The sequence below is a fragment of the Roseovarius aestuariivivens genome (genome assembly GCF_004761875.1).
In the GTDB taxonomy this organism is placed as follows: Bacteria; Pseudomonadota; Alphaproteobacteria; order Rhodobacterales; family Rhodobacteraceae; genus Roseovarius; species Roseovarius aestuariivivens.
Window position 1 is genome coordinate 113,495 of sequence record NZ_SJEY01000002.1, and the last position, 228,903, is coordinate 342,397.

At 60.3% G+C, this 228,903-nt stretch carries 208 protein-coding genes, 2 tRNA genes and 3 pseudogenes (2 of these 213 only partly in view); 88 read left to right on the top strand and 125 right to left on the bottom strand.

Going from position 1 to position 228,903, the window contains the following annotated elements; genetic code table 11:
• The 5 genes from EZV60_RS03995 to EZV60_RS04015 all read right to left on the bottom strand — a co-directional run.
• On the bottom strand, positions 1–621 hold the 5' end (the start) of the coding sequence (locus EZV60_RS03995; protein ID WP_135502409.1) for a hypothetical protein. Its footprint begins 765 nt before the window's first position; the window shows 621 of its 1,386 coding nt (coding positions 1–621); its start codon is at positions 619–621; the stop codon falls past the left edge of the window.
• A 169-nt stretch (positions 622–790) separates the two neighbouring features.
• Positions 791–1,327, bottom strand: coding sequence for a VPLPA-CTERM sorting domain-containing protein (locus EZV60_RS04000; protein WP_245306199.1), 537 nt, complete (start codon positions 1,325–1,327; stop codon positions 791–793).
• A gap of 326 nt (positions 1,328–1,653) precedes the next feature.
• Entirely contained in the window at positions 1,654–6,186 is a 4,533-nt protein-coding gene (gene gltB / locus EZV60_RS04005; RefSeq protein ID WP_135502413.1) for a glutamate synthase large subunit, read from the bottom strand.
• On the bottom strand, positions 6,183–6,611 hold the full coding sequence (locus EZV60_RS04010; RefSeq protein WP_245306223.1) for a GFA family protein: 429 nt from the start codon (positions 6,609–6,611) through the stop codon (positions 6,183–6,185). Before EZV60_RS04010 ends, gltB begins: the two co-directional genes overlap by 4 nt.
• 10 nt (positions 6,612–6,621) lie before the next feature.
• Positions 6,622–8,058 carry an NAD(P)-dependent oxidoreductase gene (locus tag EZV60_RS04015; protein ID WP_245306200.1) on the bottom strand — a complete coding sequence of 479 codons (1,437 nt, stop codon included), beginning with the start codon at positions 8,056–8,058 and terminating at the stop codon, positions 6,622–6,624.
• Between the two features lie 221 nt (positions 8,059–8,279).
• Here EZV60_RS04015 and EZV60_RS04020 point away from each other — a divergent pair, with 221 nt between their 5' ends.
• The gene (locus EZV60_RS04020; protein WP_135502417.1) at positions 8,280–9,083 is read left to right on the top strand and encodes an undecaprenyl-diphosphate phosphatase; all 804 of its coding nucleotides are present in this window, start codon (positions 8,280–8,282) and stop codon (positions 9,081–9,083) included.
• Between the two features lie 6 nt (positions 9,084–9,089).
• On the opposite strand, the gene EZV60_RS04025 is transcribed toward EZV60_RS04020, so the two are convergent.
• Positions 9,090–10,070, bottom strand: a complete 981-nt coding sequence (locus EZV60_RS04025; protein ID WP_135502419.1) for a complex I NDUFA9 subunit family protein — start codon at positions 10,068–10,070, stop codon at positions 9,090–9,092.
• Between the two features lie 150 nt (positions 10,071–10,220).
• Between EZV60_RS04025 and EZV60_RS04030 the strand changes: the two genes are divergently transcribed.
• Positions 10,221–10,307, top strand: a tRNA-Leu gene (locus EZV60_RS04030).
• 477 nt (positions 10,308–10,784) lie between these two features.
• Here the strand turns inward: EZV60_RS04030 and EZV60_RS04040 are convergent.
• From EZV60_RS04040 to EZV60_RS04055, 5 genes and pseudogenes are all read right to left on the bottom strand, one after another.
• Positions 10,785–11,941, bottom strand: a pseudogene (locus EZV60_RS04040) (IS3 family transposase); the annotation flags it as partial.
• A gap of 192 nt (positions 11,942–12,133) precedes the next feature.
• Positions 12,134–12,856, bottom strand: coding sequence for a sulfotransferase family 2 domain-containing protein (locus tag EZV60_RS04045; RefSeq protein WP_135502422.1), 723 nt, complete (start codon positions 12,854–12,856; stop codon positions 12,134–12,136).
• A gap of 647 nt (positions 12,857–13,503) precedes the next feature.
• Positions 13,504–13,689: a hypothetical protein gene (locus EZV60_RS19500; RefSeq protein ID WP_342588767.1), complete on the bottom strand. Its 186-nt coding sequence runs from the start codon at positions 13,687–13,689 to the stop codon at positions 13,504–13,506.
• Positions 13,690–13,767: 78 nt separating this feature from the next.
• Complete coding sequence (locus tag EZV60_RS19505; protein WP_342588768.1) at positions 13,768–14,436, bottom strand: tyrosine-type recombinase/integrase; 669 nt, start codon at positions 14,434–14,436, stop codon at positions 13,768–13,770.
• Positions 14,437–15,340: 904 nt separating this feature from the next.
• Positions 15,341–16,048, bottom strand: a complete 708-nt coding sequence (locus tag EZV60_RS04055) for a sulfotransferase family protein (RefSeq protein ID WP_167853460.1) — start codon at positions 16,046–16,048, stop codon at positions 15,341–15,343.
• 388 nt (positions 16,049–16,436) lie between these two features.
• Here EZV60_RS04055 and EZV60_RS04060 point away from each other — a divergent pair.
• The 4 genes and pseudogenes from EZV60_RS04060 to EZV60_RS04075 form a co-directional block, all read left to right on the top strand.
• Positions 16,437–16,771: pseudogene (locus EZV60_RS04060) on the top strand (transposase); the annotation flags it as partial.
• Between the two features lie 120 nt (positions 16,772–16,891).
• Positions 16,892–17,947 carry a glycosyltransferase family 2 protein gene (locus EZV60_RS04065; protein ID WP_167853461.1) on the top strand — a complete coding sequence of 352 codons (1,056 nt, stop codon included), beginning with the start codon at positions 16,892–16,894 and terminating at the stop codon, positions 17,945–17,947.
• Between the two features lie 137 nt (positions 17,948–18,084).
• Positions 18,085–18,873, top strand: coding sequence for a hypothetical protein (locus EZV60_RS04070; RefSeq protein ID WP_135502428.1), 789 nt, complete (start codon positions 18,085–18,087; stop codon positions 18,871–18,873).
• Between the two features lie 463 nt (positions 18,874–19,336).
• A pseudogene (locus EZV60_RS04075) lies at positions 19,337–19,621 on the top strand (transposase); the annotation flags it as partial.
• 90 nt (positions 19,622–19,711) lie between these two features.
• On the opposite strand, the gene EZV60_RS04080 reads toward EZV60_RS04075, so the two are convergent.
• On the bottom strand, positions 19,712–21,859 hold the full coding sequence (locus EZV60_RS04080; RefSeq protein WP_135502430.1) for a malate synthase G: 2,148 nt from the start codon (positions 21,857–21,859) through the stop codon (positions 19,712–19,714).
• A gap of 280 nt (positions 21,860–22,139) precedes the next feature.
• Here EZV60_RS04080 and EZV60_RS04085 point away from each other — a divergent pair, with 280 nt between their 5' ends.
• The 5 genes from EZV60_RS04085 to EZV60_RS04105 all read left to right on the top strand — a co-directional run bounded on the left by EZV60_RS04085 (position 22,140) and on the right by EZV60_RS04105 (position 26,663).
• Positions 22,140–22,631, top strand: a complete 492-nt coding sequence (locus EZV60_RS04085; RefSeq protein ID WP_135502431.1) for an Lrp/AsnC family transcriptional regulator — start codon at positions 22,140–22,142, stop codon at positions 22,629–22,631.
• Positions 22,632–22,793: 162 nt separating this feature from the next.
• Positions 22,794–23,933 (top strand): glycine cleavage T C-terminal barrel domain-containing protein, encoded by a 1,140-nt coding sequence (locus tag EZV60_RS04090; protein ID WP_135502433.1) that lies wholly within the window; start codon positions 22,794–22,796, stop codon positions 23,931–23,933.
• Between the two features lie 33 nt (positions 23,934–23,966).
• A complete protein-coding gene (locus EZV60_RS04095) occupies positions 23,967–24,416 on the top strand; it encodes an OsmC family protein (RefSeq protein WP_135502435.1) in 450 nt (149 codons plus the stop codon).
• A 235-nt stretch (positions 24,417–24,651) separates the two neighbouring features.
• Entirely contained in the window at positions 24,652–25,518 is an 867-nt protein-coding gene (locus EZV60_RS04100) for an FkbM family methyltransferase (protein ID WP_135502437.1), read from the top strand.
• Positions 25,519–25,619: 101 nt separating this feature from the next.
• The gene (locus EZV60_RS04105; protein ID WP_167853462.1) at positions 25,620–26,663 is read left to right on the top strand and encodes a glycosyltransferase family protein; all 1,044 of its coding nucleotides are present in this window, start codon (positions 25,620–25,622) and stop codon (positions 26,661–26,663) included.
• Positions 26,664–26,697: 34 nt separating this feature from the next.
• Here the strand turns inward: EZV60_RS04105 and EZV60_RS04110 are convergent, their stop codons facing one another.
• The gene (locus EZV60_RS04110; protein ID WP_135502441.1) at positions 26,698–27,456 is read right to left on the bottom strand and encodes a hypothetical protein; all 759 of its coding nucleotides are present in this window, start codon (positions 27,454–27,456) and stop codon (positions 26,698–26,700) included.
• Between the two features lie 295 nt (positions 27,457–27,751).
• Here EZV60_RS04110 and EZV60_RS04115 point away from each other — a divergent pair, with 295 nt between their 5' ends.
• Positions 27,752–28,510 (top strand): glycosyltransferase family 25 protein, encoded by a 759-nt coding sequence (locus tag EZV60_RS04115; RefSeq protein ID WP_135502443.1) that lies wholly within the window; start codon positions 27,752–27,754, stop codon positions 28,508–28,510.
• Between the two features lie 19 nt (positions 28,511–28,529).
• On the opposite strand, the gene EZV60_RS04120 is transcribed toward EZV60_RS04115, so the two are convergent.
• Positions 28,530–30,077: a hypothetical protein gene (locus EZV60_RS04120; protein ID WP_135502445.1), complete on the bottom strand. Its 1,548-nt coding sequence runs from the start codon at positions 30,075–30,077 to the stop codon at positions 28,530–28,532.
• Positions 30,078–30,341: 264 nt separating this feature from the next.
• Between EZV60_RS04120 and EZV60_RS04125 the strand changes: the two genes are divergently transcribed.
• The 3 genes from EZV60_RS04125 (at position 30,342) to EZV60_RS04135 (ending at position 33,715) form a co-directional block, all read left to right on the top strand.
• Positions 30,342–31,145, top strand: coding sequence for a hypothetical protein (locus tag EZV60_RS04125; RefSeq protein ID WP_135502447.1), 804 nt, complete (start codon positions 30,342–30,344; stop codon positions 31,143–31,145).
• Positions 31,142–32,671 carry a sulfotransferase family protein gene (locus EZV60_RS04130; protein WP_135502449.1) on the top strand — a complete coding sequence of 510 codons (1,530 nt, stop codon included), beginning with the start codon at positions 31,142–31,144 and terminating at the stop codon, positions 32,669–32,671. The genes EZV60_RS04125 and EZV60_RS04130 overlap by 4 nt, the downstream gene beginning before the upstream one ends.
• 168 nt (positions 32,672–32,839) lie before the next feature.
• Positions 32,840–33,715, top strand: coding sequence for a motility associated factor glycosyltransferase family protein (locus tag EZV60_RS04135; RefSeq protein WP_135502451.1), 876 nt, complete (start codon positions 32,840–32,842; stop codon positions 33,713–33,715).
• A gap of 159 nt (positions 33,716–33,874) precedes the next feature.
• On the opposite strand, the gene EZV60_RS04140 is transcribed toward EZV60_RS04135, so the two are convergent.
• From EZV60_RS04140 to EZV60_RS04155, 4 genes are all read right to left on the bottom strand, one after another.
• Positions 33,875–34,615 carry a methyltransferase domain-containing protein gene (locus EZV60_RS04140; protein ID WP_167853463.1) on the bottom strand — a complete coding sequence of 247 codons (741 nt, stop codon included), beginning with the start codon at positions 34,613–34,615 and terminating at the stop codon, positions 33,875–33,877.
• A 120-nt stretch (positions 34,616–34,735) separates the two neighbouring features.
• Positions 34,736–35,812: a glycosyltransferase family A protein gene (locus EZV60_RS04145; RefSeq protein ID WP_135502455.1), complete on the bottom strand. Its 1,077-nt coding sequence runs from the start codon at positions 35,810–35,812 to the stop codon at positions 34,736–34,738.
• A gap of 89 nt (positions 35,813–35,901) precedes the next feature.
• On the bottom strand, positions 35,902–38,340 hold the full coding sequence (locus EZV60_RS04150) for a tetratricopeptide repeat protein (protein ID WP_167853464.1): 2,439 nt from the start codon (positions 38,338–38,340) through the stop codon (positions 35,902–35,904).
• A gap of 140 nt (positions 38,341–38,480) precedes the next feature.
• A complete protein-coding gene (locus EZV60_RS04155) occupies positions 38,481–39,230 on the bottom strand; it encodes a sugar transferase (RefSeq protein WP_245306201.1) in 750 nt (249 codons plus the stop codon).
• A gap of 750 nt (positions 39,231–39,980) precedes the next feature.
• Here EZV60_RS04155 and EZV60_RS04160 point away from each other — a divergent pair.
• From EZV60_RS04160 to EZV60_RS19445, 4 genes are all read left to right on the top strand, one after another.
• Positions 39,981–40,835 (top strand): ExeA family protein, encoded by an 855-nt coding sequence (locus tag EZV60_RS04160; protein WP_245306202.1) that lies wholly within the window; start codon positions 39,981–39,983, stop codon positions 40,833–40,835.
• Positions 40,835–42,400 (top strand): GumC family protein, encoded by a 1,566-nt coding sequence (locus EZV60_RS04165; protein WP_135502461.1) that lies wholly within the window; start codon positions 40,835–40,837, stop codon positions 42,398–42,400. The genes EZV60_RS04160 and EZV60_RS04165 overlap by 1 nt, the downstream gene beginning before the upstream one ends.
• Positions 42,401–42,416: 16 nt before the next feature.
• The gene (locus EZV60_RS04170; RefSeq protein WP_135502462.1) at positions 42,417–43,280 is read left to right on the top strand and encodes a CpsD/CapB family tyrosine-protein kinase; all 864 of its coding nucleotides are present in this window, start codon (positions 42,417–42,419) and stop codon (positions 43,278–43,280) included.
• 298 nt (positions 43,281–43,578) lie between these two features.
• Positions 43,579–47,493 carry a G8 domain-containing protein gene (locus EZV60_RS19445; RefSeq protein WP_135502464.1) on the top strand — a complete coding sequence of 1,305 codons (3,915 nt, stop codon included), beginning with the start codon at positions 43,579–43,581 and terminating at the stop codon, positions 47,491–47,493.
• Between the two features lie 159 nt (positions 47,494–47,652).
• Here the strand turns inward: EZV60_RS19445 and EZV60_RS04180 are convergent, their stop codons facing one another.
• Positions 47,653–48,183, bottom strand: coding sequence for a VPLPA-CTERM sorting domain-containing protein (locus EZV60_RS04180; protein WP_135502466.1), 531 nt, complete (start codon positions 48,181–48,183; stop codon positions 47,653–47,655).
• Between the two features lie 285 nt (positions 48,184–48,468).
• Complete coding sequence (locus EZV60_RS04185; protein WP_135502468.1) at positions 48,469–48,690, bottom strand: hypothetical protein; 222 nt, start codon at positions 48,688–48,690, stop codon at positions 48,469–48,471.
• 318 nt (positions 48,691–49,008) lie between these two features.
• Between EZV60_RS04185 and EZV60_RS04190 the strand changes: the two genes are divergently transcribed.
• From EZV60_RS04190 to EZV60_RS04200, 3 genes are all read left to right on the top strand, one after another.
• On the top strand, positions 49,009–49,629 hold the full coding sequence (locus tag EZV60_RS04190) for a polysaccharide biosynthesis/export family protein (RefSeq protein WP_135502470.1): 621 nt from the start codon (positions 49,009–49,011) through the stop codon (positions 49,627–49,629).
• Between the two features lie 21 nt (positions 49,630–49,650).
• Complete coding sequence (locus tag EZV60_RS04195) at positions 49,651–51,048, top strand: LPS-assembly protein LptD (RefSeq protein ID WP_135502472.1); 1,398 nt, start codon at positions 49,651–49,653, stop codon at positions 51,046–51,048.
• 82 nt (positions 51,049–51,130) lie between these two features.
• On the top strand, positions 51,131–51,760 hold the full coding sequence (locus tag EZV60_RS04200; protein ID WP_245306203.1) for a rhomboid family intramembrane serine protease: 630 nt from the start codon (positions 51,131–51,133) through the stop codon (positions 51,758–51,760).
• An 86-nt stretch (positions 51,761–51,846) separates the two neighbouring features.
• On the opposite strand, the gene EZV60_RS04205 is transcribed toward EZV60_RS04200, so the two are convergent.
• The 3 genes from EZV60_RS04205 to EZV60_RS04215 all read right to left on the bottom strand — a co-directional run bounded on the left by EZV60_RS04205 (position 51,847) and on the right by EZV60_RS04215 (position 56,454).
• The gene (locus EZV60_RS04205) at positions 51,847–53,238 is read right to left on the bottom strand and encodes an efflux transporter outer membrane subunit (protein WP_167853465.1); all 1,392 of its coding nucleotides are present in this window, start codon (positions 53,236–53,238) and stop codon (positions 51,847–51,849) included.
• 172 nt (positions 53,239–53,410) lie between these two features.
• The gene (locus EZV60_RS04210) at positions 53,411–54,721 is read right to left on the bottom strand and encodes an HlyD family type I secretion periplasmic adaptor subunit (protein ID WP_135502478.1); all 1,311 of its coding nucleotides are present in this window, start codon (positions 54,719–54,721) and stop codon (positions 53,411–53,413) included.
• Positions 54,721–56,454 carry a type I secretion system permease/ATPase gene (locus EZV60_RS04215; RefSeq protein ID WP_135502480.1) on the bottom strand — a complete coding sequence of 578 codons (1,734 nt, stop codon included), beginning with the start codon at positions 56,452–56,454 and terminating at the stop codon, positions 54,721–54,723. Before EZV60_RS04215 ends, EZV60_RS04210 begins: the two co-directional genes overlap by 1 nt.
• A 392-nt stretch (positions 56,455–56,846) precedes the next feature.
• On the opposite strand from EZV60_RS04215, the gene EZV60_RS04220 reads away from it, so the two are divergent.
• From EZV60_RS04220 to EZV60_RS04240, 5 genes are read left to right on the top strand one after another with little or no spacing between them, the layout of a single operon-like run.
• A complete protein-coding gene (locus EZV60_RS04220; RefSeq protein WP_167853466.1) occupies positions 56,847–57,830 on the top strand; it encodes a glycosyltransferase family 2 protein in 984 nt (327 codons plus the stop codon).
• Positions 57,831–57,833: 3 nt separating this feature from the next.
• Positions 57,834–58,811 carry a glycosyltransferase family 2 protein gene (locus EZV60_RS04225; RefSeq protein ID WP_135502484.1) on the top strand — a complete coding sequence of 326 codons (978 nt, stop codon included), beginning with the start codon at positions 57,834–57,836 and terminating at the stop codon, positions 58,809–58,811.
• Between the two features lie 3 nt (positions 58,812–58,814).
• Positions 58,815–59,756, top strand: a complete 942-nt coding sequence (locus EZV60_RS04230) for a glycosyltransferase (protein ID WP_135502486.1) — start codon at positions 58,815–58,817, stop codon at positions 59,754–59,756.
• 19 nt (positions 59,757–59,775) lie between these two features.
• Positions 59,776–61,059 (top strand): glycosyltransferase family 4 protein, encoded by a 1,284-nt coding sequence (locus EZV60_RS04235; RefSeq protein WP_245306205.1) that lies wholly within the window; start codon positions 59,776–59,778, stop codon positions 61,057–61,059.
• Positions 61,043–61,825 (top strand): WecB/TagA/CpsF family glycosyltransferase, encoded by a 783-nt coding sequence (locus tag EZV60_RS04240; protein WP_135502488.1) that lies wholly within the window; start codon positions 61,043–61,045, stop codon positions 61,823–61,825. The genes EZV60_RS04235 and EZV60_RS04240 overlap by 17 nt, the downstream gene beginning before the upstream one ends.
• Before the next feature lie 353 nt (positions 61,826–62,178).
• Here EZV60_RS04240 and EZV60_RS04245 read toward each other — a convergent pair whose 3' ends face one another.
• The 5 genes from EZV60_RS04245 to EZV60_RS04265 all read right to left on the bottom strand — a co-directional run bounded on the left by EZV60_RS04245 (position 62,179) and on the right by EZV60_RS04265 (position 68,894).
• A complete protein-coding gene (locus tag EZV60_RS04245) occupies positions 62,179–63,708 on the bottom strand; it encodes an O-antigen ligase family protein (RefSeq protein WP_135502490.1) in 1,530 nt (509 codons plus the stop codon).
• 128 nt (positions 63,709–63,836) lie between these two features.
• Positions 63,837–64,787: a sulfotransferase family protein gene (locus tag EZV60_RS04250; RefSeq protein ID WP_280952567.1), complete on the bottom strand. Its 951-nt coding sequence runs from the start codon at positions 64,785–64,787 to the stop codon at positions 63,837–63,839.
• Between the two features lie 55 nt (positions 64,788–64,842).
• Positions 64,843–66,438, bottom strand: coding sequence for a VPLPA-CTERM-specific exosortase XrtD (xrtD, locus tag EZV60_RS04255; protein ID WP_135502494.1), 1,596 nt, complete (start codon positions 66,436–66,438; stop codon positions 64,843–64,845).
• Positions 66,439–66,743: 305 nt separating this feature from the next.
• The gene (locus tag EZV60_RS04260) at positions 66,744–67,994 is read right to left on the bottom strand and encodes a leishmanolysin-related zinc metalloendopeptidase (RefSeq protein WP_135502496.1); all 1,251 of its coding nucleotides are present in this window, start codon (positions 67,992–67,994) and stop codon (positions 66,744–66,746) included.
• A gap of 117 nt (positions 67,995–68,111) precedes the next feature.
• Positions 68,112–68,894: a hypothetical protein gene (locus EZV60_RS04265; protein ID WP_135502498.1), complete on the bottom strand. Its 783-nt coding sequence runs from the start codon at positions 68,892–68,894 to the stop codon at positions 68,112–68,114.
• A 578-nt stretch (positions 68,895–69,472) separates the two neighbouring features.
• Between EZV60_RS04265 and EZV60_RS04270 the strand changes: the two genes are divergently transcribed.
• From EZV60_RS04270 to EZV60_RS04285, 4 genes are all read left to right on the top strand, one after another.
• Positions 69,473–70,192: a VPLPA-CTERM sorting domain-containing protein gene (locus EZV60_RS04270; protein WP_245306207.1), complete on the top strand. Its 720-nt coding sequence runs from the start codon at positions 69,473–69,475 to the stop codon at positions 70,190–70,192.
• A 285-nt stretch (positions 70,193–70,477) separates the two neighbouring features.
• Positions 70,478–71,080 carry a hypothetical protein gene (locus EZV60_RS04275; protein ID WP_135502500.1) on the top strand — a complete coding sequence of 201 codons (603 nt, stop codon included), beginning with the start codon at positions 70,478–70,480 and terminating at the stop codon, positions 71,078–71,080.
• Between the two features lie 263 nt (positions 71,081–71,343).
• A complete protein-coding gene (locus EZV60_RS04280; RefSeq protein WP_135502502.1) occupies positions 71,344–73,149 on the top strand; it encodes an ABC transporter ATP-binding protein in 1,806 nt (601 codons plus the stop codon).
• A gap of 411 nt (positions 73,150–73,560) precedes the next feature.
• Positions 73,561–74,310 carry a metallophosphoesterase gene (locus EZV60_RS04285; protein ID WP_280952565.1) on the top strand — a complete coding sequence of 250 codons (750 nt, stop codon included), beginning with the start codon at positions 73,561–73,563 and terminating at the stop codon, positions 74,308–74,310.
• A gap of 292 nt (positions 74,311–74,602) precedes the next feature.
• On the opposite strand, the gene EZV60_RS04290 is transcribed toward EZV60_RS04285, so the two are convergent.
• The 8 genes from EZV60_RS04290 to EZV60_RS04330 all read right to left on the bottom strand — a co-directional run bounded on the left by EZV60_RS04290 (position 74,603) and on the right by EZV60_RS04330 (position 81,956).
• A tRNA-Pro gene (locus EZV60_RS04290) sits at positions 74,603–74,679 on the bottom strand.
• Positions 74,680–74,746: 67 nt separating this feature from the next.
• Positions 74,747–75,853, bottom strand: coding sequence for a 3-isopropylmalate dehydrogenase (gene leuB / locus EZV60_RS04295; RefSeq protein WP_135502503.1), 1,107 nt, complete (start codon positions 75,851–75,853; stop codon positions 74,747–74,749).
• Positions 75,854–75,940: 87 nt separating this feature from the next.
• Positions 75,941–76,900: an endonuclease/exonuclease/phosphatase family protein gene (locus EZV60_RS04300; protein ID WP_245306209.1), complete on the bottom strand. Its 960-nt coding sequence runs from the start codon at positions 76,898–76,900 to the stop codon at positions 75,941–75,943.
• A 113-nt stretch (positions 76,901–77,013) separates the two neighbouring features.
• The gene (locus tag EZV60_RS19310; protein WP_245306210.1) at positions 77,014–77,853 is read right to left on the bottom strand and encodes a hypothetical protein; all 840 of its coding nucleotides are present in this window, start codon (positions 77,851–77,853) and stop codon (positions 77,014–77,016) included.
• 364 nt (positions 77,854–78,217) lie between these two features.
• A complete protein-coding gene (gene leuD, locus EZV60_RS04310; RefSeq protein ID WP_135502507.1) occupies positions 78,218–78,823 on the bottom strand; it encodes a 3-isopropylmalate dehydratase small subunit in 606 nt (201 codons plus the stop codon).
• 229 nt (positions 78,824–79,052) lie between these two features.
• Positions 79,053–80,453 carry a 3-isopropylmalate dehydratase large subunit gene (gene leuC, locus EZV60_RS04315; protein ID WP_135502509.1) on the bottom strand — a complete coding sequence of 467 codons (1,401 nt, stop codon included), beginning with the start codon at positions 80,451–80,453 and terminating at the stop codon, positions 79,053–79,055.
• A 307-nt stretch (positions 80,454–80,760) separates the two neighbouring features.
• A complete protein-coding gene (locus EZV60_RS04325; RefSeq protein WP_135502511.1) occupies positions 80,761–81,462 on the bottom strand; it encodes a response regulator in 702 nt (233 codons plus the stop codon).
• Positions 81,459–81,956, bottom strand: a complete 498-nt coding sequence (locus tag EZV60_RS04330) for a MarR family winged helix-turn-helix transcriptional regulator (protein ID WP_135502513.1) — start codon at positions 81,954–81,956, stop codon at positions 81,459–81,461. Before EZV60_RS04330 ends, EZV60_RS04325 begins: the two co-directional genes overlap by 4 nt.
• 167 nt (positions 81,957–82,123) lie before the next feature.
• Between EZV60_RS04330 and EZV60_RS04335 the strand changes: the two genes are divergently transcribed.
• On the top strand, positions 82,124–82,990 hold the full coding sequence (locus EZV60_RS04335) for a branched-chain amino acid aminotransferase (RefSeq protein WP_135502515.1): 867 nt from the start codon (positions 82,124–82,126) through the stop codon (positions 82,988–82,990).
• A gap of 75 nt (positions 82,991–83,065) precedes the next feature.
• Here EZV60_RS04335 and EZV60_RS04340 read toward each other — a convergent pair whose 3' ends face one another.
• The 11 genes from EZV60_RS04340 to eutB all read right to left on the bottom strand — a co-directional run bounded on the left by EZV60_RS04340 (position 83,066) and on the right by eutB (position 95,417).
• Complete coding sequence (locus tag EZV60_RS04340) at positions 83,066–84,256, bottom strand: ABC transporter permease (RefSeq protein ID WP_135502517.1); 1,191 nt, start codon at positions 84,254–84,256, stop codon at positions 83,066–83,068.
• Positions 84,257–84,262: 6 nt separating this feature from the next.
• Positions 84,263–85,930, bottom strand: coding sequence for an ABC transporter permease (locus EZV60_RS04345; protein WP_135502519.1), 1,668 nt, complete (start codon positions 85,928–85,930; stop codon positions 84,263–84,265).
• Between the two features lie 89 nt (positions 85,931–86,019).
• Positions 86,020–87,132, bottom strand: a complete 1,113-nt coding sequence (locus EZV60_RS04350; protein ID WP_135502521.1) for an ABC transporter substrate-binding protein — start codon at positions 87,130–87,132, stop codon at positions 86,020–86,022.
• 116 nt (positions 87,133–87,248) lie between these two features.
• Entirely contained in the window at positions 87,249–88,352 is a 1,104-nt protein-coding gene (locus EZV60_RS04355) for an ABC transporter ATP-binding protein (RefSeq protein WP_135502522.1), read from the bottom strand.
• Positions 88,353–88,570: 218 nt separating this feature from the next.
• Positions 88,571–89,941 (bottom strand): aspartate aminotransferase family protein, encoded by a 1,371-nt coding sequence (locus EZV60_RS04360; protein ID WP_135502524.1) that lies wholly within the window; start codon positions 89,939–89,941, stop codon positions 88,571–88,573.
• A 34-nt stretch (positions 89,942–89,975) separates the two neighbouring features.
• Positions 89,976–91,451 (bottom strand): NAD-dependent succinate-semialdehyde dehydrogenase, encoded by a 1,476-nt coding sequence (locus EZV60_RS04365; protein ID WP_135502526.1) that lies wholly within the window; start codon positions 91,449–91,451, stop codon positions 89,976–89,978.
• 148 nt (positions 91,452–91,599) lie between these two features.
• The gene (locus tag EZV60_RS04370; RefSeq protein WP_135502528.1) at positions 91,600–92,091 is read right to left on the bottom strand and encodes an Lrp/AsnC family transcriptional regulator; all 492 of its coding nucleotides are present in this window, start codon (positions 92,089–92,091) and stop codon (positions 91,600–91,602) included.
• Between the two features lie 3 nt (positions 92,092–92,094).
• Positions 92,095–92,856 carry a carbon-nitrogen hydrolase family protein gene (locus tag EZV60_RS04375; protein ID WP_135502530.1) on the bottom strand — a complete coding sequence of 254 codons (762 nt, stop codon included), beginning with the start codon at positions 92,854–92,856 and terminating at the stop codon, positions 92,095–92,097.
• Positions 92,853–93,845 carry a cyclodeaminase gene (locus EZV60_RS04380; RefSeq protein ID WP_135502532.1) on the bottom strand — a complete coding sequence of 331 codons (993 nt, stop codon included), beginning with the start codon at positions 93,843–93,845 and terminating at the stop codon, positions 92,853–92,855. Before EZV60_RS04380 ends, EZV60_RS04375 begins: the two co-directional genes overlap by 4 nt.
• Positions 93,835–94,413 carry a flavodoxin family protein gene (locus EZV60_RS04385; RefSeq protein WP_135502535.1) on the bottom strand — a complete coding sequence of 193 codons (579 nt, stop codon included), beginning with the start codon at positions 94,411–94,413 and terminating at the stop codon, positions 93,835–93,837. Before EZV60_RS04385 ends, EZV60_RS04380 begins: the two co-directional genes overlap by 11 nt.
• The gene (gene eutB / locus EZV60_RS04390) at positions 94,410–95,417 is read right to left on the bottom strand and encodes a hydroxyectoine utilization dehydratase EutB (protein ID WP_135502537.1); all 1,008 of its coding nucleotides are present in this window, start codon (positions 95,415–95,417) and stop codon (positions 94,410–94,412) included. The genes EZV60_RS04385 and eutB overlap by 4 nt, the downstream gene beginning before the upstream one ends.
• A gap of 152 nt (positions 95,418–95,569) precedes the next feature.
• Between eutB and EZV60_RS04395 the strand changes: the two genes are divergently transcribed.
• On the top strand, positions 95,570–96,754 hold the full coding sequence (locus EZV60_RS04395; protein ID WP_135502539.1) for a M24 family metallopeptidase: 1,185 nt from the start codon (positions 95,570–95,572) through the stop codon (positions 96,752–96,754).
• 6 nt (positions 96,755–96,760) lie between these two features.
• Here EZV60_RS04395 and EZV60_RS04400 read toward each other — a convergent pair whose 3' ends face one another.
• Both EZV60_RS04400 and EZV60_RS04405 read right to left on the bottom strand, forming a co-directional pair.
• The gene (locus tag EZV60_RS04400) at positions 96,761–98,158 is read right to left on the bottom strand and encodes an aspartate aminotransferase family protein (RefSeq protein WP_135502541.1); all 1,398 of its coding nucleotides are present in this window, start codon (positions 98,156–98,158) and stop codon (positions 96,761–96,763) included.
• Positions 98,159–98,254: 96 nt separating this feature from the next.
• On the bottom strand, positions 98,255–98,950 hold the full coding sequence (locus EZV60_RS04405) for a GntR family transcriptional regulator (RefSeq protein ID WP_135502543.1): 696 nt from the start codon (positions 98,948–98,950) through the stop codon (positions 98,255–98,257).
• A 145-nt stretch (positions 98,951–99,095) separates the two neighbouring features.
• Here EZV60_RS04405 and EZV60_RS04410 point away from each other — a divergent pair, with 145 nt between their 5' ends.
• The 5 genes from EZV60_RS04410 (at position 99,096) to EZV60_RS04430 (ending at position 104,400) form a co-directional block, all read left to right on the top strand.
• On the top strand, positions 99,096–100,181 hold the full coding sequence (locus EZV60_RS04410; protein ID WP_135502545.1) for a polyamine ABC transporter substrate-binding protein: 1,086 nt from the start codon (positions 99,096–99,098) through the stop codon (positions 100,179–100,181).
• Between the two features lie 63 nt (positions 100,182–100,244).
• Positions 100,245–101,369: an ABC transporter ATP-binding protein gene (locus tag EZV60_RS04415; RefSeq protein WP_135502547.1), complete on the top strand. Its 1,125-nt coding sequence runs from the start codon at positions 100,245–100,247 to the stop codon at positions 101,367–101,369.
• Positions 101,370–101,372: 3 nt separating this feature from the next.
• Positions 101,373–102,266: an ABC transporter permease subunit gene (locus EZV60_RS04420; protein WP_135502549.1), complete on the top strand. Its 894-nt coding sequence runs from the start codon at positions 101,373–101,375 to the stop codon at positions 102,264–102,266.
• Entirely contained in the window at positions 102,263–103,078 is an 816-nt protein-coding gene (locus tag EZV60_RS04425) for an ABC transporter permease (RefSeq protein ID WP_135502551.1), read from the top strand. Before EZV60_RS04420 ends, EZV60_RS04425 begins: the two co-directional genes overlap by 4 nt.
• Positions 103,075–104,400 carry an NAD(P)/FAD-dependent oxidoreductase gene (locus tag EZV60_RS04430; RefSeq protein WP_135502553.1) on the top strand — a complete coding sequence of 442 codons (1,326 nt, stop codon included), beginning with the start codon at positions 103,075–103,077 and terminating at the stop codon, positions 104,398–104,400. Before EZV60_RS04425 ends, EZV60_RS04430 begins: the two co-directional genes overlap by 4 nt.
• A 4-nt stretch (positions 104,401–104,404) precedes the next feature.
• Here EZV60_RS04430 and EZV60_RS04435 read toward each other — a convergent pair whose 3' ends face one another.
• Complete coding sequence (locus tag EZV60_RS04435; RefSeq protein WP_135502555.1) at positions 104,405–105,328, bottom strand: DMT family transporter; 924 nt, start codon at positions 105,326–105,328, stop codon at positions 104,405–104,407.
• A gap of 131 nt (positions 105,329–105,459) precedes the next feature.
• Between EZV60_RS04435 and EZV60_RS04440 the strand changes: the two genes are divergently transcribed.
• Complete coding sequence (locus EZV60_RS04440) at positions 105,460–105,978, top strand: glutathione peroxidase (RefSeq protein WP_135502557.1); 519 nt, start codon at positions 105,460–105,462, stop codon at positions 105,976–105,978.
• Here the strand turns inward: EZV60_RS04440 and EZV60_RS04445 are convergent.
• The 12 genes from EZV60_RS04445 to phnD form a co-directional block, all read right to left on the bottom strand.
• On the bottom strand, positions 105,975–108,002 hold the full coding sequence (locus tag EZV60_RS04445) for a hydantoinase/oxoprolinase N-terminal domain-containing protein (RefSeq protein ID WP_135502559.1): 2,028 nt from the start codon (positions 108,000–108,002) through the stop codon (positions 105,975–105,977). The two genes, EZV60_RS04440 and EZV60_RS04445, sit on opposite strands and share 4 nt — an antisense overlap.
• A gap of 45 nt (positions 108,003–108,047) precedes the next feature.
• A complete protein-coding gene (gene queG, locus EZV60_RS04450) occupies positions 108,048–109,103 on the bottom strand; it encodes a tRNA epoxyqueuosine(34) reductase QueG (protein ID WP_135502561.1) in 1,056 nt (351 codons plus the stop codon).
• Positions 109,104–109,154: 51 nt separating this feature from the next.
• Positions 109,155–109,820, bottom strand: coding sequence for an FtsZ-binding protein FzlA (gene fzlA, locus EZV60_RS04455; RefSeq protein ID WP_135502563.1), 666 nt, complete (start codon positions 109,818–109,820; stop codon positions 109,155–109,157).
• Positions 109,821–109,890: 70 nt separating this feature from the next.
• Complete coding sequence (gene mtgA / locus EZV60_RS04460) at positions 109,891–110,616, bottom strand: monofunctional biosynthetic peptidoglycan transglycosylase (RefSeq protein WP_135502565.1); 726 nt, start codon at positions 110,614–110,616, stop codon at positions 109,891–109,893.
• Between the two features lie 59 nt (positions 110,617–110,675).
• Positions 110,676–110,957, bottom strand: a complete 282-nt coding sequence (locus tag EZV60_RS04465; RefSeq protein WP_135502567.1) for a YrhK family protein — start codon at positions 110,955–110,957, stop codon at positions 110,676–110,678.
• Between the two features lie 64 nt (positions 110,958–111,021).
• Complete coding sequence (locus tag EZV60_RS04470; protein WP_135502569.1) at positions 111,022–111,438, bottom strand: BLUF domain-containing protein; 417 nt, start codon at positions 111,436–111,438, stop codon at positions 111,022–111,024.
• Between the two features lie 85 nt (positions 111,439–111,523).
• The gene (pheS, locus tag EZV60_RS04475) at positions 111,524–112,597 is read right to left on the bottom strand and encodes a phenylalanine--tRNA ligase subunit alpha (RefSeq protein WP_135502571.1); all 1,074 of its coding nucleotides are present in this window, start codon (positions 112,595–112,597) and stop codon (positions 111,524–111,526) included.
• Positions 112,598–112,849: 252 nt separating this feature from the next.
• Entirely contained in the window at positions 112,850–113,758 is a 909-nt protein-coding gene (locus EZV60_RS04480) for an HAD-IIA family hydrolase (RefSeq protein ID WP_135502572.1), read from the bottom strand.
• Positions 113,755–114,570 (bottom strand): phosphonate ABC transporter, permease protein PhnE, encoded by an 816-nt coding sequence (gene phnE / locus EZV60_RS04485; protein WP_135502574.1) that lies wholly within the window; start codon positions 114,568–114,570, stop codon positions 113,755–113,757. Before phnE (EZV60_RS04485) ends, EZV60_RS04480 begins: the two co-directional genes overlap by 4 nt.
• Entirely contained in the window at positions 114,570–115,385 is an 816-nt protein-coding gene (gene phnE, locus EZV60_RS04490; RefSeq protein WP_135502576.1) for a phosphonate ABC transporter, permease protein PhnE, read from the bottom strand. The genes phnE (EZV60_RS04485) and phnE (EZV60_RS04490) overlap by 1 nt, the downstream gene beginning before the upstream one ends.
• Positions 115,382–116,182 (bottom strand): phosphonate ABC transporter ATP-binding protein, encoded by an 801-nt coding sequence (phnC, locus tag EZV60_RS04495; protein ID WP_135502994.1) that lies wholly within the window; start codon positions 116,180–116,182, stop codon positions 115,382–115,384. The genes phnE (EZV60_RS04490) and phnC overlap by 4 nt, the downstream gene beginning before the upstream one ends.
• A 64-nt stretch (positions 116,183–116,246) precedes the next feature.
• The gene (gene phnD / locus EZV60_RS04500; protein WP_135502578.1) at positions 116,247–117,221 is read right to left on the bottom strand and encodes a phosphate/phosphite/phosphonate ABC transporter substrate-binding protein; all 975 of its coding nucleotides are present in this window, start codon (positions 117,219–117,221) and stop codon (positions 116,247–116,249) included.
• A 657-nt stretch (positions 117,222–117,878) separates the two neighbouring features.
• Between phnD and EZV60_RS19240 the strand changes: the two genes are divergently transcribed.
• Positions 117,879–118,841 (top strand): choice-of-anchor K domain-containing protein, encoded by a 963-nt coding sequence (locus EZV60_RS19240; protein WP_210115058.1) that lies wholly within the window; start codon positions 117,879–117,881, stop codon positions 118,839–118,841.
• A gap of 151 nt (positions 118,842–118,992) precedes the next feature.
• Here EZV60_RS19240 and rplT read toward each other — a convergent pair whose 3' ends face one another.
• Positions 118,993–119,358 (bottom strand): 50S ribosomal protein L20, encoded by a 366-nt coding sequence (rplT, locus tag EZV60_RS04510; RefSeq protein WP_135502580.1) that lies wholly within the window; start codon positions 119,356–119,358, stop codon positions 118,993–118,995.
• 14 nt (positions 119,359–119,372) lie between these two features.
• Positions 119,373–119,573: a 50S ribosomal protein L35 gene (gene rpmI, locus EZV60_RS04515; protein ID WP_135502582.1), complete on the bottom strand. Its 201-nt coding sequence runs from the start codon at positions 119,571–119,573 to the stop codon at positions 119,373–119,375.
• Between the two features lie 241 nt (positions 119,574–119,814).
• Here rpmI and EZV60_RS04520 point away from each other — a divergent pair, with 241 nt between their 5' ends.
• On the top strand, positions 119,815–121,797 hold the full coding sequence (locus EZV60_RS04520) for a hypothetical protein (protein ID WP_135502584.1): 1,983 nt from the start codon (positions 119,815–119,817) through the stop codon (positions 121,795–121,797).
• 70 nt (positions 121,798–121,867) lie between these two features.
• Here the strand turns inward: EZV60_RS04520 and EZV60_RS04525 are convergent, their stop codons facing one another.
• Together EZV60_RS04525 and pyk are read right to left on the bottom strand one after the other, a co-directional pair.
• Positions 121,868–122,092 (bottom strand): hypothetical protein, encoded by a 225-nt coding sequence (locus EZV60_RS04525; protein ID WP_135502586.1) that lies wholly within the window; start codon positions 122,090–122,092, stop codon positions 121,868–121,870.
• 43 nt (positions 122,093–122,135) lie between these two features.
• Positions 122,136–123,581, bottom strand: coding sequence for a pyruvate kinase (pyk, locus tag EZV60_RS04530; RefSeq protein WP_135502588.1), 1,446 nt, complete (start codon positions 123,579–123,581; stop codon positions 122,136–122,138).
• Between the two features lie 153 nt (positions 123,582–123,734).
• On the opposite strand from pyk, the gene EZV60_RS04535 reads away from it, so the two are divergent.
• The 3 genes from EZV60_RS04535 to EZV60_RS04545 all read left to right on the top strand — a co-directional run bounded on the left by EZV60_RS04535 (position 123,735) and on the right by EZV60_RS04545 (position 125,258).
• Entirely contained in the window at positions 123,735–124,475 is a 741-nt protein-coding gene (locus EZV60_RS04535; RefSeq protein WP_135502590.1) for an N-formylglutamate amidohydrolase, read from the top strand.
• 105 nt (positions 124,476–124,580) lie between these two features.
• Positions 124,581–124,922 (top strand): tautomerase family protein, encoded by a 342-nt coding sequence (locus tag EZV60_RS04540; protein ID WP_135502592.1) that lies wholly within the window; start codon positions 124,581–124,583, stop codon positions 124,920–124,922.
• A gap of 21 nt (positions 124,923–124,943) precedes the next feature.
• Complete coding sequence (locus EZV60_RS04545) at positions 124,944–125,258, top strand: DUF1244 domain-containing protein (protein ID WP_135502594.1); 315 nt, start codon at positions 124,944–124,946, stop codon at positions 125,256–125,258.
• Between the two features lie 18 nt (positions 125,259–125,276).
• Here EZV60_RS04545 and EZV60_RS04550 read toward each other — a convergent pair whose 3' ends face one another.
• Positions 125,277–126,140, bottom strand: a complete 864-nt coding sequence (locus tag EZV60_RS04550; protein WP_135502596.1) for a D-amino-acid transaminase — start codon at positions 126,138–126,140, stop codon at positions 125,277–125,279.
• A gap of 160 nt (positions 126,141–126,300) precedes the next feature.
• On the opposite strand from EZV60_RS04550, the gene EZV60_RS04555 reads away from it, so the two are divergent.
• Positions 126,301–127,308 carry a DUF5671 domain-containing protein gene (locus tag EZV60_RS04555; RefSeq protein WP_135502598.1) on the top strand — a complete coding sequence of 336 codons (1,008 nt, stop codon included), beginning with the start codon at positions 126,301–126,303 and terminating at the stop codon, positions 127,306–127,308.
• Here the strand turns inward: EZV60_RS04555 and dgcA are convergent.
• Complete coding sequence (dgcA, locus tag EZV60_RS04560; protein ID WP_135502600.1) at positions 127,305–128,270, bottom strand: N-acetyl-D-Glu racemase DgcA; 966 nt, start codon at positions 128,268–128,270, stop codon at positions 127,305–127,307. The two genes, EZV60_RS04555 and dgcA, sit on opposite strands and share 4 nt — an antisense overlap.
• A gap of 47 nt (positions 128,271–128,317) precedes the next feature.
• On the bottom strand, positions 128,318–129,319 hold the full coding sequence (gene dgcN / locus EZV60_RS04565; protein WP_135502602.1) for an N-acetyltransferase DgcN: 1,002 nt from the start codon (positions 129,317–129,319) through the stop codon (positions 128,318–128,320).
• Between the two features lie 239 nt (positions 129,320–129,558).
• On the opposite strand from dgcN, the gene EZV60_RS04570 reads away from it, so the two are divergent.
• Positions 129,559–130,518: an HpcH/HpaI aldolase/citrate lyase family protein gene (locus EZV60_RS04570; RefSeq protein ID WP_135502604.1), complete on the top strand. Its 960-nt coding sequence runs from the start codon at positions 129,559–129,561 to the stop codon at positions 130,516–130,518.
• Between the two features lie 103 nt (positions 130,519–130,621).
• Here the strand turns inward: EZV60_RS04570 and EZV60_RS04575 are convergent, their stop codons facing one another.
• Complete coding sequence (locus tag EZV60_RS04575) at positions 130,622–130,999, bottom strand: nuclear transport factor 2 family protein (RefSeq protein WP_135502605.1); 378 nt, start codon at positions 130,997–130,999, stop codon at positions 130,622–130,624.
• A 144-nt stretch (positions 131,000–131,143) separates the two neighbouring features.
• On the opposite strand from EZV60_RS04575, the gene EZV60_RS04580 reads away from it, so the two are divergent.
• The gene (locus tag EZV60_RS04580; protein WP_135502607.1) at positions 131,144–131,914 is read left to right on the top strand and encodes a hypothetical protein; all 771 of its coding nucleotides are present in this window, start codon (positions 131,144–131,146) and stop codon (positions 131,912–131,914) included.
• Between the two features lie 13 nt (positions 131,915–131,927).
• On the opposite strand, the gene EZV60_RS04585 is transcribed toward EZV60_RS04580, so the two are convergent.
• Entirely contained in the window at positions 131,928–132,221 is a 294-nt protein-coding gene (locus tag EZV60_RS04585) for a hypothetical protein (RefSeq protein ID WP_135502609.1), read from the bottom strand.
• A 288-nt stretch (positions 132,222–132,509) separates the two neighbouring features.
• On the opposite strand from EZV60_RS04585, the gene EZV60_RS04590 reads away from it, so the two are divergent.
• The 5 genes from EZV60_RS04590 (at position 132,510) to mdoH (ending at position 140,415) form a co-directional block, all read left to right on the top strand.
• Positions 132,510–134,132 (top strand): thiamine pyrophosphate-binding protein, encoded by a 1,623-nt coding sequence (locus EZV60_RS04590; protein ID WP_135502611.1) that lies wholly within the window; start codon positions 132,510–132,512, stop codon positions 134,130–134,132.
• Between the two features lie 263 nt (positions 134,133–134,395).
• Positions 134,396–135,763, top strand: coding sequence for a tetratricopeptide repeat protein (locus EZV60_RS04595; RefSeq protein ID WP_135502613.1), 1,368 nt, complete (start codon positions 134,396–134,398; stop codon positions 135,761–135,763).
• A 28-nt stretch (positions 135,764–135,791) separates the two neighbouring features.
• Positions 135,792–137,045 (top strand): OpgC family protein, encoded by a 1,254-nt coding sequence (locus tag EZV60_RS04600; RefSeq protein ID WP_135502615.1) that lies wholly within the window; start codon positions 135,792–135,794, stop codon positions 137,043–137,045.
• On the top strand, positions 137,042–138,544 hold the full coding sequence (locus tag EZV60_RS04605; RefSeq protein WP_135502617.1) for an OpgD/OpgG family glucan biosynthesis protein: 1,503 nt from the start codon (positions 137,042–137,044) through the stop codon (positions 138,542–138,544). The genes EZV60_RS04600 and EZV60_RS04605 overlap by 4 nt, the downstream gene beginning before the upstream one ends.
• A complete protein-coding gene (mdoH, locus tag EZV60_RS04610; protein ID WP_135502619.1) occupies positions 138,541–140,415 on the top strand; it encodes a glucans biosynthesis glucosyltransferase MdoH in 1,875 nt (624 codons plus the stop codon). The genes EZV60_RS04605 and mdoH overlap by 4 nt, the downstream gene beginning before the upstream one ends.
• A 3-nt stretch (positions 140,416–140,418) precedes the next feature.
• Here the strand turns inward: mdoH and EZV60_RS04615 are convergent, their stop codons facing one another.
• The 5 genes from EZV60_RS04615 to EZV60_RS04635 form a co-directional block, all read right to left on the bottom strand.
• Positions 140,419–141,243 (bottom strand): CE1 family esterase, encoded by an 825-nt coding sequence (locus EZV60_RS04615; RefSeq protein WP_135502620.1) that lies wholly within the window; start codon positions 141,241–141,243, stop codon positions 140,419–140,421.
• Position 141,244: 1 nt separating this feature from the next.
• Positions 141,245–141,718: a rhodanese-like domain-containing protein gene (locus EZV60_RS04620; protein WP_245306211.1), complete on the bottom strand. Its 474-nt coding sequence runs from the start codon at positions 141,716–141,718 to the stop codon at positions 141,245–141,247.
• An 80-nt stretch (positions 141,719–141,798) separates the two neighbouring features.
• Complete coding sequence (gene arsJ, locus EZV60_RS04625) at positions 141,799–143,061, bottom strand: organoarsenical effux MFS transporter ArsJ (RefSeq protein WP_135502623.1); 1,263 nt, start codon at positions 143,059–143,061, stop codon at positions 141,799–141,801.
• Positions 143,058–144,056 carry an ArsJ-associated glyceraldehyde-3-phosphate dehydrogenase gene (locus EZV60_RS04630; RefSeq protein WP_135502625.1) on the bottom strand — a complete coding sequence of 333 codons (999 nt, stop codon included), beginning with the start codon at positions 144,054–144,056 and terminating at the stop codon, positions 143,058–143,060. The genes arsJ and EZV60_RS04630 overlap by 4 nt, the downstream gene beginning before the upstream one ends.
• Positions 144,053–144,898, bottom strand: coding sequence for an arsenate reductase/protein-tyrosine-phosphatase family protein (locus EZV60_RS04635; protein WP_135502627.1), 846 nt, complete (start codon positions 144,896–144,898; stop codon positions 144,053–144,055). Before EZV60_RS04635 ends, EZV60_RS04630 begins: the two co-directional genes overlap by 4 nt.
• Before the next feature lie 159 nt (positions 144,899–145,057).
• Here EZV60_RS04635 and EZV60_RS04640 point away from each other — a divergent pair, with 159 nt between their 5' ends.
• The 6 genes from EZV60_RS04640 to EZV60_RS04665 all read left to right on the top strand — a co-directional run bounded on the left by EZV60_RS04640 (position 145,058) and on the right by EZV60_RS04665 (position 148,875).
• Complete coding sequence (locus EZV60_RS04640) at positions 145,058–145,669, top strand: ribonuclease D (protein WP_135502999.1); 612 nt, start codon at positions 145,058–145,060, stop codon at positions 145,667–145,669.
• A gap of 2 nt (positions 145,670–145,671) precedes the next feature.
• A complete protein-coding gene (gene lptC / locus EZV60_RS04645) occupies positions 145,672–146,286 on the top strand; it encodes an LPS export ABC transporter periplasmic protein LptC (RefSeq protein ID WP_135502629.1) in 615 nt (204 codons plus the stop codon).
• Positions 146,283–146,783, top strand: coding sequence for an LptA/OstA family protein (locus EZV60_RS04650; protein WP_135502631.1), 501 nt, complete (start codon positions 146,283–146,285; stop codon positions 146,781–146,783). The genes lptC and EZV60_RS04650 overlap by 4 nt, the downstream gene beginning before the upstream one ends.
• Before the next feature lie 3 nt (positions 146,784–146,786).
• Entirely contained in the window at positions 146,787–147,545 is a 759-nt protein-coding gene (gene lptB / locus EZV60_RS04655; protein WP_135502633.1) for an LPS export ABC transporter ATP-binding protein, read from the top strand.
• Positions 147,546–147,802: 257 nt separating this feature from the next.
• Positions 147,803–148,366 (top strand): ribosome hibernation-promoting factor, HPF/YfiA family, encoded by a 564-nt coding sequence (gene hpf, locus EZV60_RS04660; protein WP_135502635.1) that lies wholly within the window; start codon positions 147,803–147,805, stop codon positions 148,364–148,366.
• Between the two features lie 44 nt (positions 148,367–148,410).
• The gene (locus EZV60_RS04665) at positions 148,411–148,875 is read left to right on the top strand and encodes a PTS sugar transporter subunit IIA (protein ID WP_135502637.1); all 465 of its coding nucleotides are present in this window, start codon (positions 148,411–148,413) and stop codon (positions 148,873–148,875) included.
• A gap of 1 nt (position 148,876) precedes the next feature.
• Here EZV60_RS04665 and EZV60_RS04670 read toward each other — a convergent pair whose 3' ends face one another.
• The 8 genes from EZV60_RS04670 to cysQ all read right to left on the bottom strand — a co-directional run bounded on the left by EZV60_RS04670 (position 148,877) and on the right by cysQ (position 157,890).
• A complete protein-coding gene (locus EZV60_RS04670; protein ID WP_135502639.1) occupies positions 148,877–150,307 on the bottom strand; it encodes a sulfotransferase family 2 domain-containing protein in 1,431 nt (476 codons plus the stop codon).
• Between the two features lie 6 nt (positions 150,308–150,313).
• On the bottom strand, positions 150,314–152,014 hold the full coding sequence (locus tag EZV60_RS04675) for a DUF5927 domain-containing protein (RefSeq protein WP_135502641.1): 1,701 nt from the start codon (positions 152,012–152,014) through the stop codon (positions 150,314–150,316).
• A gap of 13 nt (positions 152,015–152,027) precedes the next feature.
• Complete coding sequence (locus EZV60_RS04680; protein ID WP_135503002.1) at positions 152,028–153,014, bottom strand: glycosyltransferase family 2 protein; 987 nt, start codon at positions 153,012–153,014, stop codon at positions 152,028–152,030.
• A 187-nt stretch (positions 153,015–153,201) separates the two neighbouring features.
• Positions 153,202–154,200 carry a glycosyltransferase family 2 protein gene (locus EZV60_RS04685; protein ID WP_245306212.1) on the bottom strand — a complete coding sequence of 333 codons (999 nt, stop codon included), beginning with the start codon at positions 154,198–154,200 and terminating at the stop codon, positions 153,202–153,204.
• Between the two features lie 63 nt (positions 154,201–154,263).
• Positions 154,264–155,247 carry a UDP-glucose 4-epimerase GalE gene (gene galE, locus EZV60_RS04690; protein WP_135502645.1) on the bottom strand — a complete coding sequence of 328 codons (984 nt, stop codon included), beginning with the start codon at positions 155,245–155,247 and terminating at the stop codon, positions 154,264–154,266.
• An 18-nt stretch (positions 155,248–155,265) separates the two neighbouring features.
• Entirely contained in the window at positions 155,266–156,159 is an 894-nt protein-coding gene (locus EZV60_RS04695; RefSeq protein WP_135502647.1) for a UTP--glucose-1-phosphate uridylyltransferase, read from the bottom strand.
• Between the two features lie 133 nt (positions 156,160–156,292).
• Positions 156,293–157,093, bottom strand: a complete 801-nt coding sequence (locus tag EZV60_RS04700; RefSeq protein WP_135502649.1) for a 3-deoxy-manno-octulosonate cytidylyltransferase — start codon at positions 157,091–157,093, stop codon at positions 156,293–156,295.
• Positions 157,093–157,890: a 3'(2'),5'-bisphosphate nucleotidase CysQ gene (gene cysQ / locus EZV60_RS04705; RefSeq protein WP_135502650.1), complete on the bottom strand. Its 798-nt coding sequence runs from the start codon at positions 157,888–157,890 to the stop codon at positions 157,093–157,095. Before cysQ ends, EZV60_RS04700 begins: the two co-directional genes overlap by 1 nt.
• A 139-nt stretch (positions 157,891–158,029) precedes the next feature.
• Here cysQ and EZV60_RS04710 point away from each other — a divergent pair, with 139 nt between their 5' ends.
• Together EZV60_RS04710 and EZV60_RS04715 are read left to right on the top strand one after the other, a co-directional pair.
• Complete coding sequence (locus EZV60_RS04710; protein WP_135502652.1) at positions 158,030–158,851, top strand: ABC transporter permease; 822 nt, start codon at positions 158,030–158,032, stop codon at positions 158,849–158,851.
• Positions 158,848–159,459, top strand: a complete 612-nt coding sequence (locus EZV60_RS04715) for an SH3 domain-containing protein (RefSeq protein WP_135502654.1) — start codon at positions 158,848–158,850, stop codon at positions 159,457–159,459. Before EZV60_RS04710 ends, EZV60_RS04715 begins: the two co-directional genes overlap by 4 nt.
• Here EZV60_RS04715 and EZV60_RS04720 read toward each other — a convergent pair.
• On the bottom strand, positions 159,456–160,064 hold the full coding sequence (locus EZV60_RS04720) for an alpha-ketoglutarate-dependent dioxygenase AlkB family protein (protein ID WP_135502656.1): 609 nt from the start codon (positions 160,062–160,064) through the stop codon (positions 159,456–159,458). The two genes, EZV60_RS04715 and EZV60_RS04720, sit on opposite strands and share 4 nt — an antisense overlap.
• A 206-nt stretch (positions 160,065–160,270) precedes the next feature.
• Here EZV60_RS04720 and dnaK point away from each other — a divergent pair, with 206 nt between their 5' ends.
• From dnaK to radC, 3 genes are all read left to right on the top strand, one after another.
• Positions 160,271–162,187: a molecular chaperone DnaK gene (gene dnaK, locus EZV60_RS04725; RefSeq protein WP_135502657.1), complete on the top strand. Its 1,917-nt coding sequence runs from the start codon at positions 160,271–160,273 to the stop codon at positions 162,185–162,187.
• Positions 162,188–162,252: 65 nt separating this feature from the next.
• Positions 162,253–163,422: a molecular chaperone DnaJ gene (gene dnaJ, locus EZV60_RS04730; protein ID WP_135502659.1), complete on the top strand. Its 1,170-nt coding sequence runs from the start codon at positions 162,253–162,255 to the stop codon at positions 163,420–163,422.
• Between the two features lie 52 nt (positions 163,423–163,474).
• Positions 163,475–164,236 carry a RadC family protein gene (gene radC / locus EZV60_RS04735; protein ID WP_135502661.1) on the top strand — a complete coding sequence of 254 codons (762 nt, stop codon included), beginning with the start codon at positions 163,475–163,477 and terminating at the stop codon, positions 164,234–164,236.
• On the opposite strand, the gene EZV60_RS04740 is transcribed toward radC, so the two are convergent.
• The 3 genes from EZV60_RS04740 to secA form a co-directional block, all read right to left on the bottom strand.
• Positions 164,233–165,792, bottom strand: a complete 1,560-nt coding sequence (locus tag EZV60_RS04740; protein ID WP_135502663.1) for a substrate-binding domain-containing protein — start codon at positions 165,790–165,792, stop codon at positions 164,233–164,235. The two genes, radC and EZV60_RS04740, sit on opposite strands and share 4 nt — an antisense overlap.
• 23 nt (positions 165,793–165,815) lie before the next feature.
• On the bottom strand, positions 165,816–166,946 hold the full coding sequence (locus EZV60_RS04745) for a hypothetical protein (protein WP_135502665.1): 1,131 nt from the start codon (positions 166,944–166,946) through the stop codon (positions 165,816–165,818).
• Positions 166,947–167,051: 105 nt separating this feature from the next.
• Complete coding sequence (secA, locus tag EZV60_RS04750; RefSeq protein ID WP_135502667.1) at positions 167,052–169,763, bottom strand: preprotein translocase subunit SecA; 2,712 nt, start codon at positions 169,761–169,763, stop codon at positions 167,052–167,054.
• Between the two features lie 186 nt (positions 169,764–169,949).
• On the opposite strand from secA, the gene EZV60_RS04755 reads away from it, so the two are divergent.
• The 5 genes from EZV60_RS04755 (at position 169,950) to EZV60_RS04775 (ending at position 174,415) form a co-directional block, all read left to right on the top strand.
• Positions 169,950–170,804 (top strand): peptidylprolyl isomerase, encoded by an 855-nt coding sequence (locus EZV60_RS04755; protein WP_135502669.1) that lies wholly within the window; start codon positions 169,950–169,952, stop codon positions 170,802–170,804.
• 3 nt (positions 170,805–170,807) lie between these two features.
• Positions 170,808–172,037 carry a bifunctional glutamate N-acetyltransferase/amino-acid acetyltransferase ArgJ gene (argJ, locus tag EZV60_RS04760; protein WP_135502671.1) on the top strand — a complete coding sequence of 410 codons (1,230 nt, stop codon included), beginning with the start codon at positions 170,808–170,810 and terminating at the stop codon, positions 172,035–172,037.
• A complete protein-coding gene (locus EZV60_RS04765; protein ID WP_135502673.1) occupies positions 172,034–172,432 on the top strand; it encodes a (deoxy)nucleoside triphosphate pyrophosphohydrolase in 399 nt (132 codons plus the stop codon). Before argJ ends, EZV60_RS04765 begins: the two co-directional genes overlap by 4 nt.
• Positions 172,433–172,639: 207 nt before the next feature.
• Complete coding sequence (locus EZV60_RS04770) at positions 172,640–173,980, top strand: AAA family ATPase (protein ID WP_135502675.1); 1,341 nt, start codon at positions 172,640–172,642, stop codon at positions 173,978–173,980.
• A gap of 3 nt (positions 173,981–173,983) precedes the next feature.
• Entirely contained in the window at positions 173,984–174,415 is a 432-nt protein-coding gene (locus EZV60_RS04775; protein WP_135502678.1) for a hypothetical protein, read from the top strand.
• Between the two features lie 317 nt (positions 174,416–174,732).
• On the opposite strand, the gene EZV60_RS04780 is transcribed toward EZV60_RS04775, so the two are convergent.
• The 8 genes from EZV60_RS04780 to pip all read right to left on the bottom strand — a co-directional run bounded on the left by EZV60_RS04780 (position 174,733) and on the right by pip (position 183,923).
• Complete coding sequence (locus EZV60_RS04780; RefSeq protein WP_135502680.1) at positions 174,733–174,945, bottom strand: hypothetical protein; 213 nt, start codon at positions 174,943–174,945, stop codon at positions 174,733–174,735.
• 328 nt (positions 174,946–175,273) lie between these two features.
• A complete protein-coding gene (gene infB / locus EZV60_RS04785; RefSeq protein ID WP_135502682.1) occupies positions 175,274–177,742 on the bottom strand; it encodes a translation initiation factor IF-2 in 2,469 nt (822 codons plus the stop codon).
• 5 nt (positions 177,743–177,747) lie between these two features.
• Complete coding sequence (locus EZV60_RS04790; protein ID WP_135502684.1) at positions 177,748–178,371, bottom strand: RNA-binding protein; 624 nt, start codon at positions 178,369–178,371, stop codon at positions 177,748–177,750.
• Between the two features lie 25 nt (positions 178,372–178,396).
• Positions 178,397–180,025: a transcription termination factor NusA gene (nusA, locus tag EZV60_RS04795; RefSeq protein WP_135502686.1), complete on the bottom strand. Its 1,629-nt coding sequence runs from the start codon at positions 180,023–180,025 to the stop codon at positions 178,397–178,399.
• A gap of 5 nt (positions 180,026–180,030) precedes the next feature.
• Positions 180,031–180,603, bottom strand: a complete 573-nt coding sequence (gene rimP / locus EZV60_RS04800) for a ribosome maturation factor RimP (RefSeq protein ID WP_135502688.1) — start codon at positions 180,601–180,603, stop codon at positions 180,031–180,033.
• Positions 180,604–180,738: 135 nt separating this feature from the next.
• Complete coding sequence (locus tag EZV60_RS04805) at positions 180,739–182,154, bottom strand: pyridoxal phosphate-dependent decarboxylase family protein (RefSeq protein ID WP_135502690.1); 1,416 nt, start codon at positions 182,152–182,154, stop codon at positions 180,739–180,741.
• A 91-nt stretch (positions 182,155–182,245) separates the two neighbouring features.
• On the bottom strand, positions 182,246–182,869 hold the full coding sequence (locus EZV60_RS04810) for a CDGSH iron-sulfur domain-containing protein (protein WP_135502692.1): 624 nt from the start codon (positions 182,867–182,869) through the stop codon (positions 182,246–182,248).
• Positions 182,870–182,948: 79 nt separating this feature from the next.
• Positions 182,949–183,923, bottom strand: a complete 975-nt coding sequence (gene pip / locus EZV60_RS04815; protein WP_135502694.1) for a prolyl aminopeptidase — start codon at positions 183,921–183,923, stop codon at positions 182,949–182,951.
• A 48-nt stretch (positions 183,924–183,971) separates the two neighbouring features.
• Between pip and ubiG the strand changes: the two genes are divergently transcribed.
• Entirely contained in the window at positions 183,972–184,718 is a 747-nt protein-coding gene (ubiG, locus tag EZV60_RS04820) for a bifunctional 2-polyprenyl-6-hydroxyphenol methylase/3-demethylubiquinol 3-O-methyltransferase UbiG (RefSeq protein WP_135502696.1), read from the top strand.
• Positions 184,719–184,721: 3 nt separating this feature from the next.
• Here the strand turns inward: ubiG and EZV60_RS04825 are convergent, their stop codons facing one another.
• The 4 genes from EZV60_RS04825 to EZV60_RS04840 are packed head-to-tail and all read right to left on the bottom strand — an operon-like array spanning position 184,722 to position 187,015.
• Positions 184,722–185,168: a MarR family winged helix-turn-helix transcriptional regulator gene (locus EZV60_RS04825; protein WP_135502699.1), complete on the bottom strand. Its 447-nt coding sequence runs from the start codon at positions 185,166–185,168 to the stop codon at positions 184,722–184,724.
• Entirely contained in the window at positions 185,165–185,998 is an 834-nt protein-coding gene (locus tag EZV60_RS04830; protein ID WP_135502701.1) for a carbon-nitrogen hydrolase family protein, read from the bottom strand. The genes EZV60_RS04825 and EZV60_RS04830 overlap by 4 nt, the downstream gene beginning before the upstream one ends.
• Entirely contained in the window at positions 185,995–186,252 is a 258-nt protein-coding gene (grxC, locus tag EZV60_RS04835) for a glutaredoxin 3 (RefSeq protein WP_135502703.1), read from the bottom strand. Before grxC ends, EZV60_RS04830 begins: the two co-directional genes overlap by 4 nt.
• Positions 186,253–186,283: 31 nt before the next feature.
• Positions 186,284–187,015: a ComF family protein gene (locus EZV60_RS04840; RefSeq protein ID WP_135502705.1), complete on the bottom strand. Its 732-nt coding sequence runs from the start codon at positions 187,013–187,015 to the stop codon at positions 186,284–186,286.
• A 14-nt stretch (positions 187,016–187,029) separates the two neighbouring features.
• Between EZV60_RS04840 and EZV60_RS04845 the strand changes: the two genes are divergently transcribed.
• The gene (locus EZV60_RS04845) at positions 187,030–187,845 is read left to right on the top strand and encodes a methyltransferase domain-containing protein (RefSeq protein ID WP_135502707.1); all 816 of its coding nucleotides are present in this window, start codon (positions 187,030–187,032) and stop codon (positions 187,843–187,845) included.
• Positions 187,846–187,905: 60 nt separating this feature from the next.
• Positions 187,906–188,970 (top strand): ferrochelatase, encoded by a 1,065-nt coding sequence (gene hemH, locus EZV60_RS04850; RefSeq protein WP_135502709.1) that lies wholly within the window; start codon positions 187,906–187,908, stop codon positions 188,968–188,970.
• A gap of 88 nt (positions 188,971–189,058) precedes the next feature.
• On the opposite strand, the gene EZV60_RS04855 is transcribed toward hemH, so the two are convergent.
• Positions 189,059–189,247, bottom strand: coding sequence for a hypothetical protein (locus tag EZV60_RS04855; RefSeq protein ID WP_135502711.1), 189 nt, complete (start codon positions 189,245–189,247; stop codon positions 189,059–189,061).
• A 141-nt stretch (positions 189,248–189,388) separates the two neighbouring features.
• The gene (locus EZV60_RS04860; protein WP_135502713.1) at positions 189,389–189,988 is read right to left on the bottom strand and encodes a L,D-transpeptidase; all 600 of its coding nucleotides are present in this window, start codon (positions 189,986–189,988) and stop codon (positions 189,389–189,391) included.
• A 172-nt stretch (positions 189,989–190,160) separates the two neighbouring features.
• Here EZV60_RS04860 and dalA point away from each other — a divergent pair, with 172 nt between their 5' ends.
• Complete coding sequence (dalA, locus tag EZV60_RS04865) at positions 190,161–190,679, top strand: divisome-associated lipoprotein DalA (RefSeq protein ID WP_135502715.1); 519 nt, start codon at positions 190,161–190,163, stop codon at positions 190,677–190,679.
• Positions 190,680–190,689: 10 nt separating this feature from the next.
• Here dalA and EZV60_RS04870 read toward each other — a convergent pair whose 3' ends face one another.
• From EZV60_RS04870 to hslO, 6 genes are all read right to left on the bottom strand, one after another.
• Positions 190,690–191,187 carry a L,D-transpeptidase family protein gene (locus EZV60_RS04870; RefSeq protein WP_135502717.1) on the bottom strand — a complete coding sequence of 166 codons (498 nt, stop codon included), beginning with the start codon at positions 191,185–191,187 and terminating at the stop codon, positions 190,690–190,692.
• Between the two features lie 70 nt (positions 191,188–191,257).
• Positions 191,258–192,487: a class I SAM-dependent RNA methyltransferase gene (locus EZV60_RS04875; protein ID WP_135502719.1), complete on the bottom strand. Its 1,230-nt coding sequence runs from the start codon at positions 192,485–192,487 to the stop codon at positions 191,258–191,260.
• Positions 192,488–192,490: 3 nt separating this feature from the next.
• Positions 192,491–194,332, bottom strand: coding sequence for an ABC transporter ATP-binding protein (locus EZV60_RS04880; protein WP_135502721.1), 1,842 nt, complete (start codon positions 194,330–194,332; stop codon positions 192,491–192,493).
• 4 nt (positions 194,333–194,336) lie between these two features.
• Positions 194,337–195,494, bottom strand: coding sequence for a CCA tRNA nucleotidyltransferase (locus tag EZV60_RS04885; RefSeq protein ID WP_135502723.1), 1,158 nt, complete (start codon positions 195,492–195,494; stop codon positions 194,337–194,339).
• Positions 195,491–196,090, bottom strand: coding sequence for a CoA pyrophosphatase (locus tag EZV60_RS04890; RefSeq protein ID WP_135502725.1), 600 nt, complete (start codon positions 196,088–196,090; stop codon positions 195,491–195,493). Before EZV60_RS04890 ends, EZV60_RS04885 begins: the two co-directional genes overlap by 4 nt.
• Positions 196,080–197,075, bottom strand: coding sequence for an Hsp33 family molecular chaperone HslO (gene hslO / locus EZV60_RS04895; RefSeq protein ID WP_135502727.1), 996 nt, complete (start codon positions 197,073–197,075; stop codon positions 196,080–196,082). The genes EZV60_RS04890 and hslO overlap by 11 nt, the downstream gene beginning before the upstream one ends.
• 77 nt (positions 197,076–197,152) lie before the next feature.
• Here hslO and EZV60_RS04900 point away from each other — a divergent pair, with 77 nt between their 5' ends.
• Positions 197,153–197,599 (top strand): NUDIX hydrolase, encoded by a 447-nt coding sequence (locus EZV60_RS04900; RefSeq protein WP_135502729.1) that lies wholly within the window; start codon positions 197,153–197,155, stop codon positions 197,597–197,599.
• Here the strand turns inward: EZV60_RS04900 and EZV60_RS04905 are convergent.
• On the bottom strand, positions 197,571–198,851 hold the full coding sequence (locus tag EZV60_RS04905; protein ID WP_245306213.1) for a PP2C family protein-serine/threonine phosphatase: 1,281 nt from the start codon (positions 198,849–198,851) through the stop codon (positions 197,571–197,573). The two genes, EZV60_RS04900 and EZV60_RS04905, sit on opposite strands and share 29 nt — an antisense overlap.
• A gap of 145 nt (positions 198,852–198,996) precedes the next feature.
• Between EZV60_RS04905 and EZV60_RS04910 the strand changes: the two genes are divergently transcribed.
• Positions 198,997–199,329, top strand: a complete 333-nt coding sequence (locus tag EZV60_RS04910) for an Hpt domain-containing protein (RefSeq protein WP_135502731.1) — start codon at positions 198,997–198,999, stop codon at positions 199,327–199,329.
• On the opposite strand, the gene ilvA is transcribed toward EZV60_RS04910, so the two are convergent.
• Complete coding sequence (ilvA, locus tag EZV60_RS04915; protein WP_135502733.1) at positions 199,330–200,568, bottom strand: threonine ammonia-lyase IlvA; 1,239 nt, start codon at positions 200,566–200,568, stop codon at positions 199,330–199,332.
• A gap of 121 nt (positions 200,569–200,689) precedes the next feature.
• Here ilvA and EZV60_RS04920 point away from each other — a divergent pair, with 121 nt between their 5' ends.
• Positions 200,690–201,913 (top strand): argininosuccinate synthase, encoded by a 1,224-nt coding sequence (locus tag EZV60_RS04920; protein ID WP_135502735.1) that lies wholly within the window; start codon positions 200,690–200,692, stop codon positions 201,911–201,913.
• A gap of 33 nt (positions 201,914–201,946) precedes the next feature.
• Here the strand turns inward: EZV60_RS04920 and EZV60_RS04925 are convergent, their stop codons facing one another.
• Together EZV60_RS04925 and EZV60_RS04930 are read right to left on the bottom strand one after the other, a co-directional pair.
• Positions 201,947–202,669 (bottom strand): sulfotransferase-like domain-containing protein, encoded by a 723-nt coding sequence (locus EZV60_RS04925; protein WP_135502737.1) that lies wholly within the window; start codon positions 202,667–202,669, stop codon positions 201,947–201,949.
• Positions 202,669–203,577 (bottom strand): D-amino acid aminotransferase, encoded by a 909-nt coding sequence (locus tag EZV60_RS04930; RefSeq protein WP_135502739.1) that lies wholly within the window; start codon positions 203,575–203,577, stop codon positions 202,669–202,671. The genes EZV60_RS04925 and EZV60_RS04930 overlap by 1 nt, the downstream gene beginning before the upstream one ends.
• A 163-nt stretch (positions 203,578–203,740) precedes the next feature.
• Between EZV60_RS04930 and msrA the strand changes: the two genes are divergently transcribed.
• Both msrA and mutS read left to right on the top strand, forming a co-directional pair.
• Positions 203,741–204,403: a peptide-methionine (S)-S-oxide reductase MsrA gene (gene msrA, locus EZV60_RS04935; RefSeq protein ID WP_135502740.1), complete on the top strand. Its 663-nt coding sequence runs from the start codon at positions 203,741–203,743 to the stop codon at positions 204,401–204,403.
• Positions 204,404–204,516: 113 nt separating this feature from the next.
• Positions 204,517–207,126, top strand: coding sequence for a DNA mismatch repair protein MutS (mutS, locus tag EZV60_RS04940; protein ID WP_135503008.1), 2,610 nt, complete (start codon positions 204,517–204,519; stop codon positions 207,124–207,126).
• Positions 207,127–207,158: 32 nt separating this feature from the next.
• Here the strand turns inward: mutS and EZV60_RS04945 are convergent, their stop codons facing one another.
• On the bottom strand, positions 207,159–207,725 hold the full coding sequence (locus tag EZV60_RS04945) for a nucleotide exchange factor GrpE (RefSeq protein WP_135502742.1): 567 nt from the start codon (positions 207,723–207,725) through the stop codon (positions 207,159–207,161).
• Positions 207,726–207,734: 9 nt separating this feature from the next.
• Positions 207,735–208,799: a heat-inducible transcriptional repressor HrcA gene (gene hrcA, locus EZV60_RS04950; RefSeq protein WP_135503010.1), complete on the bottom strand. Its 1,065-nt coding sequence runs from the start codon at positions 208,797–208,799 to the stop codon at positions 207,735–207,737.
• A 118-nt stretch (positions 208,800–208,917) separates the two neighbouring features.
• Between hrcA and rph the strand changes: the two genes are divergently transcribed.
• From rph to hemW, 3 genes are read left to right on the top strand one after another with little or no spacing between them, the layout of a single operon-like run.
• A complete protein-coding gene (gene rph / locus EZV60_RS04955) occupies positions 208,918–209,634 on the top strand; it encodes a ribonuclease PH (protein WP_135502744.1) in 717 nt (238 codons plus the stop codon).
• Positions 209,627–210,235, top strand: coding sequence for an RdgB/HAM1 family non-canonical purine NTP pyrophosphatase (rdgB, locus tag EZV60_RS04960; protein ID WP_135502746.1), 609 nt, complete (start codon positions 209,627–209,629; stop codon positions 210,233–210,235). The genes rph and rdgB overlap by 8 nt, the downstream gene beginning before the upstream one ends.
• Complete coding sequence (gene hemW / locus EZV60_RS04965) at positions 210,228–211,397, top strand: radical SAM family heme chaperone HemW (protein ID WP_135502748.1); 1,170 nt, start codon at positions 210,228–210,230, stop codon at positions 211,395–211,397. Before rdgB ends, hemW begins: the two co-directional genes overlap by 8 nt.
• Here hemW and EZV60_RS04970 read toward each other — a convergent pair.
• The 7 genes from EZV60_RS04970 to EZV60_RS05000 all read right to left on the bottom strand — a co-directional run bounded on the left by EZV60_RS04970 (position 211,386) and on the right by EZV60_RS05000 (position 218,740).
• Positions 211,386–212,279 (bottom strand): ParB/RepB/Spo0J family partition protein, encoded by an 894-nt coding sequence (locus EZV60_RS04970; protein WP_135502750.1) that lies wholly within the window; start codon positions 212,277–212,279, stop codon positions 211,386–211,388. The genes hemW and EZV60_RS04970 overlap by 12 nt on opposite strands.
• Positions 212,280–212,297: 18 nt before the next feature.
• Entirely contained in the window at positions 212,298–213,107 is an 810-nt protein-coding gene (locus EZV60_RS04975; protein WP_135502752.1) for a ParA family protein, read from the bottom strand.
• Positions 213,100–213,711 (bottom strand): 16S rRNA (guanine(527)-N(7))-methyltransferase RsmG, encoded by a 612-nt coding sequence (gene rsmG, locus EZV60_RS04980; protein WP_135502754.1) that lies wholly within the window; start codon positions 213,709–213,711, stop codon positions 213,100–213,102. The genes EZV60_RS04975 and rsmG overlap by 8 nt, the downstream gene beginning before the upstream one ends.
• Positions 213,708–215,579, bottom strand: a complete 1,872-nt coding sequence (gene mnmG / locus EZV60_RS04985) for a tRNA uridine-5-carboxymethylaminomethyl(34) synthesis enzyme MnmG (protein ID WP_135502756.1) — start codon at positions 215,577–215,579, stop codon at positions 213,708–213,710. Before mnmG ends, rsmG begins: the two co-directional genes overlap by 4 nt.
• 3 nt (positions 215,580–215,582) lie before the next feature.
• A complete protein-coding gene (gene mnmE / locus EZV60_RS04990) occupies positions 215,583–216,869 on the bottom strand; it encodes a tRNA uridine-5-carboxymethylaminomethyl(34) synthesis GTPase MnmE (RefSeq protein WP_135502758.1) in 1,287 nt (428 codons plus the stop codon).
• A gap of 19 nt (positions 216,870–216,888) precedes the next feature.
• Positions 216,889–218,160 carry a transcription termination factor Rho gene (gene rho / locus EZV60_RS04995; protein ID WP_135502760.1) on the bottom strand — a complete coding sequence of 424 codons (1,272 nt, stop codon included), beginning with the start codon at positions 218,158–218,160 and terminating at the stop codon, positions 216,889–216,891.
• A 130-nt stretch (positions 218,161–218,290) separates the two neighbouring features.
• Positions 218,291–218,740: a CopD family protein gene (locus tag EZV60_RS05000; RefSeq protein ID WP_135502762.1), complete on the bottom strand. Its 450-nt coding sequence runs from the start codon at positions 218,738–218,740 to the stop codon at positions 218,291–218,293.
• A gap of 422 nt (positions 218,741–219,162) precedes the next feature.
• On the opposite strand from EZV60_RS05000, the gene EZV60_RS05005 reads away from it, so the two are divergent.
• The 4 genes from EZV60_RS05005 to dnaQ are packed head-to-tail and all read left to right on the top strand — an operon-like array spanning position 219,163 to position 221,870.
• Entirely contained in the window at positions 219,163–219,762 is a 600-nt protein-coding gene (locus EZV60_RS05005; protein WP_135502764.1) for a Maf family protein, read from the top strand.
• Positions 219,759–220,592: a shikimate dehydrogenase gene (locus EZV60_RS05010; protein WP_135502766.1), complete on the top strand. Its 834-nt coding sequence runs from the start codon at positions 219,759–219,761 to the stop codon at positions 220,590–220,592. Before EZV60_RS05005 ends, EZV60_RS05010 begins: the two co-directional genes overlap by 4 nt.
• Positions 220,589–221,182, top strand: a complete 594-nt coding sequence (gene coaE / locus EZV60_RS05015) for a dephospho-CoA kinase (protein WP_135502768.1) — start codon at positions 220,589–220,591, stop codon at positions 221,180–221,182. Before EZV60_RS05010 ends, coaE begins: the two co-directional genes overlap by 4 nt.
• Positions 221,175–221,870 carry a DNA polymerase III subunit epsilon gene (gene dnaQ, locus EZV60_RS05020; RefSeq protein ID WP_135502770.1) on the top strand — a complete coding sequence of 232 codons (696 nt, stop codon included), beginning with the start codon at positions 221,175–221,177 and terminating at the stop codon, positions 221,868–221,870. Before coaE ends, dnaQ begins: the two co-directional genes overlap by 8 nt.
• Here the strand turns inward: dnaQ and secB are convergent.
• Positions 221,867–222,406: a protein-export chaperone SecB gene (secB, locus tag EZV60_RS05025; protein WP_135502772.1), complete on the bottom strand. Its 540-nt coding sequence runs from the start codon at positions 222,404–222,406 to the stop codon at positions 221,867–221,869. The genes dnaQ and secB overlap by 4 nt on opposite strands.
• 60 nt (positions 222,407–222,466) lie before the next feature.
• On the bottom strand, positions 222,467–222,967 hold the full coding sequence (locus EZV60_RS05030) for an FxsA family protein (protein WP_135502774.1): 501 nt from the start codon (positions 222,965–222,967) through the stop codon (positions 222,467–222,469).
• 112 nt (positions 222,968–223,079) lie between these two features.
• On the opposite strand from EZV60_RS05030, the gene EZV60_RS05035 reads away from it, so the two are divergent.
• Genes EZV60_RS05035 through EZV60_RS05045 form a run of 3 tightly spaced genes read left to right on the top strand, consistent with a single transcriptional unit; the run spans position 223,080 to position 225,354 of the window.
• The gene (locus tag EZV60_RS05035) at positions 223,080–223,742 is read left to right on the top strand and encodes a Tim44/TimA family putative adaptor protein (RefSeq protein WP_135502776.1); all 663 of its coding nucleotides are present in this window, start codon (positions 223,080–223,082) and stop codon (positions 223,740–223,742) included.
• A gap of 50 nt (positions 223,743–223,792) precedes the next feature.
• Complete coding sequence (gene mltA / locus EZV60_RS05040) at positions 223,793–224,770, top strand: murein transglycosylase A (protein ID WP_245306214.1); 978 nt, start codon at positions 223,793–223,795, stop codon at positions 224,768–224,770.
• Positions 224,767–225,354: a Smr/MutS family protein gene (locus EZV60_RS05045; RefSeq protein ID WP_135502780.1), complete on the top strand. Its 588-nt coding sequence runs from the start codon at positions 224,767–224,769 to the stop codon at positions 225,352–225,354. Before mltA ends, EZV60_RS05045 begins: the two co-directional genes overlap by 4 nt.
• Here EZV60_RS05045 and EZV60_RS05050 read toward each other — a convergent pair.
• Positions 225,337–226,560 (bottom strand): MFS transporter, encoded by a 1,224-nt coding sequence (locus EZV60_RS05050; protein ID WP_135502782.1) that lies wholly within the window; start codon positions 226,558–226,560, stop codon positions 225,337–225,339. The two genes, EZV60_RS05045 and EZV60_RS05050, sit on opposite strands and share 18 nt — an antisense overlap.
• 121 nt (positions 226,561–226,681) lie before the next feature.
• Between EZV60_RS05050 and EZV60_RS05055 the strand changes: the two genes are divergently transcribed.
• Positions 226,682–227,731, top strand: coding sequence for an HWE histidine kinase domain-containing protein (locus EZV60_RS05055; protein ID WP_135502784.1), 1,050 nt, complete (start codon positions 226,682–226,684; stop codon positions 227,729–227,731).
• On the opposite strand, the gene hslU is transcribed toward EZV60_RS05055, so the two are convergent.
• On the bottom strand, positions 227,728–228,903 hold the 3' portion of the coding sequence (gene hslU / locus EZV60_RS05060) for an ATP-dependent protease ATPase subunit HslU (protein ID WP_135502786.1). The gene runs 132 nt beyond the window's last position; 1,176 of the gene's 1,308 nt are visible here — the last part of the coding sequence; the start codon falls outside the window, past its right edge; the stop codon is at positions 227,728–227,730. The two genes, EZV60_RS05055 and hslU, sit on opposite strands and share 4 nt — an antisense overlap.

Consider the following 228,903-nt stretch of genomic DNA (forward strand, 5'->3'; position numbering starts at 1 on the left):
CGGGCCGAAGAGGACGAGACCGAGAAGCATCGCGTACCAGTAGAGACCCACCGCGAGGGCGAGCCGGGCGGGATCGGTGGGCGCGATATCGGCCAGGAGGAACCCGGCGAAAGCCAGAAAGCCCAGAACGGCGGGCCAGTGGCCGAGAACGCGCGGATAGCGCAGGGGCGCGCGCAGGCCCGTCAGGCGGTGCAGCCCTGCACCAAGCCCGGTCCACGGGTTGGTCCAGCGCCAGTGATTGCCTAAGAGACCCTGCAGCGAGACAAGGCCGATCCACCAGACCGACCAGACCGAGAGAGGCAGGGGATTGCGCAACGGGTCGCGCGGCCCGGCGAGACCCTGCCAGACAAGAGTCACGAGCAAGAGCGTGACGAGCAGGCTGACCGCGTGGCGGCCTTTGACGGGCGCACGGCGCAGGATCGCGCGCGTGGCAAACAGCCTGTCCGCCGCGCCCGGCGGCAGGATCGCCATCAAAATCACGGTCAGCGCGACGCTGGCCGCCCCGGCGGCGATGTAGATATCCGTCGGCAACAGCAGAACAAAGCCCTGCTCGGCGGCATGGGCATAGGCCGCGCAGGGGCAGAGCGTGAAGAGCAGCATTGCGGTGATGGGTCTGCGCATGGGTCCTCTGCCCGTCGGTCGCGGACAGACTAGACCTTTTTGCGAAGAACGTGGATGCCGGATTTTATCGGAGCACCGCACATAGCGCGGGCGTGACGCATGTTCGGCCGGTCAAACGAAAAGCGCCCCACGTCTGAGGGGCGCTTGATCTGTTTTGGTGCGAGGCCTGTCAGGCCGCTTTACGCTTGCGCCGGGCCAGAAGACCAAGACCGCCGAGGCCGGCCAGCAAAAGCGGCAGCCCGGCCGGAAGCGGCACCACGCCCGTCTGCGCCGTCACGAGATCGAACGACACGAATTGGCCATTTCTCCAGTCTGTACCGTTAAAGTCGAACGACACGCTGTCGGCCGTGAAAGACACATCCGAGGCTTGCACGCCGAATAATGCAGTTGTCTGAAAGTTCCCGATTCCCACGATGTTCGACGCGGGCGTAAAATCAAGGTCCGAGAACGTCAAAAGCTCGCCCGCGCCTGCACCAAGCGATCCAGAAACAAAATCCAAACGGATCGAACTGGCGGCGATGTCGACGGAGAACAAATCGTTACCGAAAAATTGTAGCGTAAACTCGGAACCCATACCGACAAGTGCCGTAGACGTGGAACAGGACCAAGGACCGGTAGAGACGATACCACAAGACACCGTGTCGCCCTGAAGAGTTGCGGCCTGTGCGCCGGAGGCGGCCAATGGAAAAAACGCCGCGGCGATCAACGCTTTGAATGCTTTCATGACGACAAACCTTATTTACTGAAACCTCTTTTCAGCGTCGCAGTCGGCAAACACTCCGTCAAGGAACGCAAGGCGACCGAACCTTCTGAATCGCAAGAAAAATCTTTTCATTACAGATTTTTGTGCGACAGAACACTCTGACCGGTCGTTTAGCATAATACCATACCTCATAGCGTGTGCTGCTGAGGGTGATCTAACGGCTGCCTGATCACGCTTCGGGTGCGAAACCGGCCCTGCGTCAGCGCATGTCAAAAGAAACGGGCGTCCGGCCTTAATTCCGGACGCCCGTGATGACGCAGGACGCGCGGTTACTCTGCCGGGACCGCGCTGTCCTCGATCCCGAGGGGATGTTCGAGCTTGTTGAGCATCTCCTTGGGGCAGACCTGCACGAACTTCGTTTTCTCCTGATCCCAGTATTGCAGGATGTCCTTGGCCTTGCGGCTGCCTGTTTCGTCGACATGGCGCTCGATCAGGCCCTTGAGCTCGGTCTCCCAATGCTCGGTGCCAACGGGGCAGGTGACGACGGACTCGCGGTTGATCAGCTTGTCGGTCAGGCCCTCGGGATCGTAGATATAGGCCATACCGCCGGTCATGCCCGCCGCGAAATTCGCGCCGATAGACCCGACGATCACCGCGACACCGCCAGTCATGTATTCACACCCGTTCGAGCCGCAGCCTTCGACCACCACCTGCGCGCCCGAGTTGCGCACCGCAAACCGCTCGCCCGCGCGGCCCGAGGCGAAAAGATACCCGTCGGTTGCGCCGTAAAGCACGGTGTTACCGATGATGGTGTTCTCGGCGGCTTCGAGCGGGCTCATCATCGGGGGGCGCACGACGATGGTCGCCCCCGAAAGGCCCTTGCCGACATAGTCGTTGGCATCGCCCGACACTTCGATCTTGAGGCCAGGGGCCCCGAAGGCGCCGAGGCTCTGGCCGGCGCTGCCGGTCAGCTTGACGGTCAGGTGATCGCGCTGCAAGCCGTTGCGCATGCCGAAGTTGCGCACGATGTGACTGGAGACACGGGTGCCGACGGTGCGGTCGGTGTTCTGGACCGCATAATGCAATTGCATCTTTTCGCCGTCATTGAGGAACCGCTGCGCGTCGCGCACGATTTCGGCGTCGAGCGTATCGGGCACCTCGTTGCGGGGCTTGTTGCGGTCGTAGCGGATCTGTCCCGCGCCATCGACGGTGATGAGCATCGGGTTGAGATCGAGGTCGTCGAGATGGGCCGAGCCGCGGCTGACCTGCGTGAGCAGATCGGCCCGCCCGATCACGTCATCGAGCGACCGCGCCCCGATGGAGGCGAGGATTTCGCGCACCTCCTGGGCGTAGAAGGTGATGAGGTTCACCACCTTGTCCGCCGTGCCGGTGAACTTGGCGCGCAGGCGTTCATCCTGTGTGCAGACGCCCACCGGGCAGGTGTTGGACTGGCACTGGCGGACCATGATGCAGCCCATCGCGATGAGTGCTGCGGTCCCGATGCCGTATTCCTCGGCCCCCATCATGGCGGCCATGACGATGTCGCGCCCGGTGCGCAGTCCGCCATCGGTGCGCAGCGTGATACGGTTGCGCAGGTTGTTCATCGACAGGACCTGATGCGCCTCGGTGAGGCCCATTTCCCAAGGCAGGCCGGCGTATTTGATCGACGTCGCGGGCGATGCGCCCGTGCCGCCGTTATGGCCCGAGATCAGGATCACGTCGGCCTTGGCCTTGGCCACGCCGGCGGCGATGGTGCCGACGCCGGACTGCGCCACAAGCTTGACGCAGACCTTCACGGTCGGGTTGATCTGCTTGAGGTCATAGATGAGCTGCGCCAGATCCTCGATCGAGTAGATGTCGTGATGCGGCGGCGGCGAGATCAGCGTCACCCCCGGCGTCGAGTGTCGCAGGCGCGCGATCAGTTTCGTCACCTTCATGCCCGGAAGCTGGCCGCCCTCGCCGGGCTTGGCGCCCTGGGCCACCTTGATCTCAAGCTCTTCGCACTGGTTGAGATATTCCGCCGTCACGCCGAAGCGGCCCGAGGCCACCTGCTTGATCTTGGCAGAGGGGTTGTCGCCGTTGGGTTCGGGCACGAAATGCGCCGGATCCTCGCCGCCCTCGCCACTGTCGCTGCGCGCGCCGATGCGGTTCATCGCCACGTTCAGGGTCTTGTGTGCCTCGGGGCTGAGCGCGCCGAGGGACATGCCGGGCGTGACGAAGCGCTTGCGGATCGCGGTGACGCTTTCCACCTCTTCCAGCGGAACGGGCTTGCCCAGAGGCTTGATCGCCATCAGGTCGCGCAGGTGGATGGGCGGATTGGCCTGCATCGCTTGGCTGTATCGCTTCCACAGCTCGAACGACGCCTTGTTGCAGGCCATCTGCATCATGTGCATGGTCTGCGCGCCCCAGGCGTGGGTTTCGCCCGATTTGCGGGCCTTGTAGAAGCCGCCGATGGGCAGGACGTTCTTGGCGCCTTTGAAAGCTTCCGCGTGGACCTCTTCCAGCTTGGCCTGAATGCCCGAGACGCCGATGCCGGAAATCCGGCTGACAAGGCCCGGGAAGTATTCGGCGCACATGGCGCGGGAAAGACCCACGGCCTCGAAGTTGAGACCGCCGCGATAGGACGAGATGACCGAGATGCCCATCTTGGACATGATCTTGAGCAGGCCCTGATCCACGGCGGAGCGGTAGCGCGCAACCGCCTCGGTCAGGGGGCCGTCGAGCAGGCCGCGCTCGATCCGGTCGGCGAGGCTGTCCTCGGCCAGATAGGCGTTCACGACTGTGGCCCCCGCGCCAACCAGAACGGCGAAGTAATGCGGATCGATGCATTCCGCGGACCGCACATTGAGGCTGCTGAAGGTGCGCAGACCCTTGCGCGTCAGGTGGCTGTGCACCGCGCTGGTGGCAAGGATCATCGGCATGCCGATGCGCGTTTCGCTGACGCCCTGATCGGTCAGCACGATGTGCCCGGTGCCCGAGCGCACGGCATCTTCGGCCTCGTTGCGGATGCGGTCGAGCGCATTGTGCAAGGCGCGCTTGCCCGGCTCGAAGGTACAATCGATTTCCGTGACGCCCGCGTTGAAATGCTTGGTAAGTTCTTCCCACTGGGCGTTGCCGACAAAGGGGCTTTCGAGCACGATGATCTCGGTTTGGGCGCCGCTTTCGTCGAGCACGTTCTTGAGGTTGCCGAACCGGGTCTTGAGCGACATGACCCGGAATTCGCGAAGGCTGTCGATCGGCGGGTTGGTGACCTGGCTGAAGCTCTGGCGAAAATAGTGGCTGAGCGGGCGGTATTTTTTGGACAGGACCGCAGAGGGCGTGTCGTCGCCCATGCTGGCGATGGCTTCCTTGCCGTCCTCTGCCATCGGCGACAGGATGCTTTCCAGTTCTTCCACCGAATAGCCGGCCGCGATCTGGCGGCGGCGCAGGTCATCCCCGGTGAAAAGCGGCTTTTCGGTCACGCCGGCAAGCTTCTCGTCGAGGTCCTTGATCTTGCCCACCCATTCGTCGAAGGGCAGCGCGCGCGCCATCTTGTCCTTGATTTCGGTATCGTGGAAGAGAAGCCCCTTCTTGGTGTCCACCGCCAGCATCTGGCCCGGGCCAAGCGCGCCTTTTTCGCGCACGGTGCCTTCGTCGATGGGGACCATGCCCGCCTCGGAGCCCGCGATGACAAGCCCGTCGCCGGTGACCACGTAGCGCATCGGGCGCAGGCCGTTCCGGTCGAGACCGGCGCAGACCCAGCGGCCATCGGTCATGGCAAGTGCGGCGGGGCCGTCCCACGGCTCCATCACCGAGTTGCAGTAGGAATACATGTCGCGCCAGGCCTCGGGCAGTTCCTCGGCCTGCTTGGACCAGCTTTCGGGCACCAGCATCGTCTTGGCCATGGGCGCGCTGCGCCCGGCGCGCACCAGCACCTCGAACACGGAATCGAGCGCGGCGGAATCCGATGATCCCTGCGCGATGATCGGCTTGATATCCTCGGCCTGGTCGCCGAACGAGGCCGACGCCATGCGGATCTCGTGGCTTTTCATCCAGTTCATGTTGCCCTTGAGCGTGTTGATCTCGCCGTTATGGGCAAGCATGCGGAAGGGCTGGGCCAGCCACCATTGCGGGAAGGTGTTGGTCGAATAGCGCTGGTGATAGATCGCGAAGTTCGAAACGAAACGCTCGTCCTTCAGGTCGGGATAGAATTCGGCCACCTGCTCGGCCAGCATCATGCCCTTGTAGATGATCGACCGGCAGCTGAGAGAGGCGATGTAGAGCCCGTTGATCGAGGCGGCGGCCGCGGCCTTTTCGATGCGGCGGCGGATCACGTAAAGCTCGCGCTCGAAATCTTCCTCGTCGATGCCCTTGGCATTCGAGATCAGGATCTGCTCGATCTCGGGGCGGGTGGCGTTGGCCTTTTCGCCCAGCACGGAGGTGTCGACAGGCACGTGCCGCCAGCCATAGATGTAGTGGCCCATGCGCAGCACTTCGGTTTCCACGATCGTGCGGCAGGTTTCCTGCGCGCCGAAATCGGTGCGCGGCAGAAAGACCTGACCCACCGCCATAAGCTGATTTTCACGGGGCTCGTGCCCGGTGCGGCGGACCTGATCGTAAAAGAAGGGCACCGGGATCTGAATGTGGATGCCCGCGCCGTCGCCGGTCTTGCCGTCCGCGTCGACCGCGCCGCGATGCCAGATCGCCTTGAGCGCGTTGATGCCGGATTCGACCACCTTGCGGCTCGACTTGCCATTGATGGAGACGACAAGGCCCACGCCGCAGGACGAGTGCTCGTCCGCCTCGGAATACATGCCGTGCTCGGCCAGCCATTTGCGTTGCTCTTCGTGCGACTTGGCCCATTCAGTGTCGAATTTGGTCATGATGCCTCTCCTTCATCCGATGTGAACATCGCGATGGTTTCATCTGTCGTCAGCTTCCGGTGCGCCCCGGCCAGTTGATATCCCTTCGGGCACATATCGGCGAAAAACTCGATCTTGATCTCGCCGCCCGCTGCATCCGGAAACAAACCGGCGGCCAGGTGGCGGACGTTGTCGGCCACCGTTCCATACCAAAGCGTCGATCCGCAGATCGTGCAAAACCCGCGCTCGGCCCATTCGGACGAGCGAAAGGAGGTGGCAGGACCGTCTACCGTGACACTGTCAGAAACCGTGTCGACCGAAATAAACATGCCGCTGGTGTGTCGACGGCACATGTCGCAGTGACAGGCGCTTAGTTTCGGCTCTTCGGTTTTCGCCGACACCTTAACGGCCCCGCACAGGCACTGGCCCTCAATTGCTTTAAGCATCGCCACGCGATTATTCCGCCGCGACGGCGTGTGCGCCGCCGTAGAGATGGTCAAGAATGGCATTGGCCGAGTCGCGCCCGTCGCGGATCGCCCAGACCACCAGCGAGGCGCCGCGCACGATGTCGCCCACGGCGAAGACGCCTTCGAGGCTGGTCTGGCCGGTGGTGAACTCGGCTTTGATGGTGCCCCAGCGCGTCACCTCCAGCGCCTCTACGCCCCAGAGCGCCGGAAGATCCTCGGCCTCGAAGCCAAGTGCCTTGATGACCAGATCAGCGGGTTCGTCGAAATTGTCGCCCTCGATCTCTTCAGGGCTTTGACGGCCCGTCGCGTCCGGCGCGCCGAGGCGCATCTTCTGGACCTTGACCGAGGTGACAGGATCACCGTGGAATGCCTTGGGCGCGCTGAGCCAGACAAACTCGACACCTTCCTCTTCGGCATTGGCGACCTCGCGCTGAGAGCCCGGCATGTTTTCGCGGTCGCGACGGTAGAGGCATTTAACGCTGGTGGCACCCTGACGGATGGCGGTGCGCACGCAGTCCATCGCCGTGTCGCCGCCGCCGATCACGACGACGCGCTTGCCCTCGGCATTAAGTTCGCCGGATTCGAATTCCGGCACCTCGTCGCCGAAGCTTTTGCGGTTGCTCGCGGTCAGGAAGTCGATGGCGCGCACTATGCCCTTGGCGCCCGCACCGGGACCAGGCAGTTCGCGGCTTTTATAAACGCCGGTGGCGATCAGGACCGCGTCATGCTTTTCGCGGATCTCGGCGAAGGTGATGTCCTCGCCCACGTTGCAGTTGAGTTGGAACGTGACGCCGCCTTGCTCGAGCTGTTCGATCCGGCGCATCACGACCGGCTTTTCAAGCTTGAAGCCGGGGATGCCATAGGTGAGCAGGCCGCCCGCGCGGTCGTAGCGGTCATAGACCGTGACCTGCACGCCGGCCTGACGCAGCATGTCGGCGGCGGCGAGGCCACCGGGACCCGCGCCGATAATGCCGACGGATTCAGCCCGCTCTTCGGACGGTTTGACGGGCGTCACCCACCCCTTTTCCCAAGCGGTGTCGGTGATGTATTTCTCGACCGAGCCGATGGTCACGGTGCCGTGCCCGGATTGTTCGATCACGCAATTGCCCTCGCACAAGCGATCCTGCGGGCAGATCCGGCCACAGATCTCGGGGAAGGTGTTCGTCGCCTGGCTGACCTCATAGGCCTCTTTCAGCCGGCCTTCGGCGGTCAGGAGAAGCCAATCGGGGATGTTGTTGTGCAGTGGGCAGTGGTTCTGACAATAGGGCACGCCGCACTGGCTGCAGCGGGCGGATTGTTCCTTGGCCTTTTCGTCGGCGTATTCCGCGTAGATCTCGTGAAAGTCCTCGCGCCGCGCCTCTGCCGCCCGTTTCTCGGGCATGTCCCGTTCGACGGTCACAAATTTGAGCATGGGTGTCTTGGCCACGGTGCGATCTCCGGATTTGCGAGGGTGTTGGGAAGGGATAGTGCAAGGCGGGGATAAAATAAAGTCATAAATACTGACCTATTGCCAATTAATTTGCCCGGACAGATCAGGGCCCAGCAATAATTGGGTAAAATTTAAGTCCGATTCGGACATAAATCACGTCTTTCGTCGCAGTGTCATTGGTTTATAGCTGTTTCAAACCCTTCGAGCAGGGATCGGGCATGCCGTTATTCCATTTGATTCTCGTGGCGATCATCCAGGGGGTGACGGAGTTCCTGCCGGTCTCGTCCTCGGGGCACCTGATCCTGATCCCGCGCTTCACCGGGCTGGAGGATCAGGGCCAGGCCATCGACGTGGCAGTGCATGTCGGCACGCTTCTGGCGGTGATCCTTTATTTCTGGTCCGACGTGAAGCTGGCCCTGACCGGATTGCCGCGCGCGCTGATGGGCCGGGTCGACACCGAAGGCGCGAAGCTGGCGTTTCTCCTGATGATCTCTTCGATCCCGGTCGTGGCGTTCGGCGTGCTGTTGAAGATGACCGGGCTTGATGAGGAATTGCGGTCCATCGCGGTGATCGGCTGGACGATGCTGATCTTCGGGATCGTGCTTTACTGGGCCGATCAGGCGGGCGCCACCGAGCGGAGGGCCGAGGACTGGTCAATGCGCGATGCGATGGTGATGGGGGTCTGGCAGGCGATCGCGCTTATTCCCGGCACCTCGCGCGCGGGCATCACTATAACCGGGGCGCGGTTTATGGGATATGGCCGCGCCGACGCGGCGCGTCTGGCCATGCTGATGTCGATCCCGGTGATCATCGAAAGCGGCACGCTGCTGGCCGGCGAGGCGATCTATACAAGGAATGTCGGGCTGATCCTCGACAGCGCGATCGCGGCCGCTTTCGCTTTTGTCTCGGCGCTGCTGGCGCTGACGCTGATGATGCGGCTGCTGCGCAGCGTGAGCTTCACGCCTTACGTCATCTACCGCGTGGGTCTTGGCGTCGTGCTGCTTGTGGTGGCCTATACCTGAGGCAACTCAGGTGCGCAGGTTGCGGGCCGACCTCTTGATGGTGTCGTACTGACCGCCCGACCGGAACCGCCAGAGGTAATCCGGCAGGACCGCCTCCATCGCGACGGGTGTGATGCCGAGATCAGCAAGTCCCTTGGCGTCGTCCGACACGACGTTATCGCGGCGCAGGCTGCGGACCTGATCGCGCGTGATCTGCGGTGTGAAAAGCCCGAGCGTGACGATCTGCACACCCTCCATCACGGTGGCCATCACCTTCGCGGCCCAGAACGGGATATTGAGGATGAGCCGCCGGCGGTGGATCACGTCGAGCATCTGCTGCATCAGTTCGCGGAACGTGTCCACGTCCGGCCCGCCAAGCTCATAGATGCCCGGGTCGACCTGCCCCAGCAGCGCCTTCTGGGCGGCCTCGGCGACGTTGTCGACGTAAACCGGCTGAAACTTCGTATCCGCGCCCACGACGGGCAGGATCGGCCCGAGGCGCGTCATCGCGGCAAAACGGTTAAAGAACGCATCTTCGGCGCCGAAGATCACCGAGGGGCGCAGGATCACGGCGTCGGGCATGTGCGAGAGCACCGCCTCTTCACCCTTGGCCTTGGTCTGGGCGTAAACACTGGCCGACTCCTTGTCCGCCCCGATAGCCGAGATCTGCACCATCTGCGCGACGCCTTCCTCGGCGGCAAGGCGCGCGATGCGCTCGGCGCCCTTGTCCTGGATCGCATCGAAGTTGTTCTTGCCGCGAATATCGAAGGTGCCGACGCAATTGACGACCGCATCCGCGCCCTTGAGGACCGCGCGCACGCTGGCGTCGTCGCGGATGTTGCAGAAGACCGGCTCGACCTGGCCCACGTCGCCATAGGGGCGCACGAAACCCGCCTCGTGGGGGCGGCGGACCGCGACGCGCACGCGCCAGCCCTGCTGTGCCATGCGCCGGGCGATATAGCGCCCGACAAACCCGGATCCGCCGTAGATCGTGACAAGCTTTGGCATGGTTATGCGCCTCCGAGGCCATGAAAGAACCACTGCATACGTAACCCTGCCGGGCCATTTGGACAAGGCGATTTGGGCCGGCGCGGCAAGTTGTGCGAAAGGTCGTTGACAGGCCCTGCCCGTCAGTCTAAACGCCCCGGCACGACACCTGCCCAGGTGGCGGAATTGGTAGACGCGCTAGCTTCAGGTGCTAGTGTCCGTACGGACGTGGAGGTTCGAGTCCTCTCCTGGGCACCAATCCGTTAATATAAGCCTCTGTTTCCCTGCAGTCTTCACTGTTGAAAGTTGGAGGCGTAGACCATCCTGGAGACTAAAACTGCACAATTCACATTTGTGAAGCAGGGATTTTTCTATTTGTCGCGACGGGTTCCAAGCGGCCTGTCCCATCACACAAAGCAAGCCGGATCATGAATTAGCTACGCACGAGGTCGGCAGTCGTGGCCACCTCGAGGACACAGTGGGCGACACAGCAGCTCAACGAGCACTGGTATCACCTTCGCTTCCGCAATGTTGATCTTCCTGGAAAGCACCTGCTCCGCATGAGTGGGAAGCCCGAGGCGCACGGCGTTGGGACGTCTGACGCAGCCTCGCTTAATCTGACCGAAGCTGTTTCGATCTACATCCGCCTGAAAGGCAAAGATCGCCGGGTAACCTTCCACCGAGCTACAGAGCGAGCCTGCGGGTATGTAATCGATGCCTGCATTGATAAGGACCTGAACGCTTATAGTGTTCGACAAAGTCGCCGATGGCCTCCTCGATTGCGCCGGGCAGGTAGTAGTTCTCGAGGAGGATGCGGTTCTTCAGGGTCTGGTGCCAACGCTCGATCTTGCCCTGGGTCTAGGGATGGTTCGGGGCGCCGCGGACGTGATCCATGCCCTGCTTTTCGAGCCAGGCGGCCAGATCGCCAGAGATGTAGGACGATCCGTTATCGCTGAGCAGCCGCGGTCGATGTGCGACCGTCACGCTGTCGCATCCTGAGGCAGCCGAGGCATCCTTCAAAGTCGATGTGACATCCCCGGCGCGCATCGTCGTGCAGAGCTGCCAGGCAACGATGTAATGGCTGAAGTCGTCGAGGATCGTCGAGAGATAGAACCAGCCCTAGCCGATGACCTACAGGTAGGTGAATTCGGTCTGCCAGAGCTGGTTCGGCCGGGTCGTCTTTTCGTGGAACTCATCCGCTGCCGTGATCACCGCGAAGGCCGGGCTCGTGACGAGGTCATGTGCCTTCAGGAGCCTGTAAACGCTGGCCTCGGAGACGAAGTAGCGCTTCGTATCCGTGAATCGGACCGCGAGCTCACGTGGCGACAGCTCCGGTTCATCCAGGGCCAGGTCCACGATCTGGCGGCGTACGGTGTCCGGGATACGGTTCCAGACTCGGCCAGGCCGCGAGGACCGATCCTCGAGACCGGCTTCGCTCAGAGCGATATAGCGGTCGTACCAACGATAAAAGGTGGTCTGCGGAATGCCGAGCATCTCCAGTGTGCGCTTAACCGGCAGGTGAGACTGCTCAACGATACGAATGATCTCTAGCTTTTCAGAGGCTGGGTATCTCATGCGTCGTCGTCCCCATCCCCGAGTATGCTTTTTTTGAGCAATCGTTTCTCAAGCATCAGGTCGGCGACCGCCTCCTTGAGCGCCGCAGACTCCGAGCGCAACTCCTTCACCTCCGGCGCTGTGGCCTGACTTGTCGTATCGCCAGCGAGCTGCTTCTTGCCGGCTTCAAGGAACTCCTTCGACCAACTGTCGTAAAGGCTCGTGACAATCCACTCACGACGACAGAGCTCCGCGATACTGATTTCGCCGCGCAGACCTTCCAACAAGATGCCGATCTTGTCCTTTGCGGTGAACTGGCGACGTGTCTTGCGACGGATGTCCTTGACGACCCTGTCGGCCGACCCTTTCGATGTTCCGGATTTGTGTCACATCTTCACTCCTTGACGGTTCAGATGAGCCAGAAATCCTCCCATATACAATCACTCCAACTTGCCCCATGGGCGCTGATCCCGGACAAACAGTGGAAAAGCTTTTCTCGTAGCCTGGTGCGGCTACTGAGGTGACCTGACTTATTTTAACGGAGATTCATACCCAAACATATCGATTATCTCACGATTAAAAAACTTAACTGCGGACACTAATTCATCCTCCTCGTAAAAATAATCTTTCAGGTCACGTCCCTTTGGTCGAAACCCTCCCTTAGCATTGATATTTTTCATAGAATTGGATAGCCCTTTTAAGGTTGGGACTTCACTCTCAACCGTCTTGCAATCCTCCAGAAGCGTCTCGTATTTGATAGTATGATTTAAGATAAATCTCTGATCAATGAAATAATGTTCATAGTTTAGACGCAAAAGTTCAGGATTTTGCCGCAGAAATTCCGAGAAGTCAATTCCCTCATCTGGCCTTTGCAATTTAAGTCTCCAGTGAAAAAGTGAGACCAGTCTATCAAAGGGGTTCCTAACAATTGATATTTTCTTTGCGTTGTCAAATACTTTTGCGCCAATTTTATTTCTCAACTGCTTAGCAGAGATATGGTTAAAGTATTTTTGGGGAGCCACTCGCCTCCGTAGAAACCTATATAAATCTCCAGCAGAGTATTCAATGGGAGCCTTTAAGTAATTCTGTGCACCTCTGAACCCTAATGCTCGACGCGTCGCCTCGTCCTCTGGTGAAATTGGAGTGATGATATCTCTTTCCGTCGCAAACTCAGATAAGGCAATCTCAAATGATGTTCCTGCAACTTTTCGTGGCTTTATGAAAATTACGTCCATTTCTTTCAAGTATATCATTTCTACGTCCTAGCTTACTGATCTTACTAATATCTTGAATATCAGAAGCTCATTTTGAACATTCCCGATTATTCGATGAATGAGATAAGAGGCAGTCATTTTCGAAAATGGGGATATTGCCGCTCTTGACTCTGGCAATGTCGTAAAGCGACGAACGAACCTCTTGCCAAGCGAAGCCGAAGAAATACTACGCACAGAACGCACTGATATCCGGCAGTTGACATTATTCATGGTTTAAAAGCGAGCGGTGTACATGTCCAATCTTTTCTGGTGATGGACTGGGCCGAGGGGTCTTGCATGGGAAAGCTTGTCTCCGGTACCGCGCGGGGAGGTTATGACAACAAGGAATGGCCTGAAGAGCACATACTTCACCTCGTTACGACGCCTCATCGTCTAAAGAAATCAGGATCGCCAACTTCAACTAATCCTCGTGCTCTAAAGTTGCAAACGCGTCAACGGAATTTGAGCAACGCGGATAGGTAGTCAGCCCCTGTATCCGATGCCATTCTTCTGCTTACGCAAAAAGCGGCGGTTGGCTTCCAAGGGACTGACTTCTGTGCACCTGAAACTCACTGACATTGCGCCACTTCAACTACTTAAGAGGTTTCAGTGACCGTTTTAGCCCATCTCTCCAAAAGCGGTCGGCGCTATTCTAAGAAATCTGCACGCCGATAGCTGCGCTCGACCCTACCGCCAACGGTGTGGCCCAGCGAGGTCTCGGCTAAGTCGTGCGGCGTGTTTGCGGTCTCTGCCACCCAATCGCGGAAGCTGGAGCGAAAACCGTGCTGGCCCTCGATCAGGCCGCGCCGTTCCATGAAATTGCTCAGGGTCATGTCGGAAATGACGCCCTTACGGGTGCCTGGAAACAGAAAGCCATCACGGGCACAAGGAGCAACGTCAGAAATGACAGATTAGGCCTCCTGCGAAAGAGGCGCGCGGAAATCGCTTGTGGCTCCTACGCGGCCTTTCATGGCTTCTGCCGGGATAGTCCAAATATTGCCGTTTATCTGGCTAAGGCGCAGGTGCCGCAAGGGAAAGCTGCGTACCGCCGTCAGAATGAGTAGGCGCAACACCAACTCGCAAACGCTGCTGCCGTCAAGCGATTGATAGAAGGCAGGCACGTTGCGCCAGTTCATCGCAGGAAAGTTCTTCACCGTGTGGAGTTGCTTGCCCAGCAGCGCCTTGGCCTTGTCAGTGGCCCGCAAGTCAACGTTGAGTCCAAGAGCCGCCGCATGTCGCAGGCAGATACTAAGACGATTCATGGCCTTGCGTGCAGTGTCAGCCTTTTCTTGCAAGATGGGAGCAAGTGTGTCGCGGATACCGCTTTGGTCGATCTGCGATACTGACATCTTTTCCAGCTTTGGAAGCACATGCAGTTCCAACGGCGGGAACCATCGTCCAGCCTTATCATCGCCTTTTAATTCGGCCTTGCGGCTCTCGAACGCATCATGAGCAATGTCGGAGAGGATGTGCAGATTTTGCTCAGCCTCGGGCCGCTGCCGCTCGCGCTCTTTGATGGCGTCCTTGCCCTCGCGGACCACGGCGCGCCATTTGTCAGCTTCGTCCCGCGCGGCCTTCATCGACACGTCCGGTTAGCTGCCAAGCCCCATCTCGTGCCGTCGCCAGAATATTGTGTAACGATGGAACCACTGATCGCCGCCATCGGGCGCTTGTAAAATCACATTCCAGCGCCGTCGGAGTATTTACCTGCAGGTTTTGCCTTGATTGCTGAGCTGGTCCGATTGTGCTTGGGCTGTGCCATAGATCGTCCGCCTAGAAATATGGGGTATGGTGGTGCAGATTGGAATACTCTGAAACAGCTAAACCTTTATTTTATAAATATGCCTGTGGAACTGCTTCAAGGCGACGCATCAAGATATAGTATTTTGATTCCTCTCCTAGGCAGCAAGCCACAGAAATTAAGTCACTAACGAAAATTGGCGTAAAAAAATTGGCTTTCTTCGATTGAAGACCCCATGAGATCCATAATCGGGTCAACATACGCCAAAAACTTGACGCCTCGTGTCCAAACACATCCGCCCCGAAAGGAATGGAATCGCAAAGTACCGTCGCAGGGTTACGGAAAATCTCCAAGTTTTTCTAGGAAAAGGAATTTACGAAGGCCCTTGGCAAAACTGAACTCAAGGCTAAGCAGAACTAGCAAGTCTGCCACGAATATTTTACGCGACTGCTCTTTTCTGCGAGCCCTTCGTCAGATGTGAGTGAATTATCGGCAATTTAGGATAGCATTGAAGCTCAGTTCGTCGAGCTAGAAGCTGACCCTCATTCGCAAGGTATGAGCGAAGGCGAAAAAGAAGCCAGAGAAGCCGAGGCAACCGCTTAGTTAGAAAGTACTCAGCAGAGCCTGAAACGGGGAGGCTCAATAAAGAGAACCTTACTATGAGGGTTAGGGCCATCGTCAATTCTTTTGCCATGCTGTCACATTTCTTTTGCATTTTTTAATCGCGGTCGGATACTCAGCGTTCATATGTCGTAGCCCAAACGGTTCCATATCCCTGGTCCGTAATTCGCCTCGCCGTGCATCACAAAGTATTTTTCGTTGGAATTAACAAGTGCCTTGTGTCGCTCTTCAATCTGCTCAGGATCGTTTCGTGTCGTAAGTTGAAGGAAGTCCGCGACGCGACTGATTTCGTCTTCGGGACAGCGGCACAAATCTTCATATCGAACCAGTACACAGTCTTCGGCTTTGTAATCGCTCATCGCTTGAGTGTAGGCGGCATCCCAATGGCGCATAAGCTCTGCAAGTGACAGGTCAGCCCATTTATGAGTCGCTGCTGAAACGGCGCGGGGATCCCGGGTGACTATGACGATGCGACAATCCGGAAATATCTGACGCAACCAGTTAATCTTTGTCAGATTGGGAGGTGATTTCTCCAGCAATGTCTTGCTATTTCCAACCACGAAGCGGCTCCAGTCCGCAATAATCCGCGCGCGGCAGCCTTCCGGGTCGCTCAACAGAGCGTCAAGTTCGGCCCTCATCTCGGTTGAGAAGGCAAATCGACCTGGTCCGCCGAAATGCATCGCAGCAGAATAAACCGACTGCATGTGCTGGCCTTCGCTTTCAGGTACACTGGCGCGCAGATACGACACATCGTATTTTGCGGCTAATATGCGCTCTAGAAGAGTCGTGCCACTTCGGTGCAACCCACAAATGAAAACGAAACGGTCCAAGACGGGATTATCGTTGTAGGAAATTTCTGGCAGCCGGTTTGGAACGTACTTGGGCCTTTTAGACCCAGATTTGATGAACCGAACGACCATGCGTTTCCATCGCGATGCGTCTAACAGTTTATGTAGTATAGAACTCATAATAACCATGAAACACTCTCGATAGGGCCTAGCGGACAAATGATGCCCTCTGTTTAAAGGTTTCACCAGAACTTCTCGACTTTGCAATGGAAACTTCCGACAGCAGCTTTGTCCGCATAGATGAGCCACGAGTTATCTAGATCTCCATGCCATCTGATAAGAGACCAACAGACCGTGGAGAAGCTTAGGTTCAGGATGCATTGATCTTCAATTCTCTGCGTGATTCACGGCGAGAAAATGGAGCGGTGACATGAGCTACCGTTACTGGCTGACCGACGCGCAGATGGCCAACTTCTCCCCTTTTTCCCGAAGGCGCACGGCAAGCCACAGGTCGATGACAGACGGGTGTTGAGCGGGATTATCTCCATCAATCGCAATGGATTGGGCGGGCGGGACACTCAAGACGTATATGGAAGCCAAAAGACGCTTCAGAGCCGTTGGGAGCGTTAGAGCGGGAAAGTTATCTTCGCGCGCATGATGGCCAGACTGGCTGCCGAACACAGCGAGAAAAAAGGCGTGATGATCGACACGACCTACCTAAAGGCAAACCGCACCGAGACCGGTGTGGCCGCGAAAAAGGGGGGCTGGCTGCACCCTTTGACCTTGATCGTGCGCAAAATTGCTGCAAGGCTATAAACGCTTGATTTGGTAGTTTGGCTTTGTTTATCCGGTTACAAATAATATTTTGCGTTGAGCATCTGCACCTTGATCGATCCTGACAAGCAAGCTTCGCGACCTAAGGTTTCCGTCATAGTTCCCGTGTATAACGGAGAGAAGACCCTCGAACCCAGCATCCGGTCACTTTGCGATCAGAAGGATGTCGCGCTCGAAATTATTCTAATCAACGATGCATCAACAGATGCAACAGGCCGCCTTATCGATGCGTTGGCAAAGGATCATCCTTGTATCATACCAGTTCATCTGACTGCGAATGGCGGCGCTCACGAGGCACGGCTTAAAGGCCTAGAGTACGTGCGGGCTCCCTGGGTCGGCTTCCTCGATGCAGATGATTTCGCTCGCCCATACATGTTTTCCACACTTCTAAAGGCAGCGCAGCGCGAAGATGTCGACATTGTCATCTGCGGGTTGGCGCGAGTGGACGCATCTCGCGAGGTAATCGGGACCAAGGTGCATTTCCACTGTGAACAGCGCATTGAGTCGGATATCTTTGCCCGCTTTTGCCAGTCCGAATTTGGCGTTGGCAGCTTGAACAACAAGCTTTACCGCCGCGACCTCCTTCTGCCTTGCCGTGATCTACAGTTTCCCTGGCGCCAAAACGTGGGCGAGGATCTGGTGTTCAATCTGGATTGCTTTCGCCGGGCGCGCGCGGTCTTTCTATTACCCGACATCCTTTACGAGTACGTGGTCAATCCCGAAAGCGTTACGAGTGTGATGACCCGTGACCAAGCGCGCAAGTATGTTGAGATTTTTCGAGCTTTTGCACTGGCACTCAAAGCATTGCCAGATCGGGATGCGCACCTTCGTACTTTAATCGTTGATCTTTATCGCCACCGGTTTGAGTTTGATGCTTTTCGCCTGCCTTCGAGTGCAGATCTCAACTTGTATGAGGAGGAACTGGCCGAAGCGGAAGAGCTGATACACAGTATCGCGCCAACAGCCTTGGCGAATTTGGCGCTGCGTCCACCTTTAGCCAGAGCCAACCAGCCAATACGGAAGCGCCTTTTCCGTGGAGTCACGGTTGAGTTCTCGCCGGGCATTTCACGCCGCTTGCGCGGCTGGTTCCAGAGGCCCAAACTGTGAGTGGGGCCGTTTTTCACCTTCGGTGCTTGGGGCGCCAATCCCAATGACTTGATAAGCGGGGACTTCTGTGGTTTGCGAACCTTAGTGTAGTCTGAACGCCGTACATGCCTTCCAACTAGAACGGAATTAGATCCGCCATGAACCAGCGTATGATCTTCGGGTTGGGCTCGGGCCGAAGCGGCACGATGTCTTTGGCCAACCTGCTTAACCGAATGCCAGAGGTCGTCTGCTTCCATGAAAGCAACCCGAGCGGTATGGCCTGGTCGGGCTCCGAAAGAACGGTTCAATCGATCCTGAACGATTTTGAACTGATCCTCTCAGGAGGATCGCGTGGCATCTGCCTTGATCTCACCTTATCTCGTCGCGCTGAGCGCGACGAAGCACTCCGTAAGCTCGACACGCTGACCCGCATAGAAGCTGTCTGCGATGTCGCATCCTATTACCTGCCTTACGTGGAGTTCATCCTGTCTCGTCAGCCGAAGGCGGTTTTTCCCTGCCTGAAACGAAACAGAGAAGACACCATCAACAGCTTCATCAAAAAGGTAGCGCTTCCCCCACAGCGTCCATCCAAAAGCGATTCAATCAAGGCCGCACTCGGGATGCCGCCGAAGCCCCGCCCGATCAGCAGAAACCACTGGCTGGATCACGACGGAAGCGAATGGAGCATAGACCGCAAGTGGGACAAATGCTTTCCGAAATACGAAGCCGAGCTGAGCCTGCGGGAAGCTGTCTCACGCTACTACGACGACTATTACAACGCAGCGAGGAAACTTGAAAAACGCCATCCTGCTGCTGTTAAGATCTTTGATCTGGAGGCTCTGAACGACCCAGTGGGCCAGTCGGAAATTCTCGATTTCTGCAGAGTCTCGCAGCGCAACCCTTTCGAACCGTCTCACATAAACAAGGGACAGAAACAGACCTCTTAGAACCATCAGTGCATTCCAAACGCTGAAATGCCACGCTGGTTTACGCGCAAAACGGTGAAGAACGTCCTTAGATGCGGCTTCTCGTGTAGCAGCAATCAATAAGGCAATGTCAAAAGAATCTTGGCTTCAGCCGGGCTTGGGCTCGCCCTAGTCCACGTTGCCTTTTGGCTCGTTTCCCCGTTAGCTGCACGGAGCGCAGAGGTCTATTCAGTGCACGAATCGACCTTTCAGATTTCAACCGAGATGCAAAAAAAGCGCCCGGAGGGTTACCATAAACCTGCTGATTTAACACTAATACCTTCGCAGGAAACGTACTCATCCGCTTCGAGGTGGAGCTCAAAGTAGAAAAACATCCCTAGGTTTTTGTCGACCGCCTGCAAGCCTCACGATAGGTCCTTTGCACGTATTGAGCCTCCCCAAAGAAGTGGTCCGCTCCTATATTTTGGAAAGCGGAAGACCTGAGATGGCTATTAAGAGATCGAAGCCGGAAGAGATTGTCGTGAAGTTTCGACAGGTTGAAGTTCTGATGGGGCAAGGCAAGCCCTAAATGGGTGCGATCCGTCAGATCAGTGTGACTGAGCAAACGTATTACCGCTGGAAGAAGAATTTCGGCGGACTGGGCACGGAGCAACACAGGGAAGTGAAGCTGCTCCAGAAGGAGAATGAGCGTATTCGCCGTGCCGTATCGGATTTGACTTTGGACAAGCTGATTTTGTCTGAGGCTGCACGGGGCAACTTGTTAGCCCCTCGCGTCGGCACGGCTGTCTTGCGGTACGCGCCTTGCGCGGAAACGCCGAAGCGGTGACACCGCTTCGGCGTTTTCCTTATTCGGGCGGCCTTATGCGGCGCGGGACGCTTTGAGATCCAGCCGGCGGCGGTGCAGGACCGGTTCGGTATAGCCCGAGGGCTGTTCTCGGCCCTCGATTACCAGATCGCAGGCCGCCTGAAAGGCGATGCCGTCGAACCCCGGCGCCATGGGCCGGTAATTCGGGTCGTCGGCATTCTGACGGTCGACGACCTGCGCCATCTTCTTCATCGCCTCCATGACCTCGGCTTTTTCGACGACGCCGTGGTGCAACCAGTTGGCGATATGCTGGGAGCTGATCCGGCAGGTGGCGCGGTCTTCCATCAGACCGACATCGTTGATGTCAGGCACCTTGGAGCAGCCGACGCCCTGGTCGATCCAGCGCACCACGTAGCCGAGGATGCCCTGCGCGTTGTTCTCGACCTCGCGCAGGATCTGGTCGCGGGACCATTTTCGGTAGCTGGCCACGGGGATATCCAGCACCGTGTCGACGAAGGCGCGGCGGCCACCCGCCTTGAGCTTTTCCTGCACGGCGAAGACATCGACCTTGTGATAATGCAGCGCGTGCAGAATGGCCGCGGTGGGCGACGGCACCCAGGCGGTGTTGGCCCCCGCCTTGGGATGCTCGATCTTTTGTTCCAGCATCGCGGCCATCAGATCGGGCATGGCCCACATGCCCTTGCCGATCTGCGCGCGGCCCGAGAGGCCGCATTCCAGCCCGATATCCACGTTCTGATTTTCGTATCCGCCGATCCACGCCTTGCGCTTGATGAAGTCCTTCCGGCTGAAGGGACCCGCCTCCATGCTGGTGTGGATCTCGTCGCCGGTGCGGTCGAGAAAGCCGGTATTGATGAAGGCCACGCGGTGGCGGGCGGCGCGGATGCATTCCTTGAGGTTCACCGAAGTGCGCCGTTCTTCGTCCATCACTCCGATCTTGACGGTGTGTTGTGGCAGGCCGAGGAACGTCTCGACCCTATCGAAGATCTCGTCGGTGAACGCCACTTCTTCGGGGCCGTGCAGCTTGGGTTTGACCACATAGATCGAGCCATGCACCGAGTTGCCGCTGTCGCGCTTGAGGTCGTGGATGCCGATCAGGGTGGTGATCGCGGCGTCCATCAGGCCCTCGTAGATCTCGTTGCCTGCGGAATCCAGAATGGCGGGGTTGGTCATCAGATGCCCGACATTGCGCACCCACATGAGCGACCGGCCCTTGACGGTCAGGTCGCCGCCGTCGGGCGCGGTATAATGCCGGTCCTCGTTGAGACGACGGGTGATGGTCTTTCCGCCCTTTTCCAGCGTCGCTTCGAGCGTGCCCTGCATGAGACCGAGCCAGTTGGAATAGGCCAGAACCTTGTCCTCGGCATCGACGCAGGCGACCGAATCCTCGCAATCCATGATCGTGGTCATCGCCGCCTCGACCCGCACATCGGCCAGAAGGGCCTGATCGCGGCAGCCGATAAAATGCGCGCGGTCGAATACCAGTTCGACATGCAGCCCGTTGTTGCGCAGCAGCACGGCATCGGGCGCGCGGGGATTGCCGCGATAACCCACGAATTTCTCGGGCTCTGCGAGGGGATGTTCGTCGACTAGAAGCGCCCCGTCGCGCACGTGGTAGCGCCGCACGTCAGCATGGCTCGTGCCGACCAGCGGGAAGGCCTCGTCGAGGAACACCCGGACTCGGGCCACGACACGCGCGCCCCGGCCCCGGTCATAGCCACCGGCCGGCGGCAGCGTGCCCATCGCATCGGTGCCGTAGAAGGCATCATAAAGGCTGCCCCAGCGGGCATTGGCGGCGTTGAGCGCGTAGCGGGCGTTGGTGACCGGCACCACGAGCTGCGGCCCGGGGACTTTTGCGATCTCGGGGTCGACATTCTCGGTGTCGATCTCAAACTCCGGTCCTTCCGGAACGAGATACCCGATCTCTTCGAGAAAGGCCTTGTAGGCGTCGTGATCGTGCGGCTGATTGCGGTGGCGGATATGCCAGTCGTCGATCTGCGCCTGCAGTTCCGCGCGCCGCTTGAGCAGGGCCGCGTTCCGTGGCGTCAGGTCGGTCACGAGACCGGCGAACCCGGCCCAGAACGCATCGGGCGCGACCCCGGTGCCCGGCAGGGCCTTTTCGTCCACGAAGCGGGCCAGTTCCTCGGCCACCTGAAGGCCGTGCTTGTCGATACGTTGCACCATGTCGCGCTCCTTCGGTCCTGATCAAAGCGGGCATACATTTGCATGCCGATTTCATAATATCCAAGTCGAAAGTTTCCGATACGCGACAGGAGGGACATCTTTTTCTGGCCGGATCGGCCGGAAGAGGCCGCCCGATGGCGGGTGGCAACGGCGCAGTTGCCGCGAAACGCGTCGCAAACCCACCGGCAAACCCGGGAAATGGTCCTATGTTGGGTGAGCGCCAGCGGAGGCATTCGCCGGCATGACGGGTCGTGCGACACGCGGGGAGGAGTGGCGACGCATGAAGAAGACAGGGCTTGATGCGACGGATATCCGCATCCTGAGCGCGGTGCAGCAGCATGGCCAGCTGAGCAAGTCGCGGCTGGCGGAGATCTGCAACATCTCGCAGACACCCTGCTGGGCGCGGCTGGACCGGCTCAAGGCCGCCGGACTGATCCGCGGGTTTCACGCCGAGATCGCGCTGGACAAGATCTGTGACGCGGCCCAGGTGGTGGTCACCGTTTCGCTGACGCATCACCGCAAGGCCGATTTCGACCGGTTCGAGACCTTCGTGCGCGCACAGGACGAGATCATCGAGTGCATCGCCACGGGCGGCGGTATGGACTACGTGCTGAAGGTCGTGACCGGCTCGCTGGCGGCGTTTCAGACGCTGATGCAAACCATGCTTGATGCCGAGTTGGGCGTGGACCGGTACATGACCTACATCGTGACCCGCACGGTCAAGACGGGTCGGCCGAATCTGTCGAAACTGGCCACCCCGACCCTCAAATAAACCCGCCGGACCAATCAGTCTGCGCCGGGCCGGAAAAATGGTCCGGACGGGCTGAAACCGCGCCTTTTTCAGTCCGCACTTCCCCTACGTCAGGCCCTAGATAGGCGCCAGTTCAATCGCGTCCCGACCTTTTCCGGCGGGCACCATGCAAGGGCGAAAAACATGCACGCAGACGACTTCGGCTTTGGCACTCAGATCCGCAAATCCCCCTATTTCGACGCAACCGTCCGCTGGGGCGCAACCGGATTTTCCGTTTACAATCATATGTATATTCCGCGTGACTTCGGCAATCCGGAACAGAACTTCTGGAACCTCGTCAACGACGCGATCCTGTGTGATGTGGCCGTCGAGCGGCAGGTCGAGATCACCGGCCCCGATGCTGCCAAGTTCGTGCAAATGCTCACTCCGCGCGACCTGTCGAAAATGGCCGTGGGCCAGTGCAAGTACGTCCTCATCACCAATGCCGAGGGCGGTATCCTGAACGACCCGATCCTGCTGCGTCTCGCCGAGAACCATTTCTGGATCTCGCTGGCCGACAGCGACATCCTGCTCTGGGCACAGGGCGTGGCCGTTCATTCGGGCCTCGACGTCAAGATCTGCGAGCCGGACGTGTCGCCGCTGCAGCTTCAGGGACCGAAATCGGGACTGATCATGCAGGCGCTTTTCGGCGACAGCATCCTTGACCTGAAATACTACTGGCTGCGCGAAGTCGATCTGGACGGCATTCCGCTGATCGTGTCGCGGACCGGCTGGTCAAGCGAGCTTGGCTACGAGCTTTACCTGCGCGACAGCAGCTATGGCGATGCGCTTTGGGAGCGGATCATGGCGACCGGCATGGAATTCGGGCTGAAGCCCGGGCACACCTCATCGATCCGCCGGATCGAGGGCGGGATGCTGTCCTATCACGCCGATGCCGACATCAACACCAACCCCTACGAGCTGGGCCTCGACCGGCTGGTGAATCTCGACATGGAAGCCGAGTTTATCGGCAAGGCCGCGCTGCGCCGCATCAAGGAAGAGGGCGTCACCCGCAAGCAGGTCGGGCTGATCATCGATTGCGAGCCCCTGAAGGGCCCGAACACGACCTTCTGGGCGATCTATCGCGACGGTGTCGAAGTGGGCAAGGTGACCTCGGCGGTCTATTCCCCGCGGCTGGAGCGCACGATCGCGCTGGCCATGGTGTCGGTCGACGCGGCGCATCTGGGCATGCCTCTTGAGGTGGTGACCCCGTCGGGCCCGACCGGCGCGACCGTGACCGAGCGCCCGTTCTACGACCCCAACAAGAAGCTGGCCGTCGCCTAAACCGACGCCGCATACATTCTTGAGGCCAGACCGATGTCCGATCTTTCGATCCAGCTGCACTGGCAGCGCGCAGAACCGGTGTTGCAGACGGGGCGGTATTCGAACGCCCACACGGTGCAGTTTAACACCACCTACGACGTCCAGGTGGACGCCGCCCCCGGCTGGGGCGGCGATCCGGGCAACACCAACCCCGAACAGGCGCTCGCCTCGGCGCTGTCGAGTTGTCACATGATGACCTTTCTCGCGCTTGCGGCGAAAGCGGACTGGCCGGTGGCAGGCTATCACGACCACGCGGTCGCCTATCTGGGCAAGAACCCGAAAGGGCAGATGTCCGTGACGCGGATCGACCTGCATCCGGTGGTGCGGTTCGACACCGGCTTCACGATTGAGGATGCCGAGCTTGAGAAGATGCACGAGCGCGCACATCGCTACTGTTTCATCGCCAACACGCTGGCCGACAGCGTCGAGATCAACATACTCTGAAACCTTCGCGCGGGCCCTTGGGGCCGCGCGACGCTGATAAGGCGCTTCTGGCTGCCCTGACTCCGGTATCGTGACCTGCGCGCGCACCTTTCGGGTGCGCGACGTTGCCGCGTTGCCGCATTGGCGTGAAAACGGCCATCGCGGGGGCCTGCGCCTAGGTCCATTATTTCCTTTCTCTGGTTTTCGTGCGCCTCTATCGTGATGGGAAATATTCTGAATTTCGACTGGCGCTTTAATGAAAACCTTTCTTATCCGCCTGCTGAGGCTGCTGCTTACGACCGTAAAACCGAAAAGCGGGCTGGCGAAGTTTGCGACCAACGAGGTCGTACGCAACGCCATTCGGGCCCTGCCGACGCCACTTGTGGCGCGGCTTCCGGGGGGTCTTGAAATCGAGGTCGATCCCGAGGACTTCAACGGTCGGAAGCTTTGGCTTTCGGGCACCAATGACTGGAAGATCACGAATACCGTGATCGACCTTCTCGATCGGGACGATATCCTTCTGGATATCGGCGCCAACTATGGAAGCGTTGGCCTGGCTGCGCGCGAAAAGGTCGGCACGCAAGGCCACGTCCACCTTTTCGAACCGCAACCGGACCTTGTCCGGCGGATGCGGGCCACTCTTGACACGGCAGGCGCCGATAACGTGAGCCTGCACGAGATCGCATTGAGCGATCACGACGCGGAGGTCGAGCTGGTGCTGAAGGGCCGGCATTCAGGCGGTGCGAGCATCGTGGCGCATGACGCGGCCGGCAAGACCGAGACGATCCGCGTCGAGGCCCGGAAAACACGGGACTTCGTCGCGCCGCTTGTCGGTGACAAGGCCTTCGGCGTGAAGATCGACGTGGAAGGCGCGGAGCCTCTTATTCTTCCGGACCTACTTGGATTTCCGACCCTCAAGTTCGTCATCTTCGAAGGAAACCAGAACGTCGCAACCTTGTTCGATTTGCTGGAATCCCATGAGTTTGCGATCTTCGGGTTTTGCCGGACCGTCCTGCGCACCCGCGTCGCGCGCGTCGCCGACGCTCAGGACAGGCACAGATATCATGATTTCGTTGCCATCCGTCGCGATCAGGCCGAGGGCCTTGTCAAACGCATCCATTGACGGAAGAGCCCCCGTACCGCCAGAGAATGTCGAAGGACACGACCTTACTTATCCTTGAGGGCCATTAAGGTCTGCGCCGCAACTTAGATCGAGACGAAAAATTGGGACAGCTGGGAAACATGCGGGTTTGCGTACATGAAAACAGACAGGCCGAGGAGCCCGCACTGCGCCTGCTTTTGCTGAGCGTGGCGCGGCATTCCCCGAAGACGAAACTTGTCTTGTTCTGCTCCGGCCTGACCCAGGCGTTCTATGATTTCGCCGCCACCTTCGAGCAGGTGGAAGCCGTTTATCCATCTTTCCCGGTCGAGCGCCATTGGAACGTGAAGCCGGATCTTCTTTTGCATTGCATCCGCGATCTTGGGTTCAAGGATGTCGTCTGGCTGGATTCCGATATCATCGTGACCCGGGAATTGACGCAGGTCTTTGGACAATTTTCGGCAGACGTGTTTCTGATGGCGCAGGAGACGCTATGGGCGACGACCCCGGATGACAATGGGGCGATGCGGGCGCGCGGCTGGGGCTTTGACGTGGGTCGGGAACATCCCTTCGCGCTCAATTCCTGCATCATCCGGGCCACCGAGCAGCACACCGCGCTACTGGAACGGTGGCAGGACATGCAAACGCATGAAGATTACGTAACCGCGCAAAAGCAGCCGAGCGGCCAACGACCCGCCCATCTGCGCGGAGCGCAAGAGTTGCTTACGGCGTTGCTTTGTTCAAAGGAGTTTTCCGACACGAAGCTGGAATATCTGCGCCTTGGCCGCGACGTGGTGCACAGCTACGGGCTCAAGGCATTTCCGCTTCGCCAAAGGCTGCAGTGGATGAAGAACGGACCCCCGCCATTCGTTCACTCGCAGCGTCTGAAACCCTGGATGCCGACCTATCAAGCAGGTGGCGGCTGGCTGAACCGGTGTTACGAGGATACGTTTCCCTACCTTTTACTGGCTGACAAGCTGGGGACACGCGAGGGCGAAAACGTGGGGTGGGCGCGCGCCAAGACCCTGATGGGCCGGCTGATGCGGGCAACGAGCTTTGGCTATCCGCCGCTTTGCGGTGTGGGACTGGCCGCAGCCTTCGACGCCGGGTTCGGCGCGGCGCGGTTGATCAAGACGGCGATGGGACGTGACGGGTGTCAGGGCCGCTAGGCAGATCGTGCCCCGAGGCCGCCGGATTGTCGGATCAGCGCGCTTTCTTCCGAAACGACCTTGCAAGCTTTACAATGCGGTTCTTGACCGGCTTCGGCAGGTTTTTACGCCCCCATGAGACGAGGGCGGAGTCGCCCTTGTTTTCGCGATAGGCGGAGGGATCCCCAGGGGCGGGTATGGCCATGGCCTTACAAAGCTGGAACACCGCATCGCCGGTTTCGTATTGAAGAACGTCGAGCCGGTTGAAATGAGACCACCAGAGGTCCTTGATCGCGGTGTCATCCAGTAACCAGGAATCCGCCTCGCAGTAATAGGGTGATGCTTTGTCTTCGCTGGTCCCGTGACCGGTTTTGACGATCTGACGCTTGTAGGATCGCAGGAAGCTATCCGGATCCCGGAGCATGAGGCATACGGAAACATCACGTGGATCAACGCCTGCTGCGTCCTTCAAAAGGTCTTTCAGCGCCTCCACCTCTGACGGATCACGGAAATAGGAAAAATGTTCGCAGGACAGAATGAGGGCCCTGAAGCGCCGGCCCGCGAGGAATTCCTGCAGACCGTCCCGGGCCGCCGCGACCGATGGTTCGATACCGGCCTTGGCCAGCGCCTTGACCGGCGGGATCGGCATCCTGTTCCGGATCAGGGACGCCGCAATCAGATTCGCAAGCGTCATGGGCACGAAAAGCAGACCGTCACCGGCGAATTGCGCACTGTTTTCCGTCAGGTACTTCTGAAACGAGGTCGTACCTGTCTTGTGTTTGCCGATGTGAAGCAGGGCGCGCGGCGGGGTCATCACAGGTTTCCGGGCCTTTGGTCAGGACGCTCATTTGGGTCTGCGGTGGAGACTGCAACGCGACGCATGACAAAGCAAATGTCAAACGCGTCCCAATTTGCAGTGACGCGGTGTTGCTGCGGCTTTGCCGGCACGCCGAGCCTTGCGCGGTTCCGCAGATCCGATCCTTTGCAACGTGGTCGCACGCGAAAGGTCCTTTGATTATCTTCCGAATTTGCTAGGGTGCCGCGATACGGGCCGGGCAGCGCGAGAACGAGCGATCCGGCCAGCACAGACGTCTTCCACAGGTTCGCTCATGCTCCGATCAAGACCTCGCAGGCCGGAAATTGGCGCGCAGATCCTGAGTGTTTTCGACCATGTTTTCATCATCAACCTCAAAAGCAGGGCCGACCGGCGCCGGGAGATGCGCGAGCAACTGGAGTTGGTTGGCCTGAGCGCGGATCACCCCGCGATTTCTTTCTTTGACGCCGTGCGCCCCGATGCGCCGGGCGGGTGGCCTTCGATCGGCGCGCGCGGCGCCTTCATGAGCCATCTCGGCGTTCTGAGCCGCGCACGGGACATGGGATTGCAGCGCATTCTTGTCCTGGAAGATGACGTCGATTGGACACGATCCTTTCTGATGCATGGACCCGCCGCGCTTGAGCGTCTGGAAGGGGACGAGTGGGGCATCGTTCATGGCGGGCTGCGGCAGGCGACAAAGGGGCAAGGCGACGAGGCGATCAGCCTTGAGTCAGTGCCTGCAGACACCGAATTGCTGCTGGCGCATTTTCTTGGATTTTCTGGCGACACGATCGCGCGCGCGGAGGCATATCTCAAGGCCATCACCGCGCGCCCGGCCGGCGACGCAGCCGGGGGGCCGATGCATGTGGACGGGGCGTATTCGTGGTTTCGGCGGGACAATCCCGATATCGCGACGTGGATCTGTGACCCTGCCATCGCGGTTCAACGCGCCTCTCGGACGGATATCCACGAGTTGAGGTGGTTCGACAGATTTCGAGGGACATCCGACCTTGTCAGATTCTGCAGGTCGGTTTCAAACAAGCTGCGGTTCTGAAAACGCGCCATTAAGCACGTTATTCTGCGCGCAACCGTGGTCCTTTTTTTGTTTGCTCCAGGCGATAGGACATGGTTTGCGCCTGAAACGGGTTCAGCGCGGTTCCCTGTCCGTCCGCGGCAATCCGGGTCCAGGTCTCAATCGCTCCGTCCGAATCATACGTGAACTCATCTCGCCAATCGGCAGACCAGTAGATTACGGGATCGAAATATCTCCGTTTCTTGCCGCCTGCGTAATCGACCGACGTGAGCGCCATCTCTCCGGTGGTGGGAAGGCGGGTGTACTGGCGCTTTTGATGGTGGGGGAAGTGGATGGAAATGATCGCCGGCGCGCTGAGATGTACGCCGTTATTGGCAAAGACGCCGATGTCGACACGACTTGATCTGCGCGACTGGTTCGCGTTGCTTTGCCAGGGGTCGTGCCAGTCGACCAAGATGCGCGCGCGTGCGCCGGAACTGTCGAGCCTGCTGATCCGGACCTTGTCCGGGTCGCCGTGCAGCAGAACCCAGGAATATGTTAGCTTGCGCCCGTTCGGATCCCGCGTGTCGGCGGCGGAAACGAACATCTCCCGCCGGTAGGCCTGTGAGCGCCAGAGGCGTGCAATCGCGGAGGGCGTGTCGAACAGCTTTTCGGACAGACCGGCTAGACCGGCTTTGAGAGTGAAGTCCTCTTTTTCGACGGTCAGGCGCACCAGCGGCGGGATGTCCTGCGGTTGCAGTGTGTTGGCGAACGCCACCATGCGTTCGGGTGCAAGCATGTCTTCGTCGAAGACCACCGGATGGGCCTTTCCGGACAAGTACCCGTCGCGCCCGTACACGCCTTTGAGGCCTTGGCGCAGAATCATTTGCAGCGTGGGCGACACCAGTCTTTCTTTTTTGAGAAAGTCCCGGGTTTCCGGCCTGAGCGCCGCAACCGTCAAAGCCAGCGCGCGCATGAAGGGTCTGTCGGACCCCGACGAACCCTGGCTTGTGATCGTGTAGGGCCAGTTTGCCGGGAACCGGTCAAGTTGGTCGTGATCGTGGTGTTCGGGATAGATGTATATGTGGTTGTTCGCGTAGGTGAGAAACGCCCGTTCGGGGCCGAAATTCGTGGTCATGGCGAAACGCGTCTGACTGCGACCGATGGGCTTGGTCGTAATGGCCGTCGACGAATTCCCGATCACGATGGCGGGCAGAATGATTCGACCGGCAATTCCATAGTCCAGATGATTTTCCTTGAGTCCTTTGTCGTAGGAAAGGCGGACCATCCTTGAAAACTGTCCGGGATAGAACGTCGAATGACCGCGGTCTCGGTTGTCATAGATGACGCCCTCGAAGCCGCCGGCGACCCCCTTTGCCGCGAGCCGGCGCAGCATCGCGGCGCCCGGCCCCTTGTCGTTGGGATGAATGAGCGGCAGCTTTAGATCCGGGTCAGGGATTTCCAGATCGGCGGCCACCCAGCCGAGCGGGCCGATGGACGTGAGATCCTCTTGCTTGAGCACGACAGTCTCCGCAGCGTTCGGCGCAGAATAGCCCGGCAGCAGACACCCTAATACGGCGCAGAGACAGAGAAAAAACGTCTTCATCATGGTCCATCATCGGCGTGGTTTGCCTTGGAAGAAAGCGTTTTTTGGAAAATGGCAAGCTGACATTGCCGGAAGGCCGGCAGGAGGCGGACAGTGCCGACGTGCCGGGATCGCCCCGGCGCCAGAGCGGGCCGGTTTGCGCCATGACGGTCACATAAGTTCCCGCGCATGCGTGTTTTGTAGACGATTAGGTCTTTTTAAGTTAATAAAAGGCCTGTCCGGTTCTTTACGGCACAGATTGAAATATACATTCCAGAGGATCGCACCTTGATTGTTGCGAATATGGCAACTTACCCGGCGCGCGAGGCCAATCTTGATAGCGTCATTTCGGCAATTGCGCCCCAGGTTCAAAAAATGAATGTCGTTCTGAATGAATTCACCGCCGTGCCGGAACATATTTCAGCGCCCGATCACGTGACATTCATTATCCCGGAAAAAGATACAAAAGATACCGGGAAATTCCTACCCGATAGTGCTGATGCAGATTACGTTTTTACAATTGATGATGATATCCAATATCCGGCGGATTACGTCTCGTATTCTGTGGATTGGTTCGAAAAACTGGGCGACGGGCCGTTTGTGGCGGGATATCATGCCAGTTGGTACATTCGCAGGAAGGACGAACTCGTCCCGGAACTCAAACGCCGAATCCGGCTTGCGCTTTGGCCGCATCATCTGGCGCGGTACAGAAAGATTATCCACTTCGCCCAAGCGGCGGATGGCCCTCTTAGGGTGGAACAACTGGGAACCGGAACAGCAGTCATGAGGGGACGCGACTATCCGGCATATGCAGAGATGGCATCGTCTCAGAAATTCGTGGATGTCCGGTTTGCAGCGATCTGTCACGCAAAAGGGCTGGCGCGACTCTGCTTGCCCCGTGCGGCCGGGTGGCTAGCACCGATGGATCTGCCTGAAGGCTACGAGGGTGGCGATTTGTATGCTGATTTCACAAGCAGTTATCCAAAGCACGTTACAACGGAGATCAAGGCATATGCCTTTGACGAACCACAGGTCGGCGCGGCATACGAGGCACAGCAATCCCGAGGCTGCAATCAAGGTCAGACGCGATGACAGCTGATTTATCCACTCAAAACCAGCTAAGGATGTCGACCAAGCGGTTCCTGAAGCACCTGGGCATCCTTGGCCCTGCGAAAAAACTTTATGGCGGCAGTCGCGCCCTGAAGTCCCGGGCGGGCCGTGCAGCGAATGTTCTCCGTCAGAAATCGGCGAACCTGTTGGCGGGGAAGCGATCGTGCCATCTGGTGCTTGTCGGCTTTTCCCGCAGTGGAACGACGCTTTTCTATAACATGTTGCGGCATTCCGCACGCGGGCACGCCTATATGCCGGCGTCGGAATTCAAAGCCGCGCGTACCGAGAAAATCGTCGCTCCTTGTATCATCACAAAACGACCGCTCGATATTTTCGAAATTGAAGATATTGACGGAAGACTCGGGGCGTTCCGAGATTTGCTTTACTTGATTTCTATAAGAGACCCACGCGATCTTTTGTCCTCTTATCATAAAGTCGCCTCAAATCAGTTTTTTCAAAGTTATGATTATCAAATGTTTATCTCGGAAAAAGTTAGAAGTTTTTCAAATCCCGGAATTGGGCCAACCCATACTGCAATGATTTCACTTTTAGAAAATCAAAAAAGGACCCTTACGATTCGGTATGAGGATTTGCTGGAAAATCCGGAATACGTACGCCAGATCCTACAGTTTTCGACCGGTTTTAATTTCGAGCGATCTTTCCGGTCGTTCCTCGAATCCGATATTCCCAAGGCGCTCAAGGTCCAGCTAAATGGACCGAGGCAAGTGGTTGCCCCAAAAGCGCCCGCCTGGACGAAGCCGGATCGACTGGCGCGTGTGGCGCAGCAGCTTTCGGTATTTCCGGACTTGGAGAAAATAATTACCGGCCTGGGATACGCCCCCACAATTGAGGCGTGCCGGGACTATGACATAACCCTTCCGAGCATAACGCAGACACAAGGCACGATCGTTGCGTTTCACACGGATGACGAGATTTACCGGAATGAGGCAAACCGATTCGCCAAACGGCTTGATGAGCTAAACCTGAAATATCACCTTGAAACAGTTCCACCCCGGCGCGATTGGGTCGAGAATTGCGCCATGAAACCGGAGTTCCTTCTGGACATGCGGCGCAAGCTAGAAGGTCCGTTGCTCTATCTGGATGTGGATTGTTACGTACACACGGAGCCATGGACCTATCTGTCGCAATACGATTGCGATCTGGCCTGCTATGTGCATCCAGACGGGGAATTGATTTCGGCCACGCTTCTCTTGGGCGACACCGAGGTTTGCCGCGAACTTCTGTTGCAGTGGGTTCAGAAGCAAAAAGCGGATCCCAAAAAGTGGGATCAACGCGTCTTGCAGGATCTTGTCGAAGCCGACGAAGCATCGGAAACACCGAAATACAGTGTCCAACGGCTACCCCCAAACCTGTGCTATATCTTCGATAAAGAGTATCATTCTTTTTTTGGTGGACCCATTGTTGAACAATTGCAGGCAAGTAGAGAGATAAAGGGGGATACTTCGGCGAGAAACCGGCGTCGGTCAAGAGTTTCGGAGCTTGAGTGAGAATTATAGTGTATCTCTGGCGGCATTCTTATCCCTGTCGTTGTCCGTTCACTTGTTTCATGTCCTCTAATCCACGAATGATTCTCACAGTTGTTTTTTCAGAGTCGACGTTGCGATTTATTATGCGCACCAGGCTGACTCCGCAGATTTATTCGGCGGGAATATGAAATGAGCCGTTCAAAATTCCATCGTGTGATCCAGCGTCAGGTGAAGAAGACCATTCTTACGGGAACGTCCCTTGTCCCAGATTTAGTGCTAGGTCAGCGCATGCGACAGGCGCTTATTCCTCACACACGGCAAAAGCAATTTCAGCCTGTTGAACGATCACCGTTAGAAAGGCTTCATGGGAAGTATAAAGGGAAGCGTTGCCTTATCATTGGCACGGCGCCAAGCGTCAGCAGTCAGGACCTGGCCAAACTTGACCCGGCATATACCTTCCTTCTCAATCGGGCCTACCTTCTGAATAACCGCAGCCAGAAAAGCAAGAATGCGCTGGTGCTTGCAAACCCACTGGCTTTCGAGGAATACGGCCGGGATGCTTTGAGACATACGTTTGAGGATGTTTTTCTAAGCTCAGGCATTCCAACTAAAGACCATCCGGATGACCCTCGCGTTTTCTACTACTCCCAATGGGTTCGTCCAAAGATTTACGAAGGATTTTTCCAAACCGACTTATCGCAACCTTTGTATCAGGGAACGTCAGTAGCATTCACGGCCATCCAGATCGCCTTCTGTATGGGCTTTTCGGACATCATTCTGGCCGGCATCGAATTTAATTTCGATCAGAAGGAGCCGCATTTTTACAATAGCACAGAGGCCGAAGCCGAGCGCGCCGTGACGACCTCGCGCGTCAATGCCGATTACATGATCGACAGTCTCAGGTATTGTTGCCGGTTCATCGGCAGTCACGCGGATAGGAAAATATCCAGCGTGAGCCCGAACAGAAATCTTGGCTTCATGACATATGCGGAAGTCGCAAGCCTCCCGGGCGCTGGCGACCCGGATGTTGCTGACCCTTCGGTTCGATCAAAAGACGACGCGTGATCAGACAACTCAGAGGGGTTATCCTATTGACCTGCGAGGACATTCAGACGCGATGTGGGAATGCCGATGCACCAAACATCAAAGAACGCAAAGTGTGATCGCCCTTACTTTTGTCCAAAGTGACGCTCGTACTGAAATCCGGGGCTGTATTAGCCTAGTTCAGTCCGTCTTCTTCCGGAAAAGAAAGACTTTCTCTCCCCGGAGAAGGGAGTGGTCGATCACCTCCTGGCCTTGCGCCGTGATTTCCGAGACGAGCTTCAATCCGTTTCGCTGCATGCGTTCCCTGAAATCGCGGCCATAGTAGCGCACGTGGTCGCCCTGTCCGAAATGCAGGTAGCGGTCGGGAACGCTCTTGGCGTCGGGATTTTCATAGGACGTGTCCCAGCCTTCGATCAGCGGCACCATCGCGATGAAATATCCGTCATCCGTCATGACCCGGGCGATTTCGGCAGAGGCTTTTTGATCGTCGACATGTTCAAGTACATGGTTGGCGATGATGAGCTTAAATGTGCCGTCCGGCGCGTCGATCTCCTCGATATTAAGCTTGAGATCGGCCGCGAAATACAGATCCGCGGTCTTGTAGTGCTTGAACCTTTTGCGGAAAATCTTTTCGAGTATGGGCTCTGCGGCAAAATGAAGAACCTCGTCCCGTTCGTCGTCGATCTGCAAGTCGATGCGGCCATCGGACATGGCGAGCATCAAAAGCCGATGCCGTTCCAGGCTTCCGCATTGAGGGCATCTTGCGTCGATCCGCGGGGGCCGTCCGTTGAGGCCAAACCAGCCATGAAAACCGCAGATGTTGCATGTTCTTTCGGCAATCGGTTCGGTCATGAGATACGCCCGTCGGGCGCGGATTAGGCTTTTCGGCACGAAAGGTTTCACTATGTCTTTAATTTTCATGTATTTCATCCTTGTCGGAACTTATGCCTTGCGTCGTTCAAGCTGTCCTTTCCGGTGGTCGAACCGCGCCTTTCGAGCGGGCCCGACCGTCGGATCTCGTGTCGCGGTCGGCCTCGGTCCTCAAGCTGTTGGCCCCCGGATTTTGAAACGTCCCTGGTTGGCTTCGACATCACCAATGGCGTTTTGCCTGAGTTCGGAAGAGGCGCGCCAGGCCACCAGAATGTCAAAAGCAAGCGCCGGTATAACCGCGATCAGCCGCGTGATCTTGGCAAGCGTGAAGGGCCGCAAGCGCCTTGCCCGCCGAAACGCGAAATCGAGGGGCACGACGAATGTCCGATCACGGCAGTTTTCCCTGACCAATTTCGCAACCCAGGCCGGATCGGTCCTGTTCAGCCTTCTGATTTCAGCCATTCTATCGCTCAACGATTTGGGCATGTCGTTCAGCAACGCGTAGATGTAATTGTAGACGGTCGTACTCATCATCTGCCGTTTCTCGTACCGGAAACGGCTGGATACGGTCGTGTAGGCCGGGTGCAGATGAAAGGCGTTGGGTAGAATCGATATCCGCTCGATCTGCTCTGGTTCCGTGAGCGCGGAGGTCAGGACCATGGCGCGAATGAAACCGTCCTGCGACAACAGGCCGGTGGGCAGTGTGATCTCGCGGATGCGAGACGCTCTTGCGCAGTAGAATTGTCCGCAGAGGGACGCCTTGCCGCGCCCCGGCTTGCGCCCGAACCGCTCACTCAGAAACCGCGTCACGCTCCAGCCCGAGCCGGGGGGGAAAACATTCTTGGGCTCGTCCGAGACAATCCAGGCGCTGCGATTGGTGTGAAGCTCCTGAAGGCTGCGCTCTATGATGTCCGGCTGTGGAAGGCGGATATCTGAATCCATGAAGAGCAGGACGTCACTGTCTTCGGGCGAGATGTCGTGAACGAAGACATTCCAAGCGTTTGTCTTGCTCGGTGGCTTCAAATCGAACACGTCCCATTGGACATGGTCGGGAAAGCTGGCGTCGGCGAGACAGGATCGGCTGGTCTCTACCGTGCCGTCCGTGCACCCGTTGGCGACGATACACAGGTGGATATCGAGACCTGCAGCCGGGTTGCGCACCACGCTTTGATTTTTGAGGTCACCGATCAGGTTGCCGATGATGGCCTCCTCGTTATGCGCCAACACCCCGATCGTGAGCCTAGTCAAGATGCATACTTCCGATCTGTTGGCGCAATCCGGCAGCCCAGTATCGAACGGACGCACAGGAATTGGCGGTATCGGCCTTCATGGGCGCGTCACTCGGTCTGCTCTGTGAGCCCGCTGAGAACCTCCCTCGCCCGGTCGTATTGCGGCAGGGGATCGTCGCCAGCGATGTCCAGAGCCCGCTGGAGCGAAGCCTTGGCGTCCGCGGTGCGGCCCAGCGCCTCGTAGACCATACCGAGGTGGTAATGAACCAGGGCCCGGTCGGCCATGCCTTCGGCGGCGGGTTCGAGATACTTGAGCGCCTCTTCGTAATTACCCCGGCGGTACTCGATCCAGCCGTAGGTATCTTGGAACGGCGGAAAGTCGGAGCTGCTCAGGCGGCGGGCGATGGCATAGGCGCGGTCCAGGTCTTCGGGCGTGTCGCGATGCGTGGTGATCAAGCTTGCGAGATTGTTGGCCACGAGCACGTTGTTGCTGTTCTGTGCGTAAAGTTCTTCGTAGATGGCGATGGCGCCATCGAAATCCCTGTTCCGCTCCAACCGTTCGGCCTTGAGTAGAAGCGCGGCGGTGGGGTCGTCGGCCCTTTCGATTTGCTCGTCGACCATGGCGGCCGCCTGCTCTTCCTGGCCTTCGGCGACCATGATCGCATGCAGCGTGCGCATGATCTGCTGGTTGCCGGGCACTTCTTGCAGCAAGGACGCGTAGATCTCAGCGGCTTCATCACGCTCGTTTTGGATCATGTGGATGCCGGCGCGCATATATTTCAGAGCACTGTTGTCGGGGTCTTCGGCCAGGCGGCCGTCGAGCAGGGTCTCGACCTCGTCGACCTGTCCCGCGCGCACCTTGGCCTGCACAAGTGCGGCAAGCGCGGCGTTCCCGCTTTCGTCTTCTGCGACCAGCGACTCGAGAAACTGCACTGTATCGTCCACGCGCTCCTGGCGGAGCATCATGTCCGCCTCAAGCCCGTTGGCGACCGCCGTGGCGCGATCTGTCTCCAGCGCGCGCAGACGCCAGATCAGACGGGTGACTTCGTTCCAGTCCTCCTCGTCTTTATAGAGAAGCGCCAGACGCTGAAGCAGATCGATATTATTGGGTGACTTTCCCAACGCCTCGACCAGAACCGCGCGCGCCGCATCCTCGCGGCCTTCCTGCAGCAGGAATACCGCGTAGCGCAGTGATTCCTCGGGGGCCTGCAGCGAGGCTTCAACAGCCAGCGCGTAGCGTTCGCCCGCCAGGTCCCGCTGGCCGGCGCGTTCGTGCGCTTGGCCCATGAGCGTCATGATGTCGGCATCGCGAGGTTCCTGCGACAGAGCCGTGCGCAGATCGATGATGGCCTCATCTGGCCTGTCGTCGCCAATCAGCCAAGCCGCGCGCATCTTCAAGGCCTGAACGTTGGTCGGATCCTCTTCGAGGATTTCCTCGACCCGGGAACGGGCACCGACAAGGTTGCCTTTCTGGACCAGCATCTTGGCCAGAAGCACTTTGGCACCGGCGCGGGCCTCGCTCTCCTCACCTTCGTTTACCAGCGCTTCGAGGTCGGCAATCGCCTTATCCTGTTCGCCTGCTTCGAAATCCATCGTCGCCAGCAGCGCCTGATACGGCAAGGTCTCTTCCTCGGCCTCGATCAAGCGTTTCAGTTCCTGCCGGGCAGCCTCGCTGTCGCGGACTTGCATCAGGAACCGAACGACGGTGAGATTCTCGGCGACGCCGGCGTCGGGACGGTCGGCCAGCTCGCGCAGGAACGCCTCGGCACCATCGAGATCTCGCTGCTCGAGATACCAACGGATGAGAGTACTTTGTACATCCGGATTGTCAGGGAAACGTTCGACCATTTCCCGCAAGGACGCTCCCAGAGCCTCGGCGTCTTGGTTGTTGGCCTGCAATTGCAGCCTGACGGTGTGCAGGCCATAGTTGCTCGGGTGTTGCTTGAGCGCGATGTTCACCTGCTCGAGCGCTTGCTCGAAATCACCGATCTGCATCAACTGATCGATGACCACGCGCGCCGCGATCAGGCTGTCGGGGTGGGCGTCTAGCAAATCACGCGCCGCTGAAGCCGCATCTGCGGCAGCCACGGGATTTTCATCGCGGATGGCCTGAGCGTAATCCAGTGCGGCCGAAATAATCTGGACACGTGGATTGTCCGGGTCCAACTCACGAGCCTTGCGACCATGTCTCTCGCCTTCTTCCCAGTTCTGAGACGCAATCGACAGTTCGGCCAGTTCGATCCGCGCTTCGAGGTCATTGGGATACTGTTCCGACAGGCGCAGGAACTGCTGATAGGCTTGGCCCTCGTTGCCTTCCTCCAGCATTGTCCGGGCGAAGAGCAGCCGGGCTTCCTTGTGAGTTGGATCCAGCCGGAAGACGTTGCGAAACTCGACGAGCGCTCTCGAAACGTCGCCCTGCTCCAGAAGCTCGAGACCGGATTCGAAATGCTCCTGCGCGCGTTCTTCCGAACTTTGGCATCCGGCGAGCAGAAGCGCCGCCGAAAGCAACAGAAATCCGAAACAGCGACGATCGAATGTCAAAGCCATATGATTTTCCCAGAAGTGACCCTGAAAATTCGTACCGCACATCCATGCGATAGAAAACCCGGGTTGTGACACCGAGGCGTCACTTTGACGAGACGGCGGCGCCCGCCGTCCGTCATTTCAACATCAGATTGACCGGGTCGCTAGCAGCCGGTTCCCCGCAAGACGACGATGACCGTGGACAGGATCACCTTGATGTCGGTCATCAGGGAAATGTCGCGGCTGTACTGATCATCGAATTGCGCACGGGCAGCGAAAGACGACCTGCTGCGCTCCGAGATCTGCCAGTAGCCAGAGATGCCGGGGCGCAGACTATAGTACGCGATCCCGGGATACTTCGCTTTTTGCGCCGGCATCATGGGGCGCGGGCCGACCAGGCTCATGTCGCCCTTAAGCACGTTCCACAACTGCGGCAACTCGTCGATCGAGGTCTTGCGCAGGGCCTGACCCAGTCGCGTGATACGCGGGTCGTTCTGCAGTTTCTGCTTCACGTCCCACTCGAGACGCGCGTCCGGATTCTTGTCGAGATAGGCTTCAAGCTTGGCATCGGCATCGTGCACCATGCTGCGCAGCTTGAGCATATTGAAGATCCGGCCGCCCTTGCCCACCCGTTGCTGTACGTAGAACGGGTTGCAGCCATCGCTCGCCACGAAAGCGGCGATGAACAGAATTACAGGAAGGATAATCGGTGCTGCAATCAGTACAAGCGCGATGTCGAGCGTGCGCTTGCCGATCCGGCGGTAAAAATCGCTGTGGTTATCCGTTTCAAAAGGATTTTCAATCGACAGAACCGCAGTAGCGCTGGTTCTAAAAACGTCGTCGTGCTGAACAGTCATTACCAATCCAATAACATTGCACGTCCAAAAAGACGCGAACCCCAGTTTAACTTTCACTGCTCAATGTCGTTAATGATCTGAATACAGTGTTCAGACCAATTTTTTGTTTGATTCGTGTACCCTACGGAACCCGTCGTAATATTTGTATCGCTCGGAAGACCCCACAACAACAATTAAGATGATTAGAAATACCTCTGCATGAGCGATTTTATTTTAATACAACTTCAAATTGAATTATTGTTCAAATTCCTTAACCAAACCAAGACTCACATCATAACTGTTTCTACATTCTACTAGAGGTTTACATAAATGTCCAACTTCGAACACACTTCCGCCGAATCAACTGCACAACAATGGCGGTGTGGGTGTGGCCTTAGGACACGCATTTGTCACCGCTGTGTCCCTTTGTTGACACCAGATATCGATATTCGAACAGGAAAGGCTTAAATATACCGTCATATGCGGCCTGGCGCACCTTTCAGGCACGATGATGGTCTAGTATTCATAACGTTACGGAGTTTGGGCGTGGACGGCAGCAACAACACCGGAAACACGTCGCCCGGCAGCAATGTACACAGCTTTCCGACGGTGCGCTTGCGTCGCCGCGCGTCGCGGAACGTGGGCGCCCTGAACGGCCGCAGGCCGGACCGTCTCTTGCTTGTGGAAGAGCCCAAGCCCAAACCCGTGTTCCGGTCATCCAGACCGGAGCGTACGCCGTTACCCTCGACCGGCCGGGCCGATCACTCGGTTGGACCGAACACAGCCATCTTAGAAGACAAAGCCGAAACCAGACCGAGTAAACCGTCCGTGCCATTGGAAATATATACCGATCATTTCGGACTGTCGGCGCGTCCCTTCACGTTGTTGCCGGATCCCGAGTTCATATACTGGTCGCCCGTCCACCGGCGTGCGTTCACGATGATGGAATACGGTGTTCTTACCCGCGCGCCGATCACGTTGATCACCGGCGAGGTCGGATCAGGAAAGACCACACTTCTGCATCGGTTGCTGCAGACGATGGAACCGGACGTGAAAGTCGGCCTTGTGTCGAACGCGCAGGGATCGCGCGGGGAATTGTTGCGCTGGGTTCTGATGGCGCTGGACCAGCCCGCCAGTCCGGAGGCGAATTACGTCGATCTGTTCGATGCATTCCAGAAATTCCTGATTGATCAGTACGCGCACGGGCACCGCGTCGTGATCATTTTCGACGAAGCGCAGAACCTTAGCCGAGAGTCGCTCGAAGAATTGCGCATGTTCACAAACATCAATTCCAACAAGGACGAACTGCTTCAGCTGATCCTCGTGGGCCAGCCGGAATTGCGCGACACGATATGCCGATCCGATCTGCGCCAGTTCGCCCAGCGCGTCGCCTCGAGCTTTCACCTGAGCCCCATGGATTCTGAAACGGTGCATGCCTATATCGGTCATCGCCTGTACAAGGCGGGCGCGAAACGCAACCTGTTCAACCGCGATGCATGCGACCTGATATATAAAAATACCGGCGGTGTGCCGCGGCTGGTCAACCAGCTTTGCGATCTGTCGATGGTCTATGCTTTCACAAGCAACCAGAAGACCGTCACCCTGAGAACTGTCCAGCAAGTGCTTGACGACGGAACGTTCTTCGGCGCAGGTGCTTTTGCCCAACCGCGTGACGAAAGCTGATGCTCGCTGATCTGAAATTCTATCTGGCGCTATTTTTACGGCGACTGCATTACTTCCTAGTGGTCGCCATTGCTGTGTCGAGCGTTGGCGTGACCATCGCCTATACCCTGCCGCCGGTCTACGAAGCCGAGGCTCGGTTGCTTGTCGAATCGCCACAGATCCCCGGCAACCTGGCAAGATCGACGGTGCAGGCGTCGGCCTCTGAAATTCTGGGCATCATACGTCAGCGCTTGTTGACCCGTGCAAATATGCTCGAAATCGCGCGCGAGTTCGAGGTCTTCCAGAATGATCGGAACATGTCACCGGACGCTATCGTGGCCGGTATGCGAAGTCGCATCTCGATGCGACTTCCGAGGAGCCGCGACGCTGCGGCATTTGTCAGCATTTCCTTCCAGGCCGATAGCGGTCCGCTTTCCGCCCGGATCGCCAACGAGCTGGTGACCCGCGTTCTGGAACAGAATGTCTCGCTCCGAAAGGCTGCAGCTGGCGAAACCCTTGGGTTTTTCGAGCGTGAAGTCGAACGGCTGGACCGCGAACTGGCGGATCAGGGGCAGGAAATTCTCGAGTTCAAACTGAGGAATCAGAATGCCCTGCCCGACAGTCTGAATTTCCGTAGATCGCGTCTGGCGTCGCTTCAGGAGCGTCTTGTGCAAACTGAGCGCCAACTGGTCAGCCTGAACGATCGCCGCGCGCGCCTGCAGGAAATGTACGAACGCAATGGTAGCGCATTCTTCGACGCCGAGAAGGGTCTGACGCCGGACCAGAAGCGTCTGCGCGAACTGCAGAACTCCCTATCTTCCGCGCGGGCGATCTATTCGGACCAAAATCCGCGGATCGAATTCCTTCGTCGTCAGATCGATGTACTGGAAGAAAAGATTATGGAAGCGCAATCGGCCGGACTCGCAGCATCGGAAAATGCCCTGACGCCGTTTGAGATTCAAATGGAAGACCTCCAAGCGCAAATGGACCTTTTGACGGAGCAGAAAGCGAGTATCGAAACGCAGCTTGAAGATCTTGAAAAAACCATTCAGGCCACACCGGCCAACGCCGTGACGCTTGGTACGCTCGAACGCGACTATGAGAACCTGCGAATCCAATACAATCAGGCCACCGCAGACCTCGCTGCTGCCCGTACCGGCGACCAGATCGAGGCTCAGTCACGCGGCCAACGCATTTCCGTCATCGAACAGGCGGTGGCGCCGAACAAACCGACCAGCCCGAACCGGGGCCGGATCGCGGCGGCCGGCGTTGGCGGCGGCATATTCGCGGGTATCGGCCTTATCGCGCTGCTGGAGCTTTTGAACTCCTCGATTCGGCGTCCGGCCGACCTGCGCAACCAGCTGGGTATAAACCCGTTCGTCACGATCCCTTATATCCGGACCCGCAAGCAGCTTTTGGTCAGGCGCGCGATTATCGGGGTGGCGATCCTGATCGCCGCCATCGGTATTCCCGGAATACTGTTTTACGTCGACCAGAATGTCATGCCGATGGATATGCTGCTTGACCAAATCGCCGAGAAAAGCGGCCTTTCGGACATCCTCGTCCGTCTTGGTCTGTCCCTTTAGTAACCGAGGCTGAACCATGGAACGTATTCAAGTCGCCATCGAGAAAGCCCGCAAATCCCGTGATGGATCGCAGGAGCCGAAGACCGTCAACATGCGGGAAAAGACCAAGCCGTCGGAGAAACGCGCGGCGCCTGAGACGGTGACGTCTGACGAATCTGCGCTCGACGCATTGTGGAAAGAGGTTCCGTCGCTGCAGCCCGACGCAAAGCGGTTGCACCGCAACCGCATCCTGGCCTATCGCTCCTGCCCCGAGGCGGCCCCCTATGATATGATGCGCACCAAGCTGGTGCAGCAGTTGCGCAAGAACGACTGGCGGCGCGTCGCAATCACGTCAGACGCGGCGGGAAGCGGCAAGACCATGACGGCGCTCAACCTCGCGTTCAGCCTGGCCCGCCAAAGCGACCTTCGGATCATGGTCGTCGATCTCGATATGCGCCGCCCTTCGATGGTGCGGATCCTCGGCATCCAGAAGCACGTACAATTCTCGGAAGCCCTGGAAGAGCGCGATCCACCCGAAGAACACCTGATCCGCTATGGCAGAAACCTTGTTTTCGCACTCAACAGCGGTTCGGCCCGTCACTCTGCGGAACTGCTTCAGGGGATCACCGCCTCGCGTGTTCTGGATGATCTGGAGGCGCGATACGCCCCGGATGTCATGATTTTCGATACACCGCCGCTATCGTCCAGTGACGACACACTGGCCTTTCTCGATCAGATCGATTGCGCTTTGCTTTTGGTGGAAGCAGAGAAGACACGCGCGAGCGACGTGGACAAATGCGAGCAGGAACTGGCCGCGCGCACCAACGTGATTGGCGTTGTTCTCAACAAATGCCGGTATCTCGAACGTAGTGAAGCCTACGGTTATTACGGCGCGACCTAGTCCAAACTCTCTAAAATTTTCACTTTTTTGCCTACGAGACCACAAGACTCGGCGGCTTTTTGCACATTGGCCACCGCATTTTGTGGCACGGGTGTTTCCCCGATTAATCGCCTGTTAAGGCCGTTCGTGGTTGGGTTGCATTCGAAGGCGCCACCACGCTTTCACCACAATTGGGTCACAGAAATACCCGTCGTCGTGAGTAAAGACTGTTTCGTATCAGGAAAGAATGGGGACGGGCTGACTGCCTTCGGCATTTGCCGTCGTGTGATCGGCCACCGAGCAGACGGAGACGACAAGGATGTTCCAGCTGGAATACTATTTTCTTGGAGAAGAGGTCCAAAATCTGGCGGACATTGACTTTTCCACCCTGCCTACAGCCCAAGTAAGTACCAAATCCGTTGATGCCACAGGTGGTGGAGCGACTACCGAGCCCGTTTCGGCGATCCAAGCAACCTCGATGCTGTCGATCCAGACTGCCGGGAGCTATACGTTCTACGTCACTTCAGTCGGAGATGCCACGCTGCTGATCGACGGAGCAGTCTTAAACTCGGTCGAAACCGAAGATGGTGGTCTGACACTGGAAACGTTCACCACAGAGCTTTCAGCCGGGGACCACGAACTGGACCTGCGGAGTCTGCAGAACACGAATTCGCCAATGCTTCGGCTGGAATGGGAAGGACCGGATTCCGACGGACAGCGCAGCCTTCTCACGAACGAAACCTTTGCTGGTGCGACGCATGACGCTGGAACGGACCAAACATCCCATGACATGCTTGCCGATCCGACAACCAGTGGGATGCACCCCGACCACACATCGCAGGACGGCGCCCTGGCGCAACCGACGACTGCGGAGGAAATCGAAGCCTACGTGTTCGCCGTCATGTTCGAACCGGACGAGTCGGGGCATGACGTTCATGCGAGCAACAGTGGAAAGGCCGTGGAGCATTCGCATGTCATGGCTCTTGTCCCCCGATCCGAAGCCACACATATCGCCATCTCCGACGGGGACTGGTCCGATCCGTCAACATGGTACGAAGGGCGCATTCCGGATGCCGATGCAAAGGTCCTGATCCCCAAGGGTGTTTCAGTCCGATATGACACCGAAAGCGATGCCGCGCTGTTCACCGTGCGGGTGGATGGCGAGCTTTCCTTTGCAACGGATACCGATACGAAGATCCTGCTGGACACCATGGTCGTTTCCGGATTAGGGCGTTTGGAAATCGGCACCGAAGTCGACCCGATCCAGCAAGGAGTCAGCACCGATATCGTAATCGTCAACAACGGAGATATCGACGTCAACTGGGACCCGACGCTTGTGTCGCGGGGCGTGATTTCTCATGGCTCTGTCGAGATCCACGGACAGGAAAAGACCGAATTTCTGAAGGTTGCCGATGCGCCGATGGCCGGCGACCGGCAGATCACGCTTGCCGAAATCCCCGACAACTGGGCCGTCGGCGACACGCTCGTTTTGACCGGCACACATAAACAGGGCTGGCGGTGGAGCCATGCGGACCAAGCTGTCACGCATTTCGAAAGCGAGGACGAGGAAGTCACGATTGAGTCGATCAACGGCAATGTCGTGACGCTGACCACTGCCTTGCGGTTCGACCACGATACGCCCCGCGATGATCTGGCGGCATATGTCGCCAACATGTCGCGAAGCATCACCTTCTCAAGCGAAGACGGCGACGCGACCGCAGTCAATCATCGCGGTCATGTCATGTTCATGCACAACGCCGATGTCGATGTGCGCTATGCGGCCTTTGACGACCTGGGCCGGACCGACAAGTCTGTCGCGGCCTTTGATGTCGAGACGCTTGATAACGTCACGGCGGATAGCAACGTCAAGGGACGATATTCGCTGCATTTCCACAAGACAGGCTCGAGCATCGAGAACGATCCGGCCATGGCTGTGGGCAATTCGGTCAGCGGCTCGCCCGGTTGGGGCTTCGTCCACCATTCCAGTCACGCCGATTTCGTCGGCAACGTCGCTTTTGATGTGTTCGGCGCGGCCTTTGCCGCGGAGGACGGTGATGAAACGGGTCTTTGGTCGAACAACCTGGCAATTCGCGCGGAAGGCATCGGATACGGCGACTGGACCGTCAAGAAGTCGGCGGATGTGAGCCGCGATGATAACGGTCGTACCGGTGATGGGTTCTTTTTCGCCGGGCGCCTTGTCGAAGCGGACAACAATGTTGCGGCGAACACGACGAACGGGTTTGTCTGGATGACCCGCGGCCCCCGCACCGAAAATCTTGCAGAGAACCTGCATCAACCTGAAACCGCGTATGGGAACAAGACCGTCAGCGTGGACAAACCCGCGATTCAGGGATTCCACGACAACGAAGCGTTCGGCACGCATAGCGGCATCATCGTTGTAAAAGCCGGCCCCAACCAAGGCCACGACGTGCGCACGGTCATGGACGGTTTTCTGAACTGGGAAACGGCACAAGGCACGCACCTGACCTACACCGGTCACTACACACTTAAAGATTTCGACCTGATCGGAACCACCAGTACGATCCAGTTCAACGAGCCGGGCGTCGGGCTTCAGCTGGGTCAGAATGCGGTAGATGTTACCGTAAACGGCGTGAAGATCGAAGGCTTTAAGACGGGCATTCGCTTCGATGGCACGACCGTGAGCATTCCCGATGCCGACGTGGGACATGTCATCATCGACGCGGAACTTTTGAACAACGGCACCGACACGGTTGGCTTCAAGGCCGCGCGGCACTCCTTCATCTCGTCGGATGAACTGGTGGAAGGCCGCTTGGAATTTGAGTGGACCGGCGACGCGTCGGTCCCCCTGAGCGGGCAGAATATCGTTTTCACCGGGATCAAGACAGACTCGATCGGCTCGACCGGACGCGGCAAGAACGCATTGGAACAGCAGGAAATCAAGTGGTGGGATATTGGTGATCTGGTAAGGAAGGACGGTTTCTACCAGACTGCGGACGGACGAAACGTGGTTATTATCGAGGATTTCGTTGCGGACCGAGCCACGGGCGATCTCTTGAAGCTCGGTCATGTCCTCGAACTGGAGGCGACGGAGGCCGAGATCGTTCAACGGTACGGGGTCCAATCTAAGGGCCTGATCGATCTGGACAAGAACGCGCCGGTCGCTCAGGATGATGCGGCCGTCACCAAGCAGAACCTAGCCGTTGCGATCGACGTTCTGGCCAATGACACCGACGATACCGGCATTTGGGTCGATGGTCTGACTAGCCCAAGAAACGGCGATGCGGTCCTTCAGGACGACGGCAAGATTATGTACACGCCCCATTTCGGAAAGTCCGGCGAGGACAGTTTCAGCTATTGGGTGACTAGCGGGAACGGGAAGTTCACGAAAGCCACCGTGAAGGTGAACGTGGAAGCTGCTGAAGACGTCGCCGAAGCCGGAAATGATCAACCGGACTCGACGGCAAGCGCGGTTCCGGCAACGCCTTCGTTCATGGAGGTGATAAACCCGGTCGACACGAGTGCCAACACGGTTCCGATTGACCTCTCTGGTGAACTCTATGATCTCGATTTTGAACCTGATATCGTGATCGACGATGCCAGTGGCGCCACGGAAGGCGTTCATGTTGGTGCGATTAACAAATGGAGCCAACTCGGGCGAGAACTGAGCGCGCAAGGCCATAAGGAAAAGACCGGCTACGTGATCTACGAGAAGGGTTCGGAGATCTCAATTCAACAGGGGGATGGTCAGCTTTCCACGTATTCCGCGAATTACTTCACCCTTCAGGAAAACCGCGCCGGGCATGGCGGGGAAAGGATTACGGACAGCGCTGTGAGCACGGCGTTGGAATTCGGCGACATCGTTCTTGATCCCGCCTCGATCCAAGGAACTGATTACAGGGATCATTTCATGGGGTCCAAAGAAGACGAGCACTTCATCGGTCTCGGGCGCCGAGATTACTTCGATGCGGGCGGTGGAGACGACACAATCAACGGCGGCGCCGGCAACGACTATATGAAAGGCGGCAAAGGTGCGGATCGGTTCTATCTGACAGCGGGCGATGGCAAGGACCGCATTGTCGACTTCAGCTCCGCAGACGTTCTCGAGCTGGCGGATTACCTTGATGAAGGAAAGACCGTTCAGGAAAGCGCGTTTGAGAATTCCAAGGGCGACCTGGTTATCTCAAACGGAAGCGACAGCGTTACGCTTCAAGGTTTGTCGCTGGACGATCTGGAATGGATCTCCATCGTCTGAGATGTCCGGCAAGCCAGAGATTAGAGCCTGCGCGCTACCACTTTCAGTGTCTCGGGCCTGGCGGCAAGCGCTCATCGCTTCAACCCGGCTATCACGCATCTGCACAAAAAAAGAGGGGCTGCTTGCCCCTCTTTCAATTTCAACCTAAGTTGATTTAACTTACGCCTTTGTCTTGCGGCGGATAAGGCCGAAGCCACCCAGCGCTGTGAGCAAGAGAAGTCCACCGGCAGGCAGCGGGATGGCTGCGACACTGATGTCGAAGTTGCCCGGACCCTTCACGTCTGCTTTTGCCGTGAATGTCGCCGTTGATCCGGATGTGATCTTGATCACGTTGCTCGAGCCGTCCAGGTTCAGAGACAGCGGCGAACCGGCCACACCCGCACCGGTTACGGTCAGTGATGCGTTGTCGAAATCGCCGGAGGTGTTCAACGTCGCAACCGATACGAAGAAATCGTAGATCGAGTTGTTCACGAAATCGAAAACCTCAGTGAAAGACGAGCCAACATCGCTCGTAAACGAGCGGATGTTCACAAAGTATTCAGACGTCGCACCAGACGTGGTCACTGAATACGGACCAACGCCCGCATTGTTGCCGTCAGCGTCTTCGACGGTGGACGTCAATGCATTTGCCGCCATCGGCATCGCCAGCAGCGACGCAACGGCAGCGGATTTAATCAAATTCTTAATCATTTAACCCTCCAGGTCGACAAAACAGAGTGCACACGCACCTCTTCAGTCAATTAATACCACGGCCGCACTGAAATCGCCAAGCGTTATGATTTGCCTCTTGGCCTGAAAATGACGGAATCCTGGAAAAATTGGAAACAATGCGCCCCTTGTCCGCGCTTTTATCCCGGATTCATGAACAAGCCGCCATATTGCCGCCGCAAAGCACGTCTCGAATCCGAATCGGTAGCGATATCAGCAACTTCCCTCATTGGTTGAGTAAATTGCGGCATTTTCACGCAAAGCGTATCAGCGCTCTTCTGCTGCACCCTGGATCAATCCCGACGGCGGCGCATGCTCTGGCGGATTGCGCAGAACGCAGATGAGGGCAACACCGAACAGGGCCAGCAAAAGACCCGCCCCGGTTGCGGCATAGACGAGAAACGCGGTCCAGAACGAGGCCCCCATACCCAAGGCTGTCAGCCCGCCGAGGGCACCCACTGGGATAGAGAGCATCAACAATCCGGGCATCGCACCTTTGACCTTGTTTTGCGGCCTCGGTCGGGCCGCCGTTTTTCGGGTATCGTCATCATTGTCAAACATTGTGACGACATTAGGGCCGGATACTGTAAACAAAGTCCTAACTTTCGCCTTATTCCACAAATCATTTGTGCAGAAATTCCCGTTTTGCGTGCGCGAACTGCCAACCGCTGTTGCCGGAATGCCACGACGTCCGCGCGCGCCGCAGACACGTTTCGAACTTCCCCGAAATTGCTTTAGAACGGACGCATTCGCGCGTAGTTTAAGTCAGGGTTTGAAAACACACATGAAATCGGAAGATATGCCATCATGAAACGGATCCTCACGCTGCTTTCCACCCTCGTTGTCCTGCAGCTGGCGCCCGGACTGGCGACCGCACAGGAAACCTATCGTATCAAGCCCGGCGATGTGCTCCGCATCGAAGTGCTGGAAGACAGCAGCATCAACCGCGATACGCTTGTTCTGCCTGACGGACGCGTCTCCGTACCCTTGGCGGGAACGGTCGCCGCGGGCGGCCGGACGCTTGGGCAGGTCAGATCCAGCATCGTGAGCGAGCTTGCGCCGAATTTCGCCAGCGAACCGACGGTATTTGTCTCGCTGGCGCGGCTGGCGCGTGAAGACCCCCAGTTTCCGATGCCCGAGCCCGAAGAGCCCACGATCGAGATTTACGTTCTGGGCCAGGTGAACACCCCGGGAAAGGTCGCGGTCGCGCCCGGCACCACAATGTTGCAGGCCCTTGCGCAGATAGGCGGCTTTTCACAATTCGCCGCACGCAAGCGCATCCAACTGCGCCGCGTGGACTCCACGGGTCGCGAACGGGTTTACCGCGTGAACTACAACGAGATTCTTGCAGGCAGATCGAATATCGGCATGACGGTCATGGCGCCGGGTGACGTGATCATCGTACCCGAACGCAGACTGTTCGAATAAACAGGCGACGAGGGGGCAGTCGTGAAAAAATGGCTTGCCGTTCCGGCGGCAATCTCAGGAATACTGGCGGTGGTCACCCACCCTCTCCTCGCGCAGGAAGACGGGGGCCTGAGCGCGACGCTGGATATCAGCCAGCGGTTCGAGAGCACAAGCAATCTTGGGCTTGACGTGCCAAGCAATGGCACGACCAGCCTTGCGACTACATCCTTGGGGTTCAACCTGACCTCTCGAACCAGCACTCAAAGGCTATCGCTGTCGGCGAGAGGCGTTTTCCGAGAGGGAGATTTTCCAGCCGGGTCGGACATTTCGACCGGTTTCGCCGATCCGCGCGTGTCGCTTCGCTATGCCCGCGAAAGCTATAACGCCGCGTTTAATTTCTCCGGCAGCTTCCAGCAGACAGACGTGGATTTTGCCCGCTCATTGACCGATTTCGTCAATGAGGACGGCGAGCTTGAGCTTCCCGAGGATTTCGAGGATCTGCAGGGGACAGGTCAGCGCAACAGATTCAGCTTTTCGACCAGCTTGGATACGGGGCGGGACGCGCCCCTTGGGGTAACCTTCAGCGCCGGGGTCAGTGGCACGCGATACAGCAATGTCTCCGCCAACAGCTTGACCGACACGACACGCACCCGCCTTGGCGTCACGACACGGCTGCGGTTCAATCCGTCGACCACGGGTCGTGTCGCGCTGAAATTCGACCGCTTCGATGATGACGACGCGCTCAATACCCAGCGGGACACTTATTCTATCAACTTCGGCGTCTCCAACACGCTGGCCAACGCCACGGTCGTGGATGCCGAATTGGGATATGTGAATATCGAGACGCGGGACACCAACGGCAACGAAACAGACGCCGGCGTCATCGGTCGGATCGGAGTCAGCCGCGACTTGCTGAACGGCAGCGCCAACGCCTCTATCGCGACGAGCCGCGATCAGGCGGGCAACCGTATTACCTTGCAGGGCGGTCGCAGCTTTGACCTGCCGAGCGGCTCCCTTTCCGCAAGCCTTGGCCTGACGAGTTTCGAAGGTGACAGTCCGGACGTGGTCGGTTCGCTGAACTGGCGGCATGTCCTGCCCAGCAGCACGCTTTCGGCGCGCATCAATCGCAGGGTATCCACCAACAAGGACGATGAAGAGCGGATCGCGACCAGCGCAACATTCAGCTTTACGCAGCAGATCAACACCGTTTCCAGCGTCGCTTTGAGCGCGGACTATGGTCTGTCAGAAGATACCGCGGCATCCACCAGCACTTCGTTGACCGGGGTGACCATCAGCTACAACCGAGCCTTGACTGAAAAATGGGGATATAACGTGGGCGTCACCCACCGCCTGCGCGACGAAACGGGCGTTGGCACAGCGGACTCGACCTCGGTTTTCTTCGGTTTGAACGGCAGCATCGACCTGCTGAACCGCCGCTGACTGGGCCGTTCGGCGGCTTGTCAAATCTGGTTGAACCTGCTCTTTCGCCGGCATGATGTCGAATGCCCTCGATCTTTTGCGCATGCCTTGGCCACTGGCCCTTCTGGTGTTGGCGAGTGTCCTGCCCGAGCTCGCGCTGCAGGGGGCAGATATGGGCTTGTGGGGCAGCGCCCGCTGGCGGCCTTTTGCATACGAACATTTCGCCTTTTGGAGCGGGCTTTTAGGGGGCTGGATCCCGAACTACGCCGCCCAGCCCTGGCTGATGTTCCTGTCCTACGCCTTCCTGCATGCGGGGTTTGGGCATCTTTTGGTCAACATGATCACGCTTGTCTCCGTCGGTCGAGCCGAGATCGACCGCGTGGGTGTCTGGCGCTTTGTGATCATATACATTGCCTCGGCACTTGGCGGGGCGGTGGGCTTTGAACTCCTCACGAGCAAGCTTCAGCCGATGGTCGGGGCTTCGGGCGCGCTTTTTGGTCTGGTGGGCGCCTGGGTGGTCTGGGACATCTGCGATGTCATGCGCGAACGCCCCGCTCTGAGCACGCTGGCCTGGGCCATTTTGTGGCCTGTCGTGCTGCTCAGCGGGCTGAACCTGCTCATGTACTGGGCGGCGTCGGGCAACCTCGCTTGGGAAACGCATCTCGGCGGCTGCCTGGCGGGCGCGCTACTAGCCCCTTTCATGATGCGCAAACCGCCTGCGTCGCAAGTCTGAGACTGCGGCCCGACGCCTTTGCACCTTACCGACTTTAAGCTACCGCCGAGACCGCCTGTTAAGCACCAGTCCAGCGAGCTGTGTCGCTAACCTTCGTCGAGATCGGTGTTTTTCATGGCGGTTTCATTTCCGCTGACCGGGGCTTGCGCAAGAAGTGGATGGCCCTGCCCCAACGCGACGTGCAGCGCAACATAGGCGCGGCCCACATCGCGCGTGGTCTGGGCCAGCGCATTGCGGGACGCGGAGAGCGCCCGTTCTCGATCAAGCACATCGAGCACGGTGATCCCGCCTCCCGACACGACAAGATCGCGCGACAGCGCAAGGGATTTCCGATCAAGCTCGACCTGTTCGCGGGCGGCGTCACGAGCGGCCAGCGCGGAGCTTAGCAAGATCTGCGCGTTCTCAACCTCTTCCACCGCCTGCAATACGGCCACGCGCCATTGCAAATAGGCCTGCTGAACCTGGGACTCGGCAATATCCACGGACGCGGCCAAAGCGGGCTGTTCGAACACCGGCACGACGAGCCCCGCAAGAAAGGACTCGGTTGTCCCGCCACCGCCAAAGGGGGCAGATATCAGACCAGACAGGCGAAGGCTCGGATAGCGCGCCGCCTCGGCTGCGCTTACATCCGACAGGGCGGCGGCATAGAGCCTTTCCGCCCGCCGGATATCTGGCCGGGCGCGCAGGAGGTCGGCGGGTACGCCGATATCGGCCACCCGGTCAGGGATCGGTTGTGCGCCCTTATAGCCAAGATCGAGCGATAACGCCCCTACCGGCGTTCCCAGAAGGGTCGATAGCCGGTTGCGGGTCTGCACGATGCTGGCCTCTACCTGCGGGATCGCCGCGCGGGTCTCGGCCAGCAGCGATTGGGCACGCAGAAGATCGAGCCGGGTCGCTTCGCCGGCGGCAAGCTGTGTGCGGATATCTTCCAGCGTGCGCCGACGCGACGCGAGATCCCGCTGCCGAAGCTGTCGGCTGCTCTGAAAAAAGCGCAGGTCGACATAGGCCTGTCCGACCTCGGATAGCACCGCGCGGCGGGCTTCCACTTCGTTGAACCTTGCCGCCTCCAGCCGGTCTCGCGCCGCGCGTGCTCGGTGCCGGGTTTCGCCCGCCAAGTTAAACTGCGCCGACAGGCCGGTATCAAAGCTGTTCGATCCGCCGGACGTCGCGCGATAATCGCCGGTCGCTGTACCGCTTGCCGGAACACCGTCGCGGCGGGCGGCCGCCGCAGCTTCCGCGATGCGCGCCTGGGCCTGGGCCAGGCTCAGATTGCCGTTCAAGCCATGCGTGATCAGTTGGTCCAGAACCGGATCACCGAAACTGCGCCACCACTCGACGTCTTCGCGCGTCGGTGTGCGCACCGGTGCCATGCGCGCATACCGGTCGGGCAAATCGATCTCGGGCGCGCGGAAGGGCAAATCCGCATCGCTGCAGCCCGCCAAAAGAGCGGCGGACAAACATATGGAGATAAGGCGCATGAAATGCACTGCTCTTCTCTGCCTCTTCGGGGGTCCTGCCGCATCTGACGGCGGCATGTGACGCACCACGTTCCGTTAAACCTATCACAGCCGCGCAGGTTTTTGGCAAGTTTAGCGCTGAAATGGCCCGGGCGCGTGCCAGGCTGTGGCATTCCTGCCGCCCCGCCCTGATCTATTCGCGGAACGCCTTGCCGAGGAACCCCATCATCGGCTGCACCAGATAGGCCAACGGAGAGCGTTCGCCGGTCTGGATGAACGCCTCGACCGGCATGCCGGGCAAAAGTCTTTCGTTGCCCAACTTGTCCAGTTCCCGCTCGAACGGCATGATTTCGGCGGAGAAATAGTTCATGCCCGTGGCTTCATCCTGCACGGCATCGGCAGACACCCGGATCACTTGGCCGCGCAGCTCGGGGACCTTCTTTTGATCGAAGGCCGGGAACCGAAGCGCAGCCTCTTGCCCGACATAGACATCGTTCACGTGGATCGGCTGTACCCGGCTTGAAACGACAAGCGCCTGGTCCTGCGGGACGATGTAAAGAAGGGGCTCTGCGGCGCGCACCACCGATTGCTCTGCAAAGACCTGAAGATTGTAGATCAGGCCCGACACCGGCGCCCGGATATCCAGCCGCGACAGCGTGTCTTCGAGATCGAGCTTTCGCTCGGCCAGTTCGATTTCGCGAAACTGGAGGTCGCGCAGCGTGCTGACAGCCTCTTCGCGTCGGCGGGTCTTCAGTTGCAGCAGCGCGATTTCGTTGCTGGCCTGCTGTCCGCGCAGCTCGGCCATCTGGGCGTCCAGCTGACCGATCTGACCCAGAATGTTGGCCTCTTCCCGCTTCAACTCGTTTACGCGCGATGCCTGGGTGAGCTGGTTGTCGAGCAGGCGTGACTGGCTTTCCAGATCATCCCCCACCAGATCGGCCTGCGTGCGCAATGCCGCAAGCTGAGACTGCAGGCCTGCGATGCGCTCGCCGACCTGCTTGTTCTGCTCTTCAAGCAGCTGCGCCTCTTGCTGCAGCGCCTCGCGGCGTGCCTCGAAAAGCGTGCGCTCGCCCTTGACGATGCTGGCGACATCGCTGTCGCTGACTGCTTGACGCAACAGTTCTTCTGGGAACTCCGGCGTCGGCGCGCCGTCGCGTTCGGCCACGAGCCGCGCCTTGCGGGCCGCGATCTCGCGCAATTGACCCTCGATGATTGTCAGTTCCGATCTCTGGCGGCGGCCATCCAGCTGAATGAGCACATCACCTTTCTCGACCGTATCGCTTTCCCGCACGAGCACCGCCCCCACGACACCGCCATCCGGATGCTGAACGACCTGACGGTTCGATTCGACCTTGACCATGCCAGACGCGACGACGGCACCGGCCAGCCGCGCGGTCACACTCCAGAGACCGAGCCCGCCCACCAACAAAACGAGAGCGACAACCCCGGCCATCAGCGGGCCAGTCCCTTTCCACGGGGGCAACGGATCCTGCGCGGCGCCCATCAGAACGACACCCGGCTTTTCATCGTCTGGCGCAACGGTTCGACATTCTTCAGCTTCTCCGCCATGACCTCGTCTCGCGGACCAAAGGCTGTGGCGACGCCCTTTTCCACGACCATGAGCAGATCGCAAACCGCGATGGCCGCAGGGCGGTGGGTCATCACCATCACCGCCCGGCCAGATTCCTTGATGGACCTGACCGTCCGGTTGAGCGCATCCGAGCCTTCGGCATCCAGCATCGAATTCGGCTCATCGAGAATCAGAATCACCGGATCGCCGTAGAGCGCACGCGCGAGTGCGATACGCTGCCGCTGTCCGCCGGAAAGCTGATTTTCATTGCCGTCGAGGAAGGTGTTGTAGCCTTCGGGTAGCTGCATGATCATGTCATGCGCATTGGCCTGCTTCGCCGCCTTGACCACCATTTCCGAACTCGGCTGCAGCTCCATCCGCGCGATATTCTCGGCCACCGTGCCGGCAAAAAGCGACACCGCTTGTGGCAGGTACCCCACATGTTGACCGAGCTTTTCCGGGCTGTACTGGTCCAGCGTCGCACCGCCGAGCCGAACCTCGCCCGCCGCCAGTGGCCAGTAGCCCGACAGCGCGCGCGCCATGGTCGATTTGCCCGAGCCGCTGCGGCCGATCACGCCCAGCGCCTCACCGGGGCGCAATTCGAAGCTGACATTGCGCAGCGTCGGCTTTTTCTGGCCCGGCGGAATGATCGTCATTCCTTTGGCCGTCAGACGCGCCTCGGGCACGGGAAGGTCCGTCAGTTCGGGCAGTTGCGGCACCTGACGAAGGAAGGCCCCCAACGACTGCCAGCCGGAACGCGCCCGCTGGAACACGGGCCAGTTGCCCATGGACTGTTCGATGGGCGCCAGGGCGCGGCCCAGAAGAATGGAGCCCGCGATCATGGAACCCGGGGTCAATTGCCCCCGGATCACCAGAAACGCGCCAGCCCCCAGCATGGCCGACTGCAAGAGCAGCCGGAAGGATTTGGTGAACGAGGTAAATGTCCCGCTCCAGTCATTGGCCGCGATGTTCTGCTCCAGCGCCGCGTTGCGCATCCGCACGTAGCGCCGCCGCATATGTCCCGACATTCCTTGGCTCAGCGCGATTTCGCTTCCGCTACGCACCTGGTCGGCAAAGCTTTGGGCCCTTTGCGACGCGGCCTGCCCGCGCCTCACGCGATCACCGGTCAACCGCTGGTTGGCAAGGGCGACCGCCACGAGGATGACCCCGCCCGCCACCGCAAGCCAGCCCAGCATCGGGTGGAAGATGAAAATCGCCGCGATAAAGATCGGCGTCCAGGGCATGTCGAAAAGCGCCAGAAGAACCGGCGACACGAAAAGCGACTGCACCGAGTCAAGGTCGCGCAGAGCGGCGGTAGCGGCGGCATGTTCCCGAGGATTGGCCGAGCGATGCAACGTGGCTTCGAACAAGCGGCCATCGAGCGCCGTCTGGAAGCGCGCACCGACCCGGGCCATGATCCGTCCGCGCGCGTAATCCAGAACGGCCATCAGGAGGTAAAGCGCCCCTACGAGGATCGACAGCGCAGTCAACGTTTCCAGCGAACCGGAGGCGAGCACGCGGTCGTAGACCTGCAGCATGTAGAGCGGACCGGTCAGCATCAGCAAGTTGACGAAGATCGAGAAAACAAACGCCCAGATGATAAGCGCCATGCCGCGCCGCCGGGCGGCATAAAGCTCGGGAAAACCAGCTTGAACCGGGCCTGTCATGCTTTTGTTTTCTTTCTCGTTGAATGCTCTGCGACTACAACTCTAATTGTACCGGAAAAGGAAACAAAGTGTTATGAGCGCCACAAAGTGATGCGGCTTGATGAGTAGCCTGCTTAGTCGGCCCTTAGCTGCACTAATCAAGCCTGGCGCTGGTCCGCAAGCTGAAATGCCAGATCTTAGTCAGCAAGCCGCAGGGTATGGGCTTCGCACGACCTAAGCACGGTCCACGCACTTTTTGATATATCAAAACGCTACATCCCTTACGGCAAGACACATGAACCGCCTATCGTGGCAAGTTTTCCTCTGCGCCCACGGTTTTTGAAATTCGAGCTTCAAAATGAGGTCGGATTTATGCCGTATTCGCACGGTGTTTTCTGTTTAAGATGAAGACCATGAAACGAATTGCCACGATCACGGTCAACTATCGAACCGCAGACCTCACGCTGGAGGCCGTCGAGAGCCTGATCAGTTCTGAAAGTGACCGCCTTTCGGTGCATGTACACGTCGTGGACAATGCATCTCCTGGGGATGATGGTGACCTTATCGAGACCGCGGTCGCGGAATACGGATGGCTGGAAACCGTGGAATTACACCGGGAAAAAACCAATCATGGGTTCGGTCGAGGCAATAATGTGGTTTTGAAGAAACTCGCCGCGTTGAAGACCAGGCCCGAGTACATTTTTTTCCTGAATCCGGATGCCAGGGTCGAACAAGATACACTCGAAGTTCTCAGCCGTTTCCTGGATTGCCACCCCGAGGCCGCCGTGGCCGGGGCAAGCATCTTTGAGCCCCGGACCGATCATGAAGCTGTCGCGGCCTTCCGCTTTCCGAGTTTGCTGACCGAGTTCATCAGCTCGCTTCAGTTCGGTCCGGTCTCAAGAGCTTTTCCAAGTGGCCTTATTGCACTCGGCACAGAGTTGCCGACTATGCAAGTTGACTGGGTTTCCGGCGCGGCCTTCATGGCCCGGTTCGACGCCTTGGAAAAGGTAGGCTTCTTCGAAGATGCGTTTTTCCTGTATTACGAAGAAGTCGACTTGATGCGTAAACTGCGCAACGCAGGATGGCAGACCTGGCACGTATCCGAGGCGCACGTCTTTCACTCCGCTGGAAGTGCAACCGGGGTTGGCCGGGACGAGAGCGAACAGGCCAGTAGATTGCCCGATTACTGGTACGAGTCCTGGCGGATCTACATGCTGAGACACCACGGCGCGCCATATACATTTGCCTGCGGCACGCTCAAGATTCTGGGATGGCTGCTGAATTCCGGAATTCGCGGTTTGCAGGGAAAACGCTCGGAAGCGCCCCGCCGCTTCCTGCGCGATCTCTGGTCAATCGGCCTCAAACCCCTGGTCTTACCTGGACATGGGAAAACCTGAGACATGATCGGCGAATACCGGATCGGCGCAGTCGTCATAGGCCGCAATGAGGGCGAAAGGCTCTGGCGGTGTCTGGACGCCTTCCCGGACAGTATCGATTGCCTTGTTTATGTCGATTCCGGATCCACCGATAACAGCACTCAAATTGCCGGTGACAAAGGGGCCATCGTCGTTCCGCTCGATACGTCACGCCCCTTTACTGCAGCCCGCGCTCGGAACACCGGCGCGCGCATTCTGCGCGAGCAAGGGGCCTTTGACCTTATCCAGTTCGTTGATGGAGATTGCGAGCTTCGGGACGGCTGGGTCGCGGCCGCCGTTGATTTTCTTGACCATAACCCGAGAGCTGCGGCCGTTTGCGGCCGGCTGCGCGAAAGGTTTCCCGAGCGATCGATCTACAATGCCTTATGTGATCGCGAATGGGACACCGAACCTGGGCAGACCAAGGCATGCGGCGGCATCGCGATGTATCGCGCATCCGCATTTCACGAGGCGAATGGGTTTGATGACACGCTCATTGCCGGTGAAGAACCGGAGCTTTGCTTCCGTCTGCGCGCGGAAGACTGGCAAATCTGGAGGCTGGATCCTGAAATGGCATGGCACGATGCCGCCATGACGCGGTTTTCGCAATGGTGGAAACGGGCGCGCCGCGGCGGATACGCTTTTGCGCAGGGCGCGCATATGCATGGCACATCGCCGGAACGGTTCTGGGTACGGGAGACAAGGCGAGCTTTTGTCTGGGGTCTCGGTCTTCCACTTGTCCTTGTGGCGCTGTCTGTCTCGATTTCACCTTTCTTCTGGGCAGGTTTTCTTTTTTATACGCTTCAGTTTTTACGCCTGGCATGGCGCCATCGTCATGACAAAAGCCCGTTCCTGTTCGCCGCCTTCATGATTATCGGGAAGTTCGCCGAGGCCGCCGGCGTTGTTGAATTCTGGTGGAAAACCCTCAAAGGTGCACAGCCTCAAATCATCGAGTACAAATAGCCTATGGTATCCGAGAGTGTTCCACGCAACTTGAACGAGGTCGGACCGCCCACGATTTCAATCGTGGTGCCCACGTTCAAAAGGGTTCATGCCTTGGAAACCCTTCTGGCGGCCCTGGTCGAACAGGTCGAAACCTCTGCTCACGGTGAATTCGTTGAAATCGTGGTCGTCGACAACTGCCCGAATGCATCGGCGCGGAAGGTAGTCGAGGACGGCTGGCCAGCCGCGCGCTACGTCCATGAACCGTCTGCCGGTGTTGTTTCAGCGCGCAACCGTGGCATCCGTGAAACGACAGAGGAATATATTCTCTTCATAGACGACGATGAGTTGCCCTGCCCGGACTGGCTGAACCGTTTTTACGCTTTGGCGGAAACGCGTACCGCTGCGGCGTTCGGCCCGGTTGAGCCATGCTTCGAAACCGAGCCGCCGAAGTACCTACGCCCTGCACTGGAACGGCTTTTCAGCCGGAGGCTTGCTGTGGAGGATGGCGAAGACGTTTCCAGATACCGCGCCTCGCTGGGAACTGGAAACTCGATGTTCCAAAGAGACACGTGTTTTGACGACGACACCCCGTTCAATGCCGAGTTCGAAAATGGCGGCGAGGATGTTTTCCTTCTGCGCGAACTGGTTCTGAAGAAATCTGTCAAACTCACATGGTGCATGCATGCCAGTGTAAAAGAGTTCGTTCCAACCGAAAGAATGTCGAAAGACTATGTCAGGCGTCGCGTTTTCAACAACGGCCGTCTTCGCTGTCGTGTGGAACGCGGCTCTGACGGTTTCCACAGCCTCGGCAAGGTCGCGTTCTGGATGGCGATTGGTTTGGCACAGTTTGGCGTTTACGGCGGTCTTGCCATTTTACTTTGGCCAGTCCGAACTGATCTATCGACCGATTTCGAGTTACGAAGCGCCGGCGGCCTTGGTAAAGTGCTGTGGTGGCGTAGCTAGAGCAAAAAAACCCTCGTTCATGGCAAAGTTTTGCCATCTGGTTTGTTTAACAAATTTTCTAAATTCGAGTTTTCTGATGCGCATCGGCTACCTGACCAACACATACCCGGCAACCAGTTCGACCTTTATCCGCCGCGAGATACACGCGCTCGAGGATGAGGGGTGCGTCGTCAAACGCTATGCGGTGCGGCAATGGTCTCAGAATCTCGTCGATCAGGATGACATCAGTGAGAAAGACCAGACGCAGTATTTGCTGGACGGTCGCAAAATTCAGGTCGTTTCAGGTTTTTTTCCTGAAATTCTGAGAAATCCCGCGGGAATACTGCGCGCGGCCGGCACCCTGCTCAGGCTGATCCGCAACAAGGGCGGGGGCTTGATCCATCACGCGGCGTATTTTCTGGAAGCGATCCGTCTCAAACGGTTGGCATCCGCAGATCGCGTCGAACATATCCACGTGCATTTCTCTACAAACGCGACCGCGGTTGCCCTTCTTTGTCGCCATCTGGGGGGTCCGACGTTCAGTTTCACAGCGCATGGTCCAGACGAGTTCTTGGACGTGGCTGGCAATTCACTGGCACTGAAAACTCGCGAGTCTCAATTCGTCGTCGCGATTTCCAACTTCTGCCGGGTCCAGATCGCTTTGGCTGCCGGGGTTGAGGCATGGAACAAGATACACATTGTTGGATGCGGGATAGATACCGATGAATTCGCGCTCAGCTCTCATCCCTTCGCACAGGATGCCCCATTCGTCGTGATTGGCCGGCTTTGCCCTCAGAAGGCACAGGTCCATATCGTTCGCGCCCTAGCCGATGTTGTGAAGACGCATCCCGATGTCAGGATCGTCATGATCGGCGACGGCGAAAGCCGGCAGGATGTCGAAGCAGAAATTGCACGTCACGCTCTGCAGGACAACATCACCCTGCTTGGATGGCAGGACAGCGCCACGGTACGCGCTCATCTTTCAAAAGCCCGGGCACTGCTGCTGCCAAGCTTTGCCGAGGGCCTGCCAGTCTGCATCATGGAGTCCCTGTCGCTTGGCCGTCCTGTCATCTCTACGTATATCGCCGGCATACCGGAACTTGTCGATCCGGAGTGTGGATGGCTAATTCCCGCAGGCGCGCCGGACAAAATCGGCGAAGCCATATGCGCGGCGTTGGACACGTCCGCCGAGCGACTATCCGAAATGGGGCAAGAAGGGCGGCGACGTGTTATCGAACGCCACAACGTCTTTGCCAACGCTCGGCGTATTCGTCAGCTTTTCCACGACGTGAACCACGGGACAAAGCATGACACGGCAACCTGAGGATTTGACAGTCGCGGGCGAGAACGAAAGCTTCTTGAACCTCGTGAACACGTCCACGCAAGACGCGCTTCTTGCGGATGTGAAAAGATGCCTTGAGGAGAAGACCGGGTTCACGATCGCCACGTTGAACCTTGATCATATCGTCAAACTACGTCGCGATGCCGATTTTCGTGCGGCATACAGGCGTCATTCCCACGTTGTTGCCGACGGCAACCCGATCGTGTGGCTGCGCTACCTCATGGGGCGGCCTGTCGAACTTGTACCCGGTTCCGACCTCATCCTGCCCCTTGCCCGGCTTGCACAGGAAACAGGCACGCCAGTCGCCCTGATCGGCTCGACAGAGGAAACTTTGGCACAAGCCGCCGCCAAGCTTGAGGCAACTGTGCCGGGGCTTCGTATTGTCACGCAGATCTCTCCTGAATTCGGTTTTGACGTCACGGGCAGCCAAGCGGACGATCTTTTGCAACAGCTGAAATATAGCGATGCGCGATTGGTCTTTCTTGCCTTTGGGGCACCCAAGCAGGAAATTCTGGCAGCGCGCGGTGCAACGATTCTGCAAGATCGCGGGTTCGTGTCTATTGGTGCCGGACTTGATTTCATCGCCGGCGGACAACGCCGCGCTCCTGAATGGATGCGGCGGTTCGCGCTGGAATGGCTGTGGCGGGTTCTCTCTAATCCAAGACGTCTGCTCAAGCGGTACGCCGAATGTTTTGCGATCCTGCCTTCGCTTGTCGTCTTGGCCGTGCGATCGCGTCTGCACCGGTAATCACGCGCTCTGACCGTTTCGCTCAGCCCCTGCCCTTTTATCGCCATTATTCGACGTATACTCGGCAAATCCAAATTTGGTCGGTGAGATCAGAGGTCAAAGATGCTGAGCGGGAACGAAGGAAGTCAAAAACTGCCCGATGACCTGAAAGGCACGCGGCAGGCGCTTTTTTTTCTTCTGAAGTCGAAACCACCCAAGACGCTGGAAAGTACAAAACCGGCGCGCCTTCCCATGGCCAAGCACGCATACGCGCGCCGGCAGACCCCGGACATGACTGTCGTGAAGTGGCGCACCATCATGGAAGCGGACGATTTTCAGTTCCTGGACTGAGACGCCTTTCGCTCTGAAACCGATTAGCCACGCACCCGTGGACGTCTATGATGCAGTTTTGCGGCTTCGCCGAGACCAAGCTGATCCGCGGATACCCGCCCCCTTCCCTCTTGAGAAGTCGGAAGGGGCGTCTTGGCTCTCTCGGGCGCCCTCTTGGTCTCTTTCCGCGGTGCCGTCTGATACAATCCCATCACGGCCCCGGACATCAGCATGAAAAGCGGCCCAATGCTTGCGTTGGGCAAAAGGTCGAGCAGGTTCATTGTATAAATCAGGACCAATGCAGAAGATACCAAAGGGATATCCAGCTTTTTTCGCCTTGCCGCCAACATGATGACCGGGAACGACAACAGGCCGAACTGTGCGATAAAACCCAGCCAACCATACTGGCCGATCGTCAGGATCCAGTAACCGTCTGTGAGGGAAATATCCTTACCCCAATCCGAGTAAACCCGGTTTCTTCCATAAGTTCCCCAACCGGCAAGAGGGCGTTCCATGGCTTTTTCGAGAAGCCGGTCCTCGTTCTGCAAGCGCACATTCAGCGATCTGGCCCGAGCTGGATCGATGGTCTCGACAAAGGCGTGAATTCGGTCAACGGGAACCAACTCGTTGCTGCGCAGGATCGGATAGCTGAAGACCAATGCCGAAACAATCGCGGCGAATAGAAGTTGCGCCCAGCCCCTCAAAAACAAAAGGACGGGCCCGAACATCAAGGTCAGCATGAACGCGCCGAGAGATTTACTTAGAAACAGAACGCCGAAAATCCAAATCGCGAACAGGAGCCACCTTAAACGGTACTGCGTCGTCGACGCACATCGATAGAGTGCGAGCGAGGCAAGCGTCGCCACCGCGAAGAAAATCGCAAGGATCAGGCCATGATTCAGAAAGACCAGTGGCCTGAACCCACCATCACGAACATGCTGAGCAAAGGAGTGAGGGAAGAAACCGTAGATCGTGCGGTTCAACTGCGGGCTCATGCGAATTTCGTACAATGCGAGCAGCGTGTAGAACAAAGCCACAATCACGATTGCCTTGAGCAGGATACGGTGCGCTTCCTCGGTGGCCAGAAAACGCCTGCCAAGAAAGAACGGCAAGAAAAGCATGAGTAACGTTGAGTTAATAGAAAACGCGTCATAGGTGGAAAGAGACCTGAAGACACGCCCACCGATCACAAACGTATCGTTGTTTTGCATGGCGGTCAGAAACGGTGACGTGAATAGTAAGAGTAGCGCGGAATAAAAAAATATCTGGCCGCGTTGGATATGAAATTCTGGGACCTGATTTTCTGCCTGAATTCCCCTTGATCGTGACAGTGCTTTCTTTCGCGTCTTCATCTTTGCCGCTGTCAGCAAGCACATGACTCCGGCACTTATAACCAGGATGAAATCCTTGTTGATCGGCGGAATTACCGGAAAGTCAAAGCTCGGAGCCAGCGGCAGAACGAGGTATCCAACGACAAACGAATAGGCCAGAGCCTTTTCCAAAGAAAGGCGCATAAACATAACGATGACAACAAACGGCCATGCGAAAAGGGCTATGTAGGCGAGGGGTGTCATCGTCGTGTTTTCTTTTCCCTCAATTTCGTATGATCCCAAAAGCTACCGCGTAGCGACTATCGTTTTGCATGACGTTGAAAAGACCTTTTGGCCTTCATGTCCTCAAGGCCTTACATGATCTTGGTGTCTTATTTCAGGCGTTTGATATCTTCCCGCTGCATGATCTCACGATACCCGTGGTTGAGTTTTCCGATCCGAAGCCAGCGCGTCAACTTCTCCAAAAGAAATACAGAAGCACCATAACGGCGGATCCCGAATTTCCAGACGGCTAACTTGTTGGTCAGGAACAAAAAAACTTTACGTAGCAGGGATGGTGCTGTACCCGGCGTTGCAGTCTCGTATCCACGAGCGCGCATGAGAGCGCCGGCCTTGTGCTCGATCCAGACAATCTCATTTTGGGACGCATTGCGTGTCCACTGTTTCACCAATGACCGATCAGGTGGGCTATAACTCGACGTTTCGTGATACGTAAGCATTGCAGGGTCGAAGGGAACGCCCAGGAACTCACAGACCCTTTTCAGGGTCGATGGGCAGTCTGCAAACAGATCCTCGTAGTGAAGCTCGAGAACGTTGTTCGGATTCACGGATTTCTCGACGGCGCTCCACTGTGTTTCGGTTCGGATCCAATGGTCGACGCCGTGGTAACTGTTCCCCGACCAGCCCATACCAATCGAGGACCGGGCCACATCTCGTGGATCACGCAACATGTGAAGAAGCCGGGTGCCGGGCAAAGCGGCGTGTAGTCTTTGGATGTTACGATGCACGTTCAGGGTAAGGATGCCCGGCGCTTTCTCATCCAACTGCCTTAGGAAAGCCTCCAGTAGGCGCAGCCCGTCGACACCCGCCGGGATCTTTAATTCTTGGGCGTTGAAAATTCTGTCGGCCCGAAGGGCATCCAGATCGTAGCGCCACTGCCCTTTATCACTTTGATGCAGGTAATCGAACAGATAGTCGGCCTCACCGGGGTTCTTGATGCGTGGATGCGCGTCAAGCATAAGCCGAAAGACTGTTGTCCCGGATCGCAGTGCACCGAAAACGAAAACCGGATTACCAGATACGAGGTGCGAACAGGATTGCATACCGCGGCTCAAAAAACGCTAAACTTTATGGACAATCTCATTTTCGAGCCGAAACCTAAGGTTCCGGAACAAATCGAGGAAGTGTCTGCATGGCGGCGTCCATCGCTTTTTGAAGACGCTCTTCTGCCGCGCCCAGCCCTTCTTGCGGGTCGACCAAGGTTGTCAAACGTACGATAGCGCTATCGTCTCGACCATCCAGGAACCTGCCCAGCATAAGGTGTAGCTTGGCCTCGTACTCCGACGCAGTGCGCACTCCGCGTTGATCGTACCAGTAATAGACCAACATTCGGGTCACGCCTTTCTGGATGATCGCCCGGTTAAGCGAAAAGGTCTCTCCCGTTCTGCTTGTCGCGTCGATCTGTTCCAACTCGGCGATCTCCCAGCCTGCACTTGGCAGGCACACCTCGGGCGAGTGCGTTCCTCCATCGGTCTGATCACGGTACCACGCGACGAACAGCTCAACGGGCAGCGGCTCGACCGCCTGTGACATGTTCACCGACAAGTAATCATCCGCGCCCAGAACCTGTTCGATCTCCGGATCGAGGGGCTGGTGTGGGCCAATCCGCCATTCTTCCAACCGCTTAGGGAATAGAACGAAGGGTTCACGGTCGATCTGCACCTCGCCGCGCGTCGGCATGGCCTGCCAGCTGACGGCAAGTGCCCCGACAAAGACAGCGGCAAAAATCATCGCTGCCGAGGGACGGACCAGCGTGATCCGCCGGGCTTGCGTCGCGAGACCCTCGGTGTCGAGATCGAGAGCTTCGATCAACCCGATCCTGTCGCGCCGCAGCTTGACCAGCACCCAGGCAAAAGCGAAGAGGATCAATACACAGCTGATGAAGATCACCCAGCCCTCGAAGAAATGCGAGAAGCCCTCGACGTGGTCCAGACCGTAATTGTTCACGATCCAACCCGCGATCGCGATCCGGACAGAGTTCATGAATACGGTAATCGGCGCCGCCGAAACCAGCAGCAGGGCCTTGTGCCACATCGGCCCCTGGTAGAGGACAGCGAAGATGTAAGAAAAGCTTAGGATCGGGAAGAGGTAGCGCAACCCGGAACAGGCTTCCGCGACCTGCAGCTTGAACACACCGAGATCAATGATGTTCCCTTCCAGATACACCGGCACGCTGATGAGCTGCAGGAAATAGACTCCCAACTCTGACGAAATGCCTTGCAAGAAGGTCGAAAGCCCGTAATACACCGCGCCCGGCAGCGGCAACATAAACACCAGGTGCACGACCGGAGGCCAGAAATGCTTGCCCGTCTTCCAGCCGAAACTGATCAAAAGGATGGCCCCGACCCACAAGATCAGCCCATACGCGACGATATCGCGGATCTCGATGATCTTGCCACCGGCACCGATCAGCACCGCAACCAGCAAAAGAACAACGCCCGGCCAGCGATCCGCCACCGGTCCGTAATTGACAGGCACTGTTTTAAGTTGTCGCAGGAAAAGCAGGCCCGACAGCACCGGTATGAGCGGTCCGTGACTGTATTCGGGCAACTTCCAGGCCTTCAAAAGCTCTGCAATGCCCTCGTTGAAGAAGAAGCCAGCACTGACAAATGCAATCACAAGCCAAAAGACGCCCCAATTTAGAACGTCCTGAAGAAAGTTGTTTCTGGTGTCGACTAGGTTCGCGTTCGCCATTGAACTCTCAGCGATGAATAACCCGCAGCTCGCGCGCCACGAAACAGTATAGCTTTTGACATGTTGCAGTTTTTTATCAGGAATTTTGCACGAATGCTATCGGTAATGCGGCGATTCCGGCCAGCGTTGATAACCTCACGAAGGTGTTATCGCCTCTGGTCCACTCAAAGGAAATGCATGAATTTCAGCCATTTATGAAGAGTTTCACGGCGATGAGCCACCGCCGTGGATTGTTCCTTGGTTGGAAATGATGTGGTTCCTGCCACTGCAGGTCCGCACGCACGGCCCGAATAGGCCAAACGCTTTTACGCGATGGTGACCCCATCGCCGTAAACCGTGCTGTATCCCATGTCTTCCAGAGCGGCGATGCTCATGTCGGAGAGATAGTTGTTCGTCCGAAGATTGCCGGTCATAAGCTCGTTGGTGAACGTCGCATCGTCCCAGTGCACGCCTGCGGTGCCTGGCCCGCCTTCGGTCTCGACCATGACACCCAGGTCCGACAGCGGATCGTTGTCTGCGATCGCGAAGAACTCCCTGTTATAGGCCTCGATCGCGTTGGTCCCGGTAAACCGCAAATCGCCGTTGTAGTCATCTATCAATCCCATGCTGGCCCAGACCGTGCCGAACCCCATCGCATGCAGCATTTCATGCATCATCAGGTCTTCCCAAAGACCCAGGGATTCAATGCGTGCGGTATCGGAGGTGTCGAACCGCATATAGCCGGAGCTCGGTAGAAGGCTGTCGGAACGAAGGGAACTGTATCCGCCCCAGCCCCAGTAACCGCCGGTGCCGTCTATGTTTTCAAGCGTCGCGGTAATCGAAATATCATCGATACCATTATGTTCGGGAAGATCTGCCGTGATGATATCGCTTATCCGCTCGGCCACATTCTGAATACCCTGCCGAAGAGAGTCCGACCAGGTGCCGATATAGATAATCTCGACATTGTAGCCTTCGGGATTATCCATGCCGCTGACATAGACATCGGGATCTGCGCTGCCGGGGTTGACCTCGGGCGTCGGATCACCGCCGCTGGTCGTTCCGTCGGTTGTGGTGCCGTCGGTGTTCGGCTCCTCAGATGTCGTGTCCTTGTTGTGACCTTTGCCCTTCTTGGTGCTTCCGCCGCTGCCATCGGTGGTTTCATCCTTGTTGCCGCCGGCCCAGGACGGCTTCGCGCCACCGCCGGTCAGCGGGTTTTCGACAAGGCTTTCCGGTGCGTCGAGCGGACGCGCGTACTGCCACAAATCCAACGGCGTTTTCTCTTCGGCGTTCTCGAGACCACCAATGGCGTTTGCGAACTCTTCGGGCAGTGGTGGCACATCGGCGTCTTGAGGCGCGTCAGGGATCAAATCGGCACCGGAGGCTTCGGTGTCAATGCCGAGCTGCGCAAGCTTTTTAGTCAGATCCAGCTTCGATTTAGCATTGGCAGGAAGAATGGCCCCTTCGGAGCTCGCCGACCCAAAATTGAAGAATGAGGATACCAGATCTTCATCGAATTCGGGAGGAAGCACATCCGCGAACGCAGAGTCCAACATTTGATGGTTTTGCCGTTTCATGTCCGTCTCGCTCGATTACGCCCCCTTGACGGGACTGTTCTTTATTCAAGGACAATGGCAAAAATAGGGCGCCTGTGGAAGGCGCCCTATCCTTTTGATACCTGTACGGTAGGTCTTTTAAGCAGTTTTACGCTTGCGCCGCGCGACGATGCTGCCAAGTCCGAGGGCTGACAGAAGCAGCGGAAGACCAGCGGGCACCGGGACGAAACCGACCCCGCCGCCGCAACCCGGGTCGAGCGGATCGCACGGTGCACCTCGGATTCCCCATTCCTCGAAGCCACCGTCCGAGTCGTCCGCGTTTCCGAATGCCGAATAAAACACGATGTAATCCGTCGCGGCCACGCCGGCAAACAGTGTCTGCGACAGGAACAACGACATATCGGCCCGACCGCTGCCGCTTCCGAAGAAGTCGTAGTCAAGCAAAACTTCGCTGTCGCCGTCCACACCGACATCCATATTCCAGATTTCGGTGTAGAGGCCGTTGAATGGATTCGACCCGTCCCCGAAAGAAAGCCCCGTCAGGTCCTTGTCTGATCCGACGTTGAAGATGCGCAACGAGTCCAGCGAGATGGGCGAATTCCGGCCAGAAGGCTCGTTTATGTCCAAAAGGAACTCGTATTTGCCGCTTGAACCCGTCAAATCCTGCTTCTGCAGTGAGTGGGTCCATATGCCAGCTTTTTCGTCGAATTCTAGATCACTATTCGCTCTGTCGGTGTTGTAGCCAGATTCACTACCGTTGGCCTGAAGCCTCAGAAACGGTTCAAAGACACCAGTACCGGTGGCTCCGATTTCTGTCGAAGGCGCCAAGAACTCGCCACCGTTGAGCGTTCCGCCACCACCGCTGGTCAGGTCAAGGGTCGTAAGCGCCCAGCCGTCAGTGGACCCTGCGGCCCATACCATGCCCGACGCCGCAATCGTATATGCAAAGTTCCGAAATGTTCTCATAATTTCTCTACCTTCCGGGTGAACACACGCATTAAACTCCGACGGTCACTCTACAACTTCAAAAAAGAAATGGCTGAAATGATCGCGTCATATTCTTGTCGAAAGATTGCCACATTTCTTCAGGCTGGAGGAGTCGATATATTCGGTTCGGGTCATTTTGACCAAAAATACTACCTTAAGCAGAGCTGAATCTCGGCCCGCAATCGTAATTTACAACCCTTTGTGGTGTGTATTCTCAATTTACTTATCCTAGTTGAATCTGATCGTGACCTCAGACTTCCTGCAAAGAATGCGGTACGTGATTCGGACATGTCCAAACGCTTCGCGACGTCCTCTGTCGACGTGAAATCTAGAAACAGATCCTGGTTATTGTTCGCAAGTTCGAAGCAATCACGCAGTCAATCAATCATTGATGTAGAAACAGCGCAACCACTTAAGAAATATGGCTTTTTTCCAGCATGAATTTGACCGCAAAAAGATTTGATCATACGCTTTCATAAGCAGATGCGTTTTTAACCAGTGAAAGGAAGACCATGTTTTCGAGTCCCAATATGCGTTTGGCAACTCTCTCCGCGCTTTTCTCCATCGCCGCTCTTTCCGCCCATGCAACGCCGGTTCCGGTGTCCAAACAATCTTCCAGTGTCTTTGGCAGCAATGGCAGCGCCGCGGTAACGATCACGGATGATATCGAACTTCCCAGTGGTCTGAGTACGCTGGCCGGTGGTTTCGACCTGAGCAGTGGTCCGTTGGGCGATTTCGTGGCCTGGTGTCTGGATATCAGCACCTATCTGCGCCTTTCATCCAATTACGAAATCACCGAAGATTCCGCCGGCTTCGATCCCTTCGGCACGGCACGCCCGACGCTCGCCCAGAAATTCAATGTCCAGGCACTCTTCAACACGGGTTTTTCATCGCTAGACCTAACGTCTGATGCGGACTCGGCCGGTTTCCAGCTTGCTCTTTGGGAAGTGACCTATGAAGACAGCGGAAGCTTTGACGTTAATAGCGGCGATTTCAACGTCACCGGCAACTCCGCCGCGCGCACGCGCGCAAACCAGCTTTTAGGCGGTATCAACGGCCCGAAGACGCAGTCGTATCGCCTGACATTTCTGGAATCGACGGATACATACTACGGCAGCCACAAAAGCCAGCATCTTGTCACCGCCAGCCCTATTCCCCTGCCGGCGGCAGGTTTCCTGTTGCTCGGTGCGCTTGGTGGTCTCGGTTTTGTAGGGAAACGCCGTAAAGGCTGACTTCTCAGCGCATCAGATTGCGAAGGATAAGGCCCCCCGTCCGCCATCGGGGGCTGTTTCCTGCCAGTTTAACCCTGCTCCAACAGCGCCTCACGCTTTGGAAAAGATGCGTGAGCCGACCTCGGGACAGCCGGTCATTTCACAGACGTCGAACGGACAAGCCCGCTCCGGCGGCCCCAGCCCTGAAACAATTCGGACTGTTACACACAAGTGGCAGCATTGGCTGTCTTTTCCTGGCTCGATATGCTTCAAAACACGTGGGCACACGTTTGAGTTGGCCAAAAAATGAATACCGACAAGATCAAGGCCGTAGCCAGTGAGATCCTTGGCGCTTTGCCATGCGGATTCGAGAATTGGTCGAAGATCTGGGGCGACCCCCTCATCTCCGGTACAGTCTTCATGCTGTTTTACGGCATTGCAGGACTCAAGGCGATTGCCGTGGCAAAGCAGCTACATGGCCGGGAGCGTACACTTTGGCGCGTAAGTGCCTTGATCCTCTTTTTTCAGCTGATCAACACACATCTCGACCTGCATGCCTTCGTCGTGAGTTACGGAAGGTGTCTTTCGAAAGCGCAGGAGTGGTATGAGATACGGCGACAGGTCCAGTACACTATTCTTGTTGCTGCAGTTGCTGTCATGGCAACGCTCCTTGTTATGGCCCTAGTCTATTTCCGTCGCAGCCTCGCAAGCAATCTTCTGCTCATCGCAGGTCTCGCGATTTGTATTGGAATAACAGTGCTTAAGGGGATCAACTATCACGACCTCGAAACCATCTATGCCGGCAAGTACGGCCCGTTCAGAGGCGCAGATATGATTGAACTAACCGGCCTTGCCGTCATTCTCGGAGCCGTGTTTTTCAAGCAACGTCGGTCAAGTAGCAAGGTCTAACCAAAAAAGCACGGTCAGGAAGAACCTGCGGAGACCTGCGCCCATCATCTGAGAGCTAGACGCAGCGTCGTCGACGAGATCCCTCCTCCGCCCGCAGACGATCGCATGACTAACAAATCCTTGCTTTAGAGCATGGATCGGCAGCAACCGCCTGCTCAGCCAGCGGACCTTGGGCGAGAAGTCACTATGACGTCAAAAAGAAGCCTTGTATCGAACAAAAGCTATGTGCAGAAGGTTTACAGCACTTTTGCCGGAGAACGGACATGCTGGACGTCTTCAGGAAAATATTTTCAATGTTTAGCCGTCGTGAGAAGCGGCGTTTTTTTCTGCTTACCCTGATCATGCTGAGTGTCAGCATTGCAGAGCTCGCCGGTATTTCGAGCATTCTCTTCATGTTGAATATTCTGACCAATCCCGAAATGGTCGCAAATAGCTCTTTCCTTTCATGGTTTTATGACAATCTTGGCTTCATATCTGTTTCTAACTTCAATATTTTCCTAAGTTTTTTCGTTTTCTTTGTTGTTCTTCTCGCAATCGCTGTGAAGGCATGTGGATCTTACGCTATCGTAAGGTTTTCTGCCATGCGCGGCTTCACCATGTCTAAGAACCTTTTGGAGGCGTATCTTCACCAGCCTTACACATGGTTTCTGAACCGAAACACATCTGATATCAGCAAGAATGTGCTTAATGAAATCAAGCGATTGGTATCCAGCGTTATTGTCCCGTCTCTCAAATTGATCTCAAGTTCGATTGTCGTATTCGGAATTGTTACCTTTCTGCTAATACTGGAACCCTTCGTAACCATTATTTCATCAAGCATCATCGGCATTGGGTATTTCCTGATCTACTGGACTTTAAGGCCAGTGATGACGCGGCTTGGAAAGGAAAGCGTCGCTGCAAATACAAAGCGCTTCCGACTCACCCAGGAGGCGACCGGTGGATTCAAGGAACTGAAGCTTCTAGGGATAGAAAGACAATATGTGAATAGGTTTGTGCGGCCATCACGGCGGCTCGCCGCGATACAGGCGACGAACAGCGTGATCCAGCAGATGCCGAAGTTTGGGCTCGAAGCCATTATTTTTGCGTCGCTGCTCGGAAGTATAGTGTACCTCCAGATCAAGAACGACGGCGATCTAAAGGCGGCCATACCCGTCTTGGGAACATTCGCATTCGCGATGATGCGTCTCATGCCGGCCGTCCAGAATGTGTATCAATCCCTGACGTCCATCAAAAACGGCAAACCTCTGCTCGATCATATCTATAGCGATTACATGATGTCTTACGCCAAAACGTCTGAAGCACCTTTAGAAAAAGACGCCACGACGGCGATGAGTGTCAGAAAGCAAGTCGAGCTTCGGGATGCCTACTTTTCCTACCCCAACACAGAGAAACCTTCCCTTGATGGGATAAGTCTGGTTATTCCCGCAGAAACCAAAATCGGAATCGTGGGGGGAACCGGTGCGGGGAAAACAACTCTCGTAGACACAATCTTGTGCCTCCTGACGCTTCAGAGCGGCCGAATTCTTGTAGATGGCGAAGAGATCACCGCAAAGAACGCGCAGCTTTGGCGCAACAGCCTAGGGTACGTACCTCAAACGATATATCTGACCGACAGCACTGTGGCCGAGAATATCGCATTCGGCTTTGACAAAGAGGCCATCGACATGGCTGCGGTGGAGCGTGCTGCAAAAACTGCATCTTTGCACGACTTTGTTGTCAACGAATTGCCCGATGGATACCAGACCGTCGTCGGTGAACGCGGCGTACGCTTGTCAGGAGGGCAGAGACAAAGGATCGGCATAGCGCGTGCCCTCTACCATGATCCTGCCCTGCTGATCTTTGACGAGGCCACCTCCGCCCTCGACAACCTGACAGAGCGCGAGGTGATGGAGGCGATCAACCGGATCGGACACAAGAAAACGATAGTCATGATTGCCCACAGATTAACCACGGTTCGTGACTGCGACACGATCTATCTTTTGGAAAAAGGTCGGATCGCTGCATCGGGAAGCTTTGACGAACTGAAGGATAACAACGAAACATTCCGTAGCATGGCCGCCAATATGTGAACTCCGGCCCGCGCGCTTACTATTCGTAATGCTTGAGTTGGGCATGATTACTGCCAAGCACTCGGTTCACACGCGGCGCGACATCAAAAATTTCCAAAGTTAACGGATCAAGCTTGCCACCTTCTATTGGCATCTTCCCAACAGCTTGAAGAACGACAAGATCATCGTGTTGAAATCATCCTCCAGCCTCTGTCCTTTCGACGACTGAGTGAGTGACCGTTTCTTGCTGGGTCTGGAACAGCAAGCTAGTATTCGCAGAGTGCCTGCGGTAGCTTTGACATGATTGCCGGCATTTGGATGCGAAGATGTCTTGCCGCGTAAGTGACGGGCTCATCTGGAGACAGAACGAAATCTGTCGAAACGCCTTCAATAGGTTGTCTTATGCGCAGCAGTTCGTAACACGGTCCATCAGTGATAAAATTAGTTCACCAGCTTCTTAACCCAAAGTCCGGCAGGACCTATAGTGCCCCGTCCGATCTAGCTCCTAATGCTCCGTTCGTAGCGGTTGGCGACATCCACGGCAGGTTAGATCTGTTGCAGACGCTCCTTGGACATTTGGAAAACCAAGCACCCGAGTTACCGCTGATCTTCTTGGGTGATTACATTGATCGTGGGCCAAAGAGCGCCGAAGTTCTGAGGCAACTGCAAATCATGAGCGCCAGCACCCCAGCCAGAGCCGTGTGCTTGATGGGAAACCACGAAGCAATGCTTCTGGATTTTCTGGATCACCCGGAAAGCGCGGGCCCTCAATGGTTGAGGAATGGCGGATGGCAGACGCTCGGCAGCTTTGGAATCGAAAAATCTGATGCGAAAATGCCGGATTTGCGGGATCGACTGGTCCTGCACGCAGGCGAGGAATTGCTGGATTGGCTTCGACAATGTCCCCTGTTTTGGCAGTCGGGAAACATCATCGCAAGCCACGCAGGGGGCGACCCGACAAGACAGCCGGATCCACGCCGCGCCCACGACCTTCTGTGGGGTCATGAAAACACCCGTAAATCTGCCACACGGGCAAAACACTGGATGGTATACGGTCACTACATCGTCGACGCCCCCAGCCTTCGACAAGGCCGGATTGAGATCGACACAGGCGCGTGGCAAACAGGGCGACTAACCGCGGCGATCATTTCGCCAAAACAAGTGCAATTCTTGTCCACATAGCCATCCACGCGATGTACATTCCAGCGGCTTTTGCACCCTGTTACCGACAACAAGACTGTACTGACGCTGCATTCACGTCGAAGGACCTGACGCCACTTCCAGCACGTGGAACGCCGACACAACAAGGCCACCCGATCGCGTAACTCAAACCGGTCAAAGAGGCCATTTACAAGGCCTTGGAGCTGAAAAGAGCGCTACCCGGAATGTTGAATGCAGCTTTGGAGCGGCGTTTCTTGTCTGGACTGCTGGAAATCTACGGCGCACCCATTCACGCGAAGTGGCGCCTTTTCATTGGTCGGAGTGAGAGGATTCGAACCTCCGGCCCCTGCCTCCCGAAGACAGTGCTCTACCAGGCTGAGCTACACTCCGACCGTGCGCAGGCGGATATACGTCGCCTGCGCGTTTTGCAAGAGGGAATGACCCTTGCGAACAAGGCTCAGAGCCCGGCATCCAGGGCCGCAACGATGGCATCGCCCATCTCGGCCGTCGTCACGGGCTGCGCGCCCTCCTCGCCTAGAAGATCGGCGGTGCGCAGACCGTCGGCCAGTACCTTTTCGACGGCCTGTTCGAGCCGCGTGGCCTCTTCGCCCTGGTCGAAGCTGTATCGCAGCGCCATGGCGAAGCTGAGGATACAGGCGATCGGGTTGGCCTTGCCCTGACCCGCGATATCGGGGGCAGAGCCGTGCACCGGCTCGTAAAGCGCCTTGGGTCGGCCATTAGCCATCGGCGCGCCGAGGCTGGCGGACGGCAGCATGCCCAAAGACCCGGTCAGCATCGCGGCGGCGTCCGACAGCAGGTCGCCGAAAAGGTTGTCGGTGACGATCACATCGAACTGCTTGGGCCAGCGGCAAAGCTGCATCGCGCCTGCATCGGCATACATGTGACTAAGTTCCACGTCGGGATAATCCTCGTCATGGACTTTCTGCACCACCTCGCGCCAGAGCACGCCGGATTCCATCACGTTGGCCTTTTCCATCGAGCAGACCTTGTTATTCCGTTTCCGCGCGAGTTCGAACGCAGAGCGTGCGACGCGGTCGATCTCGGATTCGGTATAACGCTGCGTGTTGATGCCCACGCGTTCATTACCCTCTTGAACGATACCCCGCGGCTCGCCGAAATAGATGCCCGACGTCAGTTCGCGGATGATCATGATGTCGAGCCCCGCGACCACATCCTTTTTCAGCGAGGAAAAATCGGCCAACGCGTCAAAGCACTGCGCCGGGCGCAGGTTTGCGTAAAGATCCATTTCCTTGCGCAGGCGCAGAAGGCCGCGCTCGGGCTTCACCGAGAAATCCAGGACGTCGTATTTCGGACCGCCTACGGCACCGAGGAGAACCGCATCGACCGATTGCGCCTTCTCCATGGTCTCATCCGTCAAAGGCGTGCCATGCGCGTCATAAGCCGCACCGCCGACAAGATCCTCGCTGACGTCGAACTTAAGTCCGCGCTTGGCGCCAAACCAGTTAATGACCTTGCGGACCTCGACCATGACCTCGGGGCCGATGCCGTCACCGGGCAGAATAAGAAGCGAGGGGTTGCTCATGCGTGGGTCCTTCCTGATCCAAACGACAGTCGCCACCGCCTAGCCCGAAGCGCGGAGAGGGTCAAGAAACGTACCGGTTTACGACTTTCAGTCGAGGTGCAGATCGATCCAAACGAGACGATGACGGCTTGCTTGTTCCGCCTCACGACCGGCGACGCCGTCGCTTGGGGGGTCATGAACGCCCGCCTGCACGATATCGAGCTCCGCGGAAGGTAGGATGTAGCTGACCCGCAGATCTCCCGGGCCGGGGGCCGGCCAGCTTGCCGTGTCGAGACGCGGGTCGCTCTGGCCTGTTTCCGCAAGATGGGCCGAAGCCGGACGCATGGGCCTTGGATCCTGCAATCGCGGATCGTTGAGGAGGTCGAGGATCGCCGCCTTGTGCCCGCCGCCGTCGACAGGATCGAGATTGGCGACACCCAGCAACACGAAAGGATTGACCGGCGGCATCGCAACCGATCCATCCAGCAAATGCCGCCAGAAGACGATTTCATCGTGATTGCGCAGTCCATTACGATCCTCCGGTCCGTCAAAGGCGGGCGGGCTGGCATGAAAGGTCAGTAGGGTCAATCTCTGCCCACCGATCTTGACCGGGACGAGCCAATGACCGGTCGTCGAGAGGCGCTGGATCGCCTGCGCCTCGGCCGAGGGAAAGGGGCCGGACGGTGTGCTCGGCAGTCGCGCCCAAGGAAGATCCGCCCACAAAAGATCGCTGAAATCACGCACGCCGGCTGGATCGACAGGAAAGCGCGACAGGATCGCCATGCCGCCCTCGCCAGCGAACGGACCGTAGCCTTGAGCATCGCGGGCCTCACCGCGTTTTCCGTCGCCGTCCATGTCAAGCCCGGTCGCGCGCCCGGTATTGGGCGACAGTGCGAACGCGTGCGGGAAAGTGTGACCGCGCGCGTCGATCCTGTCACGCAACGCCCTTAGCGCCATAAGGTCGAGATCGTAATCAATTCCCTGCAAGACGATAATATCCGGAGCAACCGAAGCAATCACGCCCGCCACCGCCTCGGCTTGCGGATCGCCTCGCAAGATGTCGCGCAAAAGAAGGCCAGGACCCTTTCTTGCCAGCTCTGTGTGGAAGGTGGCAATGCGGATCGAGTCTGCGGAATTGGCGGTCGCCGCTACAGACAAAAATGTCAGGAAAAGCGCTGCGATCAGGCCTTTTGCATGCCCTCGGCTTCGGCCTTCGCGTAGACGCGCCGGCGTTTTTGCTCGATCAGTTCGCCAACCCGCATGAGCGCTATTCCCCGCATCAGAATGCTTGCCGGCAAGAGCGCCCATACCGTCATTGTCCAGATCAGCGTTTGATGGTTCTCGATCGAGATTGGTTCGATCACGAAAGAGGCGGCTTTAACGACCGCTGGAATCAAGAATGGCAGCAAACTTCCTAACACAATGTTAAGACTTGCGTCCCGCTTGAGGCGTTCCACGATATCGCCCCCGCGCGTGGGATCGAAAAGCGGCAGGTTGACCCAGACATTGAACGCGCCGTTGCGCATCGGCCAGCCCAGAAGCCGGACCATGACAACGAACGCGAAGACCATAAGCAGCGAGACGGTATAGGAAATCGCGCCCGCGAGCCGTACGAGCGCGACCTCGGAGGCACTTGTTTCGGGTGGCAGCATCAGCACGATTAGCCGCACCGGCGAGAATGGAAAATCCATCAGCCCGGCCAGCGAGCTGCCGATATGGGTGATGATGATGGTCAGCGGCGTCGGTTCGTATAATCCCCGGCAGATGAAGGACAGCGACAGGATGACGGCGCAGAGCGCCAGAAATTTAAGTCGGTTGAACGGCGGTGCGAAGCGGAATTCCACGATGCTGGGATAGCGCCCGAAGTACTCGATGAAGGTCAGCAGGGAAAAGAGGATCGCGATGACCACGACGATTTGCGCCGTGTCCGTCGCGATCGACGGCAGCACAAGCGCTGGTGTTGCCACCAGCAAAGCCACGAGTATCGCACGCGTGAACGCGCTGATAATCTGAGAAACCACTGCTCGTTTCCCTTCCAAATGGACCGACCCGGTTCTCTGCCGTGCCGTTATTCCCAGTTTGGGTTCTTCGATTATGACGGTCTGCCTCAATCTTGCCCAATTTTTGCCTTGTTTCGCCCCCTGGCTCAAGACATGGAATAGTTACACTTGGAATTTCCGGCGAATTCATGGTCTTGGTGGTGCGGGAATGCATCATTTTCGGACCAGATTTGAGACTGTCTTGGTTGCGCACGCAAGATATTGTGATCCAGAGCGTGTACGCCACAAAAACAGTTTAAAATACTTCTCTATTTTGTTCAGCTTTTGGAAAAAACAAAAACGCCGGCGTCACGGGACGCCGGCGTCTTCCTGATCTGAATGCGGCCTAGACCCAAGGACGCGCCGCGCCGGCCTTTTCCTCGAACGCATCGATCGCAGCGGCCTTTTCCATCGTCAGCGCGATATCGTCGAGCCCTTCCAAAAGGCAGTGCTTCTTGAAGCTGTCGACCTCGAAGGAAAACACCTCGCCATCCGACGTGGTGATGGTCTGCGCCTCGAGATCAACGGTGATCCGGGCGTTCGCCCCTTTCTCGGCTTCTTTCATAAGGACGTCGACCTGCTCTTGCGGCAGGGCGATGGGCAGAATGCCGTTCTTGAAGCAGTTGTTGTAGAAGATGTCGGCAAAGCTGGGGGCGATGACACAGCGGATGCCGAAATCCTTGATCGCCCAGGGCGCGTGTTCACGGCTGGATCCACAGCCGAAATTGGCGCCGGCCACGAGGATCTCCGCCTCGCGGTATTGCGGCTTGTTCAGCACGAAATCGGGGATCTCGTTGCCGTCATCATCATAGCGCATCTCGTCAAAGAGGTTCACACCAAGGCCCGTGCGCTTGATCGTCTTCAGGAACTGCTTGGGGATGATCATATCGGTGTCGATATTGACCATCGGCAAAGGCGCCGCGATCCCGGTGAGCTTTTCGAATTTTTCCATCTCTGGGCCTCCTATGGCCGATCCTGCCGGGACGATCGCAAACGGGATCGGCCCGAAAGTTAAAATCTGGTGAAGACGATCTTAACCTTTCGAAAGATCGGCTTCTGGCTCGGAAACCGGCGGTTTTGTACAAAATGAACCAGGTTTCAGAGCCTGTTTGGACATTTTGTACAAATTCCGATGCGCCGGTTTCCACGCCTTTTCTATGCAGTCCGAGGGCGTCGCGAAATTACATCATCTCCCGCACGTCAGTCAGCCGGCCGGTCACCGCCGCGGCGGCGGCCATTGCCGGGCTCATCAGGTGAGTGCGTCCGCCCCGGCCCTGCCGGCCCTCGAAATTGCGGTTGGAGGTCGCGGCGCAGCGTTCCCCGGGCGAGAGCTGATCGGGGTTCATGGCCAGGCACATCGAGCAGCCGGCGAGACGCCATTCGAAACCGGCCTCCTTGAAGATGTCGGCAAGCCCCTCTTCCTCGGCCTGGGCGCGGACGAGGCCCGAGCCCGGCACGACCATGGCACGCTTGACGGCGATCTTCTTGCCTTTGAGGATTTCGGCGGCGGCACGCAGATCCTCGATCCGGCCATTTGTGCAGGAGCCGATGAAGACCGTGTCGATCTCGATCTCCGACAGTTTCTGACCCGGCTTGAGACCCATATATTCGAGCGCCCGCTTCGCGGCCTCGGTCTTGCCGCCCTTGAAGGTGTCGGGGGCGGGCACCTCTGCGGTGATCGGCAAGACGTCCTCGGGGCTCGTGCCCCATGTGACGACCGGGGCGATATCCTCGCCCTTGATGGTCACCACCTTGTCCCAATGCGCGTCGTCGTCGGAATAAAGCGTCTTCCACCAGGTCAGCGCCGCCTCCCATTGCGCGCCTTTCGGCGCGTGCGGGCGGCCCTTGATATACTCGAAGGTCTTCTCGTCCGGCGCGATGAGACCGGCGCGCGCGCCGCCCTCGATGGCCATGTTGCACACGGTCATCCGCCCTTCCATGGAAAGCGAACGAATGGCCTCGCCGCAATATTCGATCACATAGCCGGTGCCGCCCGCGGTGCCGGTATGGCCGATCACCGACAGGGTGATGTCCTTGGCCGTCACGCCGGGCGCAAGCTCTCCGGTGATCTCAACCTTCATATTCTTCGATTTCTTCTGGATCAGCGTCTGGGTTGCCAGCACATGCTCGACCTCGCTCGTGCCGATGCCATGCGCCAGTGCGCCGAAGGCACCATGCGTGGCGGTGTGGCTGTCACCGCAGACGACCGTCATGCCCGGCAGGGTCCAGCCCTGTTCGGGGCCGACGATGTGCACGATGCCCTGGCGGACGTCATTCACCGGGTAATAGTTGATCCCGAATTCCTTGGCGTTGGTATCGAGCGCCTCGACCTGGATGCGGCTTTCCTCGTTGGTGATGCCGTTCACACGGTCAGGCGTGGTGGGCACGTTGTGGTCCGGCACCGCGATGGTCTTGTCCGGCGCGCGCACGGTACGGCCCGAAAGGCGCAGGCCTTCGAAGGCTTGCGGGCTTGTCACCTCGTGCACGAGATGGCGGTCGATATAAAGCAGGCTGGTGCCGTCCTCGGCCTCGTGCGCGAGGTGGGCATCCCAGATCTTGTCATAGAGCGTCTTGGGGGACATCGGTCCTCTCCCGTCATGTCAGTGGAAACAATGGATCACGTCAAAACCCGGCGCCTTATAGACGCGCGAGCACCGTCAGCGTCGCACCAAAAAAACGCCAGGGCAGGCGCGCGCGATCGTCGATATCGAAAATCCGTGTCATGGCATGTCAGATACAGACGCAGTCCGAGTCTATCAAGAGGCACCTTGCTTCAAAGGGTCACCGCAACTTCATCTGGCCAAAAATACCTCGGAAAGCGCGAGGGGCAGCGCCCCTCGTTCAAAAAAACCAGCGCGCGCACCGCGCGCCCATTCAGGTCACGCCGCCTCAGTCCGGAGCCAGCATATACCCTTCGCCGCGCACCGTCTGAAGATAGCGCGGCTGTTTCGGGTCGCTTTCGATCTTGCGGCGCAGACGGGTGATCTGCACGTCGACCGCGCGTTCCTGCGCCTGGCCCTTGTCGCGGCCCAGATCCTCGACCAGCTTGGCGCGGCTCACAGGCTGGCGCAGGTTTTCCGCGAAGATCCGCATGAGCTGCACCTCGGTCGCGGTCAGTCGTACCATGTCCTCGCCGCGCATCAGCTCGGCCCGGTCGATGTCGAACCGGACCGGCCCCATATTCAGAACCTTGGGCGCGGCGGTGTCCGGCGCGGGCTCGGGCATCCGGCGCAGGATGGCGTTGATCCGCAGCAGCAGTTCCTTGGGTTCGAAGGGCTTGGGCAGGTAGTCGTCCGCGCCCGCTTCCAGGCCCTTGATGCGGTCGTCGGTTTCGCCCTTGGCGGTCAGCAGAAGGATCGGCGTCGTGATCGTGTCACGCAGCGACGCGGTCAGCGCCACGCCGTCCTCGCCCGGCATCATGACGTCGAGCACGATCAGGTCGAATTCCAGGCCCGACAGGATGCGCCGCGCATGCGCCGCGTCGCGCGCGGCGGAGACGAGAAACCCCTGCCGCGCGAGGAACTTGCGCAGAAGGTCGCGGATCCGCTCGTCATCGTCGACGATCAGAAGATGCGGCGCCGGATCGCTCATGTCTCTGCCTCCCTGATGGCATGGTACTTGCGTCGCATCTCGGGGTCCATCATCGCCTCGAGCACCTGACGGAATCCCGCCACGGCCTCGGGGCCGGCGGCACGGTAGGCGGCGCGCATGCGGGCGCGTTGCGCGTCCGACAGCTTGCGTTCCAGCGCGGCGCCCGCCTCGGTCAGATGCAGATGCCGTTCACGCCGGTCGGTGGTGCCCTGGCGGCTTTCGACAAGGCCATCCTCGATCAGGGTGCGCAGCACACGGTTGAGGGACTGCTTGGTCACGCCGAGGATATTGAGGAGGTTGTTGACCGTCGTGCCCGGGCTGCGGGCGATGAAATGAATGGCGCGGTGATGCGCCCGCCCATAGGCCATGGTGGCCAGGATCCGGTCGGGATCGGCGGTAAAGCCGCGATAGGCGAAAAACATGGCCTCGATTCCCTGGCGAAGCTGTTCATCTGTCAGAAAAAGAAGGCTTTCGCCGCTTTGCCCCTCTGCCATCGGAGCCTCCCGTTCACAATTCGCCCGGTTCCTGATCAGAATATGTCAGCCTTGTTGACATTCCAAGGTCAAACTGGTAGCGAATCGCAGTTTTTGTGAAATTTTATGTCCGCTTCGGACGTAGCTCACGCAACAAATGGAAACGCAAGGTCCGAGGAGAGAACGATATGGCCGGGTATGACGATCGCGATGGCAAGATCTGGATGGATGGCAAGCTCATCGAGTGGAGAGATGCCAACGTACATATCCTGACGCACGCGATGCATTACGCCTCGTCGGTCTTCGAGGGCGAGCGAGCCTATAACGGCAAGATCTTCAAGAGCCGCAAGCATTCCGAACGGCTGCACTATTCCGCCGGCGAGCTTGATTTCGAGATCCCCTACACGGTGGACGAGATCGAGGCCGCGAAGATGGAGGTCATGCAGGCCAACGGCTTTACCGATGCCTATATCCGCGCGGTCGCCTGGCGCGGCGCGGGCGAGGACATGGGTGTCGCCTCGGCGCGCAACCCTGTGCGGCTGGCCATCGCGGCGTGGGAATGGGGCGCCTATTACGGCGACGCCAAGATGAAGGGCGCCAAGCTCGATATCTCCAAGTGGAAGCGGCCCAGCCCGGAAACTATCCCCTGCCATGCCAAGGCCGCCGGTCTTTACATGATCTGCACGCTCAGCAAGCACGCGGCCGAGGCCAAGGGATGTTCCGACGCGATGATGTTCGACTATCGCGGCTATGTCGCCGAAGCGACCGGCGCCAACATGTTCTTCGTGAAGGACGGCGAGGTGCACACGCCCAAGCCGGACTGCTTTCTCAACGGGATCACCCGCCAGACCGTGATCGGGATGCTGGAGGACCGCCAGGTCAAGGTGCATGAGCGCCATATCATGCCCGAGGAACTGGAAGGGTTCGAACAGTGCTGGCTGACCGGCACCGCCGCCGAGGTCACCCCGGTGGGGCAGATCGGCGATTACAATTTCGAAGTGGGCGCCCTGGCCAAGGACATCGCGCAAAGCTACGAGACGCTGGTGCGCAGCTGAACGTCACGAATGCGAAACGAAAGAGGCCGGGCGTGTTGCCCGGCCTTTTTTCTTTTGCGGCCATGGCGGCGCGGGTCAGCCCGGGGACATGCCCCTCAGGCGTTCGGACCGGCGGCGCAGTACCTCGACCGTGGCCAGAAGGACGATGGAGATCGCCACGAGGATCGTCGCCACGGCGAGGATCGTCGGCGAGATCTGTTCGCGCAGGCCGGTGAACATCTGCCAAGGCAGGGTCTTTTGCCCCGCCGAGCCGACGAAGAGCACGACGACCACCTCGTCGAAGGACGTGATGAAGGCGAAAAGCCCGCCCGAGATCACACCCGGCAGGATGAGCGGCATCTGCACGCGGAAGAAGGTGGTGACCGGGTTGGCGCCCATGTTGGCCGCCGCGCGCGTGAGCGAGCGATCAAAGCCCACGAGCGTCGCCGTTACCGTGATGATGACGAAGGGAATGCCCAAGGCCGCGTGCGCCAGAACCACGCCCCAATAGGTACCCTGAAGCCCGAGGCGCGAGTAGAAGAAATACATACCCGCCGCCGAGATGATCAGCGGCACGATCATCGGCGAAATGAGGATCGCCATGATGGCGCGCTTGAACGGCACATGCTCGGACGAGAGGCCAATCGCCGCGAGCGTCCCGAAGGTGACCGACAGGAGCGTGGCCACCGGCGCGATGGTCACGGAGTTCCACAGCGCCTGCTGCCAGTCGGGGCTGGTGAAGAAGTCGCGGTAATGCTTGAGCGAGTAGCCCTCGGGATCGAGGCGCAGCATTTCCGGAGTGAACGTAAAGAAGTCCTCGGCGTTGAAGCTGAGCGGCATGACCACGACAATGGGCGTGATCAGGAAGAAGAAGATCAGCCCGCAGAGGACGCGGAACGTATAGTGCCAGAGCACCTGACCCGGCGTGAGGTAGGGCACGAGGTTGGCCCGGTACCGCCCTTCGCCGATCCAGTAAATGAACCAGCCGAAGAACCAGCCGAAGAGGAACCCGACCACGGCACCCGAGGCGGACCCGACCAGAAAGCCCGCGACCGCCATGGCGATGGTGATCGCCCAGCGCGCCGGGCGTTCCTTGGCCCCGTCCAGCATCGTGACGCAGACAAAGCCGAGTATCGCCAGAAGCACCGCGCCCCCGACGACACCGAGCAAGGCGGAGCCTTGCGCGGTGCCCACAAAGAGCCCGGCGAACCCACCGGCCAGGGCCAGCACGGGCAGCGTGAAGCTCAGCGGTTTCCGCTCGACATGGGTGAGAGTGTACGTTGCCATCTTGTCTTACCCCAGCTTCACATTGTCGATGCCGACGATCTTATCGTAGGCCCAGTAGAGTATGAGCACCGCCGCCAGAAGGATTGATCCCAGGGCGGCCGCCAGGCCCCAGTTGAGCGAACTTGAAATGTGGTAGGCGATCCGGTTCGAGATGAAGGTACCGGTGGTGCCGCCGACGATCTCGGGCGTGATGTAGTAGCCGATCGCGAGGATGAAGACGAGGATCGACCCCGCGCCGATGCCCGGCACCGATTGCGGGAAGTAGACCCTCCAGAAGGCTGTCCAGTTCGTCGCGCCAAGGGATTTGGCCGCGCGCAGATAGGTCGGCGGGATCGTCTGCATCACCGAATACATCGGCAGGATCATGAACGGTAGCAGGATATGCGTCATCGCCACGATGGTGCCGAACTGGTTGTTGATCATCACCAATCGGCTTTCATCCGCGACCATGCCGAGCCACACGAGCACATCGTTGATCACGCCCTGTTGCTGCAACATTACCTTCCACGCGGAGGTCCGCACCAGAAGCGACGTCCAGAAGGGCAAGAGCACGAGAATCAGAAGCAGGTTTGCGGTGCGCACCGGCAGGTTCGCGAGGATCCAAGCAATTGGATAACCCAGCAGAATGCACGAGCCCATGATGACCAGCGACATGAAGAGCGTCCGCTGGAAGAGCATGATGTAGATCTGCTGTGTTTCGGGACGCGCCTCGACCCCGTCGACGGTTTTCTGCAGGTCGACCGCGTTCAGGAAATAGCCGCTGGTGAAAGGCGGGCTGTAGGTCTTGATCGTCTGCCAGACCGGGATGCTGCCCCAGTCCTTGTCTTCCTTGAGGAAGGCGGCCTTGTAGTCGATATCGGGCTGATCGGCGAGCATCTCTTGCGCGGCGCGCAGTTCTTCGGCGCCCGGGCCGGAATAGCCGGAAAGGTCGGCCCCGGCCTTGAGTTCTTCGATCAGGGCGACCTTGACCGCTTCCCAAGGTTCTTCCTCGGCGACCACGTCTTCTTCGACGAAGACGGTGTATACGGCGAAAGTGGCATATTCAGAGACGGTGCGCGGCAGCAGGGCGGAAATCTCGGCCCCCGGCTCAAAGCCCACATTGCCCCGGTAACTGTCGGTGGTCAGCGTGCTGAGCCGTTCGCGCGCGGCAGAAAGCTGACTGCCGTCTTTGGCGGCACCGTCGCCGCCGGTCATGAGTTCGTACCAGAAGGACTCTTCTTCCCAGGCCTCGTTGAGGTCCTCGAGCGCGTCGATCTGGTCTTCGCCGATGTCGTCCACGCCGCGGCCGGTGCCGCGGAAAAGCGAGGAGACGCCGGTTTGTTCGTAGTTCAGGCGGGTGCCGAGGCGGGTGTGCTCCTTGGCCTCGGCGGCGAGGAACATGTCCCAGTAGAGCGCTTCGTAGACCGCTTCGCCGGGGGCTTCGCCGCCCTCGGCATCCCAATCTTCCAGCGCGACCACGGTATTTTGCAGCGTGCGCGAGACGATCTGGTTTTCCACCGAGCGGAACAGCATATCCGCGATCGGCGCGATGAAGGTCACGAGCACAAAAATGAGCAGCGGAGCGACCAGCGCCAGCGCGCGTAATTTCTGCGCCCGAAGCGCCTTTTGCAGACTTTTCTTGAGCGGGGTGCCGTCGGCGGCAAGAACCGGTCCGGATTGGGTCGTGTCGCTCATGTCTGTCCCCGTCGGTCAGCTTTTGCTTTGGTCTTGGTTGGATCGGAAGGGCCGCGCACGGCCCTTCCGGACATCTTCATCAGACAGGCTTATTGAGCCAGCCACGCCTGGAATTTGGCGTCGATGTCGTCGCGGTAGTCAGCCCAGAACTCGTAGTTGTAGAGGAACGTGTTCTGTGCGTTCTCCGGATCGGTCGGCATGTGCGGGGCCATCTTGATGCCCAGCTCGGCATGCTCGCCGACGAGAGGTGCGGACGACTGACGTGCCGGGCCGTAGGAGATCCACTTGGCCTGATCCGCCAGACGCTGCGTGTCCGTGGCGAAGTAGACAAAGTCCAGCGCACGGGCCAGACGGTCTTCGGGCAGGTTGGCGGGGATGATCCAGCCGTCCAGGTCGAACACCTGAGCGTCCCACATCATCGCAACCGGCTGATCCTGCTCTTCAATCACGCTGAAGAGACGACCGTTATAGGTGGAGCCCATGAAGACCTCGCCGTCGGCCAGAAGCTGCGGCGTGTCGGCACCGGCGGACCACCAGATCACCTCGTCCTTGATGGTGTCGAGCTTGTCGAGCGCCTGCTGCTGACCTTCCGCGGTGGCCAGAACGTCATAGACTTCGTCCTTGGCGACGCCGTCGCAGAGCAGAGCCCATTCCATGTTGTTGATCGGACGCTTCTCGAGCGACCGCTTGCCCGGATAGGTTTCCAGGTCAAAGACCGAGCAGATATCGGACGGCGGTTCGACACCATCGGGCACCATGTCGGTGCGGTAGCCGAAGGTGGTCGAGTACACGATCTGCGGGATGAAGCAGTCGCCGACCAGAAGGTCGCCGAAATCATCCTCGGCCGAGGTGCCATCGGGCGCGGCGGCCAGATGCTCTTCGGGGTCGATCTCCATCGCGAGACCTTCGTCGCAGAGGCGCAGCGCGTCAGCCGCGACAACGTCCACCACGTCCCAGGTCACATTGCCGGCTTCGTCCATGGCGCGGAGCTTGGCCACGGCTTCTGCCGAGCTTTCGTCCCACACGACCTCGAGGTCGGGGTGCATTTCTTTGTACGGATCGGCATAGGCGTTCACCTGGCTGCGCTGATATGCGCCGCCCCACGACACGAGGGTCATGGAATCGGCCATGTCCTGCGCCAGGACCGCGCCGGCGGCAACCGTCAGAGCGGTCGATGCCATAAGGGTCTTTGTCAGTTTCATGTCATACTCCCAAGTACGTTTCCCGTTTTTGGTTCACGGGCCCTGTCTTACGGGTCGGAAGAGCAGGGCCTCAGCTCTCGCCCGCGCGGGGTGCGCGGGCGCGAATGTGGTAAGTCCTAGCGCGCGTCGAGCGCGCGGCAATCTTCCGGAAGCCAGCCGATCTCGATCGTTTCGCCGGGCTTGAGCCGGCGCTGATCGGGCGCGTTCCGGGTCTTGATCACGAAGTCGTCGTTGCCGGCCACGCGCAGCTTGGTGCGGAAGATGTCGCCCATATAGACGAACTCCAGCACCTCGGCCTTGATCGTGTGCGTGCCCGACTTGAGGCGCGATTTGTCGTACTCGACGCGCTCGGGACGGATCGACACCTGCGTGCGCTCGCCCACCTCGGACACGTTCACGGCCTTGCAGTCGATAACCTCGCCATCGTCAAGTTCGACCTGGCAGAACCCATCGGACATTTTCTTGACCACGCCGGAGAGCGTGTTGTTCTCGCCGATGAACTGCGCCACGAAGCTGTTGGTGGGGCTTTCGTAAAGCGTGTCAGGCGCGTCGATCTGCTGAATCCGGCCATCGTCAAACACCGCGACACGGTCAGACATGGTCAACGCTTCGGTCTGGTCGTGGGTCACGTAAACCGTGGTAATGCCCAGATCATGCGCCAGGTTGGTGATCTCGAACTGCATATGTTCGCGCAGCTGCTTGTCGAGCGCGCCCAGCGGTTCGTCCATCAACACCAGTTCGGGTTCGAACACGAGCGCGCGCGCGAGCGCGATCCGCTGTTGCTGACCGCCCGAAAGCTGGGCGGGTCGGCGACCGCCGAAATTGCCCATCTGCACCATGTCGAGCGCCCGCTTGACCTTTGCTTCGCGGTCGGACTTGCCGATCTTGCGCACCTCAAGCGGGAAGCTGAGGTTTTCGGCCACGGTCATGTGCGGGAAAAGGGCGTAGTTCTGGAAGACCATGCCGATCCCGCGCTTGTGCGGCGGGATATTGTTGATCGAGACACCGTCGAGCAGGATCTTGCCGTGTGTGGCCGTCTCGAACCCCGCCAGCATCATCAGGCAGGTTGTCTTGCCCGATCCCGAAGGCCCCAACATGGTCAGGAATTCACCTTTCGGAATCGACAGATTGAGATCTTTGACGACGAGCGTTTCGCCGTCGTAACTCTTTTGAACGCGATCAAACGCGACAAAAGCATCGCTGGATTGCGAGTCTGTCAAAAGCGTCTCCCCATGTGTTTTCGCGGTCTGCGCCGCGCTTTCGGGGGACTAAACCGAGATTTTCTGGCCGATGCAAGCGGACTCGCACGATTTCGACGTCTGGGGGCAGGCCGATGGCCGTTAACGCTTTGATGCTTAATACTTAATCAATCGAAAAGTGTGTTTGAGCGGTCCGGACAGCTTGTTTTGCTGACCGGACCACCCGGATTGCTGAATTTTTAACCAAGGACCGTTTTGGCGGCCTTGACTGTTTTCTCAATGATTTCATCGGCCTCTTCATGCGTCAGGCAGAAGGGCGGTGCGTAACCCACGATATCGCCCTGAGGCATGGCGCGAGCGATGACATGGTCGCTTGCCAGGGCTGCGGCCACCTGCGGGCCAATCTTTTCCGAGGCGTCGAAGAAGGTGCGCGTGTCGCGGTCCTTCACGAACTCGACGGCGCACATAAGGCCCTCGCCGCGGACGTCGCCGACATGCGGATGATCGGCCAGCGCGTCTTTCATCGTTTTGTTGAGATAGGCGCCCACCTCGCCCGCGTTCTGGACGAGGTTCAGATCGTCGATGAGCTTGAGGTTGGCGACACCTGCCGCAGCCCCGATCGGGTGCGCGGAATAGGTCCAGCCATGGCCGATGGGCCCGTTTTCATCTGTCCCCTGCTCCAGCACCTTCCACATCTTGTCCGACACGATGGAGCCGGAAAGCGGTGCATAGGCGCTTGTCAAGCCCTTGGCGATGGTGATGAGGTCGGGCTTCAGCCCGTAATGCTCGGACCCGAACATCGTGCCCAGACGGCCAAAGCCGGTGACGACCTCGTCCGCGACCAGCAGAATGTCGTGCTTGTTCAGCACGGTCTGGATCGCCTCCCAGTAGCCGGCGGGCGGCGGTACGAGGCCCCCAGTGCCCAGCGCCGGTTCACCGATGAAGGCGGCGATGGTATCGGGGCCTTCCCGCTGAATGAGCGCCTCGAGCTCGGACACGCAATGCGCCACGAACTCGCCCTCGGACATGTTGAGATCGGGGCGGCGGTAGTAATAAGGGGCTTCGGTGTGCAGGACCTGCGCGAGCGGCAGATCGAACTTCTTGTGGAAGAGATCGAGCCCCGTCAGCGAGCCGGTCATCAGGCCCGAGCCGTGATAGCCACGCCAACGCGAGATGATCTTTTTCTTCTCGGGACGGCCGAGGATGTTGTTGTAGTACCAGATCAGCTTGACGTTGGTCTCGTTCGCGTCCGAGCCCGAAAGGCCGAAATAGACCTTGGACATGTGATCGGGGGCGCGGTCGAGCACCATCTTGGCCAACGTGATCGACGCCTCGGTGCCGTGGCCGACATAGGCGTGATAATAGGCCAGCTCTCGCGCCTGCTCGGCGATGGCCTCGGCGATTTCCTGACGGCCATAGCCAACGTTCACGCAGTAGAGACCTGCGAAAGCATCCAGCAGCTTGTTGCCGTCACGGTCCACAATGTGGCTGCCCTTGGCGGTCTTGATAATGCGGTTCGGGGCCTCACCACGGGCGAACTGGCCCAGATGGGTCGAGGGATGGAAAAAGTTCTCGCGATCCCACTGGTCGAGTTGGTCGTTTCTAAGCATCTAAGTCTTCCTTCCTTGCGTCGCGGCGCGGGCCTTAGCCCCAGTCGCGGCAGACGTATTTGATTTCCATGAACTCTTCCATGCCCTTTCTGGCGCCTTCGCGGCCAAGGCCGGATTGTTTGACCCCGCCGAAGGGGATGGGCGCGCCGGTGACCTTGGTGCGGTTGACCGCGACCATGCCGAATTGCAGCGCGCGCGTCATTCGGTAGATGCGGCGCGGATCCTGGCTGTGGACATAGGCGACGAGACCGAATTCGGTGTCGTTGGCGCGGGCTGTGACCTCTTCCTCGGTGTCGAAAGGCGTGATCGCGGCCACGGGGCCGAAGGTTTCCTCGTGCATGATCGCGGCCTCGTCCGGCACATCGGTAAGCACGGTCGGCTCGAAGAAAAGGGAGCCGAGCGCATGGCGTTTGCCTCCCAAGGCCAAGGTCGCGCCCTTGGCGATGGCGTCGGCGACATGCTCTTCCTGCTTGGCCACGGCGCGCTCGTGCATGAGCGGGCCGATATCGGGATCGTCCATCCCGCGCCCGATGGTCAGCTCGCGGGTGGCCTCGGTGAATTTCTGGCAGAAGGCCTCGTACACGGGACGCTCGACATAGATGCGGTTGGCACCAAGGCAGTCCTGACCGGAGGTGGCGAATTTGGCCTTGATCGTCTCTGTTACAGCCGAATCCAGGTCTGCGCCCTTGAAGACGATGACCGGGGCGTGGCCGCCCAGTTCCATGGTCAGCTTCTTCACCGTGTCGGCGGATTGCCGGTAGAGCAGACGGCCCACCTCGGTCGAACCGGTGAAGGAAAGCGCGCGCACGCGGGTGTCTTTCGTCCATGGCTCGACGACGGTCGGCGCATCGCCCGTCACGACGTTGAAGACGCCCGCCGGAAAACCCGCACGCTCGGCCAGTTCGGCCAACGCCAGGGCGGAAAACGGCGTTTCGGCGCTGGGGTGCGCGACTACGGTGCAGCCGGCGGCGAGGGCCGCGGCGGCCTTGCGCGTCAGCATGGCCGAGGGGAAGTTCCACGGCGTGATCAGGGCCACGACGCCCACGGGTTCGAGCCAAAGCTCGACCTCGGCATCGGGCAGATGGCTGGTGACGCCCTCGATGTTCGGGCGCTTGGTTTCTTCGGCATAATACTCGACGAAACTTGCGGCATAGTCGATTTCGCCGCGCGCCTCGCTAAGCGGTTTACCCTGTTCCAGCACCATAATGCGTGCCAGATCTTCCTTGTGCGCAATCAGCAGATCGAACCAGCGGCGCAAGATCGCCGCGCGCTCCTGTGGCAGGGTCATGGACCAGCTTGCGAAGGCCTTTTGCGCGGAATCGACCGCCCCGCGGCTTTCGTCGGCGCCAAGGCTTGCGACCTCGCCGATCACGGCGCCATCGGCCGGGTTCGAGACCTTGATCACGTCGCCCGAGGCCGACGCACACCATTTGCCGCCGACATAGGAAAAGCTGCGGACAAGTCGGGTATCCTCGATATCGTGCCGGGTCATAACTGCTGAATCAAACATGGGGGCGGTCTCCTTTCAGTTCAGGAAAATAGCCGCATTCGACAGAAGGTGAGGCTGTTCTTCTGTGCGGGATCAGAGGAAACATCTGTTATCAGGCGTTAAACAGAAGAATCTTCTGCAAGGCAGCATATGCACGCACTTGGGCGCGTCACTCCGCGCCGTCACGCCCGTGGATCAGTCGAAGTGGCGGCAACGTGAAGGGCTTGACCGGCTTGGTCACGATATAGGTGAAATACCGCGCCAGCCCGATCCGCGCCTCAAGCATCGCGTCCATCAGCCGTTGATAGGCGTCGATATCGGTGGTGACCACCTGCATGAGATAATCGAGCCCGCCGCCCAGCGCCCAGCAGGCGGTGACCTCGTCAAAGCGCTGCATGCTTGCCTCGAACGCCTGAAAGCTGGCCGGCGTATGGTCGTTCAGTTCCGCTACGACAAACACCGTCACATTGGGCCCGAGCTTTCGCAGGTTGATCGTGGCCTTGTAGCCCTCGATGATGCCCTCCTCTTCGAGCCGGCGCAGACGTTCCCAGCAGGGGCTGGCCGAAAGCCCCACACGCTCGGCCAGCTGGGCCTTGGTGATCCGGCCGTTATCGGCCAGAACGCGCAGGATCTCGATATCGCGGTCATCAAGTTTGAGCATGAGTCAGAGACTTGAGCAATCGCGCAGGTAGGGCAAGCGGGATTGTGCGGATGCGACACTATCGCGGCTCAGATGGGCCGTGATCAGGGTATCGGCCCGATCGGTCTGCGCCACGACGTTTCCCCAGGGATCGGCGATGCGGCTGCCACCGTAAAAGCCAAGGTCACCACAGCTGCCGGCGTGATCGGCATAGGCCAGCCAGACACCGTTTTCAAAGGCGCGCGTAGGGACGACATGTTCGGCCACCACGCCCCAATCCGCGCCCAGCGCGGTGGGCACGAGCACAAGCTGCGCCCCGCCAAGTGCCGCTTGCCGCAGGCTTTCGGGAAACTCGACCTCGTAGCAGATCAGGATTGCGATTTTCCAGCCGTTGACGTCAGCGAAGGTGACGGCGGGACCGCGCGCGAAGGTTTCGACCTCGAAACTACCGGGCGAGGGCAGGCGTTTGCGATGGTTGGCGATCAGGTCGCCACTCGGGCCGATGAGAGCTGCGGAATTATAGAGCCGGTCCCCGGCGCGCTCGGGGTAGCCATAGCAGATGGCGCAGCAGGTCCGCCGCGCGAGATCGGCGATGGCGCGGGCAAAGGGGCCGTCGGTGGCCTCGGCGCGGTGCGCGAAATCCGCCTGCGCGTCGTAGCCCGTCAGGAAAAGCTCGGGGCAGAGCACAAGGTCGAGCGTGTGTCCGATCAGAGCCTGTTCCAGCGCAACAAGCCTTTTTTCAGGCGGAACCGGCGCGGCATCGCCCTGAAAGACCACGAGCTTCATGCGGTGATGACCGTGCCCGCATCGCTGTGGCGCAGCCGTTCGAACACATGACTGGCGATCGCTGTGTCCTGCGCGCCTGTGCCGGTCAGATCAGCAATGGTGATGTCCGTCTCGTGGCGCCGGCCCGGCGCCGCGCCGGAGATGACCTGCCCCAGTTCGGCGGGCGGTCCGCCCTGCCAGAGGCCGGCCTCGATGGCGCTGCGCAGCTCGCCCAGCTTCTCGGTCTGGCTGACCCGGTCGGCGACATAGAAATCGGCACGCGCCAGCGCGGCCGCCTCGATCTCGTTCTTGCCTTCCTGGTCGGAGCCAATCGCGGTGATATGCAGGCCCGGATGCAGCCAGTCGGCGCGCAGCACGGGCTCTCGCGCCGGCGTGGTGGTCACGACAAGCTGGCTTTGGGCGACAAGTTCGGCTGGATCAGAGACTGTTTTTACCTCGATATCGAGGGTTCGCGCCAGATCCGCGGCGCAGGCAGTGGTGCGGTCCGGATCCCGCCCCCAGACAAGACAGGTTGTAAACGGGCGCACGAGATGTGCCGCCTGCATCTGAAGACGGGCCTGCACCCCGGTGCCGATCACGCCTGCCACGTTCACGATTTCCGGCGCCAGATGCCGTGCGGCCACGGCCCCGGCGGCGGCGGTGCGAATGTCTGTCAGGTAGCCATTGTCGAGAAACAGAGCCTGTACCAGCCCGGTTTGGGCCGAGAAGAGAACCATCAGCCCGTTGAGTGAGGGCAGGCCGAGCTTGGGATTGTCGAAAAACCCCGGGCTGACCTTGATCGCGAACCCGTCAAAGCCGGGGATATAGGCGGTCTTGACGTCGACCTCGCCATTGGCCTGCGGCAGGTCCATCGACAGGATCGGCGGCATCACCACTTCGCCCCCGGCAAGCGCCGCAAAGGCGGATTCGATCACGTCGACAGTCTCAAGGTCGAGCTTTACGACCTCGCGCAGCTGGGCCTCGGTCAAAATACGAATATCATGCGCCATGTGCCACCTGCCGTCCCAGTTCCCGCGCCTGTCCGAGCAGCGCGGCGTTGTTCATGACATCCTTGGCGTCGCGTACGCCGCAGGCGCGGAGCAGGTCGCGTTTTTCGAAACCAAGCTTTTCAAGCGCGGGCGCGTAGCCCGCGAGAAGATCGGCATAATGCGCCTCGTCCTCGCCCTGCGTCTGGATCAGGACCAGCCGCTTGCCCCGGCCCAGCCGGGAAGGTTCGTCCGAGGTAAGGTAATCCGGCTTCAGGAAGGAAAAGAACCGGTCGAAGGCCTGCTTCATGAGCCCTGTCATGTTGCAGAAATAGACCGGCGTCGCCATGACCAGCACGTCGGCCTCGCCGAGATCGGCCAGAACAGGCACCATATCGTCGTCCAGACCGCAGAAATCTCCGCCGACCTTGCAGAAGCGGACATTCATGCATCCCTGAAACCGCAGGTCGCGCAGCGAATGGGTGCGCACGGTCGCGCCCTCGGCCTTGGCCGCGTCGCAGAACACCCGGGCGAGCGTGTCACTGTTGCCGCCCTCTCGCGGGCTTCCCAGAAGGCAAACAAGCTTGGTCATGCTGCTCTCCTGTAGGGGCGGCCCTCGATCACCAGATCGCCCAGCTGCACGGACTGGCCGGTGACGATACGCGTGAAGATCTCCATGTCGAGATTGCGGCCCGTGACGATGGTGGCGGTAGGGCCGGTAGGTGTGACCTTGCCCGAGAGCATCGCCGCAAGGCCGACGACGCAGGCGCCCTCGGCGACGATCCGGTCTTCGTAATAGAGTACCTGCATCGCGTGATAGATCTGATCCTCGGAGACGAGCACGATCTCGTCCAGAAGATCGCGGCACATCGGGAAGCTGAGTCGGTTCGACAGCCCGATTCCCCCGCCAAGGCTGTCGGCGAGCGAGGGCACTTCCTCGACCTCGACGGGCCTGCCGGCGCGCAGGCTTTCGTACATCGCGGCCCCCCGATCCATCGAAATGCCAATGACGCGGACGCCCGGGTTGATGGACTTTGCCGCCAGGGCCACGCCGGCGGCCAGCCCCCCGCCGGACAAGGGCACCAAAAGCGTCTCTATATCGGGCCGTTTGGCCAGAATTTCCAACCCGATTGTGCCTTGCCCGGAGATGACGCGCGGATCGTCGAACGGCGAGATTTCGACCAAGCCCTCCTCCGCGACGAGCCTTTCGGCCTCGGCCTGGGCGTCGTCTTGGCTTTGCCCGACGATCCGAACCTCGGCGCCCAGCGCGCGGATGCCATCGACCTTGGCCTGGGGCACCAGATTCGACATGCAGATCACCGCGCGCAGGCCGCGCGCCCGTGCCGCGAAGGCAACGCCGCGCCCATGATTTCCGGTCGAGCAACAGGTCACGCCGGATGCGCCTTCGAGTGCGGCGACCGCGTTCAGCGCGCCGCGCAGCTTGAAGGCGCCGATGGGCTGCATGTTTTCCAGTTTCAGCAGGAAATCGGCCCCGATTCGGCCAGACATGAACACCGAAGGCACCAGCGGCGTGGCATCTGCCACGCCACGAATGCGCCGCGCCGCGGCGAAGATATCTGCCAGCGTCGGTAACATGTCGTCCTCCCGTTGGCGCCTATGATGTTTTTTTGAGCCGGAAGGTCAACACTTTAGACAAGATCGCAATAACGACGTGCACTGCCGCATACGATCGGTCATGGTCGCTGCGTCTCATGCGAGAGACACGAAGACAACTGGAGGCACCCACCATGAACCTCAAGAACCTGCCATTCTCCGATGCCGAGTACGAGCGTCGCATCGCGCTGACACGCGCGGCCATGCAGCGCGCGGGCATCGAGCTTTTGTTCATCACCGACCCGTCGAACCAGAACTGGCTGACGGGGTATGACGGCTGGTCTTTTTACGTGCATCAGGGCGTCATGCTGCCGCTCAACGGCGATCCGGTCTGGTGGGGCCGATACATGGACATGCTGGGCGGTCGGCGTACCTGCTGGATGAGTGAGGAAAATATCGTCGGCTACGCGGATAATTACGTGCAGTCCACGGTGCGCCACCCCATGCAGGACCTGGCCGAGCGCATTCGTGAGATGGGCCTTGAGAAGGCGCAGATCGGCGTGGAAATGGAAAACTACTATTACTCCGCCAAGGCCCATGACGTTCTGACGGGAGAATTGCCCGATGCGACCTTTATGGACGCCACGGCGCTGGTGAACTGGCAGCGGATCGTGAAATCCGAAGAAGAGATCGCGTTCATCCGCAAGGCTGCGAAGATTTCAGAGAAGGTCGTGCAGACCGCCATCGACCGTGCGGAGCCGGGCCTGCCGAAGAACAAGCTTGTGGCCGATATCATGCATGCGGGTATTTCCGGCGTAGATGATATCTGGGGCGATTATCCGGCCATCGTACCGCTGACCCCCTCGGGCCTTGATGCCACCGCCGCGCATCTGACGTGGAACGGTCAGCCGATGCGCACGGGCGAGGCGACGTTCTTTGAATTGTCGGGCTGTTATCACCGCTATCACGCGCCGCTCTGCCGGACGGTCTATCTGGGCCAGCCGCCGCGCGAGATGCTGGAGGCAGAGAAGGCGCAGGTCGAGGGGATCGAGGCCGGGCTGAATGCCGCACGTGCAGGCAACCGGACCTGCGATATCGCCATCGCCTTTTACAAGGTTCTGGAGAAATACGGGATCCAGCGCGAAGGGCGCTGCGGCTATCCCATCGGGCTGAGCTATCCGCCCGACTGGGGCGAGCGCACCGCGTCGATCCGAACCGAGGACCAGACCCTGTTGGAGCCCGGCATGACGTTCCACTTCATGCCGGCGCTCTGGATGGAATCCTGGGGCCTGGAGACGACCGAAACCATCCTCATCAAGGAGGACGGTCCGGCCGAGGCGCTGTGCGACATGCCGCGCAAGCTTTTCATCAAGGACTGAACCGCGTCAGCTGGCCGCTTTCATCAGGCCCTTGTCGTTCAGTTCGGCATGGGCACGGTCGAGCGCTGTCCAGGCGCGTTCGACCAGCGTGTCGATCTCGGCCTTGGTGATGACCAGCGGCGGCGAGATCACCATGCGGTCGCCGACGTGGCGCATCACGAGGTTGTTGCCGAAACACTGTTCCCGGCAGATGAGACCCGCCGTCCCGGTTTCGGCGGCGAATTGCGCGCGGCTGGCCTTGTGCGGCGTGAGCGCGATAGAGCCTAACATGCCGCATGTCACCGCCTCGCCCACCAGCGGATGCTCGGCGAGCGTCGCCCATTTCTCGGCCAGATAGGGCGCGGTGCCGGTGGCGGCGCGCGTCACGATCTCTTCTTCCTGAAGGATCCGAAGGTTTTCGAGCGCGACCGCGCAGGCGACCGGATGGCCCGAATAGGTATAACCGTGACTGAAATCGACCCCGCTCAGGACATCGGCCACCTCGTCGTTGACGATGGACCCGCCGATCGGCTGGTAGCCCGAACTGAGACCCTTGGCGACGGTCATGATATGCGGACGGATCCCGAGCGTTTCGGACCCGAACCAGTTGCCGGTGCGCCCGAAGCCGCAGATGACCTCGTCGGCGATAAGCAGGATATCATGCTCGTCGCAGATACGCTGAATCTCGGGCCAGTAGCTGTCGGGCGGGATGATGACGCCGCCCGCGCCCTGAATCGGCTCGCCGATGAAGGCCGCGACGTTGTCGGCCCCAAGTTCCATGATCTTTTCCTCAAGCTGGCGCGCGCGGGCCTTGCCGAAGTCCTGCGGATCGCTGTCGCCACCTTCGCCATACCAATAGGGCTGGTCGATATGATGGATATCGGGAATGGGCATGCCGCCCTGCGCGTGCATCGCGGCCATGCCGCCAAGGCTGGCACTGCCCATGCTTGAGCCGTGATAGGCATTCTTGCGGCTGATGATCGCGCGCTTCGACGCTTTGCCTTTCGCCTCCCAATAGGTGCGGGCGAGCCGGATATTCGTATCGTTCGCCTCGGACCCGGAACTGGCGAAGAAGACATGGTTCAGATCGTGCGGCGTCAGGCTTGCGAGACGTTCGGCCAGGGCGATTGCGGGCACGTGCGTGGTCTGGAAGAAGGTGTTGTAGTAGGGCAGTTCCTTCATCTGCCGGGCCGCCGCCTCGGCCAGTTCCTCGCGCCCGTAGCCGATATTGACACACCAGAGCCCCGCCATCGCGTCGAGATAGTCGTTGCCGTCGCTGTCTGTCAGCGTCACGCCCTTGGCCCGCGTGATCACGCGCACACCCTTCTTGCCGAGGTCGTGTCCGTGGGTGAAGGGATGCAGGTGATGGGCCGCGTCCAGCTTTTGCAGCTCGGCGGTGGGCATGTGGTTGGTGATCAGGCTCATGGCGCGTCCTTTCACGTGAGAAGGTGCAAAAGCCCCGCGGCGAGGCCAGCGGGGTGCGGAATCAGAATATGATCAAATTATCGGAAGTCAATCGAATCAGGACGAACCTGCGTCCTGCTCGAGCGACTGGCGCACCTGCTCCATGCCCTGGATCACATCTTCGCGGATGGCCTGTGCGGCGGCCTCGGCATCGCGGTCGCGCATGGCGCGCAGGGCGGCCTTGTGCTTGTCCGGAAGGTTGAGTGTGCCCATCCGCCCGCAGACAACCCGCAGCGAAGGCCCGAATCGCAGCCAGAGCCCGTCGGCGAGATCGGCCAGAATAGGAGACGCGGCAAGACGGTAGATCTCGGCGTGGAAGCGGTAGTTCTGTTCGAGATAGACGCGCAGATCGCCGCCGGCGATCGCGGCGTCGAGCTTGGTATCCAGCGACTCGAGCCGGGCCACGTCAGCGGGCGTGGCCCGGTCGGTTGCCCGCACGGCCAGATGCGGATCAAGCCACTGGCGCGCAATAATAAGTTCGCCAACATGTTCCGCCGTCAGCCGCGGAACGCTGACCCGGCGGTTGCCCTGAAATTCCAGCGCACCATTAGAGGTCAGGCGACGGATCGCCTCGCGCACGGGGGTCATACCGGCATTCAGACGCTCGGCCAGCCCGTTGATCGTCACGGCCTGACCCGGCGCCAGATCGCCAAACAGGATGAGGTCGCGCAGCGCGCGATAGATCACCTCGTGTGCCGGCGGGCCGGGCGCGTCAGCCGTGCGCGTGCCGAATTTCTGTGCGGCGTTCGTCATTTCATAAGTTCCTTGCACCCTATCGCTGTCATCCGGCTTGCCACTACGCCGACCGCGTGAAAGCATTTAGCATATTGCGGCGAGTGACAATATTTGATCAAATTGTCGCCAAGGCACCTCAAGTGTCGCACCAAGGGAGACTAAGATGAAAAATACCATCGTGACCACAGCCGCGCTCGTGGCGCTCGGCTCCTCCGCCGCCATGGCGGAAGAAGTGCGGGTCTATAACTGGTCCGACTATATCGACGAATCGCTGCTTGAGAAATTCGAGCAGGAAACGGGCCTCGAACTTGTCTACGACGTGTTCGATTCCAACGAACTTCTCGAGACCAAGATGCTGGCCGGTGGTTCGGGCTATGATGTCGTCGTACCGACCGGCACCTTCCTGCAGCGCCAGATCGCGGCGGGTGCGTTTCAGAAACTGGATCCGTCCAAGCTACCCAATCTCGACAACATGTGGGACGTGATCGAAAAGCGGACGGCGAGCTATGACGAAGGCAACGCCTATTCGATCAACTATATGTGGGGCTCGACCGGGATCGGCGCCAACGTGCCCAAGGTCAAGGAAATCCTGGGCGAGGATGCGCCCATCGGGTCGCTCGAGCTGATCTTTGATCCCGCGAACATGGAAAAGCTGGCCGAGTGCGGCGTGCATTTCCTTGACGCGCCGACCGAGATGGTGCCGGCCGCGCTGTCCTATGCCGGCATGGACCCGGACGCCAAGGACGACGAAGCCCTGGCAAAAGCCGAAGAAGTTCTGATGGCCGTGCGCCCCTATGTGCAGAAATTCCACAGCTCGGAATACATCAACGCGCTGGCCAATGGCGACATCTGCGTCGCGTTCGGCTGGTCGGGGGATATCCTGCAGGCCCGCGACCGCGCGGCCGAAGCCGATAACGGTGTCGAGATCGCATATAACGCGCCTTCTGAGGGTGCGCTCATGTGGTTCGACCAGATGGCGATTCCGGTCGACGCGCCGAACCCCGAGGGCGCGCATGTGTTCCTGAACTTCATCATGGATGCCGAGAACATGGCGGCGGCGTCGAACTACGTCTATTTCGCCAACGGCAACAAGGCGTCGCAAGAGTATCTGAACGAGGACGTGATCGGCGACACCGCGATCTATCCGGACGAGGCTGCTCTGGAAAACCTTTATACGGTGACACCGTGGGGGCCGCGCGAACAGCGCGATCTGACCCGGCTCTGGACCAAGATCAAGTCGGGCACCTGACGCCACGCTTTCCGACCCGCGCGAGTTTTCGCGCGGGTCTTTTTCCCTATTGGGACATGAAACATGCCCGAGACCAAGTTCGAGCCGTGGAACGATCCGAACGAGAAACCCCTGATCGAATTCAGGGGTGTGACCAAACGCTTCGGCACCTTCACCGCCATCGATAACCAGAGCTTCGACATCTACACCAAAGAGTTCTTTGCCCTGCTGGGGCCCTCTGGCTGTGGCAAGACGACGATGATGCGCATGCTTGCCGGGTTCGAGGCGCCGACCGAGGGCAAGATCCTTTTGGGCGGCAAGGACATTGCGCCAATCCCGCCGAACAAGCGCGAAGTGAACATGATGTTCCAGTCCTACGCGCTATTTCCGCATTTGTCGGTCTGGGACAACATCGCTTTCGGGCTGAAGCGCGACGGCAAGGACAAAAAGGCCATCGCCGCGCGGGTGGCCGAAATGCTCAAGCTGACGCGGCTGGAGAAATTCGCCAATCGCAAACCGCACCAGATTTCGGGCGGCCAGCGCCAGCGCGTGGCGCTCGCGCGCAGCCTTGCCAAGGCGCCGAAGCTTTTGCTGCTGGACGAACCTTTGGGCGCGCTCGACGCCAAGCTGCGGCAGGACACGCAGTTCGAGCTGATGGACATCCAGGAGACCACCGGCACGACCTTTGTCATCGTGACCCACGATCAGGAAGAGGCGATGACCGTGGCCAGCCGCGTGGCCGTGATGGATGACGGCCGGGTCGTGCAGGTCGACACGCCCGACCGCATCTATGAAGACCCCAATTCCACCTATGTGGCCGATTTCATCGGTGACGTCACAATCCTGAGTGGGTCAGTGACCCCGAAAGACAAAGGTTACGAGCTCCGCTTCGCGGAAGGTCAGCCAACGCTTTATGCGGACTCGGATCTGAGCCTGACGGATGGACAGACAGGCTATCTTGCGATCCGGCCCGAGAAAGTCGCCGTGTCCCCGGAAAAGCCCGAAGACCGGCGCAATGCGCTCAAGGGCAAGATCCTTGATATCGCCTATCTCGGGAACCTCTCAACCTACCATGTCGAGCTGCCGACGGGGCAGGTCGTGAAGGCCCAGACGGCGAACACACGCAGGCTCGCCAATCGACCCTTTTCCTGGGAAGACGAGGTATGGCTGTCCTGGTCGGACAGCGCCGCCGTTCTTCTGGAGCGCTAGGAGATGCGCCGCGCGATCCTCATCCTCGTGCCTTATCTCTGGCTTCTGGCGCTGTTTCTGGTGCCGTTCGCCATCGTCCTGAAGATCTCGCTCAGCGACTATAACCTTTCGATCCCGCCCTACACGCCGCAAATGGATTTCTCGAACGGGTGGTGGCAGGGCGTCAAAGACCTCTTCGCCGCCTTCGATTTCGAGAATTTCATCTTTCTGACCGAAGACGATCTTTACTGGAAGGCGTACCTGTCCTCGCTGCAGATCGCGACGATTTCGACCCTGTTGACGCTGATGGTCGGCTATCCGATCGCCTATGGCATGGCGCGCGCCCCCGAACAGTGGCGGCCGACCCTGATGATGCTGGTTATCCTGCCCTTCTGGACCAGTTTTCTGATCCGCGTGTATGCTTGGAAGGGCATTCTGTCGACCGAGGGGTATCTCAATCAGGTTCTGCTTGGGATCGGGGTAATCGGAGAGCCGCTGACGATTCTGAACACGAATGTCGCGGTCTATATCGGCATCGTCTACACCTACCTGCCCTTCATGATCCTGCCGATCTATGCTGCGCTGGACAAAATGGACGGATCGCTTCTGGAGGCGGCGGAGGACCTGGGCTGTTCGCGCCTGTCGGCCTTTTGGCTGGTGACCGTTCCGCTGTCGCGCAACGGGATCATCGCCGGCAGTTTCCTGGTCTTCATTCCGGCGGTGGGCGAGTTCGTGATTCCGGCGCTTTTGGGCGGATCAGAGACGCTTATGATCGGCAAGGTGCTCTATGAGGAGTTCTTCAACAACCGCGACTGGCCGGTGGCCTCGGCGGTGGCGGTGATCCTGCTTTTGATCCTCGTGATCCCGATCGTGCTATTCCAGCGAAACCAGCAGAAACAGCGGGAGAGCGACGGATGATCCGCCTGTCCTGGTTCAATGTCACATCGCTGACGCTTGGCTTTGCCTTCCTCTATCTGCCGATGCTGCTGCTCATCATCTACAGCTTCAACGAATCGCAGTTGGTCACGGTCTGGGCGGGCTTCTCGACCAAGTGGTACGGCGAACTTCTGACGAACGAATCCTATCTGGATGCGGCTTGGGTCACGTTGCGGGTGGCGCTGGTCAGTTCCACCATCGCGACGATACTCGGCACGATGGCGGCGCTGGTCTTGATCCGGGCTGGGCGGTTCATCGGGCGCACGCTGTTCTCGGGCATGATTTACGCGCCGCTCGTCATGCCGGAGGTCATCACCGGCCTGTCGCTGCTGCTGCTTTTTATCGGAATCGGGTTGGACCGCGGGGTAGTCACGATCATCCTCGCGCACACGACCTTTTCCATGTGCTTTGTGTCGGTGGTGGTCTCCTCGCGTCTGATGACCTTCGACAAATCGCTGGAGGAGGCCGCGCTGGATCTGGGGTGTTCCCCGTTTCAGGCGTTTCGTCTCGTCACCCTGCCAATCATCGCACCCTCGGTCATTTCCGGCTGGCTTTTGGCCTTTACGCTATCGCTCGATGATCTGGTGATCGCATCCTTCGCCGCCGGGCCATCGGCAACGACCCTGCCGATCAAGGTCTGGTCCTCGATCCGGCTTGGGGTGAGTCCCGAGATCAACGCGCTGTCGACGATCCTGATCGGGATCGTTGCCGTCGGGGTGATCAGCGCCTCGCTGATCTCGAAACGCACGATGCTGCGGCAGATGGCAGAAGAGCAGGCCGCGGAGCGGGCGTGAAACGGCTCTTTCCCGCCTATACTTACGGAGAAGGCCCGCGCGCGGGCTGTTTCTGGCCGACCACCGTTTCGGCGCGCGACTGGCCGGTTGCGCGCGGTGAGATGTCCTGTGACGTGGCGATTGTGGGGGCTGGCTATACCGGTCTCTCGGCCGCACTTCACCTTGCGCAGGGTGGCGCGGACGTGATCCTTCTCGACGCGGAATATCCCGGCTGGGGCGCCTCTGGGCGCAATGGCGGGTTCTGCTGCTGCGGTGGCGCCAAGGCCAGCGACGCGATGCTCGCGCGGCGCCACGGCGAGAGCGGGCGGCGCGACTGGCGACGGACCGAAGCCGAGGCGGTGCGCTTCGCCGAAAGCCTGATCGAGAGCCACGCGATTGAGTGCGACCGGCATTCCGAAGGCGAAACCCTGATGGCGCAGTCAGACCGTGCCCTGGCCGGTTTTGAGGCCGAAGCGCGCCGAATCGAAACCGATCTTGGTGTGACGCCGACGATAATTACAGGCTCTGATCTTGCACGAAACGGCATGTCAGGCCCCTTTCACGGCGCCCTGACCAATCCGGTTGGCTTTGCGCTTAACCCGATGAAGTACGCGCTTGGACTGGCCGATGCCGCCACCGCCGCCGGCGCAAGGATCTACGGGCATAGCCCGGTCACGCGGATCGATGCCGAGGGGCGACATACCCTGTACACACCAGAGGGACGTGTGCACGCGCGCCGGATCGTGATCGCCACAAACGGCTATTCCTCGGACGATCTGCCCGACTGGTTGCGCTCGCGGTACCTTCCCGTGCAGTCGAATGTGATCGTGACCCGGCCGCTTACCGAAGACGAGATTTCCGCGCAGGGCTGGTCCACCGCGCAGATGTGCTTCGATCACCGGATCTTCCTGCATTACTTTCGCCTGATGCCGGACCGACGCATGCTGTTCGGAATGCGGGGTGGCCTGGTCAGCTCTGCCGCCTCTGACGCGGCCATGACCGGACGCACACGCGCGCATTTCGAGGCGATGTTCCCCGCCTGGGCCGGCATAGAGACGGAATTCAGCTGGACGGGGCTTTTGTGCTTCTCGGCGAGCCTGACCCCGTTTGCGGGGCCGATCCCGAACATGCCCGGCGCGTTTGCGGGGCTATGCTATCACGGCAACGGGGTCGCGATGGCCACCTATGCCGGGGCGATCCTTGCCGATCTGGCGCAGGACCGCGTGCCGAACCGGCCCTACCCGGACGTCATGCGCACACCGCCCGGTCGCTTTCCGTTAGGGCGGTTTCGCCGCGCCACGCTGGCGCCGCTTTATGCTGCCGCCGCTCTGACCGGTCAGTAAGAGTTCAGCCCTGCGGAGTTTTGACCGCGCGCGCCCGGCCCCGGCGCAGGCCAAGCTGCCGTTCGCGCAGGATGATGATGATCCCGGCGAGAATGACCAGCGCCGCGCCAATCAGCATTTGCCGCGTCGGCACCTCGTCGAACACGATATAGCCGATCACGATCGCAAAGAGCATCGAGGCGTAATCGAACGGCGCAATCACGCTGGCATCGGCAAATCGATAGCTGGAGGTGAGAAAGATCTGCGCCAGACCGCCAAGGACACCGGCCAGAACCAAGTATATCGTCACTGTTCCACCCGGAATCGTCCATCCGAAGGGAAGTGTCAGCAGGCTGAGCAGGCTCGCGGTCAGCGAAAAGTAGAACACAATGGCGCTGGTTTGTTCGGTCTGAACCAGCTTGCGGATGTAGATCTGCGCCAGCGCCGCGCAGACCGCGCCGAGAAGGACAAGAACCGCGCCGACGGCCTGCGTGACCTCAACCGTGTCGTCGCCGAGCGTGGTCAGCCGTGGCGCCAGCACGATCAGGACGCCCGCGAGACCAAGCGCCACCGCGCCAAGCCGGAAGATGCCAACCCTCTCGTCAAGAAACATCGCCGCGAAGACGACGACCAGCAGCGGCGCGGCGTAACCAAGGGCCGTGACCTCTGGCAGAGGCAAGAGACCGAGCCCGGCAAACATCAGGCCCATCGCCGTCGTACCCACGACGCCGCGCCAGAAATGCCCCATGCGCGACGTGACCCGCAGTCCTGTGCGCAGATCGCCGCGCAAGGCGAGCCAGGCGAGGATGACCGGCATGGCAAAGAACGAGCGGAAAAAGACGGCCTGCCCGGGCGGCACGGCATCCGACGCCGCCTTGATCAGCGACGACATGACGATGAACAGCATCACCGCCACGAGTTTCAGCGCGATCCCCTTGAGCGGGTTCATCCTTGGCCCTCCGTGCCCCTCGCTTGGCGCAAAGCGGCGGCAAAGGCAAAGGAAACCCGCCATGCGATTCCAGCAAGGCTTGATCCACGGTCGGACCCGCTACGTATATCTGCATACAACAGGAGGTTTCGATGCGTTTCATCATCACTTTTTTCGCCCTCTTTTTTGCGCTGCCCGCCGCCGCGCTCGACCTCGATGCGCCGTTCGAGAATATCGACGGCGGCAAACTTCGGCTTTCCGATTGGCAAGGCCAGCCCGTTCTGGTGGTGAACACCGCCTCGCGCTGCGGCTACACCAACCAGTACGCGGCGCTTCAGGAGCTCTACGAGACCTACAAGGATCGCGGTCTGGTCGTCGTCGCGGTGCCGTCCGACGATTTCAAGCAGGAGCTTTCCGACAACGCATCGGTTAAAGAGTTCTGCGAGGTGCAGTACGGGATCACGCTGCCGATGACCGGTATAACGCCTGTGCGGGGCAAGAACGCGCATCCGTTTTATCGGTCTGTCGCGCGAGAAGCCGGGTTTGAGCCGAACTGGAATTTCAACAAGGTACTGATCGGCCCCGATGGCAAGGTCGCCGCGACCTATGGCTCGCCCGTGCGCCCGATGTCACAGCGTATGACGGGCGATATCGAAAATCTGCTGAATTAGGCTCTGTTCCGGCCCGGATCGCGCTCGTCGGCGATGCGGGGACGTCCGCCCGCCTCGACCGTGACTGTTGCCTCGATGAAGACCTCGCGCGCCTCTGCGGTGACGGTTTTGACATCCTCCTCGACGTGCACTTCGACCTCGTCGGCGCCGGCCTCTGCCGCCGCTTGGCGCGCGTCCTTCTCCAAGTGGGCGCGCAGGTGATCAAGCGCATGCCGCGCATCACCGAAGTCTTTCGGCACTTCGTCGGCGTGGACACGGAAAACGCCCTCTGACGGGCTGGTCACCGCGCCGCTGCGCCGGACGGCGATACGGCCCACGACGGCGCCAATGGCGTTCGCCACGCCGGCATGGTTGGGCAGGATCATGTCGCAATGAAGCCGGTCCCCCACCGCCGTATAATAATTCGCCGCAGAGGCCCCGAGACCGATAACCGGCACATTCAGACCGGCCTCTATCCGCACCAATCCGCGGTAATAAGACAACCCGGCCTGCATCAGAACGTGATCGGCCAGTTGCGCGGGGGGCAGGCCGAACGCGGTCTCCTCCTCGGCAAACGCGGCTTCGAGCAGCGCCAGGACCGTCTGGCGCGTCAATTGATCCACGATCATCTGCGCCATCGCGGAAGGATCCGGACAAAGCCTTCCTCCGTGCCCCACGCGGCGTCGGCCCAGAAGACGCATGGCCTTTTCCGCCGCCGTGCCATCCCATGCCGTGAGCCTACCCAACACGTGGGCCGCGTCCGACGGCGTGGGCCCGGCCACCAGGACCAGCCCGCGCGCCACCAGCCGACGCAGCACCGCGCGATCGCTGCGGGCGCCCAGAACGGCGGACAGGGCCATCACGCCGGGGCCGATCCGTTCGAGCAGCTGCAGGTCTTTCGACCCTAATCCACCCTGATCCATGCCGTTTACAGCCCGAACGAACAGCGCATCCTGTTCGCCGGGCACTTCGCGGCGTAGCTGTTCGTCAAGCACGTCATGCACCTTTTGGCCCGCCTCCGCCGCAAGAAGGCTGACCGGCACCATCCGGCGCGGACCAAGGGTGACGCCACCTCTCAACCCGGACTCGTTCACGGTTACCTCGCTATCGCCGCCGAGGCCGGTGGTGCGCATCGCCACCGCCTCGACCATGGTGCGCCAGGGCCCGACCTGTGCGCCGGCAGGGTCAATCATCGGCCGTCCGTCGCGCAGCAATGCGATGTCCGTCGTCGTCCCGCCGATATCCGACACGAGCGCGTCCTTCGCGCCGGTCATCCAGCGCGCGCCGACGATGCTTGCCGCAGGCCCGCTCAGGATCGTTTCGATCGGCCTCTCGCGCGCCTGAGCTGCCGAGATCAACGCACCATCCCCGCGGACGACCATCAGCGGCGCGGCGATGCCGAGGGTGCCCAACGTATGCTCCGCGCGTGCGATGAGGCGCGTGATCATCCCGATCAGCCTTGCATTCAGAAGAGCTGTCAGTGCGCGCTTCGGTCCGTTGAGCTTGGCCGAAAGCTGATGCGAAAGCGACACGGGCCTGCCCGTCGTCGCACGGATAATCTCGGCGGCGCGCAGTTCATGAGCCGGGTTTCGTGTAGCGAACTGTGCTGCGACGGCATAGGCGGATACGGGATCAATAGAGTCTAACCAAGCCGAAAGCGCGGTTTCATCCAGCGGCGCGGTTTCGGTGCCCGCATGTCCGTGACCACCCTGTAGAACCAAGGCCGGATCACCCCCCAACGCGTCGCGCAAACCATGGCTGTCCAGATCCTGTTCGCGGAACCCGATATAGACGAGACCGACGCGCCCGCCCTGCCCCTCGACCAGCGCATTGGTCGCCAGCGTGGTCGACAGAGAGGCCATGCCAATATCGCCGGGCGCGACACCGCTTTGGGTCAGAACCGCCGCGATGGCGGCCCCGATCCCTTCGGCAAGGTCATGCCGGGTTGTCAGCGCCTTGGCGCTTGCCACGACGTCCGTTTCATCGCGGATCAGAACCGCGTCGGTATAGGTTCCGCCGGTATCGACGCCGAGTAGAATTGCCATGGCCCATCCCTTTCCTGCCCTTGCGCGATAGCCCAGGCGCAGGTTTTACGCCGGTCCGTTTGCGGCAGATCGAAGTCGCATCACTGCCCATCTTGCCGCATCGGCGACCGCCGCATCTTCGTCGTCGCAGAGCGCCTGCACCACTGGCAAAAGTCGCGGCAGGCCCGAATTCCCGATCGCGTAGGCGACGTTACGCACGAACCGATTTCGCCCGATCCGCTTGATCGGGCTGCCGGAAAACCGCGCCCGGAACGTGGCATCATCGAGAGCAGCAAGGTCTTCCAGTGCCGGCGCTTTCAGATCGTCGCGTGCATGGTACCGCAACTCTTCCGCGCGGGTCGCGAACTTGTTCCAGGGACACACGGCAAGGCAATCATCACACCCGTAGATACGATTGCCGATCCCGGGCCGGAGCTCTTCGTCCACGGGCCCTTTATGCTCGATCGTCAGGTAGGAAATGCAACGCCGCGCGTCGAGCTGATAGGGCGCGGGAAAGGCATCGGTCGGGCAAATGTCGAGACAGGCCCGGCACGAGCCGCAATGATCGACTTCTGCCGGATCAGTGTCGATTTCGAGCGTCGTGAACACCGACCCGATAAAGAACCAGCTGCCCAAATCGCGGCTGACCAGATTGGTATGCTTGCCTTGCCAGCCAAGGCCCGCCGCCTCGGCCAGCGGTTTTTCCGGCACCGGCGCGGTATCGACGAACACCTTCACCTCGCCGCCCGCCTCGGCGATCAGCCAGCGCGCCAGACGTTTCAACCGTTTCTTGACCACGTCATGGTAATCGCGATTGCGGGCGTAAACCGAGACTGCGCCGCGATCCGGCTGATCCAGAAGGGCCAGCGGGTCCTCGGACGGTCCGTAGTTTTCGGCCAGCATGATCACCGAACGCGCCTCGGGCCACAGGACCTGCGGCGCGCCACGCCAATGCGTGCGTTCGGCCAGCCAGCCCATCTGCCCGTGATATCCCCTGTCGAGAAAAGCCGCCAGGCGCGCGGGAACGTGACCCACATCCCAGGGCCGGCAGACGCGGCAGGCGGAAAATCCTTCCTCTTGCGCCTGCGAAATCAGTCTCTCTTTCAGCCGATCAGTGCTCATTCCGGCGAAATCACGCGGCAAGCGCCACTTTGGGACGCCCGCGCCCTCGCCCTAGAAATCGAGATCGGCATAATGCGTCGGCTGCGGAAATCCGGGCACCTGATCTGCCAGGATGCCACGGAAAGCCGGACGAGATTTGATCTTCGCGTACCAGTCCTTGACGACCTCGCTGCGGTGCCAATCCACGTCTGAGATGTAATCGAGGCTCGACAAATGGGCCGCAGCGGCGAAATCCGCTAGTGTCATCACGTCACCCGCCAGCCATCTGCGCCGGTCGAGCAGCCAGGCCATGTAGTCGATATGGAATTTGATCGCCTTGGCACCGGCCTTGACGTTGCCGCTGTCGGGAAAACCGAGGCCCATGACCTTTTTGTTGACCCGCTCGTAGAGCAGTTTGGAGGTCACTTCGCTGTGGAACTTGTCGTCGAACCAGCTGACCAGCCGCCGCACCTCGTACCGGCCCTCGTGACCTTTGGGCATCAGCGGCGGTTCGGGATGCCGTTCTTCGAGATATTCACAGATCGGCGTACTTTCCGACAACGTCATGTTGTCCAGACGCAGCACCGGGACCTTGCCCGCCGGATTGCGCCGCAGAAAGTCGGCGTCGCGTTCCCAGTAGCGTTCCTCGACCAGCTCGCATTCGATCCGTTTCTCGGCCAGCACCAGCCGCACCTTGCGGCAGAACGGGGACAACGGAACGTGGTAGAGCTTGGCCATAAAAGAATTTCCGAGCTTCATTGCAAAAAGGGTCGTGTGCGCTTCTCAATGCCCGGATTGCGCGGCCATTTCAATCCTCGAAACAGGCCGCGCGCCCATCGCGGCGGATCGTGGCCGCTCCGTCCATGATTTGTGCCGCACGCCGCCGGACAAAATCTCCTGGACGGCTCGCCGATCGTTCCTTGGGGGCGGGCAGGATCGCCGCCAGCCGCGCCGCCTGATGATCCGTCAGCGCCTCGGGGCCGACCCCGAAATAATGCCGCGCCGCGGCCTCGACGCCAAAGATGCCTTCGTCGAATTCCGCCACGTTAAGGTACACCTCCAAGATGCGCCGCTTGGACCAGATCGCCTCGACCGCAGGCGTGATCGCTGCCTCCAGCGCCTTGCGAAGCCAGGATCGCCCGTGCCAGAGATAGACGTTCTTGACCACCTGCTGGCTGAGCGTGGACGCGCCGCGCGCGCCGCCATCCTCGATCGCGGCGCGGATCGCGCCCATGTCGAACCCCCAATGCAGGCAGAAATTCGCATCCTCGGCCGCCACGACCGACCGGGCCATGACCGGCGCGATGGCATCCATCGGCACCCACTGGTGATCGATCTTGCCCAACCGGGCGGTCTCTTGCTTCATGTAAAGCGTATCCGGCGGGTTGAAGACGCGATGTGCGGTCACCGTGCCCAACACGATCACGACCGCCAGGAAAATGAGCCGCAAGGTCCAGCGCCGCAGCCAGTGGACCGGCGCGGTGATCCTGTCGGCCAGCGACGGTCGGTCCTTGGTCTTGCTCGTCTTCGCCATGCGCGCAGCTATAGCGTCGGTCCTTGCCCGCAAAAAGCGCAAACTGCGCGATCATACCCTCAGCGATCGTAGCGTTTCGCAAGATCCTCGGTGTCCCCCATCGACGCGAGCTTGAGCTCTCGGATCATCCGGATGGTCGGCTTGAGACAGAAAAAGACCGAGCCGATCACGAAAAGCCAGATCGCGGGGGTTTCGTGATCGGGCCAGAGAAACAGAATCGAGCCGATGAGGAACGAGAGCGCAGCCAGAAAATCGACGGCGGTGTGGACAAGCTCGAAAAGCGCGTAAAGCCGGCGTGTTTCGTCGTTCCGGTCCCGGTTCTGACTCGAGAAAAGGGTCATATGCGTCTCTAATCCGGCTGAACTCTGGTCATTCCACGACGATGGCAGGCCGCCACCAGCGGTATCAGGTTTTGCGGGGCGGCACGATCTTCTGCGCGGCCAACCGCTCGAAAAAGCCTATTACCTCGTCCTCGGTCGCGCGTTCGATGGCACCGTCGCGCACCTCTTCGATGGTCCAGACCCAGCTTTGCGCAGGGTCGTCACGCATGGCCCAGCCGGGAAACAGCCGGGTCTTGATCGGCCGGTCCAAGAGCCGCCGCGCCTCTGTATGGCGGTCATCCTGACGGATGCGGTCATAGCACTCCTCGACCGCCGCTTCGGGGCCTTCAAGCATTTGCAGGTATAGATCGGCCCGGCAGATTAGCGCGCCGGTGATGTCGTCCCGCGCATTGCACCGCCGCGCATCGAGCAGGATCCCTGCCAGCATGGCATCGTCGAAACCGAAGGGGCGAGAGGCGTAAACGAGTTGCCTGAGGGGCATGGTGAGCTTCCTTTTTCGGCAGTCTACGCCGCGCGACGCGTCACGTCACCTGTAGGGTGCGCTTCAGCGCACCCTGCTCGGCATTTTATCGGCTGAGGCCCCCATGCAGCGTGGGCACGTCGAGCGAGGCGAAGCCGTAGTGCCTCAGCCAGCGCAGGTCGGAATCGAAGAAGGCGCGCAAATCGGGGATGCCGTATTTCAGCATCGCGATCCGATCGATCCCGAGGCCGAAGGCAAAGCCCTGCCATTGGTCCGGGTCGATATTGCCGGCCTGCAGGACCTTGGGATGCACCATACCGCTGCCAAGGATCTCGAGCCAGTCGTCGCCTTCGCCGACCTTGAGGGTGCCGTCCTCCCACGAACAGCGGATATCGACCTCGGCAGAGGGTTCGGTGAAGGGGAAGTGCGAGGCGCGGAAGCGCAGGTCGACATGGTCAACCTCGAAGAAGGCTTTCACGAATTCTTCCAGTACCCACTTGAGGTTAGCCATTGAAATATCACGATCAATTGCCAGCCCCTCGATCTGGTGGAACATCGGTGTGTGGGTCTGGTCATAGTCCGCGCGGTAGACGCGGCCGGGGGCGATGACGCGGATGGGAGCACCCTGTTCCTGCATCGCGCGGATCTGAACCGGGCTGGTATGGGTGCGCAACACATGCGGGGGGCGGTCGTCGCCTTCGGCGCGGTGGATGTAGAAGGTGTCCATTTCGGCGCGGGCCGGGTGGTGGCTGGGGATGTTGAGCGCGTCGAAATTATACCAGTCGGATTCGATCTGGGGGCCTTCCGCCACGGCGAAGCCCATATCGGCGAAAATCGCCGTAACCTCTTCTGTTACTTGGGAAATTGGATGGATCGTTCCCTGCCGCCGACCGCGTCCGGGCAGGGTGACATCCAGCCATTCGCCGCGCAGGCGCTCGTCGAGCGCGGCGTCCTCCAGCCCGGCTTTCTTGGCGGCGATGGCGGAGGTGATCTCGTCCTTCAAAGCGTTGAGCTTCGGCCCCATGACTTGCCGTTCTTCGGGCGTCATCTTGCCCAGCTCGCGCATCTTGAGGGCAACTTCGCCTTTCTTCCCAACGGCTTGCACACGCAGATCTTCCAGCGCGGCCTCGTCCGAGGCCCCGGCGATCGCCGTCAGATACTTGTCTCGCAGATCGTCCATCACTTTACCCGGGCTGACTCCTGTCCCGCGCGGGTTACCCCGCCTGTGCGCTTTGCGCAAGTCGGCGGTTTGACCGGGTGTTTTGTACAAATTGCAGCACCTCTCAAAGGGCGTTTTTCCATTTTGTACAAATATCGCGCAACGCGTGCGGGCCGGTGTCCCGGTCCGTCATTCTGCGCGGCGAACCACCCCTCTTGACCACGCGCAGCGGAGGCTGCGCAAATCGGGCCTCAAGCTGAACCAAGCGCGCGATCACGGGCTGGGCAGAATGAAATCGGGCGTGATGCCGGTTTGCGCCATGGCCTCTGCCGGGTCCTGGCCGGCGAGAAAGCCGTAATCAGTGACCAGCGCGGAGGCGACGCCGGCGGTTTGCGCGCCGAGGATATCGGTGTGCAGGCTGTCGCCCACCATCAGGATGCGGGATTTCGGGATGTCGGCGGACAGCCGGGCGAAGGCGATATCGTAGATATTGGCGAAAGGCTTGCCGAAAAATTCCGGCGTGATGCCGGTGCGGTCGGCCAGCCTGTGGGCGAAATGCCCCGGTTCGAGCGAAAAGCCCTTTTCCCGGGGGGCGACGATATCGGGGTTGCCGACGAAAACCGGCCGGGGACGGGCGATCAGCGCCTCTTCGAGCAGGGTTTGGCGGGTTTCGGTCCAGGTTGCGCTGCCGATCATCAGGAAGATATCGGGCGTCTCATAGGCCGCGGCGTCGTCCCGAAGGCGGACGTGATCCAGCGCGTCGAATTCCGCGGCAGGCATGCCGTCGCTGACCATCAGGCCCCATCTGCGGCCAGTGCCGGCACCCACCGCCGCCGCAAGCGCCTTGCGGCTGGTCACGACGTCGTCGTCGGCGAAATCGTAGCCGAGCCGCGCGTATTTCTCGAGCAACCGGTCCTGCGGGAATCCGGCCGCGTTCGAGACGACGAGCACGCGTTTGCCCATCTCCTGCAGTGCCGCGATACGGTCGGGCACGCCGGGGATCGCGGTTTCCCCTACGTTCAGAACGCCGAAGGCATCGAGGAAGAAAGCGTCGAAATCCCTGGCAAGCCCTGCCAGCGTATCGACCCTGCGCGGGGCGGAGGTGGCGGTGACCGGGTCGGGCAGACGATGGCGCGCCGCCTCGTAAGCCGCGAGCGCCTCCTGCGCCGTCATTGTTGTCATATGATCGCCCCACGAACCTTGGCCGAGACCCATTCGCTGATCACCACGGCGCAGAGAATGACCAGAAGGATCATGCTGACCTGAGGCCAGGCTAGCACGTTGAGCGAGGCCGAAAGCTGAAGCCCGATGCCGCCCGCGCCGACGAGGCCCAGAACCGTGGATTCGCGGATGTTGATATCCCAACGGAAGACCGCGATGCCGGCGAAGGCGGGCAGGACTTGCGGCACGATGCCGTAGGCCATGACCTGCCAGCGCGAGGCCCCGGTGGCGGTGATCGCCTCGACCTGGCTTTCGTTGATTTCCTCGATCGCCTCATAGAGCAGCTTGGCGCAGAACCCGATGGACCGGATAGCGATGGCCACGACGCCGGCAAAGACGCCGGGGCCGATGATGGCGATCAGCAGAAGCGCCCAGATCAGCGAGTTGATCGAGCGCGTCGCAACGATGATCAGAAGCGCAATCGGACGAATGAAGAGCCGCGACGGCGTGGTGTTGCGCGCGGCAAGAAAAGCGACCGGCACGGCAAGACAGAGCGAGATCAGCGTTCCCAGCGTGGCGATGTTGAACGTGTCCCAGATCGGGCGGCCGAGCTGCGTGATATAATCCCAGCGCGGTGGCGTGGCGCGCGACCAGATATCGTCGGCGATGCGGGGCGCATCCCAGACGAAAAACCACGTCGTGGCGTCAGAGATCCTTTGCCAGCAGAACAGAAAGACCGCGACCCCGAGAAGCCAGCCGAACCAGCGCAGAAGCGCCTGACCGGTCGTGCGCCTGCGCCAGACCGGCGCGCCGTTGACGTCGAGCACCGGCATTACTGCACCCTCGCGCGGATCACGCCGGAGAGGTATTCAAGCATCATGACAATCCCGATGATCAGGATCAGGATGGCCGCGGCGGTGTCGTATTCGTAGCGGTCGAAGGCGGTGTTCAGGGTGGCGCCGATGCCGCCTGCGCCGACCAGGCCCAGGATCGCGCTTTCGCGGAAATTGATATCGATGCGGTACATTGACAGACCCACGAGGCGCGGCATGACCTGCGGCTGGACGCCGTAGTTGATCCATTGCATCCACCGCGCGCCCGATGCGCGGATCGCCTCGGCCTGCACGCGGTCCATGGCCTCGATATCTTCGGCGAGAAGTTTGGACAGGAACCCGATGGTCGCGAACGAGAGCGTCAGGAACCCCGCGAGTGGGCCGAAGCCGAAGATCGCCACCAGCAGGATGGCGACGATGATTTCCTGCAAAGAGCGGCTGATGGCGATGATTGCACGACAGATCAGGTAGACCGGCAGGGGGGCGATGTTGCGCGCCGCGCCGAGGCCGATGGGAATCGAGATCGCGATACCGACCACGGAGGCCGCCACGGTCATCACCACGCTTTCGACAAGCCCGTCCCAGATATCGCCCCAGCGCGACATGAAATCGGGCCGGGTGAAGGACAGGATGAACTGCCAGCCGCGATCCAGCCCTTCATAGACACGGCCCCAATCAACCTCGATCGTGAGAACCGCCATGACCATGTAGGCCGCAAAGCCCGCGACCAGACCCCAGCGCAGAACCGGATGGCGGACCAGCGGCGGCTTTCGCCAGCCCTTGCCAAGCATGTCGTCCAGTTCGCGATGACTCATTGCGCGGCCTCGACCGGTTCGGGCGCGTCTTCGTCAGCCTTTTCGATGGTCGCTTCCCAGTCTTCCTCGCCGTAGATGGTGGTGAGCACGTCCGGGGTCAGGGCATCCGGGGCGCCGTCGAATTCAATTGCGCCGAAACGCAGGCCGACAACGCGCTGAACGAACATCTGCGCCAGGGCGACGTCGTGAATGTTGATGATGGCGGCAAGACCGCGTTCGCGACAAAGCTCGGTGATCAGGCGCATGATCTGGCGGCTTGTCTTGGGGTCGAGTGACGCTGTCGGCTCGTCCACCAGAAGAAGCTTGGGGTTCTGAATGAGCGCGCGGCAAATCCCGACGCGCTGGCGCTGGCCGCCCGAAAGCTCGTCGGCGCGTTTGTCGGCCATGTGAAGAAGGCCCACCCTGTCGAGCAGGCGGAACGCCTCGTCCACGTCCGACTTGGGGTATTTGCGCAGAAAACTGCGCCAGAACCCGACATAGCCCAGACGGCCCGACAGCACGTTTTCCATTACGGTCAGGCGCTCGACAAGCGCGTATTCCTGAAAGATCATGCCCATCGCGCGGCGCGCGCGGCGCAGGGCGCCCGTTCCGAGGCGCGTCACCTCGAGGTCATCGATCCAGACCTCGCCGCCGGTGGGTTCCACCAGCCTGTTGATACAGCGGATCAGGGTCGATTTGCCGGCGCCCGACGGCCCGATCAGGGCCACGACCTGCCCTTTCGGCACTTCAAGGTCGATCTCTTTCAGAGCCTTGTCGCCGGTCTTGTAGGTTTTCGTAAGCTTGTTGAGGCGCAGCATCATGATTTCCCGCGTTTGCCCGAGCGGCAGGGGCCGGACCGGCCCCCGCCCAAAGGCGCAAAGATTACTCGCAGGCGTAGCTGACGTCGTTGGCCGCGTCGATCTTTCTGATGACTTCCCATTCCTGCTGATACGTGATCGGAATGAATTGCGCTTCGCCGTTTTTGGAGAACTCTTCTTCCAGCGAGGTGCCTTCCCACTCGAACTCGAAGAACGCATCCTGGATCGCCTGCTGGAGGTCCGGCGTGAGGTTGTAGACGACGCCGTAGCCCGTGGTCGGGAATGTCTGCGACTTGTAGATCGTCACCAGTTGATCCTCGGAGACCACATCGCGCGCCAGCATCCGCGCCTTGACCGAATTCGCAATCGAGGCCGCGGGATAGTCCTTGTTGGCGACGCCCAGGATCGAGTTGTCATGCTTGCCGGAATAGACCGGTTCGAAATCGCGCTCTGCGACCATGTCGAAATCGCTTTTGAGGATCGCCGAGGGCGCCTTGAAGCCCGAGTTGGACGTGGGCGAGGTGAAGGCGAGCTGCCCGCCCTTGATGTCCTCGACTTTTTCGATGCCGCTTTCGGGATGGGTGATGATTTCCATCTCGTAGCCGTAAGAGCCGTCTTCACCCGCCATGATCGTGAACGGACGGAAGCCTGCGCAATTCACCGCCAGGGGGTTCGAGCCGGTGTTGAAGCCCGCAATATGCAGACGGCCCGAGCGCATCGCCTCGATCTGAGCCGCGTTGGACTGAACCGGGAAAAAGACGATCTCCTTTCCGGTCTTCTCGCTGAGAAAGTCGAGAAAGTCGGACCATGCCTCCTTGTAGACCGCCGGATCCTCGACCGGGGTGTACGCGAAGATCAGCGTGTCGGGATCCATGAGCTGGCTGGCGTCGGTCGGGATATCGGCAATCAGATCCCCGTCCTCGTCACAATAGCGATCGTCCAGGGTGCCGCGTTCGCAGTCTTGGGCCGTCGCAGCGCCGGCAAGCGACATCATGGCAATCGCCGATGCTCCGACAAGGAGCCTCAGATCGGTGTTCATTACGTATCCTCCCTTACGTGAGACCCTTTGGGTCCCGAATATTTTTTGGTTCTCGCGCGTCAGGTCGCGACGCGGCCACCCTACGTGCTGGACCACCGGCGGCGCAAGCTGGAGCTCTGGCGATCTGCAGACAAAAGAGTCGAAGCGGGCCTTCCCTGCTTCTGAGAGGGCCGGTGGAACGACCGTGCACCCGACGCAGGGATGCCCGTCAGCGAAGTGCGGGACAAACCGGGACGGAGTCGCGAAACGTTCCGTTCAAACGCCTCATAGGTGCATTTTTGCGATTCGGCGGCGCGGGTTCGGACCGCATGACGTGACGTGCCAGGCGACGTCGAACCGAACCGCAGCCACGCAAGGCTCCGAGTATCACAACCTACCCCGGAAGCTTGCGCGGGGTTACACCTTATGCGATTTTTATCCTTTAATTATTTGACCTTAGCGCCTTGATGACCAAGACATTGCGGCAGGAATGTGGCACGGCTCTTTACATAATATCCATTGATTGAGAGAACGATGTTTCACAACCTTAAGGTGTTAGCTTTTTCGAGTATTGCAGCGGTTACACTCACGGCAACAGACGCTTTCGCGTCGACACTTGAACTCTCGAATGTCTCGGCGGCCTAGTCCAATGTGGCCGCAGACCCCGGAGCAAATGCGTTGGTCGACAATTCCGACCCGCTAAACCCGTTCCTGGCCTGGGGGACACCAGGTGGGAGCGGGACCGACTTCAATCCGGTCCGGTTCCGGTCGGGTTTCGAAGTTCAAGTCGCCAGCGATCCGGTGCCGAACCCCGCCTCACCGGTACCGGGACAGTTCGATTTCGGAACGTTCACGCATTTCAACAACCCCATTGCCGCGGGAACAGGCCTCACGTCGGTCGATCTGACGGTGACAGCTGACGTCGTTCTGGATGGGATCACGACGATCCTCAGCGGCGCGTCCTTCCTCTTTAATTTCGCCCTCGATGAAACAGCGAACGCATGCAGCCCGCAGCCCAGCTGTGCGGATGACACCGTCACGACCTCGGTTCTGAATGGCACGTCGACGGTGAATGTCGGAGGTGTCGATTATACCCTGTCGTTCCTCGGCTTCGTGCAGAACGGCGTCTTGAACTCGCAGTTCGTCTCGCCGGAAGGCACTGCCAATACCGGCACGCTACGGGCCGAGTTCACGTCCGCGATTCCCGGGACGATTCCGCTTCCCGCCGGTCTTCCGCTGCTGCTGACCGGTCTGGGAGGTTTGGCGTGGCTTCGGCGCCGGAAGGCGATGCAAGGCCGATCGCCGGTCAGAACTTTAGGATTTGGGCGGGCCCTGTGCCCGCCCTTTTCTTATCGGCCCGGTCTGCGCACTCTTACGGTTCGAGTTAAGTCTCGATCAGCGCCGTCTGCGCATTCTTCGAGATGTTGCGCCCGTCCGCCCGTCCGGATCACCGGAGCCGAGCCAGCGTCGGGCGTCTTAATCACCGCGTGTTTCGTAAGTGACTTCGCCGGTCACGGGGTCGCGGACCTCAACAACTTCTTCCTGCTGGGCGCAGGCGGCGAGGGAAATGAAAAGGGTGAAAACGGCAAGGCATCTGGTCATGGCGCACCTGTTCGTCATGCAAGTTTCGGGTCTGGATAACTTCAAAACAAATTACGCTCCAACATGCTTTAATTAACATATTCCGAAAGGTTTGTCCGGTCAGGATGACACGGGGCTTTGGAGCGACATGAAAAACGCCGCCCGGATCCTGTCCGGGCGGCGTTTTGGAACTCTTTCGAACGGCCGGTGCTCAGGCGTTGAGCGCGCCCTTAGCCTGGTCCACGATCGCGCCGAAGGCGGCGGGCTCGTGCACGGCGAGGTCTGCCAGAACCTTGCGGTCAACCTCGACGCCGGCCAGCGTCAGGCCATTGATGAAGCGCGAATAGGTCAGCGCCTCGTCATGCGCGCGCACGGCGGCGTTGATCCGCTGGATCCACAGGGCGCGGAAACTGCGCTTGCGGTTCTTGCGGTCGCGGGTTGCATACTGGTTCGCCTTATCGACGGCCTGACGCGCCACCTTGAAGGTGTTCTTGCGGCGACCGTAATAGCCTTTGGCGGCTTTGACGACTTTCTTGTGACGGGCGTGGGTGACGGTGCCACCTTTAACTCTGGACATGGATCAAACCTCCTTCAGCGGGCGTAGGGCATCATCGGCTTGATGATACCTTCGTCAGCCTTGCACAGCGTGGTGGTGCCGCGCGCGTTACGAATGAACTTGTTGGTGCGTTTGATCATGCCATGGCGCTTGCCGGCCTGCGCGGCCACCACGCGGCCCTTGGCCGTCACCTTGAACCGCTTCTTGCAGCTCGACTTGGTCTTCATCTTGGGCATTTCCGGCTCCTCGGGTTTCGGGTCGGTTGACGCGCGACTCGGCATGCCACTTTGGCCGGACGCGCGGGTTGGAGCGCGCCGTATAGGACGACCGCGCTTGTAACGCAAGGGGGGTTGGTCGGCGAGGCACGACCGCGGGCCCGTGACCCCGGGCATATCGCGACCTTGGATTGAAAGAAGCCGGATTTTGGGATACAATCTAAGGATTATTACAAAATTCTTTTTCTATCGGAGATTAGCCATGCGGTTTTCTTTCACGCGGTTTTCTGTGTCTTTTCAGGTGCTTTTGGGTCTTGTTTTCCTTCTTACCGGGCTCTGCGCCCTTCCGGTCCAGGCGCAATCCGAAATGTCGTTCCCGGCGCGGATGTCGGACCTGCCGGACGGGCAGATCTGGAACATGGACGGAGACCATGGCGGCAGCCACTCACGCGACATGAATGTCGTCCGCCGCAGCGGGTCGCAATGGACCTCACTGGACGAAAATGGCGGATCGCGCAACGAAGACCGCCTCATCTTCGGCGTGCCGCTTTACGCGCCCGTGGATGGCGAGGTGGTCAGTTGCTGGGCCGGGCATCCGGAAAATCCGCGCCCCGGAGAGCCGCATATGGCCCGGTGCTGCGGCGAAGATTGTACGGTGGGATGTGACACCGATGCGTGCCCGGACACTGAAGAATGCCGGATCATGCGGTCGGGGAATCACGTGTCGCTGCGCCGGAATAATGGCGACGTCGTGCTGATCGCCCATCTGCAGCGCGACACGATTCCCACCGAGATCTGCCCGAACCGGGGGCTGTTCATGGATGATGCGCGCGACCGGAGCGGTATTTTTCCCGCCGAGTCCTATCTTCGGGTCTGCGAGACGGGCGAAACCCCGGCCGCGGATGATTGCGTGACGCGGCGGCCACGGATCGTCCAGGGAGAGTTCCTTGGCCGCGCGGGCAACAGCGGCGCGTCGAGCGGGCCGCACCTGCATATCCACACCCAGCGGGTCCGCGAACGCAACGGCCTTTTGCAGAAGGACGGCGACAATATTCCCACGCGGCTCAACTATGGCTGGTTGCGGCACCGGACGGACGAGTCCATCTGGAAGCCTTTTCGCAACGACGCGATCCGCAACAATCCCGTCGTGGTGCACGCATCGCCCTTTCTGCCGCTTCTGGAGGCCAGCGCCGGCGGCGTGACCGGGACGGCCACGCAGTTCGTGTCCTCGAACCGGGTGGTGACGGCGTCGATCGCGGACACGAACAGCAATCTCAAACTTGTCAGCTGGGATCTTGTTGGCGTCTCGCGGTTCAATCGCCGGGGCGATATCGAGGCCGGGCCTGTGAAGGAGGTTTATCTGAGCGAGCCTGCCCCCAACTTCATTCTGGCGGCGGTTCGCCAGACCGACGACAAGCTGAAAATGATCGCCTATCGCGTCGGGGTCGGCGGCAATTTCACCCGCATGGACAGTGTCGAAGCCGGGCGGGTCAGCGCGCTCGATATGGCCACGATCAGCGGGCTTAATCCACGGGCGGTCACGGCGATGCGCGACGGCAATGGCCGGCTCAAGCTGATCGCGTGGGATATCCTGACGGGCAGCGATGGAAGTGTGTCGATCGCCCGACTTGCCGAGGCCGGCGATGACCTTGTGTCGGCGGTGTCGGTCGCGCGGGCCAAGCATTTCAACGGGGTCTATACCGCCGTGCGCGACGCGGACGGAGAGTTGCGCGTGACGCCCTGGACGCTGTCGGACAACGGGCAGAGCTTTACCCGGCGGGCCGCCGGGACGGCGGGCGAAATCGGCTCCGTGCTCGACGTGGCGCCGCTTGCCGGCGGCGTGGCGGCGGCAATGGCGGATTCGGAGGGAAAGCTGCGCCTGATCGCGTGGTCGGTGTCTGCGCAGGGCGATATCACAGCGCGCCGCGATCAGGCCGTTGCGGGCGATGTGTCCGAGATCACGCTGATGCCCGTGCCGCACGGGCGGTCCAATCTGGCCAGCGTGGTGCGGGGCGGGGATGACAGGCTGTACCTGATCGGCTGGCAGATCGGCGATGACGGGCGCCGCATCCGGCGGCTTGGGTCGAGCCGGGTCGGGCCGGCGTCACAGATCTCGGCGGACGCGGTGGCGCATCTGCGCAGCGATGGCGATGGCGGCAACCGGGACTGGATCGCCACCGCGATGCGCGACGAGGCGGGCGATCTGCGGCTGATCGGGTGGGATACGAACCTGATCCTGCCTTAAGCGGGCAGGTGCGCGCGGGTCGCGGCCAGGCCGCGATCCGGGCATGGTAGAGACTTGACCTGCGGCTGCGTCAGGTCAGGTATTTCGCGACCACGCGCACGAAGACATCCGGGATGTCGGTGAACGCATAGCCGCCCGGTTTGGTCTGGATCGCCCAGACAACCATCGCCCCCGCCGCGATGACGGTGAAGGCCGCCACACGGGGGGCGCGGCCCTCGGAAAAGGCCGACATGATCGACGGGACGGAAAAGACGGCGAGAACAATGCCTATGGTAAAAAAGAGATCGGGGTCCATAATGATCCTCCGTGCGTGTCCCCCCGACTGCAGTATAAACAGTTTATCCCGGATCTGTGGAGGAAATAAGGCTTTCCTGACAGGGCGCTACGCGCAGGATATTGGTCGTGCCGGGTACGTTGAAGGGCACGCCGGCGATCACCAGGATCTGGTCTAGCTCGCTGGCGTAGCCCTGTTCGCGGGCAGCCTTGGCGGCATTGATCACGGCCTGCTTGAATCGTGAGAGTTGCCCGGTCATCACGCAGTTGACCCCCCAGGTCAGAGACAGCCGCCGGGCCGTATCCATCATGTTCGTCATGGCGATGATCGGGACACGGGGCCGTTCACGCGCGGTCAGAAGGCCGGTGGTGCCCGACTGGGTGTAGCAGCAGATCACCTTGATATCGGTTGTTTCGGCGATTTCGCGGGCGGCGGCGACAATGCCGTCGGCCACGGTGGTGCGCTCGGCCTTGCGCGAGGCCTCGAGGATTTCGGTATAGGTGGGGTCATCCTCGACCTCGCGGGCGACATCGTCCATCGTGCGCACCGCGTCTACCGGAAAGTCGCCCGCGGCCGATTCCGCCGAGAGCATGATGGCGTCGGCCCCTTCATAGATCGCGGTGGCGACGTCCGAGACCTCGGCCCTTGTGGGCATCGGGCCGTGGACCATCGACTCGAGCATTTGCGTTGCCACGATCACCGGCTTGGCGGCGGCGCGGCACTTGCGCACCATGCGTTTCTGCAGGGGCGGCACGTTCTGAACCGGCAGTTCCACGCCCAGATCGCCACGCGCGACCATGATGCCGTCGACCTCTTCCAGAATGGCGTCGAAATCGTTCACGGCGGCGGGTTTTTCGACCTTGACCATGATCGCCGCGCGGCCCTTGACCAGTTCGCGCGCCTCGATCACGTCCTCGGGGCGTTGCACGAAGCTGAGCGCGAGCCAGTCGACGCCGAGCTCGCAGGCGAATTCGAGGTCCTTTCGGTCCTTTTCGGTCAGCGCGGCGAGCGGCAGCACCACGTCGGGCACGTTCACGCCCTTGCGGTTGGAAATCACGCCACCGGTGACGACCTCGGTTTCGGCGAAATCCGGCCCGCAATCGAGCACCTTGAGACGGATGTTGCCGTCATTCACCAGAAGCCGCGCGCCAGGCTCCAGCGCCGCGAAGATCTCGGGGTGGGGCAGGTTCACGCGCTCGATCGTGCCGGGCGTGTCATCAAGATCAAGGCGGAATTTCGCGCCGTCCTCCAGCTCTTCCTCGCCGTTGGCGAAGGCGCCGACGCGCAGCTTGGGCCCCTGAAGGTCGGCCAGAATGGCGATCGGGCCGCCGGTTTCTTCCTCGATCTGGCGGATGATCCGGTGCTTGTCGCGGATCGACTCGTGATCGCCGTGGCTCATGTTCAGGCGGAACACATCGGCGCCGGCCTTGTGAAGTGCGAAGATGGTTTCGTGCGTTTCGGAGGCCGGGCCGAGCGTGGCCACGATCTTGACGTTGCGATGACGTCTCATGTCTGTCCCCTTGTCTTTTTTCCGGGCGTACCGCAACGGGCCGGAGGCCTGACCGGCATGGGCGTTAGCGGTAACGCGGTTGTCCGCAACAATAGCGGTTTCCCTTTTCACCGCAACTGCCCTAAAGCATGGCGCAAAGAAGATGACAGGCGGATGACCTACCAACCGTTCCATATCGAAGGGGCCGACCGGCCCGCGCGATGGCTTGTGACCTGCGATCACGCGACCAACACCGTACCCGCCTTCGTGGGCGGGGGTACGCTGGGATTGCCCGAGGTGGACATGGCCCGCCACATCGCCTTTGATCCGGGTGCTGCGGGGGTGGCGCGGGCGCTGGCGCAGGCGCTGGACGGGCCTTGCATCACCTCGAATTTCTCGCGGCTTGTGATCGACCCGAACCGGGGCGAGGACGACCCGACGCTGGTGATGAAGCTTTATGACGGGACGATCATCCCGGCCAACCGGCACGCGGACGGCCCCGAGATCGAATTGCGGCTGAACCGCTGTTATCGACCCTATCACACTGCATTGGCCGAATTGGCGGCGCGGCGCAACGATACGATCATCGTGTCGATTCACAGCTACACACGGCAGCTGCGGGGGCGCCCGCCCCGGCCCTGGGATGTTGGCGTGCTTTATGCCGCGGACCGGCGGCTGACCGATCCGCTGATCACGCGGCTGCAGGCCGAGCCGGATCTTTGCGTGGGCGCGAACGAACCTTATGGCGGGCACTTGCCGGGAGACGCCATTGCCCGCCACGCCATTGCCCACCAGCGGCCCAATGCGCTGGTCGAGCTGCGCAACGACCTGATCGCGACGCCCGAGTCGCAGGCGGCGTGGGGCGCGCGGCTGGCCCCGATCCTGCGCGACGCCGCGGAAACCGCCGGCGTCTGAGCACTTGGCCCGGATTGCCGACGACGACAGGTGTCCGGACTTCCCGAAGATTCCGGTTGCGCGGTCGGCGCGCGCACGCCCTTATCGCGGACAAAAGGAGAGAGCATGCCGCATATCGTGATCGAACACTCGAATGGGCTGGAACAGAGCCACAATCTGCAGGCGCTTTGCGACGCGCTGTGGGAGGCGTTTGCCGCGCATCCTTCGGTCAGTGCGCCCGACACCGTGCGGGTGCGGACCATCGCCGCCACGGCCTCGCGCATCGGGGTGGAGCCGCAATCCTTTGCGCATGCCACGCTTTTGCTGATCCCGGGACGGGACGACGCCACGCGGGCGGAGCTGGCGCAGATGGTGATGGACGCGTTTCTGACGCATCTGGGGGATGTGGGCAGCCTGACCGTGCGGCTCACCGACTTGAACCCGCCCTATCTCAAGCGCATGTTGTAACCGACATCCGAGGAGGACAAGATGGACGACCAGACCCGCATCGAGCTTGAAGCCGCCGCCTTTCGCACGCTGCGCGAGCACCTGATGGAAAAGCGCACCGACGTGCAGAATATCGACATGATGAACCTGGCCGGATTCTGCCGGAACTGTTTGTCGCGCTGGTACCAGGAGGCCGCAAACGCGCGCGGCATCGAAATGTCGAAGGACGAGGCGCGCGAGATCTTCTACGGCATGACGATGGACGAGTGGAAGGCCAACTACCAGACCGACGCCAGCCCCGAGAAACAGGCCGATTTCAAGAAATCCTTCGCCGAGAATGTGGGCGAAAAGGGCTGAAACAGGGTCTGTTTTACGTCAGACCGCCGCTTTGAGGCTTTCTTCCAGATAGATCTCGCGCAGGCGGCGCGACACAGGCCCGGGCGTGCCGTCGGACACCGGGTGGCCGTCGATTTCCACGACTGGCTGCACGAAGGCGCTGGCGGAGGTGATGAAAGCCTCGTCGGCATCCTTGGCCTCATCGATGGTGAAAGAGCGTTCCTCGACCGTCATCTGCGCCTCTTTCGCGAAGCGCAGAACCGCGGCGCGGGTGATGCCGTGCAAGATGTCGTTGCTGAGCTTGCGGGTGATGATCTTGCCGTTCTTGACGATATAGGCGTTGTTCGACGTGCCTTCGGTTACGTAGCCGTCCTGCAGCATCCACGCGTCGTCGCAGCCGGCCTTCTTGGCCATCATCTTGCCCATGGATGGGTAAAGAAGCTGGACCGTCTTGATGTCGCGCCGGTCCCAGCGCAGGTCGTCGATGCTGATGACCTTTATGCCGGTCCGGGAGGCGGGCGTGTCGGCAAGGCCGGGCTTGGACTGGGTGAAGAGCACAACGGTCGGCGTGGTCTCGTCCGGGTCGGGAAACGCGAAATCGCGATCGCCGGGCGCGCCGCGCGTCACTTGCAAGTAGACCAACCCGTCGACGACCTCGTTGCGGCGCACAAGCTCGCGGTGGATTTCCAGCAGATCGTCGAAGATGTCGGGCTTGGGCATGTCGAGCTCGGTCAGAGACCGGTCGAGCCGGGCGCGGTGGCCGTCGAAATCTATCAGCTTGCCCTGCAGCACGCTCGTGACCTCGTAAACGCCATCCCCCATCAGGAAGGCGCGGTCGAAGATCGAGACCTTGGCCTCGTTCTCGGGCAGATACTCTCCGTTGACATAGACGATGCGGGTCATGGGCATCCTTTCGGGCGTTACCATCTGCAACCGGTTTAGCGGGCCGCCGCGACCGGGTTCAAGCGTTTTCACCGGGACCTATCGGCGCGGCGCCAAAAGCATTGCACGCGGCCCGGACCCGGGGGCATGCTTGGCAAGACAAGACCGGGAAGGGAAGGCCATGCCGATAGATTCAGAGCTGTCGCGCCATGTGCGCGAGGCGCTTTTGGCCGGACGGGCCGCGCCCGAGATTCGCGCCGACCTGACCGAGGCCGGATGGACCGCGCCGGAAATCGACGCGGCGCTGGGCGGTTGGATGCTGCGCGAGGGGGCCGCGCCGGTGCCGCGCCCGGTGCGGTCGTCGGCGGCGAGAGAGGCATTTTTCTACGGGCTTCTTTTCGTGGTGTTCGGCATGGTGGCGGGTAACACGCTGGCGCTTCTCTTCGGGCAGGCGAACCTGTGGATCCCCGAGCGGGGCGACGTGTTGCTGCGCGGCCAGATGTCCGGGCTGCGCTGGCCGATGGCGGCGGTGATCGTCTTCGTGCCGGTCTTCTGGGCGCTCGACCGGGCCGACCGGCGGGCCACACGGGCGGATGCGTCACGCCGGCACGGGCTGATGCGGCGCTGGTTGTCGGCCATCGCGATGCTATTGGCGGCGATCACGCTTTTGGGGGATGCGCTTTACCTTATCTATTCGTGGCTCGACGGTCAGATCACGCCGCGGTTCCTGGTGAAATCGGCGATTGTCGCGATCATGGCCGTGCTGGTGCTGGCCTATTTCCGCGAGGATCGGGACCTGCCGCTGCGCTGGCTGTCTTTTCCGGCGGGCTGGGCGCTGGCGGCGCTGGCGGTGGCGGCGCTGGGCCTGTCCTTCTGGACGGTCGGCGGCCCCGCGCAGGGACAGATGGAACAACGCGACCGCTGGCGGGTGGCGGACCTGACGCGGCTTGCTAACGATGTGACCCAGTGCTCGGCGATCGACCGGGAGGCGCTGCCGGAAGAGCTGGACCCGATGGCATGCGCGCATAATCCCGCGCGCCTGACGGGATATGCCGGTACGGTGCGCTACGAGCGGCTTGAACCTGATCGGTTTCGGCTTTGCACCGAGGTGGAGTATCCCGAAGGCATTACCGCCTGGAACCTGGACATCGACGGCACCACGGTCTGTACCGAGCGGCAGACGAATTAGCCCCAGAGCGCGGCCTCGGGCGGGTGCACGCCCGCCGCGTCGAAGGTAAGCGGCGTTGCCCGGTCTTCGGCCAGCAGGAGCGGGCCGTCGAGATCCGTGACCAACGCGCCCTGCGCCACCAGCGTGGCGGGCGCCATGGCGAGGCTTGAGCCGACCATGCACCCGACCATGATGTCGTAGCCTTCGGCGCGGGCGGCGTCGCGCAGGCGCAGCGCCTCGGTCAGGCCGCCGGTTTTGTCGAGCTTGATATTGACCACATCGTATTTGCCCTTGAGGCCCGGCAAGCTCTGGCGGTCATGGCAGCTTTCGTCCGCGCAGACGGGCACAGGCCGGTCCATGCCGATGAGCGCCTCGTCTTCCGCCGCCGGGAGGGGCTGTTCCACCAGCGTCACGCCCAAGCGGACGAGGTGCGGCGCGAGATCGGCATAGACATCGGCCGACCAGCCCTCGTTGGCGTCGATGATGATGCGCGCGTCGGGTGCTCCGGCGCGCACGGCCTCGAGCCGAGGCATATCGTCGGGCGTGCCGAGCTTGATCTTCAGAAGCGGACGGTGGGCGTGTTTGGCCGCCTGCGCCTGCATCTTTTCGGGCGTATCGAGCGATAGGGTGTAGGCGGTGATTTCCGGGCCCGGCTGTTTCAGCCCGGCCAGTTCCCACGCGCGCTTGCCCGCCTGCTTGGCCGCGAGATCCCACAGCGCGCAATCGACGGCGTTGCGCGCGGCCCCGGCGGGCAGAAGATCGTAAAGCGCGTCGCGGTCGAAGGTCTCGGGCAGGCCCTCGATCTCGGCGGTCACGCTGTCGAGGTTTTCATCGTAGCGGGCATAGGGCACGCATTCGCCCCAGCCGGTCACGCCGCCGTCGCTGATGCGGACGGTCAGCACCTGCGCCTCGGTGCGCGAGCCGCGAGAGATGGTGAAGACCTCGGCGAGGCGGAAGACATCGCGCGTGACGGTGACTTGCAAGATTTTCTTCCTTCTCGAAATTAGGCTCTATTCCGGCCCAAACCGGCTTACATCGCCGCCAGCGCGTCGGCCAGCTTGCCCGCGCCGAAGCGGTAGGGATCGGTGGCGGGCAGGCCCATCTCGGCCTCGACCCGGTCAAGATAGGCGCGCGCGTCGGCCTCGCTCATGTGCTGGGTGTTGACCGAGACGCCGACCGCCTGACAGGCGGGATTGGCGATGCGCGCCAGCGGCAGCGCGGTATCGAGCAGGGTCTGCAGCGAGGGTGGCTGATAGTCGGGCAGACCGCGCATATGGCTGCGGGTCGGCTCGTGACAGAGGATGAGCGCGTCGGGCTGACCGCCATGAATCAACGCCAGAGTGACGCCGGAAAAGGACACGTGGAACAGGCTGCCCTGCCCTTCGATCAGGTCCCAGTGATCGGGATCGTTGTCGGGCGTTAGCCATTCGATGGACCCCGCCATGAAATCGGCGATGACCGCGTCGAGCGGCACGCCGTCGCCGGTGATGAGGATGCCGGTCTGTCCGGTGGCGCGGAAGGTGGCGTTCATGCCGCGCTCCTGCATTTCGCGCTCCATCGCCATGGCGGTGTACATCTTGCCCACGGAACAGTCGGTGCCCACCGCAAGGCAGCGTTTGCCGGTCCGTTTCTTGCCGTCGGCGATAGGGTATTTGACAGCCGGCACGCGCACGTCGTGCAGGGTCCGGCCCGTGGCCTTGGCCACTTCGACAAGGTCGGGCTCATCTCGCAGGAGATTGTGCAGACCGGCGGCCAGATCGAAGCCCTCTTCCAGGGCCGTGACCAGCACCTTTTTCCAGTCCTTGGAAATGACGCCGCCGCGATTGGCCACGCCGATGACCAGCGTCTTGGCGCCTGCCGCCTTGGCCTCGGCCAGATCCATATCCGTCAGGCCCAGATCGGCGCCGCAGCCGGGCAGGCGGAACTGGCCCACCGCGTGTTCGGGCCGCCAGTCGCGAATGCCGATGGCGACCTTGGCCGCAAGCATGTCCGGCGCATCGCCGAGAAAAAGCAGGTATGGGGTCTCGATCATGGCGCGTCTCCTTGGTCTGTCCCGTGTCGGGCGCAGTGTGCGTCAGTTGGCCGGCAATGTGCACCTGAATCTCTAGTGTGGGGCGGCCCTTACGCAAGGCCCTTCGAATTTTACCCAAATTTTTCGCACTTTATGCCGGAATGCCGCGTCGCGGCATGGTTCGGCTTGCAGAGGGCTGCGCAATTTTATAGCTCAGGCGCAACGTAGATCCGCAACAATCGAAAAAGAGAGTGCCGCCCATGAGTTTCCGCCTGCAACCGCCCGCCCCCGCGCGCCCCAATCGCTGTCAGCTTTTCGGACCGGCGTCGAACACCAAGCTGTTCGAGAAGATGGCCGCGTCGGAGGCCGACGTGATCAATATCGACCTGGAAGATTCGGTGGCGCCGTCGGACAAGGACAGCGCGCGCAAGAACGCCATTCAGGCGATCAACGACATCGACTGGGGCAAGAAAACCCTCAGCGTGCGGATCAACGGGCTTGATTCGCCCTATTGGTACAAGGACGTGGTCGACCTGATGGAGCAGACCGAGGGGCGCCTGGACCTGATCATGATCCCCAAGGCGGGCTGCGGCGAGGATATCTATGCGGTCGACGCGTTGGTGAGTTCCATCGAAGCGGCCAAGGGCCGCGACAAGCGCGTGGGGTTCGAGTGCATCATCGAATCGGCGGCCGGTATCAGCCACGTTGAAGATATCGCCAAGGCGAGCCCCCGGATGCAGGCGATCAGCCTGGGTGCTGCGGATTTCGCGGCCTCCATGGGCATGGCGACGACCGGGATCGGCGGCACGCAGGAAGCGTATTACATGCTGCGCGAGGGTCAGCAGTACTGGCCCGATCCGTGGCACTGGGCGACCGCGAAGATCGTCGCGGCCTGCCGCACGCACGGCGTGCTGCCGGTCGATGGCCCATTCGGCGATTTCTCGGACTACGAGGGCTTTCGCGCGCAGGCACGGCGTGCCCTGACGCTGGGCATGGTGGGCAAGTGGGCGATCCACCCCAGGCAGATCGCGCTGGCCAACGAGATCTTCACCCCCTCGGTCGAGGCGGTGCAGGAAGCCCGTGAGATTCTGCAGGCGATGGAAGAGGCCAAGGCGCGCGGCGAGGGCGCCACGACCTATAAGGGCCGTCTGGTGGATATCGCGTCGATTAAGCAGGCCGAGGTGATTGTCAAATCTGCAGAGATGATCGAGAAGGTGTAAGGTTTTCAAAGACCTTTTCGGGAGTCGACCCCGGCAATTGCGCCCTCGCGGGGATCTGCGGGGGCGTTTGTCGTTCTGCCCGGCGTCTGCCCAGGTGGCGCGGCTATTTCGGCAGCATGAAGAATTCTTCGCGGACGATCTTGCCGTCTTCGAGCGTGTAGACCGCGATTTCGCGAAGCGTCATGTCTCGCCCGGTGTCTTTCTGGGTCACCTCCGCCTCGAACCGCACGGCGAAGCGGTTTGGCGGATGCACGTAAGGCCCGTCGGCCTCCAGCTTGTGAATGTCGTGGGTTGCGGCCCAGCTTTCGCGTTTCGTCTTGATCGTGTCGCGGCCCTTGGCGATCCGGATGTCGCGCCCTGGCGGATTGACCGCCTCGACCGACTGGGCATTCTCTGCGTAAATCCCGTCGACATGAGAGACGCCTTGACCGTTCCTCATCGCCTCGACGAATTCACGTCCGACCTTTACCAGTTCTTCCATCGGTCCTCTCCTTCGCTTTTGCCCAAGTCTGTCATGCTTTTCACGGTCCGGACTTGACCCGTATCAAAGAGCGCAGGATCGGGCGCGTGAGAGCCTTTGAGGCAGGTCATGGCGGGATGCGCCACGTCGGGATAAGGCGGACAAATGGCACATGTTTGGCTGACCCTGATCGCCGCCTACGCCCTGGACACCTTCGTCTTTGCCCGGGGCCTGTCATGGTCGTGGCGAAGGGCCGTGACCGCGTCCCTGCTGCTGAACACGGTGACGTTTGCGGTGCTGGCGGGGATCACCATCTTGCCGGTGGGCGAGGTATTCTTCTGGGGTCTGGTGGCGCCGCTTTTCGGCTTGCCCGTGCCGCTGGCCCTTTTGCTGGCGTCGTGCGGATTCGCGCTGCTCAACATGGCAATCAAGTGGCCGCTTTGCCTTTTGATCTTCGCGCCCGTCCGCCCGCGGGCCTGTTTCACACGGCTTGCCCTGTCCAGCCTTGCCTGCGGCGCGGTGCTTGTGTCCGCCACTTGGTATCTGGACCATCCAGAGGAGATTTCACAGGAAGAGATCGCCCGGCTGGAGGCGGCATTTGCGCCGGAAATCGCGTTCATGGCCGCGCGGATGGACGAGATGCGGCAGTTTGCGCAACCGCCGTGGCAAGACGCCGATTGGGCGCGGGGACGCGAGGAAGAGGCCCGTGCGCTGCGCTTTGCGTGGCTTGACCTTCGGCACACGCCGCATGAGCGGCTGACACCGGTGGCGCGCGCGGGCGAAATGCCGGTCTTCACCGCGCAATCAAAGGCCGACCGGCTGTGGGTCTTGCGGGCGGATGCCGGGGATCTTCACCACTATCGATACATCATGATCGAAAGCACCGGACGCGGCGCAGAGCGCAGCGTCGCGGCGGATTTCGTGATCTCGGACTAGGCGCGGCGGCGCGTCACGGTCGCTGCGCGGCCGGTGTGACCCGGGTCGGGGTGACGCGCGGGCCTTGCGGTACACGAACGCCTTGCGGCATGGCGATTTCGCCGGCGCTCTGGTCGTTCCACAGGCCGATCAGATTTCGCGCAGTCCGTGCCGGTACCGTGCCGACGGGCGCCTGATCGAGCAGCCGGCAAGCGAACGCCGCGTAACCGCCGGGCGCGGAGATGGCAGGATCGACACCCTGCGCGCCCGCAAGGGCGGGCACGGTCAGAGCCGAGATGAGAGCGGCGGTACGGGTCAGATTAGGCATGGGACGTCTCCTTGATCGGAGGACATTGGGTGTCCGTTCGAACCATGCAGGAAGGATAGGCGCGATGACGTAGCGGCGGAACGCCGCCTCGCCAACCTGTGACAAAAGGCGAGCGGGCGTGACCGGCAACAACCGGCGCGATCACCTAAAAATGAGCCGCGCGCGGCGCGCCCGTCTTCCATCTTGGGCGTCCATGTGGTTTCACTGCGCCCGTGCCCGGCGACACGACCGCGGCGCGACCGACCTCTGCCCGGCATGCCCCGCCTGCCAGCCCAAGGGAGCCGCCTAATGACCGATACGACCCGACGCGCCGCCGACATCCTGGCCCAACGTCTTTATGCCGCGGGGTGCCGCCACGCCTTCGGCATGCCCGGCGGCGAGGTTCTGACGCTGGTCGACGCGCTGGAGGAGGCCGGAATCACCTTTACGCTGGTGAAGCACGAGAACGCGGGCGGTTTCATCGCCGAGGGCATGCATCATTGCGACGGCGCGCCGGCCATTCTGGTGGCGACCGTCGGGCCAGGGGCGATGAATGCGGTCAATGTGGTGGCCAACGCGCATCAGGACCGGGTGCCGATGATCGTGCTGACCGGCTGCGTCGACGAGGATGAGGCGCTGACCTATACCCATCAGGTGCTGGATCACCAGGCGGTGTTCCAGCCGATCACCAAGGGAACGTTCTGCATGAGCGCGGCGGGGGCCGGGATCGTCGCCGACAAGGCCGTGTCCATCGCCACCGAACCGCGCTGTGGTCCGGTGCATATCGACGTGCCGATCAGCGTGGCCGATGCGCCGTTTCCCGAAGGCGCGCCCGAGCCGGTCCGCGCCAATGCCAGCGCGGTCGCGCCCAGCGGCGCGGATGCCGCGCGGGCCACGGCGGCGGTCGCCACGGCGGCGCGCCCTGTGGCCATTGTGGGTCTCGACGTGCTGCGCGACCGGTCCGAGCTGTTGCTGCGCGCCTTTGTGGAACAGTTCAGCATCCCGGTCATCACCACCTACAAGGCCAAGGGCGTAATCCCCGAGGATCATCCGATGTGCCTGGGTGCCGCCGGCCTGTCGCCGCTGGCGGACAAGCATCTTCTGCCGCTGGTGGCCAAGGCCGATGTGGTGCTGTGCATCGGCTATGACCCGATCGAGATGCGCACCGGCTGGCGCGACGCCATCGACCCCGAGCGCCAGACCGTGATCGACATCGCCGCCGTCCCGAACACCCATTACATGCATCAGGCGACGCTCAATATCGTGGCGCATACCGGCGAGACGCTGGAACGGCTTGCGCAGGGACAGCGCGGGCGCGTCACCTGGGATGGCGGCACGCCGGCGGAGGTCAAGCGTGCGCTGGCGGCGGCCTTTCCGACCGACGACGACTGGGGCCCTGCGGCGGTGATCGCCGAGACACGGGCGGTGATGCCCGAGGGCACGCTGGCCACCGCCGATAGCGGCGCGCACCGGATCCTGCTGTCGCAGATGTGGCGCTGTGACGAGCCGCGCAGCCTGATCCAGTCTTCGGGTCTGTGCACGATGGGCTGCGCCGTGCCGCTGGCGATGGGCCTGAAGATGGGAGAGCCGGACCGGCCCGTGGTTGGGTTTACCGGCGACGCGGGCTTTCTGATGGTGGCCGGGGAACTGGCCACCGCCGCCGAGCTGGGGCTGGCGCCGATCTTGGTCGTGTTCGTCGATGCGAGCCTCGGTCTTATCGACATGAAACAACGGCAGCGGGGGCTGGCCAAGCGGGGCGTCGATTTCGCGCGACACGACATGGCCGCCATCGGGCGCGCCTTTGGCGGGCACGGTCATAGCGTGAAGTCCCGCGAGGAATTGCGCGCGGCGCTGAAAAAGGCGTTGCGTGCCGACCGGTTCACGGTGATTGCCGCCGAGATTGCGGCCGGCGATTACGACGGCCGCATCTGAAAAACGCCGCCGGAACACGCGCGGCTTTTCGCGCACCGCCGCATAATCCGCGCTTTTGCTACAATTTTATGCAACCCAAGGTATTGCCGCACGGCAAAAATTCGCCAATCGCAGGGAATTTGGGCAGGTTTCTGCAGGAAGCCGCCCACAGAAGCACACGGGCATTCACCTGTGCGTGACGCACCACATATTCGGTAGGGCGCGACACACCTCTTTGCTAGGCAGTTGGGGATTTTGGTTTGCCGCTATTGGGGATTGCCTTCATGAAAACGGACATATTCGGCCAGACGACGAGCCTGACCACGGCGGAGGCCCTTGCGTCGTGGAACGACACGATGATGGGGTTCCTCGCGCATGCCGCCGATACGCCGACGCATCTTGGCCGGGTGATCGAGGCCGAACCGGGCTTTGCGCATGCCCACGCGGTCAAGGGCCTGTTCTACATCCTGCTGGGTCGGCGCGAATTGATGGAGGTGGCCACCGAGGCTTACCGCGCGGCACAAGACGCGCTGGCCCAAGGCAGTGCGACCGCGCGCGAGCGACGTTATGCCGAGGCGCTGCGCGTATGGCTGGAGGGCCACCCGGGCGAAGCCGTGGACGCGTTGGAAGCGGTTCTGCGTGCGCATCCGGAGGACGCGCTGGCCATGAAGCTGAGCCACGCGATCCGCTTCGTTCTGGGCGATGCGGCAGGCATGCGCGCCTCGGTCGAGCGGGTGCTTCCGGCCTATGCGCCCGACCATGCCGGGCGCGGCTATCTTCTTGGGTGTCACGCCTTTGCGCTTGAGGAGACCGGCGCCTACGAGAAGGCCGAGATCGCCGGGCGGCAGGCCCTGTGGATGGCGCCCAACGATGCTTGGGGCCTGCACGCGGTCGCGCATGTGCACGACATGACCGCCAATGCGAAAGCCGGTCTTGAGTGGCTGACGGGGCGCGAAGCGGCTTGGGCGCATTGCAACAACTTCCGCTACCATGTGTGGTGGCACAGGGCTCTGATGCACCTCGATCTGGGCCAGACCGACACGGTGCTGGAGCTCTACGACCGGGAGATCCGCGAGGAGAAGACCGACGATTACCGCGATATTTCGAACGCGACCTCGCTGCTGATGCGGCTTGAACTTGACGGGGTGGATGTGGGCCACCGCTGGGACGAACTGGCCGAGATCAGCGCGCGGCGCACCGGGGACGGATGCCTGATTTTCGCCGATCTGCACTACCTGCTGGCCGTCGGCGGCGAGCGCGACGCGGAGGCGACCGCCCGCCTGGTGCAGCGCATCGCGCGCGATGCGAAGTCCAACACCGAGATGGGCAGCCGGATGAGCGACCCGGGCGTGGCGGCGGCCAGGGGCCTGGAGGCCTTTGGCGAGGCGCGGTTCGATGTTGCATTTCAAAACTTGGCACAGGCGCGGCCCGCCATGCAACGCGCGGGCGGCAGCCACGCCCAGCGCGACGTCTTTGAGCGGATGACCATCGACGCGGGCATTCGCGCCGGCTTTCTGGACCGGGCCGAGGCCATTCTGGATGAGCGGCAGGCGCAGCGGGCCGGACGCGAAGACGGCTACACCGCCGCGCGCCGCGAACTGATCGCGGCGGGACGCGGGGGCAGGCGGGCGGCCTCGGTGCCGGCGCAATAACCCAAGGGACAGCAGGAAAGTGACTAACATGGCGACAATTTCGCCATCATCGGACTACAGACAGGAGCGCGCCGCACCGGCCCGGGCGGACGCCGTCGCCAGCACGCGCGATCCGCGGCTCGACTTCTTTCGCGGGATCGCGATGTTCATCATCCTGGTCGCGCATATCCCGGACAATCCGTGGACCGGATGGATCCCGGCGCGGTTCGGATTTTCGGACGCCACGGAAATATTCGTCTTCTGCTCGGGTATGGCCTCGGCCATCGCCTTTGGCGGCACCTTCGCGCGCAAAGGGTTCTGGATGGGCACCGCGCGCGTGGGCTATCGGACCTGGCAGGTTTACTGGGCGCATATCGGGTTGTTCTTCTTCGTCGCGATGAGCATGGCCGCGCTGGACGCATCGGGCGCGTTCGAGAAAAGCTATGTCGATTCGCTCAACCTGCGCTGGTTCTTCGAGGACCCGCAAAGCCAGATCGTCGGCGCCTTCACGCTGACCTATGTGCCCAACTATTTCGACATCCTGCCCATGTACCTTGTGGTGCTGGCGATGATGCCGCTGATCGTGGCCGCGTCGCGGGTGCATCTTTGGGCCGTGGCGGGCCTGAGCGTGGGCGTGTGGCTTGCCGCGCAGGCGCAGCTTTTGTGGCTGCCGGCAGAACCGTGGTCGGATCGTGAGTGGTTCTTCAACCCGTTCGGCTGGCAACTTTTGTTTTTCACCGGCTTCGCCTTCATGATCGGATGGCTGCCCGCACCGCCAGTGTCGCGGCGGCTGATCTGGCTGGCCGTGGCTTTCGTGGTGCTGACCGCGCCGATCGGGTCGTGGAAGGTATTTGTGTGGGTCGAGGCCGCGCTGCCGTCGCTGGGCGAGGCGATCCGCGGGATCTGGAAGGTATTCCACACGGTCGAGGACGAGATCGGGTTCAACATCCGCGGCAAGACCGATTTCGGGCTGCTGCGCTATCTGCATTTTCTGTCGCTCGCCTATCTGTGCTGGGTCGCGGTGGGCCGGGACGGCTGGCGGCTGCGCCAGGTGGCGGCGGGCGACGCGGGCCGCGCCACCCAAAGCATTCTGGCGATGATCACCAAGGTCGGTCAGCAGTCGCTGGTGATCTTCGTCTTCTCGATGGCGCTGGCGCGCCTTCTGGGTGTGTTTCTGGACGTGTCCGGGCGCAGTTTTGCGACGGTCACCCTGGTCAATCTTATCGGCTTTGCCCTGATCATCGGGGTGGCCTATGGCGCGGCCTGGGTGAAATCCCAGCCCTGGCGGAGCAAGCGGACATGACCCTGAGCCGGCGCGGGTTTCTGTGTGGCACCACAGCGCTGGTGGTGGCGCCGCCGGTTTGGGCGACGGGCGGTGACGTGCCGTTTTCGCACGACACAGTGGTGACGCTGGCCCGCGAGCTGTCGGGCCAGCCGCACAGCCCGCGCGCGGAGGTGCCCAAGGCGTGGCGCGACCTGAGTTATGAAGCCTACCGGCACTACTGGTTCCGCACGGCGGACGCGCTCTGGTCGGGGACGGACAGGCCCTATGAGGTGGATTTCTTCCTGCCGGGGCTTTATTTTCCGCGCCCGGTGACGATCCACGAGGTGACCGGTGGCACCGCGCGCGCCCTGCCCTTCGATCTGACGCTCTTTGATCGCACCGACGAGGCCGCGGATCTGCCGGTGGATGACACGCTGGGCTATTCGGGGTTCCGCCTGCGCACCGAACTGACGACGCCGGGGATCAAGAACGAGTTCTGCGTCTTTCAGGGGGCAAGCTATTTCCGGGCGCTGGGCATGGCGCAGGTGTACGGCCTGTCGGCGCGTGGCCTCGCGCTGCACACGGCGGACGAGCGAGGCGAGGAGTTTCCCGAGTTCACCCAATTCTGGATCGAAGCGCCCGCGCCCGGACAGCGCGTGATCGTGGTGCATGCGCTGCTCGAAAGCCCGAGCGTGACGGGCGCCTACCGGTTTGCCATCACGCCCGGGCCGGCCTGCGTGATGGAGGTGGAGGCGACGCTTTTCCCGCGCGAGGACCTGACCCATGTCGGGCTTGGGCCGCTCACGTCCATGTTTCTCTACGACGAGACCAACCGCACCCGCTTTGATGACTTCCGTCCGGCAGTGCATGACAGTGACGGGCTGATGATCTGGAACGGCGCGGGCGAGGTTCTTTGGCGTCCGCTGGCCAACCCCACGCGGCTTCAGGTGTCGAGCTTTCTCGACGACAGCCCACGCGGTTTCGGCCTGATGCAGCGGGCGCGTGAGTTGGAGGATTTCGCAGATCTGGAGGCGCTTTACCACGCGCGGCCGGGTCTGTGGGTCGAGCCCAAGGGCGACTGGGGCAAGGGCGCGGTGACGCTGGTTGAGATCCCCGCGGACAAGGAGATCTACGACAATATCGTGGCCTATTGGCGGCCGGCAGAGCCGATTCAGGCCGGAACAGAGACGAAAATCTCCTATCGGCTGACCTGGGGCGCCACGGCCCCGGTCGAGACGGGCCTGCCCAGCGTGGTGAATACCCGGATGGGCGCGCGCGAAACAGGCGGGCGTATCGTCACCGTGGATTTCGAGGCGCATGATCTTCTGGACGAAGGGCCCGAGGGTATTGAGGCCGTCATACACTCGCCGCATGTGACCCCGTCCCCCGGGGTGATCCAGCGCAATCCCGCGACCGGCGGGCTGCGCGTTGCCTTCAATTTCGATCCCGGCGAGCGGGAGCTGGTCGAGCTGCGCGCACAGCTTTTCAAGGATGGCCAGCCCGCGTCGGAAGTCTGGCTTTACCGGTGGACGGCATGAGCGCGCCGGACCTTCGCCTGATGCCGCCCGAGGCCCCGCTGGCGATGCCGCCGCAAGATCTGCGCCGGCTTTATGCCGATCCGACCGCGCCGGGGGCCGCGAACGATCGCTCTGTCCATTTCTGGCGCGCGGGCGTCTTCGGCACGGCGGGATTGGCCACGGCGGGCTTTGCCGCGATCCTCTGGGGCTGGTTCGGCGACGGCGGGCTGAGCGGTATCGAGGCGACGCTGCTGGCGCTGATGGTGTTCAACTTCTTCTGGCTTTGCCTGACGGTGAGCACAGTGGCGCTTGGCCTTGGGTCGATGACGGTCGCGCAGCGACCGCAGGGGCCCACCCGACCGATGCGCGTGGCCCTGTTGATGCCGGTTTACAATGAAGTGCCGTGGTACGTTCTGGGCAACGCGCGATCCATGCTTGAAGAATTGCGGGCCCGCGGCGGCGTGCACGAGTACGCCATGTTCATCCTGAGCGACACGCGCGACGACGCCATCGCAAGAGATGAACAGGACAGCGTGCGCGCGCTGCAGGCCACGCTGTCGCCCGGTCTGACGCTTTATTATCGCCGGAGGTCCGAGAACACCGACCGAAAGGTGGGCAATATCGCCGACTGGGTGCAGCGCTGGGGCGGGGCCTATGAGGCCATGCTGGTGCTGGATGCCGACAGCCTGATGACGGGCCGCGCCATCGCCCGGCTGACCGACGCGCTGGCGCGGGATCCGGCGGCGGGGCTGATCCAGACCTGTCCGCAGCTGATCGGGGCGCAGACGGTGTTTTCCCGGATGCAGCAATTCGCCAACGGCGTCTACGGCATTGCGCTGGCCGAGGGGCTGGCGCGCTGGACCGGGCAAGAGGGCAATTACTGGGGCCATAACGCGATCATCCGCACGCGCGCCTTTGCCGCCTCTGCCGGGCTGCCGCATCTGCGGTCGCTCACCGGGCGCGACCAACTTATCATGAGCCACGATTTCGTCGAGGCGGGTCTGTTGCGCCGCGCCGGCTGGGCGGTGCGGGTGCTGCCTCGGTTGCGCGGGTCCTACGAGGAAACGCCGCCCACGCTGATCGACCATGTTCTGCGCGACCGGCGGTGGTGCCAAGGCAATCTGCAGCATCTACGCCTTCTGGGCACGCCCGGATTGCGGCCTGCGTCGCGCTTTCACCTGTTCCACGGCGCGATGAGCTATCTTCTGTCGCCGATCTGGTTTGCGCTTCTGGTGATGTGGGCGTTGATCGGCGATGGGCGGGACGCGTCCGTGCTGACCTATTTCTCGCCCGACAATCCGCTGGTGCCTGCATGGCCCGAGATGACCGAAGGGCGCCACGTGCTGATCATCGCGCTGATGTATGCGCTGTTGCTGGCGCCGAAGATCATGAGCATTGCCGCCATTCCGCTGACACGGTCGCGCTTTGCCGATTACGGCGGGCCGGGGCGATTCACGCTGTCGGTCCTGTCGGAAGTGGTGCTGTCGGTGGCCTATGCCCCGATCCTGATGGTGCAACAGATGATCGCGGTCTTCCGCACCCTTCTTGGCCTGCAGCGGGGCTGGACCCCGCAGGCCCGCGGGGGCGGGCGCTATGGGCTGGGGACGCTGATGATATGTCACGCCGTCGAGACGGCGAGCGGTGTGGCGCTGATCGTCGGCATGGCAGCTGGCGTCGTGTCGCTCTGGCTGATGCCCATCGCGGCGAGCCTTGCCTTGGCCGTACCGCTTTCGGCGCTGAGCGGCGTGGGTCTGCGCGGCGTCGTGGCGGGCTGGATGGGCACGCGCGAGCTTTGGCGCGAGCCGCTGGTCACGCAGGCGGCGCGGCATTACCGGGCCGAGCTGAGATCGGTGTTGGAGCGGACCGGTAAGATCACCACGCCGGCAGAATAGAGCCTAATTCAGCGCCTCGAACCAATCCGCGACCATGTCGGCCCAGCCGTCGGGCACAGTATGGCCGCCCGGGAAAAGCGCCAGTTCCAGCGCGCTTTCCGCCGCGCATCCCTGCCAGGCGCGGCGCAGGAAGGGGCCGGTTTCGCCAAAGCCGGTTGGCTTTTGGTCCGGGCAGGTGTTGGCCGCGCGCCAGACTTCTAGCCCGGCGAAGATATCGCCCTGATGAAACGAACCAAGGCGGCGTCCTTCGAGCGGCACGGTCTCGTCACGCCAGCCATGCGTATGAAAGAGCCGCACCGGCCCGGTGCATGTTTCGGGATGCGGGCGCCAGAACCCGCCGGCGACAGGCGCGTAGGCGGCGAAGCTTTGCGGCGTGGCGCAGGCAAGATAATTGACCATGAAGCCCCCGGCGGAAAACCCCGCGAGAAGCACCCGCGCGGGATCGATGCCAAAGCGCGTGGCGGCGTCCGAAAGCAGATCTTCGAAGAACCGGGCTTCATCCCGACCGGTCATGCCGGGATAGAAGTTCCAGCTTCGCGGTCCGTCCCCGTCCGGGTCGCGCGGCAGGGCGTCGGGGGCGAGTACGGCATAGCCGCGTGCCGTGAGAGGCGACACCATGCGTGCCAGCGAGATGGCGTTGCGGCCGCTGCTGCCGTGGCCATGCAGGAACAGCACGACCGGCGCGCCACCCGGCGTGGCGGGCAAGGCGGCGTGGTAGCTGCCCCCGGGCAATTCGCAGGCACGGTCGGGCGTGCCGCAGGCGGCATGCACCGGACCGGACGTGATCAGAAGACAGATCGCAAGGCGCGCGGCGCGGGCAAAACGCATCTCAGCCGTCCGGATAGGGGCGCACGGGCAGACCACTGCGCAGCCACCCGGGACCGGCGCGCGAGCCGAACATGCCTTCGGAGACGTCGATGACGTTGGTAAACCCCGCGTCCTCGAGCCGCTGCGCCAGCCATGCCGATCGCCCGCCGGTGGCGCAGATCAGCGCCACGGGCGTCTCGCGGTCGCCGTCTGTCAGTTGCATCAGGCGTGGACCGAAGGACTCATGCCGCATGTCGAGGGGCACTGCACCCTCGGCAATGCCGCTTTCGCGCCATTCCTCGGGTTCGCGAATATCGAGCAGGATGATATCGCCGGCCTGCGCGGCCTCATGCGCCTCGGTTGCGCTCATCGCGCGTTCCGCCGGGGCGCCGGCAGGCCATAGGAGGAAAGCCGCGAGCCCGGCAAGGAGCAGCACGCCAAGCGCCAACGCCGTGCGGCGCGGGGCAGGTTTGGGAAAGGCGGATTTGCCGGACACCGGAGACGGACCTTTGTCAAAATGCGTCGTGACGGAGTTTATCGCCAAATTCAGGGCATGTCAGGCCCGTGCCGGACACGTTACGGTGACACCCCGACAGGCGCGCGCAAGCGACCCGCGGCCAGCGCGCTGAGGCCCACCATCCCCGCCGCAGTGCCGAGGCAGAGCGGCAGGCCGCCAAACTGATAGGTCAGGCCCGACAACAGCGTCCCGATGAGCCGCCCGCCGGCATTGGCCATGTAGTAAAAGCCGACATCCATTGTCACGCGCGCCTTCTGCGTGAAGGTGAGGATAAGATAAGAATGCAGAGACGAATTCACCGCGAAAAGCCCGCCGAAGATCAGAAGACCCAGAATGAGGGTGCCCGTCAGGCCGGTCGAGGGACCGGATGAGAGCAACGCCGCCACGGCCAGCACCGCTGGCACGAGGCAAAGCGCCAGCGCCCAGCCCCGGGCCGCCGTCACAAGCTCGGCCTCGGGGCGGTGCGCGGCGCGCAAAAGGCGAGGTGCCGCTGCCTGAACCGCGCCGTAAAGGATGATCCAGACCGCCATGAACCCGCCGATGAGAAAGAAGGCCGCGCGGTTACCCGCCTCGGTGCCGTCCGAGAGCACCGCGTAGAAATAGATCGGGATGCCCACCACGAACCACACGTCGCGCGCGCCGAAGAGAAACACGCGCGCCGCGCTGAGCCAGTTCACGTTGGCGGATTTCGAGAACACCTCGGAGAATTTCGCATCCTTGCGGCCCGGTGGCAGGCCCGGCGGCATGGCAAGGATGACCGCCACAAGGATCACCGCGAGCACCGCGGCCATGACCAGAACAGAGCCTGTAAAACCCAAAAACGCCAAAAGTGCCGCGCCCAGAAGAAAGCCCAGACCCTTTACCGCGTTCTTCGAGCCGGTTAGAAGCGCGACCCAGCGGAACAGCCCCCCCTGTGCCTCGGGCGCCAGAAGCTTCACCGCCGATTTCGACGACATCTTGGCCAAGTCCTTGGCCACGCCGCTGGCCCCCTGGACGCACATGACAAAGGCAACGGACGCGCCCACGGCCCAGGACGGGTCAAGCCGGGTCAGTGCCAGAAGGGCAAGCACCTGAATGGCAAGCCCTGCATATAGGGTCGATGTCAGCCCGAAACGCGCCGCGATCCAGCCTGCGGAAAGGTTCGTGACCATGCCGGCGATCTCGTAAAGCACGAAGAGATAGGCCAGTTGAAGGGGCGAGAAGCCCAACGTGTGGAAGTGCAAGAGCACCAGCATCCTGAGCGCGCCATCGGTCAGCATGAACGCCCAGTAGGCCGCCGTGACGGCGATATAGGCCGACAGGCCTTCTGGCCGGTGAGTCACAGCGCACCGCCCACCATCAGGGCCACATCGGCGAGGCGATAGGCATAGCCCATCTCGTTGTCGTACCAGGCATAGACCTTCACCTGAGTTCCGTTGACGACCATGGTCGACGGCGCGTCGATGATGCCGGAGCGGGTGTCGTTGGTGTAGTCGGCCGAGACAAGCGGGCGCTCTTCATAGCCCAGAATTCCCTTGAGCGGGCCTTCGGCGGCGGCTTTGAAGAGGGCGTTGACCTCTTCCGCGCTGGTTTCGCGCTCGACCTCGAAGACGCAATCGGTGAGGGACGCATTCAGGAGCGGCACGCGCACGGCATGACCGTTCAACCGGCCCGTAAGCTCTGGGTAAATGAGCGTGATCGCGGTGGCGCTGCCGGTGGTCGTGGGAATGAGCGAGTTGAGCGCCGAGCGCGCGCGGCGCAGATCCTTGGCGGGGCGATCGACGATGGTCTGCGTGTTGGTCACATCGTGGATCGTGGTCATCGAGCCGTGCTTGATGCCGATATTTTCGTGAATGACCTTCACGACCGGGGCAACACAATTGGTTGTGCAGCTGGCCGCCGTGACGATGCGATGGCGGTCAGGCTCGTAGATGTCGTGATTTATCCCGTAAACGATATTGGCGGCATCGCCGTCCTTCACCGGGGCGGAGACGACCACCTTTTTCACGCCCGCGTCGAAATAGGGGGCAAGCCTGGCCTCGGTCTTGAAGACTCCGGTGCAGTCGATCACCACATCGACCCCGTCGAGCGGCAGATCCGCGATGGATTTGGTGCCGATGAAGGGCAGGCGGGTGCCGTCGATGACGACGGACGTGGCGTCGCTGGAAAATGTTGCGTCCCAGCGCCCGTGTACGGTGTCGAATTCCAGGAGATGCGCCTGCATTGCGGCATCGCCCACGGCGTCGTTGATCCAGGCGATTTCTGCGCCGCGTTCCAGAAGCGGGCGGAGGGCGAGCTTGCCCACCCGACCAAGACCATTGAGCGCATAGACCGTCATGCGGAGACCTCTTTCGTGTTTCGGGCAATATCGTCGACCGCCGCCTGAAGCGAGACCCGGTCGAGCGTATCGAGCGGCAGGGCGGTGAAGGCAAGGATGCGGTTGCGCAAGGCGCCGTAAGCGTGCTGGAAGGCCAGTGATTTCTCAGCATCGGTCCCGGTCGCCTTGACCGGGTCGGGCATGCCCCAATGCGCGCTGATCGGCTGACCGTCCCAGGCCGGGCACTCTTCGTTGGCGGCCTGATTGCAGACGGTGAAGACGAAATCGAGCTGTGGTGCGCCTTCGGTGCTGAACTCGGACACGTTCTTGGCGCGCAGACCGGAAATATCGTGGCCCTTTGTCCTGAGCACCTCCAAGGCGAAGGGATTGAGTTCCGAATAGGGACGTGTTCCGGCAGAATAGGCTCTGAATCTGTCCCCAGCCACATCGCGCAGGATGGTTTCGGCAAAGATCGACCGGGCGGAATTTCCGGTGCAGATGAAAAGCACGTTGTACTTGCGGTCTGTCATGGGGGGCGATCCTTTCTGGAGGGAAACGGGGAAGGCCGTGCACGCCTCTGGCCGACCACGGCAGCAATCGTGCAGCAGGAAGTCCACGATCTGCCCGGTGGCGGCGACATTCGCGGTATAGAGCATCGACGTGCCCTGCCGCCGCTGGCTGACCAGACCGGCCGCGCAAAGGGTCGAAAGGTAAACCGAGAGTGTCGACGGTTTGAGCCCGAGCGCCTGCGCGATCTTGCCTGCCGGGACGGCATCGGGATAGCGGCGCACGAGAAGCCGGTAGACGGCGACGCGGCCCGGATGCGCGAGGGCGCCAAGGCGGATGAGATTTAGTTCTTCCATATTTCGTGAATAACCGAAATGACGGGATATGCACGTGAAGCTTTCGTGACAGTTTGACCAAATCCTGCGCTGGTGGAGATGAAGGGTCAGGCGGGCCATACTTGACGAGGCCGCGCAGCAAACCCTAGGTACATGAAATTCACTTCAGCCGGGGATGGCATGACCAATCACCTCTATCAGAACGATCTGCCCGACGGGCTTGACCTTGGGCCTATCGTGGCCATCGATTGCGAGACCATGGGGCTCAATCCTCATCGCGACCGGCTTTGCGTGGTGCAGCTGTCGGGCGGCGACGGGCATGCCCACCTGGTGCAGGTCGCCAAGGGACAGAGTTCTGCCCCAAATCTCGAGCGGCTGTTGACCGACCCAAACGTGCTCAAGCTGTTTCACTTTGGCCGGTTCGATATCGCGGCGATGTACAACGCCTTTGGCGCGCTTGCCGCGCCGGTCTATTGCACGAAGATCGCGAGCAAACTCATCCGGACCTATACCGACCGGCACGGCCTCAAGTACCTTCTGCAGGAGCTTGTGGGCGTCGATATCTCGAAACAGCAGCAAAGCAGCGACTGGGGTGCGGCAGAGCTTTCGGATGCGCAGCTCGACTATGCGGCGTCGGACGTGCTCTATCTGCACCAACTGCGCGAGGCGCTGAATGCCCGTCTTTTGCGGGAGGGGCGCATGGAGATGGCGCAGGCCTGTTTCGACTTCCTGCCGATGCGCGCGCAGCTCGATCTCGCGGGATGGCCCGAGACCGACATCTTCGCCCACTGACGATGGCACTGCAGGACAATTTCTATTCGCGGTTCGTGGCGTGGATGAAGATCATCCTGCCACTGGCCGCGCTTGGCATTTTGTCCACGTTGTTTCTCATTTCGCGCAGCGTCGATCCGACCAAGGCGATCCCGTTCAGCGAGATCGATCTTGCCCAGCGCGCGCAGGACCAGGGCGCGACCAACGCGTCTTTCGCCGGCGTGACATCGGGCGGGGACGAGGTACGGCTGCTCGCCGAGACCGCCCGGCCCGATCCCGAGGACCCGAGGCTGATCAACGCCGAGAGCGTCACCGCCGAAATCGTTCTGTTATCGGGCACGCGGATCGATATCGCCTCGCAGCGGGCCGACCTGCACCAGAACCGGTATACCGCGACGCTGGACGGTGACGTGGAGGTCACGACGACCACCGGCTACGAGATCCGGACAAAGCGGCTGGAGGCCAAGCTTGACACGCTTTACGCCGAAACGCCGGGCCCGGTGACGGGGACGGGACCGCCGGGCGATCTGAGTGCCGGGCGGATGATCCTGCAGGGTAACGAGACCACAGGTGACGCACATTTGCTTTTCACCGACGGCGTCAAACTGGTATACACCCGCAAAGTTGCCGAGGAATGACATCCGTGACCCTTGTTCGCCGTTCGATTTTCGCCGTCGCGTTGATGACGCTGCCGGGGTTTGGTTTCGCCCAGGGGGCGCAGGTCGCCTTTGGAAACACCGAACAGAACAGCCGCCTTCCGGTGGAGGTGACAGCCGATAATCTGGATGTGAACCAGACCGACGGCACGGCGATTTTCACCGGGAACGTCTTGATCGGACAGGGCGAGATGCGGCTGTCGGCGCCCCGGGTTCTGGTGGTCTACAAATCGGATCAGACCGGCATCGAAGAGTTGCGCGCGTCGGGCGGTGTGACTCTGGTAAGCGGCGAAGACGCCGCCGAGGCGCGCACCGCGGATTACAACGTCGACACCGGATTAATCGAGATGGAGGGCGATGTCCTCTTGCTTCAGGGGGTGAACGCGCTGACGGGGGACCGGATGTTCGTCGACACCCGCGCGGGCACGGCGCGTGTCACGGGCCGGGTCAAGACCATCCTGCAGCCGCAGGGCGAGTAGACCATGGCGCGCCCCGATCTTCAGCTTGCGCACGAAAGCAGCGGCCTTGTCGTGGAGAACCTGCGCAAGAGTTATAAGAAACGCGTGGTCATCCGCGACGTGTCGTTACAGCTGCGTCAGGGCGAAGTCGTGGCATTGCTCGGCCCCAACGGATCGGGCAAAACGACAAGCTTTTACGCCATCGCCGGCCTGATCTACCCCGAGGGCGGCCATGTGAAAATCGACGGGCGCGACGTGACCGCCCTGCCGATGTACCGCCGGGCGAAACTGGGCATCGGTTATCTGCCGCAGGAAATGTCGATCTTTCGCGGGCTTTCGGTCGAGGACAACATCATGTCGATCCTCGATATCTCGCAACCCAACCGGCACAAGCGGCGCGAACGGCTGGAGGAACTCTTGTCGGAGTTTTCCATCGAGCACCTGCGCCGCGCGCCGGCGCTGGCGCTGTCTGGAGGGGAGCGCCGCCGCGTCGAGATCGCCCGCTGTCTGGCCGCGCATCCAAAATATCTTTTGCTGGACGAACCGTTCGCCGGTGTCGACCCGATTTCGGTGGGCGATATCCGTCACCTGGTGGCAGACCTCAAGAAGCGCGGAATCGGCGTGCTGATCACCGACCACAACGTGCGTGAAACGCTGGAGATCGTGGACCGGGCCTATATCCTCCATGACGGGCAGGTTCTGATGTCGGGCAGCCCGGAAGAGGTGGTGTCGAACGAAAATGTGCGCCGTGTCTATCTGGGCGAGAATTTCCGCATTTCCTGAGATGTCACCGATCAGGAAACACTGCTTTCGCTTGCCATTCAGGCGGACCTCTGTCGATCTGCATTGACAAGTGCGGTGCAAAGCGCCTCAAATAACTTTATGACGCGAACGATTTTTGTCCTGTCTGCATCGGATTGCCAGCCTGGCTGGACACATAGAGGACAAGCCGGATCGTCGTGTCGCTTTCCTGAAAAGAGCTGAACCGCGCGCGACATGCGCGCCGGATCACGCTCTCTTTGTCACTTGGAGGACCGAGAATGCGCTATCAGATCAGTGGAAAACAGATTGATGTCGGAAGCGCGCTGCAGACACATGTCGAAACCGAGTTGAACGCAGTGATCGACAAATACGCCGAGCGCCCCACCGATGCAAATGTGGTCTTTTCCAAGAGCGCGAGCGAGTTTGTCTGTGAAGCGACGGTACATCTGTCGACCGGTCTGACGGCCCAGGCCAAGGGGCACGCGCACGAGATCTATGCGGCATTCGACAGTTGCAGCGAGAAAATGGAGAAACAACTTCGCCGATACAAGCGGAGGCTGAAAGATCATCACCGTCATCGTGCCGAGCCGGTTGAACTCTCGCAGGCTTCTGCGTATATCCTCGCTTCCGACAAGGAGGGCGAAGAATCGGAACCCGATAGCTTGCAGCCCATCATCGTCGCGGAGATGGAAACTAGGATTCCGTCTCTCTCCGTCGGAGAGGCCGTGATGCAGATGGAGTTGGCGGGGGCACCGGTTCTGGTCTTCAGGAACGAGGGCAAAGACGGGTTGAACGTGGTTTACCGCCGCGACGATGGCAACATCGGTTGGATCGACCCCTAAAAACGGGCATAGGGCGCAAAGCCCATCGGCGGAGCAAAGATCTGATGCAGTTCAACAAGATCCTCAAGCCTGAGGCCGTACGTGTGTGTTCGTCCGTATCGAGCAAGAAACGTCTTTTCCACGAACTCGGCGCGATTGCCGACTCTGTTTACGGCCTGGATCAGAACACGACGATTGATGCCCTGATGGAACGCGAAAGCCTTGGCCCGACCGGTGTGGGCCATGGCGTCGCCCTGCCGCATGCGCGTCTGTCCGGGCTGGACGGGGTGGTGGGCGCGCTTATTCTGCTGGAAAAGCCGATCGATTTTGCATCGGTCGACCGGCAGCCCGTCGATCTTGCCTTTGCGCTTTTCGCGCCGCTTGACGCAGGGGTGGAGCATCTCAAGGCGCTGGCGCTGGTATCGCGGACGCTGCGCGACACCTCGGTCTGCGCCAAACTGCGCGCCAACAACGATCCCGCCACCCTCTATACCATCGTGACCGAGGCACAGTCGCAACAGGCGGCTTAGCTCACGCGGTGAACGCGGCAAACCCGAACATCAGGTAATCGCGCTGATAGGCCTTTTGGGCCAGTTCCTCGATCTCGTCGTCATAGATGTCGGCCAATGCGAAGGGCGCGGCACCGTCTTTGACAGCGGGAACCGCCACGTCGGGCGCACCGACGGTGCGGGCCAGGTTCGGCAGGCCGATCGCCATCTCGTCCTCACGCAGGATGAGGTCAGGCGGCATGAAATTGGCCATGCCCTGAACGATATTGCTTTGGCTGGCCCAATGCGGGTCGATGCGGATCGCGGTCTGAGCCGCGAGATTGGCGCGCAGGAAGTCCAAGAATGCCTTGAACGCGGTGCGGTGGGCGGCAAGATCGTAGGCCGGATCGGGGAACTGACCCGGCAGGGGTAGTTTGTGAAAATTGCGCAGGGTCTTGCGGATGTCGGCATAGCCGCCCGGACCGGTATGCAGGATCTTGTCGCAGAACGCTGCATGCGCACGCGACACAGGGTGGCGCAGCACGGTGAAGCTGCGATGCCCGGGATGGCGGCGTTTCCACTGGCGCAGGGCCTTTTGTTTCATGCCCGTGGGCAAATCGCCCACCTTGACCCGGTCGAGTGCTGCCATCCATGCAAGGACCTCGGTCTCGGGCCCGGACCGGATCGGCATGTAGAGCAAGGGCGCGGCGGAAGCGGCGACGAAGCTGGGCGCGGCGGCGTTGCGGCGCGGTTCGAAATTGGGGGTCCGGGACAGGTTGAAGGGGTCGAGGCCCGACAGCGCCTGCGCCATTTCATCGAAATTCTCGACCTTGTCGGACAGCGGGCTGGGGTTTTGCCGCTTGAGCGTGCCATCGAGCCGTTCCAGCCGTTCGTCACTGCCCAGAAACCGGGCGAGGCCGTTGATCACATCGAGATCCTGAAGATCCTCATAGGCAATGTAAAAGGCGGTTTGCCCCGATTTCTGAAGCCGGTTCAGCAGCTCGACCTGAAACGACTGCAGACGGCTGACGTGACGCTCGAAATCCACGGGGTCGAACCGCGCGCGCGCATCCTTGCGCCGTTTGACATTGGTCAGCTTCCACTGTCCCGTCGCCTGCGCGATTTTCCACGACACGTAGCTGTCCACCGGATTGCGGGTGAGGATGATCTTGGCGCAGCGCGGATCATCCATCGCAAGGTCAAGCACGCGCGGGTCGTGGTCGTTGAAAAACCGGAACCCGCCGAGACCGTCCGTCTTTTCCTTGATCGCGGCAATCAGGCTTGCGGGATGGGCGTCGCGGGTGGCCTGACTGATTCCCGCGATCTCGGTTCTGTTGGGATAGCCGATGAAATGCGGATTGAACGCCTCGCCGTAGCATTCGAACCCGTCGAAGGCGTTGATATTCGCCTCGAGAAAGTTCGAGCCGGTGCGCATCTCGGCGAAGACGACGAAATAGTCAAAGGGTTGGGACATCAGTGTTTACCGCACTAGATACGGCTTGCGTTTGCCGCGCTCTGGTTCATGCAGGCGGTGTTCCACGGGAAAGTCCCCCATCAGGTAGGGGTGCATGCCCTGGTTCTTTAGGTTTTGCAGGAACTGGCCGAAGCCGGTCAGATCGGCCATCTTGGGCACTTCGGCCAGGCCGTGCTGGCTTTGCTTGCCGATCTCGTCGATGATGGTCTGCAACGGCTCCATCGGCGCCTCGATGAATTCCGCCATGGTCCAGATCCGCACGCGCGCCTTGGCCCAGGTCGAGCGCAAAACCTCGAGATGCTTGCTTTCGACCTGTTGAAGGCGCGCGGCCTCTTGCCGGATTTCCGAGAAATTCTTGTTGGATTTGAAGAGCGGCACGGCCCAGGCGCCGGAAATGACCGAAATCTGCGCGTTCGGGTCCTTGGCGATATCCCACTCGATCTTTTTCATGGTGTCGCGCGGGCCAAGCTGGAAACACTGCCGTTCGCCTCGCGTGTTCCAGATCAGACTGGCGAGAAAGGCGCGCGGATTGTAGTCCCGCAAGGTGGCACTGTCGCAGAGCGCGCCGTTCATCACGGTTTGCCCATCCGAAAACTCGGCCCGTTCCGGCGCAAAAATATGGCCGTGCACCCGCGTGCCGGTGACCCGCGCCAGCCATGGCTCGAAATTCTCGAAGAGATCGCTGAAGCCTTCGAATACGGAATACTGCGCGCAGGTCAGTCCGTTTTCGCGACCTTCGACGGGAAAGCGGCTTTGCATGTAAAGGCCGGGGCGCCCGCGTACGCGACGCTCCACCGCTTTGGCGAAAATACGGTCGATCTTGCCTGGGTTAGGCTCTGTCTGTTTCATCGCGCCGGCGGCATCGTTGAGGAACGCATCGTAGAGCTTGTTGGCGAAAGGCCAGATCTTGCGCGCGACGAAACAGTCCGAACGGCGCAGAAGCTGTAGGTGATCGTCGTAGAAGATATGCGGCTTGCCCTGGTAATCGAACTTCGACAGCGTCAGCGAGCGGCTTTCGATCTGGCGTGAATAGAGCCGCGACAGGGTCTGAAAATAGCTTTCGTCAGGTATCCACACCTTGCGGAAATAGCGGTCGTAGACCTGCCTGTCGGGGTCTTCGAGGATCGCCGACAGGGTCTGGCGCGTCAGGCACCACCACTGGCTTCCCATGTGAGGCACGATGCCGTTGGGAATGCGTCGCTTGAACCCGATCGCACGCTGAAAGGCGACGTAACGGTCGAAAAGAAAGCGGTTCTTGCGCCAGGAAAACGGAAAGCGCAGCGTAAAGCGTTCCTGATCCAGCCCGCCGATGGTCCATGGGACATCGGCGGTCGTGGCGGATTCGATGAAGTCGGTATGCGGCCGCTCTGTCAGATAGTCGATGAGTTCCTGCACCGGGCGCAACGGCAGGCAGGAGCCCGAGGCGAGATAGACATGACGCACATCCGGGAACTGATCGAGCATGATCTTAGACGCGGTCTGCGTCGCCGCCACCAGACCCCAGGTGCCCCATTCGCACCTGTGCCGCTTGGCGAAGCGCACATCGGGCAGGTCCGAGAGGGCCTTGATGAAGGCGGCATAGCTCTTTTTCGGAACGTTCTTGTCGGCATGGATCACGATCGGACAACCGGAGGCCGACCAGTGGCGCGCCACCTGTTCGGCCCGGTCGAAGGCCGTGTGGACCAGCATGATGATGCCGACGCTCACCCCGTGCCCTTCCTCATGCCCAGTTGCCCTTGGACATCAGTCCGAGGATTTCCAATTGCCGCCAGTTTATATATTTCTCCGACCATTTGCACCAAAGCTCGGAATTGGAGCGCACATTTTCGGCGTATGCTTTGTATTCGACACTCCCCGAGTAGTGTTGACCGCGCGCAAGCTCTTCCTGCGCCTTTGCCGCGAAGGTGTCGAGAAACTTGGCGTGCAGCAGGATACCGCTGGCTTTTTCGCCACCCCATTCATCGTAGGTGAGGTTGAGCCCGCGCGGCAAAAGCATGTGCGTGGAACTGATATAGGTGTATTTTCGGTGCCATTTCACCAGCGGCGTCTTGTTGAGCGCGGGCGCCTTTTTAGGCCTGTCGGCAAAGAAGACCCGGCTGCGCGGCCCGCCCTGGATCCATAGATTGCCGTACTGCTTGTTCTTCTCGATCATGTAATTGCCCGGATCGAACCAGCCCGTAATCTCAATCGGGTCCTGCCCGGGCGCGTAAGGCACGGCATCAATCCGTCCCTTGGGATACATATCGAGCAGCATCGCCCCGAACGAGCGCACCTGACTTGTGTCAAGCCAGTCCGTCAGGGCACGGATGGGGCGCGTGTCGCAAAAGGGGTAGATGAAGAACTCGTCCGGATCGACCACCAGCGTCCAGTGGCCGTGCCCATACTTGCGCTGCAGCCAATTGAGCCAATCGACGCCAAACTTCGACCGCTTGTAACTGGCCTTGGTCGTCCAGACCGACACGTCGGGCTGATCGGCCAGATATTCACGGCTGCCATCGGTGCTGTCGTTATCGACGATGACAAAATGCGCGACGCCGAGATTGCGGTAGTAGCGCAGGAAATACGGCAGGCGCACGAACTCGTCGCGCAGTGTCGAGAAAAGAAGGATGTCGCCCGGCCGGATCCTGGCGGTGCGATTGACCACGGGCTTGAGCGCGAAATGCTTTCGAAACGCCCGCACCTGGTGGCGCTTCCGGCGCAGTCGCATGACATATGACTGCGCAATGCTCACTTGGCGCGTTCCTTTGGCGGACAAACCGACCGCGCAACACCGTATCCGCCGAAACTTAACACACCATTGACCATCGTCCGCACCGCGCTGTCGCCTCCGCCCTGGAAACAACCTGCATTAAGATAAGCGATTGTTTCTTTTTCGTAAACTACGGAACGCCGCGTCATATCCAGTTGCCTTTCGACATCAGTCCCATCGCCTCGAGCTGCCGCCAGCTGGTCAGTCGGTGCGACCGCTCGCACCACAGATCCGGCGCGGACTGCAATGTGTCGTAATACGCGTCGTAAAGCGCGCTGTTGGCGAAATGCTCGGCGCGGACCTTTTCCTCGGCGGCGCGTTCGACGACCGTATGCAGGAACTTGGTGTGCAGCAGGATCCCCGAAAGCTTTTCGCCGCCTGCCTCGTCATAGACCCGGTTGAGCCGACGCGGCAGCAGAGAATGGGCCGAGCTGACATAGGCAAACCGGCGGTTCCACTTGACCAGCGGCGTCTTTCCCATCGTCGGGGCCCGTTCGGGACGGTCGGCAAAGAACCGGCGCGCGCGTACCCCGCCTTGAATCCAGAGATTATGCAGATCGCGCTTTTTCTGGATGACGTAATTGCCGCCGTCGAACCAGCAGAGACGCTCAAACGGGTCTTCGCCCACGCGATAGGTTTCCGCGTCGAGCGGCCCCCTGGGATACATGTCGAGCATAAGCGTGCCGAAGGAGTGCCGGCCATGGCTTTCCAGCCATTCGGTCAAAGCCGGCAGAGGCCGCGTGTCATGATGCGGGTAGATCAGGATCTCGTCGGCATCCACCGTCAGACACCAATGCCCGTGGCCGTACCGGATCTGCAGCCAGGTCAGCCAGTCCACACCGAAGCGGGACAATTTGTAACTGTGGTTCGTGCGCCAGAGCGAGACATCGGCCTGCGCGGCCAGATACTCGCGCGTGCAATCGGTGCTGTCGTTGTCGACAATCAGGAAATGCCGCACGCCGAGGTTGCGATAGTGGTCAAGGAAATGAGGCAGGCGCAGGGCCTCGTTCCGGACAGTGGAAAAGGTGAGGATGTCACCCGGGGCGATCCCGCCTGTGCGATCGCTGACAAGGCGAAGCTGACGGCGCTTGCGCAAGGCGCGAAAGAGGAGCCTGCGGCGTTTCCACCGCAGCCGATATGCCATCCATGCCTCTGCTGCCCGCGTCATAGGCCCTGTTGCCCGTTACCCCGGGTGTAAAGGTCGCGTTTATTTCGCGTAATGTCCAGATTGATGCCAGCGCCACGCATCGGCGATCATCCGGTCAAGCGTCGAGCGCTCGTGCGTCCAGCCCAGTTCGGCCTCGGCCTTGGTGGAGCCCGAGACAAGCTTAGTGCAATCGCCAGGCCGCCGCGCGCCCTCGATCACCGGAACCGTCTTGTTGGTGATGCGGCGAGAATGGTCGATCACCTCGCGCACGGTGAACCCCCTGCCGGTGCCCAGATTGAAAACCTCGCTTGGCTTGCCGTCTTCGAGCCAGCGCAAGCCAAGGATGTGCGCCTCGACCAGGTCCATCACGTGCACGTAGTCGCGGATGCAGGTGCCATCGGGCGTGTCATAGTCCGTGCCGAAGATGGTCAGCGCGTTGCGCCGCCCATCCACCGCGTCGAGGATCAGCGGCACGAGATGCGTCTCGGGCTGGTGGAACTCGCCAACCTCGGCCTCCGGGTCGGCGCCGGCCACGTTGAAATAGCGGAAGATCACATAGTTCAGGCCGTGCGCGACCCTGAAATCATACAGCATATCCTCGATCGCGCGCTTGGACGCGCCGTAGGGATTTATCGGCTGCTGTGGGCAGGTTTCATCGAGCACCACGTTGTCCTGATCGCCGTAGGTCGCACAGGTCGACGAAAAGACGATGTCCAGACACCCGGCCGCGACGGCGGCTTGCAGCAGCGTGAGCGAGCCCGTGACGTTGTTGCTCCAGTAAAGGCCGGGTTCGCGGATGCTTTCACCGACTTGGCTGAGCGCCCCGAAATGCAGGACCGCGGCGGGTTGGTAGGAGGCAAAGACCTGATCGAGACGCGACCGGTCGCGCAGATCGCCCTTCTCGAAGGGTCCGAACTTTACCGCGTCTTCCCAGCCTGTGCTGAGATTGTCGTAGGTCACGGGAGTATAGCCACCGGCCCTGAGCGCCTTGCAGGCATGCGACCCGATATAGCCCGCGCCACCGGTTACCAGAACATTAGTCACCCAACCCGGTCCAGAACCTTACTCGGCCGCTTTGGCCGTGTGGACGAGATCGTAGATGTAATCCCAAAGCTCGTCACGAAGTTCGGCGCGTTCCAACGCGAAGGCGACGGTGGCCTGCAGGAAGCCGGCCTTCGACCCGCAATCAAAGCGCTGCCCGTCGAAACGGAACCCGTAGACTTCTTCGCCGCTGTCGCGCGCCGCGTCGATCGCATCGGTCAGCTGAATTTCACCGCCCGCACCGGTTTTTTTCTTGTTGAGCTTCTGCAGGACGGTGGGGGTCAGGATGTAACGCCCGATCACGGCGAGGTTCGAGGGCTGTTCGCCCGGGGCGGGTTTTTCCACCATGCCTTTGGTCGAGACCATGTGGCCGTGATCTTCCTTGATGTCGAGCATCCCGTAGGCGGACGCCTTGTCTTCGGGAACCTCCATCGCCGCAACCATGTTTCCGCCGGTTTCGCGGAAGGCCTCGGCCATCTGCTGCAGACAGGGCTTTTCGGCGGCGATCACGTCGTCGGGCAGGATCACCGCAAAAGGTTCGTTGCCGATCAGGCGGCGCGCGCACCACACGGCGTGACCCAGGCCGAGGGCCTTGTTCTGACGGGTATACGCGATCTCGCCACTGTCCATGTTGGTGGACTTCAGGATCTCGAGAAGTTCGTCCTTGCCCTTTTTGCGCAGCTCACGCTCAAGCTGAGGCGCTTCGTCGAAATAATCCTCGAGCGCGCCCTTGCCGCGCGAGGTCACGAAGATGAACTCCTTGATCCCGGCCGCGCGCGCCTCGTCTATGGCGTATTGCACCAATGGGCGGTCGACGAGGGTCATGATTTCCTTCGGAACCGATTTCGTCGCAGGCAGGAAACGCGTGCCGAGACCGGCGACAGGGAAAATGGCTTTCGTCAATTTGCTGCGCATCGAACGCTCCCATATTCTCGAGTGCAAATTACACCAATCGCGCCTCTAGATACGCGTCACGGATGGTTCATCCGCTTTTTCGGACGAGGATGCAACATAAGCGCCATAATTTTCGGCGGTTTTTGGCATCTCGTTACATAAGTCCCATGTCCCGCAACATCGCTTCGATGCGAGGAATATCCTCGGGATTGTTGAGTTCCCAGAACTGCCGTCCGCGCGCGTCGACCTCGACACAAAGCAGGCTGCGACCCTGTTCGAGGAAGCGAAGCTGTTCCAGACCTTCCAGCGTTTCCAGCGGACCGGTGGGCCATGTTCCGTAGGCCGCAAGCGCAGCGGGGCGGTAGGCATAGACGCCGACATGATGGAAAACGGGCGTTTGCGCCGCGTCGTCATAGCGTTTCGGCGTGAAGGGGATCACTTCTTTGGAGAAGTAAAGCGCGCGGTGCGCCGCGTCGAAAACGGCGGTCGTGCCACCGACGCGGCCATGCGCGCGGTCTTCGAGAAAGCCGTTGAGCGCCCGCCCGTCGCACCGCAACACCGGGGTTGCGACATCGGCCTCGGGATCGGCCCGCAGGCCCGACACCAGATCCTCGATGAACCAGGGCGGAGTCAGGGGCGCATCGCCCTGAAGATTGACCACGATCTCGGCCTCGCCGCCCAGCGCCGTCGCGGCCTCGGCGCAGCGTTCCGTGCCATTGGCGCAATCGGGCGAAGTCATCACCACCTTGGCGCCGAAGTCGTGGGCCGCGTCGCGGATCCGGTCGTCATCGGTCGCCACGACGACCCGGTCGACGCCCTGTACGGCGCAAGCGGCGTCCCAGCTGCGGCGGATCAGGCTCTTTTCCTCGCCCCCGGCACCGCGCAACATGGCGAGCGGTTTGCCCGGATAGCGGGTGGAGGCATAGCGCGCCGGAATGACGATCAGGACACTCATCAGGCCGGTTTCAATTCGACCTTGGGGGAGTAGGCGATGAAGAACGGATTGGCATAACCATCCTTGCCATAGGTCAGCGGTGCGTGATCGTCGAAGCGCACGACCTTGCCTCCTGCCCCATGCAGGACCGCGTGACCGGCGGCGGTATCCCATTCCATCGTGCGGCCCACGCGCGGGTATAGATCGGCCTCGCCCGTGGCGATCAGGCAGAACTTGAGCGAAGAGCCCGCGCTTTTCATGTCTTTAACCGCGTATTTGCCGATGTAGTCGTCCGTCGCCTGATCGCGGTGCGATTTGCTGGCCACGACCATCAGCGCGTTATTGTCGGGATCCGAAACCCGGATCTGCGAAGCATCGCCGATGCCGTCCTTGTCAAAGGGGGCGGCCTCTTCCACCGATGTGCCGTCCGCCTGCGTGAAGAACATGCGGTTCTTCGCCGGCGCATAGACCACGCCGCGCGTCGGCACGCCGTTCTCGACATACGCGATATTGACGGTGAAATCGCCGCGCCGGTTGATGAACTCTTTCGTTCCGTCCAGCGGATCGACGATCAGGAAGGTGGTGGCCTGCAGATCATGCGACGCGGCCTGTTCCTCGGTGATGAGCGTCACATCGGGAAAGGCGGCGCGCAAGCCTTCCGAAATCAGCGCATCGGCGGCCTCGTCGGCCTCGGTCACCGGGCTGGCGTCGGATTTCACCTTCACGTCGAAATCATCCGCATCGTAGATGGCCATGATCCTGTCGCCCGCCTCGAGCGCGAGCCGTCGCATGACCGTGACAAGTTTGTCGTAATTCAAATGTCTACTCCGTGGAAAGCGCCATGACTTGCAGGCGTCAGTTGCGGGATGATGTCGCGCCTCTTATGGTGTGTGACTAACCGGACAGCAAGAAATCCGTGCAAAAAAGATCGGACCAGGGCGGCGGCGAAAGCGGGTAATGTTTCAGAACACGCGAAAAAAATCTCTGATCGGCTCCGCGCTGACGATTGCGGAACTGATCTATCACACGACCGTCCGCGAGATCCGCAAAAGCCATGGCAACGCGTTCATGGCAATCGGCGTCAACGTGATGACGGCGGTGGTCTTTGTTCTGGCGTTCTATGTGATGTTCACGGTCCTGGGCTTACGCGGTGCGAAGCTGCGTGGGGATTTCATGCTTTACATGATGTCCGGCGTGTTCCTGTACCTCACCCATATCCGATCGCTTGGCGCAGTCGCCGGGGCGGATACGGGCGCCTCGCCGATGATGCAGCATGCGCCGATGAACACGATGATCTCGATCTGTTCGGCGGCGCTTGGGGCGCTTTACATCCAGACCTTGTCGATGCTGGTGATCCTATTTTTCTACCACATGCTGGTCAATCACATCGAGATCGCCGATCCGCTCAGTGCCTATGGCATGTTCCTGGTCGCGTGGTTCACGGGCTGCGCGGTCGGTCTGGTGTTCCTGTCCCTGCAGCCGTGGTTTCCGACCGCGATGAAGATGATCCAGACGATCTATACCCGTGCCAACATGATTGCCTCGGGCAAGCTTTTCGTGGCCAACACCCTGCCGGGTTTCATGCTGGCCATGTTCGACTGGAACCCGCTTTTTCACGCTATCGACCAATGCCGCGGCTACGTGTTTCAGAACTACTTTCCGCGCTACACGGATTACACCTATGCGTTGATCGTTGGGGCGGTTCTGGTCATGCTGGGACTCATGGGCGAGTTCTATACGCGGCAATATGAGTCCAGCAGCTGGAGCGCGAGACGATGATCCGGGCGTATTTGTGTATTTGTTTTCTCATTCTCGGCAGCGGCCTTCGGGCGGAGCCGCTTCCGGCGTTCTACGATGTGACCGATGTCGCCGAAACAGATGTGCTGAATATCCGCTCTGAACCGCGGATCGGTGGATCGATCATCGGAACGCTGGCCGCGGACGCGACCGATGTCGAGGTGGTCGCGTATGACGACAGTGGCGAGTGGGGGCGTATCAACACGCAGGAGCGCGCCGGATGGGTCGCGTTGCGTTTCCTCTCACGGCAGGCCGGACAGCCCGGAGATGCGCTGCCACGGCCGCTGCGCTGCATCGGCAATGAACCGTTCTGGTCGCTTTCCCTGGCCGAGGACTCGAGCGCCGAGTTTCTGCGTCCGGGACAGGCGGCGGTCGCTTTCGGCAATCTCTACACTGTCGTGGCCGAGAACCGCACGGATCGCTATGCGATTTTCGCCGAGGCCGAGGCGCGCGTTCTAACGGCCGTCTTCCGACGCGCGCAGTGCACCGACACCATGTCGGACCGCGCCTATGGTATCGATGTCGATATCTTCCTGACCGAGCAAAGCGGCGTCAGTTTCGTTTCCGGCTGCTGTTCTCTGGCACGTTAATCCACGACGCGACAGGTCAGATTGATCCGCCCGCCCTTGGGCAAGAGGCGGGAGCTTCCGGGGCGGATCCGATCGATCCCGTGATAGGTCAACCTAGCCTCGCCGCCCATCACGACCACGTCGCCGGACTCCAGCCAGATCGACTCGGTCTTGCCGCCGCGCGTCGGGTTGCCCATCCGAAAGAGCCCGTCATCGCCCAACGAGACGGACAGGACCGGCCAGCTGAAATCGGCCTCGTCCCGATCCTGATGCAGGCCCATGCGGGCGTTGTCGCGGTAGAAATTCAAGAGACAGCAATCAGGGTGGCGGTTTGGATCGACGAGGCTTTCCCACATGGCCAGCACGCTGTCCGGGATCGGCGGCCACGGCTGGCCGTCCGGGTGGCGTCGCTCGTACCGGTAGCCCTTGCGATCCGAGAACCAGCCATACTTGCCCGCCGAGGTCATCTGCACCCGCATCGGCTTGCCATAGGGCGTCATCGGCGAGAACAGCGGCGCGGCGCGCACGATGGCACGGATATCCTCGAGAAGGGCGGATTGCGCGGGCGCGTCGAGACACCCCTTGAAAATGCGGAATCCCCTGATCTCGAGGCTCTCTTGCAGCATACCTGCCCCCTTGCGCGCCATTCTCTCCAATTTAATCGGGAATCCCCGATTCCAACCATACCAGCCGCTTGCAGGGTGGTGGACGCCTGCCTATATACCGCCAGAACGCGGGTACACGGCAAAGTGATCCGCAATTCATTCGGGGGCCCGGTGCCGGAACGGGTCTGGCCTCCATCCAATCGCCTTAAGCAGAAGGGATCGAAAACATGGGTAAAGTTATCGGTATCGACCTCGGCACCACCAACAGCTGCGTGGCCATCATGGACGGCAGCCAGGCGCGGGTGATCGAAAATTCCGAAGGCGCGCGCACGACGCCCTCGATCGTCGCATTCACCGAAGACGAGCGTCTGGTGGGCCAGCCGGCCAAGCGCCAGGCCGTCACCAACCCCGAGAACACCATCTTCGGCGTCAAGCGCCTGATCGGTCGTCGCGCGGACGATCCGGATCTCGCCAAGGACAAGAAGAACATGCCGTTTACCGTCATCGACGGCGGCAATGGCGACGCTTGGGTGCAGGCGCGCGGCGAGAAGTATTCTCCCAGCCAGATCTCTGCCTTCATCCTGGGCAAGATGAAGGAAACCGCCGAAAGCTATCTCGGCGAGGAAGTGACGCAGGCCGTCATCACCGTGCCCGCCTATTTCAACGACGCCCAGCGTCAGGCCACCAAAGACGCTGGCAAGATCGCTGGTCTTGAAGTGCTGCGCATCATCAACGAGCCGACCGCCGCCGCACTGGCCTATGGTCTGGACAAGGAAAACACGCACACCATCGCGGTCTATGACCTTGGCGGTGGTACGTTTGACGTGACCATCCTTGAGATCGACGATGGTCTCTTCGAGGTGAAGTCGACCAACGGCGACACGTTCCTTGGCGGTGAAGACTTTGACATGCGCATCGTCAACTACCTTGCCGACGAGTTCAAAAAGGAACACGGCGTCGACCTGACGAAGGACAAGATGGCGCTGCAGCGTCTGAAGGAAGCGGCCGAGAAGGCCAAGATCGAGCTGTCGAGCTCGAGCCAGACCGAGATCAACCAGCCGTTCATCTCGATGGGCTCCAACGGCCAGCCGCTTCACATGGTCATCAAGCTAACCCGCGCCAAGCTGGAAAGCCTGGTGGGTGACCTCATCGCTAACTCGCTCAAGCCGTGCAAGGCCGCGCTGAAAGACGCCGGTATCTCGGCCAATGAAGTGGACGAGGTCGTGCTGGTCGGCGGTATGACCCGCATGCCCAAAGTCGTCGAGGAAGTGACGAAGTTCTTTGGCAAAGAGCCGCATAAGGGCGTGAACCCCGACGAGGTCGTCGCCATGGGCGCCGCCATTCAGGCCGGTGTTCTGCAGGGTGACGTCAAGGATGTGGTCCTTCTGGATGTGACGCCGCTGTCGCTTGGTATCGAAACGCTGGGTGGCGTGTTCACCCGTCTCATCGACCGCAACACCACGATCCCGACCAACAAGTCGCAGATCTTCTCCACTGCCGAAGACAACCAGTCGGCCGTGACGATCCGCGTCTTCCAGGGCGAGCGGGAAATGGCGTCGGACAACAAGCTTCTGGGTCAGTTCAACCTGGAAGACATTCCGCCGGCCCCGCGCGGCATGCCGCAGATCGAGGTGACCTTCGATATCGACGCAAACGGCATCGTCTCTGTTTCGGCCAAGGACAAGGGCACGAACAAGGAGCAGAAGATCACGATCCAGGCGTCCGGCGGTCTTAGCGACGAGGACATCGAGAAGATGGTCAAGGACGCCGAGGAGAACGCCGAGGCCGACAAGGAGCGTCGTTCGATGGTCGAGGCCCGCAACCAGGCGGAAAGCCTTATCCACTCGACCGAGAAGTCGCTGGAAGAGCATAGTGACAAGGTCGACCCGACCACGGTGGAAGCCATCGAACTGGCGATTGCCGCGCTTAAGGATGACCTCGAAAAGGACGAGGTGACCGCCGACAAGATCAAGGCGGGCATCCAGAACGTCACCGAGGCCGCCATGAAGCTGGGCGAGGCGATCTACAAGGCCAGCCAAGAGGACGGCGACGACGAGCCTGCCGCGGCGGACGAACCGCGCGGCGAGGACGAAGACATCGTCGATGCCGATTTCGAAGATCTCGACGACAACAAGCGCGCCTAAGGCGTGACATTGGATGGGCGGGGGCCCGCTGAGGCCCCCGTTTGCCGTTTGAAGGAGCTTCTCCGATGGCAAAACGCGATTATTACGACGTTCTCGGCATTTCCAAGGGCGCCTCGGCGGACGAGATCAAGAAGGCGTATCGCAAGAAGGCCAAGGAACTGCACCCCGACCGAAACAAGGACAACCCCAATTCCGAGAAGCAATTCAAGGAAGCGGGCGAGGCATACGATGTTCTGAAGGATCCCGAGAAAAAGGCGGCCTACGACCGGTTCGGTCACGCGGCCTTTGAAGGTGGTATGGGCGGCGGCGGCGGCCGGCCCGGTGGCGGTTTCGGCGGCGGCCCGGGCCCCGGGCAGGGCGATTTCGCCAGCGCATTCTCGGACGTGTTCGACGATCTTTTCGGCGATTTCATGGGGGGTCGCGGCGGCGCCGGCGGACGTCAGCGCGCCGCGCGCGGCTCGGACCTGCGCTATAATCTGCGCGTGTCGCTCGAAGAGGCATTCACCGGGTTGCAGAAGACCATCAACGTGCCGACCTCGATCGCCTGCGATGCCTGCAAAGGCTCGGGCGCGGAAGGCGGGGCGGAACCCACCACCTGTCCGACCTGTTCGGGCATGGGGAAGGTCCGCGCGCAGCAGGGCTTCTTTACTGTCGAACGCACCTGCCCCACCTGTTCAGGCCTCGGCCAGACGATCAAGAACCCCTGCACCACCTGTCAGGGCCAGGGCCGCGTTCAGAAGGACCGCGCGCTTTCAGTAAACATTCCGGCCGGCGTAGAAACCGGCACCCGCATCCGGCTTGCCGGCGAGGGCGAGGCCGGTATGCGTGGCGGACCGGCGGGTGATCTTTACATCTTCATCGAGGTCAGCAAGCACGAGATCTTCGAGCGCGAGGAAACCAATCTTTTCTGCCGCGTGCCCGTGTCCATGTCGAAAGCCGCCCTTGGCGGCGACATCGAGGTGCCGACGATCGACGGCGGGCGCAGCCGCGTGAAGATTCCCGAAGGCTCGCAATCGGGTCGGCAGATGCGTTTGCGCGGCAAGGGTATGCCGGCCCTGCGCGGCGGCAGCCGAGGCGACATGTTCATCGAACTGGCGGTGGAAACACCGGTCAACCTGACGTCGCGCCAGAAAGAGCTTTTGCGTGAGTTCGACACGCTTTCTGAAGAGAACAACCCGGAAACCAAGAGTTTCTTCAAATCGGTGAAGAGCTTCTGGGACGGGATGAAAGGCTGAGCGCCGGACTTACGTTAACGCTTCGCTAACCTGCGTGAGGCAGTCTTCGGGCATGACCCGCGAGACTGCCTTTCGTGAAATGCCGCTGCCGCTTTTCGATACCGACGAGGCGGTCGTTTCGGTATCGCGCGAGCGGCCACAACCGTCCTATATTCGCGATCATCGCAAGCGCCTGCGCGACCGGTTCCTGTCTGGCGGGGCAGACGCGCTGCCTGATTACGAGATGCTGGAGCTGGTCCTCTTTCGCGCCATCCCGCGGCGGGACGTCAAGCCACTGGCAAACGCGCTTTTGGCGCGGTTCGGTGATTTCAACGGCGTGCTGAGCGCCGGTGTCGAGCAACTGAACGAGGTGAGCGGTGTGGGCGAGGCCGTGATTTGCGAGCTGCGCATCGTCGAGGCGGCTGCGCATCGGCTCGCGCAGTCCCGGATCCGCGACCGGCAGGTCATTTCAAGCTGGGACGCGCTGCTGAGCTATTGTCACACCACCATGGCGCATGGCGAGATCGAACAGTTCCGCGTGTTCTATCTGGATCGCAAGAACGTTCTGATCGCCGACGAGGCCCAAGCGCGCGGCACGGTCGATCATGTTCCGGTCTACCCGCGGGAAGTCGTCAAGCGCGCGCTGCATCTCAACGCAAGCGCGCTGATCCTCGTGCACAACCATCCGTCGGGAGATCCGACCCCGTCAGAGGCGGATATCGCAATGACGCAGCAGGTCCGCACCGCGGCAGAGGCACTTGGTATCACGCTGCACGACCACCTGATCATCGGCAAATCCTGCGAGCTTAGCTTCCGCGCCGAAGGGCTTCTCTAGCGCACCCAAACTTCGACCCGCCGGTTCACTCTGCGACCCCAGGCGGTGTCGTCACAGGCCATTGGCATGGCCTCGCCAAATGCTTCTGTTTCGACCCTGATCCGGCGTAAATTGGCGGTTTCAGCGGCTTTGACGACGGCCTTGCGCACCGTCTCGGCGCGTCTTTGGGCGATGGTCCGGTTCGCCTCTGCCGGACCTTCCCCGTCGCTGAACCCCACGAAGACAATTCGGCGCGCATCGTAAAGACCGCGTTCCAGCGCGCGCGCCAATTGCTGCACGTTCGACCGCGATTGCGCATCGAGACGGGCCGATCCCGTTTCGAACCGGAAGGTCGTCGTAAGGCGCCGCAGCGGCGCCAGGGTGGTCACCATCCGCTTGAGTTCGGACAGTCCGATCTCGGCGCCGGCGCGCGCGATGGCATTGGCGAAACGGTCGCCCTGGGCGTTGATCGCGATCTCCTCGGGGGTCTGGTCGACGAAACCCGCGCGCCGGATGACAAGCTGGGCGGACGGATCGCGGAGATACGACAGGAATTCGCGAACGAGTTTTGGCATACGCCGCGCGGGCAGGTAGAGAAACATCGGCACGGTCAGGGGATAATCCTCGGTCTTGACCGCGCGCCGCGTCGCGCGCAAGGCAAAGCCGCAGGATCCACTCAAGCTCAGCGGCCAGGTATCGCCGGCCTCGGCCTGACTGGTTACGCCAAGGGCAAAGGGATCCGCCATCACCGCCGCCGAAAGTGCCTGCCCGTCGTGGTGGCGCGTCGCATCCTCGGTCAGCGCGGCGCGTGCGGGGCGCAGCAACAATGTCTCGCTGGCCTGCCCCAGGCCCGTCCGCCCGCTATAAAGATGAACCGCGATCGGCGCGTCCGGTCCGCCCAGTACGGCCCAGTTGGTGATCTCGCCGCTGAGCACCTGCGCAAGTTGCGGCAAGGTGATCGACTGCACCGGATTGCTGGGGCTGACCACTGGCACCAGCGCATCAAGCGCCATCACCCGCGCCCGCCCACGCCCGATGAGATCACCCAGCCCGGCGTCACGGCCCAGACGCACTTCGCTCGAGCGGATCTCACGCATCGACATGGCGATGTCGGCGACATTGGCAAAGAGATCGGCAAAGCCTTCGTCCGAATTGGTCAGGCGAAAGAGAAACTCGCCGACGACACGCCCTTCTTCCGGGTCGACGAGGGCGTGAAAGACATGCCCGTTTTCCAGAACCTCGCTGCGCATGTCATAGCCTTCGCGGATCGCGAACGCTTCGAGCAGGGCGGGCATCAGAAGGCGGCCAATGGTGGGCGACCCCGAGAAGGTCACGCGCGCCACGAAAGCCTCCAGGTCGGGACAGCCCGGACCGGTGCAAACCACGCCCGAGCCGTCCACGGTCAACTCTCCGTAAACGGTATCAACACGATAGAATTCGCCGTCAAAGCCGAGAAGATTGCCGGAAATCTCAACATTGCCGTCGCGCGAAGTCAGTGTGACATCCTGCGCCAAGGCAAGGCCCGATCCGGCCAACAGGAAAAGTGCGGCGAGGATCGCCGCACGCACCTTGGTCATGAAGTACCCCTCGGGCGCAGTCGTCAGTTGCGCGCGATTTTCAGGTCTTCGTAGAGGTTTTTCAACACCAGAAAGTCACCGACTGCATTACAGTCGGGCACTGCGAGTTCGAGGTCACGCGCACCGATGATCCCATCTGCGGTTTTCACAAGTGCCTGCGCGGTGACATCCCGCCCGCAATTGGCTTGCGTGATCTCGGCTTCGAGGCTGATTTCCACATTTCCGTCGCGCTGCGCCATGCCGGTGGGGAACGTGTAGACCTCTGCCAGGAGTGCATCATCGAGCCTGGCATCGCCCAATTCGACCAGAAAGCCGCCCTCGCCCCGCTGTGCGGCGGTGGCGTCTCGCGCGGTGTCGCGCCAGACATGTCCTTCCTCGCCGTAGCCCGCACCGTATTCCAGCGCATGGATCTGTACGCCGCTGTAGCCTTTCCACTGCACGACATATCGGTCGTAGGCTGACAGGGTCGGAACCTTGGCATTCGCGACGGCCCCGTCACCATTGGGGAAGGCCGCAATGAAAAGCGCCTGTTGGGAAAGCGCGGGAACGGTCGCAGTCCAGACGCCGGTGTCGTCCGTCGCGCCAGAAATCATCATGCCATTGTGGTGAAGCGTGAATCGTTCGTTCAGCTTGCAGGGCGCGGCCATGTCGAGCCGCACCATTGCTGCTTCGACGGATTCTGCCGTCATCTCGACCTCGCAGGAAAAGGCCGGTGCGGCCTCTTCTGTCGGCAGATCGCGGAGCGGCGCATGATTCAGCATGGCCAATTCGACCTCGACCGGGGTTTCCGGCAGGGCCGCAGGTTGCGGCGCGGCGGCGGGTGGGGCGGGCTCGGCCCGAACCAGCGTGACCTGTTCAATCGCAAGCGGCGTTTCGACGATGGATTCCAGACTTGCAGTTGAGACAAGAGGCTCGGACGGTGTCTCGGTCTCGGACGGCGAAAACGCGACGGTGATCGGCGCGATTTCTTCGGCGGCAATTACTGTCTCTGCCTGCGCCACGGGGCTCGCGCTTACGGACGCGGCGTTCGGCTCTGTGATCTCCGCCGGCGCGGGGGCCTTTGCGCCCATCTGCATCAGCACACCGATACCGATTGCGCAGCCCAAAGTGCCGCCAGCCATCACAAGGCGTGACTTCTTTATGAATTTCAACATGGCTGTCTCCCAACCTGTTCATGGTTCGGAAACAATCCTAGGTCCGGATCGTGGCCCAGTTAGGGCAGGCTCATGGAGTCATTTGGGCTGGGCCGAGCTGGCAGATCAGGCCAGCCGACCGTGGCAATGCTTGAACTTCTTGCCCGAGCCACAGGGGCAGGTCTCGTTCCGGCCGGGATTTCCCCATGTACTTGGGTCGTCCTCTACGAAGCCCTCGGCGGGCTGACCCGCGGCAACCTCGGGCGAGGGCGCGGCAGGTTTTTCGCGATTGCCGGATTGGACCATCTGATCCCGCTTGGCCTGAATCTCTTCGATCATCCGGCGCTGCTCTTCTTCGGAAATGGGCCGGATCTGGCTAAGTTTTTGGGTCACGTCCTGACGCAGGCCATCCAGCATCGTCTCAAAAAGCTGGAACGCCTCGTTCTTGTATTCGTTGAGCGGATCACGCTGGGCGTACCCGCGAAAGCCCACGACACTGCGCAGATGCTCGAGCGTGAGGAGGTGTTCGCGCCACTTGGCGTCGATGGTCTGCAGCAGAACCTGCTTTTCGATCGTGCGCATCGTGTCGGCGCCGAAGGCTTCGGTCTTTTCCGCCATCATGTCCTCGGCGGCTTTCTCGATACGTTCGGCGACAGTCTCGTCGTCTACGCCTTCTTCATCGGCCCAGGAGATGACCGGCAGATCCATGTTCAAACGCTCGATCACGGCGGCATAGAGACCTTCCATGTTCCACTGATCGGCGTAAGTCTTGGGGGGCATGTACTGATCGACAAGGTCGTCGATCACCTCGCCGCGCATGTCCTGCACGATTTCGCTCAAGTCCTCGGCGCGCATGATGTCAAGGCGCTGCTTGAAGATGACCTTGCGCTGCTCGTTCATCACGTCGTCGAATTTCAAAAGCTGCTTACGGATGTCGAAGTTGCGCCCCTCGACCTTGGCCTGTGCGCGTTCGAGGCTTTTGTTCACCCAAGGGTGAATGATCGCTTCACCTTCCTTCATGCCAAGCGTCGAGAGCACCTTTTCAAGTCGCTCAGAGCCAAAGATACGCATCAGGTCGTCATCGAGGCTGAGAAAGAAGGCCGAACGGCCCGGGTCACCCTGGCGGCCGGAACGGCCACGCAGCTGATTGTCGATGCGACGGCTTTCATGCCGCTCGGTGGCCAGCACGAAAAGACCACCGGCCGCTTTCACCGCCTCTTCGTCAGCGGCATGCTCGGCCTCGATCTTCTTTCGGATTTCCTCGGGATCGGAGTCGGGGTTGGCGTCAAGCGCCTCCATGATCTGGAAATCGACATTGCCGCCAAGTTTGATGTCGGTACCGCGTCCGGCCATGTTCGTGGCGATGGTGACGGCGTTGAGCTTGCCGGCATCGGCAACGATCTGTGCCTCTTTCTCGTGCTGGCGGGCATTGAGAACGTTGTGTTCGACACCGGCCTTGGTCAGCAGGCCGCTGAGCATCTCGGACTTCTCGATCGAAGTCGTGCCGACCAGTATCGGTTGCCCCTTCTCGTGGGCTTCTTTGATGGTCTCGATGATCGCGTCGTACTTTTCCTTGGCGCTTCGATAGACAGCGTCGTCCTCGTCGACACGCGCGATAGGCTTGTTTGTCGGAACCTCGACCACCCCCAGACCATAAATCTGGGCGAATTCCTCGGCCTCGGTGGAGGCGGTGCCGGTCATGCCCGACAGCTTGTCGTACAGACGGAAATAATTCTGGAAGGTGACCTGCGCCAACGTCACGTTTTCGGGCTTGATGTCACAGCCTTCCTTGGCCTCGATCGCCTGGTGCAGACCGTCGGACAGACGGCGACCCGTCATCATCCGCCCAGTGAACTCGTCGATCAGAACGACGTTGCCGTCACGCACGATGTAATCGCGATCTTTCATGAAAAGCTTGTGCGCACGCAGACCCTGGTTCAGGTGGTGAACCACGGTGGTGCTTTCGGGATCATAGAGGCTCTGCTCTTCCTCCAAAAGCCCGCGCTGATGCAGAAGCTCTTCGATGAATTCGTTGCCTTCGTCGGTGAAGGTGACGTTCTTGGTTTTCTCGTCGATCTTGAAGTGTTCTTCGACCAGATCCGGGATCAGCTTGTCGATGGCGAGATATAGATCGCTCCGGTCCTGCGCCGGACCGGAGATGATGAGCGGCGTGCGTGCCTCGTCAATGAGGATCGAGTCGACCTCGTCGACAATGGCAAAGTAATGCCCGCGCTGCCGCATCTCTTCGAGTGAGCTTTTCATGTTGTCGCGCAGGTAGTCGAACCCAAGCTCGTTGTTGGTGGCATAGGCCACGTCGGCCGCGTAGGCGGCTTTTTTGTCTTCGTCCGACTGCTCGGCATGCACGACACCGGTGGTCAGGCCAAGCGCGGAATAGACTTTACCCATCCACTCGGCATCGCGGTTGGCGAGGTAGTCGTTGACCGTCACGATATGCACCGGCTTGCCGGTCAGCGCATTGAGATAGGCCGGAAACGTCGCCACAAGGGTCTTGCCCTCGCCGGTCTTCATTTCGGCGATGTTGCCCTGATGCATGAAGATGCCACCGAGAAGCTGGACATCAAAGGCTCGAAGTCCAAGCGCTCGGCGGGCCGCCTCTCGGCAATTGGCGAACGCCTCTGGCAGGATCGTATCGAGGCTTTCGCCCTCGGCGACCCGCTTTTTGAACTCGGATGTCTTTTCCTTGAGAGCCTCGTCGCTCAGAGCTTCGAATTCGGGCTCGAGCGCGTTGATCTTGTCCACCAACGGCCGCGTTGACTTGACCTTGCGATCATTCGGCGTACCGAAAACCTTTTTGGCAACCGTTCCAAGTCCGAGCATGTTCTATCCGTTCCGGTGTTTCGCCTGTTCGTGAAGGGCAATCGCTTGCCCCGGCCGCACTGCACCCCTAGAACAGGCGCAAGGGGCGGTCTTGCCTTGATCCTAAGGCGATGTAAGGGGCCGCTCAAAGAGTGTCAACGTCGCAGACCGGCCAGTGGCTTTCTGCGACCCATCGAAGGATTTTCCATGGCAAACCCGCTTTCGTCTCTCATCTCCCTGCTCTGTGCCGGGATGTTGGCCGCCGGCTCCGCCTCGGCCCAGGATGGGCCCGATCCCGGTCGTGTTCTGGCTACGGTCGACGGCACTGAGATCACGCTTGGTCACGTGATCGCCCTGCGCGCGGACCTTCCGCCGCAATATGACCAGTTTCCCGATGAACTCTTGTTTCAAGGGATCATCGATCAGCTAATTCAGCACACTCTGCTGATGAATTCGCTGGATGGAGAGGCCTCGCTCAAATCCGAGATCGAGATCGAAAACGAGACGCGCGCGATCCTGGCTGGACAGGTGATGAACCGGATCGTCAACCAGGACCCGGCAGAGGATGTTCTGCAGGATCTCTATGACAGCGTCTATCCTGCGGATATTTCCGAAACCGAATATTCAGCGGCGCATATCCTCGTGGAAACCGAGGAAGAGGCGGAAGCGTTGATCGAAGAATTGAACGACGGAGCCGATTTCGCCTCGCTAGCGCGGGAAAAGTCCATCGGGCCATCCGGCGCCGCGGGCGGCGATCTGGGCTGGTTTGGCAAGGGTGACATGGTCGACGTGTTCTTCAACGCCGTCGCGGAACTTGAACCCGAGGAAGTGTCCGAGCCGGTTCAAACGACGTTTGGCTGGCACGTTATAAGGCTGGCCGAAACGCGACAGAAAGAGCGTCCGAGCTTCGACACTGTGCGGGCTGAACTATCAGAAAGAGCACGGCAATCGGCGCTGGAAGACCACATCAAGGCGCTGCAGTCGGAGGCGGAGATCACGCGGGAGAGCACCGAGGGTCTCGACCCGTCCGTGATCCAGAATATCGACCTTTTGAGGAAGTGATCCATGGCCAAGGCCCTGCCCGTCTCACCGCTTGCGCCCGAGCGCTTTCCCGATCTGCCGGAGATCCGCGGTGTCAGCTTCGCCGCCGCTGAAGCGGGTGTGAAATATAAGGGCCGCAAGGACGTGCTGCTGATCCGGCTGGTGCCGGGCACGGCGATGGCCGGGGCGTTCACGCGGTCGGCGACACGCTCGGCGGCGGTGCTGGATTGCGAGGCCAAGATCCGCCGGCATTCGGAAGCGGGGGCGGCCATCCTGGTGAATTCGGGCAACGCGAACGCCTTTACCGGCAGGAACGGCGCGGCGGCGGTGGCGGAGGTCACGAAGGCCGTGGCAGATACGCTCGATTTACCCGAAAACAGGGTCTATTCCAGCTCAACCGGGGTGATTGGCGAGCCGTTGCCGCATGATCGGATCACCGCGGTTCTGGGCGATTTGCGCGACAACTTGTCGGGCGACGGGATAGCCGAGGCGGCCGAGGCCATCATGACGACCGACACCTTTCCCAAGGGGGCGGGGACGACCGTAATGGTGGATGGGCGCGAGGTGCATATCGCCGGGATCGCCAAGGGCTCCGGGATGATCGCGCCGGACATGGCGACGATGCTCGTCTACATCTTCACCGATGCGGTGATCGAGCGCGAGGCGTTGCAGGACATGGTCTCGGCGCTCAATGAAAAAACGTTTAATTGCATCACGGTAGACGGCGATACCTCGACCTCGGATACGTTGCTGGTGGCGGCCACGGGGGCGTCGGGGATCCGAGTGACGGACCGCAGCGTGGGCTTCATGGAAGGGTTACGCACCGTGATGCTGGACCTCGCCCACCAGGTGGTGCGGGACGGCGAGGGGGCGACGAAGTTCGTCGAGGTGTCCGTGACCGGGGCGCATTCAGATAAAGACGCGAAAATTCATGCGCTTAGTATTGCCAACTCGCCGCTGGTCAAGACGGCCATCGCGGGGGAGGATCCGAACTGGGGGCGCATCGTGATGGCGGTGGGCAAGTCGGGCGCGAAGGCGGACCGGGATGAGCTAAGTATCTGGTTTGGCGATATTTTGGTGGCCGAGAAGGGCTGGCGGAACCCCGATTACCGGGAAGAGGACGGGGCCGCCTACATGAAACGGGAAAAAATCGTTATTCATGTGGACCTTGGCCTTGGCGGGGGGACGGCGAAGGTTTGGACGTGCGACCTGACGCACGGGTATATTTCGATCAATGCGGATTACCGGTCTTGAAGGTCGTTCTGGTCTCTGCTGTGGCGCTTATCGACGTCGAGGGGCGGGTGCTTTTGGCGCAGCGGCCGCCGGGTAAGTCATTGGAAGGATTGTGGGAATTCCCCGGCGGGAAGGTAGAGCCGGGGGAGGCGCCGGAGGCGGCGCTGATCCGGGAGCTGCACGAGGAGCTGGGGATCGACACCTGGAAAAGCTGCCTGGCGCCGCTGACCTTCGCCAGCCATTCTTATGAGGAATTTCATCTACTTATGCCGCTTTTCGCCTGCCGAAAGTGGGAGGGGACCCCGCGGGGGAAGGAAGGCCAAGCGCTTAAATGGGTGCGGCCCAAGGACCTGCGGGACTACCCGATGCCCCCGGCGGACCTGCCGCTGATCCCGGTGCTGCGGGACTGGCTGTGAGGAGGGCTTTGGGGGGAGTTTTGTACAAAATGGACGTAGTTTTTTGGGGTGGGAGTCCATTTTGTACAAAAGCTTTGGGGAACAAATTCGCTTCTCCTTGTTGAAAACGCTTCGGACCGTCGCTTTACAATCTCGAAAGGTTTGGCAATCATGTTCCGTAGTGACCCGAACTGTCGGTAGCTTCAAACACTACCGAAAAGGAGCCAAATGTCCGAGATTTCATTCACTGATTTCCGAGGCTTTAAGAATCAGAGCTTCGTTAAAATTAAGCCTCTTACAGTTTTAGTTGGTGAAAATAGCGCTGGTAAAAGCTCTTTTCTGGCGGGCCTGAAGTATATAATTGATCTACTCAATATAAACTCAGAACCCTCGTTTAATTCCGATCCTTTTCAACTTGGTACGTTCCAACAGATTGCACACTTTCGGGGAGGACGAGGCGGTCGGGCGCGTGACTTTCGAATAAGACTTCGTTCGCAAGTTGACATGTCTAAGTTCTCCGTCAGTGACTTAAATGGCCGCCAAAGTTTTGATCTTTCGGCCACGTTTACTAACGCCGACTCCCAAGCATCAATTTCTACTTTAAGATTCTCCAGTGGCTCAAAAGCCTTAGAGCTTGCCGTCACATCTGACGGCGTCAAACTTGACTATGTTGGAACTCGCAATTCTCGCACTTCATTGACAAAAGAAAGTACTTTTCCACTTACAATCGTAGACTTACCAAGAATTTGGTCATACGTTTTTCAAGATTTATCTTTTAGATTTAGCCCGCATGGCAACTTGTCTGATGATACTGAAATATCAGAGAGGATTAAGACTTCTATTTTTGAGTTGGCAAGTATTGCGTCTGCCGCAGGAAGTTCATTTCGACAGATGACGCAAGCAACATCTGCGATTAGAACAAAGCCAAGTAGAACCTACACCCCAGGTGCTGAAGTCCAAGATGGTGAGGGCACGCATGTACCTTACGAAATTGCCAAACTCTACCGTTCACGATCAAAAAACAAAGATGAGTGGCAGTATTTTAAATCCGCAATTGAGGACTTTGGTACGTCTTCCGGAATGTTTAAGGAAATCTCCGTTAAGTCATTCGGAAGCACAACAAGCGATCCATTTCAAATACAATTTTCATCCGACGGTCCAAAGACCAATATCGTTGACTTAGGATATGGAACAAGTCAAGTTTTACCGATACTTTATGATATTACAAGATCTCCTAAAAGAAGCCGCTTTTTGATACAGCAACCAGAAGTACATCTCCACCCCAAGGCCCAAGCGGCACTCGGTCAATACTTTGTCGACGCATATAAGACCAGTGGCAAGACATTCGTTATTGAAACTCATAGTGACTTTATTGTTGATAGAATACGTAACGGTGTTGCTGAGGGAAAAATTTCTTTGGATGATATTTCAATTCTTTTCTTTAAAAGGAGCAAGTTGGAAAATCGTGTCGTACCAATTGAACTCGATGAGCGCGGTGATCCTGTGAATCCGCCAGATGATTATCGAAGTTTCTTCGTCGACGAACAAATGAAGATGTTAGGTCTTTAAATATTGCCGATAATAGTTGATGCCAACCGCTCAAGCGATTTCGCTCCGCCACAGTCAGAGCACGCGAAAGAAATCCTTCATCGAATTTCAACAAATAGAATGAGAATCTGCCTCGGCGGCAAACTTACTAAAGAGCTTCTAAAAACTAAAATCTCATCTTTAATTCAGGAATGGATAAGGGCCGGAAGAGCACATCGCGTCAAAGATGACGAGATTGAGGAGAGATCAAAACAATTATTGGGAAAGATAGATTCTGATGATGAGCACATTGTTGCACTAGCACAACTCACGGGTTGTAGGCTTCTTTTCTCTGACGACCAAGCGCTGATACGTGATTTCAAGAATACCCAACTGGTTTCTCCTAAGGGTAAAGTTGTAAAGTCTACAACTGAAGATAAGTTTGCCCGTCCATTATTTGAACGCTACGGCGCTTAGGCAACCGATGAGTAAGAAGACTTCATGTCCCCAAAAGCTAGCGCCGAAAAAAACCCGGTAATTACTTAGATTCATGCATTCCAAGCCGCATCAAACCAATTTGTGCTCGATCTCCCCACGCTTGAAGTTATCAAAGACGTCGCAGTCGCGGATGTCGTCGTAGGTCTCGACCGCCATGTCGTGCCCAGCACATGCACCCCTAAGACAAAAAAAGACGGCTGCCGGGAGTTACGAGGTAAGCGGCAGCCGTCTGATCGGTCGGGGCCTGCGGCGCGTTCGCCGTCAAGGCCCCGTATCCTGTGGTGTCCCGGGTCGGCTTAGAACGTGTCGGTTGCGCCGGTCAGGGTGTTGTGGTGGTGCTCATCCCACGAATGCGGGGGGTGGGTGTGATCACCGTGGTCGATGTGACCGTACTTGTTATAGGTCGGCTCGGGCATCACGGGCGCCGGTGCGGGCTCTTCCTGCTGGGCGCAGGCGGAGAGGCCGACAACAACAGCCATGGCGGAGACGAGCGTAAATTTCTTGTTCATTGAGACATTCCCTTAGGTCGTTTTTGCGTATTCACTATCTGAAGGGAGGGCAGGCAACGTCAACGGTCCTTTCGTCGAAATCCCGGAATTTTTGAGGTTTTGTTGCGATTTGTGCACGAAGATGGCCTTTGGAGCAGTTTTTGTTGCCTGATTGGGGGAAATCATCCTAGGCTGCTGTCGCGTGACGGGTTTCGAGGTCTCGTCATGCGGCTGTTGCGACATGAAGGTGCGCTTGGCTTTTGGCCAAGCGTGCTTTTTCGTTTGGGGGGGCGGACATGAAAAAGGGCCGGGAAGACCGGCCCTTGTCCTTGGGTCTCACGCGATGGGATCAGGTCAGGTTACGCTCGACCTCTTCGCGCTCGAAGATCTCGATCACGTCGCCCTCGCGGATGTCGTCGTAGTTCTCGAAGGCCATGCCGCATTCCTGACCCGACTGCACCTCGGACACTTCGTCCTTGAAGCGCTTGAGGGTCTTCAGCGTGCCTTCGTGGATCACCACGTCGTCGCGCAGGAGGCGCACCCCGGCGGAGCGGCGGGCGACGCCCTCGGTGACGAGACAGCCGGCGACCTTGCCGACACCCGTGACCTTGAAGACCTCCTTGATCTGCGCGTAGCCGATGAAGTTCTCGCGGATCTCGTTGCCCAGAAGGCCGCTGGCCGCTGCTTTGACGTCATCCACAAGGTCATAGATCACCGAGTAGTAGCGGATCTCGACGCCTTTCTGGTTGGCGCTTTGGCGGGCGGGCGCGTTGGCGCGGACGTTGAAGCCGAAGACCGGAGCCCCGGAGGCCTCGGCTAGGCCGATATCGGATTCGGTGATGGCGCCGACGCCCGAATGCAGCACGCGCACGCGGACCTCTTCGTTGCCGATCTTCTCCATCGCCTGCACGATCGCCTCGGCCGAGCCTTGCACGTCGGCCTTGACGAGGATTGGCAGTTCCTTGACGTTCTCGTTTTCCTTCGCCTGTGCGAGGAGCTGTTCGAGAGAGGTGCCTGCGCCCGCTGCGGCGCGCTTTTCCTTGGCGGCCTTTTCGCGGTATTCAGCGATCTCGCGGGCCTGCGCCTCGGTCTCGACCACGTTGAGGACGTCGCCGGCCTCCGGCGTACCGTTGAGGCCAAGGACCTCGACCGGCACGGACGGCCCGGCCTCTTTCACGCGCTCGCCCCGGTCGTTTATGAGGGCGCGGACCTTGCCGTACTGCTCGCCCACGACGAAGATATCGCCCTGATGGAGCGTGCCGCGCTGCACGAGAACGGTGGCGACGGGGCCGCGGCCCACATCGAGCTGTGCCTCGATCACGGCACCTTCGGCGGCGCGGTCGGGGTTGGCCTTGAGTTCGAGGATCTCGGCCTGAAGCGCGATGGCCTCGAGCAGTTCATCGAGACCCTGGCCGGTCTGGGCGGACACTTCGACATCCTGAACGTCGCCGGACATGGCCTCAACGACCACCTCGTGCTGCAGAAGACCGGTGCGGACCTTGTCGGGGTTCGCCTCGGGCTTGTCGATCTTGTTGATCGCAACGATCATCGGCACGCCGGCAGCCTTGGCGTGGTTGATGGCCTCGACCGTCTGGGGCATGACCGAATCGTCGGCGGCGACGACCAGCACCACGATATCGGTCACCTGCGCACCGCGGGCGCGCATGGAGGTGAAGGCCGCGTGGCCGGGCGTATCGAGGAACGACAGGGTTGTGCCACTGTCGGTCGTCACCTGGTAGGCGCCGATATGCTGAGTGATGCCGCCTGCCTCGCCCGCGACAACCTTGGCGTCGCGGATCGCGTCCAGGAGCGAGGTCTTGCCGTGGTCCACGTGACCCATGATGGTGATCACGGGCGGGCGCGGCTTGAGGTCCTCTTCCTTGTCATCGACAGAGTCGATCACGTCCTCAACGTCGGAGTCTGAGACGCGCACGACCTTGTGGCCGAATTCCTCGATGATGAGTTCGGCAGTGTCGGCGTCGATGGTCTGGTTCTGGGTAACCATCATGCCGTTGTTCATCAGCGCTTTGACCACGTCGCCGACGCGTTCGGCCATGCGGTTGGCCAGTTCACTGACCACGATGGTTTCGGGCAACTGCACGTCACGCACGACCTTCTCGCGCTCTTGCGTGCCGCCCATGGCCTTCTGGCGGGCGCGCTCTTGCTTGCGCTTCATTGCCGCCATCGATTTCTGGCGGCCGCCTTCGCCGGAAAGGGCCTGATTCAGCGTGAGTTTGCCGCCTCGGCGCCCGCCCTCGTCGCGGGCCTTGCCGCGGGTGTTGCGGTCATCGCGGTCGGTACGCTCGGGCTTGCGCGGCGCCTGTTTCGGCGCGCGATCGGGCTTGGCGCTCGGCTCGTCCGGCGGAGGTGCGGCCGCGACCTGCTCGGTCTCGGCCTCGCGCTTCTTGCGGGCCTCTTCCTCTGCCTTGGCCTTGGCGCGCTCTTCCGCCTCGCGCTGTTCGCGCTCCTTGGCCTCGGCCTCTTCGCGGCGGCGCTGCTTTTCCTCTTCGCGGGCCTTTTCCTCGGCCTCGCGCTGGGCGGTCTCTTCGGACTCGCGTTCCTTGGCGGCCGCGAGCGCCTTCATCCGGCGCTCCATTTCGACATCGGAAATACCCGCCGGCCGCTTGGACGAATCCGGCAGCGTAACGTTCTTGCCAGCCGCACCGGGCGCGGCGCCCGGCTTGGGCTTCACGATCCGTTTGCGCTTGGTCTCCACCACGACGTTCTTGGTGCGCCCATGGCTAAAGCTTTGCTTGACGCTCCCCGAACGGGGACCGCTGCGCACACCCAGAGTTTTCTTTCCGTCGTTGTCGCTCATATGGTTCAACTTCCTTTCCGGCGGGGCTTATCCCCGTCCGAGACGCGCAAGCCTTTGAGTCTTGCCGCCTCCTCTACAACACGTTCGCACAAACCGCCAGCACCCAGTGCCGCGTGGATTGTGCTTTGACGCCCGAAGGCCTGTCCCAGTTCATCTGCGCTCAGCCAGCCGATCCACGAGCCGCCATAGGGCGTGCTGAGCTTCGATTTTCCGCGCTCCGAGCCGTCATGGGCCTGGATCAGCACTTCGGCTTCTTCCTTGGCCAGCCAGTCCTTGACCCGTTCGTAGCCCGATACCGCCTGACCGCCCTTGCGCATGAGACTGATCAGATTGACGACGCGCGACGCCAACTGGGACTCGACCATCTCGATCAGATCGGGAGGCACATGCACCGCCTGCTTGGCGGCGCGCGAGAAAAGGCCCTTGGTCATCGCCTTTTCCAGCGCGTTGCGCGTTGCACTTACCCAGATACCGCGCCCAGGCAGTTTTTCAAGGACGTCCGGCACGATCTGACCCTCGGGCGACACCGCGAAACGGATCAGCCCAAACTTTGGCTGCACCTCACCTGTGGCGATGCATTTACGCTCGGGACCGTCCGTCCGGTCTTTGGGTTGCCCACCGCGCCCCATGAGATCCTGCCCGAGGCCCGAAGGATCAGGCCCCGGCCTCCTCTGTCTCGGCGTCGCCGTCTTCCTCGCCCTCGGCCGTCTCTTCGGCCTCAAGCTCTGTCGGGTCGACCCAGCCCAGCATCACGCGAGCGGTCATCACCATATCCTGCGCTTCCTCAAGCGAGACTTCGAACGGTTCCAGAAGGCCTTCGTCCTTGACGCGCTCTCCATCGACGGTTGTCCAGCCACCGGCCAGTTCCCAGTCGGCGCAGGTGGCGAAATCCTCGAGCGTTTTCACGCCGTCTTCGGCCAGCGCCAGCACCATTTGGGGTGTGAGACCCTCGAAATCAATGAGGCTGTCCTCGGCGCCAAGTTCGCGGGCCTTCTCCAGCGCCTCGCGGGCCTGTGCTTCGAGGATGTCGCGCGCGCGGGCCTGAAGCTCGTTCGCGGTTTCCTCGTCGACGCCGTCGATCACCAGAAGCTCGTCGAGATCGACATAGGCGACTTCGTCGAGATTGGTGAAGCCTTCGGAGACGAGGAGCTGGGCGAAGAATTCGTCCAGGTCGAGCGTATCCATGAAGAGCTTGGTGCGCTCTTCGAACTCTTTCTGGCGGCGTTCGCTGTCCTCGGCCTCGGTCATGATGTCGATGTCGAGACCGGTAAGCTGCGAGGCGAGGCGCACGTTCTGGCCGCGGCGGCCGATGGCCAGCGAAAGCTGATCCTCGGGCACGACGACCTCGATGCGCTCGGCCTCTTCATCGAGAACGACCTTGCTCACCTCGGCGGGCTGCAGGGCATTGACGAGGAAGGTCGGCTGATCCTCGTTCCACGGGATGATGTCGATCTTTTCGCCCTGAAGCTCGTTTACGACGGCCTGCACGCGGGAACCGCGCATACCGACGCAGGCACCGACGGGATCGATCGAGTTGTCGTAGGAAATGACGGCGATCTTGGCGCGGGAGCCGGGGTCGCGCGCCACGGCCTTGATCTCGATGATGCCATCGTAGATTTCCGGCACTTCCATCTTGAAAAGCTCGGCCATGAATTCCGGCGCTGTGCGGCTCAGGAAGATCTGCGGACCGCGCGCTTCGCGCCGCACGTCCTTGATGTAGCAGCGGATGCGGTCATTGGGGCGATAGGCCTCGCGCCCGATCTTTTCGTTGCGGCGCAGGATCGCCTCGCCCCGACCCACGTCGACGATGACGTTGCCGTATTCCTCGCGCTTGACGACACCGTTGATGATGGTGCCGGCGCGGTCCTTGAATTCTTCGTACTGGCGGTCGCGCTCGGCCTCGCGCACCTTTTGCAGGATGACCTGCTTGGCCGATTGCGCGGCGATGCGGCCCATGTCGACCGGCGGAACCTCTTCCACGAACGTATCGCCGACCTTGGGGTCTTCCAGATACTGTTTCGCCTGCTCGACGGTCATCTCGGCCTGGTAATTCTCAAGCTCGTCATCCTCGACCACCGTACGCACGCGGGTGAAGGATGCGCGGCCGGTCTTGCGGTCGATGCTGACGCGGATGTCCATTTCGGCGCCGTAGCGGGATTTCGCGGCGCGGGCGAGGCTCTCCTCCATCGCCTCGATAACGAGGCTGGGGTCGATCATCTTTTCGCGCGCCACCGCCTCGGCGGTTTGCAAAAGCTCTAGCTGGTTTGCAGAGGTGATTGCCATTGTCCTTAGTCCTCCTGGGGCCCCTCGGCCTCGATCTCGTCGAAGCTGTCTTCGTTCAGAATGCCCGCATCCTTGCGCGCCTTCAGCATGTCGCGGATAAGCTCGTCCGTGAGCACGAGCTTGGCGTCGGCAAGCCAGTCGAACTGCAGTCCGACGGTGCCTTCCTCGATATTGATCAGAACCTCGCCGCCCTCGACCCCGGCGAGCACACCTTTGAAGCGCTTGCGCCCGTCGATAAGCTCATGCGTCTCTAACTTGGCCTCATACCCTTCAAACACCTCGAAATCCTTCAGGCGCGTGAGGGGCCGGTCGATACCGGGGCTGGAGACCTCGAGCGTGTAGGCGTCCATGATCGGGTCCTCGACATCCAGCACGGCGCTGATGGCGTTGGAGATCTCGGCGCACTCATCCACCTCGATCCCGCCCTCAGGCCGTTCGGCCATGATCTGCAAAGTCGCGGTCTTACCGCCCTGCAGGCGCACGCGCACAAGCTCGAACCCCATGTCCTCGATCACGGGGGTGAGGATCTCGGCCATGCGGCGATCCATTGCGGTCTTGGCGATCAGGTCGTTGCTCATCAGTCCTTCAAACACAAAAAAACGGGCGCGCGGCCCGTTGGTCTTTCCCGGTGGAGCCTTCGGAGAACCCGGCGGCGCCGCTGTTGATTGGGCATATACGCCCGTCCCCCCGAGTCTGCAAGCCCCGATGGCGGGTTATTGCGCCGCCGCCTGCCGTTCCAGCGCGGCAAAGGCCGTGCGCACGTCGCTATCAGTGGTGCGGTGATTGACGATGGCGGCCCGCAGGCAGGTGCGATCATCCACGCGAGTGGTGGAAAAAACCGCCTCACCCGAAAGCTGCAGCGCGGTGGCAAGGGCACCGGCATCCGCATTGCGCGGGGCGAAGCAGCAAACGTTGGCCTGGACCGGGCGGACGAGGTCGAACTGGCTCGATTGTGTCACTAAACTGCCCAAAAGCGCGGCCTGTCGGCAATTATCCGTGATACTGTCGGCGAGGCGCGCGCGGCCGACCGCCCTGATCGTCGCCCAGACCTTGAGCGCCCTGAAGCCGCGGCTGAGATCGAGGCCATAGTCGCAAAACCAGAGCGACCCGCCGCCAAGCCCGTCCTCCATCCCTTCGAGATAGGGTGGGCGCGTGGCGAAGCTGCGCCGATGCAGATCGCCGTCAGCCATCAGGCAAAGACCGCAATCATAAGGCGCGCCGATCCATTTGTGGAAATCGGTGGCGATACTGTCGGCGCGGCCAACGCCCCGCATCAGGTCGCACCACGGGGTGTCCGCCAGCACGGCCCAGAACCCGAAAGCTCCATCGACATGATACCAGATATCTTCCGCGGCGCAGAAATCGGCGAGCGCATCGATCGGGTCGAAAAGACCGGTATCAACCGCGCCCGCAGTGCCCACCACTGCCATTGGCCGGATCCCGGCGGCGCGGTCGTCGTCCACGGCGGCGGCAAGCGCGCGCAGATCCATCGCGCCCTGCGCCTCCTGCGCGACGTAGCGCACGGCGCGGCTTCCATGGCCCATGATCTCGAGCGCCTTGGCGATGCTGTAATGCGCGCCTTCGACGGCATAGACCCTGATCCGCCCCAGATCGGCAATTCCATCGCGACGCACATCGTCACCCATGAGCCGCATCCGCGCCGCGCAAAGCGCCAGCAAAGTGGCCTGGCTGGTGCCGGTGGTGAGGATGCCCGACGCGGACTGGGGCAGGCCAGCCTGCCGGCGCGTCCAGTCGATCACCGCGCGCTCGACCTCGATCGCGCCGTGATCGCGCCCTCCCAGATTGGCGTTCATCGTGGCCGCAACCATCTCGGCGGCGACGCCGGCGGGCTGGCCCGTGCCATGAACCCATCCGAAGAAGGCCGGATGGGTATTGCCGGTGGCATAGGGCATGATGCCCTGCGCGAGTTCGGAAAAAACCGTGGCCGCGTCGGCGCCGGGTTCTGCATCGCGCAACGCAACAGCCCTGGCCATATCATCGGGTTTAGGGATCCAGGGGAGGTTTCGGGCGGATTCGAGCCTGTCAACGCACTGATCGGCCAGATCGTGAAAGGCGCGCCGAAACGCGCTCCAATCGGCGGGATCGACCCGCTTGCCCGGTTCTGTCATGGGTGCTGCCCTCTGCTTGCCGGACTTGCCCGGTCGTTTGTCGCAGAATGCACCGTACGCCGCACTGCCGCAAGCGCGCGGTTCGGATGGATCAGTCCTCGCGCCAGCCTTCGTTGTAATGCGAGCCGTCGCAAAAGGGTTTCATGCCCGAAAGGCCGCAACGACAGAGCACGTATTTCTTTTCGGTCATGCCTTGGGCCGGCAGATCTTCGGGCGGGGTGATGCCCTGAACCTCGTAGGGGCCGTGGCGCTGCACGGTGAGTTGCGACTTGTCCGCGATCAGGTGCTTGCGCGCGCCGTCTTCCTTGATCGCCAGCGCACCAGACGGGCAGGCCGTGACGGCGGCGATGATATCCTCGGTCTTGCCATGATCGGGTTGGATCCACGGTTTCTTGTCAGGATCAAAGACGTCCCCGGCTTGCCGGATACAATTGGCCGCATGAGAACAGACGCGAGGGTTATAGGTGACGGTGACCTCTTTACCCTCGTAGTCCAGCAGCAGATCCTTGCCCGACGGCGTGCCGCCCGCGCTTTCGAACCCGGCCTCTTCGTGGCTGCCGTCGCAAAAGGGCTTGTTGCCCGAGCGGCCGCAACGGCAAAGCGCGATCACCTTCTTGGTTTCCATGGCGTTGCCGTCGGCGTCCTGCAGGGATTGCAGGTTCTTGACGATCAGCGGACCGTTTTCGCGGGTCTCGATCTTGGGGGCGTCGGACATGAAGCTCTCCTTGGGTGTCGGGCGATACGTCAAGGATAGCACGCCCAGCGCCCCGGTCCATAAACCGGGCAGTTGCGCCTTAGTAGAGCCGCACCAGGCGGTCCATGGTGCGCACCAGTTCCTCGCTGATACCCGGCTCGGACAGGGCGTGGCCGGCCATGCCGATGACCCGCAGATCGACCCGCGGCCAAAGCGCGGCAAGGCGATAGGCGGCTTCTGGCGGGCAGATCATATCGTAGCGGCCCTGCACGATAATGCCGGGAATATCGGCGATCTTGTGCATGTTGTCGTAGATGTAGCCATCCTGGCCCAGAAAGCCGCCGTGCCTGAAATAGTGGTTTTCCAGACGCGCGAAGGCGCGGGCGTATTCCGCCGGGCTATCGCCGCCCTGCCCGTTCGAATGTACGGTGGCCAGCGCGTTTTCCCAACTGCTCCACGCCTTGGCGAAGCGGATCTCTTCACTTCGGTCTCCGGAAAAGAGGCGGCTGTGATAGGCCGCGATCATGTCACCGCGTTCGTCTTCTGGAATTAGCGATTGGAATCTTTTCCAGGTTTCCGGCCAGAACCGGCCCGCGCCACCACCGTAGAACCAGTCAAGCTCGGCCCGGGTCATGGTGAAGACGCCGCGCAGCACCAGATGCTTGACGCGGTCCGGGTGGCTTTGGGCGTAAACAAGCGCGAGCGTGGCGCCCCAGCTTCCGCCGAAGACGATCCAGGCGTCGATTCCCAGCGTCTCGCGGATCCGCTCGATATCGGCCACGAGATGCCATGTCGTGTTGTCCTCGACGCTGGCATGGGGTTTCGAACGGCCGCAACCGCGCTGATCGAAGAGGATGATCCGGTAGTGCCGCGGATCGAAATAGCGGCGCATGGCCGGGCTGCAGCCGCCGCCGGGCCCGCCATGCAGGACCACCACGGGAATGCCGGTCTTGCTTCCCGACTGTTCGACATAGACCTGGTGCCCGTCGCCGACATCGAGCATGCGCCGGTCGAAGGGTTCGACCGACGGATACAGGAAGTGCACTGCGCTTTTTTGGCCCGAGAATTTGTCCATGACGTCCTATATAGGGTGACTAACGCAAATGAGCATATGGAGAGCAGAATGCAAGCCGCTCGGACCACGATAGATGAGGCGGAGATCGCCAAGTTCGAGGCGATGGCCGCGGAATGGTGGGATCCTAACGGCAAATTCAAGCCGCTTCACATGCTCAATCCCTGTCGTCTGGACTATATCACGGGCCAGGTCGCGGCGGAATTCGATCGCGATCTGGGCGGCGCGGACCTTTTCGCAGGGCTGCGCATTCTCGATATCGGCTGTGGCGGGGGGCTTTTATCCGAGCCGATGGCGCGGCTGGGCGCGGACGTGGTGGGGGCGGATGCCGCCATGGGCAACATCCCGGTTGCGCGCATCCATGCCGAACACTCCGGTCTGACGATCGACTACCGTCACACAAGCGCCGAGGCGCTGGCCGAGGCGGGCGAGCAATTCGACGTGCTGCTGAACATGGAAGTGGTAGAGCACGTGGCCGATCCGCTGGCCTTTCTCACCGCGTGCCGGCAGTTGTTGAAACCCGGCGGGCTGCATCTCTGCTCGACCATAAACCGCAATCCCAAAAGCTATGCCATGGCCATTGTCGGCGCGGAATACGTGATGCGCTGGCTGCCCAAGGGCACGCATGACTGGCGGAAATTCATAACGCCGGACGAGCTTTATGGCCTGTTGACCGAGGCGGGGCTGCGCCCGGTGGACAAAAAGGGCTTCGTCTTCAACCCGGTCACGTGGACCTGGTCGCTGTCGGACAGGGATCTCAGCGTCAACTACGTGACGGCGAGCCTGAAACCGGCCTGACCCTTATCCCTGTTCTTCGAGCTTGAGGCGCAGTTCGCGCAGGACCGGCAGGGTCGCGCGGAATTTGTTGTCGCCCAGATCGGCGACCATTTCTCCGATCAGCGGCGTGATGGCCGAGATCGCGGCGTCGCGAGCGCGCTGGCCTGCGGGGCTTATGGCGACCATCTTGCGGCGGGCATCGTCCCAGTCGGGGCGGATATGCACGTAGCCGGCCCATTGCAGCTTGCTCAGCGTGTTGGTCATCGCCCCCCGCGTCACGTGAAAGCTTCGCGCGAGTTGTGCCGGGCTGCGTTCCCCGCCGCAGCGGGCAAGATGGTTGAGCACGGAGAAGTGCGAAATTTCCATACCCTTGGGCAGCACCTTGCTGAGGCGCGCGCGAATCAACTGATCGGTCGTCAGAATTTCACTGAAGAATGTGACAGCCAGGGAATGGATGGATGGATCCGTCATGAGGGGTCTTTGTAGGGCCTCCTTGCCTTCAGGGACGGAATGCGGGCGCGAGCCTGCGTGACCTGGTCTGCGTCGACGTCAACCACTATCACACCCGGGTCGGTCTCGGCATCTGCCAATACGTCGCCCCAAGGCCCCACGGCGAGACTGTGGCCGTAGGTCTGTCGCGCCTTGCCCCGCGATGTGGCATGCGTGCCGGTTTGCGCGGGCGCGAGCACGTAGGCGCCTGTTTCGATGGCGCGAGCGCGCAGCAGCGTTTCCCAATGCGCCGCGCCCGTCACGGGCGAGAAGGCCGAGGGCACGGTCAGGATTTCGGCCCCGGCGGAGGCAAGCGTGCGGTAGAGCGCGGGAAACCGGAGGTCGTAGCAGACGGTCAGGCCAATCTGCGCGAACGGCGTCGGACAGAGGACAGCGCGCGTTCCGGGCCGGTAGCCCGCCGATTCGCGGTAGCTTTCGGTCTCGGACACGGTGACGTCGAACATGTGGATCTTGTCGTACCATGCGTGGATCTTACCATCGGGACCGATCAGAAAAGAGCGGTTGGCGAACCGCCCGTCCGGATCATCGGTCTTGAGTGCAAGGGACCCGATCAGAAGCCATATGCCCAGCGCCTTTGCCTCGTCGCGCAAGGCGGCAAGGGTGATATCGTCATCCTGGTGCTGCAGCACGTCTTTCTGGCGCGTGCGGCTCGCCGAGACGCAGTTCGTGACCTCGGGCGTGAGGACGAACGTGGCCCCTTCACCCGCCGCCTGTTGCACCATGGCGCAGGTGACGGGCAGGTTGGCGGCGGGATCGTCGCTGCTGTTAAGCTGGATGAGGCCGGCCTTCATGCCGACAACATAGCATCCAGCTTACCCTCGCGTTCAAGAGCGTAGAGTTCATCACAGCCGCCGACATGGGTGTTGTCGATGAAGATCTGCGGCACGGTGCGCTTGCCGTTGGCGCGCTCGATCATCTCGGGCTTGCGCGCGGGATCCTGGAACACGTCGATTTCCGAAAAGCTGACGCCTTTCTGAGAGAGGAGACGCTTGGCCGCGTGGCAAAAGCCGCAAAGCGGGGAAGAATAGATTTCGACAGAGGGCATGGTTTTAACCTTTGTACCGTTTGACCGGTATCTAGGTGTCCTTGGCGACGCGCGCCAGTGTCAGGATTGCAACCCCGCTTGCGCCGGCGGCATGACAGGCCTGCGCAGAGGCAGAGAGCGTGGCGCCCGAGGTCATCACGTCGTCGACAAGCAGCACGGGCCGGTTGTGCAGGAGCGTTGCGCGGCGGGGATGGACGGTGATCGCGTCCTGCAACATGGAGAAGCGTGCCTCGAACCCCAGTCCATCAAGGGTTTTTGTGCGTTTGCGCCGCAAAAGCAAGTCAGGGCAATAGGCATGTCCGGTCACGCGGGCCAAGCCCTGCGCGAGAAGCGCCGACTGGTTGAAACGGCGCGACAGCAGCCGCAGGCGATGCAGCGGCACAGGCGCGATCAGGGTATCCGCGGCAAGCAGCGGGCCTGCGGCCTGCGCCATCCACCGGGTGGCAAGGCGCACGATGTCGTGCCGGTCGCCATGCTTGAGCGCAAGCACGAGCCGGCGGGCATTGTCGCGGTAGAGCAACGCCGCGCGCCCGTGATCCCAGGGACGCGCGACGCGCAGACAGTCGTCGCAGTGTTCGGGCGTGCCCGCATCCGTACCGGGCAGGGGCACGCCGCAGGTATCGCAGACAAGGCCGGAAATCACCGGCGTATCGCGCCAGCAGGGGCCGCAGAGCCCGTGATCGCTATCGACCAAGCCACCGCAGAGGGTGCATCGCGGCGGATAGATCAGGCGAATCGCGGTTTGAATTGCGGCATGCGCCATTCTATTTACCTTTTATGTCCCGAAGCCTGACAGACCGAGCGGCGCTTTTGCGCCACCGCCGACGCGCCGCCGGGTCCGAAGATCTGTTTCTGCACCGTGCGGCCATCGAGGAAATCGAGGATCGGCTGTCTCTGGTTAACAAATCCTTTACCGCGCCCCTCGTGATCGGCGGTTTTCCGGATCTGTGGCGCAGCGCCTTTCCGGACGCGGCGCAGGCAGAGGACGCCGAGACGCTGAATGCCGGGGCCGGCGCGCATGATCTGGTGATCCATGCGCTGGCCTTGCATTGGGCCGATGACCCGGTCGGCCAACTGATTCAGGCGCGGCGGGCGCTGAGGCCCGACGGGCTATTCCTTGGGGTCTTTTTCGGCGGGCGGACGCTGCACGAGTTGCGCAGCACGCTGGCGCAGGCCGAATCGGATCTGCGCGGGGGGCTCAGCCCGCGCGTGGCCCCGATGGGTGAGATCCGTGATCTGGGCGCGCTTTTGCAGCGTGCGGGCTTTGCCCTGCCGGTAGCGGACAGTTTCACATTAACGGCGAGCTATACCGACCCGCTGGCCGTGATGCGGGATCTGCGGGCAATGGGCGAGACCAATGCGCTGTCCGCCCGGGCGCGGCATTTCACGCGACGCGATGTGATCGCGCGCGCCTGCGAAATCTATATCGAGACCTTTGCCGATGCAGAGGGCCGGGTACCCGCCACGTTTGAATTCATCACCCTGACAGGCTGGGCGCCGGCGGACAGTCAGCCCAAACCACTGCGCCCGGGATCTGCGGCAACACGTCTCGCAGAGGCGCTTGGCACGCGGGAAACGCCGCTCAAAGATTGACGAACCCGCCTGAGCCTTTATGTCCTGCGTGATCTGAAAAACAAATAAGAGCGATCCGTCATGTTCGATGCGCAAGACAAGACAGCGACCTGCCCCGTTCACGCGCCCAGCGATCATCCCGCCATTCCAAAGGCGAAAACCGGCGTTCTTATAGCCAACCTCGGCACACCCGATCACTATTCCTACTGGCCGATGCGCCGGTATCTCAACGAGTTCCTGTCGGACCGCCGGGTGATCGATTACTCGCCGTGGCTGTGGCAGCCGCTTTTGCAGCTTGTCATCCTGTCCAAGCGGCCTTTCACCAGTGGCGAGGCCTACAAGTCGATCTGGAACGAGGACAAGGGCGAAAGCCCACTCATGACCATCACGCGGGACCAGACGGAAAAGCTTGCCAAAGTGCTGCAGGACAAGCATGGCGACGAAATCGTGGTCGATTTCTGCATGCGATACGGAAACCCGTCGACCAAGTCGAAGGTGCGCAAGATGACCGAGGCGGGGTGCACCCGGATCCTGTTCTTCCCGCTTTACCCGCATTATGCCGGGGCAACGTCCGCCACCGCGAACGACCAGTTCTTCCGCGCCCTTATGGAGGAAACGTGGCAGCCCAGCGCGCGGACGGTCGAGCCCTATTTCGAAAACCCGACCTATATCGAGGCGTTGGCGCAGTCCGTGGAAAAAGCCTATGCCGAGGCCGAGGAAAAGCCAGAGATCCTGGTGGTGTCCTATCACGGAATGCCGCAGCGCTATCTCAAGCAGGGTGATCCGTATCACTGTCAGTGCCAGAAGACGACGCGTCTTCTCAAGGAACGGCTGGGCTGGGACGACACGCAGATCACCACGACCTTTCAGTCGGTGTTCGGACCCGAGGAGTGGCTGCGCCCCTACACGGTCGAGCATGTCGCGAAGTTGGCCGAAGAGGGCAAGAAGCGGATTGCGGTGATGGCGCCCGCGTTCTCGGCCGATTGCATCGAAACGCTGGAAGAGATCAACGAAGAGATCAAGGAAAGCTTCGAAGAGGCTGGCGGCGAGGAGTTTCTTTATATCCCCTGCCTCAATGACGACGATGCGCATATCAAGGCGCTGAGCGAAATCATCGAAACAAATCTGCAGGGCTGGGTCGGCTAAGCGGTCGGAACCTGAACCATTCGATTGCTCAAATGAAAAAAGGCAGCGCCCAGCGCTGCCTTTAATCGTGTCAGAAATCGCAGAGCGATTAGTCGGCGGCGACGGCTGCTGCCACGATGGCAAGCAGGACCAGCGGGATCCAGATGCCAGCTGCGGACGAGCTTGCATTGGTCTCTTCGACGACGACGGGCGCTTCCATCATGGGCTCTGCCATGTTGCCAGCAAAGCCAGCGGTGGCGGCAGCCGAGATTGCAGCGGCGAGAACGAGTTTCTTCATGTTATCCTCCAGATATAGGCTTACCGTCACCCTAAGACGGCAAGTACCCAAGACTTACCTCGTGCCGATTGTGTAAGCAGCAAATCCCAGCAATTGCAAACGCATCTTGAAGGCTGCAGCGCAGAAACCGCCCCTAATTCGTCAAATAAGCAACACTTGGGTGCCAACCTTGGTCATGCTGAAAAGCTCTGCGATATGCTCGTTGTAGAGACCGATGCAGCCGTTGGACGACCGGCGCCCGATCTTACGCGTGTCATGGGTACCGTGGATACGGTAGTAGGTCCAGCTGAGGTAGAGCGCGTGGGTGCCGAGCGGGTTGTCCGGCCCGGGCGGCACATAAGACGGCCATTCGGGATTACGCTTGAGCATCGCGGGCGTCGGGCGCCAGTCGGGGCCAACCACCTTGCGCACCACCTGAGTGCGGCCGCGTCGGGTCAGATCCTCGGTCAGCGGCACGCTGGAGGGATAAAGCTTGTAGGTGCTGCCGTCCTCGCTCCAGAAATGGAGGGCCCGGGAAGAGATATCCACGAGCACGGCACCGTTGTTGAGGTTCGAGAAATAGGGCCGCCAGTCAAGCGAACGGAAGCTCGAGATATTGCGGCGCACGCTCTCGGTCACGTCGCGCTCGAACTCGATCGTGCCGGCGCTGTTCTGGCTTTGCGCAAGCGCGGGCATGCCGATCGCCGCGGCCGTACCGGCCATAAAGGCGCGACGACTCACCGTCTGATGTGTCTTTGCCATGGGTCATTCTCCGTCTGCGAGCCACGTGATTCAGCGAGTCAGCATATGGCGCGAAAGCCTCAGTCGCAATTCAAACCCCGGTCATTTGGCGAAGATGTGCGCATGTGGGTTTGAATCGCCACGCGGGAACGATAAACGGGGGAAAACGCTCCATACCGTCTGGCGAACCCTCATGACCCGTATTTTCAGCCTGCTTCTTTCGGCCCTTGTTCTGTTGTCGGCCTGTGCCGCGCCCCCGCCTTCGCAGCCGCAGATCGGCGCGGACGGCAAACCGCTTCCGAAGGTCTATCGTATCCGCTCTGGCGAGACCGCGAAAATCCAGTTCCGGATGCTCGATTCGGTCAATTCCCTGCGTCAGGCGGCGGGCCAGCCGCCTGTCGAGTTGAATGCGCAGCTCAACGCCGCGGCAGCCACCCATTCGCAAGATATGTCGGTTCAGAACCGGCCCTGGCATTTCGGATCGGACGGCTCTTCCCCGATCGACCGGATCCGGCGCGTGGGCTATTCCGGCGATCTTGTCGGCGAGACGATTTCCGAGACCTACGAGACCGAGTTGGAAACGCTGGCCGCATGGATGGAAGACCCCGCCACGCGACAGGTCATCATGTCACCCGAGGCCCGCAACATGGGCTTTTCCTGGCTGCAGGAAGACAACGGCAAGATCTGGTGGACGCTGGTGATGGGCGAGTAACCCACCAGCGTTACGGGTAGATCGAAATCGGCGTTCCGTCGCGGACCATCGCATAGATATCTTCGATTTCGCGGTCCTTGACCGAGATGCATCCGGCGGTCCAATCCGGCCCGTTGCCCCGCTTTTTCTCATTCGGACGTCCGTGAATGAAAATATCGCCGCCCGGCTGTTTACCGGCCTCTCGGGCGCGGGCGATATCCTGAGCGTTGGGATAGGAGATGCCGATCGACAGGTGGAACGCGCTGTTGGGATTACGGCGGTCGATGGTGTAGTGGCCCTCTGGCGTTCTACCGTCGCCTTCGAACTGTTTGTGTCCATCGGGCGCGAATCCGAGATCGATCCGATAGGATTCGAGCACCTCGTCATGATGCAGCAGATACATCTTCCGCTCACCCTTGTAGACGAGAACGCGGGTCACCTCTGGCCCGTAATAGGTTTTGAACTTGGATCCGCATCCCGTCACCACGGCGAGCGACAGAATCAGGAAAAGGCATTTCAGGAAACGCATCTGGACTGACTCAACTTGCTGCTCTTTTTTGTCCTTTTACCGCGTTGCGCGGCGCCGGTCATCGGCGATTTCACGATGTGGAAGATTTTTGTGTGAACTGCGCCACCAGTTCCACATGCGACGACCAGCGGAACTGATCCACGGGGCGGACTTGGTCGAGCGTGTAGGCCCCCGCGCAGAGGATCGCGGCGTCGCGGGCGAAGGTGACCGGATTGCAGGAGACGTAGGCGATCCGTCCCGGCGCCGCCTGCGCCAGCTCGCGCACCTGCGCCTCGGCGCCGGCGCGTGGCGGGTCCAGAACGACGGCATCGAATCGGTCAAGCTCTGCCGCGATGAGCGGCTGGCGGAACAGGTCGCGCGCCTCGGTGGTCAGCGGCTTGACACGCGTGGCCATGCGCCAGCCCTGGTCAAGCGCACGAAGCATGTCCGCGTCGCCCTCGACAGCGTGCACGCGCGCGATCCGCGACAGTGGCAGGGCGAAGGTGCCGCAGCCCGAGAAAAGGTCCAAAATGTGACCGGCCGGGCCGATCAGGCTCTGAACCGCCTCGATCAAGGTATTTTCCGAGGCCTTCGTCGCCTGAAGAAATGCGCCGGGCGGAGGCACCACACGGATATCGCCAAACACTTGCTCGGGCGGACGGCGGGTGACGATCACCTCATCTTCCCAAGTCAGGCGGGCAAGGTCGTGGGTATCGGCGAGGGCGGCCAACGCGACGCGGAGCGGACCGTCGAGCGGTTTGCCCCCGATGACCTGAAGGTCGAGGCCCGTCTCGGATAAGGTCGCGGCGACCGAGAGCTCGCCCTTGCGGCTGCCGCCCGCAATCGCAAGCGCCTCTGCCACGGGCAGGGCGCGGAGAAGATCAGGCTCTAACAAACGGCAGTCGGGGATTTCTACGACCACGTCCGATGCGCGCGCGTGAAAGCCGGCAAGCGCGCCCTTCTTGGTACGGCGCGCCGACAGCGTGGCGCGGCGGCGCGAGGCGGGAGGAACGGTGAAGATCGGTGCCAGCGTCGTCTCAAGCCCGTGCGCAGAGAGGGCGCGGGCGACGATTTCGGTTTTCCAGGCCGCGACAAAGCCGTCCGAAGCGTGCTGAAGCTGACAGCCGCCGCAGGATTTGAAATGCCGACAGGGCGGAGCAACCCGATCGGGCGAGGACGTCACGATCTTGGGATTGCGCAGGACCTGGCCGTCGAGGTCACCGCTGATGCGTTCGCCGGGCAGCGTGAGGGGGGCATAGACCGGTCCATCGGCAATCCCGTCGCCGCGATGGCCCAAGCGAAGAATGTCGATTTCTGCCATGATCTATTCCGCCGCCTCGTCCGCATTGAGGAACCCGCCCGACTGCCGCGCCCAGAAGCGGGCATAAAGCCCACCGGAGGCCAGCAAGGCATCATGCGTGCCTTCCTCGACGATGTGACCCTGATCCAGCACGATGATGCGATCCATCCGCGCGATGGTAGACAGCCGGTGGGCGATGGCGATCACGGTTTTCCCTTCCATCATCCCGTAGAGCGTGGATTGGATGGCTGCCTCGACCTCGCTGTCGAGCGCGCTTGTCGCCTCGTCCAGAAGCAGAATCGGCGCATCCTTGAGGATGGCGCGAGCGAGCGTGATACGCTGGCGCTGTCCGCCCGACAGCTTGACGCCTCGTTCGCCCACATGGGCGTCATAACCGGTGCGCCCCTCCGGATCGGCGAGGTCGAGGATGAACTCATGCGCCTCAGCCTTCTGCGCGGCGGCAAGCATCTCAGCCTCGGTGGCATCGGGGCGGGCGTAGAGGATATTGTCGCGCACTGAGCGGTGCAGGAGGGAGCTATCCTGCTGAACCATGCCGATCCGGTCGCGCAGGCTGTCCTGCGTGACCTTGGAAATGTCCTGCCCATCGATCAGGATGCGGCCACCTTCGGCGTCGTAAAACCGCAAAAGCAGCTTGACGAGGGTCGATTTTCCGGCGCCAGAGCGGCCCACCAGACCGATCTTTTCCCCAGGTTCGATGGTTAGCGAGACGTGATCCAACCCGCCGCTTTCGCGGCCGAAATGATGCGAAAGATCACGGATCTCGATCTTGCCGGCAGTCAGGTCGAGCGGTTTGGCACCAGGGGCATCCACCAGCTCGATCGGTTGGGCGATGGTTTCCATTCCCTCTGCCACCACGCCAAGCTGCCGGAAAAAGGAGGTAAGCGCCCACATGATCCAGCCGGTCATCGCGTTGAGCCGCAGCGTGAGAGCCGTGGCTGCCGCAACCACGCCGACGCTGGCCTGACCGGTGGACCACAGCAGAATGCCCCAGCCCACGACACCAACGATCAAAAGCCCGTTGAGCGCGACAAGCGTGACATCCATGATCGTGTAGATCCGCATCTCGGCCTGAAAAGTGCGGCGGGCGTGTTCGATCGCTTCGCCGGCATAGTCTATTTCACGTTTGGAATGCGCGAAAAGCTTGACCGAATGGATGTTGGTATAGGCATCCACAACCCGGCCCGTGACCCAACTGCGGGCGTCCGAGGCAGCCTTGGACGCGGGACCGACGCGGGCCATGGTCCAGCGCACAAGCAAAAGGTAAAGCCCGAGCCAGACAATCAGCGGGATCGTGAGCCGCAGATCGGCACCCCAAAGCAGAAGCGCCGCACCGACCACATAGGCGAGCGCAAAGCTGATGGCGTCGAAGATCTGGAATACGGCCTCGCCCGCCGCAGGAGGCGTCTGCATGATGCGGTTGGCGATACGGCCCGCGAAGTCGTTCTCAAACCAGCCCACAGACTGGTTGAGGACGTGCCGGTGCGCGCGCCAACGGATCAGCGTGCCGAAATTGGGCAGGATCGCGTTATTCAGTAGCATCACGTCCACCGCCTGAATGATCGGGCGAAGGAAAAGAATGAAGACTGCAACAAGGCCGATTTCGAGACCGTAATCCGCCCAAACCTCGGCCGGGCTGCCGGCCAGGATATCGACAAGACGTCCCATGTAGTAGATCAGTCCGACCTCTATCGCGGCCACCACGATGGACATAAGACCGGTGATCCAGAACACCCGCCGGAACGGGGACATGTAGGCCCGCAGAAAGGGCCAGAGGCGCGTCGGCGGGCGCGCCTCCTCGGTATACTTGCAATAGGGATCGACGAGATTTTCGAAGAATTTGAACATCTGGTCAGCCCTCTTGCAACAACGTGTCGCGATCCAGCGTGAAATCCGACGCGATCCAGGCGGTTTCCAGGTCCTTGAGCTTGGCGCCGAGTTCGGGGCCGGACAGATCCGGCATGAAGTCGGTCGCGCTGACTGGCAGGACAGCCCGCGCGCCGCGCGTGATGTCGGCCAGTTCCGAATCCCGCACGCCTTGTTCCATCAGCGCAGCGCGCAAGAGCAGCGCATCGCGGCCCCGGTCCGGTCCGAGGCGATAGCCAAGCTCTCCGGCTGTTGCAGAGCCCAGCGCCCCGGCCCTGATCCTGGCGAAATCGCGGGCCTCGGCGCGGCTAAGGCGTAGCGCGGTGTCCACGGATTCTCCGCCGAGACAGGCAAGACGGCGGATCGGATCAGGATCGACGCCAGAAGCGATTTCAAGGTGAATGAGCAGGGATAGAGCCGCATCGGTCGATCCCGGCAGCACATGCGACAGCGCGCCGGCCTGGCGCATGGCGGCCACGGCCGGTGCGGGATCGGGCGCCGCCAGAAGCTTGCGCATCTCGGCTCCGATGCGTTCGCGCGACAGCCCGTCGATGCCGTCGGCGAGGTCGGCGCACGCCGCGAGCCCGTCACGGTCGAGACCACCCTCGGGATCGCCGTACCACGCATAAAAGCGGAAGAATCGGAGAATGCGGAGGTAGTCTTCGCGGATGCGCAATTCGGCATCATCGATAAAGCGAATTCGCCGGTCTGTGATATCCGCCATGCCACCGAGCGGATCGAGCACCGTGCCATCCCGCCGGGCGTAAAGCGCGTTCACGGTAAAGTCGCGGCGGCGGGCATCGCTTGTGATATCCTCGGCAAAGGAGACGACGGCGTGGCGCCCGTCGGTTTCCACGTCCTTGCGGAAGGTCGTAACCTCGAACGGGGTGCCGTTTGCAATGACGGTGACGGTGCCGTGGTCGATGCCCGTCGGAACGGGCTTGAGACCCGCCGCTTCCGCAAGCGCGATCACGCGCTCGGGATGGGCATCGGTGGTGATGTCCACATCGCCAACCGGTTCATTCAAGAGCGCGTTGCGAACGCAGCCGCCGACCAGGTAGGCCTCGTGACCCGCCTCTTCAAGCATGGCGCAGACCGCCTGAGTTTCCGGCGCGTCGATCCACGGGCCGGCAACCCGCGTCATGTCTCTGCCGCGTCGGCGAGAGACCGCAAGATCCGCGCGGTGGCGCCCCAGATGTAATACGGGCCATAGGGCACCGCATAGTAATACCGGCGCGCCCCGCGCCAGCGACGGTACTGCACGCCAAAGCGCGCCGCGTCGAGCACATGGGCGAGCGGGACGGAAAACACCTCTTCGACCTCGCCGGCCTCCGGCACGGGCGAGAAGGGCGCGCGCACCCGGGCAAGGACCGGCGTCATGAGAAAACTTGTCACTGTTTCATGCGAAGACCACGATCCAAGCACCTCGACATTGTCAGGATGCAGGCCGATTTCCTCGGACGCTTCGCGCAGGGCGGTGGCCACGATATCCGCATCGCCTTCGTCCTGCTTGCCGCCGGGAAAGGCCACCTGCCCCGGATGGTGCTTGAGCGAGGAGGAGCGTTTCGTGAGCCACAGACGGGGCCCTGTCGGGGTCAGCTCGATCGGAACGAGCACACCGGCCGGGCGCAGTTTGCGCCCTTCCGGCAGAACGGTGTCGGGATTCAAATCATGGTCCGACGAAGGCGCGCGGGGCCGGTCGAGCGCCCTCAAAATGGGGTCCAGCGGATCAGCGGTCATCGCCCTTGTCCGGCGATGCCCCGGCCCCCAAAGTGGCCGGATCGAGACGGTAATGTGCGCCACAGAACTGACAGTCGGCGGTGACGATCCCGTCATCGGTGATCATCTCGGCGATGTCCTCGGCAGCGTAGATCGAAAGGCTGTTGCGCAGGCGGTCTTCGGAACAGGTACACCCGAAACGCACCGGCTGCATGTCGAAGACCCGGGGCGCCTCTTCGTGGAAAAGCCGCACCAGAAGATCCGCAGGAGACACCGAAGGACCGATCAATTCGAGATCTTCGACGGTATCGAGAAGGGTGTTGGCGCGCGTCCAGTTTTCCTCATTGTCCTCGCCGAGAATATCGGACGCCGTCAGAAGACCGTTCTCGCCGCTACCGCCGCCTGTTGCGAAAGGCGACGCCTTGGGCATGTGCTGCAGGAGCACGCCACCGGCGCGCCAATGCGGCTGCCCGCCGCGTTCGGTCGACTTGCCGAAGCTGAGTGCGAACCGGGTCGGAAGCTGTTCGGACTGGGCAAAATAGCTTTCCGCACAGGCGGTCAGGCTGCCGCCGGCGATGGGCGTGATCCCCTGATAAGGCGCGGTGCCCTTGCCCTGGTCGATGAGCACGGCGAAATAGCCGTCGCCGACCTGGGAATAGGGCGATCCGGGCATGATCTTGTCTCGATCAAAGCTGGCATAGGCCCGAATCTTGGCGGGCTCTCCCTCTTCGCTGGGGGCGAAATAATCGGTGGCGATCAGGCGGACAGCGCCCTTGCTCTGGATCTGCAGGGACAATTTCCAGCGCAGTTTGATCGTCTGGCCGACCAGCGCTGTCAGCAGCGCCATTTCCGCGATCAGCGCCTCGACCTGCGGGGGATAGTCGTGCTGCGACAGGATACCATCAAGCGCACCGTCAAGCCGGGCGACGCGGCCGCGGATATCGCAGTGATCAAGCTGAAAAGGCAGAACCGTATCGTCCCACGCGATTTTCTGTCCGAGAGTCATAGGGGTTTCCTTGTGCGCCGGGGGTTGGCATACCGCATCTACATATGTGCAACAAGCCACGGTCCAAGGGGCACCCGATGATGCGACGCTTTGGCGAAACGCCCGATCCGAACCGGCACTATGTGCCACGGCCGGGCGCCTATGCGATCCTTGTGCGGGACGGTCAGGTTCTTTTGACGCATCAGGCGGAACCGAAGCCGGAATACCAATTGCCCGGCGGCGGGATCGACACGGGCGAGTCGCCGGTGCGCGCGCTGCACCGGGAGGTATTCGAGGAAACGGGGTGGCGGATCACCGCGCCGCGGCGGCTGGGGGCGTTCAAACGCTTCGCCTATATGCCGGAATACGACCTATGGGCCGAGAAAACCTGTCTTATCTATACCGCCCTTCCCGTGCGTCCGCACGGCCCGCCGGTTGAAACCGGGCACAGTGCCGTGTGGGCCGCCCCTGAGGTGGCCGCGCGGGTGGTTGGCAATCCCGGAGATCGGCATTTCGTCAGAACCCTGCTGGCGCGGGTGCTTTGAAGTCGAGCAGAACCGCCGAGATATCGTCATCAAAGACGTCGGAGCCGGCACACTCGGCAAGATGCCAGACGAGCGATTCCAGGAAAGCCAGCCCGTGACATTGCCTGAGCCGCCGCAATATGTCGGTGAGCCCGGCCTCGCCCAGAAGACCGCCGGTCTTGGTTTCGCATTCCGTGATGCCATCGGAATGCACGAGCAAGCGGTCGCCCGGGCTGAGCGTAATCTCGAACTGTTCGAATTCCGCGCCGTCGATCAGACCGACCGGCAGGCCGCCGGTGCCCACCATCTCGACCCGCCCATCACGTCGCAGAATCGCAGGGCTTGGATGTCCTGCCTGCGCCATGGTGACCAGCCCGGTATCGAGCGCGACGTCGGCCAGCAGCAGAGTGAAGTAATGTTCAGTCTCTATTTCACCCAGAAACATGGTGTTGAGAAGGGCAATGGTTTCGGCTGGGGGGCGCGGAAAATAACCGCCGTTCCGACCACGCATAAGTGCGACGTTCTGCTCGGGCGCCGTGGCGCTGAGATACCCGGCGAGACGTGCCGTCATCAGGGCCGAGCTGATTCCGTGGCCCGAGACGTCGATCGCATAGATCCCGAGGCGGGTTTCGGACACCGGGAAACTGCCGACCAGGTCACCGCCGACATGGCCCGCCGACCGCAACAGCAGGGACAATTCCGCCGGTCCGAAATCCTGAAATCGCTCACTGACCAGGGATTGTTGCAGCTTGCGCGCCTCGAGCAAATCGCTGTCGAGCGAGTCGTAGAGAACCTGCAAATCGCTCAGAGTCGATTCGATCAGGCGGTTTTTATCGGACAGTTCACGCTGCATGCGAACGATGCGTTCCCCGGCCGAGATACGCGCCCGCAACTCCGCCGGATTGACGGGCTTGGTGAGAAAATCGTCGGCCCCGGCATCGAGGCCCAGCGCGATATCCGCCTTGTCGCTTTTGGAGGTGAGCAAGATGAAATAGCCATAATCATCCCGACCCAGAGAACGGAAAGCCCGGCAGAAATCGAGACCGTTCATGCCGGGCATCATCCAGTCGCTGAGCACCAGATCGGGCGCCATGGCGCGGCAGATGTCCAGCGCTTCGGCTCCCGATCCGGCCTCGCACACACGATATCCCCAATTGGTCAGCGACGCGGCGAGGATGCGCCTTTGCAGGCGGCTGTCATCCACGACAAGCACCGTTTGGATTGCCCGGTCTTCGGAAACCGGCGCGGCCGTTATTACGTTTTGCGCTCCCACGGCGTCACCTTTACCCCATTCCCGTGGCAGGGAAGCAGAGAGCCGTTAACGACGTGTGAATGTTAAAATGCCGTTATCTTTCTGAGTCTCTTTCATCGCGTCTTAAGAGGACCGGTGCAGTATGCGGGCCTGAAAGGGGAGAACCATGATCGACTGGGCACAGGTGGCAGCGCTGCGCGACGAGATCGGACCGGACGCATTCGACGAGGTGATCGAGATCTTTCTCGAGGAGGTGGACACCGAGATCGCGACGCTGCGCGACGACCCTGACCCATCGAAAGTGGAGGCGCGGTTGCACTTCCTCAAGGGCAGTGCGCTTAACCTCGGCTTTGCCGATTTCTCGGAGCTGTGCGCGAGAGGGGAACGGTTGGCCGCATCGGGGCAGCCCGAGCAGGCGGAGATCACGCAGATCTTGAGCGTTTACGATGCGTCGCGGCACACCTTTCTTGCCGGTCTCGACGCGCGGCTGGCCGGGTGATCAGATCAGGAATTCAGCCAGAATCGTGTCGTTTGTGATATCGCGATACTCAAAACCGGCCTCGGTCATCTCGCGTTCGATACGCTGGAAATTCTCCGCTGCCGTCGTTTCGATCCCGATCAGCACCGACCCGAAATTGCGCGCCGATTTCTTGAGATATTCGAACCGCGCGATGTCGTCCTGAGGGCCGAGGATTTCGAGAAAGTCCTTCAGGGCCCCGGGCCGCTGGGGCATGCGCAGCACGAAGTACTTCTTCAGGCCCGCATATCGCTGGGCGCGTTCCTTGACCTCGGGCAGGCGTTCGAAATCGAAATTGCCCCCCGAGGTGACGCAAACCACCGTCTGCCCCGCGATCCGGTCCCTGATATCCTTGAGCGCATCCACGGCGAGCGCCCCGGCGGGTTCCAGCACGATGCCCTCGACATTGAGCATATCCAGCATCGTCGTGCAGATCCGATCCTCGTCGATGGCCAGGACGTCGGCCGGCGCGATGTTCTTGAGATGCGCAAAGGTGCGCGCACCGATCTGCGCGACGGCAGCGCCGTCGGCGAAGCTGTCGACATGAGAGAGGCGCGTGGGCTGACCTGCCGCCAGCGCCGCCGCCAGACACGCCCCGCCTGACGGTTCCACCAGGGTGAGCGGCACAGCATCCCCACAATAACCGTGGGTGCCCGCAGACAGGCCCCCGCCACCCACCGGCAGCACGATACGATCCGGCAAACGGCCCAGTTGCGCCTCGATTTCGACCGCGACAGACGCCTGCCCCTCGATCACGTCGGCATCGTCGAAGGGCGACAGGAAATGGCCGCCGGTTTCCCGGCAATACGCCTGTGCGGTGGCAAGCGTGTCGTCGAAATAATCGCCGATCAGCCGGACCTCGACCTGATCGCCGCCGAATTTCCGTGTCTGTCCGATTTTCTGTTGCGGTGTGGTCACCGGCATGAAAATCGTTCCGTGCACACCGAAGTGACGGCACATGAAGGCGACGCCCTGGGCGTGGTTGCCGGCACTTGCACAGACGAAATGCGGCGCAGCCTCGGGGCCGGCCATCACCTTGCGCATGGCATTGAACGCGCCGCGCAGCTTGTAGGACCGCACCGGGCTGAGATCCTCGCGCTTGAGCCAGATATCGGCGCCGTAGCGATCCGAAAGCGTATCGTTCCGCGTAAGCGGCGTGGGATCGAACACGCTGCGCATCTGGGATTCGGCGGCGCGGGCGAGAGAAGGGAAGTCTGTCATGCCCGTCTGCTTGGCCGAATGCGGGGCCGCTGGCAAGGGGTCACAGCAGCGGCACTCCCTTGCTCAAACGCAGAAAACCCGGTAAGCGCCGGGCGCGTCTGACGGACAAAAGGGGAAGACCATGGCTGCGCCGAAGAAAGTTGTTCTCGCTTATTCCGGGGGGCTTGATACCTCGATCATCCTGAAATGGCTGCAAACGGAATACGGGTGCGAAGTCGTCACCTTTACCGCAGACCTGGGGCAGGGCGAAGAACTGGGACCGGCGCGCGAAAAGGCCGAGCTTTTGGGGATTAAGCCCGAGAATATCTATATCGAGGACATCCGCGAGGAATTCGTACGGGATTTCGTGTTCCCGATGTTCCGCGCGAATGCGGTCTATGAGGGTCTTTATCTGCTAGGAACCTCAATCGCGCGGCCGCTCATTTCCAAGCGTCTGGTCGAGATCGCGGCCGAGACCGGCGCGGATGCGGTGGCACATGGCGCGACGGGCAAAGGCAACGACCAGGTCCGGTTCGAACTGGCGGCCTATGCGCTTAATCCCGAGATCAAGGTGATCGCACCCTGGCGGATCTGGGACCTGACCAGCCGCACGAAGCTGATCGACTTTGCCGAGAAGAACCAGATTCCGATCGCCAAGGACAAACGCGGCGAGGCGCCGTTCTCGGTTGATGCGAACCTCTTGCACACCTCGTCCGAGGGTAAAGCGCTGGAAGATCCGGCCGAGATGGCGCCCGATCATGTCTATCAGCGCACGGTCAATCCAGAGGACGCGCCCGATACGCCCGAATATATCGAGGTCGGTTTCGAAAAAGGTGATGCGGTCAGCATCGATGGCGAAGCGTTGAGCCCGGCCAGTCTGTTGACGAAATTGAACGAGTTGGGCGGCAAGCATGGCGTGGGCCGGCTCGATCTCGTTGAGGGACGGTTCGTCGGGATGAAAAGCAGGGGGATCTACGAGACACCCGGCGGGACCATCCTTCTGGAGGCGCATCGGGGGATTGAACAGATCACGCTGGACCGCGGCGCCGCACATCTGAAGGATGAGCTGATGCCGCGGTATGCCGAGCTGATCTATAACGGATTCTGGTACAGCCCCGAGCGCGAGATGTTGCAGGCGGCGATCGACCACTCGCAGGCGCACGTCACCGGCACGGTGCGGATCAAGCTTTACAAGGGATCTGCGCGCACGGTCGGGCGCTGGTCGGACCATTCGCTTTATTCCGAGGCGCATGTGACCTTCGAGGATGATGCCGGCGCCTATGATCAAAAGGACGCGGCGGGCTTCATTCAGCTCAACGCGCTTCGGCTTAAATTGCTGGCGGCGCGCAACAAGCGGCTGAAATAGAGCCTGTTTCTAGAAGCGATACAGCAGGTCCGGTCAGGGTAGTTCGAGCCTGTATTGACTGAGGTGCTGGTAGGCCGGCATCGCGGCCTCGGCGAGATCGGCACGCGGCCCGTCGAGTTGTGGCAGGTCACCTTCCGCCGCCGCAAAACCCGTCGAATCGTGCACCGCCTTGTACCAGTGCGCGGCCCAGACGCCGTCATCGGCGTGCCCGCCCTTTGGCCAGGACAGCATCGCAGGATCGAATGGCAGACCGATGGCGGCGCAGAGCGCACGCAGCATCGCCTCGGGCGCGCGACGAATATCCGCGCTGTCAATCACGACAGGCGCGTGGTCGTTGGTGCGCAGCATATCGAACAGCTCGGCCTGTTGAACGAACCCGATATCATCCAGGGTCGGGTTGTCGTATTTCGCGGAAAAGCTTGCGGCAACGCGAGCCGGGTGACGAATGAGAAACACATTCGTCAGCTCAAACAGCCAATCACGCGGAAACCCGGCGATCATGTGTTGCGCCATATGTTTCTGGTAGTAGTGCGGGCGATTTCCCGGGATGGGACCAAGCAGGCCCTCTATGACCTGTTCCAGATCCTGAGGCTGGGCCGCGAGAATCGCGTCGCGCATCGGGTGTTCGAGGCCCGTTTGTGCAAGGTAGGCCGCATAGAACGGTTCGTCGATCACGGCGCAATCGGAACGCGCGCCGAAACTGTACATCATCGCGGTCGACAGATTGCGCGGCCCGGACCACATCGCGATCCGCATCAGGCGCATTCCTGCTGGATAAGACCCTTGTAAAGTGCCTGAATACGTTCCGTGACCGGCCCCATTTCGCCGGTGCCAATGGTGCGGCCATCGATCTCTCCGACCGGGGTTTGCGCGCCGAACGTCCCGGTGAGAAACGCCTCGTCCGCACCGTACGTGTCGACGAGCGAATAATTCCGCTCGTAAACCGGAATATCGTTTGCACGGCAGAGGTCGATCACCTTCTGCCGCGTGATGCCGTTCATGCAGTAATCGCCGGTGGACGTCCAAACCTCGCCCTTCCGGACAATGAAGAAATTGCAGGCATTCGTCGTGTTCACGAATCCATGGATATCCAGCATCAGCGCCTCGTCCGCACCGGCCTTTTCGGCGGCGATACAGGCAAGGATGCAGTTCAGCTTGGAGTGAGAATTGAGTTTCGGATCCTGGGTCATCGGCAAGCCGCGCATATGCGGCACCGTCGCAAGGCGGATGGGCCGGGCGATTTTGGGCTTGGAGTGTTCCATGATTATGGTCACGGTCGGCCCCCGTTTCGACAGGGAAGGGTGCTGAAACGGGCGCGATTTGACGCCCCGGGTCACCATCAGGCGCGCATGTGCATCCGTTGTCATTCCGTTGGCAGTTTGCGTGTCGATCAGGGCCTGAATCACCGCGTCCCTGGTCATGCCGATATCGAGATCGATGGCCTTGGCGGCCTCGAAAAGCCGATCGAGGTGATCGTCGGCAAAGGCCCAGGTGCCATTGTAAAGGCGCAGACCCTCCCAAACGCCGTCGCCTAGCATGAAGCCGCTGTCATAGACGCTCACCAATGCCTCAGCCTTGGGCACGATCCGCCCGTTCAGCCAGATCAGGATCTCTTCGTTGCGGGCGTCTTCCTCGGCCTGATGGGTGGTTTGGTGGTCCGTCATGTTTCACGCGCGCCTGTACGTATGTTTCAGACACGACGCTAGGGATCGGAAAACAAGGTGCCAAGCCCCAATCGTCGCTCACTGACGCGTGACCTCACGGGGTGGTGAATTGGCGTCGCACACATCGACTGTCACGGTAGGCCATGTTCAGGAGGGCCGTGACATGATCGGATTGAGAGAAGCGAAAGCCGCGTTGCTTGGAGTGCTGATCTGCGTGGGCTTCGGGGTGCAGTCGGGGCCGGCACGGGCGGCGGGCACCGAGGTTCTGACCGTCGCGGGCGGGTGTTTCTGGTGCGTCGAGGCCGATTTCGAGTCGGTTCGTGGCGTCAAGGAAGTCGTATCAGGTTACACTGGCGGACGCGTCGCCAACCCGACCTACAAACAGGTGACACGCGGCGGCACGGGACATTATGAGGCGGTTCAGATCATGTTCGATCCAGACCAAGTCAGCCGGGCACAATTGTTGCATCTGTTCTTCCGCTCGGTCGATCCCACCGATGCCGGGGGCCAATTCTGTGACCGTGGCGAAAGCTACCGCACCGCGGTTTTCGTTGCTGACGCCGAGGAGAAACGCCTGGCCGAAGACACGAGGGCCAAAGCGGCACGGGCTTTGGGACGCAAGATCGTGACGCCGATATTGAGCCAAGGCCGCTTTTGGAAAGCAGAGGCCTATCACCAGGATTATTACAAGGGCGACAAGATCGTCCTCACCCGGTTCGGACCGAAAAAGCAATCCGCCGCCTACAAGGCCTATAGGGACGCGTGCCGCCGCGACGATCGCGTCCGTCAGCTTTGGGGCAACGCCGCACCTTTCGTGGGCTCCTGACCGTAGCGTGTAACATACGCTTAGACCTTTCGCCTGCCCGGTTGACTTTGTAGGGTTTTGCAAAGCCGACTTGGGGGGCAGGCGTGAGCAAGACGGACGCATCCGTGACGCCGATGATGGCGCAATTCCTGGAGATCAAAGCGCAGTATCGCGGCGCGCTTTTGTTCTATCGGATGGGCGATTTTTACGAGCTTTTCTTTGACGATGCCGTTGCGGCGGCGGAGGCGCTCGATATCGCGCTGACGAAACGTGGCAAACATCTTGGCGAAGATATTCCAATGTGCGGCGTGCCGGTACATTCGGCCGAAGGCTATTTGCTCACGCTCATTCGCAAGGGCTTTCGCGTGGCGGTCTGCGAGCAGATGGAAGATCCCGCGGAAGCGAAGAAGCGCGGATCAAAATCCGTGGTACGCCGGGATGTCATTCGGCTGGTGACACCCGGGACCCTGACCGAAGACAGCCTTCTTGAAGCGCGGCGCCACAACTTCCTGGCCGCTTTTGCACGGGTCCGGGATCAGGCCGCTCTGGCGTGGGTCGACATCTCGACAGGCGCTTTCCACGTTATGCCGCTGGCCGAAAGCCGCTTGGGCCCGGAGTTGGCACGACTTTGCCCCAGCGAGTTGATCGTGATGGAGGGCGATGAAGCGAATTTGGGCGACATCGTCTCTGAGTTCGGTGTCGCATTGACGCCGCTGGGTCGCGCGGCCTTTGACAGCACCAGCGCGGAACAACGGCTGTGCGGTCTGTTCAAGACACAATCGCTGGAGGCGTTCGGAAATTTCGAACGGGCCGAGGTGGCGGCGATGGGGGCTATCGCCGATTACCTGGACATCACTCAAAAGGGCAAGCTGCCGCTGTTACAGCCGCCCTCTCGCGAGTCGCTGGCGCGCGTGATGCAGATCGACGCGGCGACCCGGCGGAATCTGGAACTTACGCATGCCTTGTCTGGCGGGCGCGCCGGATCTTTGCTGTCGGTGATCGACCGAACGGCGACGGCGGGCGGGGGGCGTTTGCTGGAACGCCGGGTGGCCGGACCAAGCCGTGACCTGCGGGTTGTCCGGGAACGGCAGGATGCGGTGGCGTTCGGCGTAGAGCACGCTCGGCTGCGCGAGGACGTCAGGGGATGCTTGCGCAAGGTGCCCGATCTCGACCGCGCGCTGTCCCGGTTGGGCCTGGACCGTGGCGGACCACGCGATCTTGCGGCGATCCGCAACGGGCTGGCGCAGGCAGCGGATGTGTCGCAGCGCCTGCAGAACGTCGAGTTACCTGAACTTCTGGATCGGGCAGCTCAGGATCTGGTCGGGCATGAGGCGCTAGAGACTTTGCTGGATCAGGCGCTTGTCGCGGAACCGCCGCTACTGGCGCGGGATGGCGGGTTCATTGCCGAAGGTTATGAGCCCGAACTGGATGACGTGCGCAAACTACGCGACGAGGGGCGCGGCGTAATCGCGGGCATGCAGGCCGACTATGCCCGGACGACCGGCATTCAAAGCCTGAAGATCAAGCACAACAACGTGCTAGGATATTTTGTGGAAGTCACCGCGACCCATGCGGAAAAGATGCTGTCCGCGCCTTTGAACGAAACGTTCAAGCATCGGCAGACTACGGCAAACCAGGTCCGGTTCACGACGGTCCCGCTTAGCGAGATGGAAACCCGAATTCTGAATGCGGGCGGACGGGCACTTGAGATCGAGAAACGGCTCTATACTGCCTTGAAAGATGCCGTTTTGGCGGAAGCCGCGCGGATTTCCCAGGCGGCCCGAGCAATCGCGGAAATCGATTTGGCACTGTCGCTTGCGGATCTGGCGCAGTCCGAGGCGTGGTGCCGTCCGAAGGTCGATGAAAGCCGCGCCCTATTGATAGAGTGTGGGCGTCATCCAGTGGTCGAGGCGGCCTTGAAGCGTCAGGGCGGAGACAGTTTCATCGCGAATGACTGCGCCCTGGGACAAGGTGCCGATCTGTGGCTTCTGACCGGGCCGAACATGGCCGGCAAATCGACCTTTCTACGGCAGAACGCCCTGATGGCTGTCCTTGCGCAAATGGGCAGCTTCGTACCGGCGCGGTCGGCGCATATCGGAATGGTGAGCCAGCTTTTCAGCCGTGTTGGGGCCTCGGACGATCTGGCGCGGGGCCGGTCGACCTTCATGGTCGAAATGGTGGAAACGGCAGCGATCCTGAATCAGGCCGACGATCACGCGCTGGTCATCCTCGACGAAATAGGGCGCGGCACGGCAACCTATGACGGGCTATCGATCGCATGGGCCACACTGGAGCATTTGCACGAGGTAAATCGATGCCGTGCCCTGTTCGCGACCCATTACCATGAATTGACGCATCTGAGCGAAAAGCTGAGCCGCGTTGAAAACGCGACTGTCGCAGTCAAGGAGCATGAAGGCGACGTGATCTTCCTTCACGAGGTGCGAAAAGGGGCGGCGGATCGCAGCTATGGCGTGCAGGTCGCGAAACTTGCCGGATTGCCCGCCGCGGTGGTCGAGCGGGCGCGCGTCGTTCTGGAAGCGCTGGAAAAGGGCGACCGTGAGGGCGGCGGCAAGAGAGAGGCCTTTATCGACGATCTGCCGCTATTCCGCGCAAGTCCCGTCCCCGTGTCAGCGCCGCCGAAAACATCGCCCGTGACAGACCGTTTACAAGACGTTTTGCCAGACGAGTTGAGCCCGCGACAAGCCTTGGACCTGATTTACGAGTTGAAACGGCTCGCCGAGTAGGGTGGGCAGACGGCCCACCCGACTAATCGCGATCAGCCTTTGAAGGACGACACGCCGACCTGGGCCGGCCGCAAAATGCGATCGTGCAGCATGAAGCCTTGCGCGGAAACCTGAATGATTTCACCGGCCTTTGTGCCAGGCACGGGCGCTTCGAACATGGCCTCATGATGCTTGGGATCGAATTTATCGCCTACCTGTGGGTCGATGACCTGAATGCCGTGCTTGGAAAAGACGTTGAACAGCTCCCGCATCGTAAGCTCGACACCCTCGATCAGGGCTGCATTCGCTGCACGCTGTTCCTCGTTCACCGATTCGACGGCGCGTTTCATGTTATCGAAGACGGGCAGCATATCGCGCGCCAGCTTCGAACCACCGTAATTCTGCGCCTCGGTTCGATCCTTATCCGCCCGCTTGCGCGCGTTTTCGGCATCTGCCAGCGCGCGCATGAACTTGTCTTGGTAGGCGTCACGCTCGGCGCGCAGCGCATCAAGCTGCGCCTCGAGACTTTCAGGCGCGTCCTCTTCGGTTATCGCCGCCTGTTCTTCGGCCTCGGCCTGTTCCACGTCGTCGAGGAACGGATCTTCTTTCGAGTCAGCCATGCTTCACCTCTAGCTTCGGTCCGCAATCAGCTTGCCCACCAATTGCGCCGTATAATCCACGATCGGCACGATGCGCCCGTAATTGAGACGGGTGGGGCCAATCACGCCCACCGCACCGACGATCTTCCGGTCAGCGTTCATATATGGAGAGACGACCAAAGAGGAACCCGAAAGTGAGAAAAGTTTATTCTCCGATCCGATAAATATGCGAACGCCGGCGCCTTCATCAGTCAGTTCGAGGAACTCGGCGATGTCGCGCTTGCGTTCCAGGTCATCAAAAAGCGTTTTGATCCGGTCCAAGTCTTCCTCGGCCGCACCCGCGTTGAGAAGGTTGGAGCGGCCGCGCACGATAAGCCGTTCATAACTGTCGGCCTCGCCTTCCCAGACGGCGAGACCGCTTTCGACGAGTTGATGCGCCAGCTGATCGATTTCCTGCCGGCGGGCGGAAATTTCGCTCGAGATTACCGTTCGCAGATCGGTCAGGGTTTTGCCCTCGATCAGCGCATTGAGAAAATTGGCAGCCTCGCGCATAGAACTCGGGGTTTGCCCGGGCGGCGGATGAAAGATGCGGTTTTCCACGTGGCCGTCGGCAAAAACGAGGACCACCAGAGCCCGGTCGTGGCCCAGCGAGACGAACTCGATATGCTTGATCGGCGCCTCGTGCTTGGGCGCTAGAACCAAGGAAGCACCACGCGTTACACCGGAGAGGGCCGACCCGATCCGATCAAGTGCATCCGCCACGTCATCGGAGTTCGAGCCGAGCGTGGCGTCGATCATTTGCCGGTCGTTGCTTTCCAGATCACCCACTTCGAGCAGACCGTCAACGAACATGCGCAGGCCTTGCTGTGTCGGCACGCGACCCGCGGAGACATGCGGCGAATCAAGCAGGCCGAGATATTCCAGATCTTGCATGACGTTTCGGATCGTGGCGGCAGACACCTTTTCGGACATATCCCGCGTGAGTGTCCGGGACCCCACCGGATCGCCGGTCGCGAGATAGCCTTCGACCACGCGTCGGAACACCTCGCGCGAGCGGTCGTTCATCTCGTCCAGGATCTGGCTGGCTTTTTCCATCTGCTCTGTCTGTTCGCTGCAGTCTGCCATTAAAAACGCCCACGACAAAAGATCAATCGGGGTTGCGGACCGGATTGAAGCCCCTGTATCCCGAGACCACGCAAAAAGGAGTTCTGCGATGCGGCCTTCGGGAAGAGAGTTAAGCGAAATGCGCCCGGTTTCAATCGAGACCGACGTGACGAAGCACGCTGAAGGCTCGTGCATGATCCGCATGGGCGATACCCACGTGCTGTGCACTGCCACGCTGGAAGACCGCGTGCCGCCGTTTATCAAGGGATCTGGCCTTGGCTGGGTGACAGCGGAATACGGCATGCTGCCCAGGTCAACCACGAGCCGGATGCGGCGCGAGGCGACTGCTGGCAAGCAGGGTGGTCGCACCGTGGAAATCCAGCGCCTGATCGGGCGGAGTCTGCGCGCAGGTGTCGATCGGGTCGCGCTGGGAGAACGACAGATCACGGTGGATTGTGACGTGATTCAGGCCGATGGCGGAACACGCTGTGCGTCGATCACCGGCGGTTGGGTGGCATTAAGGCTGGCCGTGAACAAGCTGATCAAAGCGGGCGAGGTGACCAGCGACCCGCTTTTGGATCCGGTGGCGGCCGTCAGCTGCGGGATTTACGCGGGACAGCCGGTTCTGGATCTTGATTATCCCGAGGATAGCGTTGCGGGCGTCGATGGAAATTTCATCATGACCGGCAGCGGCCAGTTGATCGAAGTGCAGATGAGCGCCGAGGGCGCCACGTTTTCACGTGATCAGATGGACCAGTTAATGGGTCTCGCCGAAAAAGGTGTGGGAGAGCTTGTCGCCTCGCAGAGGGCAGCGGCAGGTGCGTAGATTTTCCGGCGATACGCTTTTGGTGGCGACGCATAACGCGGGAAAGCTGGAAGAAATCGCCACGCTGCTGGAGCCATACGGCGTTTCGGTCGTCGGCGCGGCGGAAAAGGGACTGAAAGAGCCCGAGGAAACCGAGACATCCTTTGCCGGGAACGCCTGCATCAAGGCGCATGCGGCGGCCAAAGCGACGGGGCTGCCAGCGTTGAGCGACGATTCCGGGATCGAAATCGAAGCTCTGGATGGCGCACCTGGGGTATATACTGCGGATTGGGCCGAAACCGAGACTGGCCGTGATTTCGTCATGGCCATGACCAAGGCGCATGACTGGCTGGTCGCGAAGGGTGCGCCGAAGCCTTGGCGTGCACGCTTTTGCTGTACGCTGGTGCTTGCTTGGCCGGACGGGCATGACGAAGTGTTTCCGGGAACCATCGACGGTCAGATCGTTTGGCCGAGGCGCGGCACGCAAGGGCACGGTTATGACCCGATCTTCCAACCGGATGGATACGACATGACGTTCGCGGAGATGGATCGATGGGCCAAGAACAAGATCAGTCATCGCGCGGACGCGTTCGCCAAGTTGGTGAAGGGCTGCTTTGACTGAGGATTGGCGGTACGGCGGGTTTGGACTTTACCTTCATTGGCCGTTTTGCGCTGCCAAGTGTCCGTATTGCGATTTCAATTCACATGTCCGTGCCGAGATCGATCAGTCCCGCTGGCTTGACGCCTATCGATCAGAAATAGGGCGCTACCGGGCCATACTGCCGGACAGGGTCTTGACCTCTGTCTTTATCGGCGGGGGCACGCCAAGCCTTATGGATCCAGACGTGGTTGCCGAGGTCCTCGAACATATCCGCACCTCCTGGCCGACTGCGAATGACCTTGAGGTAACGCTTGAAGCCAATCCAGGGTCTGTCGAGGCGGGACGTTTTGCCGGCTACGCACAAGCGGGTGTCACTCGTGTCTCAATGGGCGTTCAAGCACTAAATGACACGGATCTGCGGCGGTTGGGACGCATCCATACCACGGCGGAGGCCAAGCAAGCATTTGATATTGCCAGGAAATATTTTGGCCGGGTGAGTTTTGACCTCATCTATGCGCGGCAAGACCAGACGGTCAGTTCCTGGCGATCAGAGTTGGCCGAGGCATTGAACATGGCTGTCGATCACCTCTCGCTTTATCAGTTGACGATCGAACCCGGTACAGCATTCGGTGACCGCCATGCATGCGGCGGATTGCGCGGCCTGCCAGACGAGGACACGGCCGCCGCGATGTACGAGGCCACGCAAGATCTTTGCGAGGCGGCTGGATATAATGCTTATGAAGTCTCTAATCATGCCAAACCCGGCGCGGAATCCCGGCACAACCTGATTTACTGGCGGTACGGCGACTACGTTGGGATCGGGCCTGGGGCACACGGCAGGATCACGCATAACGGTGAGAGATGTGCGACCGAGGCCTGGTCCAATCCGGAGCGCTGGCTGACGATGGTGCGTGCGGATCAGGCGGAAAGGTGTGTGACGCCGATTTCAAAAGAAGATCAGGCCGGCGAATACCTGATGATGGGATTGCGCCTGGCGGAGGGGATTGAGCTTGATCGCTACGCGCGTTTGGCCGGTACGCCGCTGGATGACGCGGCACTTTCCAACCTTGAAGAGGTCGGCATGATCACGCGAACGGATCGTACAGTACGCGCCACGCCGGCGGGTCGTCTGATACTTAACGCGGTTATCAAAGAGCTTCTTCTTACCCCGTCAGGAGCTTAACCGGCGGCAAAGCTCATCCAACTGGTCAAGCGTGTCATAGCCGATCGTCATCGTGCCTGATTCTTGTCCTGGCTTGTGGCTAAGCACGACGCGCATTCCCAAGTTGGCCGACAGATCTGCTTCGAGCGCCTTCGTATCTGCATCCTTGGCCTGTGCCGGTTTCTTGGTCGATTTGCCAGTCTCGGAAAAAATGTTGTTTCCGCCGTATTTTGCGAGCTTCTCCGTTTCTCTTACCGATAGCCCCTTGGCGATGACTTTCTTGGCAAGGTCGACCGGATCATCAGAAGTGATGAGCGCGCGTGCGTGCCCCGCTGAGAGCGAGCCTTCGCGCAGATACGTCAAGACATCGGCCGGGAGGCTGAGAAGGCGGACACAATTTGCGATGTGACTGCGGCTTTTGCCCAGAGCTGTGGCAAGTTTTTCCTGCGTATGGCCAAACTTCTCCATCAATTGGGTGTAACCGGCTGCCTCTTCCACCGGGTTCAGATCCGCGCGCTGAATATTCTCGATGATCGCCACCTCGAGCACTTCCGTGTCGTCGAAATCGCGTATGATGACGGGCACTTCATGCAACTTCGCAATTTGAGCAGCCCTCCAGCGACGCTCCCCCGCGACGATTTCGTACCCGCCGGCGCGCCGGGGATTGGGACGCACGATAAGCGGCTGGATAATGCCCTTTTCTCGGATTGATGCCGCTAGATCCTCGAGCGCATCGGGCGCGAAATCGCGTCGCGGCTGATCCGGGTTGGGTTCGATTGTCTCAATTGGAAGGGACCGATCGGGCGCCTTAGGTGTTTCCGCGGGCGTACCCGGATTCTCTGCCACATCAGACATAAGCGCGGAAAGCCCGCGACCTAGTCCGCGTTTTGCTTTTCTGTCCATCTTGCCCACCTCCCTGCGTCAGGCCGCTTTACGCGTGTTATTCTTCATCAATTCCCGCGCGAGGTCACGATAGGCTTCGGCCCCCTTGGAACTCGAGTCGTAGTTCAGAACCGGCAGGGAATATGATGGCGCTTCACTGACGCGGACATTTCGGGGAATGCGCGTTTCAAAGACCAAGTCACCAAGATTATCCCGCGCGTCCTGTTCCACCTGGCTGGAAAGATTGTTGCGGCCGTCGAACATGGTAAGCACCACACCTTCAATCCGCAGATCAGGATTGGCCGATTGGCGGACCTCTCGGATTGTAAGCATGAGCTGCGACAAGCCTTCGAGCGCGAAGAACTCTGACTGAAGCGGGACGAGAACCGAATGCGCGGCAACCATCGCGTTGACCGTCAAAAGATTGAGAGATGGCGGACAATCGATAAGGATGAAATCGAACCCAAAAGCATCCATCGCGGGCTGCCGCAGAGCGTCAGACAAAAGAAAACTTCGTTTTTCGTTCGAGACAAGCTCCATATCCGCAGAGCTGAGATCCACCGTGGCGGGTACGATCATGAGATGCTCGTTCCGCGTCGGCTGAATCACCTGGGCCAACTCAATTTCTTCAAGCAAAAGCTCGTATGTTGTGTAATCTCTCGCGTCCGGCTCGATCCCTAGACCCGTGGACGCATTTCCTTGCGGATCAAGATCGACGATGAGAACGCGGCAGCCGATCTCAGCCAAAGCGGCACCCAGATTGATGGTTGTTGTGGTCTTGCCGACACCACCTTTCTGGTTGGCAACCGCGATGATTTTGGCTGTGTGAGGACGCGTCGGATCAGACACGGGACACTCCTGTAACGCTGAGAATAACGGGGCCGTCTTCCGTTTTGCTTTTAGCAATCCGGTGTTGGAAATTCCACTTCGATTGCGCTTCGGGAAGCTCTTTCTTCCATTGTGCTCCTTTCAGAAAAAGCGCCGTCCCACCAGGCAAAAGATGCCTGTGCGCAAATTCGAGCAGCGTGGAAAGGTCTGCAAGCGCTCGGGCCGAAACGACGTCCGCGCCAAGGGGTGCGATATCTTCGATGCGGTCATTGATGACACGGGCAGGGGCGCCAGTTTCGCGGATAACCGTGCGCAAAAACGCCGATTTTCGCACATCGCTTTCAACAAGCGAAACATGCGTGGGATGACCTGTTTCCATACCTAGAATCGAGACCACAAGCCCTGGAAATCCGCCGCCGGATCCAAGATCAGCCCAATACGCGCCGGTGTCCGGCGCAATCTGGGCGATCTGCGCCGAGTCGGCGATATGCCGTGTCCAGAGGTCTTTCAGCGTTGATTTGGACACCAGATTAATACGCGGATTCCATTTGCGCAGAAGCTCCGCGTAAAGCTGCAGCCGATCCATTGTTTCACGTGAAACATCCAGATCGGGTACATCTGTCATGCCGTGCGTACCTTTTTGGCTTGCCGCAAGCGTGCAAGTATGAGCGTCAGCGCCGCCGGGGTCATACCATCAATACGGGCGGCCTGAGCTATGTTCTCAGGACGAATTGTTGAAAGTTTTGTCTTGAGCTCATTGGACAGACCAGCGATCTCCGAAAAATCGAAATCGCTTGGAATGCTTTGCGCCTCGTCCCGACGCATCATATCCACGTCGCGCTTTTGCCGTTCGATATAGTTTGCGTAAAGCGCGTCCTTTTCCAACTGAGCGCGGGTTTCATTGTCGATATCCGACAAATCCTTGTCCAAGGTAATCAATGCCTCAAAATCAACATCCGGAAACGCAAGCAGCTGGAACCCCGTCCGCCGCGATCCATCCTGGTTGACCTTCAGGCCAATCTCTTGAAGCTGCCTCGGTGTAAAGCTTTGCGCTTCGATCCTATCGCGAGCTTCAGCAAGGCGGGTGATTTTCCCCTCGAAAGCAACTTGTCGCTCTTGGCCAACGCAACCAATGGACAGGCCTAGCGGGGTTAGGCGTTGATCGGCGTTGTCCGCACGAAGCGACAGCCGGAACTCGGCGCGAGACGTGAACATCCGGTAAGGCTCGGTGACGCCGCGGGTCGTCAGATCGTCGATCATCACGCCGATATAGCTTTCAGCACGGCTTAATTTCACCGGATCCCGGTCTTGTACCGCGCGCGCTGCGTTCACTCCCGCGACCAAACCTTGCGCTGCGGCTTCCTCGTATCCTGTGGTTCCGTTTATCTGGCCGGCAAGGTACAGCCCGGGCACCGTTTTTACTGCAAGAGTGGTATCCAAGGCGCGAGGATCCACATAGTCGTATTCGATCGCGTAGCCGGGTTGAAGGATCTTGGCCTGCTCAAGCCCTTTGATCGATCGGACATACGCCTCCTGAACATCTTCGGGCAGAGATGTAGAGATACCGTTCGGATAAATGACATCGTCAGAAAGGCTTTCCGGTTCCAAGAATATCTGGTGCGAGGTCTTTTCTGCAAAGCGTACGATCTTGTCCTCAATCGACGGGCAATAGCGGGGGCCAACCCCATCGATGTGCCCGCCATACATGGCCGAGCGTGAGAGGTTTTTCTCGATGATTTCATGCGTGCGCGTATTGGTGTGTGTAATTCCGCATGACAGTTGCTGTGCAGACGGCGCCGTCGACAGAAACGAAAAGAGCACCGGGTCTTCGTCGGCAGGCTGCGACTCCAGCACAGACCAGTCGATGGTTTTGCCATCAAGACGTGGTGGTGTTCCGGTTTTTAAACGGCCCAGCGGCAACGCAAAGTGGTCTATACGCTCGGCTAGTTTGACCGAAGGCTTGTCGCCCATCCGTCCACCAGGCCGGGACACATCGCCGATATGGATAACCCCTCTTAGAAATGTGCCGGTTGTCAGAACAACAGCCCGCGCGGCGATTTCACTTCCGTCAGCAAGAATGACGCCGGCAACTCGATCAGCCTTCATAATAAAGTCGGCCGCTTCGCCCTCAACCACCGTCAAGTTTGGCTGAGCTGCCATTTCTGACTGCATCGCTTCACGATAGATCTTGCGATCGGCCTGGGCGCGCGGGCCCTGAACCGCCGGGCCCTTTCGACGATTGAGAAGACGGAACTGGATTCCCGCTTTGTCAGCGACGCGGCCCATGACACCGTCCAGTGCGTCGATCTCTCTGACAAGATGCCCTTTCCCGAGGCCACCAATCGCTGGATTGCACGACATCACGCCGATACCGGACTTGGTTAGCGTGATTAACGCTGTTTTAACGCCCATGCGCGCTGCGGCATGCGCTGCATCGCATCCGGCGTGACCGCCGCCGATAACCACGACATCAAATTGTTTCACGTGAAACACTCCTTACTTGCCGAGGCAAAAACTGGCGAAGATCTCATCGAGGATATTCTCGATATCGATGCGTCCTACCAGAGAATCAAGCGCGCGAATAGCGCTGCGCAGCTCTTCAGCGGCAATATCCGCTGACGCATCGCCTGACGGGATCAACGCCAAGGCCTGGTTCAGTGAGGCCAAGCCCCTTTCCATTGCATGCTTGTGGCGCAGCCGGGTGGCGAGCCCAGCGTTGGCCGCGCGTGACTCGAGCTTGGTAGTAATCGACGCAACCAGGTTTTCTACTCCAACGCCCGTTTTTCCTGAGATACCATCCTTTATGTTCGGTAGAAGATCCGCCTTGGCGATCAGAACGAGATCATCCGGCCGCAGGTAGAGATCAGGCTGCTGGCCGTGTTCGACCAGGACCACGCGCAAGTCGGCTGCTTCTGCTCTTTGCCGCGCCCGATCAATTCCGATGGTCTCGACCGCATCCTCGGTCTCCCGCAAGCCCGCGGTATCCAGTAGTGTGACCGGCAGGCCACCAAGATCCATACGAACCTCGATCACATCCCGCGTCGTGCCGGCGTATTCGGAGGTTATAGCTGCGTCACGGCCCGCGAGCGCATTCAATAAGGTAGATTTCCCGACATTCGGCGCGCCTACGATGGCGACTTCGAAACCTGACCGAATACGTTCTGCCGTCGAGACACCAGAGATTTCCTTCGCCAGCGCTTCTCGAACACGCGTAGCAAGTTCCGTGACTTCCGGCCCAACATCGACCGGTACCTCTTCATCCGCAAAATCAATAGTCGCTTCGAGAAGCGCAGAAGCCCGGATCAGGTCTTGTCGCCATGTCTCTGCCCGCTTTCCGAGATCTCCGGACAAAACACGAAGCGCCTGACGCCGCTGCGCTTCGGTCTCGGCATCGATCAGGTCCGCAAGACCTTCGACCTGAGAGAGGTCCAAGCGGCCGTTCTCCAACGCCCGGCGGGTGAATTCCCCGGGGTCCGCCGCACGCAAATCCGGGAGCCGCGCAAGCTCATCCAGAATAGCAGAAACCGTCGCGATACTCCCATGACAGTGGATTTCCACTGTCTCTTCGCCGGTAAAGCTCTGACCTTTTGGGAATGTCAGAATCAGAGCTTCATCAAGACGCGAACCATCTGACGCGCGCAGCCGGCGAAGTGAGGCAAGCCTGGATGGCGGGACATCGCCCGCCAAACGAGAGATCCCTTCAAAAGCCGTTGGACCAGAGAGGCGGATAACCGCTACGCCGGCTTTTCCCTGCGCCGAGGACAAGGCAAAGATCGTGTCCATGGGACACCTCCGACAGGCCTCAGGTGTTCATCGAATCGAAGAATTCGTCGTTAGTCTTGGTTTGCTTGAGCTTCGACAGAAGAAATTCGATGGCGTCGGTCGTACCCATCGGATTGAGGATCCGGCGCAGAACATAGGTTTTCTGAAGATCTGTCTTCTCGATGAGAAGATCCTCTTTCCGTGTACCGGATTTGAGAATGTCGATGGCTGGGAAGACGCGTTTATCGGCGATCTTCCGGTCAAGCACGAGTTCAGAGTTACCGGTGCCCTTGAACTCTTCGAAGATCACTTCGTCCATGCGGCTGCCGGTGTCGATCAGTGCCGTCGATATGATGGTCAGCGAACCGCCTTCCTCGATATTCCGGGCCGCCCCAAAAAAGCGCTTGGGACGTTGCAGGGCATTGGCATCCACACCACCCGTGAGGACCTTGCCAGACGACGGGACAACCGTGTTATAGGCGCGCCCAAGGCGCGTGATAGAATCGAGCAGAATGACCACGTCGCGCTTGTGTTCCACCAGACGCTTGGCCTTTTCGATGACCATTTCCGCGACAGCGACGTGGCGAGCCGCAGGTTCGTCGAAGGTCGAGCTGATGACCTCGCCCTTGACCGACCGTTTCATGTCGGTGACTTCCTCGGGTCGTTCATCGATCAGAAGAACAATCAGGTAGCACTCAGGGTGGTTGCGTTCGATCGACGCTGCGATGTTCTGCAGAATCACCGTCTTACCCGTGCGCGGCGGCGCCACGATCAAAGAACGTTGCCCCTTACCGATCGGCGCAACGAGATCGATGACACGCGCGGATTTGTCCTTGATCGTCGGATCATCCACTTCCATTTTCAGTCGCTCGTCCGGATAGAGCGGTGTCAGGTTGTCGAAGGCGATCTTGTGACGGGCGCGCTCGGGATCCTCAAAGTTGATCTGGCTGACCGAGGTCAGGACAAAGTACCGCTCGTTGTCCTCGGGCGCCTTGATTTCCCCATAGATCGTGTCGCCGGTACGCAGCGAATGCTTTCGGATCGTGTCGGGCGAAACATAGATGTCATCGGGTCCGGGCAGGTAGTTCGCCTCGGACGAGCGCAGAAAACCGAAACCGTCCTGGAGCACTTCCAAGACACCATCGCCATAGACTGTCCAACCCTCGTCCGCGCGCTCGCGCAGGATCTGGAACATCATCTCGCCCTTGCGCATGGTCGAGGCGTTCTCGATCTCAAGCTCTTCGGCCATTGCCAGAAGATCCTTGGCGCTGTGCGCCTTGAGATCGGACAGGTTCAAACGGTCGTCAGACATCTTCAATATCCTTGGCGCCCAATACCACTATCGGCATTCGCGCGTTGTGTGTTCAATCATGGGAAACGGTTCACCCGGACGGGTTCCTGATGCCGGTGATAGGCGGAGCCACGGCGCAAGTCAATCGCGCTTAGAACTTCACGACCACCGATACCACGATGAGGACCATCAGCACGGTCGGCACCTCGTTCATCATTCGGTATTGCTTTCCTGTCAGATCATTCAGACCTGACGCAAAAACCTTTCGCCGCACGCCGAGCCACATGTGGAACCAGGTCATGGCGATTATCGAGACGCCCTTCAGATAAGGCCAGACTGCTGTCCAGTCGACGACACCTGGGGTCACAGCCATCCATAATCCAGCAAACCATGCGACAAGCATGGCCGGGTTCATGATGACCTTCAGAAGCTTCCTTTCCATGGTCTGAAAAACCTCGTCCCGGCTGTCACCGGGTTTAGATTCTTCTGCGTGATAGACGTAAAGCCGGGGGAGATAGAACAAGCCTGCCATCCAGGAAATCACGGCCATGATATGGAGGGACTTCACCCACGGGTAAAGCGAGGCAAGCAGGTCTGACATGGGTATCCCCGGATTGGTCTGGGCTTCCTTAATAAAATAAAAAGAAAGAAAAAAGGATGATGATTTTGTAGGGGACCGGTCCGCTTGTGGATCCTTGAGCGGACCACAGAGATATGAACAGGATAGAAGAGGTGTGGATAGTCTTGTGAACATATTTAGGAGTACTGTAGTATCCCGACGATTTTTTAAATAGTATCAATAGCTTAAAACGGAGTTGTCGCGTTAACCGGGTGGGGATCTTTCTGGGATCCGTAAGGGCGCTCAACAGGTTCTCCTCGTGCCAGATTTATCCTTTCTCACAGGCGGAAAACATTGACGGACCACCCGGGCGGATGCGGATTGTTCGAGCTTTGGTTCCCGCCATTGGCAAAGCCTGTTCATAAACCTAAAGAAGTCCTTGAACACTTCACGGGATTATCCACATGCCCCGCCACCTTATTCTCGCCTCAAGCTCCGATATTCGGCAGACGCTTTTGCGGAACGCCGGGGTAAATTTCGAAGCCATGCCAGCCCGGATCGACGAGGACGCGGTGCGGGATGCGATGGTCGCCGAAGAGGCCAATCCTCGTGATATCGCAGACGCACTGGCGGAAATGAAAGCGCGCAAGGTTGCCGCACGATGGCCGGAGGCCCTTGTAATTGGTAGCGATCAAGTTCTGAATTTCGAAGGCCGTATTCTTTCAAAGCCCGAAAGCCCGGAGGTCGCCTACCGCCAGCTGTGCGAGATGCGTGGAAAGCGGCATGAGCTGTTGTCAGCCGCCGTCATTTACGAAGATGCCGCGCCTGTCTGGCGGCATGTTGGCCTAGTCCGGCTCGTGATGCGAGACGTTTCGGACCAGTACCTGGACGGGTACGTGTCCAGAAACTGGGATAGCATCCAACATTCGGTTGGGGCATATAAACTGGAAGAAGAAGGTGTGCGGCTTTTCGCGCAAATTCAGGGCGATTATTTTACCGTTCTCGGTTTGCCACTACTGGAACTGTTGTCGTACCTTAGCCTGCGTGGGGAGCTGGAGACATGAGTGAAGACCGCATTCCGCTGGCTGGCGTGATCGGTTCACCGGTGGCACATTCAAAATCCCCGCAGATCCATACGCACTGGCTTAAGGTGAATGGCTTACGAGGCCATTACATCCCTATGGATGTGTCTGCTGAAGACCTTGAAACAGTTTTGCGCACACTTCCGAAAATGGGCTTTGTCGGCGTGAACGTGACCATTCCGCACAAAGAGAAGATTCTGGAGATCGCCGATCTTGTCACGGATCGAGCCACGTTGATCGGGGCGGCCAATACGATCATCTTTCGCAAGGATGGCAAAATCCAGGCGGACAATACCGACGGCGTCGGCTTTATCCGGAACCTGCAGCAGAACGCACCAGGTTGGGACCCCAAGGCGGGACCGGCCGCCATTCTGGGCGCCGGAGGTGCTGCGCGTGCAGTAATTTCCGCCCTGCTAGAGGCCGGCGTGCCCGAAATCATGATTTCAAACCGAACACGCATTCGCGCGGAAGCCCTGAAAACGGAATTTGGAAAACGCCTGATCGTTGTCGATTGGGTACAGGCCGGCAACATGATGGAAGACGCAGCAACAGTCGTAAACACGACATCGCTTGGCATGCTGGGAAAACCGCCTCTTCGTGTGCCGCTTGATGGATTGCGGCGAGATACTCTGGTCACAGATCTTGTCTATGCCCCGTTGAAAACAAACCTGCTTGCCGAAGCGGAAGAGATGGGATGCGTGACGGTCGATGGTCTTGGCATGTTGCTGCATCAGGCCGTACCGGGTTTCGAACGCTGGTTTGGCGTCCGCCCTGAAGTGGACAGCGCCACGCGGGCCGCGGCTCTGAGATGACGTTCCGGCTGGGCCTGACAGGCTCTATCGGGATGGGCAAATCCACGACGGCGGGCCTTTTTGCCGAAGCGGGCTGTGCGGTGTGGGATGCGGATGCCGCGGTGCACCGTCTTTATGCAAAAGGTGGGGCAGCAGTTGCCCCTATGGCAAAGGCTTTCCCGGAAGCGATCGAAGACGGGGCGGTTTCACGGGCTCGATTGAAATCGCTTCTGGCACAACGACCGGAAGCGCTGAAGGAAATCGAGTCCATCGTGCATCCTCTCGTCGCGGACGACCGCGCTGATTTCCTTCGTCAAACCACCGCGCAAATCGCGGTCTTTGACATACCGTTGCTTTTCGAAATCGGCGCCGACAGATGGCTTGATGCGGTCGTATGCGTCACTGTTGCACCCGAAATTCAGAAAAAACGGGTCATGGAAAGAGGAACGATGACGGAAGCCGAGTTCTCGGCGATCCTTGCCAAACAACTGCCTGATGCCGACAAGCGCGTTAAATCGGATTATGTCATTGAAACCGATACGGTTGAACATGCCAGAGAGCAGGTACAGGATGTAATCGCTGATATCGAAAAAAAGGTGCGCAATGCGTGAGATCGTTCTCGATACGGAAACGACAGGGTTCAATCCTGAAGAAGGCGATCGAATTGTCGAAATCGGGGGTGTCGAGCTTTTCAATCACATGCCCACGGGCCGCACCTATCATCAGTATATAAATCCCGAGCGGTCCATGCCCCAGGACGCGTTCGAGGTGCACGGCCTTGGTGATGATTTTTTGCGCGACAAACCGGTGTTCCGTCTGATTGCAAAGGACTTTCTGGAGTTCGTTGGGAATGCGAAACTTGTCATCCACAACGCTGCTTTTGACATGAAGTTTCTCAACGCCGAGCTCGGGTGGCTCAACTTGCCAAAGCTTCCGTGGTCTCAGGCTATCGATACACTCGATATGGCGCGCAAGAAGTTCCCGGGATCGCCAGCCTCGCTCGATGCGCTGTGTCGCCGGTTCAATATCGACAATTCTTCGCGCACGCTGCACGGCGCACTGCTCGATTCCGAGATCCTTGCCGAGGTTTATCTGGAGCTCATCGGAGGACGCCAGCCGGACTTTGCCCTCGCCGGGACATTTGTCAGCGAAAAAAGTGGCGCGGCGGATGAATCGTGGCGCCCGAAGCCAAGAGAAAAGCCGCTGGCGGCCCGCCTTACGGAAGAAGAGCGCGCCGCGCATGCCAAATTCATCGAGGGGCTTGGCGAAGGCGCGCTCTGGAAGGCCGGTGCGACTTAGGCGTCGTGTTTGATGTCGCCCTTTGAGGCTTCTGCCTGGCGACGCATGATCTCGTTCCGGTACAGTTGAACGAAATCGATCGTTTCCAGGTTGAGCGGCGGAAATCCTCCGTCGCGTGTAATATCGCTGACGATCCGGCGCACGAACGGAAACACCATGCGCGGGCATTCGATCAACAGGAACGGATGCATCTGGTCATCGGGTACGTTTTCGATGTGGAAAACGCCGACATATTCAAGTTCGAGAAGAAAAAGATTCTCTTCCGATCCCTTGTTGCGTGAGGTGATATTGAGCTTCGTCGCTACCTCGAACTGATGTTCCTGAGACCGCTTCTTGGCATCCAGATTGACGGCAACCTGCACGTCTGGCGTCACTTCTCCGCCGGTGCCGCGCTGGGCGAGAATATTCTCGAAGGACATATCGCGGATGAATTGCGTAAGCACATTCATCTTTGGCGCGGCGGTTTTTTGGGCGTCAGCGCCTTGGGCTGCGGGCTGTTGAGCGCCGCCCTCTGGGTTGGTGTTTTCGTCGGACAATGTCTTACTCCTGCCGGGAAATTAGATCGATCGAAGGGTTAGCAGGATGCGCGAGCCGTCTCAATGCTTAGTCCAGCCCGAGGAGCGGTGCGTTGGCTTTTTCGGAGGGCTGACCTCCTCGTAATCACCGTCGATGACGTCGCCATTGGTCTCTGGACGCGGCTGGTGTCGATCACGGTGTGGTTCAGTATTCCCGCCCATCTCAAACTTTTCTACCCGAACACGTTTATGCAGATAGGTGAAAGCCGCCTGTCGAATGCCCGGGGTTAAAAGGGCAAAACCGACAGCGTCGGTGAAAAAACCCGGCGTCAGCAAAAGTGCGCCAGCGATCAAGATCATCGCGCCATGAGCAAGAGGCTCGGTCGGATCGTCGAGCTTATCGAGAGAGCTGCGCAAGCGGCCAATGGCCAGCCGGCCTTGCGTGCGGACAAGCCACGTACCCAGAATTGCTGTCAAAACGACAATGCCGAGCGTTGGCCACAAGCCGATCCAACCGCCGACTTGTATAAACAGGGCAATCTCGATCAGTGGGACAACAAGAAATGCCACAAACAGCCACATGAGCAGAACTCCCAAGGTTTTCGGGGTGAGGTATGGTGGACTTGCCCCGGTCTACATCCTACATAGGAACCCAACGGCGTGGATACCACGCCCGGCAGGTTGAGAGGTAAGAATGAATTCGCCCCTACTTCAGCTTCTGGTGCTCGCAGGTATCGCGATCTTCCTGATCTTGCGGCTCAAGAGCGTGCTTGGCACACGTGACGGGTTTGAAGGCCCGCCCGCCGGGCAGGGCGCGTCTTCTGCTCCGACGCCGCGGCAGGAATTCGAAGTTATCGACGGTGGCCCGGATCATGACATCATAGACCATGTGGCTGAGGGCTCCGAGTCTGCGCAGGCACTCGCTGACATGAAACGTGCCGAGCCGAGTTTCATGGTTGGAGAGTTTCTTGGCGGCGCGAAGCAAGCATACGAATGGATCTTGATGGCATTCGAGCGCGGTCAGATGGACGAAATCGCTCCGTTCCTGTCTGAAGACGTGTTCGAGGCATTTTCGCAGGTCGTCGATGCTCGGCAGGAGAAAGGCCTGACTATCGAGGCCGAATTCGTCGGTGTGCGCGAGACATCGCTTATCGAAGCTCGTTTCGACGAATCCACCCGCAAGGGCGAAATCACGGTGCGTTTCATCGGTGAGCTCATTTCCGTCGTGAAGGATGCAGAGGGTGAGATCATAGAAGGCAAAGCCGGCATTCCGAAAAAGCAAAAGGACGTTTGGACCTTCGAACGTGAAATGGGTGCAGATGACCCGAACTGGCGGCTTGTTGCCACGGGCGAATGATCAGGGCGTGCGGCTTGGCGATCTGGCTTTCGGTGAGTGCGACGCTTGCCATGGCCGAGGACGAAGCCACACACACCGTACTAGAATTCTCTGATCTCAGGGGCTGGACGAAAGACGACCACGGCGCCGCGCTCGACGCGTTTCTTATGACATGCCGTGATCTGAATGACCCCGACTGGCGCGCGCTTTGCGCGCTTGCGGATCAAGACCCTGATCCACGTGGATTTTTTGAATTGTTTTTTCGGCCTGTGCTTATCGAAGATGGCAGGCCAGCACTTTTCACCGGATATTTCGAGCCGGAGCTGGACGGTGCGCTGCAACCCACCTCTCGGTTTCGATTTCCGGTTTACCGCGAACCTCGCGCAGCCAAATTGGCAAACCCTTGGTATACGCGGCGAGAGATTGAAACCGGCGACTTCATGCGCGGACATGAAATTGCATGGGTAGATGATCCGGTCGAGCTTTTCTTCCTCCAAATCCAGGGATCAGGGCGAATTCGTCTTCCCGACGGAAATGTCTTGCGATTGGGGTACGGTGGCTCGAACGGTCATGAATACCGATCAATCGGTGCAGAGCTCGTGCGCCGCGGTATCTATAGCCTGCATCAGGTATCTGCACAGGTTATCAAGAACTGGGTGCGCCGCAATCCGATCGAGGGACAAGAGCTGTTGTGGCACAATCCCTCTTATGTGTTCTTTCGCAAAATCGGCTCTGTTCCGGCAGAACTTGGCCCACTTGGCGCGATGAATCGCTCGATCACAGCGGGCCGGACTGTGGCGATCGATCCTGACTTTGTGCCACTTGGCGCACCGGTCTGGATCGAAAAAGAGGGCGCCGGACCAATGAGACGCCTGATGATCGCGCAAGACACAGGCTCTGCGATTAAAGGCGCCCAACGCGCAGATATTTTCATCGGTACCGGGGATCAGGCGGGCCGAAAGGCGGGTCGCCTTCGGGATCCGGGCCGTTTGGTAGTTTTGCTGCCAATCCAGCGCGCCTATGCGGTTGCGACGGAGCCGGACCTGTGAGCCGTCGGCGCCTGACGCCGGAAGAACAGGCGCTATGGAACAAGGTTGCCCGCACGATGGAACGGCGCAAGCCGGAACGCCCCGTTGACATGCAGAGCACAGTGGCGCGCGGAGCGGCACGAAAAGAACCCGTGAAAAACGCCTTGCCCGCTTTCGATATAGGAGAAAAGCGTGACGGTCCTACCGTGAAGTCCGACGTTTTGCCGGGGCTGACAGAGCGGCTCGCCCTTCAACCCGTGGCGATGGACAAGAAAGTGCATACCCGTCTCAAAAAGGGCAAAATAGTACCAGAGGGGCGGATCGATCTTCATGGGATGACCTTGGCTCGCGCGCAACCGGTTCTTACGGGCTTCATTCTGCGGGCCCAGGCGGAAGGCAAGCGGCTTGTCCTGGTTATTACTGGAAAGGGCAAGCATACCGATGACGGTGGCCCGATTCCCGTGCGGCACGGGATCTTACGGCATGCCGTTCCGGACTGGCTGTCGCGCCCGCCCCTGTCTCAGGCCGTTTTGCAGATCGCACCGGCGCATCAAAGGCATGGTGGCGGCGGTGCATACTATGTGTATTTACGGCGCAGCCGATAAAAGCGGTCGGGCGCGGATAATGCCCAGCGTCATCGCAAAACTGGCGAAGGCAAAGTAAACGGCCACGAGGACGTATTGCCGTTCCAGACCAAGCCCAAGGTCGATCCCCAATCCCGTGATTCCGGGCCCTATGGCCGAGCCGAGAACCATGACGGCGGCGGCCATCGCCTTGATCGACCCGAGCCGCGCGGTGCCGTAGAACTCTGCCCAAAACGCGCTGGGCAACGTTGTGTTCGCGCCGGTCGTCAGCGCAAGGAAAGCGAAGCCCAGAAGCAAGGCGGCCGTCCCGTTCGCAAAGGCGAACAGCAGGAAGGCGGCGATCATCGGCAAAAGGAGGAACGGCATGAGCCGTGCCGTTCCAAGTCGATCAAGTGCCCAACCTGACAGGATCATGGCAAGAATGCTGAGCGCTGTGTAAAGCGGGAACATGGCTACGAGCTCAACATGAGTGATCGATTTGATCGTTGCGAAATGCACCTGGTGAAAAAAGAACGCCGTGTTGAAAGCGGAAGGTCCCAGAAGGGCCGGGACCATGAACCAGAATAGCCAATGCCTGATGGCTTCAGAGCGTGTCCAATGCCTTGTGAGCATGCCCGCGACCTGATCTTGATCGGCCATGGATTGCGGAGTGCGTTCTTGACGAAGCAGAACGAGGAGTACCGGAATTCCAGCAAGTGCGACGAAAGCCGCAAACGCCCAAAGCAGCCGCCAATCATGGATCGCCAAGAGCGACACGAAGATCAAAGGCAGAACCGCCTCACCAACCGAAAACCCAAGCGTTGCCACAGACAGCGCCTTGCCGCGTGTCGCGATGAACCATCGTGACATACCAACCATGGCAATATGGCTCGACATTCCCTGACCGGCGAAGCGCAATGCAAAAATCACAAGGATCAGTCCCCACCAGACCGGGTTGATCGCCATGCAAATACAGGCCGTCGCCAGCAATATCAGAATTACGGGAGCTAAGGCTCGTACCCGGAAACGATCGGTTAATCCGCCGGCCCAGATCATTATCAGCGCTGAGGTCGATGTACCCAGGGTGTAGATACCGCCCCACGCCCCGTGCGACAGGCCGAAGGTTTCCCGTATCTGTCCTGCGAAAATCGAAATGAAGAAGGTTTGACCAAAGCTTGACAGAAACATCAACAGTGCACCGGCCGCAAGCCATGGAGCGTTCGACCGGAGGAAATCGATAGTTTTCATGCGCTTTGGTCGCGTGAATTCACGGGAAAGAAAAGACGGAAATTCACCCCCGGCGTTTCCCTGCGGTTTTGGGTTGGTTCGGGCCTAGTTGGTTGAAGCTGTAGGGAAACACCTGTAAATTATGCTTGACGAATTTCTAACGGGCAGGCGTCAAGTGAAGGATACAGAAGTAACAAGTTACGATCACCTCACGCCCGAGGAAATGCAGGTTGGACTGCACGTTGCGAAGGTCGGCTTGGGATCCGTTGATTATGTGACGAATACCGTGAAGCTTGATCAACTGGCGGCCCGAATGTTCGATTTGCCGGCGTCAACCGAAGTGACGCGAGAGATTCTTCACGACCGAATCCATCCGGAGGATCGCGGCAACGTCGAACGGCTTGTGACAGAGCTTCTTGATCCAATGGACATCAATACGTTCGATGCGTCACATCGAGTGATCCGACCTTCGGATGGCAGCATCGCGTGGATCCGCGTGCGAAAGAAGATTTGGTTTCAGGGTGAGGGCGATGAGGCCAAACCTGACAAAGCTGTGTTCGCGGTTATAGACATCACGACGGAGAAGCGTGCCCAGGCCCTTTCTGAAACACTGATCGGAGAGTTGCGGCATCGTGGCAAGAACGTGATTACGGTTATCTCCGGAATCGCACGGCAGTTGAGCCGGCATAGCGATCCCGAGGCGTTTCCCGAAAAGCTTGTTTCGCGACTGAACGCCTTGTCACGCAATATGTACACCGTCGATGCGCAAGGTCGGAGCCATTCAAGCCTGCAAGATGTCTTCACACAGCAAGTCGAACCCTTCGCCGATCATGTCAACAGAATCGCTTTCGATGGACCCCAAGTGAATCTTTCACAGGATGCCGCCCAGATTCTGGCAATGGTCGCGCATGAGTTGCTTACCAATGCGGCCAAATACGGCGCGTTATCGAATGAAAAGGGCAGGGTCGAAGTCACCTGGCAACTTGATCACCAGGACGACGGCAATCTGCACCTGTCGTGGCGGGAAATCGATGGACCCACTGTCGTGGCGCCCACGCGTGAGGGGTATGGTTCCCAAGTTGTCACGGGCTTGACCCGAATGTCGTTGCAGGCGGAGGTGGCCATGGACTACGCGCCGAACGGCCTTGTCGCGGAGTTCACCATCCCATTGAGCCAGATCACTCAGTCCTAAAGAACGTAGCGCGACAGGTCTGACGATTTCATGAGTTCGCCGAGATTGGCGTCGACGAAGGCGGCATCCACGATCACGGTGTCACCCGCGCGGTCCGGGGCGGCGAAACTCAGCTCTTCGAAGACGCGTTCCATAACTGTATAAAGGCGCCTGGCGCCGATATTTTCCACAGAGCGATTGACCTCTGCGGCAATCTTGGCAAGGGCGGCGATGCCGTCTTCCGTGAAATTGACAGTGACTTCTTCGGTGCCCATGAGAGCGGTGTATTGCCGGGTGAGGGCATTGTCCGTTTCGGTCAGGATTCTTACGAAATCTTCTTCGGTCAGCGCCCGGAGCTCGACCCGAATGGGAAGGCGGCCCTGAAGTTCCGGTAGAAGATCGGAAGGCTTGGCGATGTGAAACGCGCCGGAAGCGATAAACAGGATATGGTCGGTTTTCACCGCCCCGTATTTGGTGGACACAGTTGTGCCTTCGATCAAGGGCAAGAGATCACGCTGTACGCCTTCGCGGCTTACGTCACCGCCGCGCGCGTCCGATCGGGCGCAGACCTTGTCGATCTCGTCGAGAAACACGATCCCATTTTGTTCCACGGACTCGAGTGCTGTTCTGTGAACGGTTTCGTCGTCCAGAAGTTTATCGGCCTCTTCGCTGATAAGGATTTCGTAGCTTTCCGCGACGGTCAGACGCTTGCGGGTGGTGCGACCGCCGAAGGCCTTACCGAAGATATCGCCCAGGTTCATCATGCCCATCTGGCCTCCGGGCTGACCAGGAATATCCATCATGCCCATCGGACTGGATGTATCCGCAACGTCGAGTTCGATGATCGTATCGTCCAGTTCGCCCGCCTTCAGTTTTTTGCGGAACATCTCTCGCGTGCCCTCACGTGCGTCCTCGCCGGCGATTGCCGCGATCACGCGATCTTCAGCTTGTTGATGCGCTCGCGCTTTCACATCCTCCCGCATCCATTCGCGAGTTTGTGCGATAGCGGTATCCACAAGGTCTCGAACGATCTGTTCCACGTCACGCCCGACATATCCGACCTCTGTGAACTTGGTCGCCTCTACCTTGATGAATGGCGCACGTGCCAGTTTGGCAAGTCGGCGGCTTATCTCTGTTTTGCCCACACCGGTTGGCCCGATCATCAGGATGTTCTTGGGATAAACCTCTTCGCG

What these genes read in the sequence shown, in the direction of transcription:
- gltB (WP_135502413.1), bottom strand. Translation starts at nt 6,186, where the DNA reads ATGACCAAATTCGACACTGAATGGGCCAAGTCGCACGAAGAGCAACGC.
- EZV60_RS04010 (WP_245306223.1), bottom strand. Translation starts at nt 6,611, where the DNA reads ATGCTTAAAGCAATTGAGGGCCAGTGCCTGTGCGGGGCCGTTAAGGTG.
- EZV60_RS04020 (WP_135502417.1), top strand. Translation starts at nt 8,280, where the DNA reads ATGCCGTTATTCCATTTGATTCTCGTGGCGATCATCCAGGGGGTGACG.
- EZV60_RS04025 (WP_135502419.1), bottom strand. Translation starts at nt 10,070, where the DNA reads ATGCCAAAGCTTGTCACGATCTACGGCGGATCCGGGTTTGTCGGGCGC.
- EZV60_RS04045 (WP_135502422.1), bottom strand. Translation starts at nt 12,856, where the DNA reads ATGATATACTTGAAAGAAATGGACGTAATTTTCATAAAGCCACGAAAA.
- EZV60_RS19500 (WP_342588767.1), bottom strand. Translation starts at nt 13,689, where the DNA reads ATGACCCTGAGCAATTTCATGGAACGGCGCGGCCTGATCGAGGGCCAG.
- EZV60_RS19505 (WP_342588768.1), bottom strand. Translation starts at nt 14,436, where the DNA reads ATGAAGGCCGCGCGGGACGAAGCTGACAAATGGCGCGCCGTGGTCCGC.
- EZV60_RS04070 (WP_135502428.1), top strand. Translation starts at nt 18,085, where the DNA reads ATGAACCAGCGTATGATCTTCGGGTTGGGCTCGGGCCGAAGCGGCACG.
- EZV60_RS04080 (WP_135502430.1), bottom strand. Translation starts at nt 21,859, where the DNA reads ATGGTGCAACGTATCGACAAGCACGGCCTTCAGGTGGCCGAGGAACTG.
- EZV60_RS04085 (WP_135502431.1), top strand. Translation starts at nt 22,140, where the DNA reads ATGAAGAAGACAGGGCTTGATGCGACGGATATCCGCATCCTGAGCGCG.
- EZV60_RS04090 (WP_135502433.1), top strand. Translation starts at nt 22,794, where the DNA reads ATGCACGCAGACGACTTCGGCTTTGGCACTCAGATCCGCAAATCCCCC.
- EZV60_RS04095 (WP_135502435.1), top strand. Translation starts at nt 23,967, where the DNA reads ATGTCCGATCTTTCGATCCAGCTGCACTGGCAGCGCGCAGAACCGGTG.
- EZV60_RS04100 (WP_135502437.1), top strand. Translation starts at nt 24,652, where the DNA reads ATGAAAACCTTTCTTATCCGCCTGCTGAGGCTGCTGCTTACGACCGTA.
- EZV60_RS04110 (WP_135502441.1), bottom strand. Translation starts at nt 27,456, where the DNA reads ATGACCCCGCCGCGCGCCCTGCTTCACATCGGCAAACACAAGACAGGT.
- EZV60_RS04115 (WP_135502443.1), top strand. Translation starts at nt 27,752, where the DNA reads ATGCTCCGATCAAGACCTCGCAGGCCGGAAATTGGCGCGCAGATCCTG.
- EZV60_RS04120 (WP_135502445.1), bottom strand. Translation starts at nt 30,077, where the DNA reads ATGATGAAGACGTTTTTTCTCTGTCTCTGCGCCGTATTAGGGTGTCTG.
- EZV60_RS04130 (WP_135502449.1), top strand. Translation starts at nt 31,142, where the DNA reads ATGACAGCTGATTTATCCACTCAAAACCAGCTAAGGATGTCGACCAAG.
- EZV60_RS04135 (WP_135502451.1), top strand. Translation starts at nt 32,840, where the DNA reads ATGAGCCGTTCAAAATTCCATCGTGTGATCCAGCGTCAGGTGAAGAAG.
- EZV60_RS04140 (WP_167853463.1), bottom strand. Translation starts at nt 34,615, where the DNA reads ATGAAAATTAAAGACATAGTGAAACCTTTCGTGCCGAAAAGCCTAATC.
- EZV60_RS04150 (WP_167853464.1), bottom strand. Translation starts at nt 38,340, where the DNA reads ATGGCTTTGACATTCGATCGTCGCTGTTTCGGATTTCTGTTGCTTTCG.
- EZV60_RS04165 (WP_135502461.1), top strand. Translation starts at nt 40,835, where the DNA reads ATGCTCGCTGATCTGAAATTCTATCTGGCGCTATTTTTACGGCGACTG.
- EZV60_RS04170 (WP_135502462.1), top strand. Translation starts at nt 42,417, where the DNA reads ATGGAACGTATTCAAGTCGCCATCGAGAAAGCCCGCAAATCCCGTGAT.
- EZV60_RS19445 (WP_135502464.1), top strand. Translation starts at nt 43,579, where the DNA reads ATGTTCCAGCTGGAATACTATTTTCTTGGAGAAGAGGTCCAAAATCTG.
- EZV60_RS04180 (WP_135502466.1), bottom strand. Translation starts at nt 48,183, where the DNA reads ATGATTAAGAATTTGATTAAATCCGCTGCCGTTGCGTCGCTGCTGGCG.
- EZV60_RS04185 (WP_135502468.1), bottom strand. Translation starts at nt 48,690, where the DNA reads ATGCCCGGATTGTTGATGCTCTCTATCCCAGTGGGTGCCCTCGGCGGG.
- EZV60_RS04190 (WP_135502470.1), top strand. Translation starts at nt 49,009, where the DNA reads ATGAAACGGATCCTCACGCTGCTTTCCACCCTCGTTGTCCTGCAGCTG.
- EZV60_RS04200 (WP_245306203.1), top strand. Translation starts at nt 51,131, where the DNA reads ATGCCTTGGCCACTGGCCCTTCTGGTGTTGGCGAGTGTCCTGCCCGAG.
- EZV60_RS04205 (WP_167853465.1), bottom strand. Translation starts at nt 53,238, where the DNA reads ATGCGCCTTATCTCCATATGTTTGTCCGCCGCTCTTTTGGCGGGCTGC.
- EZV60_RS04210 (WP_135502478.1), bottom strand. Translation starts at nt 54,721, where the DNA reads ATGGGCGCCGCGCAGGATCCGTTGCCCCCGTGGAAAGGGACTGGCCCG.
- EZV60_RS04215 (WP_135502480.1), bottom strand. Translation starts at nt 56,454, where the DNA reads ATGACAGGCCCGGTTCAAGCTGGTTTTCCCGAGCTTTATGCCGCCCGG.
- EZV60_RS04220 (WP_167853466.1), top strand. Translation starts at nt 56,847, where the DNA reads ATGAAACGAATTGCCACGATCACGGTCAACTATCGAACCGCAGACCTC.
- EZV60_RS04225 (WP_135502484.1), top strand. Translation starts at nt 57,834, where the DNA reads ATGATCGGCGAATACCGGATCGGCGCAGTCGTCATAGGCCGCAATGAG.
- EZV60_RS04230 (WP_135502486.1), top strand. Translation starts at nt 58,815, where the DNA reads ATGGTATCCGAGAGTGTTCCACGCAACTTGAACGAGGTCGGACCGCCC.
- EZV60_RS04235 (WP_245306205.1), top strand. Translation starts at nt 59,776, where the DNA reads ATGGCAAAGTTTTGCCATCTGGTTTGTTTAACAAATTTTCTAAATTCG.
- EZV60_RS04240 (WP_135502488.1), top strand. Translation starts at nt 61,043, where the DNA reads ATGACACGGCAACCTGAGGATTTGACAGTCGCGGGCGAGAACGAAAGC.
- EZV60_RS04245 (WP_135502490.1), bottom strand. Translation starts at nt 63,708, where the DNA reads ATGACACCCCTCGCCTACATAGCCCTTTTCGCATGGCCGTTTGTTGTC.
- EZV60_RS04250 (WP_280952567.1), bottom strand. Translation starts at nt 64,787, where the DNA reads ATGCAATCCTGTTCGCACCTCGTATCTGGTAATCCGGTTTTCGTTTTC.
- xrtD (WP_135502494.1), bottom strand. Translation starts at nt 66,438, where the DNA reads ATGGCGAACGCGAACCTAGTCGACACCAGAAACAACTTTCTTCAGGAC.
- EZV60_RS04260 (WP_135502496.1), bottom strand. Translation starts at nt 67,994, where the DNA reads ATGAAACGGCAAAACCATCAAATGTTGGACTCTGCGTTCGCGGATGTG.
- EZV60_RS04265 (WP_135502498.1), bottom strand. Translation starts at nt 68,894, where the DNA reads ATGGTATGGGCCGCAGGGTCCACTGACGGCTGGGCGCTTACGACCCTT.
- EZV60_RS04270 (WP_245306207.1), top strand. Translation starts at nt 69,473, where the DNA reads ATGTTTTCGAGTCCCAATATGCGTTTGGCAACTCTCTCCGCGCTTTTC.
- EZV60_RS04275 (WP_135502500.1), top strand. Translation starts at nt 70,478, where the DNA reads ATGAATACCGACAAGATCAAGGCCGTAGCCAGTGAGATCCTTGGCGCT.
- EZV60_RS04280 (WP_135502502.1), top strand. Translation starts at nt 71,344, where the DNA reads ATGCTGGACGTCTTCAGGAAAATATTTTCAATGTTTAGCCGTCGTGAG.
- leuB (WP_135502503.1), bottom strand. Translation starts at nt 75,853, where the DNA reads ATGAGCAACCCCTCGCTTCTTATTCTGCCCGGTGACGGCATCGGCCCC.
- leuD (WP_135502507.1), bottom strand. Translation starts at nt 78,823, where the DNA reads ATGGAAAAATTCGAAAAGCTCACCGGGATCGCGGCGCCTTTGCCGATG.
- leuC (WP_135502509.1), bottom strand. Translation starts at nt 80,453, where the DNA reads ATGTCCCCCAAGACGCTCTATGACAAGATCTGGGATGCCCACCTCGCG.
- EZV60_RS04325 (WP_135502511.1), bottom strand. Translation starts at nt 81,462, where the DNA reads ATGAGCGATCCGGCGCCGCATCTTCTGATCGTCGACGATGACGAGCGG.
- EZV60_RS04330 (WP_135502513.1), bottom strand. Translation starts at nt 81,956, where the DNA reads ATGGCAGAGGGGCAAAGCGGCGAAAGCCTTCTTTTTCTGACAGATGAA.
- EZV60_RS04335 (WP_135502515.1), top strand. Translation starts at nt 82,124, where the DNA reads ATGGCCGGGTATGACGATCGCGATGGCAAGATCTGGATGGATGGCAAG.
- EZV60_RS04340 (WP_135502517.1), bottom strand. Translation starts at nt 84,256, where the DNA reads ATGGCAACGTACACTCTCACCCATGTCGAGCGGAAACCGCTGAGCTTC.
- EZV60_RS04345 (WP_135502519.1), bottom strand. Translation starts at nt 85,930, where the DNA reads ATGAGCGACACGACCCAATCCGGACCGGTTCTTGCCGCCGACGGCACC.
- EZV60_RS04350 (WP_135502521.1), bottom strand. Translation starts at nt 87,132, where the DNA reads ATGAAACTGACAAAGACCCTTATGGCATCGACCGCTCTGACGGTTGCC.
- EZV60_RS04360 (WP_135502524.1), bottom strand. Translation starts at nt 89,941, where the DNA reads ATGCTTAGAAACGACCAACTCGACCAGTGGGATCGCGAGAACTTTTTC.
- EZV60_RS04365 (WP_135502526.1), bottom strand. Translation starts at nt 91,451, where the DNA reads ATGTTTGATTCAGCAGTTATGACCCGGCACGATATCGAGGATACCCGA.
- EZV60_RS04370 (WP_135502528.1), bottom strand. Translation starts at nt 92,091, where the DNA reads ATGCTCAAACTTGATGACCGCGATATCGAGATCCTGCGCGTTCTGGCC.
- EZV60_RS04375 (WP_135502530.1), bottom strand. Translation starts at nt 92,856, where the DNA reads ATGAAGCTCGTGGTCTTTCAGGGCGATGCCGCGCCGGTTCCGCCTGAA.
- EZV60_RS04380 (WP_135502532.1), bottom strand. Translation starts at nt 93,845, where the DNA reads ATGGCGCATGATATTCGTATTTTGACCGAGGCCCAGCTGCGCGAGGTC.
- EZV60_RS04385 (WP_135502535.1), bottom strand. Translation starts at nt 94,413, where the DNA reads ATGACCAAGCTTGTTTGCCTTCTGGGAAGCCCGCGAGAGGGCGGCAAC.
- eutB (WP_135502537.1), bottom strand. Translation starts at nt 95,417, where the DNA reads ATGTTACCGACGCTGGCAGATATCTTCGCCGCGGCGCGGCGCATTCGT.
- EZV60_RS04395 (WP_135502539.1), top strand. Translation starts at nt 95,570, where the DNA reads ATGAACCTCAAGAACCTGCCATTCTCCGATGCCGAGTACGAGCGTCGC.
- EZV60_RS04400 (WP_135502541.1), bottom strand. Translation starts at nt 98,158, where the DNA reads ATGAGCCTGATCACCAACCACATGCCCACCGCCGAGCTGCAAAAGCTG.
- EZV60_RS04405 (WP_135502543.1), bottom strand. Translation starts at nt 98,950, where the DNA reads ATGACGAACGCCGCACAGAAATTCGGCACGCGCACGGCTGACGCGCCC.
- EZV60_RS04410 (WP_135502545.1), top strand. Translation starts at nt 99,096, where the DNA reads ATGAAAAATACCATCGTGACCACAGCCGCGCTCGTGGCGCTCGGCTCC.
- EZV60_RS04415 (WP_135502547.1), top strand. Translation starts at nt 100,245, where the DNA reads ATGCCCGAGACCAAGTTCGAGCCGTGGAACGATCCGAACGAGAAACCC.
- EZV60_RS04420 (WP_135502549.1), top strand. Translation starts at nt 101,373, where the DNA reads ATGCGCCGCGCGATCCTCATCCTCGTGCCTTATCTCTGGCTTCTGGCG.
- EZV60_RS04425 (WP_135502551.1), top strand. Translation starts at nt 102,263, where the DNA reads ATGATCCGCCTGTCCTGGTTCAATGTCACATCGCTGACGCTTGGCTTT.
- EZV60_RS04435 (WP_135502555.1), bottom strand. Translation starts at nt 105,328, where the DNA reads ATGAACCCGCTCAAGGGGATCGCGCTGAAACTCGTGGCGGTGATGCTG.
- EZV60_RS04440 (WP_135502557.1), top strand. Translation starts at nt 105,460, where the DNA reads ATGCGTTTCATCATCACTTTTTTCGCCCTCTTTTTTGCGCTGCCCGCC.
- EZV60_RS04445 (WP_135502559.1), bottom strand. Translation starts at nt 108,002, where the DNA reads ATGGCAATTCTACTCGGCGTCGATACCGGCGGAACCTATACCGACGCG.
- queG (WP_135502561.1), bottom strand. Translation starts at nt 109,103, where the DNA reads ATGAGCACTGATCGGCTGAAAGAGAGACTGATTTCGCAGGCGCAAGAG.
- fzlA (WP_135502563.1), bottom strand. Translation starts at nt 109,820, where the DNA reads ATGGCCAAGCTCTACCACGTTCCGTTGTCCCCGTTCTGCCGCAAGGTG.
- mtgA (WP_135502565.1), bottom strand. Translation starts at nt 110,616, where the DNA reads ATGGCGAAGACGAGCAAGACCAAGGACCGACCGTCGCTGGCCGACAGG.
- EZV60_RS04465 (WP_135502567.1), bottom strand. Translation starts at nt 110,957, where the DNA reads ATGACCCTTTTCTCGAGTCAGAACCGGGACCGGAACGACGAAACACGC.
- EZV60_RS04470 (WP_135502569.1), bottom strand. Translation starts at nt 111,438, where the DNA reads ATGCCCCTCAGGCAACTCGTTTACGCCTCTCGCCCCTTCGGTTTCGAC.
- pheS (WP_135502571.1), bottom strand. Translation starts at nt 112,597, where the DNA reads ATGGACGATCTGCGAGACAAGTATCTGACGGCGATCGCCGGGGCCTCG.
- EZV60_RS04480 (WP_135502572.1), bottom strand. Translation starts at nt 113,758, where the DNA reads ATGACAACAATGACGGCGCAGGAGGCGCTCGCGGCTTACGAGGCGGCG.
- phnE (WP_135502574.1), bottom strand. Translation starts at nt 114,570, where the DNA reads ATGCCGGTGCTCGACGTCAACGGCGCGCCGGTCTGGCGCAGGCGCACG.
- phnE (WP_135502576.1), bottom strand. Translation starts at nt 115,385, where the DNA reads ATGAGTCATCGCGAACTGGACGACATGCTTGGCAAGGGCTGGCGAAAG.
- phnC (WP_135502994.1), bottom strand. Translation starts at nt 116,182, where the DNA reads ATGCTGCGCCTCAACAAGCTTACGAAAACCTACAAGACCGGCGACAAG.
- phnD (WP_135502578.1), bottom strand. Translation starts at nt 117,221, where the DNA reads ATGAACACCGATCTGAGGCTCCTTGTCGGAGCATCGGCGATTGCCATG.
- rplT (WP_135502580.1), bottom strand. Translation starts at nt 119,358, where the DNA reads ATGTCCAGAGTTAAAGGTGGCACCGTCACCCACGCCCGTCACAAGAAA.
- rpmI (WP_135502582.1), bottom strand. Translation starts at nt 119,573, where the DNA reads ATGCCCAAGATGAAGACCAAGTCGAGCTGCAAGAAGCGGTTCAAGGTG.
- EZV60_RS04520 (WP_135502584.1), top strand. Translation starts at nt 119,815, where the DNA reads ATGCGGTTTTCTTTCACGCGGTTTTCTGTGTCTTTTCAGGTGCTTTTG.
- EZV60_RS04525 (WP_135502586.1), bottom strand. Translation starts at nt 122,092, where the DNA reads ATGGACCCCGATCTCTTTTTTACCATAGGCATTGTTCTCGCCGTCTTT.
- pyk (WP_135502588.1), bottom strand. Translation starts at nt 123,581, where the DNA reads ATGAGACGTCATCGCAACGTCAAGATCGTGGCCACGCTCGGCCCGGCC.
- EZV60_RS04535 (WP_135502590.1), top strand. Translation starts at nt 123,735, where the DNA reads ATGACCTACCAACCGTTCCATATCGAAGGGGCCGACCGGCCCGCGCGA.
- EZV60_RS04540 (WP_135502592.1), top strand. Translation starts at nt 124,581, where the DNA reads ATGCCGCATATCGTGATCGAACACTCGAATGGGCTGGAACAGAGCCAC.
- EZV60_RS04545 (WP_135502594.1), top strand. Translation starts at nt 124,944, where the DNA reads ATGGACGACCAGACCCGCATCGAGCTTGAAGCCGCCGCCTTTCGCACG.
- EZV60_RS04550 (WP_135502596.1), bottom strand. Translation starts at nt 126,140, where the DNA reads ATGACCCGCATCGTCTATGTCAACGGAGAGTATCTGCCCGAGAACGAG.
- EZV60_RS04555 (WP_135502598.1), top strand. Translation starts at nt 126,301, where the DNA reads ATGCCGATAGATTCAGAGCTGTCGCGCCATGTGCGCGAGGCGCTTTTG.
- dgcN (WP_135502602.1), bottom strand. Translation starts at nt 129,319, where the DNA reads ATGATCGAGACCCCATACCTGCTTTTTCTCGGCGATGCGCCGGACATG.
- EZV60_RS04570 (WP_135502604.1), top strand. Translation starts at nt 129,559, where the DNA reads ATGAGTTTCCGCCTGCAACCGCCCGCCCCCGCGCGCCCCAATCGCTGT.
- EZV60_RS04575 (WP_135502605.1), bottom strand. Translation starts at nt 130,999, where the DNA reads ATGGAAGAACTGGTAAAGGTCGGACGTGAATTCGTCGAGGCGATGAGG.
- EZV60_RS04580 (WP_135502607.1), top strand. Translation starts at nt 131,144, where the DNA reads ATGGCACATGTTTGGCTGACCCTGATCGCCGCCTACGCCCTGGACACC.
- EZV60_RS04585 (WP_135502609.1), bottom strand. Translation starts at nt 132,221, where the DNA reads ATGCCTAATCTGACCCGTACCGCCGCTCTCATCTCGGCTCTGACCGTG.
- EZV60_RS04590 (WP_135502611.1), top strand. Translation starts at nt 132,510, where the DNA reads ATGACCGATACGACCCGACGCGCCGCCGACATCCTGGCCCAACGTCTT.
- EZV60_RS04595 (WP_135502613.1), top strand. Translation starts at nt 134,396, where the DNA reads ATGAAAACGGACATATTCGGCCAGACGACGAGCCTGACCACGGCGGAG.
- EZV60_RS04600 (WP_135502615.1), top strand. Translation starts at nt 135,792, where the DNA reads ATGGCGACAATTTCGCCATCATCGGACTACAGACAGGAGCGCGCCGCA.
- EZV60_RS04605 (WP_135502617.1), top strand. Translation starts at nt 137,042, where the DNA reads ATGACCCTGAGCCGGCGCGGGTTTCTGTGTGGCACCACAGCGCTGGTG.
- mdoH (WP_135502619.1), top strand. Translation starts at nt 138,541, where the DNA reads ATGAGCGCGCCGGACCTTCGCCTGATGCCGCCCGAGGCCCCGCTGGCG.
- EZV60_RS04615 (WP_135502620.1), bottom strand. Translation starts at nt 141,243, where the DNA reads ATGCGTTTTGCCCGCGCCGCGCGCCTTGCGATCTGTCTTCTGATCACG.
- EZV60_RS04630 (WP_135502625.1), bottom strand. Translation starts at nt 144,056, where the DNA reads ATGACGGTCTATGCGCTCAATGGTCTTGGTCGGGTGGGCAAGCTCGCC.
- EZV60_RS04635 (WP_135502627.1), bottom strand. Translation starts at nt 144,898, where the DNA reads ATGGAAGAACTAAATCTCATCCGCCTTGGCGCCCTCGCGCATCCGGGC.
- EZV60_RS04640 (WP_135502999.1), top strand. Translation starts at nt 145,058, where the DNA reads ATGACCAATCACCTCTATCAGAACGATCTGCCCGACGGGCTTGACCTT.
- lptC (WP_135502629.1), top strand. Translation starts at nt 145,672, where the DNA reads ATGGCACTGCAGGACAATTTCTATTCGCGGTTCGTGGCGTGGATGAAG.
- EZV60_RS04650 (WP_135502631.1), top strand. Translation starts at nt 146,283, where the DNA reads ATGACATCCGTGACCCTTGTTCGCCGTTCGATTTTCGCCGTCGCGTTG.
- lptB (WP_135502633.1), top strand. Translation starts at nt 146,787, where the DNA reads ATGGCGCGCCCCGATCTTCAGCTTGCGCACGAAAGCAGCGGCCTTGTC.
- hpf (WP_135502635.1), top strand. Translation starts at nt 147,803, where the DNA reads ATGCGCTATCAGATCAGTGGAAAACAGATTGATGTCGGAAGCGCGCTG.
- EZV60_RS04665 (WP_135502637.1), top strand. Translation starts at nt 148,411, where the DNA reads ATGCAGTTCAACAAGATCCTCAAGCCTGAGGCCGTACGTGTGTGTTCG.
- EZV60_RS04670 (WP_135502639.1), bottom strand. Translation starts at nt 150,307, where the DNA reads ATGTCCCAACCCTTTGACTATTTCGTCGTCTTCGCCGAGATGCGCACC.
- EZV60_RS04680 (WP_135503002.1), bottom strand. Translation starts at nt 153,014, where the DNA reads ATGCGACTGCGCCGGAAGCGCCACCAGGTGCGGGCGTTTCGAAAGCAT.
- EZV60_RS04685 (WP_245306212.1), bottom strand. Translation starts at nt 154,200, where the DNA reads ATGGCATATCGGCTGCGGTGGAAACGCCGCAGGCTCCTCTTTCGCGCC.
- EZV60_RS04695 (WP_135502647.1), bottom strand. Translation starts at nt 156,159, where the DNA reads ATGCGCAGCAAATTGACGAAAGCCATTTTCCCTGTCGCCGGTCTCGGC.
- EZV60_RS04700 (WP_135502649.1), bottom strand. Translation starts at nt 157,093, where the DNA reads ATGAGTGTCCTGATCGTCATTCCGGCGCGCTATGCCTCCACCCGCTAT.
- EZV60_RS04710 (WP_135502652.1), top strand. Translation starts at nt 158,030, where the DNA reads ATGTTTCAGAACACGCGAAAAAAATCTCTGATCGGCTCCGCGCTGACG.
- EZV60_RS04715 (WP_135502654.1), top strand. Translation starts at nt 158,848, where the DNA reads ATGATCCGGGCGTATTTGTGTATTTGTTTTCTCATTCTCGGCAGCGGC.
- EZV60_RS04720 (WP_135502656.1), bottom strand. Translation starts at nt 160,064, where the DNA reads ATGCTGCAAGAGAGCCTCGAGATCAGGGGATTCCGCATTTTCAAGGGG.
- dnaK (WP_135502657.1), top strand. Translation starts at nt 160,271, where the DNA reads ATGGGTAAAGTTATCGGTATCGACCTCGGCACCACCAACAGCTGCGTG.
- dnaJ (WP_135502659.1), top strand. Translation starts at nt 162,253, where the DNA reads ATGGCAAAACGCGATTATTACGACGTTCTCGGCATTTCCAAGGGCGCC.
- radC (WP_135502661.1), top strand. Translation starts at nt 163,475, where the DNA reads ATGACCCGCGAGACTGCCTTTCGTGAAATGCCGCTGCCGCTTTTCGAT.
- EZV60_RS04740 (WP_135502663.1), bottom strand. Translation starts at nt 165,792, where the DNA reads ATGACCAAGGTGCGTGCGGCGATCCTCGCCGCACTTTTCCTGTTGGCC.
- EZV60_RS04745 (WP_135502665.1), bottom strand. Translation starts at nt 166,946, where the DNA reads ATGTTGAAATTCATAAAGAAGTCACGCCTTGTGATGGCTGGCGGCACT.
- secA (WP_135502667.1), bottom strand. Translation starts at nt 169,763, where the DNA reads ATGCTCGGACTTGGAACGGTTGCCAAAAAGGTTTTCGGTACGCCGAAT.
- EZV60_RS04755 (WP_135502669.1), top strand. Translation starts at nt 169,950, where the DNA reads ATGGCAAACCCGCTTTCGTCTCTCATCTCCCTGCTCTGTGCCGGGATG.
- argJ (WP_135502671.1), top strand. Translation starts at nt 170,808, where the DNA reads ATGGCCAAGGCCCTGCCCGTCTCACCGCTTGCGCCCGAGCGCTTTCCC.
- EZV60_RS04770 (WP_135502675.1), top strand. Translation starts at nt 172,640, where the DNA reads ATGTCCGAGATTTCATTCACTGATTTCCGAGGCTTTAAGAATCAGAGC.
- EZV60_RS04780 (WP_135502680.1), bottom strand. Translation starts at nt 174,945, where the DNA reads ATGAACAAGAAATTTACGCTCGTCTCCGCCATGGCTGTTGTTGTCGGC.
- infB (WP_135502682.1), bottom strand. Translation starts at nt 177,742, where the DNA reads ATGAGCGACAACGACGGAAAGAAAACTCTGGGTGTGCGCAGCGGTCCC.
- EZV60_RS04790 (WP_135502684.1), bottom strand. Translation starts at nt 178,371, where the DNA reads ATGGGGCGCGGTGGGCAACCCAAAGACCGGACGGACGGTCCCGAGCGT.
- nusA (WP_135502686.1), bottom strand. Translation starts at nt 180,025, where the DNA reads ATGGCAATCACCTCTGCAAACCAGCTAGAGCTTTTGCAAACCGCCGAG.
- rimP (WP_135502688.1), bottom strand. Translation starts at nt 180,603, where the DNA reads ATGAGCAACGACCTGATCGCCAAGACCGCAATGGATCGCCGCATGGCC.
- EZV60_RS04805 (WP_135502690.1), bottom strand. Translation starts at nt 182,154, where the DNA reads ATGACAGAACCGGGCAAGCGGGTCGATCCCGCCGATTGGAGCGCGTTT.
- EZV60_RS04810 (WP_135502692.1), bottom strand. Translation starts at nt 182,869, where the DNA reads ATGTCCGACGCCCCCAAGATCGAGACCCGCGAAAACGGTCCGCTGATC.
- pip (WP_135502694.1), bottom strand. Translation starts at nt 183,923, where the DNA reads ATGGACAAATTCTCGGGCCAAAAAAGCGCAGTGCACTTCCTGTATCCG.
- ubiG (WP_135502696.1), top strand. Translation starts at nt 183,972, where the DNA reads ATGCAAGCCGCTCGGACCACGATAGATGAGGCGGAGATCGCCAAGTTC.
- EZV60_RS04825 (WP_135502699.1), bottom strand. Translation starts at nt 185,168, where the DNA reads ATGACGGATCCATCCATCCATTCCCTGGCTGTCACATTCTTCAGTGAA.
- EZV60_RS04830 (WP_135502701.1), bottom strand. Translation starts at nt 185,998, where the DNA reads ATGAAGGCCGGCCTCATCCAGCTTAACAGCAGCGACGATCCCGCCGCC.
- grxC (WP_135502703.1), bottom strand. Translation starts at nt 186,252, where the DNA reads ATGCCCTCTGTCGAAATCTATTCTTCCCCGCTTTGCGGCTTTTGCCAC.
- EZV60_RS04840 (WP_135502705.1), bottom strand. Translation starts at nt 187,015, where the DNA reads ATGGCGCATGCCGCAATTCAAACCGCGATTCGCCTGATCTATCCGCCG.
- EZV60_RS04845 (WP_135502707.1), top strand. Translation starts at nt 187,030, where the DNA reads ATGTCCCGAAGCCTGACAGACCGAGCGGCGCTTTTGCGCCACCGCCGA.
- hemH (WP_135502709.1), top strand. Translation starts at nt 187,906, where the DNA reads ATGTTCGATGCGCAAGACAAGACAGCGACCTGCCCCGTTCACGCGCCC.
- EZV60_RS04855 (WP_135502711.1), bottom strand. Translation starts at nt 189,247, where the DNA reads ATGAAGAAACTCGTTCTCGCCGCTGCAATCTCGGCTGCCGCCACCGCT.
- EZV60_RS04860 (WP_135502713.1), bottom strand. Translation starts at nt 189,988, where the DNA reads ATGGCAAAGACACATCAGACGGTGAGTCGTCGCGCCTTTATGGCCGGT.
- dalA (WP_135502715.1), top strand. Translation starts at nt 190,161, where the DNA reads ATGACCCGTATTTTCAGCCTGCTTCTTTCGGCCCTTGTTCTGTTGTCG.
- EZV60_RS04870 (WP_135502717.1), bottom strand. Translation starts at nt 191,187, where the DNA reads ATGCGTTTCCTGAAATGCCTTTTCCTGATTCTGTCGCTCGCCGTGGTG.
- EZV60_RS04875 (WP_135502719.1), bottom strand. Translation starts at nt 192,487, where the DNA reads ATGGCAGAAATCGACATTCTTCGCTTGGGCCATCGCGGCGACGGGATT.
- EZV60_RS04880 (WP_135502721.1), bottom strand. Translation starts at nt 194,332, where the DNA reads ATGTTCAAATTCTTCGAAAATCTCGTCGATCCCTATTGCAAGTATACC.
- EZV60_RS04885 (WP_135502723.1), bottom strand. Translation starts at nt 195,494, where the DNA reads ATGACGCGGGTTGCCGGCCCGTGGATCGACGCGCCGGAAACTCAGGCG.
- EZV60_RS04890 (WP_135502725.1), bottom strand. Translation starts at nt 196,090, where the DNA reads ATGACCGCTGATCCGCTGGACCCCATTTTGAGGGCGCTCGACCGGCCC.
- hslO (WP_135502727.1), bottom strand. Translation starts at nt 197,075, where the DNA reads ATGACTCTCGGACAGAAAATCGCGTGGGACGATACGGTTCTGCCTTTT.
- EZV60_RS04900 (WP_135502729.1), top strand. Translation starts at nt 197,153, where the DNA reads ATGATGCGACGCTTTGGCGAAACGCCCGATCCGAACCGGCACTATGTG.
- EZV60_RS04910 (WP_135502731.1), top strand. Translation starts at nt 198,997, where the DNA reads ATGATCGACTGGGCACAGGTGGCAGCGCTGCGCGACGAGATCGGACCG.
- ilvA (WP_135502733.1), bottom strand. Translation starts at nt 200,568, where the DNA reads ATGACAGACTTCCCTTCTCTCGCCCGCGCCGCCGAATCCCAGATGCGC.
- EZV60_RS04920 (WP_135502735.1), top strand. Translation starts at nt 200,690, where the DNA reads ATGGCTGCGCCGAAGAAAGTTGTTCTCGCTTATTCCGGGGGGCTTGAT.
- EZV60_RS04925 (WP_135502737.1), bottom strand. Translation starts at nt 202,669, where the DNA reads ATGCGGATCGCGATGTGGTCCGGGCCGCGCAATCTGTCGACCGCGATG.
- EZV60_RS04930 (WP_135502739.1), bottom strand. Translation starts at nt 203,577, where the DNA reads ATGACGGACCACCAAACCACCCATCAGGCCGAGGAAGACGCCCGCAAC.
- msrA (WP_135502740.1), top strand. Translation starts at nt 203,741, where the DNA reads ATGATCGGATTGAGAGAAGCGAAAGCCGCGTTGCTTGGAGTGCTGATC.
- mutS (WP_135503008.1), top strand. Translation starts at nt 204,517, where the DNA reads ATGATGGCGCAATTCCTGGAGATCAAAGCGCAGTATCGCGGCGCGCTT.
- EZV60_RS04945 (WP_135502742.1), bottom strand. Translation starts at nt 207,725, where the DNA reads ATGGCTGACTCGAAAGAAGATCCGTTCCTCGACGACGTGGAACAGGCC.
- hrcA (WP_135503010.1), bottom strand. Translation starts at nt 208,799, where the DNA reads ATGGAAAAAGCCAGCCAGATCCTGGACGAGATGAACGACCGCTCGCGC.
- rph (WP_135502744.1), top strand. Translation starts at nt 208,918, where the DNA reads ATGCGGCCTTCGGGAAGAGAGTTAAGCGAAATGCGCCCGGTTTCAATC.
- EZV60_RS04970 (WP_135502750.1), bottom strand. Translation starts at nt 212,279, where the DNA reads ATGGACAGAAAAGCAAAACGCGGACTAGGTCGCGGGCTTTCCGCGCTT.
- rsmG (WP_135502754.1), bottom strand. Translation starts at nt 213,711, where the DNA reads ATGACAGATGTACCCGATCTGGATGTTTCACGTGAAACAATGGATCGG.
- mnmE (WP_135502758.1), bottom strand. Translation starts at nt 216,869, where the DNA reads ATGGACACGATCTTTGCCTTGTCCTCGGCGCAGGGAAAAGCCGGCGTA.
- rho (WP_135502760.1), bottom strand. Translation starts at nt 218,160, where the DNA reads ATGTCTGACGACCGTTTGAACCTGTCCGATCTCAAGGCGCACAGCGCC.
- EZV60_RS05000 (WP_135502762.1), bottom strand. Translation starts at nt 218,740, where the DNA reads ATGTCAGACCTGCTTGCCTCGCTTTACCCGTGGGTGAAGTCCCTCCAT.
- EZV60_RS05005 (WP_135502764.1), top strand. Translation starts at nt 219,163, where the DNA reads ATGCCCCGCCACCTTATTCTCGCCTCAAGCTCCGATATTCGGCAGACG.
- EZV60_RS05010 (WP_135502766.1), top strand. Translation starts at nt 219,759, where the DNA reads ATGAGTGAAGACCGCATTCCGCTGGCTGGCGTGATCGGTTCACCGGTG.
- coaE (WP_135502768.1), top strand. Translation starts at nt 220,589, where the DNA reads ATGACGTTCCGGCTGGGCCTGACAGGCTCTATCGGGATGGGCAAATCC.
- dnaQ (WP_135502770.1), top strand. Translation starts at nt 221,175, where the DNA reads ATGCGTGAGATCGTTCTCGATACGGAAACGACAGGGTTCAATCCTGAA.
- EZV60_RS05030 (WP_135502774.1), bottom strand. Translation starts at nt 222,967, where the DNA reads ATGTGGCTGTTTGTGGCATTTCTTGTTGTCCCACTGATCGAGATTGCC.
- EZV60_RS05035 (WP_135502776.1), top strand. Translation starts at nt 223,080, where the DNA reads ATGAATTCGCCCCTACTTCAGCTTCTGGTGCTCGCAGGTATCGCGATC.
- mltA (WP_245306214.1), top strand. Translation starts at nt 223,793, where the DNA reads ATGGCCGAGGACGAAGCCACACACACCGTACTAGAATTCTCTGATCTC.
- EZV60_RS05050 (WP_135502782.1), bottom strand. Translation starts at nt 226,560, where the DNA reads ATGAAAACTATCGATTTCCTCCGGTCGAACGCTCCATGGCTTGCGGCC.
- EZV60_RS05055 (WP_135502784.1), top strand. Translation starts at nt 226,682, where the DNA reads ATGCTTGACGAATTTCTAACGGGCAGGCGTCAAGTGAAGGATACAGAA.